Source organism: Bartonella taylorii (genome assembly GCF_023920105.1).
Classification (GTDB): Bacteria; Pseudomonadota; Alphaproteobacteria; order Rhizobiales; family Rhizobiaceae; genus Bartonella; species Bartonella taylorii.
In genome coordinates this window covers 1,591,445-1,822,130 of sequence record NZ_CP083693.1, presented here as the reverse complement: position 1 = coordinate 1,822,130, position 230,686 = coordinate 1,591,445, and the positions used below count along the sequence as shown (strand labels likewise).

Here is a 230,686-nt window from a genome sequence, read left to right as displayed (position 1 = left end):
AAGATCAGGACGACGTTGACGTGTCAACAATTCAGCTTGCTGTTGACGCCAATCCGCGATAGCTTGGTGATGGCCTGATGTCAATACCGGCGGAATACCCCGCCCTTCGAAAAGAGAAGGGCGCGTGTATTGAGGATGCTCAAGCAAACCATTTTCAAAACTTTCACATTTTGCAGAAGCCTCATTGCCCATAACTCCAGGCAAAAGACGTATAATAGCATCCAACAGAACCAATGCAGCCGTTTCCCCACCGGAAAGAATATAATCACCAATAGACACTTCTTCTAATTCCCGCGCTTCTATGACCCGTTCATCTACACCTTCAAAACGTCCACAAACCAAGGTTACACCGGTTTCACGCGCCAAAGAGCGTGCATAAGTTTGGTTAAAAGGGCGCCCACGCGGACTCATCAACAACCTTGGCGAATCATGTGGACAACTATCAAGTGCAGCGGCTAACACATCTGCCCGCATCACCATACCAGCCCCCCCACCAGCTGGTGTATCATCAACGCTATGGTGTTTATCCAAAGCAAAATCCCTAATCTGCACTGTCTCCAGTGACCATATTCCTCGCTCTAAAGCTTGCCCTGCTAAAGAATAACCTAAAAAACCTGGAAACATCTCAGGATAAAGCGTTAAAATACGCGCTTGAAACTTCATTTTTTATTCTTCCATCCTCACCTCTAGAGCAAACTCTATTAAATCAGCACCAATCGATGTATCATCACATCACAGTGTTTATCCAAAGCAAAATCGCTCATCTGCTCTGTATCCAACTCCCATATTCTTCACTTTAAAGCTTGTCTTGTTAAGAATACTCAAAAATTCAAGAAACATTTCAAGATTCTGCTAACCCATTTACTTGAAAGCGTATTCTTGCATTCCTTCACTTTCCACTTTCATTTTTCAAGCTATTTTCTTTTGTTATTTTCCCCTGTAGAACTTAAACCAGCAGCAACTGGATCAACAACAAGAAAACCAGAAGCAATGCAAATTTTTGGCACCGCCAATTTGCTAAAGGGGATAAGTACAGTTTTGCGCGTATTCAAACGTATTTCAAGCAAATCACCAGCCCCAAAATTAAAAAAACCACTCACCTCACCTAGAGTTTGACCGGCACAATCTCGGACATTAAGCCCAATTAAATCAACTTGATAAAATTCATCCTCTTCCAAATCATCCACCAATTGGTCGCGGACAACATAAAGGCGAATCCCTTTTAAAGCTTCAGCAGCACTGCGATCTTCAATTCCTTTAAAATGCACAATGGCATTGTTTTTTTGCACGCGAAACGTTACAATTTCATAAGAACGCCCCATATCATCATAAAGAACACCGTAAGTCTTTAAACGCTGTGGTTCAGCGCTTAGAGACTTAACCAAAACATCTCCTCTGATACCGTGAGCTGGACCAATAATGGCAAGATAGACTTTATTTTTAAGCTTTTTTTGATTATATTCCATGAAAAAATATCATCTCTCAAAAATGAACCCTTCAATCTGATAATTTTTTACTCAATTTTGTTGCTCTATCAGAAATCTTCCAAAAAGTCTTTCTTGGCAACAACAGCAAATTAAAACAAGGAGAAGCCTTATGGCAAATGTTATGCTATTTTACAAAGATATCACCCCAATCAACAAAATTACCCATAAAAACCTAAAATTTGCTCCTCCAAGCGATATGTCCTTTGCCAAAGATACCCACTGGGTTCCTTTAGCAAGTAGTGAATATTTTCAAGCTGCTCTAGACTATCCAATCTTGTTTATGTGTGCAGAAGACGAACAAAAGAAAAAACACTATACATCCGCCGCACTAGTAGGTCTTTCTAACGAAGAAAATGATTACATCACTTCCGACAAAAGCTGGGAACGAAATACTTATGTCCCAGCTTTTGTCCGTCGCTATCCTTTCGTTCTTGCACAATTTCAAAATGAAAAAGAGCTTTCTGTTTGTTTTGATCAGCAATCAGGCATGTTTAATGAAGTTGCAGGCACAGAACTTTTTAATTCGGATGGATCCATTTCACCCTTTATGGAAGAACGTATTCAGTTTCTTGAAAGCTTTAAAATCGCTATGGAAAAAACCTCTGAATTTATTGATGCCCTTGTAGAGATGGACCTTCTCAGCGAAAAATCAATCAATGTAAAAAACGACAAAGGTCTTTCAGCACAATTGGAACATTTCTGGGTTGTTGATGAAGAAAAACTGAATAAACTTTCTGCAAGCCAACTAGCCAAACTCCATAAAAATGGCTTTCTAGGATTGATTTTTGCGCATCTTATGTCAACACATAATCTTTTAAAAATACTCTCTCTAAAAGGTGAAAAGCGCCTTACGAACCATGAAGAACAATCGCAAAAAAAGATTAGCGACTCTGTAAATGACACACCTAAAAAGAAAGAGACTCTCAACTAGAGATGCCCGGAAAAGATGACGGTAGAAAAGATGAAAATGTCTTTCTGATTCCAGCTGACCATGCTGTTTTATCGGCAAGAAAAAATTGGTTAGATGGTCTTATAAGGACACGTCGCATGGCCACACAAACAGCTAAAGCCTATGAGCATGATACACGACAATTTTTGTCTTTTCTCTGTCAACATTTAGGACACCAACCAACCTTTAATGATCTCACCAATTTGCGCGTCATGGACTTGCGCGCTTATTTGGCTTATCGTCGCACGCACAATATAAGTGCCCGCTCTTTAAGCAGAGGGATGGCGGGTTTACGCTCTTTTTTTAACTACTTATCGCGCCAAGGAATAGTTAGCGTTCCTGCTGCTAAACTTGTGCGAACTCCAAAACAACCAAAATCGCTACCAAAACCTTTAGCGATAAAGTCAGCACTCCATATAGTCAAACAAGAAAATCAACAGGAAAATGAACCATGGATCACCGCCCGTAACGCTGCTGTTTTAATGCTTCTTTACGGCTGTGGAATGCGCATATCTGAAGCCTTAAGCCTCACACCAGAACAATTTTCCGATCCCCAAAGAACAAGCCTATTTGTAAAGGGAAAAGGTGGAAAAACACGTCTTGTCCCCCTCATCAAAGTCGTTTACGAAACTGTACAAAATTATCTCAAATGCTGCCCGTATCCTTTAGTGGACAATCAACCAATGTTCCGCGGCGCCCGAGGTGGTGTCTTACAGCCAGCCATTATTCAACGAGCCGTTCGAAATTTACGTGTAAACCTTGGTTTACCAGAAACTGCTACCCCCCATACACTACGTCATTCTTTTGCCACCCACCTTTTGTCACGAGGAGGAGATTTGCGCACTATTCAAGAACTCCTAGGCCATGCCTGCCTCTCGACTACACAAGCCTACACCCATGTTGATACAGACCACTTGCTGGAAATTTATCGAAAAGCACACCCCCGCTCTTGAAAAAATTTTAAACAACGAGGAAAATTAAACAGATTCAACCTCAAGTGCCAAAGCATGAACACAAGTTGCTAATTCTTTCTGTAAAACTTGATAAATCGCTCGATGTACCTCCACACGCTTCATACCAGAAAAAGAAGAAGACAGAATTTTCACCCGAAAATGCGTCTCCCCTTTACCATCAAAAGCATGCTCATCATGAGGATGCCCCTCATGAAGATGACTCTCGTTAATTACCTCAAGTTTTTGTGGATGAAAAGCGTCTTGGAGCTTCATCTGAATTGTTGTCTGGATTGCGGTAGACATTTTTTATTCCTTCATAAAATGAACGGTGTAATGCACCTTTTTCAATACTAAATGAGTGTGAAAATAAATTTTTCAAAAGTCAATTCTTGTCAAATCAACCGATTTTGCATAAACCTAAAGATATGACAATAACATCTAAATTATTCGACTCAATTCGAATCAGCTCTAATAAAAAGCAAAAAGCTGAATCAGAAGCACAACAGTGTCAATGGGAAGGTTGTGAAAAAACAGGAATCCATAAAGCACCAGCAGGTCGAAATCACGAAGGGCAATATCTATACTTTTGTATTGATCATGTACGTGCCTATAATAAAAATTTTAATTACTTCTCTGGTCTTAGCGATAAAGATATTGCAAAGTTCCAAAAGGATGCCCTCACAGGACATCGTCCAACATGGCCTACCGATTTTAGCAATAGCACGTCGAAAAAAACAGCAGCCAATTATGCACAAATTCGCTCTGGTACAGCTGCCTATCAAAATCGTATGCGCGACCCACTTACACTGTTTACTGGGCGTCATTCAGCCAATAGTTTTTCACGAAAATTAAAACCTTTAGAAGCCAAAGCTTTTGATACATTGGGATTACCAGCAAATGCTTCAGCTGAAGATATCAAAACAAAATATAAAGAACTGGTAAAGAAGCACCATCCTGATTCCAACGGTGGCAATCGTTCTTCAGAAGAGCGTTTTCGCGATGTTTTGCATGCCTATAATTTGCTCAAGAAAGCTGGTTTATGCTAACAAACAGCGGCACACACCCAAAGGAATTTTCTTCTGAACCATCTTGTTCCCATTGTACACCCACCTTAACTTATGCAAGAGTCAAGCCAGCACCATTATTCCTCTTTGCCAACTGATAACTTTGCAATTACTCTCATATTTAGACAATACATGAGAGGCATATTTTCTGCTGCCTTAAAAGGCTTGGTCCATACGCCAATCCAACTTATGCGTGCAAGTGAGTCATTTTTATTGATTCACCATAAACAGATTTGAAATGGAGAGAATATTCCTGTATTCGAAATTCTCGTTTAAGTTGCAAAATGATAAGTTGGTTTATTATTTTTCAGAAGCAGGTTAAAATATCTTCTAAAGTGTTTCTTTCCTATCCAAGACTCTCATTGTAAAGCATTGCATAAGTGTTCTAACTCTTGTATCGTTCTCAACGAACGAAAATAAATGGCATCCTTCCTTCCAGAAAAACAATGAAAAAAACAAAACTTCCCGTCGAAAATGTGCCCGATATTACGCTCTGCGCTCGTGATCTGTTTAATATTGATACGGATATGAAAGTGCCTGCTTTTAGCACAAAAAGCCCCCACGTTCCCGATGTAGATCCCGATTATCTTTTTGATCAACAAACAACTTTAGCGATTTTAGCAGGTTTTGCATTTAACCGCCGTGTTATGGTTTCTGGCTATCACGGTACAGGTAAATCAACACATATTGAACAAATTGCTGCACGTCTTAACTGGCCTTGTATCCGAATTAATCTCGACAGTCATGTTAGCCGCATTGATCTGGTAGGAAAAGATGCCATTGTTTTAAAAGATGGCTTACAAATCACTGAATTTAAAGAAGGTATTTTGCCATGGGCTTATCAAAACAATATTGCCCTTGTTTTCGATGAATATGATGCAGGCCGTCCCGATGTTATGTTTGTTATCCAACGCGTCCTTGAAGCCTCTGGACGGTTAAGCTTGCTTGATCAAAGCCGTGTCATCACACCTCATCCAGCATTTCGTCTTTTTGCAACTGCAAATACCATTGGCCTTGGCGATACGACAGGACTTTATCATGGTACACAACAAATTAATCAAGCGCAAATGGACCGTTGGTCTATCGTGACGATACTAAATTATTTGCCCCATAATAAAGAGATTGATATCGTTTGTTCAAAAGTCAAATCTTTTCAGACAACAGAAGGGAAAAAGACAATTTCACAAATGGTTCATGTTGCTGATATGGTACGCCAATCTTTTATTAATGGAGATCTTTCAACAGTCATGAGTCCACGCACTGTCATTACTTGGGCAGAAAATACAACAATTTTTCGAAATGTTGGCTTTGCCTTTAGGCTAACCTTTCTCAATAAATGTGATGAACTCGAACGCGCTACTGTCGCAGAATTTTATCAACGTGCCTTTGGGCAAGAACTTCCCGAATCACTCATTCATGGTGTTTTGCCTTAAGGGATATGTCAATCATGGCTACCGACACTGGCAACAAGAGCGAAAATCTCACAAACAATTCTCCCAACAACACTCTTGATGCTGAGGCTTTTAAAAAAGCACTTTCAACCTGTATTCGTGCAATTGCCGGCACACCTAACCTTGAAGTTTCCTTTAGTCATAACAGACCCTCCTTAAGTGGAAACGACGCACGCTTACCAGAATTACCACAGCATGCAACAGATAAAGATATAAAAATTACCCGCGGATTAGGCGATTCTATGGCTCTACGCAAAGCATGGCACGACAACAACATCCACACACAATTTGCACCACCAGAATCAGAAGCACGCGCTATCTTTGACGCTCTTGAGCAAACACGTGTTGAAACAATCGGCACTTTAGCCATGGAGGGAATTGCACAAAATCTTGATGTAATGCTCGCCGATAAATATCAAAGAGCCCATTATCAAAAGATTAGCAGCCAAAGTGAAGCGCCCATACAAGAAGCAATTGCACTTTTACTGCGCGAAAAAACAACAAAACGTTCTCCTCCAAAAGAAGCAGGACCTGTCTTGGAGTTATGGCGTCAAGAAATCGAACAAAAAGCCGCAACAGAACTGAACAAACTGACACATTATATTCATAATCAACATGCTTTTGCACAGATTGTTCGTCAAATGCTTGCCACACTCAAAATGGCAGAAAAACTAGAAGAAACTTCTGACAGTGAAAACAATAAAAAATTAAAAAACGACTGTGAACCACAAAGCCAAACAGAAGAAGAAAGCCAAAACAAAAAACACACCCAGAACAAAGAAAAAGCAACAACTGAACAAGAAAGCGATGTGCAAGACAAAGGGAAAACGCAAGCAACACAATCACACGACAATGATAAATTCGAGGAAGAACAAGAAAGAAGCCCTTGGCAAGGAAAATCAAACAAATCTAAACGCTTTCTCGCCGATTCAGAACAAATGGAAAGACTTGGCAATTATAAAGTTTTTACCCGTCAATTTGATGAAGTTTTGGAAGCAACAGATTTTTGTTCTGAAAGCGAATTGGATCGCTTGCGCCATTATCTTGATAAACAAATCAATCATCTCCAAAACATCGTTGGACGCTTAGCAAACCGCCTACAGCGCCGCCTTATGGCACAACAAAATCGTAATTGGAATTTTGACCTTGAGGAAGGATACCTCGATACAGCACGACTCCCACGCCTTATCATTGATCCCACACAACCGCTTTCTTTCAAAATGGAAAGTAATACGCAATTTCGAGATACTGTTGTTTCACTCCTCATTGATAATTCAGGCTCAATGCGAGGACGACCAATTACTGTTGCAGCAAGTTGTGCGGATATTTTGGCACAAACTCTTGAACGTTGTGGCGTTAAAACTGAAATTTTAGGCTTTACCACCAAAACTTGGAAAGGGGGAAAATCGCGCGAACAGTGGCTTAACCAAAACAAACCCCATAACCCAGGGCGCCTTAATGATTTATGTCATATCATCTATAAAAGTGCTGATACACCATGGCGTCGTGCACGGCGTAATTTAGGTTTAATGATGCAGGAGGGATTGCTGAAAGAAAATATTGATGGTGAAGCATTGATTTGGGCGCATCAACGCCTTTTATCACGGCGCGAACAGCGTCGTATTCTCATGGTTATTTCTGACGGAGCTCCTGTTGACGATTCAACACTGTCCGTTAATTCCAGCAATTATCTTGAAAGGCATTTACGCGCCGTGATTCAAGAAATCCAAACACATTCGCCTATAGAACTCATTGCCATTGGAATTGGTCATGACGTCACACGCTATTATCAACGCGCTGTAACAATTATGAATGCCGAAGAACTCGCCAATGCTATAACAAAACAATTAGAAACACTTTTTAGCGATAAAAAACTTTATTCTCATAAGAAATTTTAAAAAAAATCCTCAATCAGTGAGGTTATATTTTGACGTCAAAATACGCATCTATAAAAACCAGAGTCATCACTCTATTTGCCCCTAAAAGTTACAACTGCTCTCACATTTAGGCCATCCATGAAAGGCACTTTGAGTCTTTTCTCAAATGATTTTTTATCCACATATTAATCCCCACTCATAACATGCAAATGAATGATGATCATAATAAGAGGACTTAAAAGAGACAAAGCTTATTGTATTTGAAACTCTCATTCAAGTTGTAAAAGGATAAGTTATCCTTATAAATCGATGTGTTATTACAGAAATATGTTTACCAAACATGGCTCTAAAACGCTGCTCTTACAAAACACAACGTATAATCTTCTTAGCTTCAGGAAAACAAGAAAATAAGATTGTTATTTACGACCAACAAAAGATGAATCATCCTTTGAATTTTGATAAAGAGGAATTCCAACAGCGCTAAGGATTGTTCCATAAGGAATCAACATAAGAAGACTCATAACAATTTTTACCAAAAAATCGCCAAAAGCAAGTGAGAGCCATACTGGAAGCTCAAACCCCAAAAAAACAACGCTTTCCATAAGTGAACCATTAGCATACCCTGTCATCTGATCAATGAAGGTAAAAAAGTTAGAAAAAGCAAGAGCAAAAAACACAACAGTATCCAAAGCTGATCCAACTAACGCTGCTGCTAACGGCGCTTTCCACCACGTTTTACGTCGCAAAGGAGTAAAAACAACAATATCGAGGAGTTGCCCAAATAAAAATGCTAAACTGGAAGCAATTGCAAGCCGCGGCGTAGCTAGGATCCAAGAAACAAAAAAACCAGCAAAAAAACCAGCATAAACCACACGCCGTGCAGCAGATGGACCATAAAAACGATTAGTTAAATCATTAATCAAAAAAGCAATTGGATAGGTAAAAGCGCCATAGGTCAGAAGTTCATTCAACCCAAACCAATAGACAGGATACTGAACCAAAACATTAGAAGCAGTCACAGTAAGACACATTGCAAAGATAGAAAAAGCAATAAACCTTCTCTCTTGCTGTGCTAATAAAGAATCGCGCGCTGAAGACATTTTTTTAACTTGGGTAATGGAACCAATCAAACCGTAGAAAACTAAAAGAACATGCCCCCATAAAAAGGAAACAAATAACCCAGCAGCGTAATATATCAAAGACAATTACGCTGCTTGCTCAGCCTTTTGTTCAGCTTTTTTCTTAACAATTTGGCGCTTTAACAAGCGCGCACGTTGCGATAACTCTTTATCATCCGCTTTAACCAAAAAATCATCAAGACCACCGCGGTGCTCAACAGAACGCAAAGCACTTGCTGAAACACGCAAACGATAACTTTGCTGTAACACTTCCGAAATCAATGTCACATTGCAAAGATTTGGTAAAAAACGACGACGGGTTTTATTGTTTGCATGGCTAACATTATTACCATACAGAACCGTTTTTCCTGTCAATTCGCAGGCACGAGACATAAACTTCACCTTTAAACTCTAAAAAACTCTTCAATCCCAACACCTACAAAATAGAATGAACAGAAAAGGAGCACAACACTACCTTGAACGGGCATTATTGGGAAACTGTTTTTCTAATAGGGTGTCGACAACAAAAGGTCAAGTCTTTTGTAAAGCCTTTTGCATCCGTTATCGGCTCATTCTTTCTTCATTTCCCATATAAAGATATACAAAATGTTTTTTTTTAATGCTCACCGTGCTAAAAGAATGCTTACCATATTAAAAGGAAGCATCAATCATGACCCAAACAGATCCTTCCATAACAGAGCTTCAACAAAAGCACATCGGTTTTTCTTCACTTCTGTTCGGCATTTTATGTATATGTTTTTTCCTTCTCTTTAGTGCACTAGGTGTGTGGCAAGTACAACGGTTAAATTGGAAAACAAACCTCATCATCAGCGCCAATCAACGTGTTCATTTGCCTCCCATAAAAGCACCATCGCAAAATCAATGGGCGCATATCACTTTCGAAAAAGACGAGTATCGACCTGTCATCATCACAGGAAAATTTCTGACAGATAAAAATATTTTTGTCACTGCCGTTGCTCAAGATACCACAGGTTATTGGGTTTTGACTCCTTTACAAACAGCTGAAAACACACTGACCTTTGTGAATCGTGGTTTTATCCCCATGGACGCACGCCATGACTTTCAAAACTCAGAGCAATCACACACGAATACCCTACATTCTGCCACACAGATAAAACAAACTACAATCATAGGTCTGTTACGCATGAGCGAAAAAAATGGTTTTTTTCCACGCAAAAATAATCCTGACACGAACTTATGGTATACACGCGATCTTCCCGCTATGGCACAAAAGCTTGGTCTACCCACTGTTGCCCCTTATTTTATCGATGCTGGGAAAAAAACAGCCACACAAGCAACTCTTCCCATAGCTGGTTTGACCATTGTACACTTTCGGAACAATCATCTTGTCTATGCTATTACGTGGTTTACTTTAGCTGCAGGCGTTCTAGGAGCCTCTTTTTTTTTGTACTACGGCAAAAAAGCTAAAAAAGATAAAAAGCAACACCTCATAAAACATAGCTGTTCAATGGCTCTGCATTAAAATCATATATTCCATAGTAGAATACACCCACACACCATTGTGTTGAGAATTTTACACACCATTCCCTTTGCTTTTTCAAGAAACAGCACACACAAAGGTAAATACATAAAAATCACCCTTGCACGTACCCTCTTTATTGCAACAAAAACGAAGAGAAAAAATACCCACCCAAAAGACATTCCTCTCCTTACAATAAAGTACTCTCTCAAATGCCCTCACAAATTTTAGAAAGACTTATGAGAATAAAGCCGCGCAATTGAATCAATATTGCCACGATGAATACCAAGATCATTAAGTTCATATGTTGAAAGATGACTTAACGCATTAACTGTCCGACGATAACGACGCCAATTATTATAAAACCGCAGAATACTCATATCTTTTACTCAAACCCTATAATTGCTTTCTTTAGAGTATAAAGTAGAGCAAATTACAAAAAAGAGTTGTGCTATAACTTCATAACAGATATGCGCCTATAACACGATAGGCTTAACTAAAACTTTATCTCATCCGAAAAGATCACCCACAAAAACCGTTAATGACGAAAATGGCGTACACCTGTAAAAACCATGGCTAAACCATGCGCATCAGCAGCGGCAATCACCTCTTCATCACGCATTGATCCCCCCGGTTGAATAACTGCTGTTGCACCAGCTTCAGCAGCTGCTAATAAGCCATCTGCAAAAGGAAAAAAAGCATCCGATGCAACCACAGACCCTTTCGCAGGAGATTCTGTTAAGCCTGCTCTCCTTGCACTTTCTTCAGCTTTATACGCAGCGATTTTTGCTGAATCAATGCGGCTCATTTGGCCCGCACCAATTCCAACTGTTGCGCTGTTTTTTGCATAAACGATAGCATTTGATTTGACGTGCTTCACCACCCGAAAAGCAAAATGAAGATCACGCATTTCATCTTGACTTGGCACTCGCTTTGTTACCACTTGCAGTTTGAGATCATCAACTACCACATTATCACGTGACTGCACTAAAATCCCGCCCGCAAGCGTTTTGGCAATCAACCCTCCACAACGGGGATTAGGGACACCACCTGTTACCAGAAAACGAAGATTTTTTTTCCTCGCAATAATTTCACGTGCCGCCATTGTCGCATCAGGAGCAATAATCACTTCCGTGAAAATTTTAACAATCTCTTCCGCACATTCTTCATCAAGAGGTTGATTTAACGCAATAATTCCACCAAACGCTGAGACATTATCACACCGTAGAGCTTTCAAATAAGCCTCTTTCAAACTCCGCCCTTCTGCAACGCCACAAGGGTTTGCATGTTTAATAAGAGCAACAGCAGCAGTCCTTTTGGGATCAAATTCTGCCACAAGCTCAAATGCCGCATCTGTATCATTCATATTGTTATAAGAGAGTGCTTTGCCTTGCAAAAGTTCAGCTGTTGCAACACCATAACGTTTGTCACTATTGCGATAAAATGCCGCCTGTTGATGCGGATTTTCCCCATAACGCATAACGCTTTCAAGATGACCAGAAAAACTTTGCCAAGATGGTGTTTCAATTTTTAAATCCTGTGCAAACCATGCCGCTATCGCCGCATCATAAGCAGCAGTGTGTTCATAAGCACGCATTGCTAATTGACGTCGTATGGACAAGCTTAAACACCCATCATGCTTATTTAATTCAGTGAGAACCAACTCATAATCACGCACCGCTGTTACAACACCTGTATAAGCATGATTCTTTGCCGCAGCGCGGATCATTGCCGGTCCACCGATATCAATATTTTCAAGAATTGTTTGCCTATCCGCTCCAGATTGTGAAGTTTCTTCAAAAGGATAAAGATTCACTACCAGAAGATCGATTCCATTGATACCATATTTCTCCATCGCATCTGCATGGTTAGGATTTTCTCTTACCCCTAAGAGAGCACCATGAATTAAGGGATGGAGTGTTTTGACACGTCCATCCATTATTTCCGGAAACCCTGTAACTTCAGCAACATCTTTTACCGGTAAACCAGCAGTCATTAAGGCTTTAGCTGTTCCTCCTGTTGAAATCAATTCAACACCATAAGCGTGAAGCGCTTGTGCAAATGCAACCACACCCGTTTTATCAGACACAGAAAAAAGAACACGGCGAACCCGATGAAGATCAGGTATGGGAAAATTTTTTGCAACAACACCCATAACAGGAACCCTAAAAATGAAATGGTTAAAATTCTAACAGAACTGACTTATATGCATAAAATCAGTTTACACATTCATAGCACATGCCTTTATCAAAATACACTGAAAGGATAGAACGCTTTTTTTAACACACTAGAAAATAACTTTCTTTATCAATGTTATAAAAAAGCAAATCATTGTTCTAACGAACGGCGGATAAAACGCCAACGAACCTTTTCCTGAAATGCAGGACGAAAATATAAAACAATCTGTTGTGTGCGTTGCGGACCTGTTAATGCAGCAAAATCAATTGAATCTTCAAGACAAATATCAGCGTCAGGTGATATAAAATACCACACGTGCTCATCCCCCACAGCTAAACGCACACGCTTGCCATCGTAGTTGACTTGAACTTGCGGGTGAAGATGAAAGCGAACGGCAACATTATTTTGTTCACTTTGATCTACCTTATGTCTCTTGGAAGGCTCCTTGTTTGGCATAAAAAAGCGATCAAAACCCTCGATCATTTCCCCATTTGTCGCTAAAATAAGACCACGTTCATGAACAAGATTAAAAGGCCGCACATAACCATTATGACTCGCAATAAAACCCGTTTTCTCTGAATCCTCTATACGACGCACTTTAACATCCGTTGGTCCCTCAAGCAAAAATGAAACGCCACTTCTCTTTTTTTTATGAAAAATTCCTACCGAACAATCATTAATCGTTGCTGTTGAATGTGCTGCTGTGACACGCCCTAAATGTCGATATTCCTCACGCCCATAAGGATTAACACCCGTGTTGATAATAAAGCGGCTCCCCTGTGAAGACATTTCAAAAGACAAACACCCTGAACAAGCGTGCTCCGCAGCAGAGCGTGGGGGAAACTTTCCTGTATCCGCAAGCACTGTCGTTTTATTGGCTTGTAAACGCTGAAACCCTGAATGGCGTGCATAACTAAAAGGATGCCCCGCAGTCTCATCAAGCTGCAAAATTGCCAATAAGCGTTCGGGAACAAGGGGGCCAACCCCATTAAAATGCGCTAATGTTTGGTCTTCATGAATAAAAAATCGTAAAGCTGGCAACATACGCTCAACAGAATCAATCAAAACACGCGGTGCTGTTTCATTGCTGTGCATAAAAAGATGACGTAAAGACAATAAATCCGATAACAAATTGAGTAAAATGATAGGACTACGCGAAATATGTCCACCATCAACCAAGATTTGGTGTGAAAGCTCTTCGATGAGGAAGGTTTGCACCTTTTTTTTCATTGTCGTAGAAACAGGTAAAGCAAGAGATGCAAATGTCAAAGCTGCTGCTGCTTGTAAACGTTGATCATTGTTTTCCATACTAGAAATCGTGACACGCAAATAACGAAATTGGAAACCAAGCGCACGCAAAAAATGTTTTTCAAACCGCTCACTTGCTCCTTGCAAGAGCATTTTCGAATGACAGATCCACGAAATTAAACGCCGTGCCACAACCGGTGCACTCCAAGCAAGCCCCGTTACTTTTTTGCCACCATGATGAAGCCAATCTTCTAAGAGAGAACGCGCATGTGCCGCAGCTAAATCACTCTGTGCTGCCGCCATATGCCGCAACCAATGAAAATCATGAAGAGCTGCTTCCCATTCCGGTGTTGGTGGAACTAATGAAAAAGGGGAAGCAGCACCAGAATGAACAATATGGCCGGCAAAAGCAAAACGACCGTGATAAAATTCGTGTGCCATTACCGGATCAGCTAAATGCAAATCAACGGGATGTGCTAAAATTTTATGGGGACGAAACCCTGAAAATCGCCAACGAAACAGCGGTCCTACCCATAAACGCCGCATAAATTGGTGTGCCCCATATACTAAATCGGACGTTTTTACCTGAGGTCCTCTTACCGCAATTGCCACAATCTATCTCCATACATGCTGAATCATGTACAATTTCGGCCATTTTAGTAAATGAACCGTTAATTAAGATACTTTCCGCAAGCGCGCTGCAAAAAAACCATCCATTCCTAAAAACACTTTTTTCTCATCAGTAAAATTTTTGTGACAAAAATCAGCAGGCGTTGTTCGCAAAGTCCCCGCAAAAGTGAGCAAATGCGCCAGTGCGCCCATTTCCTCTGCACAAATAGGTTCTAAAACAATGTCACCACGTGCCGATAAAACTTTCTCAATGAGATCTTCACCTTCTTCTCTCGCCAATGAACAATTGGAAAAAACAATGCGTCCCCCCTTCTTTACCAAAGCAATTGCCGCCGAAAGTAAATCATATTGCAACGCCGCTAATTTAATGACATCGTCTATCGATTTCGTCCATAAAATATCCGGATGACGCCGTATTGTTCCTGTAGAAGAACAAGGAGCATCAAGAAGAACAGCATCAAAAAGCTGTTCGGGATGAAAATTTCTCACATCCCCCCGCCAAGTGCGAACTGAAAAATGAAGCCGCTCCATATTTTCTTTTAAGCGCTTTACTCGATTAGCAGACATATCAACAGCTGTCACATCAGCCCCCTGCAAAGCTAATTGTGCTGTTTTTCCTCCTGGACTCGCACAAAGATCAGCAACATTTTTGCCCTGAATATTTCCAAGTAAACAAGCAGGCAATGCTGCAGCAAAATCTTGCACCCACCAAGCCCCTTGCCTATAGCCTGGTAAATCAGAAACAGAACAATCCACATGGCTTAACCGAACCGAACCATTGGGTAAAACAACACCGCCAAGCCGCTTAGCCCATCCAACACTGTCGGATTTAACTGTCAAATCGAGAGGGGGCGGAGTACTTTGAATTTCTAAAATCTGTTCAGCCTTTTCTTTTCCATAAGCTGACATTAACAGCTCCCCAAACCACACCGGAATTCCTTCAACGGTAGGAAGCTGTTGGCGCAACACATCTGCCTCACGTGCAACATTGCGTAAAAGAGCATTAACCATCCCTGAAAAACGGTGCATACGAGGATCAAGTTTAGCTACACGCACCGCTAAATCAATCGCAGCATGATCAGGAATATCAAGGTAAAGAATCTGTGCCACACTGATATGCAAAAGATGTTGCAATGAAAATGCTTGCGAAGGCAAAGACCGCACCAAAAAGCGTGATAAAACAACTGTAATTTGTCCCCGATGACGCAACGCCGCTGCCAAAATAGCACGACACAGTAAACGATCTCGATGTGAAAAACTTAAATATTGTGGATGTCCATGTTCATTATCCGTTAAACCCGAAAGAGACGCATGCTTATCAAGCACCGCCCCTAAAAGACGAACACACACCTGCCGAACAGCTAACCCCGGAACATTTTTTTCGGACACCTGCCCCGCTTTCTCGTGCTTCAAAACAACACCTTTATGCTTTTGTTCTCTTAAAAGCTCTATGATCGAGTTCTTTTTGAATCTTCATAACGAAGCCAAGAAGGACGTTTTGTAACGCGTTGAACAGTACCATTTTCCTGATTATCTGATACACGGGTTTGCACATTATGCTCCAAATCTTCATAATCTAATCCCTTGCTTTTTTCATGCCAATCACCTTCTTTATTCCATCCCATACCTTTGCGTATAGCCCCCTTCATCTCCTCTGCTTGTCGACGAAGAGCCGCAATACGATTCGCAGTCGCCGGATGGGTAGAAAAAAGGCTATCAGCTCCTTCTCCGCTCAACGGATTGATAATAAACATATGTGCTGTTGCCGGATTATGCTCTGCTTCCTCATTGTATATTCCACGTCCACCATCGGCAATTTTACGCAATGCCGAAGCCAACCATAAAGGATTACCACATATTTCAGCTCCCCGCCGATCAGCAGCATATTCACGCGTACGACTAATAGCCATTTGCACCAACATTGCCGCAAAAGGCGCCACAAGCAAAGCAATAATGCCCCCAAGCCCTCCACCATGAGAATTTTCTGAAGAATTACGCGGCCCCCCCATAAAAAAAGCAAAATTCCCAAGCATAGAAATCGCTCCCGCAATCGTTGCAGTCAGAGTCATTGTTAACGTATCACGGTGCTCAATATGTGCTAGCTCATGCGCCATAACACCCGCAATTTCTTCCACACTCAATTGTTCTAACAACCCAGTACTCGCAGCAACAGCTGCATTTTGAGGATTACGTCCCGTAGCAAAAGCATTTGGCTGCGCACTCTCAATAACATAAACTTTTGGTTGAGGAAGAGAAGCTTTTTGTGCTAAATCGCTCACAATCTTATAATAAACTGGTGACGAATGCTGATCAACTTCACGCGCACCATACATGCGTAAAACGATTTTATCCGAATTCCAATAAGAAAAAAAATTCAAACCACTTGCCATCAAGAGAGCAATGATCATACCACTGCCCCCTCCAACAAGATAACCAACTCCCATAAAAAGAGCGGTCATAAAAGCCAAAAGCATTGCCGTGCGCATTATATTCATTACTCAAAAAACTCCATGATAAAAGACAATCATTTCTATATGATGGGGTTTTCTTTCTGCTTCTTCAATGGAATAGGTGTAAAATGGATAAAAAAGATAAGAAAATAAGCAAGCAAAATGCAACCACGGATAAACAGCAATCCCTCTCTCCCGCAGCACAACGCGCCCTAAACGAAGCTGAAGAAAGACGTAAGCATAAAATAAAGGAAGAAAGACCTTTAGAAAATGGTGGACGCGGTGGCAAAGACCCTTCACGCTATGGAGACTGGGAAATTAAAGGCCGCGCCATTGATTTTTAAAAGAATCATATTGACTTAAAAAACAAACACCCTCTTAAAGAAAATCCGTTTTTGCCTGCCAAAAACGGATAATAGTTATTCTTCTCTACAAATCTACAAAAGTTTTAAAAGTACAGTTTATTACTTTTAAGAGCGATCACGCTTCTTCTGCTACTGCAGCAGCCGCTTCTTCAGCAGCTTGCTTTGCTGCTGCAATGCGCTCTTGTGCCTTTTTGCCAGGTTCACCTTTGTGCGGATTATTGCGGGCTGGACGCTTTTTTAAACCAGCCGCATCCAAAAACCGTAAAACGCGATCTGTTGGCTGTGCACCTTGACCAAGCCAATATTGAATACGTTCTTCGTTCAGCTTCACACGTGGTCCATCTTTAGGCAACATGGGATCCCATGCACCAACACGCTCAAGAAACCGCCCATCACGCGGACTACGAACATCCGCAACCACAATGTGATAGTAAGGACGCTTTTTAGAGCCTCCACGGGACAAACGAATTTTTAATGCCATATTTTATCTCCTATTTTCAGCTCTGGCTTTCGTTTAAATTTACTTGTTTTGTTTTTGTTCTTCAGCAATCAACTCATGATGATGCACAACCTCTTTAATGATAAACTTCAAAAATCTTTCAGCAAAATCAGGATCGAGATGGCTGTCTATAGCCAATTGCCGTAACCGCTCAACTTGACGCTGCTCACGCAAAGCATCGACTTTAGGCAAATCATAACGGGCTTTTAACTGCCCAACAGCTTGCGTACAACGAAAACGCTCTGCCAAAATATGAACCAACGCTGCATCAAAATTATCAATAGAGGCACGCAAATGGGCTAATTCATTCAATATTTTCTCCTGCATGATATTTCCTTCTTTCTTTACATCTTATTTTTTCTTGAGATGCTGAGGAAACATCCCCTTATCGGCAGTGTTATTGGAAAGACTAGGAAAAGTAAGCCCGCCACGCCCTGGAAGACCAGGTAAAGCCTTCCCTCCATTACTACTTTCAATCTGTTTTTGAAGTGTTGAGAGCTGCTTTGGATCAAACCCCGATAAATCAGGCAGAACTTCTGAATCGCTACCAACAGCTCCCATACTACCAAGCCCCATCTTAGCACCAAGCCCTCCTAACATTTTTCCCATCAAACCGCCTTTGCCCTTACCTCCCATAGCTTTGATCATATCAGCCATTTGACGATGCATTTTCAAAAGCTTATTAATATCAGCAGCACTTGTACCAGAACCCCTAGCAATCCGTTGTTTACGACTATGTTTCAAAATTTCAGGATGAGCACGCTCTATGGGGGTCATTGACGAAATAATAGCCAATTGACGATTAAACAAACGATCATCAAGTCCCGCAGCAGCAATCTGATCTTTTACCTTACCAAAACCAGGCAACATTCCCATAATGCCGCCCATTCCCCCAAGCTTTTTCATTTTCTGCAATTGTTCTGCAAGATCATTGAGATCGAATTTTCCAGCCTGCATTTTCTTTGCAAAAGCGGCCGCTTTCTCATGATCCATTGTTTCAGCAGCTTTTTCAACTAAAGAAACAATATCACCCATTCCGAGAATACGATCAGCGATGCGGCTGGGATGGAACTCTTCCAAAGCATCTATTTTTTCACCAGTTCCAATTGCTTTAATCGGCTTCCCTGTAACAGCACGCATTGAAAGAGCCGCACCACCACGACCATCACTATCCATACGTGTTAAAATAATTCCTGTAATTCCTACACGCTCATCAAAAGAACGTGCAAGATGAACAGCGTCTTGACCAGTAAGACTATCAGCAACCAACATAATTTCATGAGGCAGAGAACATGCTTTAATCGCAGCCAATTCAAGCATTAAAGCTTCATCAATATGGTTACGGCCTGCTGTATCAAGAATCAACACATCATAACCGCCTAGTTTAGCTGCTTGTACCGCACGTGTTGCAATATCGACGGGAGACTGACCCGCAATAATAGGCAAACTTGCAAGTTGTGCCTGCTCTCCTAATTGGCGGAGTTGTTCCTGTGCTGCAGGACGGCGTGTATCTAATGACGCCATGAGAACTTTTTTATTATTTTTGTCCGTGAATCGCTTTGCGAGCTTTGCTGTTGTTGTTGTTTTTCCCGAACCTTGTAAACCAATCATCATGATAACAACAGGTGCCGGTGCATTTAAATCACTCAGAACGCCTTCATTTCCAAGAACATTAACCAATTCATCATGAACAATTTTGACAACCATCTGTCCAGGTTTAATTGATTTAACAATTGCAGCCCCAACAGCTTTTTCACGAACCCTATCGGTAAAAGAACGCGCGACATCAAGTGCAACATCAGCTTCCAATAAAGCGCGACGAATTTCGCGCAGAGCCTCTGCTACATCCTGATCCGACAAAGCTCCACGCCCTGTCAAATGAGACAGTATGGAGCCAAGGCGCTCTTGTAAGGATTCAAACATTATCTACCTCATTGCTGCATAACACACAAACCAAAGTGGCATCCGAGGACGCATCGCGTTGTCGGATGTTGACCTCTGAGATCTCTTTATACCCTTAAAACGGGGTCTCAGTCAGTGGCTCCAAGTTAATTTTGTACCGAAAGCTCGTTCTTTCAAACAATAAAACCCTACCTTTGTCAAGATTTATCATACAATACCTTTAAAGAGAGCAAAAACTATACTTCAAAACTCTCAACCTCAACAGGCATAAAACAACCTGTTTCCTGTTCCATATTCCATAATTCACCGCTTGAAATATTAAACCAAACCCCATGCAACGTTAAAATACCCTGATCTTTTCTCGCCTTTATCCACGGAAATGTTTCTAAATTCTTCAATGAATCACGAATAGAAAGTTGCTCTAATGCAATCTGCTGTTCTAACGCGGACAGCGACTTATTGCCAATAACTGCTTGTGCTGCTGGCGCCAAAAGGCTTATCCATTGACCAATAAAATCATTTGACGATAGAGACTTACACGCCCCCTTAAGAGCAGTGCTAATCCCCCCACAATGCGCATGACCAAAAACAACAATATGCTTAACTTCAAGCAATTGCACTGCATATTCAATAGCTGCTGATGTTGCGTGATATTGGTCATCAGGAGAAAAAGGAGGAACCAAATTTGCTACATTACGTAGCGTAAAAATTTCACCTGGTTTAGTATCAAAAACTGTTTCTGGTACTGCACGCGAATCACAACACGCAATGACCAAAACCTCAGGTTTTTGCCCCTCAAGCGCTAATTGTTGATAATGCGCTGTTTTATATGAAAAATGGTCTTTTATAAAGGATCGGTAACCACTTAAAAGTCTTTCTGGCAACATCATTCTCTATTTACTTTCATTTTGTATATTTTAACAAACAAACTATTAACACAAAAAAATACTAAAAATGTCCTGTCATCGATATAAAACATTTTCTTAAAACGCAAAATTATTACTATAAAATGGAAGAAATAATTTCATTATCTTCAACATAAATAACTATTCCCTACAAAAAGAAGATGCTACAGTGCGAAGAATAGTGTAACGGCCTATTCTTATGAAAAAGGAACCACTAAAAGCAAAAAAGGGAACAATATTGTGACAAAACAAAAAACATCTGAGATAAAAAACAATCAAGATAAAATAGAACAAATCCTTTTTGCTCATACCGATAAAGAAGATGTCGCCTGTTACGAGAACAAGGAACTCCAAAAAGCTGCGAGCATCGCCATTGACGCTTTTAATCTCCATAAGGCAGGAAAAAGTACCATCTGCTTTGAACAAAATTTGACCCGCAACAAAAAACCTATAACCGTTATCACACTTGTCAACGATAATAAACCCTTCTTGCTTGATTCGATTTTAAATGTCTTTAATCAGCACAAAAATCATATTTATTTGATTGCGCACCCCGTCCTTGATTGTGCCTCCGGACAACGCATCAGCCTTATGCAAATTCATATCGAGCCATTAAACGAACAGCAGATACAAAAGCTCCAAGATGAGATCGCCTTAGTTCTTGAACAAGTTAATGCAGCTGTGCAAGACTGGAAAGCTATGCTTAAAGAAGTCGAAAAGCATATCCATGCCTATCAAACAAATCTCCCAGCCCACTACAAACAAGAAGGCGAAAAAGCCATTGAATTTCTTAACTGGTTGATGGACCATAATTTCATCTTCCTTGGCATGCGCACTTATAACTTCACCAAAAACCAAGAACCTACAAAAGCCTTTACAGCCAGCGACATTGAATTGGGTATTCTCACCGATGCCTCTATTCGTATTATTGGCGATGCACGGGTGGAAGAACCTCCCCAAGAAATCCTCTCTTTTATGGAAAGCGATAACCTGCTTATTGTGACGAAAGCCAACAGCCGTTCAAAAATTCATCGTCCTGTTTGGCTCGATTATATTGGTCTTAAAATCTTTGATAAAGAAGGCAAGTTATGTGGAGAATTGCGCATTGTAGGGTTATTTACTTCCTCAGCTTATACGCGCTCTATCTCGCAAATCCCTTTCTTAAAGGAAAAAGCAAAAACCATTATTCAACGCCTTGGATACAATCGGGCTGACTATTCTGGAAAAGCACTCATCAGTGTTTTAGAAACATATCCAAGAGATGAAATGTTTCGCTCTGACGTTGATACATTGACAGAAAATGCCAAACTTATCCTGCAATTAGACGAACGCCCACGTCTACGAGTACTCGCCCATATTGATTCTTTTGGGCGCTTTGTTTCTATACTTGTCTATGTTCCTCGTGACCAATATAGCAGCAATATTCGCGAAAAAATTGGTGAATACTTTGTTGAGCTCTACAAAGGTGATTTTTTCGAATCCTATCCTCTCTTCTTAGAAAGCACTCTCATCCGCGTTCATTATATCATCCATCGCAAAGGGAGCGAAAGCGCCCCTGTCGTTGAGCGCACAGTGCTTGAACAAAATGTTCGTTCCATAGCACGCAGCTGGGAAGACAGTGTTCAAACCATAGCTCTTACCCGCAAAGCAACAGACCAACAAATGCGTTTAGCTAGCCAATTTCCCAATAGCTATCGTGATTTATTCTCAGCTGAAGATGCAATTGAAGATGCCGGAAATATTTTAAGTCTTCATGATAAAAAACCGCTTTTCGTTACTTTTTATCATACACACAACAAAGAAAAACAAAGCATTTCTCTTCGACTTTTTCACCGCCATGAAGCACTAGCCCTTTCCAAGCGCGTACCGCTCCTTGAAAATATGGGGTTTCGGGTCATAGCTGAACAAACACTTGAATTACCAGATGGCAATGGACACTCTGTGTATCTTCATGATATGCAACTAGAAAGCGCCTTCCAACTTTGTATCGATTTCGACAAAAACGGTCAAAAGCACGCCGAAACATTTGAAGCTATTTGGTCCCACAATGCTGATAATGATGCTTTTAATGCTTTAACCCAAACAGCTCAACTTGATTGGCATGAAATTGTCATTTTGCGCCATTATGGACGCTATCTCCAACAAGCTGGAATCCCTTATTCACAAGACCGCGTTGCTCAAACCTTAAACGCCTATCCAGACATTACCCAAGATCTTTATGCTCTGTTTTATTTGAAATTTCATCAAAGTCATACAGAAAAAGAACGAGAAAAAAACCAACAGGACATTCAACAACGCATTGAAGAAAAGTTGCAAAAAGTATCAGGTTTAGATGATGATCTCATCTTACGTCGTTATCGTAATCTTATCGATGCGAGTTTACGCACAAATGCCTATACTCCTCTAGAAAATGGTAACCCACGGCGTATTTTAGCAACCAAGTTGGATCCACGCCAAATTGAAGGCTTACCTGAACCGCGTCCTTATCGAGAAATTTTTGTTTATGGACCAGAAGTTGAAGGGGTGCATTTGCGCTTTGGTCCTATCGCACGTGGTGGAATTCGTTGGTCTGATCGTGCATTGGATTATCGCACTGAAGTGCTCAGCCTAGTCAAAGCTCAACAGGTTAAAAATGCAGTCATCGTTCCTGTTGGTGCAAAAGGTGGATTTTATCCTCATCGCCTTCCCCAAACCAATGACCGCGGCGTAATCATAGAAGCCGCACGTCAAGCTTATATTGACTTTATCACGGCTTTACTTTCCATCACCGATAATCTGGTTAACGGTAAAATAAAAACTCCTCACAACATCATCTGTCATGATGACCATGATCCTTATTTTGTTGTAGCTGCCGACAAAGGCACAGCAACCTTTTCTGATACAGCAAACAGCATCAGCCAAGCAAACCACTTTTGGCTCGATGATGCTTTTGCCTCTGGAGGTTCAGCAGGCTATGACCACAAAGCCATTGGGATTACAGCTAAAGGTGCATGGGAAGCAGTTAAAAGACATTTTCGAGAATCTTTTAATCACGATATTCAAACAACTCCCTTCACCTGTATCGGCGTTGGTGACATGTCTGGCGATGTTTTTGGCAATGGAATGCTCCTTTCCAAACAAACAAAACTTATTGCTGCCTTTGACCACCGCGATATCTTTATTGACCCAGATCCAAACATAGCTGAAAGCTATGCAGAACGTATGCGCCTCTTTCAACTTCCTCGCTCAAGCTGGCAAGATTACGACCATACAAAATTATCAAAGGGTGGTGGCATTTTTTCACGCACAGCAAAGACAATTACTCTCTCACCCGAAGCAGCACAAGCCATTGGCTTTGAACAACAAACGGGAACACCCTTTGAAATTATCTCTGCACTTCTCAAAGCACCTGTTGATCTTCTATGGTTTGGCGGCATTGGTACCTATATCCGTGCAACAACAGAAACTGATGCACAAGTAGGGGATCGTGCGAATGACGCACTCCGCATTACCGGTGAACAAGTTCGTGCAAAAGTTATTGGTGAGGGCGCTAATCTTGGCGTTACACAACGTGGTCGAATTGAATATGTCTTAAACGGTGGACGATGCAATACGGACGCCATTGATAACTCTGCAGGTGTTAACTGTTCAGATGTTGAAGTCAATATCAAAATTGTTCTCGCATCGGCGCTCCGTGCAAAAACACTTACAAAAGAAGCACGCAACGAACTCTTGAAAAAAATGACTCCGCAAGTTGAACAATTAGTCCTACGCAACAATTATTTGCAACCTCTTGCTCTTTCTTTGGCTGAAAGCCAAAGTATTGCTGACTTGCCTTATCAGATACGCTTTATGCATGATTTGGAACAAAAAAAGCTTCTAGATCGTAGAGTTGAAATTCTCCCTGATGAGCAAATTTTGCGGCAACGAATAACACAAGGTCAAGGCCTTATACGTCCAGAACTCGCCGTTATTTTGGCATATGCCAAATTAACTCTAAAAGAAGAAATCGTCCACAGCCCCATTATTGATGATTGTTATTTTGATGCAATCTTGTTGAACTATTTCCCAACTCAAATTCAAACAAGCTTTGAGAAAGAAATCATTAATCATCAGTTGCGTCGTAATATTATTGCAACACTGATTGCAAACGATATTGTGAATCGTGGAGGACCTACTTTTGTTAATCAACTACAAGATGCAACAGAACAAAAGGTTGAAAATATTATCCGTGTTTTCATTGCAATCCGTGACGGTTTTGAAATACCCCAATTATCTAATCAAATTGATAAGCTTGATAATAAGATACCCGGTCTTGTCCAAAACAAATTCTACGCAACTATTACTTCGATGCTCTTTGAGACAACAAACTGGGGTTTGCGCAATACGGACCTTTCGACTCCATTAGAAGAACTTGTAAAAACAATGAAACAAGCTCGTAGCGTTATTGAAGAACAACTGACACACTCCAACGATAAAGATATTAATCAAAAAATTAAAGAAAAAACGCTCCATTATAGTGAAGAAGGAGCACCAAAATCTTTAGCAAAACAATTGGCTCTGTTAGAAGCTGCTCCAATAATTTGTGACATTTCTTTGATTGCAAAACAAAGCAACAGCGACCTTATTAAAACAGCAGAAATCTATTTTTCACTAGCTCAAATCATTCGTATAAACCGCATTAATGAAGCAAGTCGAACAATTCCTGTACTGGATTATTATGATAGTATGGCTTTAAGCCAAGCCAAAGAAAATATTGCCGAAAGCTTACGAAAAATTGTTACGAAAATCTTGAAAAATTATGGAGCAAAAGGAACTTCCTTTGCTGCTTGGAAAAAAACAAATGAAGAGCAAATTCATAATGTAACCAACCGCATTGGTACCCTCATTGAAAACGATCTCAACATTTCTCGTTTTACCTTTGCAGCAGGGATGATTGCTCAACTGCAAAAAACTACCTTTCAAACTTAAAGCGGTGCGAGACGGCCAAGCTTTAAAAAACCTAATTTTGCCCATCCATGACTAACCAACAAAGGGATAACAGGATAGCCATCTGCATTTTTAGGCATAGCACCCAAAACAAAAAATAAAGCTTGTAGATTATTAGCTTGCTCAGGAAACAAGCGCTGCATAGTGGTAAGAAGATCCATATGCTTCACAAAGACAAGTTCAAATTTTGCTGTCAAATATCCTTCATTATCAAAGGAAAAGGGTCCACTTATACCCAATACACCACCTGTATGGAAAACCAATTCACCACGCTTTAAAATGCCGCTTTTGCCATACAAATGCTGTTTCCAACTGTCTCCTCCCTTTTCAAACAGATGAGGCAGATCATTAAGCGCCCATGTTAAATTGCCATCAATTTTTGGAAAATCAACAAGGTAAGGTGCAAGAAACATGGAAGAATCCAAACTATCAAAGGTAACATGCCCTGATAAGCGATTCTTCTCGTGCTTAACATAAAGCCGTACGAATTCTGCCGTTATTTTTGGGGGCTCACGTTTTTGATCTAACGGATATACAACTGTGTCATCAGCATCTCTCAAAGAGACTTGATCTTCAACATTTTCTTGTGTTGTTTTTTTATCAGCCGTCTGCGATTCTAATTTACTTTGTAATTTTTGATCTTCACCAGATGTGGTAAGGATAGAAACTTCAAGCCCTTCAGCCATAAGCTTCAATGTTTTCCCCACCCTCCAATAAGGTTCAGTTTCAATCACCAGATTGTGCCAGTGTGACACTATAGGAGTTTTTCCAGCAAAAAGAATTGATGCGGGAGAATGAATATTAAATTCTACCCAATGAGGTGCATAAATTGGTGCACCAACCGTCAAACGCCCCGTTGATAAAGAAAACCCGCGCAAAGGCCAAGCAAACTGAAACTGATCACAAACAACACCAATACGTAACGGATAACCATTCTTGCTGAGATGCTCGCATACGACCGTCATATCTCGGGCAGATGCCTTTACAAATAAATCAGAAACGCGGTCTTCTATTTTACGTGAAAAAAAAACCAGAATGAGCTATAAATGAGTATCAGAATAAAGCAAAATATCCCACAAAGCAAATAGCTTAAAGAAAAGCTTTTCCGTATTGATTTCAATGGAGACAACATAGACAAAATAAAAACTTTCCTTATCTCACGATGATGTTAACTCTCACACACCTACGACGGGTGTACAAAAAATTTGTTGCAATGCATTTTCAAACCATTGGCTTAAAGCCTGATCGTAGATTAAACGACCTTTCAAATGTGCAGAAGCGGGTTGAGCACCTTTTTCGGTCAATTTATGCGCCGATCGAATCACCAAACGCCGCATCATAGCACGCGTGAATTCAGCATGAAATTGCAAGCCCCATGCATTGTTTCCATAACGAAAAGCTTGTGTAGGGTATGTGTGGCCTGTTGCTAAAAGCACTGCCTCTTTAGGTAAATCATAAATACCTTCATCATGAAAATGGTAGACCATTTCTGGCCAATTCATCAACGCCTTTCCTTGTGGAGTAGCTTCTAAAGGATACCAGCCAACTTCAACAGTTCCATCGCTTCTTGTACCAACACGCCCCCCTAGATTTTGTGCTAACATTTGTGCCCCAAGACAAATACCCAAAAAAGGCTTATTCTCTTTCAATGACAAAGAAATCCAATCAATTTCTTCACTAATATACGCTTCCGTGTCATTCACACTCATCGGTCCCCCCAAAATAACGACACCAGCATAGTGCTCCAATGTATCGGGGAGCTTTTGTCCTAAAATAGGACGATAAACATCAAGAACAAAACCGCTTTGTTGCAAAAATTTCCCCAAACGACCAGTATATGTAGATCGACGATGCATAACGACTGCAATTCTTGGTTTGCTCTTTCTTGGCTTTTTATCAAGACACCTTTGACTTAAAAACATTTTTTAACCACTCACTTTTACAACCAAGTAAAGTTTTATTTTTTAAGCACAAAAGAATAATTTTGGCGAACAATATTCACTATAATCCTCTTTTTTAAAATAAACGAAATTTCTTCTTTGGCAAAGGAACCGCCTCTTCTTCTGTTTTAATCCCAGGATCATCAACATTTAAGTGAGTTTGGCTGAAAGCTTTAACAGCTTGCTTTTTTGTAACTTGTTTCTCTACCTGCATATTATGCAAAAAAGAATCCTCTACAGGAGGTAATTCTTCAAGCATTTTAGTTTCAACACCAGAACTTTCTCCCACAATATCTTCTTTATTTTGTTTTTTTGGCACAATATCGGCAGCCTCTAATGTGAGAGGAGGCATGCGGGAAGGCGCTTTCCATTCAAAGCAACCTAGACGTCCACTTATTGGAGAAACCGGCAACCAAGAAGAAAAAATGGTCTCATCACAAATCCACACCGGATCGCGTTCAGCACGAAGTGCCAAAGAAAGCCATTGACGCACTGCCCCCTGATTATTTCCCTGTGCCTCTTCAATATCCGCCAACAACAAATAAACACTTTCTCGCGGATAATATTGCAGTGCTTTTTGAGCTTGCTCCCTTGCGAGTACCATTTCACCAGAATCCAAAGCAGCTTTGGCAATCAGGAAAGCCGATTCAAATGTATCTTTATTATAAGAAGCAAGTGTCTTAGCCTTTTTCAATCGCCCAATAGCCCCTTCTTCTCTTTTAAGATAAAGCGCCCCTAAATCAGGATGAGGTTCTTTCTGCCAAGCTGTAATAATCATCTTATCCGCTTTACGCGTTTCATTTAATTTATAAAGAATATCAGCGGCAATGACTGTTATTGGAACGAAATCAGGTGCCAATTTATGTGCTTTTAAAATAGCACTACGTGCTTCAGCAGGGTGAGTCTCAAACAGATGAAGAGCCTGCCCACTTAACAGCAAGGCCTGTGTATGTTGACGCTCTGGAGTTGAGCGGACAGAGCGCGGTAAAGCTTTTTGTGCCCGCTCAAAGATACCGAGTGCTTTGTCCCATTGCCCACTCACACTGAGCTGATCAAGTACTGCTTGATGAGCCCATAAAAGTGCTGGCGATAAAGCCAACGCTTCTTCTGCATATTGCTGTGCTGCTTCATAAGCTTTGCTCTTCATAGCTTCACGAAACAAACCGTATAGCCCTGCCAATTTTGTCGGCGCTTCTTTTCTCATCTCCTCATAAAGACCAATAGCGCGCAGAGAATTATTTTGCAAAGATAAGGTTTGAGCTTGTAAAAGCTTTACCAACGGCTCATGTTTGCCTGCAAGATATTTTATAACTTGAGCTTCCATTTCTTGTGCCAAAATACCATCTCCAGCAAAAACTGCAAGAAGCCCCTGTGAAAGAGCTTCATAACCACGCTTTTGGTGACGTTTATAAAAGTAATTGGAGAGAGCACGAGGTAGAGAAAAAAATACAGATAAAAGCCACCATAAAAACGCCAGAATTCCGAACAGTAAAATGAGCGCACTTAAAGCTGTTAGCAATGAAAAAGAAAACCGAAAGTGCAAAAATGTTATAACAAAAATACTATTGTGATTAGCTACCCACCCAAAAGCAAGACCGAGCACACATACAACAAAACTATAAATAAAAACACGTATCATCTTGAGCCTATTTACATCTTTGTTGCCTTAAAAGATCCTTGTTGCACGGACACCAGCAACTGTTGAAGGAAATGATGAACAGCAATATGCGTTTCAAGCTGATGAACAAAATCCACCGAAACATCTTTTGCATTTTGGGGCAAAATTTGCCATTCACTCAAAGCCTTTTCATAATCACCCGCTTGAATAGCAACTTCCATCCGTGCCGCAATTGCCCCCAATGTCATACCTTCAACATTGCCAATCGGCCGCGAAACAATGAGACCTTTTACCCATGCCAAAATCCGCCCAAAAAAACCAACATCTGACGCAACATTATTTTGCGTACCAACAATTGCGTCCGCAACACGAGCAAAATCAGCTGAAAGTTGCGCTGAACTTGGAAGACCGACCATGGCTCTCTTTTGCAACAGATCAAGTCCATCAATTGAAGGTGATAATTGCTGTAACAGTTTTAATTCATTACTATAAGATCCACCACGCTCTACAGCGTTTTTTAGAGAACTGATTGCAATAAAGAGTGCCGTATTTATTTTCTGCTCATCATTTTTTGCAGCCATTTCTTCCTGCATAATCTTTAATTGTTGCTTTAACACAGCAAGATCATTTGCATTGCTTTGTCCAGCGGACAAAGCTGTTTCTATCTCTTTTGAGACACCTGCTAAAGTTTGCGCAGATTCTTCAAGACCTCTCACTTTTTCCTCTAAAACCACAAAAGCTTTTCTATTTTCTTCTTGCGATGCTTCATCATTTCGCGTTGTTTCAACCTGTCGTGATGAAAAAGAGGAAAACTCTGTTTTCAACGCATCAATTTCTTGAAACACTTGCCCCAATTGCTCTCTTATTTCTTCTCCTTGACTTTTTGCAGTTTCGGCAATCTGTAAAGCTTTTTCCTCACCCATATGATTTTCAGCTAAAGAAGAAGGAAGCAAGCCCGCCAATTGAAACACTATAAAAAGACCTAAAAAAACGAGACCACCCAAAATTCCTGAAATAAGCGAGAACAGCCAAGTTAAACCAGACACGTGTTTACTCTGCATAGTTTGTTTCTCTATTGTACTCGTTTCCACAGAGTTTTGTATGATTTTCTCTGAATCAGAGTTCACAACTTCATGTTCAATCACAGGCTTTTTACGGCGATCACCAGCATAATGTGGTTTAACTTTTGGTTTCGAAGAGTCTACCATCTTTGTCACTTTTTGTGCATAATTTCTTTTAACGATAAAATAATAGAATGAAAAAAGTTTTAAAAATTAAGATTTTCTCAAATATCATAACTTATTTTACACTCTTTTTACAAAGAGTATAACTTCCCCGAAATTTCCAACTCTGCACTTTTATCAGGAACAGTTATAATTGTATACTTAAATAAATAGACTTTTGAAAACACATCAGCATTCTATACTGAAAGATACAACTTCATTTTTAACCAAAGCCGTTATATTTAGAGAAAGTGCTAAAACACATTTTTTCATAGAGAAACAAACTCCAAAAGAAGTTCCCCCAAGAGAAAGTCTTTGCATCTTTGCCTGTCCGTGGTACGCACACAGGAAAGAATCTTCAACATAAGGTTTTATTTGAAATGCGCCTGTTGGGAATAGAAACAAGTTGCGATGAAACAGCAGCAGCTGTCGTAGAGTACAACAATGAAGGAAGCAGCAAAATTCTTTCCAATATTGTTTGGAGCCAAATTGATCATCATGCACCCTACGGCGGTGTTGTTCCTGAAATTGCTGCCCGTGCCCATGTTGAAATTCTCGATAGTTTAATTCTGAAAGCACTAACAGAAGCGAATACAAAATTAAAAGAGATTGATGCCATTGCAGCCACAAGTGGCCCTGGTTTGATAGGAGGGTTGTTGGTAGGCGTTATGAGTGCAAAAGCACTCTCTCTTGCCACTGGAAAACCTTTTATTGCCGTCAATCATCTGGAAGGGCATGCTTTAACAGCCGTGCTAACGCATAATGTCGCGTTTCCCTATTTATTGCTGTTGGTTTCAGGTGGTCATACACAAACAATTCTTGTTCACGGAATAGGCAACTACCAGCGTTTAGGAACCACTATTGATGACGCGTTGGGAGAAGCTTTTGATAAAACAGCAAAACTTTTAGGTCTTTCTTATCCAGGCGGTCCAGCACTTGAAAAAGCAGCTTTATTGGGTGATAAAAATCGGATCCCTCTTCCACGACCTTTAAAAGGTGAAAAACGGCTAGATTTCTCTTTTTCTGGTCTCAAAACCGCCGTTCGGCAAGCAGCAACAGCCATGGCTCCCCTTACAGAAAGTGATGTTGCCGACATTGCGGCAAGTTTTCAAGCAGCAGTTACCGATACAGTACATGAACGCGTTCATCTGGCTCTTCAACACTTTACCCATGAATATCCCCTCTCTCACTATCAAAACCGCCGTCCTCCTGCTTTAGTTGTCGCAGGCGGAGTTGCCGCCAACCAAACCATTCGATCCACGTTGCAAGAACTCGCACACCAACACGGTTTTGAATTTATAGCTCCCCCTCTTTCCTTGTGTACGGATAATGCTGCAATGATTGCTTTTGCTGGTGCACAAAAACTCGCACGAGGAGAAACAAGCCCTCTTGATATTGCCCCCCGCTCACGCTGGCCTTTAGACGAAAAAGCTGCCCCCTTAATCGGGATGGGACGCCGTGGAACAAAAGCATAAGAAAAATAGAGCGGTACACTTATATCATCCACGAAGAACAATATGGAACACCATTATTGAACATCTACCTGTTGCCATTATCCCCATTGCTATTATCACTGTGTATTTTAAGCTTTTGGAACCAATCTTCTTGCACCATTTTTTCAACTCAAAACGCCGTATTAACGAGCTTTTCCAGACCAAAGTTAAAAAACGCCTAAACTTCTCATATTTAACGCTTTACTTTAAGCCTATTTTTCAACTACACGCATATCTTTTCTACCGGAAATGAGCGAGAGAAGATAAGACATCTCCATAAACCATATAAAATATATAGCTCATTTTTCTACCACACCTCAATTATTTCCAACAAAGAAGAATCAAATCGATAATATGCACTCTTTACTCCATTTTAAAAATCATACTTGATGGTGTTATATAGATGCTTATAAAAAACACACATGACTTATGAAATACAAGACAGTCTATGAAAAGGAGAGCGCATGGCTTATTGGCTTTTTAAATCTGAACCCCATAAATGGTCATGGGACATGCAAAAGCAAAAAGGTGCTGATGGCGAACAATGGGATGGTATACGCAATTATCAAGCCCGTAACAATATGCGTGCCATGAAATATGGTGATAAAGGTTTTTTTTATCATTCAAATACAGGACTAGAAATCGTAGGCATTGTAGAAGTCTGTGCTGAAGCTCATCCTGATTCTACCACCTCTGATCCACGCTGGGAATGTGTGGATATCCGTGCACTCTGTGATATGCCAACACCTGTTTCATTAAAACAGATTAAAGCAAATCCAAAACTGGAAAATATGGTGCTAGTCAATGCCAGTCGCTTATCAGTACAACCCGTGACAGAAGATGAATGGAGAGAAGTCTGTTTGATGGGCAACCTTAAAGAAACATCTCTCGTTACTTCCAAACCCATTGTACAACAAAGCCCATGAAGAGTATAACGCATAATCCATTGGGCAACACTATTTTTACTTATGCAAGGATTAAGCCGACGCCTTTATTCTCTTTACAAACTCAAAGTGTTACGACTACTCTTACATTGAGGTAGTTCATGAGAGCCATATTTTCTCCTTTCTTAAACGGTTTTATCTACACGTCAACTCCACTTGTGACATACAAGCGAATGATTTTTATTGCATCATGAATAGATCTTATAAGGAAAAAAATGAACCGCTATACCCTTTTAATCGTTGAAGAAAATGATGATCTACGCCCTATTTTGGTAGAACAATTGCAAATGCATAAGGAATTTGAAGTATTCCAAGCAAAAACGGCTGAAGCAGGAATAACAATAACCCAAGCGAAAAATGTTGATCTCGCTATTTTTGGTATTGAACTGTCTGATCTTGATGGCTGTAAAGCCATTAAGAAATTACGCGCCGAAGGATTTCGCGCTCCCATTATCATGATCACAAATCATGATACAGACTGCGATACTATCTTAGATCTTGAAGCAGGCGCTAATGATTATGTGACAAAACCCTTTCGCTTTGCAGTGTTATTGGCACGAATCCGCGCCCAATTGCGTCAATATGAGCAAAATAACGATACAGTCTCTTACATCGGTCCCTATACTTTTAAACCAGGACAAAAACTTCTCATTGACCAACACAACAACAAAATACACCTCACAGAAAAAGAAACAGCGATTCTTAAATATCTCTATGACACCAATGACAAAACCGTAAGTCGTGAAACACTGTTAGAACAAGTTTGGGGTTACAATGAAAACATTGTCACTCATACCTTAGAAACCCATATTTATCGTTTACGACAAAAAATCGAAAAAGACCCCTCTAATGCACAGATTCTCATCACAGATCAAAATGGCTATCGCTTAAACCTTTAAAACTTATCGAACATTGACAGCTTCAAAAACGCTTTTGATGATAGCACCGGCTTGCACCTTGCATAAGTAAAAATAGTAGAACCCAATGAGTTTTGTGTTAACCCTTCACGGTTGCCGTCGTGAAATAGGCTTTGGAGCAAGGAGAGAAGAGTTTTCGTAAGCTTGTGGAGATAACGCAGGAATAAAAATACGCCGCGATTGACGACGCTGTACAAGCAAGCCTTGATAAATACGTTTCTGTGCCTGACATATTAAGAGGCCACCAAAATAAGGCAAAAGATAGCGTGCAAACGGCTCATAAAAAAATGAGAACAACCGCGAAACACAACCTGAAGAGGGCGTATAATGTACAATTTCTTGCACTGACTCAGAAATAAAATTTGTTTTTTCAAACAAACGAGCGATCTGTTGCCGACTATAAGGTTCACCGTAACCAAAAGGTGTACAAGCGTTGCGCGCCCAAAAACCAGGGCGATTAGGGACAATAACAATCAAGTTGCCATTGGGAGCTAAAACACGCCATATTTCATTCAGTGTTTCACATGAATTTTCTGTATATTCAAGTGCATGTACCAGTAAAATACAATCAACAGAAGCATCAGGAAGCGGCAAATCTTCTTCAAAAACGAGTGCTGTAGCAACTTTCTCAGCACAAGGCCAAGGTGAAGCACCCTGAGCAGCCGGCATAAAAGCGAAACATTGTTGTGCACGTGTACGCAACACAGAAAGATAAGGAAGCGCATACCCCAAACCCATAACCCGTTTATCAGTAAGATCGGGCCACCATAAATTTAATTGGTCACACAATGTCGCCTGAACACGCAGTCCAAGTGCCGAAGCATAAAAATCTCTCAGTGTAATTATATCCAATTCAATATACCGTGTAGGAAAAAACTTCAAACATCACAGGTTCTCATATATCCCACTTATATGGACTCCTGCCTTCTCTGCGCAATGACTAAAGCTGTAACATTTCATATTTTAAACCAAAATAACTCTACAGAGCATTTTTAGGACCACTTCATGACAAACACTTTTACCATGCTTTTTATCCTTGAACTTCACATCTTACAAAAGTTTCCAACGCATTCTTTTTGACATCAGTTAAAAGAAATACAAAGCGATTAATTAAAACGAAGCAACCTTTCAAGATAGTTTTTTTCTGCTTCCAGAATATGCTCTTTACCAAGCCGCTTGCGAATTTCTTCCAAAATTTGTCGCGCACGCATTTGATTACTTTCTTGTGGTATAATGGCACCTTCCTGCCCTTCTTGATCCGTTTTTGAAGAAAGTGAGCGTCCCAGCGGATCTTCAGGACTAGGAACAGCATTTTGATTTTCTCCGGCTTCTTTAAGCACTTCACGCATTTTTTCTAAAACATTTTGTGCACCTTGCCGCAAAGCTTCTAAAGCATCTGACTGATTTTGTATGGATATTTGATTATTTCCGTGTTCAAGAGCATTTTCTGCAGAATTCATTTTTTCTTCTGCCCTTTTGAAGGCACTATTTGGTCCAAACCCTTGAGCTAATAATTCTTTTTCTAACATTGATAATTCAGACTGCAACTCAGCTTGACGTTTTTTTAAAGATTCTCTTTGCTTTTCCGGTATACTTTCTCCACGCTGTTGTTCCATTTCTAATTGATGTGTTTCATTGAGAATTTCTTGCTGACGATGCATCAAATCTCCAAGCTGATCCATTTTTTCTTTCATTTGTGCAGATTTACTCTGACCCTTCTCCTCACTTTGAGTACCTTTTTGCACTTGCAAATGATCAAGAGTCTGTTCAACTTCAGCCAACAGCTGTTCAGCTGCTAAAGAAGAACCCATTTTGGCCATTTCTTCAATTAAATTGAGCTTTTTTTGTAATGAATCTTCAGAAAGATTAGGACGGCTAAAATTGCCATTGTTAGGACTGCTCTTGTCTTGTGCATTTTCAGCCAAAGCGTGAATATAATTATCCATAGCTTGGCGTAAATCTGCCATAAGGCGTTCAATTTCTGTAGCTGGAGCACCATAACGAAGTGCATCACGTAAAGCAGCTTGTGCTTGTTTTAAATTTTTCTGAACAGATTCGAACTGATTGCCTTCAATACCCAAAGCTATCTGCCATAAATAATCAACCACACTACGCAAATCATCCTCTGTTTCTGCCATAGAAAGCCTTGTCCATGCACTCTGTAGAACAAGAAAATGTGTGATATTTTTCAGCCCCTCTTCTGGACGCACAAGCAAAGCAGAAAGCATATCGAGTACACGCTCTTTTGCAGAAGCATCAAGAACCAGTAAACGACGCAATTCAATCACTGCGCGCGCAACAGGATTTGAAAAAACACGCTGTGGTAATGTCATAACAAAAGTTTTGCTACGGCCTTGTTGCCCCGCGCCATCTTCTGCCACAAGAGTTATTTTAACTTCTGAACCAGCCCACGGATGCGCTGATACATCTTGTACCGTCCTCATTTTACCCTTTCCACCACGTGGAAGAAGAAGCTTTATTTCAGGTGCGTTATAAAGAGAAGACGCACTTTTGTACTGATTAAAAAAAGGCTCTATTTCAACAAAAGCTTTTGTCACACTATAATCATCATCCAGCTCATACTGAAGTTCTAACGAACCAGTCAAAATCCGCCCTGGTTTTTCCAGCCAACGAATTGTTGGGGGCTGATCTTTAATCACCTGCAAATGCCACTGCTGTTGCTTGTGACGTGATGAAACAAACAAACCTATTGAATGTTTTAAATGTGTTTCAAAATGAACAATGGAATCATTCAAAGTCCCTTTTTCGTTTTTTTTTGAAAACAAAACTTCGCGCCCATCGTCTTCAGATTTTGCTTTTACTGTAATACCAGCACCATTGACAACACGTACAACGACGTCACTCCCTTCAGGAACTGCAAGCTGTTTTTTCTCATCTTTTGTTAAATAAATAGGTGCAACACCGGTATAAGCAGGCGGGGTAATCCAAGCATCAATCCGCATGGTTGTTTCATCAACAATAGGACGAAAATCAAACGCATCTGCCAAACGTCCCCCAAGCGAACCAAAAGAAAAACTAAAAGCACACACACAAAGGAGAATACATAAAGTCCTCAGAGCCAGAGGATCATGAACTACACTATTAGGATAGATAAAACCAGTTTTTAAATGGCATAATTGTTTCGCCATGCGGCGTTGATGTTCACGCCAAATAATTACACTAATATCTTCACTATTTTCGAAACACACATGATCGGTTTGAGCACTTAAAGGCTGATTTTTAAGGCTGTTTTCTTGTTCAAGACGCTGATTAATTTCCCTCGTTGTAGGAAACCGAAAATGAATAAGGAAAAATAAACTCCCCACAGCAAAAAAAAGTATAAGCCCAAGTAAGAGTAAATGTAGCCAATAACCTAGAATACCAAAAATACCAAACCAACTAAGCGAACAAAAGAGACTAAGAACTAAGAAAAACGGCAACAAACGTACCCATATCCGCTCGAATGAGAGGATAAACCACATTAAAATGCGCACATACAAAAGCTTTATTCTTGCAAAACTTTTGATGTTTTCATTTTTCATAGACAAACATTTGCCCCCTTTTACAATGGCGAATTGCGATCATAAAATCCATACAAGACTATTTCCAGAAAATAAATTGTTTCATCAAAGTTTAGTAAAAATAAGACCACAAATACCTAACAACGCTAGAGCCAATCTGGAATATGGTCACAGCCTATCAATTGCGCATAATCAAGACGCGGACGAATGACCGCGTAACGCGTATCCTGAACAAGAACTTCTGGCACCAAAAGCCGGCTATTATAGGTACTCGCCATCACCGCACCGTAAGCACCTGCTCCCGTAATCGCCAAAAGATCACCTGGTGCTAAGATCGGCACACAGCGATCTAATGCTAAATAATCGCCGGTTTCACAAACTGAACCAACAATATCTGCCTGAATAAGCGATGCATCACTTGATGTTTGTTTCACAAGCACTACATTCTGCCAAGCCTCATAAAGCGTTGGACGTATAAGATCATTCATCGCAGCATCAACAATAACAAAATTCCGCCCTTCTCCTCTTTTTAAATAGAGAACAGAAGTCACCAACACACCAGCTTCTCCCACAATGCTACGCCCCGGCTCCACGATAATATTGATCCCTAAAGGTGCAATATGCTTCTTTACAAGCACTGCATAATCAAAAAGAGAAGGTATGTTATATTGTTCATTACCGTATGCAATACCAAGCCCACCACCAATATCTATATGCGTTATCGCATAACCATCGCTCCACAATTGACGCACAAAATCTGCGATAATAAAAAATGCCTCCTCAAACGGTTTTAAATCACAAATCTGACTACCAATATGCATATCGACACCACAAACATGTAATCCAGGTAAAGAATCCGCTTTTTTATAGGCCTCTCTTGCTAACAACAGTGGAATACCGAATTTATTCTCAGATTTTCCCGTTGTAATTTTCTCATGAGTCTTTGCATCAACATCTGGATTAATGCGTAGTGAAACCCGTGCTGTTTTTGAAAGCGCAACAGCACGGGCTGACAATTGTTCAAGTTCCTGCTCTGACTCAACATTAAAACAGTAAATATCTTGAGAAAGAGCAAAATCTATCTCCCGCACTGTTTTACCAACTCCAGAATAAACAATACGATGCGCAGGAATCCCAACAGCAAGAGCACGCCGCAATTCACCTTCTGAAACAACATCAGCTCCCGATCCATTCAAGCTAAGAAGCCGCAAAACAGCTTGATTAGAATTGGCTTTAACCGCATAAGCAATCAAACTCGGTATCTCTTGAAATACCTTTTGATACTCTTGAAAACGTCCAACCAATGCACTAGCCGAATAACAATAAAAAGGTGTTCCCACATCCTGTGCAAGAGCAGAAAGCGAAAGCCCTTCAGCATGAAGCATGCCTTGATGATAGGTAAAAAAATGCATATTTCCCCCTTACTGTATCAAACGATCAAGCACAAAAGATTTATCTTCTTTACTTTTAAGTGAAGATGCTCCTCGCACAGGTTTTTCCGTAGTTGAATAAGGCATTTCTAATGGCCCTTTACGGCCGCACCCAACAATAAAAACACACCCCACAAGGACAATTGTTAAACTCTTTAAAATGATTTTCATACGCCCTTCTCTCTCCTATCAAGGCTTTTTCATTTTTTGGATTTACGATCCAACCATTCAGGCAGTTACAAGGCGTTTTTTCCAATAAGCAATTTGACAAAGTATTTCTGAAGGCGCCGTTCCACCAAAACTTTTACGACTTTCAACTGATTTTTCAACCGTTAAAAAATCAAAAAGCGCTGCATTAATATCTGGATATATCGCTTGAAGTTCAACCAATGGCAAATCATTCAAAGCACATTGTTTCTTTTCTGCCAATGCTACAGCACGCCCGGTAATATGATGTGCTTCACGAAAAGGAAGCCCTAATTCACGCACAAGCCAATCGGCAAAATCCGTTGCAGTTGCATAACCAGAATCAGCTGCTTGTTTCATAGCTTCTTTATTAACTTGCAAATCACCTATAATCCCTGTCATTGCTGCCAGCGCTAATTCTAGACTCAAAGCTCCATCAAACACATATTCTTTATCTTCCTGCATATCTTTTGAATAGGCAAGGGGCAAACCTTTCATCACCGTTAACAACCCAATCAGAGCTCCATTCAGTCGCCCAGTTTTTGCACGCACAAGTTCTGCAGCATCTGGATTTCTTTTTTGTGGCATAATGGATGAACCAGTTGAAAAAGCGTCTGATAAACGAATAAAATGAAATTGTTCACTTGACCAAAGGACAATTTCTTCCGCTAAACGCGAAAGATGCATTGCACAAAGAGCACCAACGCTTAAAAATTCCAACGCAAAATCACGATCAGAAACACTATCAATCGAATTGCGTGTTGGTTCTCGAAAACCTAACGCTTTTGCTGTCATAAAACGATCAATTGGAAAGCTAGTACCTGCCAAGGCTGCAGCCCCTAAGGGTGATTCATTCATTCGCTCAACTGCATCACGTATCCGCGATAAATCTCGACCAAACATTTCAACATAAGCCATCATATAATGACCAAATGTTACAGGCTGCGCCGATTGCAAATGCGTAAAGCCTGGCATAAATGTATCGATATGCTGTTCTGCTCGAACAAGCAATTTCTCTATCAATCTTTTTAAAGCTTGCGCTATCCTCTGTGACGCCTCACGTACCCACAAACGAAAATCAACAGCAACTTGATCATTGCGTGAACGCGCCGTATGCAAACGCCCTGCTACAGAACCAATCAACTCGCAAAGTCGCGCTTCAATATTCATATGAATATCTTCAAGTCTTCGTGAAAAAATAAACCGACCGTCCTCAATTTCTTGACGAATAAGCTTTAAACCATGAACAATTTTTTCATAATCTGATTGTGAAATAATCTCCGTTTGCACTAACATCGCGGCATGAGCAAGTGAACCTTCAATATCTTGCCGATAAAGTTTTTGATCAAAATCAATTGAAGCATTAATTTCTTCCATAATTGCAGCAGGTCCTGCTATAAAACGGCCACCCCACATTTGGTTCTTTAACTTCTCATCTGTCATACTCTGAAACCACCCATAAAAAGGATAAAAATTATGATTCCTAAAACGCAAAAAAAGAAGAATAAAAAGGGGTTCTTCATCGCATCATTTTTTGTTGTCGTGATCTTAGCTACTGTCAGTTTATACGCAATAAAAAGCCCTTATGACAAGATAGTGTCCTTTTTCACCGACTTTATTTCAGGAAAAAATACCGAAAAAATACAAGAAGAAAAAATAACGGCGATCAGAAAAGCAGCAAAAGGCTTTTTTACCCACATGCGATTTGTTGATACGCCCGCAGATATGAATCAACTTTCTTTCAAGGATATTCAAGGAAAAGACCACAAACTCGCTGAATTTACTGGAAAACCGCTGTTGATCAATCTATGGGCTATTTGGTGTGCTCCCTGCCGCACAGAAATGCCCGAACTGGCGCAATTAAAACGTGAGATGGGTGGAGAAAATTTCGATGTCATAGCTATTAATATAGACCAAACAGCTTCTTCTGAAAAAATTCAGCAATTTTTACAAGATATTCACGCTGATAATTTGCTTTATTATCGCGATGAAACAATGAATATTTTCAACAACATTAGAAAACAAGGACTCGCTTTAGGATTACCCGTCACACTTCTCATCAATAAAGAGGGGTATCTTATTGCTTCATTCAATGGTGCTGCTCCATGGGCCAATGACGATGCTAAAACACTTATAAAAGCTGTCATGAAAGAAGCTCAATAACTTAATAACCGCGCCTTTTTAAACGTTGTATAACGAGATCTAGTGCTGACAAGAAAGAAGAACGATCTTTAGGAGACAAAGGACGAGGCCCTCCTGTTATATGCCCTTGTCCTCGCAAATCTTCCATCAAATTACGCATCGCCAGAGCTTGACCGATTGAACTTGCATCAAAAACACGCCCCGATGGCGAAAGACAAACACCCCCACCCCGCACAACGCGTGCTGCTAAAGGGATATCACTAGTAACCACGATACTAGCCTCATGTACATGTTCTACAATCCAATCATCCGCGCAATCAAGTCCACCAGAAACGACCACTCTTTCAATGAGGGTTTCATCTGGAAGAGAGAAAAAACGATTTGCTACAATAAAGGTTTTTAGCTGATAACGATTCATAACACGATAAATTTCAGCTTTTACAGGACAAGCATCCGCATCAATCAACAAGGTGATGGCAGGTTTTACTCGTGTATTCGTTTCTTGGCTTTCACGCAATGATAGAGGTTCTTTCATTCATCTAAAGATCGTAAATGCTTGCGATAAAACATTATCGCTGCGTTTATTTCACCTCCCAAAATAAAAATTGCACTTAACATATAAAGAAAAATAATCGCAACCATAATAGATGCTAACCCCGCGTAGGTAGAAATATAATCAAACATTGTCAAATATTGCGCAAAAGCAATAGAAGCCATAAACCACACTGACATTGTCACCACGATTCCTGGTAAGATATCTATAAATTTCCGTCGCTCTGCTGGGAGCCATTTATGAACAATCAAAAGACTTACAAAGAGAACAACTGCTGCAATTATGTAACGCCATAGACGAATTATACCAATATATTCGATAATGAAAAAAGAATGATTTTGCATAATTTTGATCAGTAAAGGTGCCAAAACCAATAAAAAGCTGATCACAACAAGACCAACGGTGCCAAGAATTACAAAAAACAAACTTTGAAAACGACAAAACAACAAACTACGTCGATCAACAACACGATAAGCCTTATTTAAAGCTGTACGCAAAGCCTCTATCCCATTAGAGGCAAAATAGGCTGCCCCAATGACAGAAACTGTTAACACACCCCCTCGTTGAACAGTTAAAACATTGATAATTTCCTGAGATAAAGGCTCTGCAATGACATCTGGCAGCAACTGCACAAGCGCTTTTATTTTTTGCGGCGTATAAGTAAAAGCACCGATAAAACTAGCAAGAGATGTCCCAAAAATAACGAAAGGGAAAAATGCTAAAAGCCCCGACAGCGCGACATGACTGGCAAAAGCACTCCCATTCCCACGCCAATAATGACTTACTGCATCAACAAGGATACGATAGCTATACCAAAAGATACCTCTTAACAAATCTTAATACTTTCTGGTAACACTCTTCCCAATCTATTCAAGCTTTATAAAAATCATCAAAGCCTAAAAACAATCTTTGCCAATATAAAGGGCAATGATCAATATGGTCAAGCCTCACTTTGTATCAAAACCACAAAGAATGCTTCAAGAGCCAAAGACTATAAAAATCTATACATATCAACCGTTGATATTGTCAGAAAAGCAGATAAGGCATCTACAAAAACCTATCCAAAGCAATCTATGATATTACAAGATTTGACATACACCAAATGACTTTTTAAAACCCTAGTCATCTCTATCCGATCAATTGCTTACCTTCTCTTTATGGCAATCCACAACTTAAAAGAATATAGATTTCTAGAAAAAGCTTTGTTTTCATCCCCTCTCTTTAGAAAGATTATGACGTCCAAAATCAGGAGCATCAATTTCCTGACCCGCAGCAATAATATTACGGCGTACAGCACGCGTACGGGTAAAAAAGTTAAGCAATGTTTCACCATCTCCCAAATGAATTGCCCGTTCTAGAGAAGCAAGTCCTTCATTAAAACGGCTCAACATTTCTAAAATAGCATCCTTATTATGCAAACAAATATCTCGCCACATAACAGGATCAGAAGATGCCAAACGCGTAAAATCACGAAAACCCGAAGCAGAATAAGCAATCACTTCTGAATTCGTCACTTTTTCTAAATCACTCGCTGTCCCAACAGTATTATAAGCAATCAAATGCGGCAAATGCGAAACAATCGCCAAAACAAGATCATGATGTGTAGGAGTCATCTTCTCGACACGCGCACCACAAGCCTCCCAAAACGCTGTCAATTGCGCGACAGCTACAGCATCACTTTCAGCAAAAGGGGTCAAAATACACCAGCGATTCATAAATAAATCAGCAAAACCAGCATCTGGTCCTGAATATTCAGTTCCCGCAATCGGATGACCAGGAATAAAATGAACGGTTTTGGGTAATAAAGGCGCCATTTCCTCAATAACCAAAGCTTTTGTAGAGCCAACATCAGTCACAATCGCTCCCGACTTTAAATGATCACGAATGGTTTTTGCCACCTCCGCACTCGCTCCAACAGGAACAGAGACAATCACTAAATCTGCTCCTTCAACAGCTTCCGCATTATCGGTTGTATAAAAATCCCCAAGTTCCAATTCACGTGCCCTTTTCAAGGTTTCTTGCCGTCGCGTTGCAATAGAAATTTGAACCGCGATATTTTTCTTTTTAATCACTCTTGCCAAAGAAGAACCAATAAGACCGATCCCAATGAGTGCTATTTTTTCAAACTGAATATGGAGCATCTTTCACCTTTAAAAACTCTTTGAAAACGGTAACATAACTACGATTTGTCTCTCTGTTTGTTCAAGATTTATGTACCAAACATTTAAAAAACCACAACCGATAAAAGAATAAATAAAGTCAGGTGCAGCTCAATAATTACCCGCACAAACTACTAACAGATTATTTTTACCAGGAAAACGCACAACAAATAAATGATAGAAAACATAACATCAAGCCCTAAAACTTGACAATCCATTGCTTACAAACATGCATTACTAAACAGATAACAATTCTTCGTATAGTGAGATTACATTGTGCCAAACCCTCTGGTAGCAACAATCAATATAACTTTTTCAAATATTGAAAATTCAGCTAAACAAATTGTGCAAAAAGATACCGTAATTCTAAAAGCATTTTCTCTTCCGCCAACGCCATAAATCAAGTCAATAAGCCACCAAAAACACAACTGAATATTTTAACCAGCCATTTGGCGCCGCGCAACAATTGTAAGCCCTAGCAAAACTTGACGAATGATAGCTTCACCCAAAAGCGGATTCTTACGACTATCTAAAACAGCGCTTTGAATTCTTTCCATTGCGTAAGAAATATGTTCCAGTTTCCAATATCTTAAAGCCTGTTCAACTATTTTTTTCCGTTGAAAAAAAATCGGTGGTCGCGCTTGAGAAATCACTGTAAAGGGTGCTTTCCCTTCAACCTCGACTTGATAACGCAAAAGCTGTAATTGCTGAAAATGCCTCTGTGCCGTACTCAAAATAAAAAAAAGCGCACCATGCAGTGCTGCATGTCTACTAAAATGAGCTTCAAAACCTGTTATATCACCCAATAAAAGAGCATCAATCACTTCATCTAGAGAAAGAGCACTCACATCGCTCACAACAGCCTTCACATCTTCAAGAGTAATATGGACATTTGAAGCATAAAGACAAAGCTTCTCCAATTCACTCCGTGATACGAGACGATCCCCTCCCAAACTTTCGTGCAACCACTTGCGCGCATCCAAAGAAAGGGTCTTCTTAAAATGACCTAAAACCTCATCAATCAAGCCATCAAGAGAACGAGCATCATCGGCAAAACAGGGAAGGGCCATCGCTTTTGATGCCGTTTCAACAACATTGCGTAAGCCTGTTCCTTTTTTTAAATCCCCCGCTTCAATGAGAATAAAACATGCCTTCGGTGGTTCCTCAATTAAAAACTTCAAGGCTTTAAGAAAGCCTTTTTGGTTAGCACTGTTAGATACCCATATCAAACGATCTCCGCCAAAAAGCGATAAAGTACGCGCTTCATTTCCCAAACGAGCAGGATCTTTATCAATCTCAGCAGCATCCAAACGAATCATTGAAAATGGATCTTCTATGGCCACCCGTGTAAGCTTCGCAAAACGCTGTGCACGTTCACAAACCAGACCACGATCTGGTCCATAAATGAGAACGATAGGGAAAGAACGTGAAAGACGCGTTAGAAAAGAGTCAACTTCATGCGCTTTTTTCTCAGCCAAAATATTAATCCATTAACAGTTCATCATCATCAAGAGCTTCCCCGCGAACTTTCTGAAACATACCAATTAAATCATTTACATTCAAACCCTTCCGCTCTTCTTGAGACACATCAAAAATCACTTTACCACCATGCAACATCAGCGTCCGATCTCCATGATCAAGGGCCTGACGCATAGAATGCGTCACCATAATAGTTGTTAATTTTTTCTCTTCAACGATTTTTTCGGTTAACCGCATCACAAAATCAGCCATTCCTGGATCTAATGCTGAAGTGTGCTCATCAAGCAATAAAACATCCGCATGCGCTAAAGTAGCCATCACAAGACAAACTGCTTGACGTTGTCCACCCGATAAACTGTCCATAGGATTATGGATATACGCTTCAAGACCAATACCTAATTGAGCAATTTCATCTCGGAAAAATTGCCGTTTTTCATGATTTAAGGCTGAACGCAAACCACGGCGGCTCCCACGAAGAGCAGCAAGAGCCAAGTTTTCTTCAATTGTTAAAGAACCACAGCTTCCTATTAATGAATCCTGAAAAACACAAGCAACCCTCCCAGCGCGCTCACTTACAGATTGCCTAGAAACATTTTGTCCATTAATCACCACTTTTCCTGTCGTAGGAAGGGTTGCGCCCGCTAAAACACTAAGCAAAGTTGATTTACCAGCGCCATTTGAACCAATAATCGTAACAAAACTGCCACGATCAATCTTGAGATTAATATCAATTAATGCCTGTTTTTCTAAAGGCGTTTGCGGTTTAAAAGTAACCCCAACATGAGAAAACTCAATCATGTTTACGCCTCCCCAAATAGCGTGGTACAATAAGTGTTAAAACAACCAAAAGCGCAGTGATCAATTGAAGATCGGTCGACGTATCAATACCGATCCCCTGTGCTTCAAAAGCAAACTGCACTGCAACGCGATAAAGCACAGATCCCACAATACAACTGATAATAATCCAGAAAATATTGCGCGTACGAAAGAGAGTTTCACCAATAATAACTGCTGCTAAACCGAAAACAATCGTACCAATTCCACCGGTAATATCGGTAGCAATCGCGGTTTGAATATAAAGGGAACCTCCAAGCGCAACGCATGCATTTGAAAGACCCATACCAAAATAAATCAACGCTGACGTATGAACCCCTTGCGCCGTAGCCATCCGTGGATTAGCACCCATCGCCCTCATAGCAAGACCGATTTCACTTTCCAAAAAGCGCCAAATCAAAAATGCCACAACTAACAATACAGCACCAACAAAAAGAGGACGCACAAAAATATCAGACAAACCAAACAAATCATAAAAGGGTGTTAAAGCAGTATCAGCACGTGCTAAATTAACATTAGATCCTCCCATAATCCCCATAATACGAAGATTAATCGTATAAAGCGCTGACATCGTTAAAATGGAAGCCAAAAGATTTAAAATACTAAAATGTAAATTCAGCAAAGCTGTTAATAATCCAGCTACCATACCTGCACAAAAAGCGCATACCATAGCCGTCCATGGATTAAAACCTAAAAGAATCAAAACACCACAAACACACGACCCGAGAAGAAAAGAACCATCGACAGTTAAATCAGGAAAATCTAAAACGCGAAACGAAAGATAAACCCCAATTGCAACAAATGCATAAATAAGACCTAATTCTACAGCACCAGAAAACGCAAATATATTCATCCGGAAATTCACTCCATGAAAACTTAATGTACTTTTATCGTGTCAATGGAAATCTACTGAATAACCTTTGTTGCACGTTCAAGAACCGCTTGTGGAATGATGATACCAGCTTTTTTAGCCGCTTTCATATCAATGCGGATATCATTATTAGCTCCCTGCACAATATCAATATCGCCGGGCTTTTCACCCTTCAAAATACGCACAACCAACTTGCCAGCATCAACTCCTACATCATAGAAATTTACGCCCTGAGTCATAAAAGGTCCGCGTCCAATAGAGTTAGCATCGACAGTAAATAAAGGAGTGTTCGTTTCCTGTGTAACTTTTGACGCTCCCTCTAAAACAGAAAGAACCGTATTGTCAGCGGGAATAAAAATAAGATCCACCTTACCAACTAAAGCGCGTGTCGCCGCCTGAACATCAGAAGGTTTAGACGCCGATGAAGGAATGATTTCAATTCCCACTTTGTTCGCTGCATCTTTTAACACCTTAAGTGTTGAAACAGAATTGGCCTCAGAAGCATTATAAAGATAACCAAGTTTTTTCAAATCTGGTTTCACCTCTTGCAAAAGCTTAAGACTTTCTGCAACATCTATATGATCAGAAGCCCCCGTCACATTGCCACCAGGTTTGGTAAGCGAAGACACTATTTTCGCTCCCATAGGATCAGAAATTGCAGCAAAGACAATAGGAATTGTTTTCGTTGCCGCGAACATCGTCTGTGCTGAAGGCGTACTAATTGCAACAATTACATCAGGTTTATCACCAACAAATTTACGCGCAATTTGCGTTGCTGTAGAAATATTGCCCTGCGCTGATAAAAAAGTGAGTTCTAAATTTTCACCTTGCTTATAACCATTTTCTGCAAGCACATCTTCCACACCTTTACGAACTGTATCTGCAGCAGGATGTGCCATAATTTGTGTAAGTGCAACTTTAACGTGTTTAACGTGATCACCCGCTTTTGCAAAACTATTGATGATAAAAACAGCTGCCACTGCAATCCATAATACATTTACTCTTCTCAACATTTCACTCCGCCCCTTTTTTTTGCAACAATCGGTAAAGGAGATAATTTATTACTGAAGAATCTTCCAAAATCAATCTTTATTTCCCTTTTTGAAACATGAGTAAATAAATCAAACTGAAATGTTATTTTTTTGTTGCAATTCGCAAAAGCCTACGCCATACAAGCAACACTTGAAGCGAAATATGTTTCGAATCGGTGAGCGGGTGTAGCTCAGGGGTAGAGCACAACCTTGCCAAGGTTGGGGTCGTGGGTTCGAATCCCATCGCCCGCTCCATATGAATTTTGCATTTGTTATTGTATGTAGCTTATCAGCAGATTTTGTGTATGTAGCTTGCCAGCAGGTTTTGTATATTTTGCCACTAGGTTTTGTACCAATTTATTTTTTTTCAAAAGATTTTTAAGGGGTTCTCAAAGGGTCTTCAAAGGTCTTTCAAAGTTCATTAAAACTTCTTTAAAATTGCACATACGGCTTTAATCTAAAGCAAAGATTTGTGATTCCATCCTTTTCATATACAGCATTCGATTTGTTGTCATAAAATAAGTAAATGCAAAATCTTTAAGAGGAAAAAGCATGAAGAATACACTGTGGTTTAGCCAAAAAAGCTAACCGCTCAATCAACGTGCAAGAAAATGGGTGTGCGAACGAATGAACCTAACAATATGCAATATTTTAGCCCATGCCATTGGGTCACAGCTTCTAAAAATTGTGTCTACAAAACCGTACAATAATAATCCAACGGCACACATATATAGTTTTTTCGCAATGCTTCAAACTGAACCTGATAAGAAAAAGTGCGCTGCAATAATCACTTCTTGCGGCTCTAGCAACTGACACAAGGGTGCAAGCATCTCTGTGCCACCCACCACTAAATAAGGATATTGCTCATCATTTTTTATCATATCCCCCACTCTTTTGTTTTAAAAATGTGCACATTTCATTAGCAAGCCGCTCACAACGTACCCGTACCTCTTCACTTATGATTTTCCATGTACGACCTTCATCATCCGATGCAAAATCTTGCTTGGATGAAGCAACTTGACATTGTAGCACATAGCCATAAAGCGTGCGCACCACCGACAATAAATGCTCACATGGTTGTGCGCATTTTTTGGTTGCACTACCATGTGAGATAAGCCCAACCGGTTTCTTTAAAAAAGCATCATAAGCCAAACTATCAAGAGCATTTTTTAAAACACCCGAATAAGACCCTTGATAAAGAGGACTAGCGAGTACAACACCATCAGCCGCCGCAATTGTTTTAACAAACTGACGAACGGCAGCACTTGGATTAGACTCTACATGGTTATGATAATCTGGATCAGTAATCGGCAAAGGCTGTTCACGTAAATCAACCCAATGAAGAGATGCACCACGCATCAATAGACAATCAGCCAAGTAGTTGGCTAAGATTCTTGTTAGCGATGGTTGACGTATAGACCCCAAAATAATAGCAATATTCAATAAGGTTCTCCTTTATCTTTTATCCCATAGTTCATAAAAATGGTGAAGTGGTCCCCGACCTTTCCCTACTTGCAAAACGCTTGAAGCAGATAAAGCCCCATGCAAATAGTCTTTTGCTTGTTTAACTGCGCAAACCAAAGGCTGTGTAGGCAATAAAGCTGCAATTGCAGCTGAAATGGTACAACCTGTACCGTGATCATTGGTAGTTATGATACGTGAAGCTTCAAGCGTCACGATCCCTTCACAATCACAATAAAGGTCTGGACTAGAACAATCGTAATTTGCTGTACCCTTGCAAGCAAGAGTGCTCAAATGTCCCCCCTTCAACAAAACTGCATTACAACCTAAAGTCAAAAGCCGAGGACCATATTGGTACATAGCGTTTAACGACCATTGCACTTCACATCCCAACAACATAGCAGCCTCAGGCAAATTAGGTGTAATAATTGTTGACATCGGCACAAGAACATTACGCATAATTTCAATTGTATCAGGCTTTAAAAGAACATCACCACTTTTTGCGACCATAACGGGATCAAAAACAATAAAGCGCGCTTTGTGATAAGCAAGACGCTCTGCTATAATCTGCGCAATCTGAGCATTTGCTACCATACCAATTTTAACAGCATCAACATGGATATCCTCAAAAACAGAATCAATTTGATCAGCGACAAAAGAAGCATCCAACGCCTGAAAAGCACGTACACCTTGTGTATTTTGTGCAACAACAGCTGTAACCACACTCATACCATAGGTTTTCATGGCTGAAAAAACCTTCAAATCCGCTTGCATTCCAGCGCCACCAGAAGGATCAGTCCCCGCAATAGATAAAATCCGTGGAATAAAAAAAGTGTTTTGGCTCCCCTGCAACCTCATTAATCTGTTTTCCTCATATTTTTAAATAACAGAAAATAGCTAAAAATAGACTTTTGAAAAAACATAAAGAAAGATGTTTTCTCGTGTAAAGTAGGTTATATATACACTCTCTTCGTAGATATAAAATGGAAAATATAGTGCTTATCCTTCGTTCTCTTCTTTTTACGTTCGCTTTTTATACAACAACTTTTATACAAATGATTCTTTACGCTCCCATCTATTTTCTCATGCCACGCAAAAAAGCGTGGATTGTGCCTAAAACATGGGCGCGCGTCACACTTTTTTTGCAAAAATATATTGCGGGTACAAACTATGAAATTGAAGGATTAGAAAATCTCCCTAAAGGAGCCTATATTATCGCTCCCAAACATCAATCTGCGTGGGAAACTTTCAGCCTTGTCCCCTATTTTGATGATCCCGCTCTCATCCTAAAGCGTGAACTGACGTGGATTCCATTTTTTGGCTGGTACATGGCAAAAACACAAATTATTCCCATAAACCGAACAACGCCCATTAAAGCTTTAAAAACCATCATACAAAAAGCAAAAGAAAAAGCAAAACAAGGGCGCCAAATTTTGATCTTTCCCGAAGGAACACGCCGACAGCCAGGACAGGAACCAGATTATAAATCAGGGATTATTGCTCTCTACAATGAATTGGGACTTCAAGTTGTTCCCATTGCACACAATGCTGGTTTATATTGGCCACGAGGCAATTTTCGCCGCTATCCTGGAACAATCCGTGTTCGCATTCTCCCCCCCATAGAAGCTGGTTTAAGCAAACGTGATTTTTTGGACCAACTCGTCCAAAAAACAGAAAAAGCCTGTGATGAATTGCTCTTATTAGCAGCCCAAGATCCTAGCCCTCCACCTATGCCCCCCTACGCTGTTAAAAAGCTTCAAAAACTGAATCACTATGAATCAACAGATTGATTTATAAACAATAATTTATTGCCTCTCATATTGATTTAAAAGTACCAAATACAGGATATCTTATTTTCTCTTTTATAACGGATTATCAAAAAGTTTGATTATCCATTATAAGAGAAAGCAGAATATAGAAAAATTGAAAAAGAGGTGAATATACCTCTTATGAACGCTCTCAAATACAAAAAAATTATAACATTGAGAGTATATAACGCCAATATACACCTGCATAAGCATAAAGATGCTGATATCAAAGACACTTTATGTTACACTCTTCATGAGCAGTAACTAGGGTAGAAGGCAAAGTGAGATGCTTTTTTAAAGCAAGTACGTAAATGAACAGCACAATGGATGCTCCTACAAGCATAATACTATCAGAGAATGTTAAACATTGTACAGCCTTCGTTAATGAAACGATATTACTTTAAAGAATTTTGCAATTAGCAAAACCGAATTCAAGGAGAAAAATAAAGATACGCGTTGGTTTTACCCCTGAAAAAAACTCATAGGGTATTAACTATCTGCTCTCTATAATCATGGACTCAAAAATTTTATGTACTACATTAAAATAATTCTAAATAAATGATAAGAAGGTATTGGACTTAATGCAACGACTTGTTCATCATCTGTTTTTATCTTTCTTTTTGAGTTTGATAAATACCCTTGTTCTAGCTCAACCCTTTATCTCTGTTGACGTTGCAACTGGCCGCATCTTAGAGCACAATCAAGCCTTTGAACGCTGGTATCCTGCCTCCTTAACAAAATTAATGACCGCTTATGTCATTTTTCGCACCATGAGCACAGGGGAAATTTCACCCAACAAACACATCACCATCAGCGAATATGCGGCGAAAGCTCCCGCGCACCGTTCAGGTTACAAAGCTGGTTCTGTTCTCACACTTGATACAGCCTTAAGCATTACTCTGGTTAACTCCACCAATGACTTGGCTATTGCCATGAGTGAAGCGGTTGCAGGTTCAGAAGAAGCTTTTGTGCAACGAATGAATAGTGAGGCTCAACGCTTAGGAATGTTTGGAACGCATTTTTCTAATGCAAGTGGATTACCAAACCCATACAATTATTCCACAGCACGCGATATTGCTCTTTTAGCGGTTCAAATTCGTCGAGAATTTCCTCAATATGCTCATTATTTTTCTATACCAGCCATTGATTTTGGTGACAGACGAAAAATCCAACCAAATTCAAACAACCTCATTGGTCGTTTTAACGGCATAGACGGCATGAAAACAGGCTTTATCTGTGCCTCTGGCTTTAATCTTGTTGCCTCAGCAACCCGCAATAAACGCACGATTATTGCTGTCATTTTAGGTTCTAACAATGTGAGTGAAAGAGAAGAAAAAGCCGCACAACTGCTTGAAACAGGTTTTTTGCACCAAGGATCGTCGCAATTAACATTGGTAACACTAGAGCCCTATGGAACTAAAATAGCACAAGCGACCAACATGAAACAACAAACATGCACTATTGAAGCCGCAAAAATGCATGCAAAATCTTATGATGATCAAGGAAATATTATCCTCACCTCACCTTTTATTACTGCTTTGCCTTCTTCCACTCTTCCTTTACCAGTGCGCCTCATTTATACACCACCAACGCGTAAAGCAAAAGCAAATCCGCTAAAAAAATTCCACACTTCGTATAAAAAACAAGCAAACTATCCTATAACAAAAGCCACAAGCCACAACCGATAATGAATATGAAAACAAAACGCATCCCTCTTACACTTATTACTGGTTTCTTAGGCTCTGGCAAAACAACTTTACTCAACCGCATGCTCCGCGATCCTCTTTTGGCTGAGAGTGCTGTTATCATCAATGAATTTGGTGAAGTGAGTATTGACCATCTTCTGGTTGAAAAGGCAACAGAAGGAATTATTGAACTCACCAATGGTTGCTTATGCTGCGATTTACGCAGTGATCTCATTGATACACTGATTGATTTGATTGATCGTGTTCATACAGGAAATATCAAACAACTAAATCGCATTATCATTGAAACGACAGGAATAGCTGATCCAGCCCCTATTATACAAGTTCTTCTAACCCATCCTACTTTAATCCAAACAGTATCTATCGATTCTATTCTTGCAACATTTGATACATTAAGCACGCTTTCCATATTTGAGAGCTATCCTGAAATACACAAACAATTAGTACTTGCTGACAAAATTATCCTCACAAAAACAGACCTTACTGCCCCAAAAGTGCTTTTAAATACGCTCATCAACACACTCAAAGCGATTAACCCTACAGCGCAAATCATCGATGTCCATTCTGATCAATGCTGCCCAAGTGTATTAATCAATAAAACATTATGGGATGAAAAAGGAGAAAATACACAACTGAAACAGTGGCTCACGCTTGCTCCCCACAATCACGCTCATCATTTGACCATTCGCGCTTTTTCATTAGAGTGTGAAGAACCAATGGACTATGCCACTATCGAGGCTTTTTTAGATCTCCTAAACAACCTTTATGGCGCAAAATTATTACGTATTAAAGCAATTATTGCATTACGTGATGACCCGCATCGCCCACTTGTATTACACGGCGTACAGACATTCTTCCACCCACCAATAAGACTTCCAGCATGGCCAAAAGGAATCACAAAAACGCGTTTTGTCATCATTGCCGATGGTGTTGAAAAAGAAACAATACAAAAACTCCTTGATGCTTTTTTAAACAAACCAGCAATAGATACTGCAGATAAAACTGCTATATTGGATAACCCTCTGATTATCCCAGGGATGAAATTTTAACTTCTTCACTCTTTTGAACAAAAATCTTTAATAACAATACCGTGGATTTTTGAATATGCTCCATAATATATCACCACAAACGCTAACACATCATTTTATCCCCTCCCATCACCCTAAAAAATGAAGATTCTTAATCCTCACCAATCTTTAATCAGATTGATTTCTCTTAAATGGATACTACCTTCTAGCCATTTATATGATTCATTTCATAAGCTCACCGAACAAATTCGGCTCTGAATATTCCGTTCAACTACACACTTTTATACTTGGTTAATGCAAAAAACTACAACCAGTCAGAAATGACTTTGTATTTTCAATATGCATGAAAGTGCCTTATATCACCCATACTGAAAGACAACACTCGACATTACAGATATAAAGAATAAAGCATTCTGAAAAAAATCAAAGGGAGCTCCCATTTTACGATAAAACCGGCATTCACTGCGTTAGAGCAGCTGAAATTTGATCAGTGTTATGATTGAAAACATAACGTTTTTCGTACACATAAACCTTTGGAGGTTTACGATTCTCCTCAAAGAAATCATAACCTTCTTTAAGCATAACCCAAAATTGATAATGAGGATCATCTCTATGACGCGTCATATTGGCATCAGTCATGCGAAAAGGAAAAGCCTGCAACTGAAATTCTCTCTGTCCACCTCTGAAAGCATCACGTGCAAAAGCATAAATCTGTGCCATATTCTTATCACTCATGGAATAACAACCAGCAGAAAAACAAGAACCATGCACCATCAGATTGCTTCCTGTTCGGCCATGGACCTGATCATAAAGGTTAGGAAATCCTATATTAAAAGAAAGATAATATTTAGAATAGGGATTCATTTGATTTGCACTAACAGTGTAAAAACCTTCCGGCGTCTGAAAATCTCCTTCCTTATATTTAGGTCCAAGCTGACCGGACCATTTGCAAATGCCATAGCGCGCCATGAGCACAAAAGGTCCTGAACGGGACTGTTTCCAAACTTCGGCAATATTTTCTTCCTTAAAAAACCGCATCATAATCGGCGCATAGGGATCGATATTATGCAAAGCCATTCTATTTTGAATTTCTTGTGGAAGCGGTTGCTCAACTTTAGCACGGATAGAAGCTGGCAATCTTACTCCACATGCCATCAATATTCCCATTGCAAACAAAACACACACTGTGAGGAATCTGTTGAATGTCATCAAATAAAACTCCAATTTATCCCCTCACAAAAATCATTTATGCAAGAGACCTACCAATTTGAAGATATTTTTCCCAACGGTCTTGTTTAAGAGCTTCCCCATCTTTGCCAGCCATAGCCTTTAAAGCCTCTGAAATAACATCACCTGTTTCATCAATAACAGTCTCTTTTCCTCGATGTGCACCTCCCAAAGGCTCTGGAATAATGCCATCAATAATCTTTAAGCGATACAAATCTTGAGCAGTAATACGCATATTCATTGCCGCATCTTTCGCACGGCTAGGATCACGCCATAAAATAGAAGCTGCGCCTTCTGGAGAAATAACAGAATAAATCGCATGTTCTAGCATATACACTTTGTTGGCCGCAGCAATTGCTATCGCTCCTCCTGAACCGCCTTCTCCAATAACAACCGAAACAACAGGAACCTTTAAACGCAAAGTCGCTGCTGTTGATTGAGCAATTGCTTCTGCTTGACCGCGCTCTTCAGCACTCACACCAGGATACGCCCCTGCTGTATCGACAAAAGTGAGTAATGGCAAACCAAAACGATCAGCCATTTCCATAATACGTACAGCTTTGCGATACCCTTCTGGACGTGCAGAACCAAAATTATAACGCAAACGTGTTTGCGTATCGTGACCTTTCTCTTGACCTATGTATGCAACTGCTTCACCTTTAAAGCGGGCGAACCCTGCTTGAATCGCCTCATCTTCAGCAAACTTGCGATCTCCTGCCAAAGGTGTAACATCACTCAACAAACGTGCAGAATAGTCCAAAAAATGAGGCCGATCAGGATGACGAGCCACTTGTGTTTTTTGCCATGGCGATAATTTTTTGTAAATATCACGCAATGCCGTCTGGGAACGCATTTCAAGACGCGCAATCTCGTCGCTCATATCAAGACTGCCTTCTTCTTGAGAAATCTGTTTTAATTCAAGAATTTTCCCATCGAGATCAGCAACTGGTTTTTCAAAATCAAGATAATTATACATTGTACCTAACTTATTTGGTGTCACTTATACACTTATAATTCGCTTTATAAAGTATTTTTCAAAAACATCCCCTTTTCTTTACTTAGCCTTCTGCTCATCGGCAAGTGGATGATGCTCATTGACTAAACGATAAAGTCCTGCTTCCAACACATGAGTATAAATCTGGGTGGTAGCAATGTCAGAGTGACCTAACAAATGTTGAACTGCACGTAAATCAGCACCATTCTGCAAAAGATGGCTAGCAAAAGCATGGCGCAACACATGGGGAGACAAGCTGTCATCTTTTATTCCTGCCCTTCTGGCGAGTTTTTTTAACTCCCGCGCAACAACTTGACGAGCAATATACCCTGTTTCTGAACGCGCAGGAAAAAGATAAAGACTTGCCGCATCCTTTCCTTGATCACGCAAGTCTAACCACTGTGAAAGAACTTGACATGCCTTTTTTGATAACAGCACCATTCGCTCTTTTTTACCTTTACCGCACACAAAAATATAAGCCTCCTTCCCTCGAACAGCCTGCACGGGAAGACTCACCAACTCACTAATACGGAGCCCTGTTGCGTAAAGCATTTCAATCAACACCTGAAGACGCAATGCGCGAAGATAATCCTTAGTCCCATAATTTGCTTGATTCACTTCCAACTGTGCCAAATCAAGTAATTTTGTTACCCCATCTTCACTGATGATTTCAGGCAAAGGACGCCCCTGTCGAGGCACGTCAATATCATGAGAAGGATCATCTGCTCTCAACCCTTCTGCATAAAGAAATTGATAAAATTGACGCAAAGTCGATAAACGGCGTGCTTGTGAAGATGCTGCAAAACCAAGAGTATGCATAAGCGATAAAAGAGCAATTAAATCTTCTTTTTGTGCTGAAAGAAGCGAAACAGAATGCGAAGACAATTCATCTCGTGCCCACTGCAAATCATGCTGATAAGCCGCAAGCGTATGAGAAGAAGCCCCTCGCTCCGCGCTCATCATCTCAAGGAAATGATCTATCACAGCATCACTTTTCATTTCATTCATTCGCTTTTGAAGAAAAATCTAATGAATCCAAGGGGACACTGATATAAGTATCCACAGTTACCGGCTCAACCCAAACTGTAAGAGCAACCATTATACTAAAAAGAATAGCAAGCGAAATGAAAAGAATCATCAAAAATCTGGTCAATGTTGGCATAAGATAATAAACTATTTCCAAAATACTCCATCTCTTATCATACCTTACAAAGATTAACAGGAATTGACTTTAAAGCAGATAAATGTCGACATAAGCTATGAAAAGTAATCAACCTAAATATATCTCGATGACACAGATAAAGAATCAGCTCTTATCAACTCTTGATAAACGAGCACTTGTGCTTGTAGGTCTTATGGGTGCAGGCAAATCAGTGATCGGAAAACGCGTTGCCACCATACTCCATTTACCCTTTTACGATTCTGATCAGGAAATCGAAAAAGCTGCTAACATGACCATTACTGAACTCTTTGAAACTTATGGTGAACCGGAGTTTCGTGCTCTTGAACAGCGTGTTATTCTAAACCTCATTAAAAAAAAACCTCTTGTTTTAGCAACAGGTGGCGGTGCCTACATAAACCAAGACATTCGAAAAGCTATTCATCAAAATGGAATATCTATCTGGCTCAAAGTTGATCTTGATATCCTCATGAAACGTGTTTCACGGCGTCCAACACGGCCACTTCTTCAAACAGAAAACCCTAAAGAAACCATGAAAAAACTCATGGAACAGCGTTATCCTATCTATGCAAAAGCAAATTTAACAATTAACAGTCACAAAGAAAGCCATCATACCGTAGCAAAAAATGTCATACGATCTGTACAGCACTACCTCTCTACAGAAGATAACGATAGGAATAACAAGCATGCAAGCCAAAACCGTTACTGTTAAACTGGACAAGCACTGTTACGATATCATTATTGGCCCAAATCTCATTGCTCAAACTGCTTTGCAGATTAAGCGTTCTCTTCACCAAAAAGATTTTCATCAGACACGTTTAGCAGTTGTTACAGATACAAACGTTGCATCCCTTCATTTGGATACATTACAGACAGAGTTAACAAGAAATAAAATTCATGCTGTTCCTATTGTGGTAGAAGCAGGAGAACAATCAAAATCATTTTCAACTCTGCAAACTGTTATTGATAAAATTCTTGCTGCACGTTTAGAAAGAGGTGACAGCGTTATTGCTTTTGGTGGTGGTGTCATTGGCGACCTAGGAGGGTTTGCCGCAAGCATCATACGCCGCGGCATGAACTTCATTCAGATACCTACCACGTTGCTTGCACAAATTGATTCTTCTGTTGGTGGAAAAACTGGAATCAATAGCCGATATGGTAAAAATCTTATTGGTACTTTTTATCAACCACGCTGTGTTATCGCTGATACTTGTATCCTTGATACACTGCCATTGCGCCAATTTCGCGCTGGTTACGCTGAAATAGTTAAATATGGGCTCATTAACCAGCCTGACTTCTTTGAATGGCTTGAAAAAAACGGGCAAAAAATTTTTTCTAATGGCCCTATACGAACAGAAGCCATTGTCCGCTCGTGCCAATTTAAAGCTCACATTGTAGCACGCGATGAATACGAAACAGGAGAACGCGCACTCTTAAACCTTGGTCATACATTTGGACATATGCTTGAAACAGCAACAGCTTACGACTCAAACCGTTTAATCCACGGCGAAGCTGTAGCAATTGGGATGACTCTAGCTCACCAATTCTCCGCTCAACTGAATTTAATAAACCCCACACTCACACACCGCATCGAAACACACCTTAAAGCAGTGGGATTGCCTACACAACTACAGGATATTCCAGGTAAGCTACCAGATGCTGAAACACTGATGACTCTCATCTCCCAAGATAAAAAAGTCTCAAAAAACAATTTGACCTTCATCTTAACACGCGGACTTGGTCAATCATTTATTGCAAAAAATGTCTCTCCAGAGGCAGTTTTAACTTTTCTGGAACAAAAATTAGCGAAAATTCGTTAATTCATATTGAATATAATTGATTCGTTTTTATACTTCTATTAAAGAAATAAGCGTGATGATGTCTGCGTAGCTCAGTAGGATAGAGCACAGGATTCCTAAAGAAATTGGGCGCTTTAAGGAGAAATCCTCAAAGTGGATCTGCTCAAATTCGGGGAAAGCTTTATGGGGGACTCCCATGCCAATCCCGAGCCAAGCCTCTCTTCAAAGGAGAGGAAGGTGTAGAGACTGAACGGGCAGCGCCTAAAGAGCATAAGCTTCAAGGTGAAGAGACAGTCCAGACCACAAACAGTCTGTAAAGCTGGCGATGAAAATCGAAGTGGTATGAATCCTGGGGTCGCAGGTTCGAATCCTGCCGTAGACACCATCGCATCAGTTAAATTACTCTTCTGCTTAATATAGGGAAGCATTATGAAAAAAACTCTACATATTTTAGGATTTTTGACCGCTTCAAGTCTATCTCTCTTTAGTTCAGGAAATACCTTCGCCGCTTCTTTAATCCTTGAAGTACCAGACAATCCAGAGCCAACAACGCGAACTATTGCCTATCAATGTGATACTGGAAAAAGTAAAGAACACATTGAAGCAGTCTATCTCAATGCTGATAATATTGCGCTGGTTGATTTCAAATGGAAAGGTGATCGTGTTATTGCTGCAAACGTCATTGCCGACACAGGAAAAAAATATGAAGGAGCACAGTATATTTGGTGGGAAATGAACAACGAAGTCAAACTTCATGATCGTATTCGCGATCCAGAAGGAAAAAAACTCATCCATTGTAAGGATGAATCAACGTTATTATTCTAACTAATCGGGTAAACATTATGAAAAAAAAACTTTTTAATTTACATTTTCTAACCGTTTTAAATTTGTCGCTGTTTAGCTCAATCAGTGCTTTTGCTGGCTCTTTGGTCATTGAGGTGCCAGACGATCCAGAACCAACAAAAGAAACCGTTATCTACCAATGTAATACTGAAACAAAAAAAGAACGTGTTGAAGCAACCTACTACAATGCCGGTGAGATTGGGCTCGTTGATCTCAAATGGAACGGAAAGCGCGTCATAGCTTCCAATGTCATTTCTGCTTCTGGAGCAAAATATGCAGGAGCTGAATATATTTGGTGGACAAAAAAAGATGAGGCGACATTTTATAACCTCATTAATGATCCAAAGGAAGAAATGCCGCTCAACTGTGTAGAAGAAAAAGGCACAGAATAAAAAGAGTTCTTACATACTAAAAATCACGCTGGTTCTTATCGCTTGATATTCCTTCTAATGTAGATGTCTGTTCTTCTGTCTGACGCGATAAAAGAGCCAGCGGTTTTTCCTGTTCATTTTCTGAATGGTCTCGATAAGCCCCCGCTTGCGATACCAACATGGAAGCCACGGGTATTGTCACAAGCAAAAAAATCATCAATAATATTTCATGAAACACAAAATGATGGTCTACAAACGTGGAATAAAGAAACGAGGAAATAAGAATACTACCTGCCCCCCAACTTGTGCTCAGTGAAAGCATATGCAAACGCTTATAAAAACTGGAAAGACGCACTAATCCTATCGCGCCAATCAATGTGAGACCAGATCCCAATATTAAAAAAACTGTGATAACAATAGCAACCACAAGCGATACATCATCATTCATTCAATAATCTCTCCCCGCATCAAAAATTTTGCCAAAGCAATGCTTGATACAGGACCCAAAAGCCCAATAATGAGAGCTGCTACAAAATAAATAGTTGTTCCTGAACGAATATCAAATGTAAGAAATAAAAGAATCGTGGTTATATAAAGGGCATCCAACCCTACAATCCGATCTTGCGCCCGTGGACCACGAATCAATCGAAATAGCGCTGGAATCATCGCCAAACATAAAAAAAACTGCGAACAAAAAATCCCCCAATAAAGGATCATCATACTCATGAAAAAATCTCCAAAAGCAACTGCTCATACCGTTGTTTTATAAACTGTTGGTAGTTATATCCATTTTTAAAATTTAAAACATGAAGCAAAAGCTCACCATTTTTTCTATTATAGGCAATCCAAACAGTTCCTGGAGTGACAGAAAGGATGCATGCTAAAATAGCCAAAGCAGTACGACTCTCGAGCAAAAGAGGCACTACAATAAAACCCGACCGTTGTTTTTGAGACCTTTTTGTTAAAACAAAACAAACCACCGAAATATTTGAAATTATAGAATCGATAAATACACGAAAAATGAGACGAAAGACTGCACTCCAATTTTTAATCGTGATCTTTTCCGGTTCAAGAAACCGCATCACCCAACCACTAAACAAACCAATTATAATCCCTAATAGCAATTGGCCTAAATTAAAACCGTTCAAGGTCAACCACATAAAAACAATTATGCCACTGAAAAAAGGGAAAGGACAAAAATAACTCATCGATTCATCTCCCTCTTTTCGAGAGAAAAATCACCTAAAACGCTCCCAATATAGTTTTGAGGATCATACAAAGTCTTTGCTGTTTCAGACATATAGTGGCTAACAGGACCGGCTAAAATTGTTATAAGGAAACACAAAGCAAGAAGAATAGCAATGGGTGCGAATTCAATGACCTGCACACGCGGAACTCTTCCTTCAAGAGAAACCCAAAAAGTTCGAATACCTGTTCGTGTCAAAGCAATTAAAGCGGAAAAACCAGAGAGGGTAACAAAAATAATAAAAAGCCAATCCTGATAGTCTGGTAGAGAATCAGACACATTCTCCTTAGTATGGTTTAAGATTGCCATGAACATCATAAATTTAGCAACAAAACCAGAAAAAGGTGGCAAACCAATAATCAAAAGAGCACTGATACCAAAACAAGCCCCAAGAATTGCCAAAGTTACCGGTAAATAGGTACCCACTTCATCTTCTTCCTCCTCTTCATCATCACCATACACTTCCATTGTGACAGTTAACACATTTGCAGCTACATCTTGGCAACGTTCGACCAACTCCACCAGAAGAAAAAAAGCACCAAGTGCTAAAGTCGAAGAAACAATATAAAAGAGCGCACCTGCTGTCAGCGCTGTATTACCGATCCCAATCGCTGCCAATAATGTACCAGAAGAGACAAGAACGCTATAAGCTGCCAAACGTACTAAAACTTGGCTAGCCAACACCCCAACAAAACCAAAAGCCATAGTGGCAAGCCCACCATAAAACAAAATCGTATGACCAAAATGGCTAAAATATCCACTTTCAGGTCCAAACCATAACAACGTCAAACGTAAAATAACATAAATACCCACCTTGCTTAAAAGTGCAAAAGAAGCCCCAACAGGTGCTACTGCTGCACTGTAAGTCGGCATCAACCAAAAATTAAGCGGCCACATGCCCGCTTTGAGTAAAAAAGCAATACCCAAAAACGCAGCACCTATTTCGAATAAAACAATATCTTCAGCAGCTATATGTTTTATTTTTACAGCCAAATCAGCTATATTAAGAGTGCCAACGACTCCATAAATGAGAGCTGCACCAGTTAAAAAAAACAATGAAGCAACAAGATTAACCACAACATAATGCAACCCCGCACGCACACGTGACTGACCAGAACCATGCAATGCAAGCCCATAAGAAGCCGTTAACATCACTTCAAAAAACACAAATAAATTGAATAAATCACCTGTCAAAAAAGCACCGTTTATTCCAACCATGAAAAATTGCATCAGTGATTGAAAATGAGGACCAGCTTTGTACCAATGAGCCTGTGCAAAAACTAACGCGCTCGTCATCAACAAGCTGGAAAGTAAAAGCATCATAGCGCTTAAACGATCAAGGACCAAGACAATTCCGAAGGGAGAAGGCCAATTGCCAAGCCGATAAATGCGCGAAGCCGGAGCAACTTCAAGAGCACACATAATCAATAAAACAGCAATAAGAACCAATAACCCTGCAGAAAAAAGACTTATAAATGATTTAAGTTTTGCACGGCGTTCATCATAAAGGAGAAGGAGCGCTCCAGTGCTTAAAGGTAAAAGGATAGGCAAAATAAGAAGATGCTGCACGCAAACTTCCATCACTGCACCTCACGTCCATCAACGTGATCTGAACCTGTTAATCCTCGTGAAACCAGAAGTATAACCAAAAATAAGGCTGTCGTTGCAAAACCAATCACAATTGCTGTTAAAACCAAAGATTGTGGAAGAGGATCGACGTAATTTTCTGGATTGATCACCATGGAAGGATCAACAATCGGTGCAACATTGCTACGCGGTCTACTCATTGAAAACATAAAAAGATTGACACCATAGGACATCAAAGACAAACCAAGAATAACTTGAAATGTTCGTGGGCGTAACACAAGCCAAATGCCTGATCCAACAAGAACACCAATAGCCAAAGAAAGAACAATTTCCATTAATTTTCCTTCTCCTCCAAAAGTGGTTTCTTACCGATTCGGTAACTACGAACTGACTGGTGTGCAAGCGCAATTAAAATGAGAACAGTTGCTCCTAACACAAGAGAAAACACACCAAAATCAAACAAAAAAGCAGATGCCATAGGAACATTTCCAATCAACGGAAGATGCATATATTGAAAAAAGGAGGTTAAAAAAGGATACCCAACGAACCAAGCCCCTACTCCCGTTGCAACTGACAACAATAAACCAAAACCCATCCAACGCAAAGGCAAAACTCTCAAATGATTTTCCACCCAACGAATATCACGCGCAAGATATTGCAAAATAAAACCTATCGCTAGAGTCACACCACCGACAAATCCACCTCCTGGAAGATCATGCCCCCGTATAAATAAATAAACCGAAAAAGCGATAATAACTGCAAAGAGCCAACCCATGATAACAGCAGGAACAGTGAGATAATTCAACACTGTATCCCCCACATTCCGGTCAGGCTGTGCCATATCAAAAGCTTTCTGAATACGTTGTTGAAAAGGCGCGTCAATACTTTCAGGAGCAGGACGAAACCGTCTTAAAAGGGCAAAAACAGTGAGTGAAACAACACCTAAAACAACAATTTCTCCCATGGTATCAAAACCACGGAAATCAACTAACAGCACATTCACAACATTGCGACCACCAGCACCAGAATAAGCATTGGTTAGAAAAAAATCAGAAACTGTCATACCTTGAGGACGTGTCATCATCGCAAAGGAAAGCCACGCTACCCCAGCACCTCCCACAAGAGCCATAACGAAATCACGGAAACGACGCAAACGCACAAAAAAACGAACAGACTTTGGAGAAGGATTATGCAAACGCTTAGGCAACCACCGCAAACCAAGCAACAATAAGACAGCTGTCACAACTTCAACAACCAATTGTGTTATTGCCAAATCTGGTGCAGAAAGCCATAAAAAGGTTGCACAAGTCATCAAGCCAGCGCCGCTTAAGAGCATGAGTGATGCAAGGCGATGAAACTTTGCTTGCCAAGCAACTAAAAGCGCACATAATCCGCCAACCACCCAAAGAGCAAGAAAAGGAATATCAAGCGGAAAAAATGGTAACGAACCTGCTGAAATTAAACCATCACACCAAAGCAAAAGACCAACAAATGTAAAACACACACCAAAAATCCAGTGCAACTGTATTTGCAAGCGACGTGTTGACAAAACAGATTCCACCGCACGTGCCCATTTCCAAGAAATAATCACGAGAACGCGTTCAAAAATACGGGGTCCTTTTAAGTGACGAAAAAAAGGAGGCCCATCATCACAAGATAAAAAGTAACGATGCCCGATAGCATAGAGCAATCCTCCCCCTAATAAAGCCACCAAACTCATCATCAATGGAGTATTAAAACCATGCCAAACAGCCAAACTATAAGGAATTGTTATCGTCCCTAAAACAGAGACAGCTGCATTATCCAAAATAGGCCCTATTGTTAAATTAGGAAAAATACCAACCGCCAAACAAATAAACACCAAAAGTTCCATGGGTAAACGCATAAAATGCGGTGGTTCATGGGGCGTTTTGAGTAAATTAACAGGTTTTGGTCCTAAAAAGACGCTATGAATAAAACGTATAGAGTAGGTCACACTAAACAGGCTAGCCAGCGTTGCTACATAAGGTGCAATCCAATCAAGCCATGATTCCATATGCGTTTCAACCGCTTCAGCAAAAAACATCTCTTTCGATAAAAAACCATTCAACAAAGGAACTCCCGCCATTGCTGCACTCGCGACTAAAGCAAGCGTTGCAGTAATAGGCATAGAACGATAAAGACCTGTCAGCTTACGCATATCACGTGTTCCCGTCTCGTGATCAATAATGCCCGCGGCCATAAATAAAGAAGCTTTAAAAGTAGCATGATTGGCCATATGAAAAATCGCCGCAACACATGCAAGTGGGCTTCCAAGACTTAAAAGCGTGGTAATCAATCCAAGATGGCTAATCGTTGAGTAAGCAAGCAACCCTTTCAAATCTTGCTGAAACATAGAAAAATAGGCACCAAGCAACAGTGTTGAAAGGCCTGAAAAGCCAACCAACAAAAACCAAGATTCTGTCCCAGAGAGCACGGGCCATAACCGAACAAGCAAAAACAATCCTGCTTTCACCATTGTTGCCGAATGCAAATAAGCCGATACAGGTGTTGGAGCAGCCATCGCATTGGGCAACCAAAAATGGAACGGAAACTGCGCACTTTTTGTTAACCCTCCCAATAAAACACAAATAAGAACAGGATTATAAAGAGGACTTGACCGGATCATATCACCAGACTGCAATACCTTATCCAAATCAAAACTGCCAACGATATTGCCAATCAATAAAACCCCAATAAAAAGGGTGAAACCACCAAAACCTGTGATGGTTAAAGCCATACGAGCACCTTCACGCGCACTCGCATTATGGTACCAATACCCGATCAACAAAAAAGAAAAAATACTGGTAAGTTCCCAGAAAGCAACCAAAAAGATAAGATTGCCTGACAAGACTATTCCTGTCATCGATCCCATAAAGGCGAGAAAAAAAGAAAAAAAACGCGGTACAGAATCTGCCGGATCCATATAATAACGCGCATAGACAACAACAAGCAATCCAATTCCTGTAATGAGCAAGCAAAAAAGCCATGATAGACCATCCATACGGAAGATCAAATCACTTCCCCATTCTGGAAGCCAAGAAATATCTAAACGCACTACACGATTTCCACGAACTGCGGGATAAAGCATTATTGTAAAAAGAAAGCTGAAAAGCGCAATAGCTCCCGCAAACCACGCTTCATTATTTTTTGCTGTCGAACGAAAAAAGCCAATAACAGCACTTCCACAAAAGGGAAGCAAAACGAGCAATATCAACATTGCTTCCCGTATTGTCATTCTTTAAGCTCCATCCTGCCCTTAACATTTTGTCATCGACAAAATAAATTTACATTATCCCTCACCCCACACTTAATGATAATAAGATTTAATAAAACTTAAAAGCATTTAAAATTTTCAAAAAACTACCGGTGTTTGAAAAAACATCGCAGCATATAAATTCCCTCTTTATTTTAAGAACAGTAACGAGCACGGCAAGATTCTGATAAAAATTTTTTTACATTTAACAGTTTCTATCCTTTAAAAAAGCGTGAAAGACACTGCTTACGAGGACCATGAAAAGGCTGATAGCTATTATCATCTTTATTATAAGAACGATAACGTGCACGACAAGATTCAATATGTTGTTTAAGTACCCCTAGCTCCTTTTCCTCTAAAGAAGAGATTAAAAACATTCCTCTCGCATCTGATGTAACTTTTAATGGTGCCAGTTTTGTGTTTAGCTGTGGTAATGTAACAAAAGCTGCTTCAGGATACCACCAATTATCTCTATACTTAACATAACCACGCCGATAATTATGATACCCCTTAAAACCATTAAGCTCTCTACGCCCCGTAAAAATCAAAGGCACCGACCTCTCTTGAACAAAAGCTTGAGAGACTACTTTTGCTTTAGCATCGCTTTTATTTTGCACTAAATCAACAATATTAGTTGTTATAATAAAAAAACTTCCAACAAGTACGAGGGCTAAAGCATAATATAATTTTTTTGTCATACACATAACGCAAGTCTCAAAACAACAAAAACAAAACTCAGTTGCAGAAAGCCTCTCTATTGCTAGACAAAAACAGATTCTTTTTTTAAAACTGCTTTTTCTTGAGACATTCTGTTGCTCTTTGTACTAAACGTTAATCTTAACAATAAGATCCCTTCAAAAGAGAATAGATAAACAATGATAAAAACCCCCTATTATCTTATAGATAAATCTAAGCTCATAAAAAATATGGAAATTATCGCTCGCTTACGCGAAATGTCCGGAGCAAAAATTTTGCTTGCTTTGAAATGTTTTGCCACATGGAGTGTTTTTGATTTAATGTCTAAGTTTATGGATGGAACCACATCATCCTCTCTTTATGAACTACATTTAGGAAGAGAAAAATTTGGCAAAGAAACCCATGCCTATTCAGTTGCTTGGGCGGATGATGAAATTGATGAAGCTTGTAGCTATGCAGATAAAATCATCTTTAATTCAATCCAACAGCTTCAACGTTTTGCCAACGCTACAAAAACCATTCAACGAGGTTTAAGGTTAAATCCAGGCATCAGTGCATCAAATTTTGATCTTGCCAATCCTTCTCGTCCTTTTAGTCGTTTGGGTGAAACGAACCAAAGCGCGATTAAAGAAGTTTTGCCTCTCATCAATGGCTTGATGATCCACAACAATTGTGAAAATGCTGATTTTAATCTTTTCAACCAAATGTTGAGTCACATGGAAGAAAAATTTGCAGAACTCTTTACTGCGGTTGAATGGATAAGCCTAGGTGGTGGAATTCATTTTACAGCTGAAAATTACCCATTAGAAGCTTTTGCAGAACGCTTAAAACATTTTTCAAAAACTCATGGTGTCACCATTTTTCTGGAACCAGGAGAAGCTGCTATTACCAAAAGCACCACATTAGAAGTAAGTGTTCTTGATACATTATATAATGAAAAGAACCTTGCTATCGTTGATAGCTCAATTGAAGCCCATATGCTTGATCTTCTCATTTATCGTGAAAATGCAAAGTTAGAACCTAATCAAGGACCTCATGAAATTATGGTATGCGGAAAATCTTGTCTCGCTGGTGATATTTTTGGAACATTTCGGTTCCCTGAACCTCTTAAAATAGGTGATAGATTGTCTTTTCAAGATGCAGCAGGCTATACAATGGTTAAGAAAAACTGGTTCAATGGTGTTGCAATGCCTGCAATTGTCATTAAAGAATCTGATGGAACGCTAACAATTCAACGCCAATTCAGCTATAGTGATTACCAAAAGAGCCTTTCATAATCAAAAACCATATAACAAAACCATCATGCGACAATATTAATTAAGGAGATAAACCCAAAATGAAGAAAAATGTCCTCATTATTGGTGCTGGAGGTGTTGCACAAGTAGTTGCGCATAAATGTGCCCAAAATAACGATATTCTCGGCGATATTCATATCGCTTCACGAACGCTCACAAAATGTGAAGCCATTATTACTTCCATTAAAGAAAAAAACGCAATGAAAGAACAAGGTGTTCTTATAGGCCACGCGCTCAATGCAATGAATATAGAAGAAACTGTAAATCTCATAAAAAAAATAAAATGTGAAATTGTCATCAATGTTGGATCAGCCTTTCTTAATATGTCAGTTCTTTCAGCTTGCATCGAAACCAAATGCGCTTATATTGATACTGCAATTCACGAAGATCCTTTAAAAATTTGTGAAACACCTCCTTGGTATGGCAATTATGAATGGCCCCGTCGTCAAGAATGTAAAAAAGCTGGTATAACTGCTATTTTAGGTGCAGGTTTTGACCCAGGCGTCGTGAATGCTTATGCAGCGTTAGCGCATAAGTGTTATTTTGATAAAATAACAGATATTGATATTATTGATATTAATGCCGGAAACCACGGACGTTGGTTTGCCACAAATTTTGATCCAGAAATTAACTTCCGAGAATTTACAGGACGAGTATGGTCTTGGCAAAATAGAAAATGGGTTTCCAATCAAATGTTTGAAGTCAGCCATGAATGGGATCTTCCCGTTGTTGGAAAACAAAAAGCTTACATGACGGGGCATGATGAAATTCATTCATTATCCAAAAATTTTGATGTTCAAAATGTCCGTTTCTGGATGGGATTTGGTGAACGTTATATCACTGTTTTTACAGTTCTAAAAAATCTCGGGCTTTTATCCGAGCAACCTATTAAAACGGCAGAGGGACAAGAAGTCGTTCCTTTAAAGGTCGTAAAAGCTGTCTTACCCGATCCCGCCTCTTTAGCACCAGACTACACAGGAAAAACTTGTATTGGAGACCTCATTAAAGGTGAAAAAGATGGAAAACCAAGAGAAATTTTCATCTATAATATAGCCGATCACAAACAAGCTTTTAACGAAACCAGTGCCCAAGGCATTTCTTACACAGCCGGCGTACCAGCCGCAGCAGCAGCCCTTCTTATTGCCACCGGCGAATGGGATGTTAAAACCATGGTCAACGTAGAAGAATTACCACCACATCCATTCCTCAAACATCTCGATCATATGGGACTCTCCACTTGGATACGAGAACAACAAGAAGAAACAAAATTACAATTTTAAGACTTTACATACTAATAATGGATACAGAAAAACCGCCCTTTTTAAGGGCGGTTTTTTCAAAAAGCATCATAGAATACTAAAAAGCACACCTAGATTTAAATATGAAGCGGTTTAGCAAATGTAGCTAAAGCTGCCTCCCGCACTGCTTCTGATAAAGTAGGATGTGCATGGCAACAACGCCCCAAATCTTCTGACGAACCACCAAATTCCATTAAAACTGCAATTTCATGGATCATTTCACCAGCACCAAATCCAAGAATATGTCCACCTAAAACCCGATCTGTCTTTTTATCAGCAAGGATTTTAACAAACCCATCATTTTTTTGCATCGCGCGTGCACGACCATTCGCCATGAAGGGAAATTTGCCAACATTATACTCAATACCGGCAGCTTTAAGTTCTTCTTCTGTCTTTCCTACACTGGCAATCTCGGGCTGTGTATAGACAACACTAGGAATGACATCAAAATTAACATGTCCCTTTTGACCTGCCAAAATTTCTGCCACAGCAACGCCCTCTTCCTCCGCTTTATGCGCCAACATTGGTCCTTTAACGACATCACCAATCGCATAAATTCCTGGAATACTGGTCTGCCAATGCGCATCAATAACAATAAAGCCGCGCTCATCCAATTGAACACCAACCTCGATCAAACCAAGACCTTCCGTGTATGGAAAACGTCCAGTAGCAATGAGCACAACATCAGCTTCTAAAGTTTCAGATTCACCACCTTTGACAGTTTCAAAAGTTACCTGGGCAGTTGTACCAGATTGTGTAATAGCTGTTACTTTTGCACCAGTCTTATACTCAATACCCTGCTTCTCCATTAACTTTTGAAATTGTCGTGAAACTTCTCCATCCATTGATCCTAAAACTTTATTAAGATATTCAATAATGGTAACTTTAGCTCCCAAGCGACTCCAAACCGAGCCAAGTTCTGAACCAATAACACCTGCTCCAATAACAATCATGCGTGTTGGGACTTTTTCAAGGGCAAGCGCTCCCGTAGAAGATACAACAATCTTTTCATCAATTTTAACATTCACCCCCGGAATACCTGAACTTTCTGAACCCGTAGCAATAATAATATTCTTTGTTTCAATAGTTTCCTTGTTACCATCTTTAGCAACAACTTCAATTTGGCCTGCGCTTAAAATTTTGGCTGTACCAAAAAAAGTATCAACTTTATTCTTTTTCATCAAAAAAGAAACGCCACTCGTATTGGCTGTTACAACAGCTTTTTTATGTGCCATCATCTGTTCAAGATTAAGCTTAGATTTTGCAATAGAAATACCAAGAGTTTCAAAACCATGCTGTGTTTCAGCAAATACTTCTGAAGCATGCAACAACGCTTTAGAAGGAATACAGCCAATATTGAGACATGTACCTCCTAATGTCGTACGCTTTTCAACAATTGCTGTTTTAAGCCCCAGTTGCGCTGCTTTTATTGCTGCAACATAACCACCTGGTCCGGCTCCAATCACGACCACATCATAAGACATCCGTTTTTCCTTTCATCCTGAAAACTGTATTTTTACAAGTCAAGAACAAGGCGTTCCGGATCTTCTAAACTTTCCTTAACACGCACAAGGAAAGTCACAGCCTCCTGCCCATCTACAATACGATGATCATAAGAAAGTGCCAAATACATCATGGGGCGAATCACAACTTGTCCCTCAACAACCATTGCTCGTTCTTTAATCGCATGCATTCCCAAGATACCAGATTGTGGTGCGTTTAAAATTGGTGTCGACATTAACGACCCATAAACCCCTCCATTGGTAATGGTAAAAGTTCCGCCTTGCATATCAGAAACTGCTAATTTTCCATCACGAGCAAGACGACCCAAACGACCAATCTCTTTTTCTATCTCTGCGAGTGACATCTGATCCGCATCACGAACCACCGGAACGACAAGCCCCTTATCCGTTCCAACAGCAATTCCCGCATTGACATAATTTTTGTAAATAATATCTGTTCCATCAATTTCTGCATTAACAGCAGGAAGTTCTTTTAATGCATGACAAACAGCCTTGGTAAAAAATCCCATAAAACCAAGCTTAACACCATGTTTCTTTTCAAAAAGATCTTTATAACGCTTGCGCAAATCCATTACCGCAGACATATCAACCTCATTAAATGTGGTTAACATTGCCGCTGTATTCTGTGCATCTTTAAGACGACGAGCAATTGTTTGACGCAGTTTCGTCATACGAACCCGCTCCTCCAGCGTTGTTTGAACTGGAACAACAGAAGAACTGAATTCAGAGGCAGAGTTAGCTGTAGAAGCGGCAGGAGTAGGTGTTTTTGTTCCTTGTGCCAACACATTAAGAACATCTTCTTTGAGAATTTGTCCACGTTTTCCAGAACCTGAAACATCACTTTTTGTGATATTATTTTCAGCCATCAATTTTGCTGCTGAAGGAGCAGGAGGCATTGTATCATTTGAAAAAGACGACTCCAAACCAGAGGGAACTTCTGCAACAGGTATAACAGAAGGCGAAAATGATTGAGAAACACCAGCGGCCCCAGCTTCAATCGCCCCTAAGAGCGCATTCACTTCAACCGTATCGCCTTCCTTTGCAATGATCTCAGATAATTTCCCCGAAACAGGTGACGGAACCTCAACTGTTACCTTATCAGTTTCTAATTCAACCAAGGGCTCATCCATAACAACGGCTTCGCCAAGTTTTTTAAACCATTTACCAATTGTAGCTTCGGTAACCGATTCGCCCAAAGTAGGAACACGGATTTCAATAGTCATAATATTTTTCCATAGATCAGAGTAGTCATAAATTAAGAACCTAACGCGTCTTTAAGAAACGCGGCAAGCTGTTCAGCATGTTGTACCATCAATCCTGTAGCCGGCGATGCACTTGCAGAACGCCCTGCATAACGTGCACGTGAATATCGCGCATTAATATGCGTCAACACCCATTCTAAATAAGGCTCAATAAATGACCAAGCCCCCATATTCTTTGGTTCCTCCTGGCACCAAACAACCTCTGCTTGCAAAAAGCGCGACAATACATCCACCAAAGCTTTTGCTGGGAAAGGATAGAGCTGTTCAACGCGAAGCAAATAAATATCATCCACACCCCTTTTTTCACGCTCTTCATAAAGGTCGTAATAAACCTTACCGGTACAAAGAACGACACGGCGAATTTTATTGTCTTTCTGTAACTTAATAATAGAGGTTTTGAGACATTCTGCATCATCAAGTAATAAACGATGGAAACTCGTTTCTGGTCCCATTTCATTGAGAAAAGAAACCGCTCGTTTATGGCGCAAAAGAGATTTTGGTGTCATCAAAATCAACGGTTTACGGAAATCGCGTTTAATTTGCCGACGCAAAATATGAAAATAATTGGCAGGAGTCGTACAATTAGCAACCTGCATATTATCTTCTGCACAAAGCTGAAGAAAACGTTCTAAACGTGCTGAAGAATGTTCTGGTCCTTGCCCCTCAAAACCATGAGGCAACAAACACACAAGACCAGACATACGAAGCCATTTACGCTCTGCAGAAGAAATAAACTGATCAAAAATGACCTGTGCTCCGTTAGAGAAATCACCAAATTGCGCTTCCCAAAGCGTCAATCCCCGTGGTTCAGCAAGAGAATATCCATATTCGAAACCAAGAACGGCTTCTTCAGAGAGCATAGAATTAACAACCTCATAAAATGCCTGCCCCTTTTGTAAATTATTCAAAGGGATATAACGTGCTCCATTTTCCTGATCGTAAAGAACTGAATGACGTTGTGAAAAAGTTCCACGTTCGACATCCTCACCGGAAAGACGAACTGGTGCTCCTTCTAAACAAAGAGAACCAAAAGCCAAAGCTTCAGCTGTTGCCCAATCAACACCTTCACCACTTTCAAAAATTTTAGCGCGGTTGCTCAAAAAACGTTGTATAGTTTTATGCACATGAAAGTCTTCTGGAATCTCAACGAGTTTCTGACCAATTTCCTTTAAGATCTTTAACTCAACACCCGTCGTTCCATTATGTTGCTCTTCAGCATTATTGGAAGCTTTAAGGCCCGTCCAACTCCCATCAAGCCAATCAGCTTTGTTCGGCTTATAAGAAACACTTGCTTCCAACTCAACCTCAAGTTTATCTCGCCACAGATTCTTTTGCTGTTCAATCTCTTCAGCAGTAATCACCCCTTCCGTAATCAGTTGATCCCCATAAAGCTGAAGTGTTGTTTTATGGTTACGGATAGCCTTATACATAAGCGGCTGTGTAAAAGAAGGTTCATCACCTTCATTATGTCCATAACGGCGATAACAGAACATATCAATCACCACGGGCTTATGAAAAATTTGACGAAATTCCGTCGCTATTTTTGCAACAAAGACAACAGCTTCAGGATCATCACCATTCACATGGAAAATTGGTGCATCAATCATTTTTGCTACATCTGACGGATAAGGAGAAGAACGCGAAAAGCGTGGATCAGTTGTAAATCCGATTTGATTATTAATAATGACGTGAAGAGAACCAGCAACATTGTAACCTTTAAGACCTGAAAGACCAAAAGTTTCTTGAATAACACCTTGCCCTGCAAAAGCAGCATCACCATGAATAAGCAATGGCAAAACCTTTGAGCGCTCACTTAAGGAGAATTCATCAGTATATGTAGGCCCCACAAGTTGATTTTGTTTAGCACGCGCCTTTCCAATAACAACCGGATCAACAATTTCAAGGTGAGATGGATTAGCCACAAGTGATAAGTGAACTTTTTTACCATCAAATTCAAGATCAGCTGAAGTTCCTAAATGATATTTAACATCACCAGAACCCTCTACATCATCGGGTTTATAAGACCCTCCTTTGAATTCATGAAAAATAGCCCGATGTGGTTTTGCAAGAACTTGTGAAAGAACATTTAAACGACCACGATGTGCCATTCCTAAAACAACTTCCTGCACCCCCAAAGCACTACCGCATTTAATAATCTGTTCAAGAGCAGGAATCAGAGATTCACCACCATCAAGCCCAAAACGCTTTGTTCCTTTGTATTTTGTATCTAAAAACTGCTCAAACCCTTCCGCCTCAATAAGCTTGTTAAGTATAGCTCTCTTACCTTTTTGTGTGAAAGCAATGTGCTTATCTGGTCCTTCAATACGTTCTTGGAGCCATGCTTTTTGAGCAGGGTCAGAAATATGCATATATTCCACACCTATCGTTGAACAATAGGTACGATTGAGGATCTCAAGCATTTGTGGAATAGTTGCATATTCCAGCCCTAAAACATGATCAATAAAAATGGGTCTCTCATAATCAGCAGAAGTAAAACCGTAAGCTTCTGGAGAAAGTTCCTTGTAATCCTCAATTTTTTCCGCCAATTGGAGAGGATCGAGCCGAGCACGGAGATGCCCACGTGCACGAAAAGCACGAATCATCATGAGCGCATGAACAGAATCACGCGTTGCTTGAATAATATCCTGTTCGCTAGAGGCTTTTCCTTTTTGCGCAGCACCAGTTGTTGCTTTTTCCTTTAATTTATCACCAATACGCTTTTCAAGAACAGACCAATCACCATCAAGAGCAGAAACCAATTCACCATTCGCCTTTAATGGCCAATGATCACGTTGCCAAGTTGCCCCTTCCGCATTTTTCAGAACATCTTCCTTGTTATCTTGAAGTGTTTCAAAAAAAGCACGCCACTGTGAATCTACACTGGTGGGATTTTTTTCATATTCAGCATAAAGTTGATCTATATAGTCCGCATTTCCACCATACAGAAACGACGTTTTTGCAAAAAGACTATTTATTTCGTCCTGCCTTGCCATACACTTCTCCGGAACATTTATTCCGTCTCCTTACATCTCTTTTCGACCTTATAAATGCTTACAAAGCAAACGAGGGTCAGAAAATTCAAAAAAGCCTCACTTTTATACCTACTTTTCATCTGAATGAAAGATACACCTTTATTCAGATGAAATTCTTTTTTAGCCCTTCAAAACTGACATCAAAGTCTTGCCTATCTGTGATGGTGAAGGAGAGACCCGAATTCCTGCTGATTCCATTGCAGAAATTTTATCTTCTGCTCCACCTTTACCACCAGAAATAACAGCACCAGCGTGCCCCATTGTGCGTCCTGGAGGAGCTGTACGACCAGCAATAAAACCAACCACCGGCTTTTTACGACCTTTTCTTGCTTCATCGCGAAGAAATTGTGCTGCTTCTTCCTCAGCACAACCACCAATTTCACCGATCATGACAATAGACTCGGTTTCATCATCCGCTAAAAACATTTCCAACACATCAATAAATTCTGTGCCCTTAACAGGATCACCACCAATACCAATAGCTGTTGTCTGCCCAAGACCTTCATGACTCGTTTGGAAAACCGCTTCATATGTTAAGGTTCCCGACCGCGAGACAACCCCGACAGAGCCTTTTCTAAAAATAGAACCAGGCATAATACCGATTTTACATTCATTTGGTGTAAGAATACCAGGACAATTAGGACCAATGAGACGTGATTTTGATTCTTCTAATCTCGCCTTTACTTTAATCATATCCATAACAGGAATGCCTTCCGTAATGCAGATAATTAAAAGGATTTCAGCATCAATAGCTTCTATAATAGCTGCTGCGGCTCCTGCAGGCGGAACATAAATAACCGAAGCATCTGCACCTGTCTTTTCTTTTGCCTCAGCAACACTGGCAAAAATAGGAAGAGTTTCACCTTTTGAACCTTCCCACGTTTCACCACCTTTTTTAGGATTAACGCCCCCAACCATTTTCGTACCATGATAAGCAAGCGCTTGTTCTGTATGAAACGTTCCTGTTTTTCCTGTAAGCCCCTGAACCAGAACTTTTGTATCCTTATTCACAAGAATTGACATCACTTAGGCTCCCTTCACGGCTGCAACAATTTTTTGAGCAGCATCATCTAAATCGTCAGCGGGAATAACGTTTAAACCACTATCACTGATAATCGCTTTACCCTGCTCAACATTTGTGCCTTCAAGACGAACAACCAAAGGAACCTTTAAACCAACTTCCCGAACAGCAGCAACCACACCTTCAGCAATAACGTCACAACGCATAATGCCACCAAAAATATTTACCAAAATGCCTTTAACATTTGGATCAGCGGTAATAATTTTAAAAGCAGCAGTCACCTTTTCTTTTGAAGCACCACCACCAACATCGAGGAAATTTGCGGGCTCAGCTCCGTAAAGCTTAATGATATCCATTGTTGCCATAGCAAGACCTGCACCATTGACCATGCAACCAATTGTGCCCTCAAGAGCAACATAAGCAAGATCATGCTTTGATGCTTCGATCTCTTTTGGATCTTCTTCTGAGATATCACGCAATTCCAAAATGTCTGGATGACGGAACAGAGCGTTATTATCAAAAGAAACTTTCGCATCAAGAACGCGCAAATGACCATCCTTCATCACAATAAGCGGATTAATTTCAAGGAGGCTCATATCTTTCTCACAAAACACCTTATAGAGAATTGGAAAAAGCTTTTCACCATCTTCCCGTGCACTATCGTGTAATTCCAACGCATCACAAAGCCTTGTACAATCGGCAGAAGTAACACCATGTGTAGTATCAATGGGTAGAGTTAATATTTTTTCTGGCGTCTCTTCAGCAACGGTTTCAATATCCATACCCCCTTCTGTTGAAACAACGAATGCAACCCGACCAACTGTACGATCAACCAACAATGAAAGATAAAGCTCCCGTTCAATATCAGCACCATCCTCAATATAAAGGCGATTGACCTGCTTACCTTCTGGACCAGTTTGTTTGGTTACCAAAGTTTTACCAAGCATTTCTTGGACATTTGCAATAACTTCTTCAACAGATTTTGCAAGTCTAACCCCTCCTTTTGCATCAGGAGAAAGTTCTTTAAACTTCCCTTTACCGCGACCACCAGCATGTATCTGACTTTTAACCACATAGAGTGGCCCAGGCAATTTCTGTGCCCACTTTTCAGCTTGCTCTACAGAATAAACAGCAACACCGTTTGCAATTGGTGCTCCATATTCATGAAGCAGACGTTTGGCCTGATATTCATGGATATTCATGCATTTGTCCTTTTCTTTTACAGATAACTTTACTATTAACCTTCAAATCCTATATAAATACTCTGTTTTAATGAACAGAATCTTATTCAATTTATTTAAGACTAGGCACAAGTGCGATACAAGCTTCACAAAGCTTTTGCACAGAATTCACTGAACGCTCAAAAGCATTTCTTTCCTCTTTATCGAGATCAATTTCAATGACCCGCTCAACGCCACCTGCACCAAGCACAACGGGAACACCGACATATGTATCATTAACTCCGTATTCACCTGAAAGATAGGCAGCAACAGGAACAACACGCTTAGTGTCCTTCAAATAGGCTTCAGCCATAGAAACAGCAGAAGCTGCTGGTGCGTAAAAAGCAGAACCTGTTTTCAACAAATTGACAATCTCTGCACCACCATTACGGGTACGCTGGATAATTTGATCGATTCTTTCTTGTGTTGTCCAGCCCATCTTCACAAGGTCAGGCAAAGAAATACCACCAACCGTTGAATAACGCACCAAAGGCACCATTGAATCACCGTGCCCTCCTAAAACAAAAGCCGTCACATCTTTAACAGAGACCTTAAATTCCTCAGACAAGAAACGACGAAACCGTGCAGAATCAAGAACACCAGCCATACCAACTACTTTATGTGTAGGAAGACCTGAAAACTTCTGCAATGCCCATACCATTGCATCAAGGGGGTTGGTAATACAAATAACAAATGCTGAAGGCGCATATTCTTTAATCCCAGCACCAACTTGTTCCATCACTTTTAAATTAATGCCTAAAAGATCATCACGACTCATACCAGGTTTTCGTGCTACTCCTGCTGTTACAATAACAACATCAGCACCTTCAATTGTCTCATAAGCATTAGCACCTTTTAAACTGACATCAAAACCATCAACGGGTGAAGATTCGGCAATATCAAGAGCTTTACCTTGTGGCATACCTTCCGCAATATCAAATAAAACAACATCACCAAGCTCTTTAAGCCCAATAATATGTGCTAAAGTGCCACCAATCATACCTGAACCAATGAGAGCTATTTTTTTTCGTGCCATTTCTTTATTCCTAACATTAGAGAACACAGCGCGCACATATAAGCGCCAGCATTCTGAGTATTTTTTTGACCTTAGCCCTATTTAAAAAATGCTATTAAAGAAAGAAAAAGATATAAAATCCTTCTCCTCGTAAAAGCAAAAATCCTCCACACAAACGATTATTAGAAACTTATTATGATGTATCGATAAAATGAATTTAAAAAAAATACAACAGAATTATTACCTTGTATTTAAATTCAAAGAGTTATTGTTTTTACAGTTTACGTAAGGGTAAATTACTTGACTTTTACTTCTTCAAAAGAAACCGTTCTGCCCAAAGTTTCAAATAATCCTGACTTTGCATTTCAAAAAGACGCGATTGTGTTCTTTTAAACTCAAATGTTTCCGTCGTCTGTGCGCGTCCTTTATGTAAATCCTCAAGTAAAGCTGCCGCTGACATAAATAATCTTATGTGGCGCTCATAGAGAGTATCAATAAGTAAAATAAACCGTTTGGTTTCATTGCGGTATGTATCATCCATCACCGGTACATTATCGAGAAAAATCGTATGATAACGTTCCACTAATGCTAAATATTCAGCTGCTGCCAAAGGTTTTGCACACAAATCTTGATAATCAAAACGTGCACAACCCGCTCCAGAGCGTGGAATATGAACAATACGTCCTCTTAGAGAAAGCTCATCAGATATTTCCTTCTGCCCTTGTAATACCAATGCCCACGCTTGATCCATACATTCATTTGCTTGCGCACCTAACGGCGTTATATACACGTGTTGTAGATTTGATTTCTCAAGACGATAATCTGTTTTTGCATCAAGATTGATAACACAAACATGTGCTTTCAAAACTTGAATAAAAGGCAAAAAAAGCTCTCGGTTCAAACCGTTATAATAAAGATTATCAGGGGCAACATTTGAAGTTGCAACAAAGAAAACCCCTTTATCAAATAGAGCAGAGATAAGACGCCCCAACACCATAGCATCAGCAATATCTGTTACACTAAATTCATCAAAACAAAGCACCTTAGCTTCTCGTGCAAAATCTTCAGCAACAGCTAATATAGGATTATCTTGTCCAGATTTTGCATTTTTTGATGCTTGACGATAAACATTAATACGCTCATGCACATCAGCCATAAAATCATTAAAATGAGCGCGCTTTTTACATTTCTGCGGCAAACAAGAAAAGAACAAATCCATCAGCATGGTTTTGCCTCGTCCTACTTCACCATAAACATACACCCCTTGATAAGAACCATCTTCATCACCTTGTTTTGCAACACGAGCAAAGGTTTGTTTTTCTCTTTTAAACAGAGACAAAAATGTCCAAGATCGAGAAACGCTTTGCTCCGCAATGTTTTGTAATAAATGATCAAAACGCTCGGCTAAAGCCAATTGAGCCGGATCAAAACTGATTTCTCCTTTATATACCAGCTCCTTATAGCGCGTTGAAACTAAAATCATCCAAATAACCTTTTCAACCCGTTCACAATAAAAACACAAGCTCTCTTCACAAACTGGTGCGCATATCTCTTTTTTTATAAATAGCAAAAACGGTCTAACGGCTTAAAACAACTGGATGATCATCAAGTGTGCGTCCATCAAAACGATCAACATTGGAAGAATAAAGAGTGACAATAACACGTCCTGAATTATTATAAAAATATAATCTTTTTCCTTTAACAGCCCATGAACTTACCTGAGAAACGATTCCTGGACAGTGTAAAGGGCGAGCACGGTATCCTTGGCCAAATTTTGTTTGTGGTGTTGCAATTCGGCAAACCTTACCATCCATAGAAAGATTCCACACCCCAGCAATACTAGCCGGAAACAAATCAGTAGCATTGCTTGGCAATTCGAGACTAGCCATCCGTCCATCACTCTTAGAATCTCCTTTCTCATACATGGAAGAATCTGCTGCTTCATATGCTGACGAACGAGAGGAAGACGGATCAGACATCACTTCTGTTTGCATTTCTTGAAGCGGATAAAAAACTTCTAATGTGTTGCCACTATCGTCACTATCAAACCGCGACGTTAAACATCCTCCTAAAAGCGTTACAGTTGATATTACAACGAAAAACGAAATTTTTGAAAATGACATATCTATACTCTTTCCCATGACAATTAAAGAAGCTTCCTCAGAAATTAGTGAACATTTATTATACGGCATTTTACAAAGATAAATTAATAATTTAAAAAAATAGGATAAAAATTGTTTATTTCGAACGATAATAATTTTTGCACTATGTTTTATATTCATTAAACACTGGAAATTTATAAGATTTTCAGTCATATATCTTTTGTAGGCAATCACTATAAATAGAGAAATTTCATGAAAATGCCATTCAGCAAAATGAACGGTCTTGGAAATCAAATCATTGTTGCTGATATGCGTGAAAGCACACATGCACTCACACAGCAAGCAATCCTTACTCTCTCGGCAGATCCTCAAACACATTTCGATCAAATTATGGCTATTCACAAAACCACAAAAAATGAAGCTGACTTTCGCATCGAAATATGGAATGCTGACGGCTCGATAGCTAAAGCCTGTGGTAACGGTACACGTTGTGTCATAGCATGGCTCACAGACCACAATTTCGGTGAAAACTTTCGATTAGAAACACCCGCTGGAATTATCGAGGGTAAACGACAAACCAACAACCTCATCTCTGTTGACATGGGATGCCCAAATTTCAATGCAAAAGAAATGCCTGTTTCACGTGAAATAATTGACACCAATCACGTAGAAATTACTGCTGGTCCCTTAAAGGATGCATGCCTTGTCTCTGTTGGTAATCTCCACGCTATTTTTTTTGTTGAGAATGATATTCAACATATTCCATTAGAAAAATATGGACCAAAACTTGAACATGATCCCCTTTTTCCAGAACGGTGCAATATTTCTATTGCGTATGTCATGTCACAAAAAAGCCTAAATTTACGCACATGGGAAAGAGGAGCTGGATTAACGCAAGCATGTGGGAGTGCTGCCTGTGCGAGTGCAGTGGCCGCCTATCGACGTGGACTCACAAAACGCCATATCGATGTGAACTTACTAGGGGGAACACTTAATATTTTTTATCGAGAAGACAATCATATTATCATGACAGGTCCAACCAATTATGAGTTTAGTGGCTTTTTTAACCCTTTAACAGGGAGCTACAAAAAGGATCACTTTTAATGGCAATAGAAGTTGTAACATTTGGTTGTCGTCTGAACAGCTATGAATCTGAAATCATACGCAAAGAAAGCACTTCTTCAGGTCTTGATCAACTCAAAGATGATGCAATCATCTTTAACACCTGTGCCGTCACCGCCGAAGCCGTACGACAAGCAAAACAAGCTATCCGCAAAGCAAGACGTGAAAATCCTCACGCTCGTATTATTGTGACAGGATGTGCCGCACAGACAGAAGCGCAAAATTTTGCCTCCATGACAGAAGTGGATCTTGTTTTAGGGAATGAAGACAAACTCCATGCGCATTCTTATCGTCAACTTCCTGATTTTGGTATCAATCATTCCGAAAAGTTGCGTATTAATAACATCATGGAAGTGCAAAAAATTGCTCCCCATATGGTAAGTGCAATAGAAGAGCGCACACGTGCCTTTGTACAGGTGCAAAATGGATGCGATCACCGTTGTACATTTTGTATCATCCCTTATGGGCGCGGACCATCACGTTCAGTTCCCATGGGCGCTGTTATTGAACAAATCAAACTATTGACAAACAATGGCATTCAAGAAGTAGTTCTGACAGGTGTTGATCTTACAAGTTATGGCCACGATCTCCCTGGAAAAGCCACCCTAGGAAAATTAACTTCAACAATTTTGCATCATGTTCCTGACTTGCCTCGTTTACGTCTGTCATCAATCGATTCTATTGAAGCAGACGAAGAACTCATTAATCTTTTAGCCTATGAAAAAAGGATCATGCCCCATTTGCATTTATCCTTGCAAGCAGGCGATAATATGATCCTAAAAAGAATGAAACGGCGGCATCTGCGCGAACATGCAATTCAATTTTGTCAAGATTTGCGTGCCAAACGTCCTACGATGGTTTATGGAGCCGATTTAATTGCTGGTTTCCCGACTGAAACAGAAGAAATGTTCCAAAACAGTCTTGCTTTGGTCAGTGAGTGTAATTTAACACATCTCCACGTCTTTCCTTTTAGTCCAAGAGAAGGAACACCTGCCGCACGTATGCCACAAATTAACCGTAGAATAGTAAAAATGCGTGCAGAAAGATTGCGCAAAGTAGGTGAGGAAGCTTACCAAAGGCATCTTGTTCGTTTACAAAATAGCCAACAAACAATTCTCGTTGAAAAAGATGAAATCGGACGAACAGAAGATTATACCCTTGTACAAATCAAAGGTGCAAAAGCTGGAACAATTGTTCAAGCCCTTATCGTTGATCATGATGGCGATAAATTGATTGCTGTCCTCCCAAAATTAAACGCAGCTTGAGCAGGAAAACCCTTATGACAAAATCTTTTATAAAAAAAATATTTTCTTTTAACAAATCTAAAGAGCAAGAAACAGAACAAGTTTCCACTCCTTATGAAACCGATATAGAAGAAGAAATTGAATATAAAAGTGAAACCACAAAAAACGATCAATCCTCTCTAGAGAGAGAAAAAGAAGAACAGACAGAAAATCAAAATATCACACCTGTAAAGTATGATGAGAAAATTCCGTCTTTTGAAGCACATTCTCGCAAAGTAATTGTCACAGATATAATCCGTGAAAAAAAAGTTGAAGAGTTTTCATCTATATCTCCTGTTGAACAGAAAAAGACAGCGTGGTTTGGACGCCTTAAAAAAGGTTTATCCCTTTCCTCACAACGCTTAAGTGAATCAATTGGTGACCTTTTTGTTAAAGGAAAACTTGATAAACAAACATTGCAAGAGTTGGAAGATATTCTTATTCAAGCTGATCTTGGTGTAGAAACGGCTACACGCATCACCGATACTTTAGCCTCCAGTCGCTATGAGAAAAATTTATCTCCAGATGACATTCATACTATCGTAGCTGACGAAATAAAAAAAGTATTGGAGCCTGTTGCAGTTCCACTAGAACTTGATCTTAGTCATAAGCCTCACGTTATTTTACTAGTAGGCGTAAATGGTACTGGAAAAACGACAACGATTGGAAAGCTTGCAGCCAAACTCACCGCAGGGGGGCTAAAAGTTATGTTGGCTGCTGGTGATACATTTCGCGCTGCCGCTATTGAACAATTGCATATTTGGGGTGAACGTACAGGATCTCCTGTTATTTCCACAAAACTCGGTGCAGATGCTGCTAGCTTAGCATTTGATGCTTATGAAAAAGCCAAAAAAGCAAACAGCGATGTGTTGATCATTGATACAGCTGGACGCCTACAAAATAAAACTGAATTGATGGACGAATTGGCAAAAATTATTCGTGTTTTAGGTAAACATTCTCCCCAAGCTCCCCATACAATCCTTCAAACACTCGATGCAACTACTGGGCAAAATGCGCTCAATCAAGTGGATATTTTCCGCGATATTGCTGGTGTTAATGGTTTAGTCATGACAAAGCTCGATGGTAGTGCACGAGGAGGGATTCTTATTGCTATCGCAGCAAAATACAAATTACCCGTTTACTTTATCGGTATAGGAGAGAATATTGAGGATCTTCAACCTTTTTCTGCCTCTGAATTTGCCGAAACTATTGCAGGAAAACACATATGAAACAATCTTCTTTTAAACCTCACTCATACAATAACCCCAATTCGAAGAATATGAATAATAACCAAAAAAAGCCCCTTTCACCAACACTTAAGTTTCTCTTGGAAATGGGGCCATTAGTCGTCTTTTTCCTTGCCAATTATAAAGGCGAATGGTTGATAAACAATATCGGACTTTTTAAAAATTTTAATAAACCTATTTTCCCTGCAACAGCTATTTTCATGGTAGCAATCATTATTGCACTAAGCTTATCATGGATTCTGGCACGAAACATTCCTATAATGCCTCTTATCTCGGGAATATTTGTTCTAGTCTTTGGATTCTTAACTCTTTGGCTTCACAATGATACTTTCATAAAAATGAAACCAACAATTATTAATAGTTTATTTGCTCTCATCCTCTTTGGTGGAATGTTTTTTAAAAAACCACTTTTGCGTTATGCCTTGGATTCTACTTTAAAACTCGATGATTTAGGATGGCAAAAACTTACCTATCGCTGGGCATTCTTTTTCGTTTTTCTTGCTCTTTTGAATGAAGTTATTTGGCGTAATTTTAGCGATAATTTTTGGACTAGCTTTAAAGTATTTGGTGTTATGCCTCTAACAGTCCTTTTCATGCTTACTCAAATGCCCCTTATCCTTAAACACTCACAGGGACTTTTTACAGAAAGAGACAAATCTGATTCTTAAATAGAAGACATCTATAATTATAGATTATTTTGTAGATTTATCATTGTACACTGTTCATGGGGAAAAGATATGTTAATTGAACAGTTCATCTGTAGAAACGATAATTTTGGTGTACTCATTCATGATGAAAAAAGCGGCTGCACAGCTGCAATTGATGCACCTGAAAGTGAAGCGATTCATAATGCCTTAAAACGCCGCAACTGGACACTACAGACTATTTTTGTGACTCATCATCATCACGACCATGTAGAAGCACTAGAAGAGTTAAAACAAGTTTATAAGGCTGTCGTTATTGGACCAGAAGCAGAAAAAGAAAAGATTAATCATCTTGACCAAACACTTCAACCTAATGAAAGTTTTTCTTTTGGAACATGCCTGCTTTTAGCTCTTTCAACACCGGGTCATACTTTAGGCGCATTATCTTACTACTTTCCCGAAGAGAATTTACTCTTTGCTGGAGATACACTTTTCTCACTCGGTTGTGGACGACTTTTCGAAGGAACGCCTGCACAAATGCTGAACTCTTTAAAAAAGCTTCGTCAACTTCCCGATGAAACACTTCTTTATTGCGGTCATGAATACACTAAAACCAACGCCCTTTTCGCATTGACACTTGATCCACATAATCAAAAACTTCATAAAAGGGTGGAGGATGTTTTTTTATTGCGCGCAAAAGACGCCATGACTTTACCAGTAACCTTAGGGCAAGAAAAAGCTACCAATCCCTTTCTCCGCTGGGATGATGCTACGTTGCGAAGAAACCTTGCAATGGAAAAAGAAACAGATGAAGAAGTCTTTGCTGAAATTCGAAGAAGAAAGGATAGTTTTTAACCATGTTGAAGCCTGTGTTGCGTTTATTTCCCCTTTTTCTTTTTGTGATACATACCCAAACAGCAATGGCAAAGGAAAAGGACAATAAATTCGATTTCCCGCAGATCATTGCAAATTACATCTTAACAGAAGATTTTCTTTTGAAAATGGAACAAATTAAGAAAGAAGAATGTGAAAACTTACCACCAGAATCAAAAGTATCCAATATCCCATTTTACAGTAGCATTGAGGAAATTACCGCTTATATTTCCGATCAACCAAAACTAATGGATATTTTAAAAAACAATAACATCACGCCTAGAGATTTTGCTGTCGGTTGCAATGCTCTTCAAACAACATTAATAATGCTTTACGAAAATATTTATTACGAGAATCCTAAAGAAAAAGATTCTCTTTTTCATGAAAAAAATACTGTGTTTTTAAGCAATTTGGAATTTGGTAAAAAACATATGCATAGAATATGGACTGTTGTAAGCAAAGTTTGTGACTATCTTATTTAAAAAAATTGATCAACTTCGCAAACGAAGAAGTCTTTGCTGAAATCTGGAGAAGAAAGGATAACTTCTAAGCATGTTTAAGTCTGTCTTGCATTTATTTCCCCTTTTTCTTTTTGTAATATATGCTCAACTAACAATAGCAAAGGAAAAGAACAATAAATTCAATTTCCAACATGTCATTGCAAATTACACCTTAACAGAAGATTTTCTTTTGAAAATGGAACAAATTAATAAAGAAGAGTGTGAAAACTCACCATCAGAATCAAAAATATCCAATACTGAAAAAGCATCTGATATTGAAATTGAACACGATGACAGTGTTGAAGGATTCGCAGCTTCTATTTCTAATCAACCAAAATTAATGAATATCTTAAGAAAAAACAATATCACACCTAAAGATTTTGCTATAGGTACCCGCGCCCTTCAAGCAACATTAACAATTTTAACTTTTCCTGAACTTCTCAAAAAAGAGGGGCTTTCTTTTGATGAAAAAAATACTGTAGTTTCAGATAATTTGGAATTTGCTAAAAAACATATGTATAGAATGCTTGTTATTTTAAAAAGGCGTTGTAAATAGAATCCGTATTATTTTGAATAATTAGCTAAGGTGGTAAACACTCTTTAATTTTGTAAACGCCGACAAATATCATCTAATTGTTCTAATGAAGAATAGTGTATTTTTAAATCACCACCTTTTTTACCATGTCTAATGACAACTTTCATTCCGATGACATCTGCAAGTAATTTTTCTAAAGATTTTGTTTCTGTGTCTTTCTCAACGGTGGTTCGTTTTTTGACTTTAGGATTTGCTTGTTCATATGCAAGTATTTCTGCTTGGCGTACCGAGAGACCTTCACGAATAATTTTTTTCGCCAAATCCTGTGGATTGTCGACGGTAATAAGACAGCGCGCATGACCAGCAGAGAGTTGGCCATCAGTTAAAAATTGTTGTACCTTTGGTGGAAGTTTTAACAAACGGAGTGTATTTGCAACATGACTTCGACTTTTTCCAATCACTTGTGCTAAATCTGCTTGCGTATAACCATGCTCATTCAGTAAAATTTCATATCCCATTGCTTCTTCAATAGGATTAAGATCGGTACGTTGAACGTTTTCAATAATTGCTAATTCCAAAGCCGTCTTATCATCCACATCGCGAACAATAACCGGCAATTGACTTAAATTGGCACGTTGTGCAGCACGCCACCGTCGTTCACCAGCAATCAATTCAAATCGATTAGGATGATCACGCGAAGGCCTTACAATAACAGGCTGAACAACTCCATGCTGGCGAATTGATTGTGCTAAATTATCAAGTTCTGAATCAGTAAAATGACGCCGTGGATTGTGTGGATTACACGAAATAGATTCAAGAGGCACAAATTGCTCATAAATAGGAGAAACTGTATTGGACTCTATCAATTTATCAGCATTCGGCGCACGTACAAGATTGTTATTTAAGTTGATATCTCCAATCAAGGCTGCTAATCCACGTCCCAGTCTTTTTTTTGATTGATCATCATACATAATTTTGCTCTTTAAATTTTCCTACAAAAATTGTTTTTTTACGTTTTAAGCAGCAGCGCGTGCTTGTTTTTCACGTTGAATCACTTCCGATGCCAGACGCAAATAAGCTTGGCTCCCAGCACATTTAAGATCATAAAGCAATACCGGCTTACCAAAAGAGGGGGCTTCTGATACGCGGACATTTCGTGGAATAACAGTACGATAGACTTTATCTCCCATAAAAGATCGTACATCTTCAACAACTTGATTTGAAAGATTATTACGTCCATCATACATTGTTAGAACTATACCTTGAATTTCTAAAGATGGATTAAGTACAGATCTCACTTGCTTTACTGTTTCAAGCAATTGACTTAAACCTTCAAGTGCTAAAAATTCACATTGCATAGGAACCAAAACAGAATCTGCAGCTCCCATAGCATTGAGTGTTAAAAGATTAAGTGACGGGGGACAATCAATTAAAATATAACTGAATTTTTTTTCCATTTTAGGATCATCACAGAGAGCTTTACGTAAACGTTGAATGCGATCTTTTGATGAAGAAATTTCCATTTCTACGCCTAAAAGATCAAGAGTAGAAGGCACAATATGGAGATTGGGTACAGCTGTTTTTAAAGCTGCTTTTGTGACTGAAACCCCTGAAACCAAAACATCATAAGAGGATAAAGGACGGTTATTACGATCAATTCCCAATCCTGTACTGGCATTACCTTGTGGATCAACATCCATAATAAGAACATTTTCCCCAATGGCTGCCAAAGCTGTTGCAAGATTAATTGCTGTGGTTGTTTTGCCGACCCCACCCTTTTGGTTTGCAATAGCGATAATCCGTGTTTCGCTCATTTTGCTTTACCCTCTACATGATCGAACATGAGAAATTTCTAATATAATAGAACTTTCATCAATTTTACTCTTATGTTTTAGCAGATCAAACCGCCAATTGGCAGAGGCATTTTCTATTTCTGTAGCGTAATCCCTACCTTTTTGCAAAAGAGCTATTGTTTTTTTTGTGAATAAAGGAAAAATGAGTTGTAAAAGAGCATCCAGCGAAGCCAATCCTCGTGCTGTTATAACTTCTGGTTTTTTTATTTTTTGGTAAACATCCTCAATTCTACAATGATAAACTTTTGCTGGAAGATTAAGTTGAGCAATGACCATTCGTAAAAAAGCTACTTTTTTACCATTACTTTCAACGAGATCAATATGTCCTGCTTTTTTTTGTTTCAGAAAAATAGCAATAACAATTGCGGGAAATCCACCACCTGAACCAAGGTCACACCAATGAAGAAAATTGCTGTGTAAAGGATACATTTGTGCCGAATCTAAAATATGACGTGTCCAGAGAACTGGTATTGTTGTAGAAGATATTAAATTAATATGTTTGTTCCATTGAATTATTAAAGCTTCAAATTGTATTAAATCCTCCATCGTTTCACGTGAAACAGAAGGAATAATATTTAAAAGTGCTTGATATTTTTGTTCTGTAGAAATATCCATTAAACAAATTGAGCCTTTTCACGTCGTTGGCGTTGAATATACGTAATAATAAGCGATAATGCCGCGGGCGTCATACCATCAATTTTTTGAGCATCAGCAATTGAACGCGGGGATATTTCTTGAATTTTTGTTTTTAGTTCATTTGAAAGACCTGAAATTGCCTGAATATCAAGAGAAGAAGGGATTTCTAAACGCTCATCTCGCTGAAGAGCAGCAATATCTTGTGCTTGCTTTTCTAGATAAACTGCATACTGCGCTTCAATTTCTAAAGATTCAACAGTTTTAGAATCAATTGATCGCAATTGTGGCCAAAAATGTGAAAGACGTTCTATCGTCATATGAGGATAAGCAAGAAGATCATAAGCCGAACGCCGAATTCCATCGTGATTTACCTGTAATCCTCGAGAAGATGCTTCATTAGGTGTTAGAAAAAGTCCCTGACATATTGATCGTGCTAAATCAAGACGTTGTTGTTTTTTCTGATAAAAATCCCAACGGTTTTGACCCACAATACCCCATTGTTGTGCCAAAGGTGTTAAACGAGCATCAGCATTATCAGACCGCAGAGACAAACGAAATTCAGCACGTGATGTAAACATTCGATAAGGCTCACAAACCCCACGTGAAATTAAATCATCTATCATAACACCAATATAGGCTGTAGAACGACTTATAAGAATTTCATCTAATCCAGAAACTTTCCGTGCAGCATTTAATCCAGCTAAAAGTCCTTGTGCTGCAGCTTCCTCATATCCTGTTGTACCATTAATTTGCCCTGCTAAAAACAATCCTGGTAAAGAACGCAATTCTAAAGTTTTAGTCAGTTGTTGTGGATTAACAAAGTCATATTCAATAGCATAACCAGGTTGTAAAACCTTAACATTTTCTAGCCCCTCAATTGTTTTCAATAAAGAAATTTGGACATCTTCAGGAAGAGATGTAGAAAGACCGTTTGGATAAATAGTATCATCATTTAATCCTTCTGGTTCTAGAAAAATCTGATGTCCATCACGTTCCCCAAATTTAATAATTTTATCTTCAACTGAAGGACAATAACGTGGTCCTAATCCTTCAATATTTCCAGAATATAAAGCAGACCGATGAATGTTTTCACGAATAATTTTATGTGTTTGCGCATTCGTACGTGTTATTGCACATTCAATTTGTGACTGTTCAATTTTTTCTGTTAAAAGAGAAAAAGGAACTGGATTTTCATCAGCTTGTTGTTTGGGAAGATACTCCCAACGAATCGTTTTTTTACTGAGACGAGCTGGAGTTCCTGTTTTTAACCTCCCAAGATTTATATTATAATTTTTTAAACGTTCAGCAAGTTTAACACTCGACTGTTCTCCTATCCGTCCAGCAGACCATCTCTTATCACCAATATGAATAAGCCCATTTAAAAATGTCCCTGTAGTTAAAACAACAGCACCAGAAAAAAGCTTTCCCTGTTTTTTTAAAATAACACCTGAAACATTATTATCTTTAACAATCAGATCAATGACTTCATCTTCAAGTAGAATGAGATTATCTTGTTCTTTTAAAAAACTTTGAATTGCTTCTTTATAAAGTTGTCTATCAGCTTGTGTACGCGGTCCTCTTACTGCGGGTCCTTTGCGTCGATTAAGTAGTCTAAATTGAATTCCAGCAGCATCTGCTGCTCTCCCCATAAGACCATCCAAAGCGTCTATTTCACGAACCAGATGTCCTTTTCCAAGCCCACCTATAGCAGGATTACAAGACATTGTCCCTATTGCTGATATTTTATGCGTAACGAGTACGGTCCGCGCTCCAACACGTGCTGAAGCCGAAGCAGCTTCACAGCCTGCATGACCACCCCCAACAACAACGACATCATATAATTGCATTTGTTTCATCCTATAGAGAACCTATTCTCAAGTTTCACGTGAAACAAGATGTAAAATACACAATCTTTTATATCTGTCTATGAAATAATAAATGTTTCACGTGAATCATTATTTACCAACACAAAACTCTGAAAAAATAATATCAAGCAAATCTTCAACATCTATATCTCCCGTAATTTTCCCAAGAAAATCACTTGCACGGCGAAGATGTTCTGCACGTAAACTTATATCAAGAGTATGATCATTTATGGAAAGTTCTATCTCTTTAACAGCTTCTTTTAATAACTGAAGTTGCCTTTTACGTGCTGGAACAATATTTCCAATTTCAGCAGCACGACGTAAACAAAATGACTCAATTTCTTTAATAAAATAATCAAAATTCAAACCAGTTATTGTAGAAAACTGTATAGACCAATGATTTTCATTTTTTTTATAAAGGTCAAGTTTATTACCAACACGCCATATTTCAGCCGAAGTTTTTGGTAATTTAACCTCTTTTGGATTTAGCATATCATAAACTAAAATAACTAAATCAGCATCCCTAACATGCTGCTTTGCTACCTCTATTCCTAATTGCTCAATTTTGTTTTCTGTTTCCCTAAAACCAGCAGTATCCGTCACAAAGACCGGTAAACCACCAAAAACAAGTTTCATTTCCAAAGCATCACGAGTCGTTCCCGCTTCTTCTGTCACAATAGCAATAGGTCTTCCAGCCAAACGATTTATAATACTTGATTTTCCAGAATTTGGAGCACCAGCAATAACAATCTTTAATCCATCACGTAAAATACTAGCACGCTCTCCTTCATCAATATGTTTGCGAAGAGAAGCACAAAATTCTTCCATATCTTTCCAAATTTCATCAGATATTGAGTTTGGGATGTCAGCTTCATCAGAAAAATCAAGCTCCGCTTCTATAAAAGCACGTGCTTTTATAAGCTTATGACGCCAATCACGATAAAGTGTTGTTAAATGTCCACTTGTCCCCATAACTGCTAAACGTCGCTGACTTTCCGTTTCTGCATCTATTAAATCAGCAAGACCTTCGGCTTGAACAAGATCTAATTTTCCCTCTATAAATGCACGACGCGAAAACTCACCTGCTTCTGCAATACGACATCCAGTAAATGTGGATAACTCATCGAGAAAACGATTAACAACTGCTTTACCTCCATGTAAATGAAATTCTGCACAATCCTCCCCTGTAAAACTATGAGGAGCAGGAAAAAAAACAGTTAAAGCAGAATCTAGAAAACTACCATCACGAGCAGTAAGATTTCCGTAATGCATGAACCGCGCTTTTGGTAAGTAACCACAAAGCGTTTTAACTACATTTACAACATGGGGACCAGAAAGCCGAATGACTGCAACCCCTGAAGGCAACAATCCACTCGAAACAGCAAAGATTGTATCCACAGGATATATCCCAATCAAAAAAATCCAATACTTCTACGTATTCATTGAATCAAAGAATTCACTATTGTTTTTTGTTTGTTTTAATTTATCAATCAAAAACTCAATTGCATCTGTTACATTCATAGGCGCCAAAATACGACGAAGTACAAAAATTTTATGTAAATCTTGCCGTGCTACTAAAAGCTCTTCTTTACGTGTTCCTGACTTCAATATATCCATAGCTGGGAAAATTCGCTTATCAGCAACTTTACGATCAAGAACAATTTCCGAATTACCAGTACCTTTAAATTCTTCAAAAATAACCTCATCCATACGACTACCAGTATCAATCAAAGCCGTTGCAATAATGGTTAAAGATCCACCTTCTTCAATGTTACGTGCTGCACCAAAAAAACGCTTTGGACGCTGTAGCGCATTTGCATCTACACCACCTGTTAAAACCTTACCTGATGAAGGAACAACCGTATTATACGCACGTCCAAGACGTGTAATAGAATCGAGAAGAATAACGACATCACGCCCATATTCAACAAGACGTTTTGCTTTTTCAATAACCATCTCAGCTACTTGCACATGACGAATTGCTGGTTCATCAAAAGTAGAAGAAACTACTTCTCCTTGTACAGAACGCTGCATATCAGTAACTTCTTCTGGTCGTTCATCTATTAAAAGAACAATAAGATAACATTCAGGATGATTAGTCGTAATAGAATGAGCAATATTCTGTAGTAAAACTGTTTTTCCTGTTCGCGGAGGTGCTACAATTAATCCTCTTTGCCCTTTTCCCAAAGGTGATATTAAATCAATCACCCGTGATGACATATCCTTCTCTGTAGGATCTTGTATTTCCATTTGAAAACGTTCATTAGAATAAAGGGGAGTGAGATTATCAAAATGAATTTTATAACGAATTTTCTCAGGATCTTCAAAATTGATTGTATTAATTTTAAGAAGAGCAAAATAACGTTCTCCCTCTTTTGGACTTCGTATAGGACCTTCAACGGTATCCCCTGTTTTCAAAGAAAAAGATTGAATTTGTGCCGGAGAAAGATAAATATCATCAGGTCCTGGAAGATAATTAGCATCAGCAGACCGCAAAAATCCAAATCCATCTTGTAAAACTTCAACAACGCCCTCGCCAATAATTTCTACATCTTGCAAAGCAAGTTTTTTCAAAATAGCGAACATTAATTCCTGTTTACGCATCAGAGAAGCATTTTCAACTTCCAATGTTTCAGCAAAAGAGACAAGTTCAACGGGATTTTTACTTTTAAGTTCTTGTAGTTTCATTTCTTGCATGAAATATGCTCTTTAGAGTGACGGGAGATTATCCTTAAATTAATTTACGGAAATTTTAGAGAATGGAACATTCTTGTAAGAAAAACACATTATACACTTAATTTTTTTAATCTGCAAGCACCATTTATATGAACTATATTCATATAAAATTAAGTAATTCTATAAAAAAATTGCTTATATAAATTAAAACACTCAAAAATGTGTCATTTCATAAGACATTTTAATAGTATTTAAGGAAAATTATATAATAATATCATTATTCATAGATTAAAGTAAACTTATCTTATAATTCTAAAAAAGGTTGGATTTAACTTGTATCATTAATAAATTATTATTCAAAATTATTTTTATTTTTTCCAGATTTTTTTATATTAATAAATTTTTAAAAGGAAGGATTCTTCTTATTTAAACCTGTGTTTAATGTGGATTACTATTTATACTTTATTTATCCTCTATTTTATCCACAAAAGAAAATGGAAAAAAAAGAAGTAAAACATTATTTTGAAGGTATTATCCTCGTTTTTCTCTCATAAGAGGATTTAAATTATCACAACTGTTCAATTTGTGCATAATAATGGAAAATTTTTCCTAAATTTTAATTTTATAAAAAAACTCGGGGTATATGCACATTTGTTAACAAGGAGTTAAAATTTTTGTGACAAAAGAAAAAAAATCCTTTCATTTACATATGCTTTCTGATGCAACAGGAGAGACATTAATTTCTGTTGGTAGAGCTGTTGCTTCACAATACACAATGAGCCAAGTAATAGAGCATATTTATCCGATGATTCGTAATGAAACACAGTTGGAGAGAGCTCTTAATGAAATACAGCAAGAGCCGGGTATTGTTCTTTACACAATCATTGATAAAAAAATAAAACTCCTTCTTAGGAAAAAATGTGAAAAAATAAAAGTTCCCTGTATTGACATACTGCATCCTGTTCTAGATGCTTTTCAGACATATCTTGGAATGCCGACCAATTTACGTGCGAGTGCGCAACATGATCTCAATGCAGATTATTTTCGCCGTATTGAAGCACTTGATTTTACAATAGAGCATGATGATGGACAGTCTTCCAATGATTTATCGGATGCGGATGTGATACTTGTAGGAATATCGAGAACTTCTAAAACGCCTACAAGTATTTATTTAGCAAATCGTGGAATTAAAACAGCTAACGTTCCTCTTATTCCGAATATTGGTTTACCAGAAGCCCTTTTGGAAGCAAAAAATGCTTTGATTATTGGTTTAATAGCTTCAGCTGAAAGAATTTCACATATTCGTCAAAATCGGGATTTGGGGAATAGTTTTGCCCTTGAAAGTTATACAAACCGTATCAGTATAGCTGAAGAATTGACTTATGCAAAACGTATTTGTGAACGTTTTGGTTGGCCTATTATTGATGTCACAAGACGTTCTATTGAAGAAACGGCTGCAGCTATATTTGAACTTTTATCGCGATTTCGTGAAGGAAAATAAAAGAAGACTCTCATGCTAGCAGATACTTTAATCTTAGCATCCCTTAGTTCCTATCGTGCGCAATTATTGAAAAAAGCAGGTTTAAATTTTTTAATTGAAGGAGCTTCTTTTGATGAAAGAGAAGTAGAAAAAATAGGAAAAACAAAGACTCCTAAAGAACTCAGTTGTTTTCTTGCAAGTGAAAAGGCAAAAAATGTTTCTGATCGCTTTCCTCATGCTTTGGTCATTGGTTGTGATCAAGTACTTGATTTGGAAGGACAGGTTTTTCACAAAGTCACAAGTAGCAAGGAAGCACATCAACGTTTATCTGATCTATCAGGAAAAACCCATGCTCTTCATAGTGCAGTAGCTTTATTTCAGAATGGCCAAGAAATTTGGGTGGAAGCTTTTAGTGCGTATATGTTAGTACGTCCTCTTTCATCAGAATTTATTGAACGTTATTTAGCTCGTGTGGGAACAGCTGTTTTTAACAGCGTGGGAGTTTATCAAATTGAAGGGGAAGGAATCCATCTTTTTGAAAAAATTGATGGAGATTTTTTTACTATTATTGGTTTACCTTTGTTACCTTTATTAGCAAAATTACGTCATTTGGGAATTATTGATGGTTAACTTTACAATAAAACGCGAAAAAATAATTTATCCACGCGCTTTTGTTGTTGGCACTCCTATTCATCATTCAAAGTCGCCAAAAATTCACAATTTTTGGCTTAAACAATATAATTTACAAGGCGAATATCTAGCACAAGAAGTAACATCTGAAAAATTTAGTGATTTTCTTGTATCTATACAAAAGAGGGGTTTTTGTGGGGGTAATGTTACTCTGCCACATAAACAGAAAGCTTTTCATTTAGCTAATTATAAAGATGATGTAGCAACAATGATTGGTGCTGCTAATACACTATGGTATGAAAGGGATAAACTTTGTGCCACAAATACTGATGCTTATGGTTTCAGTGCTAATCTTGATGATTCTATTTCTGATTGGGTTGGGGAGACAGCTCTTGTTTTTGGTGCTGGTGGTGCTGCACGTGCAATCTTATATGCTTTAAAGGAGCGTGGATTTGAACGTATTTTCTTGGCTAATCGTACAAAAAAACGGGCAGATGATTTAGCCGAACATTTTGGAAAACCTGTTAAAGCCCATGATTGGCACTGTTCTAGTGAAATACTTTACCAAGCTGATTTAATTGTCAACACGACTTCTGTGGGGATGACAAATCCACACGAGAATAAAGGTGTTTCTTTTTTTTGCGATTTTCATAAAACAAAAACATCAGCGTTGGTAACAGATATTGTTTATACACCATTGATAACGCCTTTTTTACAACAAGCAAAAGCACATGGTTTAAGGATAGTAGATGGACTTGGTATGCTTTTACATCAAGCTGTCCCTGGTTTTGAACGATGGTTTGGAATAAGACCACAGGTTACAAAGGCGTTACGAGCAGCAATTTTAGAGGACATGGGTGAAGAAAAGGAATGAAAATCATAGGACTTACTGGATCAATTGCTATGGGAAAATCAACAGTTGCTGATTTTTTCAAACAAGCTGGTATTTCTGTTTTTAATGCTGATGAAGCGGTACACAAACTTTACGAGAGTGAACCAACTTTATCACTCATAGCACGTACATTCCCTACTGTTATTGAAAATGGTAAAGTTAATCGCCTAAAGCTTTCTGAAATTTTGATGAACAATAATGAACAATTACAAACATTAGAAAAAATAATTCATCCTTTAGTCAAAAAAAAAGAAAAAGAGTTTATTGATACAGCGCGCCAAAAAGGAGAAAAATTAGTTGTTCTTGATATTCCACTTCTTTTTGAAACGAAGAGTGAAAAACGTGTAGACAGTGTAGTTGTTGTCTCTGCTCCACGAGCAATACAAAAAAAGCGTGTAATGATTCGTCCAAATATGAATAAAAAAAAATTTGCCTTGATCAATGCTAGACAAATGTCTGATGAAAAAAAGCGAGAACGTGCTGATTTTATTATTGATACAGGAAAAAATTTAGAGAATACACGTCAACAAGTTTTTTGCCTGATAAAAAGTTTGCTAAAGAAGTAAAATAATGCGTGAAATTGTTTTTGATACAGAAACAACAGGTTTAGATAAAGAGAAAGATCGCATAATCGAAATCGGTTGTGTAGAGATGATTGATCGTTATCTTACAGGACACCGATTCCATGTTTATTTGAATCCGCAAGGCGTTATTATTCCTGATGAAGTTGTAGCAATTCATGGATTGACCAATGAACGATTAAAGAATGAAAAAATCTTTAGTGATATTGCTGATGAGTTTTTGGAATTTATTAATGGCGCAACAATGATTGCGCATAATGCGAGTTTTGATATTGGCTTTCTTAATGCAGAATTAGAACGAGTGAATAAACCACTTATCAGCGTTGATAACATTCTTGATACATTGGCTATGGCGCGGCGTAAATTTCCCATGGGCCCTAATTCTCTTGATGTTTTGTGCAAACGCTTTGGAATTGATAATAGCCATCGTGTTCTTCACGGTGCTTTGCTTGATGCGGAGATTCTTGCCGATGTTTATATTGAACTCATTGGTGGAAAGCAGGGCGTATTGGGTTTTGATAACAGGGAGAGCATTGATGAGGATACTCAAAATGACAAAGATGCCCTCTACGCAGTTAAATTTCGCCCACAGCCTTTACCTTCAAGACTAAGTGCACAAGAAAGAAGTATGCATGCTGATTTTATCAATAAAATGGGTAAAAAAGCTCTGTGGAATGACTTTGAAGTTCCTGAATAACTCGACCATCTTTTTCCTGAAAAAGTTATTTGAAAGCCTAGGAAGAACAGAGCCTCTAGAAGTGTGTTCCTCAAAAAAATACGGTCGTTGTGGGGAGGGGAACACCACAACGACCCTGTCGCTACATAGTACCTCAGCTATCATAGGAGGAGCAAAATGAAAGCTATTATATCCTGTAACAGCAAAGAAAAGCTCTAGGTACTAAACATAAGCCGTAACGACTTCATGCTTTATGAAAAGAAAAAATGGCTTTTTAGAGGCAGATTGATAAATTTTAAAAATGAGAGTGAAAAAAATATATAAAAGTGAATGTTTTTTTTGAAATGGAGAAATGAAATTGTCATGAAAGCAACAGATCATCTTTTTTTGGTTGATGGATCGGGTTATATTTTTCGTGCTTACTACGCTTTGCCACCTTTAAAGCGTAAAAAGGATGGGCTTCCTGTGGGAGCTGTAGCTGGTTTTTGTAATATGCTGTGGAAATTGCTCTGTGATGCCCGTAATACAGCTACCGGCGTTGTTCCAACGCATTTTGCTGTTATTTTTGACTATTCATCCGATACATTTCGGAAACAAATTTATCCACAATATAAAGCTAATCGAGAGACACCTCCTGAAGATCTTATTCCTCAATTTACTCTAATACGCCAAGCAACAAGGGCTTTTAATTTGCCTTGTATCGAAAAGGAAGGATTTGAAGCGGATGATTTAATTGCTACCTATGCAACACTGGCAACAAAGATTGGGGCAAAAACAACGATTATCTCTTCTGATAAAGATCTTATGCAATTAGTAAATACGCATGTATCTTTATATGATGGAATGAAAGATAAGCATATCGGTATTTCTGAGGTTATAGAGAAATGGGGTGTAGTTCCTGAAAAAATGGTCGATTTGCAGGCTTTGATTGGAGATCCGACAGATAATGTTCCAGGAATTCCGGGCATTGGTCCCAAAATTGCAGCCCAATTGTTAGATCAATTTGATTCTCTTGATTTTTTGTTACAGCGAGTGACAGAAGTTAAACAAACAAAACGACGTGAAAATATTCAAATTTATAGTGAACAAGCAAAAATTTCTCGCGAACTCGTTCGGCTTAAAACAGATGTACCTGTAGATAATAATTTAGATGATTTTGTTTTAGAATCACAAGATGGTCCACGCTTAATCGCTTTTCTTAAAGCGATGGAATTTACGACATTAACACGTCGTGTAGCAGCGACAACAGAATGTGACGCAGCAATTATTGATGCACTCGATATAAATGTTGAGTGGGAAAAACCCGCCCATGGGCGTGATTTTTATGTTAAAAAAGTTGAGGGAGCATCTTTTCATGATTTTTCTGAAAATTCTCCACAATGTTTAGCACAAAAACGTAAAGATCAAGCTCTTACCCAAAAAATTACAAGAGATACCTATACGACTATTCTTGATGAAGAAATCTTGAAAAAATGGTTGTCAAAAATACAAGAGCAAGGCTTCTTTGCTTTTGATACTGAAACCACTTCTCTTGATCCACTGCAAGCAAAGCTTGTTGGTTTTTCATTGGCATTACAGCCTGGAGAAGCTGCTTATGTACCCCTTGAACATATTGAAGGAGGAGATAATCTTTTAGGCGGTGGGCGCATTGTCAAGCAGATTGAGGTACAAAAAGCTTTGGCACTTTTAAAGCCGATATTAGAAGACCAGTCGGTGTTAAAAATTGGTCAGAATATAAAATATGATTGGTTGGTGATGAAGCAATACGGCATTGTGATACGCTCTTTTGATGACACCATGCTTTTATCATATGTTTTAGATACAGGAACACTAACACATAATATGGACGATTTATCTGAGCGTTGGCTTGGACATAAACCGATTGCTTACAAAGATCTAACGTATAACGGAAAAAAGATAACTTCTTTTGCGCAAGTGGATTTAAAACAGGCAACTCTTTATGCAGCAGAGGATGCTGATGTAACACTGCGTTTGTGGCAAGTTTTAAAACCGCAACTTGTAGCGCAAGGGATGACAAAAATTTATGAACGTCTTGATCGACCACTGGTAGAAGTTCTTGCAAGAATGGAAGAACGCGGAATTCTTGTTGATCGACAGATTTTATTGCGTCTTTCAGGAGAATTAGCGCAGGCTGCTTTTCTTCTAGAAGAGGAAATTTATCAGTTGGCTGATGAAAAGTTTAATCTTTCCTCGCCAAAGCAATTGGGTGATATCCTTTTTGGCAAAATGGGATTACCTGGAGGTGCTAAAACCAAGGGTGGACAGTGGTCAACCTCTGCGCAGACCTTAGAGGAGTTAGCTGCTGAAGGTCATATTTTACCTCGTAAAATTATTGATTGGCGTCAACTTGCAAAGCTAAAATCCACTTATGCAGATGCTCTACCTTCTTACATTTTACCAAAAACAGGGCGTGTTCATACCAATTATTCTTTGGCAACAACATCAACGGGGCGGTTGTCATCATCAGATCCCAATTTACAAAATATTCCAGTGCGGACTGCTGAAGGGCGTAAAATACGCACGGCTTTCATCGCTCCAAAAGGACATGTGCTACTATCGGCTGATTATAGCCAGATTGAATTGCGCATTCTTGCACATATTGCCGACATTACGGCGTTAAAGAAAGCTTTTTCCCAAGGTCAGGATATTCACGCTATAACGGCATCGCAAATGTTTGAGGTTCCTATAGAGGGAATGCACTCAGATATACGACGACGTGCAAAAGCGATTAATTTTGGCATTATTTATGGCATTTCAGCCTTTGGATTAGCCAATCAATTGGGTCTTTCACGGCAGGAAGCTGGGCGTTATATTCAACTTTATTTTGAAAGATTTCCGGGAATTAAAGACTATATGGAGACGACTAAAACATTTGTACGCCAAAATGGTTATGTAGAGACCATTTTTGGACGCCGTATCCATTATCCGGAAATAAAAGCAGCTAATCTACAAGTTCGTTCTTTTAATGAACGTGCTGCTATCAATGCACCGATTCAAGGATCAGCAGCGGATATTATTCGTCGTGCCATGATTCAAATGGGAGAAGCTTTGGAAAAAGAAAAACTATCGGCAAAGATGCTGCTACAAGTGCATGATGAACTCATTTTTGAGGTACCAGAAGACGAAAGTGAAAAAACCATGGCTGTTGTTAAAAAGGTTATGGAAAATGCTACAATGCCGGTTTTTTCTTTGTCTGTACCACTTGAAGTAAAAGTAATGGTTGCTCAAAATTGGGATGAGGCACATTAGCCTTTTTCGCTTATTTTGTTTTTAAGAATGGTCATTGCATTGGCAAGGTCAAGATAAGCTTTGATAGGCAAATGATCTGAAGCAATACGTGCAAGTGGTGAATGATGGTTTTCAATATTTGTCAGCAATTGATGGGGAAAAGCAAGAATTCTATCAAGAGCCAAAAAGGGAAAGCGAGAAGGAAAGCTTGGTACAGTTCCAAGTGTGCTATCAAAATAGGGAGAGAAATGATTTAAAGAAGAGCCTTTTCCCATCCGCCATTCATTAAAATCCCCAACGAGGAGTGTAGGCATAAGGGGGCGTTTTTGCAGAAGTGCAAGGAGCGTTTTTGTTTGTTGATTACGAGAATGGCGTAATAAGCCAAAATGAGCGGCAATAATACGTATAAGGCCTACTTCCATTTCAAACTCTACAATCACAGCACCACGTGGTTCAATACCAGGAAGAGTGACTTGTAAGATATCGCGTACATGTCCTTTTCGCAAAAAAAGAGCGTTACCATGCCAGCCATGCCCTTGAGGTGACATGGTATTCAGGGGCACTGGAATCAGACCTGTTTCGGCCTTTAATAGTTGAAGATCAATCAAGCCAATGCGTTCACCAAAACGTTTGTCTGCTTCTTGAAGGGCAAGAATATCAACGCGTAATTCAGCAATAACACGTACAATACGCGCAGGATTAAAAATTTTATCAACACCTACGCATTTATGAACATTATAGGAAGCAACAGTAAGATCATAGTTATTGTTCTGATTGATTATCTCTGATCGATGACGAGAATAGCTGCGAATTGTATGTAAAAGGGAACTACGAAGCTTTTGCTGGATAAATGCGGTAAACTGAGGAAATTTTTGTTTATAAGGTGTCTTTGTCATTTTATGAAGTGTGTTGTACTAAGAGGTAAAGTGTAAGCATTTTTGCTAAAAACAAAAGAACCTTGTTTCTTTTTAGAAACAAGGTTCTTTAATTGAGCTATAACTTTGATTTTGCAATCAATCACGGTTTGAGCCAAGAAATTGTAGCAAAAAGACAAACATATTGATGAAATCAAGATAAAGATTCAGTGCACCCATAATAATCTTACGACCTTTCGTGTCACTTTCATCTCCTTCGTAATACATCAATTTAATGCTCTGTGTGTCGTAAGCTGTTAAACCAGCAAAAATCAACACGCCAATCACGGAGATAGCAAATTGCAAGGCACTTGATCCAAGAAAGATATTCACAATCATAGAAAAAAACAAACCTATCAAACCCATAAAAAGGAATGAACTCATGGCCGTAAGGTCACGCTTTGTTGTATAACCATAAAGTGAAAGAGAGCCAAAAGCAGCAGCGGTAATGACAAATGTTTGCACAATACTTTCTGTTGTATAGCGCAAAATGATTGAGGACAGTGAAAGCCCAACGAGAGCGGCATAACCAAAAAAGAGACTGCGGGCTGCACTTGTACTCAACGTGTTGATTTTGAAACTGAGGAATAATACTGCCACAAGTGGTGCAAACATAAAAATATAAGAGAGTGGCGATGTATAAAATGTTACTCCAAACGAGGTTAAGTAAACACTGCTATTGATTTGAGCGGCTGCCTGGCTCATATCTGTTGTCGTTGCTAATGATGCAATTGCGTAAGCAGCAGCGGCTGTAATAAGCAAACCAATGGCCATTGTATTATAGACGCCCAGCATATAGCTGCGCAATCCTTGATCAATTGATGTATCGGCACGGGAAACAGACGCCGAACGTAAATTTTTGAAATCAGCCATAATATAAAGTCCTTTAGCATATGTTCCGCCAGATATTGGAGTTGAAAAGAATCGCTGTCGTCACGAAAAGGAGTCTTGTACAAGCCTCTTAATCTTAGCATATACAACCAACTCCAGGCGCCGCTGGCGGAATCCAGCATACCTCCCCTTATTATGGAGATTTATTTTAAAATTACAAGAGACTTGTCTAGGAAAGAAACCTTACAAATTGGTAAGGAAAAGTCTTTTTTGTAATATAAAACCACTAAGTCTCTTTTGTAATATTTTGTGTGAAAGAAATGGTTAAGATATGAGATTTTTATTTCTCACATGAGTGATATAACGTAAAATCCATTGGGCAAGACCACCTTTACCTTTATAAAGGTAAAATGAGGATACGATCATTCTATTTGTCAAATCTCCCAATTTTGTATTTGTTCTTGCACGATTTACCAAAGGCATATTGAGTCTTTTAAAAACAGCATTTCCAAGACATATAACAATTCATTTATTGACTTGTTATTGAACGGTTTTTTCTAATTCAGAATAAAGAAATAAAGCTGTGCACATCTTATAAATATGTTGTATAAAATATAACTATTTTGAGCCGATGAATAGGCTCTTATTTGGAAAATGTATGATTGGAAGGACGTTTTGCTTTTATCCAGATACGCAATTCTTCAATAAGGATAGCAATGACACCAAGTGTGATAAAACTATCTGCAAGATTGAAAATAGCAAAATAAAAAATATCATCGATATGAAAGAGTATATAATCAGTAACATGGTGGAAACGGATACGATCAATAAGATTTCCTATAGCTCCGCCAATAATAAGGGTAAGACCAAAGCGCGTTAAAGACTTATTATATTCAATATTTTTCCAGAGCCATAAAAGAAAAACAATAATAACGAATGTAATGGCGATAAGTCCCCAGTGAGAAAAGGAAGAAAAAAACGAAAATGCAATACCAGAATTACGCACATGATAGAGGGAAAGAAAAGGAAGAAGTGGTTGTGCTGTTCCTAAAGGCATATTGTGCATAACCCAGTATTTGATTGCTTGATCAAACCCTATTGTAAGTGCCAAGCCAAGGAGAAAAAAAGGAAGTGATTTACGTATCATATTCTAGCCTCACATGCTCCAGTGTTAAATAAGGGCGGCGGATTTCATAAAGCATAATAGCTGTTGCTATCGCTAGATTAAGCGAATCAGCGCGTCCACTTTGTGGAATGCGCGCGAGTTTATCACAACGATTCGCAAGGCTATCTGGTAAACCCTGTTTTTCATTTCCCATTAAAAGTATAATAGGGCCGCCTTTGAAATCAATTGTACGGTAATCGGTAGACCCTTTGAGATGCGTGCCAATAATCATGCCTTTAAAGTGAGCAGACCAGTTTAGAAAGGCGCTTTCACCAAAACGATAAAGTGGAATGGAAAAAATTGATCCCATTGTTGCACGTACTGTTTCGGGTGAGAAGGGATCTGTTGTTTCGCCAATCAAAATAACACCTTTAGCTCCTACGGCATCGGCAGTGCGAATAATGGTGCCAAGATTTCCAGGGTCACGCACTCGATCAAGCGCGACATAAACGTCATTGACCTGTCCTTTTATCATTTCAAGTGGTTGCCACTGTTGTTTGAAGATACCAATAACTGTTTGTGGATTATCGCGACGGGTAATGGATTCCATCACTTTTTGTGAGGCTTTAATGACAAAACCGCCATTTGCCACAGTGCGCGCAGCGGTGTTTTCGATAGCAGTGTTCTCCATTTTGCTTTTAGAAAAAATGAGTGTTTGTATTGTCCAGCCGAGATTGAGAGCATCAATCACCAATTTCAGTCCTTCTGCCATGAAAAGACCTTCTCGATTACGGTTTTTCTTCTGGCTAAGTGCTCGAAGGTCCTTGATGATAGGATTGCTAAGGGAGCTTATTTCTTTAACTTTACCGATTTTTGGTATACACATATTCAGGCAATCCAACGGCTAAAAAGAGAAGTGGAAAGGGCGCGTCCCGCGGATTCTTCACGCAAGATTAGTTCTCCTGATTCAACCGTACCACCAAAATTTATGAATTCATCACGCATTAAAGTGTGAAGTGCATAGAAGGAAGCACGAATAGAATAAGCGGTAAGTACGATAGAAAGAGGTTTATCGGAGAGAAGTTTACGACAGTTTGTGATCATAGCTGGTAAATGATCAAACAGTTGCCAAATTTCGCCATGGGGTCCACGCCCGTAGGCAGGAGGGTCGAGAAGAATCATATCATAGTTTTTTTTCCGACGCAGTTCGCGTTCGACAAATTTTACGGCATCATCGCAGATCCAGCGAATAGAGCTATCTGATAATCCTGCTCTTTCTTGATTAGCTTTTGCCCAAGCGATAGCTTTTTTAGATGCATCAACATGTGTAACATTTGCGCCAGCACGTGCTCCAATCAGAGAGGCAATACCTGTGTAGCCAAAAAGATTGAGCAGCTTGATTGGACGTGTTGTTTTTACAATTTGTTCTTCCATAAAACGCCAATGGGCATCTTGTTCAGGAAAGACTCCCACATGACGAAAGGAAGTAAAACGACCCAGAAAGGACAGTCCATTCCAAGACAGTGGCCAAGTTTCACCAAGCGGTTTTTTAGGAAAATGCCAGCGACCAACTCCTTCTTCATCTCGATTGCCTGTGAAAATAGCATCAACATCAGCCCATTGCTCTTGTGATAAAACGGGTTTCCATAGTGCTTGACCTTCAGGACGAATAATGCGGTAAGCTCCATAACGCTCTAATTTTTGCCCATTGCCAGAGTCAATGAGAGCATAATTTGCACTCATACCTGTTTCTAAAATAAGAGGTAACTTTTCCTGCGGATATCTATCATTATGGTTAGGTTTAAAGCATTGTGCAGGCATGTGTGGTATCACGATACAAGTATTTTTAAAATTTATGTTACAAAGCTATTGAATTTCTCGTAAGAGTGCAAAGAGGCTAGGATCAATTAAAACATGTATAGAAAAAAAGAAAAAGAATATTTTTACTCTGTATTAAACACTATAAGGAAGAGATTTTACTAAAATACCCTTATATTATATCCGTGACCGACATTTTTAATTTTTCGAGCTCAGCTTTACTTTTTCTGAGAGCTTTTTTGCATTTATGATATGCAAACCAATTTATTAAGACCCCTAATAAAATACCAAGACCGAAAAAAACAAAGAACCATATAAAAAAAGGAGCGTGATAAGTAAAATTCCCAGAGCTGATCTGAAAAGGATCAAGGGTTAATGTAACCATTTGACGATTAGCTACAATAACAGCAAGCAAAAATGCTGTGAGAATCACTACAATAATTGCTAAAAGGATACGTTTGATTGCCATAAGTTTACTCATTGGTTAAGACGATCACGCAAATCCTTGCCAGTTTTGAAAAAAGGAATCCATTTTTCTTCAACGACAACAGCTTCACCTGTTCGGGGGTTACGGCCGTTACGGCCTGAGCGGCTTTTGACTGAGAAAGCTCCAAATCCGCGAAGTTCAACACGATTGCCATTCGCAAGTGCTGTCGCAATTTCCTCAAAAATAGCATTCACAATATTTTCCACATCACGCTGAAAGAGATGCGGGTTCTGACGGGCAATAATTTGCACAAGCTCTGATTTAACCAAAATAGCCTCACTTTCACACAAAAAGATTTTCTATAATTGTGCATTCCATGTATGCACATTACAATATATAAATGGTTGAAAGCAAAATAAAACCAAGAAAAAACAAATTGCAAGAAACAAAATTTTAAAATACACCTTATAGGGGGTATACAAATTGAAAAACGCGGAACATTTAAGAGATTAGGAGAGTATGTCCATACACAATCATTATGAAGGCTTTTCAACGCAATCATCTCTTGGTGATGTTTTTAAAAAAGCATCTCGTCATTCGCGTCGCATTAGCATATTAAAGTTTTTTTTACCTCTCTTAGCACTGGTGGCAGTGCTCGTTTTTTGCTGGTTTACATTTTCCTTTACTCCCGTTGCTTCTGACCCTGTAACTTTGAATAGCGAAGAGGAAGGGGTAATGAAATTAACAATGCGCAATCCAAAATTAGAAGGTTACACGCGCTCTCATGAACCTTATTGGCTTAAAGCAGAAGAGGCATTTCAAGATCGTACACGTTCTGGAGTAATTGGGTTGCAAAACATTACGGCCGAGGTATCTGTGGGCAAACAAAAGCGCGTTTTTCTCGATGCGCAAGGGGGATCTTACGATAATATTAATGGTTATTTACAATTGGATAAGCCATTCACCATTACAACAAATGACGGAATGATTGCACAGTTTATAGCAGCAGATATTAATTTATCAGAGGGGCAATTAAATACAAAACAACCCGTCAATATTCAGCGCGCAGGTTTACATCTTGCAGCAAATGCTTTGCAAATTCGAGAAAAAGGACAAAATATATACTTTCATGGTGGTGTACATTTAGTGTTTGATAAACAATGAGAGAGTATCGATACGAATCTTAAGTGATCTTTATGAAAAAGAAGTATGTGTATATATGAACAGAAGAATATGAGAGTGATGAGATGAAGCTGAGGGATTCATACAAAAAATGGATGGGTGTAACTTTGGCTTTGAGCATGGGCATATTAGGGTTTGGAACAGTTTTGGGATATGCTGAAGGTGCCCATTTTGGGATTAATTTATCAAATGACAAAGAACCGTTAGAACTCTATGCAAATTCTTTAGAAATACGTGATAAAGAGGGGATAGCGCTTTTTAATGGTGATGTTTCGGTGGTTCAAGGCGAACGTCTTTTGCGAACAGCAAAATTAATTGTTTACTACGATAAAGCGCATAAAGTCGCTGATAAGAACCAAGTAGATACGAAGGCATCATCACCTGCTTGGTTTGGCTCGACAAGTATTAAGAAAATGGAAGCTTTAGGAAAAGTTTATATAAAAATTGCTACACAAATCGCTACTGGTGATAAAGGTGTTTTTGATGGAAAGTCGAAAATAATGAGTTTGACAGGGAAGAATGTTGTGTTAACTGACGGTGATAATGTAGCAAAGGGGTGCAAATTAACGGCAGATATGAAAAGCGGAAAGGCTTTTCTAGAAGGATGTGAGACATCTGAGAAAAAGGGCCGTGTTTCTATCATTTTTAAACAAAGTCAACAGAATGGCCATTAAGATTTCATGTTTGGAATCAAAAGAAAAAAACAGACGGACAAACATGATCTTGCAGGTGAAGCTTTAAAAAAGCGCTTAAAGGGGACTTTAATTGCCAGTCATTTGATTAAAGTTTACCGTGGAAGACAGGCTGTTAATGGTGTTTCTTTTGGCATTCGTACTGGAGAGGCTGTTGGCATTTTAGGTCCCAATGGTGCGGGGAAAACAACCTGTTTTTATATGGTTACGGGACTCATTAAATCTGATGGAGGGTCCATTAAAATTGATGGCTTTGATATCACGCATCTTCCGATGTATCGACGTGCTCGTTTGGGTATTGGGTATCTTCCGCAGGAAGCTTCTATTTTTCGTGGTCTTTCAGTAGAAAATAACATTAAAGCTGTTTTAGAGGTAGTTGAAAAAGATCACCTTAAACGACGTGAAGAGTTAGAGAATCTTTTGCATGAGTTTAAAATTGATCATTTACGCAAAATGCCTGCTCTTTCTTTATCAGGGGGAGAGCGTCGGCGACTTGAAATCGCGCGCGCTTTAGCTTCTCGCCCAAATTTTATGTTACTTGATGAACCATTTGCAGGAATTGATCCTATCGCCATTTTTGATATTCAGCAGCTTATTCGTCATTTAACACGACGTGGAATTGGTGTTTTGATAACGGATCATAATGTGCGCGAAACATTGGGACTTGTCGACCGCGCTTATATCATTCATGCGGGACAAGTGTTAGTGCACGGCTGTCCTAATGATATTATTAACAATGTTGATGTACGCAGAATTTATTTAGGAAATCAATTTTCTCTCTGATTTTACAGCTTTTATGCGTTTTCATTTAAGCTTAAACGGATCAACGTGATGAGTATAAGTGCTATTCTCACATGTTCAAGAAATCAAAAAAAATTGTTACTCATTTCGTCATAACAGATTTATTTGTAAATGATAATTTAGTATTTTGCTTGTTGAATGAAAGATACGAATACAGTAAGGATTTTTTATCTCGAACCTTCTTATGATGAATCAGTTAAAAACCGTTTAAGAAAGGATTAAAAATACCTCTCATGAACCGTTTCAATGCAAAAATAGTTAACAATATTGGGAACTGGCAATTAGTATGATAATGGTGCCAGTATATGAAACTGTGATGTTATTGTTAAGAGCTGCAAATAAAATAAGGGGATACAGTTGTTGGAGGACAAAATGGAGAATAGGTGTTTTTAGTTTGATTACGCAATAAAACTTTCTCTAACGATTGTATTTATCGCGTTATTGCTGAGAAGTTCCTTATTTATGCCAAAACTTCTTTTATGACTATAATATTAAACTGAGTTTTTTCTGGGTTATGAAAAAGGAACTCATCAAAGTATAATGATTCTATTATGTTATCGGTTTAGTTTGCTTTTGTTTGTATCATGGAAAAGATATCACTGGATTAACCTGATAATGAATGATAAACGAGGCTGTAAATAAATGCGCATGTTGTTGGAAGTTACGTAGATATTAATAATGCTTTTCACTGTTGAATTAAACAATATATCGAGGATGCTGTTTTAGATATTTTGATGGTAACGCCATGGGTTATATATATTATGGTTGTCAAATAGGATTTGTGGTATTTCGGTGGTTTGCATTGCACATTTAAAAGCAGGAGCACGACTGCGGATATCAGATAAAATCTGTGAATCTCTTTAAAATAACTATTGAACGATTTAAAGCCTTTGGATTGTCGTTGTCGGGCAATACTCAAGCTACACAGTATATTGTCGAGGTAAAGCACTATTTTGTCTTGATATGCTTCTCATTTTATAGGAGCTAATTTTAAAAAGGAAGGGAAAGGTTTGGTAAAGAATTGTACACCAACTTTTGTAACGGAAAGGTCATTAAATTTATGAATGATGATCTTTGCTCCTATTGTAGGGAATTTAATTTTATGAACAACCTTATTTCCTTGTTTTCTCGTGCTGTTAATGAGGATCTGAGTACTATTTATTGTTGCGCTGAGAGTGATATGTGATGAATTGAACTATCACCCATTATAAATTGAAAAGTAAAGTCACATGCGATGATGCAAAAAAATGAAAGAACTTTAGGTATCTGGACTGTTTACAGATTTATTGGTGAGCATTTGAGCGTGTAAAAGGAAAATTAAAGTATGAATTTGAGTGAGTTAATTGCACCGGAAGCAATTATTCCGGTCCTTAAAGCAAATTCGAAGAAACAAGTTCTGCAAATTTTAGCCGAAAAAGCTGCTGAGCTGACAGGTCTTAGTGAACATGTAATTTTTGATATTGTTTTGCAACGTGAAAAATTAGGTTCAACGGGGTTGGGTGGTGGTATTGCGATTCCTCATGGAAAACTGCTTGGTATTAACCGTATCATTGGTATATTTGCACGCCTTGAAAGCCCCGTTGATTTTGAAGCTCTCGATGACGAACCTATTGATCTTGTTTTTCTCCTTTTAGCTCCTGAGAACGCAGGTGCAGACCACTTAAAAGCTTTGTCGCAGATTGCGCGTGTTTTGCGTCATGCTGATGTTGTTCAAAAATTGCGCAACACTTATGACGCCAGCGCGCTTTATGCTTTATTGATTCAGAACTCAGAATCAAATGCCGCTTGAAAGACAATAGGGTGTGTTGCGAATAGTTTATAACAAAGAGAATTGGAAAATGGCATAATTTGCGCTTAAAAAGCCAAGAATCACTAATGGTATCATATGATGTTGAAGAAATTATTATTAAGGAACTTCTCATCTTAAAAAACAGAAGAAGACAGAAAAAAACACAGACTTTTGTTATTTTTCATGTATACAGCTCTTAATTATCACGCTTTTAGGTCTATTTAATTAGTGAGGGGCATCACGGATTAGTCTTTTTTCTTAATCAGTGTGGTTTGAATATTTTTTAATAATGTTGGTATTTAGGTGTTAAAGTAAGATAAGGGTTATCATTTCTTTATATAAGATGGTGAAGGAGGCCAACTGTTTAAGGGCAGATTTGTTTTAAGTATCAGCTGCTGCATAGAGTCGATACTGAAAAAACAATTTTGTACGGTAATAATGAAAATGAGAGTTTTTGGGTTGAGCAAGAGGATTTTTTATGCATGTACAAGCTTGTTCAATCACGGTTTAATTGATTAAGGGATTGTTTAAAAAACTATTAAGATGACGGGTTTAGGAACAGCTATGAAAAGAAATACATCAAAACAATATGGTTAGACGGATGTAGGTTGTTGAAAACATTTCAGAAATTGGCAATTGAAAATGGTAGAATGTATAGTAAGGATAAATAGTATAAAAGCAGGCAAAATTACATAGAGTGGTTAAGGCTATACATTCTATGTTGTATAGTAAATATTCTGATAATATTTGATAATTTTTTGCAAAAAGACTTTAAGATTGTGAAAAGGTGGTATCAAGACGATATTGAATACGTTTTATGGACACACTATAAGTAGGGGGGTATTTTGCAATTTTTATTAACCAAATGCATTGAGTGTGTTAATTTTATGAGTGATATTCGGCAAGCTGTATATTGTTTTCTTAGTCTAGTTATTGAATAAAGAGTTCATGTTTGAGTAACAACTGAAGGGTCACAATTGAATGTAAATAAATCTGCTCTTAAATTATTGCAAAAATATTTTGCCAATTGATGGAGTGTGATAGCTATATTAAGGCGTCGACGAGCTTTTGTTGAGCTTTTTCAATGAAGAAATTTTGTGAGAGACTAAAGAAGTGAGTTAAATGAAGATGTTTGAAAAGACTTTTATTGCTGCATCTATAATGGTTCTGGTGACGGCTGGAGCGGTATGTGCGCAAGCGCCAAGCCGTCTAAACCAATTTGAGGCTTGGGGAGCTTATTCTTATAAATCGCCAAAAAATACAATTTGCTACGTATTGTCAGTTCCCTTAGAGACACTTCCAACGACGGTTAATCATGGCGATAATTTCTTTTTGGTAACCAAGCGCTCGAATTCGCCTGTCTCATTTGAACCACAGTTCATGGCTGGTTATACTCTTAAAGAAGGGTCAAAAGTTATTGTGACCATTGGAGAGAAGAATTTTGATTTTTTTACAAAGGATTCCTCCGCTTGGTTGGCATCACCAGAATCAGAAAAACAACTTGTTTCTGCTATGCGTGCTGGAAGAAATATGACAGTGAAAGCGATCTCGAAACGGGGAACCCATACTACTTACACTTATTCCTTAAAAGGGGTCACCGCTGCATTAAATGCGGTCCAGAAATGCCATTAAGGTCTCTGTAACTCTAAAAGTGTAATATAAATTGGAAAACAATGGCCGTTTCATATGACCTTAGACCAGTTGGTTCATGTCTAGCACGAGACACAGACAATGTTGTCGTGAAGGAAAATTCTAAGCTCTCCCTAATTGGCTTATCGCAAGATGAAATGATGCAGGCCTTAAAGACTGTCGGTGTGCCAGAACGTCAAATACGTATGCGTGTACGCCAAATATGGCATTGGCTTTATGTGCGTGGCGTTTCAAATTTTAATGAAATGCTGAATATTTCTAAACCAATGCAAGAAATGCTTAAAAGTCATTTTTCTATTGCGCGTCCGGAAATTGTTGGAGAACAAATATCAAAAGATGGTACGCGTAAATGGCTCTTGCGTTTTCCAGCACGTGGTGCTGGAAGGCCTGTTGAAATTGAAACAGTTTACATTCCTGAAGAAGGGCGCGGTACTTTGTGTCTTTCATCTCAGGTAGGGTGTACGCTAACCTGTTCTTTTTGCCATACGGGAACGCAAGTTCTTGTTCGTAATTTAACAGCGGAAGAGATTTTGGCACAGTTATTGATTGCGCGCGATTGTTTAGGGGATTTTCCTGATAAGAATACTCCTGATGGAGCAATTGTTCCAGTTGAAGGACGCAAAATCACCAATATTGTTATGATGGGAATGGGAGAACCACTTTATAATTTTGAAGCAGTTAAAAAAGCTTTATTGATTGCTTCCGATGGAGATGGGCTTTCTTTATCAAAACGTCGGATTACGCTTTCAACCAGTGGGGTCGTTCCTGGAATTATCCGAACCGGAGAGGAAATTGGTGTCATGTTGGCGATTTCACTCCACGCAGTACATGATACGCTAAGGGATATGCTTGTTCCAATCAATAAAAAGTATCCACTTGCTTTGTTAATGAATGCTTGCCGTAATTATCCTGGTCTTTCCAATGCAAAGCGAATTACATTTGAATATGTTATGCTGAAAGACATAAATGATAGTTTGGAGGATGCTAAGCAATTGATTCAATTACTGAAAGGGATTCCTGCAAAGATCAACTTGATTCCCTTTAATCCGTGGCCAGGGAGTAATTATCAATGTTCTGATTGGGAACAAATCGAGCGTTTTGCTGATGTAATTAATAAAGCAGGCTATGCTTCACCTATTCGAATACCGCGTGGGCGCGATATTTTGGCTGCATGTGGTCAGCTTAAATCGGTTTCAGAGCGTTTACGAAAATCTGAGCGTTTACAATTTGAAAATGCTGTTTCCAGTAAATGACTCAATTTTCAGCTATAAGGAGATGGAGGGCAAAGCTGGTAAAAGTACCAGCAATAAGCCAGTTAAGAAAACGCATATAAAGAGGATTTTGTTTGAGGCTTTTCAAAAGTTTGTGCGCCATAAAAACCGCGGAAATTGTAATAGGGAGAGAAATAGGGATATAAGAAAGTCCTAAAATGAGTAATTTTTGTGTTGCCATAGGATCTTTAGCATTGATAAATTGCGGTAAAAAAGTCACATTAAAGAGAATAATTTTAGGATTTAAAAGATTAATTCCAATACCAGCAAGATAGTTGCGTTTAGAGCTTTGGTATTTAGATGGTACTGGTTCAACAGAAAATGTTAAGTGTTTACGTAATGCTTGAATAGCAAACCATAAGAGGTAAAAAGCGCCAGCAATTTTAAGAAGAACAAAAGCGTGTGGTGAAGCAAAAATAAGAGCTGATAAACCAAGTGCTACAGCGGTAACTTGAATGGCAAAGCCTGTTGCACTTCCTAAAGCGCACATAATTCCAGCTTTTTTGTTTTGTGTGATGGTTCGTCCTATAGAAAGCATCATATCAGGTCCTGGAATAAGTGCTAAAATCAACGATGCCGCAGAAAACTGTATTAAAATAGACCACTCAGGAAGAAATGACATATAAACCTCTTCATTATTGTGTAAAGAGGTTCAAATAATTTACACCTCTTACAAAAAATGCTTCTTTACACTTTCTTGTTTTTTTTTGCATCTTTTAAATGCTGCTCAAAAGGAGTTTATTTTCATTCTTTGCATAATTCTAAATTCAAAGAAAACAAACACAGTAGAGTTCTAAAATGAAAAAATGGCAAAATGTTAAAAAAGTTGTTTTGGCTTATTCAGGGGGACTGGATACGTCAATTATTCTTAAATGGTTGCAAAGTGAATTAGGTGTTGAAGTTGTAACCTTTACAGCCGATTTGGGGCAGGGCGAAGAGTTAGCGCTTGCCCGTCGTAAAGCTGAAATGCTTGGTGTTAAAGAAATCTATATTGAAGATTTGCGTGAAGAATTTGTGCGTGATTTTGTCTTTCCGATGTTTCGAGCTAATGCAGTTTATGAAGGGACCTACCTTTTAGGAACGTCAATTGCTCGTCCACTCATTGCAAAGCGTCTTATTGAAATTGCCAAAGAAACAGGAGCAGATGCAATTGCTCATGGGGCAACAGGAAAAGGTAATGATCAGGTACGCTTTGAGCTTTCTGCTTATGCACTTAATCCTGATATAAAAATTATTGCTCCATGGCGTGATTGGTCTTTTAAAAGCAGGACAGATTTGATTAACTTTGCGCATGCACACCAAATTCCGGTGGAAAAGGATAAGCAAGGTGAGGCACCTTTTTCGGTTGATGCAAATCTATTGCACTCGTCATCAGAAGGAAAAATTTTAGAAGATCCGGCACTTCCTGCTCCTGAATATGTGCATATGCGTACTCTTTCTCCGGAAGCTGCTCCAGATCAAGCAACTAGAATCACTATTGGCTTTAAAGAAGGTGATGCAATCTCGATCAATGGGAAAAGTTTATCGCCTGCGAAATTACTTTCTGAATTGAATAGTTATGGACGCGACAACGGTATCGGTCGGTTAGATTTAGTAGAAAATCGTTTTGTCGGTATGAAATCGCGTGGTATTTATGAGACGCCAGGAGGAACCATTCTCTTAGCTGCTCATCGTGCGATGGAATCTTTGACATTGGATCGGGGGGCGGCTCATTTGAAAGATGAATTAATGCCGCGTTATGCAGAACTTATTTATTACGGCTTTTGGTTTTCTCCTGAGCGCAAAATGTTGCAAGCTGCTATCGATTTATCCCAAGAAAATGTTGAAGGTGAAGTTATATTAAAGCTTTATAAGGGTAATGTGATTGTTGAAGGACGTCAAAGCAAAAAGTCGCTTTATTCCAATAAATTAGTGACCTTTGAGAATGATGAAGGTGCTTATAATCAAAAAGATGCCGCTGGTTTTATTAAATTAAATGCCCTGCGTTTGCGCACATTAGCAGCACGCTCATTAACACACACAAAAACATAACAGAAACCATTTTGACAGTGTTAAGCGCAGAACAGCTTTTATATCAAAAGTTGAAGAAGGTAATTTCTTTGATTGATTTTGGTCGCAGATAGATTATTTATCAATTTTGAGTTCAATGCTAGAGGTTTTGCTTTCTTGCCGATAGGTGTAATAAGAAAAACCTATAAGAAGAACGATTAAAGCGCCGATAATCAAAACAAGTAAATTGCGATTCATAATATTCACACTTTTATTGACATAAAATATAAGCAAAACAATAGGGCGGATGCTGATTATGGCAAGAGTATGATAAGAGTTTATGCCTTTTCACTTGCTATTATTGACGAATAAATTCAAGAACCATACACCATATCGTGAAAGAGTTTAATTTTTAGGATAAAGAAATGATGCGTGATCAGTGTGATGCCCTTAGCCTTACGCCAGAATTAAAAGATGCGGCTGTTCAATCGAGAGCTTGGCCATTTGAAGAAGCACGTAAGATTATAAAGCGGTATGAAAAAACAGGTTATCCAGAGAGTGTAATATTTGAAACTGGTTATGGACCTTCTGGTTTACCGCATATTGGAACCTTTGGGGAGGTAGCACGTACAACCATGGTGCGTCACGCTTTCCATATTCTCACGGAGAATAAAGTTAAAACAAAACTGCTTTGTTTTTCTGATGATATGGATGGTTTGCGCAAAGTACCTGATAATGTACCTGATCGCGAAAAGATGGAAAGTTATCTTGGTCAACCGCTTAGTCGTGTACCAGATCCTTTTGGCGATAGTTACCCTTCTTTTGGAGTAGCAAATAACGCACGTTTGCGCGCTTTTCTTGATCGTTTTAGTTTTGACTATGAATTTGCAAGTTCCACGGACTATTATAACTCCGGTCGTTTTGATGAAACACTTTTAAAAATACTTATCTGTTACGACAAGGTAATGGCAATTATCCTACCAACATTGGGTGAAGAACGGCGGGCTACCTATTCTCTCTTTTTACCTATTTCTCCTTTTTCTGGAAAAGTATTACAAGTGCCAATGATTGCTCGTAATATTGAAAAAGGAACAGTTACCTATATTGAACCTGAAACCGGAGAAACCATTGAAACGGAGGTCACAGGTGGCAAGGTTAAATGCCAGTGGAAGGTGGACTGGGCGATGCGCTGGAAAGCACTCGGGGTTGATTATGAGATGGCGGGTAAAGATCTTATTGATTCTACTAATCTTTCCTCTAAAATTTGCAAAATACTTGGTGGAAATCCGCCAGAAGGATTTAATTATGAGCTCTTTTTGGATGATAAGGGGCAGAAAATTTCCAAGTCCAAGGGAAATGGTTTAACCATTGATGAGTGGTTAACTTATGCACCAACGGAAAGTTTAGGGCTTTACATGTTTTCAAAGCCTAAAACAGCAAAACGACTTTATTTTGATGTTATTCCAAAAGCCGTTGATGAGTATTATGCGCATCTTTCAGCCTATGGTCGTCAAAGTTGGCAAGAGCGGCTTAATAATCCCGTATGGCATATCCATAATGGTTGTCCTCCGCAGGTTGATTTGCCTGTATCCTTTGCGATGCTCTTAAATTTGGTTAGTGCTTCAAATGCGGAGAATAAAGAGGTTCTTTGGGGTTTTATTTCTCGCTATGCTAAAGGAGCTAATGCGCAAGTTTATCCAGAACTTGATCAGTTGGTACAATTTGCCATTAAATATTTTGATGTCTTTGTCAAACCAAACAAAAAGTTTCGAACACCAGATAACGATGAACGCATAACATTAGAGCAAATCGATGCAAAATTAGCTAGTTTGCCGGAAAATGTTGATGGAAACATTCTTCAAAATGCGCTTCTGGATGTTGCACGTTTAACGGAGCGTTATCAAGACCATAACAAAAAAAGCCCTGAAGGAGGTCCAGGTGTTTCAAATATCTTTTTTCAAATGCTCTATGAAGTCCTTTTAGGGCAAGAACGAGGACCACGATTAGGATCATTTATTGCACTGTATGGGATTAATGAAATGCGGGCACTGATTGCTGAAGCGCTTGCACGGTCGACGGGGGAATAATGGAACAGAGAGCGCAGGAGATAAAACGGCGGCGTACATTTGCGATTATTGCTCACCCTGATGCGGGCAAGACAACACTAACAGAAAAACTTTTATTGTTTGGCGGAGCGATTCAACTTGCTGGTGAAGTAAAGGCGAAAAAAGATCGTATCCAAACCCGTTCCGATTGGATGAATATTGAACGCGATCGTGGTATTTCTGTTGTGACCTCAGTCATGACATTTGAATATCAAGACCATATCTTTAATTTATTAGATACTCCAGGTCATGAGGACTTTGCCGATGATACGTACCGTACTCTCACGGCAGTTGATAGTGCTATTATGGTGCTGGATGGTGCACGCGGAATTGAACCGAGAACACTGAAATTGTTTGAAGTGTGTCGGATGCGGGATATTCCTATTATTACTTTTGTCAATAAAATGGATCGTGAGGCGCGCGACCCTATAGAACTTTTAGATGAAATTGAAGAGAAACTTGCGCTTGATACCGCGCCAATAACATGGCCCATTGGTATAGGTAAAGATTTTGTTGGAACATTTGATCTTCATCATGACCGTTTTCGAAAAAAAGATGATGAGGTTACGCAACAGACGGTTTCTGGACCTGACGAAGTTGCAAAGTTGCTTCCTGAAAATCAACGCTTGTCTTTTATCGAAGGAGTAGACCTTGCGCGAAGTGCTTGCAAAAATTTTGATCTGCAAGCTTTCCGTGAAGGACATATGACACCGGTTTATTTCGGTTCGGCTTTAAGAAATTTTGGTGTTCGTGATTTGATCAATGCGTTTATTGATTTTGGTCCAAGTCCTCGTAATCAGTTAGCAGATCAACGCAATGTCATAGCGATGGAACCAAGAATGACAGGGTTTGTCTTTAAAATTCAGGCTAATATGGACCCACATCATCGTGATCGTATTGCATTTTTGCGGGTGTGTTCAGGAACGCTTGAGCGTGGTATGAAGACAAAGTTGGTACGGACTGGAAAGTCGATGACACTTTCAGCACCTCAATTTTTCTTTGCCCGCTCACGTCAAATTGCTGATCAAGCTTATGCCGGTGATATAGTTGGTCTTCCAAACCATGGAACGCTGCGAATTGGTGATACCTTGACTGAAGGTGAAGAGATTCTTTTTAAAGGTGTACCCAATTTTGCACCGGAAATTTTACGTCGTGTTTGTTTGGGTGATCCGATGAAAGCAAAAAAGCTCAAAGAAGCTTTACAGCAAATGGCTGAAGAAGGTGTCGTGCAATTATTTATTCCTGATGATGGGTCACCTGCTCTTGTTGGAGTCATTGGTGCATTACAAATTGATGTTTTAATGGAGCGACTTAAGGTGGAATATTCTTTACCGGTGAGTTTTGAATCAGCACGTTTTAATGTATGTCGTTGGATTTCAGCAGAGACGAAAGGTGATCTGCAAAAATTTCTTACCGATCACCGCTTTGCGATTGCGCATGATTTGGATGGTGATCCAGTTTTTTTGGCAGAAAATCATTTTTCATTGAATTATGAAGCAGAGCGGGCTCCAAAAATAAAATTTGCAACTTTTAAAGATTATCAAGTACGCTCTGAATAAACAAAAGCTTCTGTTATGATAAAAGAAGTTATTTTTTTACAAATCAGCACAAAGGAGAGATAAAATCTCTCTCCTTTGGAAAAAAGTTACTATAAATGGACTTAACGAAGCCCCTCTTTGATCCATTCAGAAACACGCCCTTTAGAAGCAGCACCAACCATATTCGATGAGACATTTCCATTTTTGAACATCAATAGAGTAGGAATCGATCGTACTCCGTATTGGGTCGCCAATTCTGGATTTTCATCAATATTTATTTTGGCAATTTTGATCTGATCTTGCATCTCTGTTGAAATTTCATCCAAAATCGGAGCAATCATTTTACAAGGACCACACCACTCTGCCCAAAAATCAACCACAACAGGGGTGGAAGAGGTGAGAACTTCACTTTCAAAATTGCTCTTATCAATTTTTATACAGCTCATTAGTTTATCCTTTATATCCATTTCTATAGATTGGTATGATGGCACTTCATATCAAGTTGTTGCCAAGAAATTATAAGAGAAATTTCTTAGCTTATAGGGCAATTTCATAGAGAAGCGCATCAAGTTTTTCCGGAGAGAGTTTGAAAATTTTTGCTTCTTTACTGTAAATAAGAAGAGCTTGGATTTCTTTATTGGGATGAATAGCTTGCAGCAATTTTCGGTAAAGAGCCATTTGTAGCAAAGAGTGTGGGGCGATAGCAGCTTCGTTTTCTGGTGGGATTCCTGTTTTAAAGTCAGCAAAAATAATACTATTTTTTGTGATGCATAGGCGGTCAATTTGACCGGAAATAGCCTGTTCTTTTCCACGGATTTTTACAGTGCCCATTAAGGAAACTTCCGCATGTGAATGGCCAGAAAAGAGGGGCTTGAGATACGAATGATTTAAAATTTTCCAAACATGACAAAGTGCTTTTTCTTTTTGTGCTTCCTGCCAATGAGAGGCTTTGGTGTTGAGATAGTGTTGGGCATAATCTCGACGTTTTTCGGGAGGGCAATTGGGCAAATATTGCAACAATCGATGAACAATATTACCATATTCAATGAAAAAAGCTCTGTTGGTATTTGTTTCTCCTAAGACAGGCGAGATACTAAGATATTTTGAATTGGGAGAAATCTCGGTATCAGCCTCAATGGAGAGACTAGCAACAGAGGGCCTCAACGGTTTTGGTAGCACCGGTTCTGCTGCGACTTTATGGGAGAAAAAATCCGGTAGAGGTGGAAGCTCTTGGCACTCAGCACAAGAGGCTTCTTGGTTTATTGAGGTAGAAGAAGAATCTGTGGTGCAATAACGCCAAGCTGCAATATCTTTTGCGGGACCTTTGATGGGAACTGCGTGTGGTTTGAGAGCTTTCTTTACCAATTGTAGCCACGTGTGAGGGGTGTTGCGCTCACTGCTATACCCGCAAACAAACAACCGATCTTCAGCGCGTGTCATTCCTACATAAAGAAGGCGCCTATACTCCTCTTCTGCACGCTCTTTTAAGCGCGAGATTGCTTGTTTAGAGGGTATTGTATCAAATTCTGCATTAGGACGCCAGATAAAAGCTTTTTGGTCACCCAAATATGTATTGTTCAAGGGAACTTTAAGCAAGTGAGGTGCATGCTGAGAATGCCAGATTGCACTACCGGGATCAACCAGAAACACAACGGCAGCTTCCAGTCCTTTTGCAGCATGAACCGTCATGATACGAATTTCTTCATGGTTTTGGTCAAACTCACGTTTAATTTCTGGTTCACTTACACTTAATGTTTCCAAAAAAGCTTGTAATCCTGGTAAACCCGTTTTTTGAATCGTGAGTGTGTAATCCATAAAAGCGTCAAGCACGTCATTTGCTTCCGATCCTAAACGAGCTAGAATTTTTTGTCGTCCCTTATCATTGTTTAAGATATGGCTATAGAATTCGAAAACTGGTATTTTATCCACTAAAGTACGATATTTACTCAAGTTTTCAAAAGCATCTTTAAAAGGGAAATGCGATGATGATTGCATACAAAGGCTTTGCCAAAGGGAACCTGTACGGTGAGCGGCAAGTTGATAAAGTTCCTCTTCGCTAAGTGCAAAGAGTGGACTTTTTAAAACACAAGCAAGAGATAAATCATCTTGTGGTTGTAAAACAAAACGTCCAAGTGCCATTAAATCACGCACACTCATATGTTTTGTAAGCTGTAAACGGTCAGCACCAGCGACAGGTACATTGCGTTGTTTAAGAGCACGAGAAAGCGCTAAGGCAAATTGATCACGTTTACGAACCAAGACCATAATATCACTGGCACGCAACAATCGCCCTTTTGCTGGAAGCATTTCTCCATTGTGTAACCAGCTTGCAATCGTTTCAGCAATTTTCTCTGCCAAACGTACTGCAGGTGTGTCTAAATGATCAACAGTTACATGCCAATCATCAGGAAATTCGTTTGTTTCTTTAGAAATGGCATCCCATAAAATAACTTCACCTGGGCTATGAACACGAATAGCTTCATGTACCGTTTTTGTATTTTCTGCTGAAAGCCCTTTATAATTTTCTGGTGTTTCAAAGACAAGATCAACGCTTTTAAGAATATCGGGTGTGGAGCGAAAAGAATAATTTAGTTGTATTTTTTCAAATTTCTGCTTCGCTTGTTCTGCTTTTTTTTGAATAATTTTGCCATTTGCAGCAAAATTTTCTGGAGCAGCGCCCTGAAAAGAATAGATAGATTGTTTTTCATCTCCAACAGCAAAAAGAGTACGTATGTTTGTGCGTTGACTATAACCTGTGAAAAATTCTTGTGCCAAAAATTGAATAATTTTCCATTGCTCAGGATTGGTATCTTGTGCTTCATCAAGCAGAATATGATCGAGTCCATTATCAAGTTTATAGTGCACCCATTGGTTTGCACCTTTACGCTGTAACAAATGGAGCGTGCGTTCAATGAGATCATCAAAATCTAAGAAACCATTGGCTTTTTTTAAATTCGCATAGATTTTGAGATACATGGCACAAAGCTGAAAAGCAGCCATATTGAGTGTAACGATTTTTAAGCATTGATATTTTTCTAAAAGAACAGAAAGGTTGTTTTGTTTATCTTCAAGCATTTGTTGAATAAAGGGCCAAATTTCATCTGATTTTTTACAAGATAAACGTGAAAAACTACGGGGCTTTCCTGTTGTGGTAAAATAGATATCGGAAATAAAGTTGATAATGGTTGTTTTATCACGAGCTTTCGCTAATTGAGAAAATTTCGCGATCATATCCTTGAGGTGTTGGTTGCCGTAAGTTTGGCAATGTGTAAGAGCATAAGGAGGTAGGCAAGCAGTCTGTTGAATTTTTTCCAGCAGCTGTTGGTTTGTTTCATCGGGTGCTAAATTAAACAGCGCACGCAATTTTTCTTCTCCATTTTCAGAGAGAAGAGAAGACAAGAAACCAGACAGTTTATGTTGCTTTTCAGTTGCTTCATACAGCAATTGGTTAAAAGTGTGTTCACTGATAATCTTAAGCAGTTGTTTCAAAGCGGGCTGTGCATCATTATGCTTTAAAAGTTGGCTGCGGGCTTCTTGTAGTAATTTTTTGCGGTTGACATCATCTATGAGTTCGAAATGTCCAGCAATATTGGCTTCTAGCATAAATTGATGCAAAAGAGATTCACAAAATGCATGAATAGTTTGTATTTTCAAGCCACCAGGTGTTTCTAGGGCACGAGCAAAGAGTTGGCGTGCATAAGTTATTTTTGTTGCATTGATAGGTTTGTTTTCAAGTTGCGATAAGATTTCTTTAAGCTGTGCATCATCGAGCTCATTCCAGTTGGAGAGTGTACGAAAAATCCGCGATTGCATAACAGCGGCGGCGGCTCTCGTATAAGTAAGGCATAAAATACGTGCTGGAGGAGTACCGTTTAAAAGCAAACGAATAACGCGTTCGGTTAGAACATGGGTTTTTCCAGAGCCTGCATTTGCAGAAACCCATACATTTGTTTTTGGGTGTGTTGCCGTTGCTTGTGCATCAAGGGCTGCTTCTGGAATAGAAAAAAGAGTCATGACTGATCTCCTCTATGAAATCCAGTTGACCATTCCCATAAGCGTGCCAGATGATCATAGTCACTTTCATATTGTTTTATCATGGGGACTGCGTGCGAAAGATAGCCTTGTCGTGGATTTTTATAATACTCCATTAATGCGATAAGATGTTCCCATGCTTTTTCACCGAGACTAATGACATTTTGGTGCTCTTTTTTCCCTTTCTTTGAAAGAATTGATTTAGGAGTAATTTCACTTTTTCCATTAAGGGGAATGTAAAATAAATTTGAGGGGATAAGATTTTGAAAATCTGTAAAGGCTCCTTTCATTAACAAAGCTGTTTCCAGTGCTAATTGTGGAAATAATAAATCACGAACTTGTTTTGATGAGGGAGGCGTACTGGTTTTAAAATCGATAATTTCAACCGTTTTGTTTGCTAATACATCAATACGATCAGCACGTCCTGAAAGAGTTACCCCTGTTGTACCTATGGGTATTTTTTCGGATACTACTTCGGTATGTCGTTCTCGAGGCCCTAGACTTTGTTCCCATTGAAGAATGAAAGGAGCAAGATTTTCAAAATTTGTCCACCAGATTCTTTCAACATCGGCAGGTAAATTGCACTTATCAAATTCTTGTCGTCCAAGTGTGAGGAGTATATCTAATGCATTTGCGGCATTTGGATTTTTTACTTGTGTCCCAAAAGCAGCAAGAATAGCATGATAAAGTGTTCCACGTTCGGCCGCGCAAGGGTCATGGATGAGCGCTTTAAGTGGTTTGAGACGCAAGATTTTTTTGGCATAAATGGCATAAGGATCATACCTCAACGTTTCTATTTCAGTGATCGAAAAATGGCGAGGGCGCATATCAAGGGGCGGTATTGGGCAAGGACGTTTTGCACAGGCAACCATGTTTGTATTGTCAAGCATTTTTGCCCAATGGAGCACCCTTTCACCTCGTGCACGGATTTGTTTCCAGACCTGTTTTCCTACGACAGTCTCTAAGCGTTGTAGCCAGCGTGAAGGGAGTGAAGGAACATGATTAACCCGCAGTGCTCGGCTCATCACTACTTTATTCATTCCCATAGCCCATTGAAAATCATGTGCAGAAAGACCAATACGCTGTTCTGGCGGTTCAAGAGTTAACATCATTTTCATCGGACGCGATAAAAAAGCATCATTACGGGTTGTTATAGGCCATGATCCTTCATTGAGACCACCGATGACCACTGTATCAACCGTTTGCAGACGTGATTCCAAAGTGCCCCAGATGAATAAGCGTGGATGTCCTCCAGGGGAAGGTGTGACCGAGCGGGTTGCTATAAGCGCTGAAAACATAGCGGGCCATTCGCAAAGACGAAATTTTAGCCCTGATTGATCATTCACCAATTCACGCAAAAAAATTGATAATGCTTGTCCTGCTTCATGTTGATAAAGATGGGCAAGAGAATCGTTTTCATCACGCCCAAAATTTTCAAAAACTTCAACAGTAGCTATTGCGGCTTCATTTATACTGCATTCCTCTTCCTGTTCCATGAGAGATGCTAAAGGTTTAACAGCTTTGACCAACAGCTGACAAAGCAGATGTGCTTCTTCACACTTTTGTTGATCAAGGGTGCAGTCATCAGAAGTATTCTGGGAATGTGTTTTCATCCATTTTTCAAGAAAGTGGTCACATTTGCAAAGATGAATACGGCCAGTGCTGCCTCGAAGAATAAAGAGTTCAAAATTTTCTGCCATTTCGCGTAAGCGATGACGGCTTTGTTTGAGTGTTGTAAGTGGATGTTTGAGAAGGGAAAGAAAAGCAATTGGATCACTAGGCTGAAACACATTTTCTAAAATAAGCCGTAACAGAGTTGAAGGCAGTGTTTGTGCTAATGGTATTCCTCCTGAATCATTTGCTTCAATTCCAAATCGCTGTAATTCAACGGAGACACGACGTGCTAAATTACGATCATTTGTAATAAGAGCTGCGGTTTTTTGAGGTTCTTCAATAGCATTGCGTAAAGCAACAGCAATAGCAATAGCTTCTTCGCGCTCGTTTATAGTTTCAATAAATGACCAATCTGCACAGAGATTTTCATAATCATCGCGGACAATTTGTACCCATCGATCTGTTGTAGATGCTGGTCGGAGCGCTTCTGATAAAAGAGCCGTACGCCTTTTCTTTATTGCACTTTGTTGACCAATTTCGCGAACATGAATGCGATGACATTTCATGAGAGAGAGGAGTTTTTTTAAATGATATTGAGGATGGCTAAAAGCATTTGTTGCATGATTGAAAAAATCACAAGTTGTTTTTTCTTCATTAATTGTACCTAATGCTTCCCATTGTGCTTCATCCATGTGCAGATCAAGTCCGGGAAGAACAACAGCTCCTTTTGGGAGAGAGGAAATTACCTTTAAAAGATGAGAAACTGCAGGAATTGACCCTGAAACACCAGCCGCAAGTATAGGTTTATTAGGTTGTGTGTGGTGTAAAGTTTCAGCGTATATTTTGAGTGCTTGATTGCGCCATTCAGCTGGATTACTTTGTTGTCTTTCTTGTAAGATTTGCGGCCAGCTTTGTGTAACAATATTGAGAAAATCGAGTGTTATTTGCCACCACTCAGCTACCATATCAGGAGCAATGTCTTTAAGTTTTGACCAATCGGCTGATTCTGTTTCAATTTCATCCATCAAATGTGCTAAATCTTGAGCAAGCCAAATTGCATCGGCAGTATGAGCAGGAATAAACACGTCTTCTGTACCAAACATAGCACGCAAATGAGCAGGTAAATTTTCACGCCAAGGACGAATAAGACGTGCTAAAAGCAGAAGGCGTTCAGTTTCTCCAATCGGAGAATTTAGGGTAAAGGTACAGTTTTCAACAAAAAAGAAACTGTCTTCATCCAGATCTCCTAGAGCGCGTATGGTTGGCAAGAAAGTTGATTTTGTAGCACTTCTTTCAACAAAGGCTGTACGTAAAGCGCGAGCAGCACGGCGTGTTGGTACGTAAATAAGAGTATCAGCAAGAGCAGCCTGAATATCTCCATTTGGTGCAAAATTATCAATGAGAACACCGGAGAGTAGTGCATCAACAAAATGTGGTAAAAAAGCAGTTCCTGAAGAAATAGAAAAAATACGCGGTTTATAAGTCATATGCTCTCATTTTGGATAGTAAATATCCTATTTTATTGATTTTTTCATTGTTCCTACTGTATACAATTTTCACTTAGGGAAAAACGAAAAAGCGACATCTGTGCAGCAGATTTTTTTTAGATTAAGCAGCCAGTTGAGTAGATAATATCCGTCAATTCTCATCAAAAGTTTGGAAAAAGAGAATGGTCGCGGACATATACTTATCTTCGCGTTCTTTAGCAAAAGCAGCTTGCTTGAATGAAGAGTATTTTATAAAGGCTAACGTGTGAATTTCTATTATGCTTCTGAAAGGAGTCCTAATTTTTGATAAAAACTTTGTAAAGGTGCAAGCATTGGGTGTGAGAGATTGCGGGCAAGATAATCCTGTGCATGAGGTAGATATTTGAGATAAGATGATTTTGCATCTCGCTCGTGAAGACGGACAAAAATTCCTAAAACTTTCGAAGCTCGTTGGGCGCCTGCAAATGCGTAAAGCTTACGTAATTCATCTTCATTAAAAGGTCGTTGTGCTTGATGACGTGCATGACAATAGGCATCAAGAATTTTCGCTTCGAGTGTTGGTGGAATAAACAGGCGGGCATCTTGTGCTAAAGAGACAAGATCATAGGCTGTTGGACCGATTAAGCCATCTTGAAAATCAATGAGACCAATGCGGGAAAATCCCTCTTTATGTGCGCGCCAAAGAATATTAGGGGAATGGTAATCACGCATGACAAAGGTGTTTTCTCCTTTGGTGAGGCTAACGAGATAGGGTTGCCAACACGCAAAAAAGGCTTCACGCTGTTCTTGATTCAAGGTTTTTTGTGTTTGGAAGGGCAAATACCAGTCTAGCAATAAGGAGAGTTCTGCTTGAAGCGCTTGGCAATCATAGGAAGGAATTTGAAGCGAAAATGTTGCAAATTGCTTTTCAGAGGGCCACGACTTTTGGTGAAAGGTAGCCAGTAATTCACTACAGGCGATATAACGCTCTTCCAAAGGATTGCCAGTTTGATCTAAAATTCCTTCACGCCCGAAATCTTCTAGAATCAAAAGACCTTTTTCAGAATCTTCAACAAAGATATGGGGAGCAGAAAAGCCATTGTCCAAAATGAGCTGATTAATTCCTATAAATTGACGGATATCTTTTGCAAGGTGTGCCATTATTATGTAAGAGAGATCTGTGTTTTGTTCCATTTGCATAGTTGGCGCATTCATAAGAACTTCTTGATAGTTTCCATCATCCAAAAGTTCATAGGTGCGAGCAGAGGCGTCTCCAGCTAAAAAACGACGATGAACATGACCACGGTTATGGGTTTTTAAAAATGTGCGAATTGCAAAAGATCGCTGTAGACGCTCAATAGAATGTTGTGCTGATTTAAGAATCACACGACGCCCAGAGCCTTCGTGTTGTAAAGTAATTGCAAAGGTAGCAGGTCCTAAAATATCAGCCCCTTTTTCTGGCCATTCAATGAGTAAAATGCTTTGTTCACGTTCTTCATGAAGCCCTAATTCATAAATTTCTTCTTCCATAGAAAGACGATAAAGATCAACATGAAGAACATCAAATTGTGGAAGCTGATAGCTTTGAGCGAGAGTGAAAGTAGGACTTGGAACATCTAGAGTACTGTCATTGGCAAGTGTGTGGATGATTGTCCGTGCGATGGTTGATTTTCCTGTTCCAAGATCGCCTTGCAGCGTTACAATATCACCTAGCTTTAAAGCGAGAGCTAAATCTTGCGCAAAAAGCTTGGTTGCTTCTTCATTTTCAAGAAAAAAATTAAAAGGCATTACAAGTTCCGTAAAATGAATGAGAAAAAATTGTGTAACGATAAAGGGCTAGATTAAAAAACTTTATCTCCTTTGGGAACTGGAAAAAAACATTTAACCGTTGTTCCTTGTCCTGTACCGGTAAGAATTTCAACGTGACCACCATGGAGTTCAACAAAGTTTTTTACAAGGGAAAGTCCAAGACCTGCTCCTGCACGTCCACCATGATGTGAATGAGAAGAAAAACGTTTAAAAATGCGATCAAGAATATCTTCTGGAATATCAGATCCCTCATTGTGTACACTAAAGACGATGTTGTCATCTTGCTCATCGACACAAAATTCAATCGTGCTTGCTTCTGCTGCGAAATTAATCGCGTTACTCAGAACATTAACAAAGATTTGGTGCAAACGTGTTGCATCAGCAGAAATAACATTTAAGGAGGGAGAAATTTGCTGTAGAAGTGTAATATGGCGTCCATTAAGGCGCTCTTCCACGCGCGCTACTGCGTGTATCATAGCATCGGCAATATTAACTGACTGTATGTCTAGCTCCATGATACCCGCATCAAGGGTTGCAAGGTCAAGAATATCATTAACAATATTCAAAAGAGCGTCTGATTCTGAATGGATGTGCCCAAGATATTCCTTTTGACGTTCATTGATAGAGCCAAAAATTTGATCACGTAAAATATCAGAAAATCCTATAATATTGGTGAGAGGTGTGCGCAATTCATAGGAAACATGTTGGACAAATTCATTACGCAAACGATCAGCACTTTCCAAGGCTTCATTTTTTTCTTGAAGAGCACGCGCAACATGGACGGTGTCCGTAACATTAACGAAAGTGAGCATCGTTTGCCCATTGGGGAGCGGGACCAATGTGTAGTCAATAATCATTTCGTTTTTGAGATCCATACGACCTGAATATGTGTCACGCTTTTCAGCAAAACCTGTAATAAATTTGGCAAACTGATTCCATTCAGTCCCCGTGCACAGAGCTGAACAATGGCCTTGTAGCTGTGTGATATGGGTACCTTCTACCAATAAATTATAGGGAAGAGACCATAATTTAGACAGAGCTGGATTCGATAAACGAAGACGCCCGTCAGTGCCAAAAACTACCACTCCTTCTGAAAGTTTATCAAGCGTTTCGCCTTGTATTTTAATAAGTGTATTATAGCGTCGTTCAAGATCAATTTTTTCTGTGAGATTTTCGTAAAGCCAAGTGACACCTCCTTGTGGATGGGGGCTGGAAATAACACGTACCGTGCGCCCATCAGGAAGATTCCATATTTGTTGATTCGATTCTGTTTGCCGATAGGCTTTAAAAAGTTCTTCTTTCCACGCGCGCCAATCGGGATTTTCCGCAAGGAGTCCTTTTTCACGCAAGTGTTCAAGAAGCAATGTATGGCTTGGTTTACTTTCTAGAAAAGAACTCTCCAACGACCATAAAATTTTAAAAGCCTGATTGCAGAATTTTAATTTTTGGTTTGTATCAAAAATGGCTACAGCTGTTGAGATTTGATCAAGTGTTTCACAATGGCTTTGAAGAACGTGCCTCAGTTCATTGGCAAGGTTTTCATATGCGCTGTCATCACGGGCAAAAGCTGCCATTCCTTCTTCTGTTGTAATCCGTGTGAGGTAAAAACAGTGCCGTTCTCCATCAATGACTGTATGAACGTGCTCTTGAAAAATCGTTTCTATTTCATCTGTTTTGGGTTGTGTTTTTTCATTAAAAAGATCAATGACTTCATTGTTATTTTCTCTAAAGCCTGTCATTTCTTTAAAGGCGCGATTGATAAAACAAACTTTCCCCTCACAATCTCTTATCCATACAGGTTCTTGAATACGATCAAGAAGATTGCGCTGCATTCTCAGTTCGGTGAGAATTGTAGCGATATCTTTCTGTAAACGAGCATTTTCGCTCTGTTGTGTTGAAATGTCTTGAAAGCGTGCAATGGCTGCTGTGCCGGCGATTACCCCTGTAACTTGTAACAGCATATTGTTTGTGGTGGTGATGGAAAGTTCAAAAGGGTGAGAATTGTAACGCAATTGCGTTAATGCGTAGTCAAGTTCTCGGCTTGAATTTTCTTCAAGCCATAGGTTAAAATACTGAAAGTCTTTCTGATGAATTCCTGCTTTTTGTAATACGGGAATATTACCAACTACACGGGGTGAATCCGTTGGATTTTCCCAAATAAGAAGGGATTGTCCTGTTTCTTCCAAAAGCCACTCATAATATCGAAGTTTTTCAGAAAAATCTGCTTGAATTACTTTCAAAGGTTTTTGTGAAGCTTTTTTTACGCGCATAATAACTGCCATACACATAAGAAGTGAGGCACAAGAAATTCCTCCGCAGAGCGCTAAAAGAAGCCATGGAGCATCTGGTAAAGTGAAGGTAGGTGGTAGATGCATTTCCAATGACAGAGCAATAGCGCATGTTGGAGAAAAAATGAAAAAAAGGCAAAAGAGATGAGTACAGATTCGGATCATTTTTTGAGCTTTTTCTTTGGGGGTAGCATCACCAAAGTTGAGCACGATGCGTTTTCCTTTTTTCTTTTAACTGAGGGAAACGTTTTAATAACGGTAATGATTTGGTTTATAGGGTCCTTGTGGTGTAACTCCAATATAAGCGGCTTGTTCTTCTGATAAAACGCTTAATTTTATTCCTAACCGATCAAGGTGAAGACGCGCAACTTTCTCATCAAGGAGCTTTGGCAAAACAGCTACTTCATTTTTATAGTGTTCTGATTGGGTAAAGAGTTCAATTTGCGCTAGAACTTGATTGGTAAATGAGGCAGACATGACAAAAGAAGGGTGTCCGGTAGCATTACCGAGGTTAAGTAAACGCCCTTCAGAGAGCAAAATGATACGTTTCCCATCAGGAAAGGTGATCATATCAACTTGTGGCTTAATATTCGTCCATGGTAAATTTCTAAGGGCTGCTACTTGGATTTCGTTATCAAAATGGCCAATGTTTCCAAGGATGCACATATCTTTAACTTGTCGCATATGGTCTAATCGGACAATATCTTTATTGCCCGTTGTTGTGATGATAATATCAGCACTGGAGGCAGCATCATCTAAGTTAACAACTTCATAGCCATCCATAGCTGCTTGAAGGGCACAGATCGGATCAATTTCTGTTACTTTGACGCGGGCTCCAGCACCTGAAAGAGAAGCTGCTGAACCTTTACCCACATCACCATAACCACAGACAATAGCAGTCTTACCAGCTATCATAACGTCTGTTGCGCGTCGGATACCGTCTACTAGTGATTCTTTACATCCATATTTATTATCAAATTTTGATTTAGTGACACTATCATTGACGTTAATAGCTGGGAAAGGCAAAAGCCCTTCCTTTTGCAATTGATAAAGGCGTTGTACACCCGTTGTAGTTTCTTCGCTTACACCTTTGATTGCTGCACGCTGGCGTATGAAAAATCCTGGTGTAGCATCCATACGTTTTTGGATTTGTTTGAAAAAAATCCCCTCTTCTTCTGTTTTGGGGTGAGATAGAATATCTTTATTTTCTTCTGCACGGCCTCCCATCAAAATATAGTTTGTAGCATCAGATCCATCATCTAAGATAAGATTGGAGGGTTTGCCATCGGGCCACTGGAAAATTGCATCTATATAAGTCCAATATTCTTCAAGTGTTTCACCTTTAACCGCGAAAACAGGAGTACCTGTGGCTGCAATAGCCGCTGCTGCATGGTCTTGCGTGGAAAAAATATTGCTAGAACTCCAGCGTACATCGGCACCGATCATTTTCAATGTCTCAATCAAAACAGCTGTTTGAATTGTCATGTGCAATGAACCAGAAATACGTGCTCCGCGCAAAGGTTGGCTAGAAGAAAACTCTTCACGGCAAGCCATTAAACCAGGCATTTCAGTTTCAGCAATATCAAGTTCTTTACGCCCATAGGCAGCAAGCGCGATATCTTTGACAACATAATTTGGAGTTGCCATTTTTTATTCCTTTAAAATCAGTTTTTGCAAAACGGTAGGAGAAATTAAAAAAAAATGCAAGTGAAGTGAATAGAAAGGTTTCTTTACTTAGAAATTTTTTTAAGTTTCCATAAATTTTGTACAATAAACATGCTTTACCCATTGTGCAATGATGTTATCAGCAGGCTACAAAAAGCGCTTGCAAGGTCTTCTTAAGTGAACAAAGTTTTATCGACATTCGTTCATTTTTAAACTGTGAAGAGGATAAGGTAACAAAGAAAACAGCTACGAGATTTGGTATTTTGAAAAGAAAGAGAGACATATTAATTTTTTCAATGTAGCTATACTTTCTTTTGTGGAGTAAGAAATTAATTCAGATGTAAAAAATATATACACTCACGAAGAATAGCATGTCGTTGTGTTGCTCATTCACGTATTTATTTTAAAAAGACATATCTCATTGCCTCTGATTCTATTTTTAGTACTACCTATAGTGGTAGAATACAAAATTCATTGGGTATCACCTTCCTTACTTATGCTTGTAAAATAACGAGCTATAACCATTTTATATTTTTTGACTTCCTATGTTGCGTCTGCTCTTGCATTAAGGTGGTTTTATAGCACGTATATTTAGTCTTTTCTGAGATAATTTTTATCCACACGCCGCTTTCTCTTGTGATGTACAAGTAAGCGTTTTTTATGATTCAAAATGTAATGGCTCAAAATGAGAAAATATTAACTCTCTTCGGTGTGTATATTCCACTATGGAAAACAACGAATTATCATTATAAATCAATACATTAAATAATTATAGGCATATACGCTACGCTGGAAAATTTTTGGAAAATTGGCCATGTGGACGAAACCGCCAGAGATAACTAGGCAAGAGTGCAGCCATTGCTCTGGGAACAATTCCTGCTCCCTCTAAAGTTTGTCCGTTTTCTATTGCTGCTTGAGAGACAACATTATCTAATTGTAGGAAACGTATTTGATCGGCAGTTAACAATGTTGGCACTAAAGGTAATTTACCGATAATTCCCAAAAAACTTCCAATCAACAGACCGGCAGAAAGAGGTATGGGTAGAGTTGTCTTTTTGCGGTGAATAATTTTAAATATATTTTCAAGGACATTTTGGAATGTCATAATTTGTGGGCCACCAAGATCATAGATTTTTCCAAAGGTAACATGTTCTTCTAAAGCGCGTACAACAAATTCCGCGATGTCACCTACATACACGGGTTGCAATTTACTTTGTCCACCACCAAAAAGGGGCATGATTGGTAAAAAACGTGATAAGTCTGCTAAGGTGTTAAAGAAACAATCCTCTGGTCCAAAGATAACGGATGGGCGCATAATAATCGCTTGAGGATACTTATTTTGAACGATTTGTTCACCCGCAAATTTGATGCGTGCATAAAGGCATGAAGCATGTTGATCGGCTACAAGTGCTGACATGTAAATAAGTGGAATACCGGCTTCTGCTGTTAATTCAGAAACATTTTGTGTACCATCAATTTGTGCTTTTTGAAAGTTTGACTGATTTGCTTGCGCTAAGCTACCAGGAAGAAACACTGCACCATCTGCTCCAAGCAATGCACGTGCAACAGAGGCCCGATGCTTGATATCAGTTTTAAGCATTTGGGTTTGTCCCACTTCTCCTATTTGGAGCATGTAATAAGCTTTTTGTGGACGACGAACAGCAATGCGAACACGATAACCCCGCTTGGTTAAAGTTTCAACAACATACCGCCCTACAAAGCCAGAGCCGCCGAAAACAGTAATAAGTTTAGGATGTTGATAAAGTGCAAAATCAAGTTGCATGATTAAAAGGTCAATCTTTCAAAGCTCTATGAATAATCAATTCCTAACATGGTGGTGTTTTGTTGTCACGTAAAATATCGCCTGCAAGGTAAAGGGAACCACCAATAAGGACAATTGCATCTTTATGCTCTGAGTTAATTTTATGTAAGGCATCTTGTAGATGATCTTGTGGGGTAGCAAAGAGTCCTACTTTCCGTGCGGATTCAGCTAAAATCGTTGGACAAATACTAGCGTTGTTGTCAGTTAACGGGATCGTATAGACTTTATCTACGAGTTTTGCTAGAGGACGGAAATAACCGACAGCATCTTTAGTATTGAGCATACCAGCAATCATAATGAGAGGACGGTTTGATTTTTTTCTCCATTGACTAAACTCTGCCGCAACAACTTTTCCAGCAGCGGGATTATGACCACCATCTAACCATAAATCAATACTAGGAGACAGTTGATCAACCAAGTTTCCATGGGTAAGATGTTGCATCCGTGCTGGCCAGTAAATATTTTGCAAAGCATGATTTATTGATTGTTCTGAAAGTTGAAAACCTGCTTGATAAACTGCTTCAAGAGAGGCTCCGGCATTAGCAATTTGGTGATCTCCAATAAGGTTAGGAAGTGGAAGATCCATAAGACCTTGACTATTTTGAAAGACCATATGCCCATATTCTGTATAGCTTTGATAATCTTGATCAAACAGGGAATAAGGTGCTTTATTTTTATCCGCAAGGGTTGTTAAAAGTGAAAAGGTTTCATCATGGTCTTGCTTACCGATAACCACTGGAACAGCTGGTTTGATAATTCCCCCTTTTTGAAAAGCAATTTGTGCAATTGTGTTTCCAAGAAAAGTCTCATGATCATAGTCAATGGGCATAATAAGGGATACGGCTGGCTTGTTAATTACATTTGTAGCATCAAAACGTCCTCCTAATCCAACTTCTAGAATCACTACATCAGCTGGATGTGTGCTAAATAACATAAAGGCAGCTGCTGTAAAAATTTCAAAAACAGTAATCGGTTTGTCACGATTCACTTTTATGATTTCATGAATTGTTTCAGCCAATTTGTTCTCTGTGACAAATTGTCCGCCTCCTATTTGACCTAGCCGACAGCGTTCATTCCAGTTCACCAAATGAGGTGAACTATAGACATGAACGCGGTAGCCTGCGCTTTCCAAAAGAGCGCGACAAATAGCTGAAGCAGATCCTTTTCCATTTGTGCCAGCAATGTGAATAACAGGCGCAAGCTTTAAATGTGGATTGCCAAGACGTTCTAAAAGGTGAAGAATACGTTCTAAAGAAAGATCAAACTTTTTTGGATAGTTTTTCAGTAAATCATCTACCACCCTTTGCACTTGGCTTTTTTCCATACACTTAAGCTGCTTTTGTTGTAGAAACCGATGTTTGAGAATTTGTTGGCGATGGATTGGAAGGGTTAACAGTGGCAGGATATTTCATCATCAAGCGTAGAAGGCGTGCAATGGTCGCTTTCATTTTTAAGCGCGATACAACCATATCAACCATGCCATGTTCGAGCAGATATTCACTGCTTTGAAAACCTTCTGGTAAGGTTTCACGTATGGTTTGTTGAATGACACGTGGTCCCGCAAAACCAATCATAGCACCGGGTTCGGCAATGTGAATATCACCAAGCATGGCATAAGAAGCAGTAACACCACCGGTGGTTGGATTGGTAAGAACCACAATATAGGGGAGTTTTGCTTCCTTCATCATTTCGATAGCTACGGTTGTACGAGGCATTTGCATCAATGAAAGTGTTCCTTCTTGCATGCGTGCACCGCCAGAAGCAGCAAAAAGAACTAAAGGGCGTTTTTCAGCAATGGCGGTATCAAAAGCTTTTATGATAGCTTCTCCTGAAGCCATACCAAGAGAGCCACCCATAAAGGCAAAGTCTTGAACGGTAGCTATAATCGGTAAACCCTCTATGGTTCCTCGTGCACTTAAAATATTGTCATCAACACCAAGTTTAGAACGATAATCTTTTAACCGGTCAATATAGCGTTTTTCATCGCGAAACTTTAAAGGATCTGTTACAACTTTTGGATTTTCAAGAGGCGTATAAACGCCATCATCAAAAAAATGCATGAGACGATTTTTAGCGCTGATGCGCATATGATAGCCAGAAGTAGGAACCACATATTGATTCACTTCTAAATCTTTATGGAAGACCATTTCACCACTGATGGGATCTTTAATCCATAGATTATCTGGAATTTCACGGCGCCCCAATATAGAGTTAATTTTAGGACGAACATAATTTGTAATCCAGTTCATCTTTGTAGCCTCTCTTTAAACATTATGCACTTTTTGCATGATTTGAAAAATATAAGACTTAAGTAGTCAGACTCGTTTTGCCGTCTGAATAAACAAATCTATTTAATACTTTTACCAGTATACGTATAGTTCTAACTCTATTGTCTTTTAATTTTTTATTCCAATTTCACGGGCAATTATCTGCATAAAGAGTATTCCTTATAAAAAGCCTCTCAACAGATTTATAACTTACATTATTTGTTTGTTTGCTTTGATATCAAAATCTACTTTCTCTGCTGGTTTGCGAACTCCTGATTTGCTTCTGATGAAAACGACCATCCGATTAATCATTAACCCAAGTCCCTTGAAGCAAAGAAACCTTATAATAAAATATCAATAAGGCTATAATAACCCATAAAAACAAAAGGGTATAATAATATTTATACTAGCAAAATTCCAGCACCAGAGAAATTTTTTTTTCAAGGAGTTTCTCTGATGAGAAGAATGGAAGCGGCCTTTAAAAGCGTAAAGCAAGTTCAGTACTTCTTTTTGCTCATGAGCTTTTTTGGGTTTTAAGTAAGTACTATTATTTTTGTGTGATGCATGCGGCGGTTTTTAGGGAAAGCATCTTGTGTAAGTGTGTCATAAAGGCGGCTGCGAAAAGCGGCGTTGCTAAATTAAGAATAGGAATCGAAACAAAAAGCGCTATTAACAATCCTGCACCAAAAACCGTTGTGTAATGGGTGTGTAAAAATGCGTGCGCTTCTTGTTCGGATCGAAAACGGTAAGCAGCAAACACAAAGTATTCACGGCCAAGCAAGTAGCCATTAATAATATAAAAGGCGACCAAATTGATACCTGGCACAAAAAACAAAAGAAAAGCGATGCCATTACCGAAAAGGCTTAAAATAACAAATTTAAAGGAGAGAATGAGAGAATGCCCAAACGATAGAGCATGTCCAATAGGTTCGTTTGGATAATCTTCTTTTTCAATAATTTCAGCAGCAGAATCAATAAAAAAACCACCAATCATAGCTGTGATTGGGGCAATAAAAAAAGCCATCAGCAAAGCCAAGCCAAGATTAAAAATGATAATCATGCCCAATCCCAACCATCCTGCCCAACTTGGTAAACCAGGAAAAAAATGAGCAATCCAAGGCCAAAAGTAAGATACAAACAGTTGGTGCACACAAAGCCATAGAATAATGAGCACAACAACAGTAATTCCAAAAGCTTTCAATACCATAGTTCGATATTGTGGGGTAAGAAGACGTTGTAGGGCGCGATAAGCAGCAGTAAAAATCATAACAACTAAGTAAGTAAGAAAAAAAGTGAAAACAAGAGATAGATTGGAAAGTACTTTACATATGCACTTATTTTATAAATCGTATAATTTTGTTGATTAAGGAGAAACTGTCAAAAGATGGTATTTTTTACCTCTAGTATCGTAAAGCAAATGCTGGAGAACATTTTCTTTCAGTATGGTGATAAGGCGCATTCATGTATATTTTAAAACGCAATATTATTTATTCTTGAGTTCAATTTTTGTACTAACTAAGTATAAAAGTAGCATAAAATATTCAGATTGGGAGTTATACATAGAATTTATGAAGCCAATCACATAAGTGGTCGTAAGCAGAAACTACCTGAGAAAACCCAACCTAATAACAGATTGGTAGTGGCTAGGAATCTTCGTCCTTTAGAGCTGGGAAGAGGTTAGCATTGTAGAAAACCACGATAGGATTTTTCTGCAAAGCTCATAAAATGAATAGCATACACGGGTTGCGGTAAAAGAAACTAATCTAGCTATTTTACAAATAAACTGAAATACATAAGGATTTTCATCTCTTGCGAGAGAAAGAGATTGCGAAGTTGGCCGTTCTCTCAGTGAGAATCATACGTACAAATACTTTTATGTGATGTGGTAAGTGAGTTTCATTTTTGTTTTGTGTTGCACTTTTTAAGTATTTGATGGTTTGATGTTTGAAAAATTCTTATTTGAAATAAGGTTACGTTTGTTCATTGATGAATAGGGGTATGGGGGTTGAAAAATGACACAATAACCCTTGCTAATTTTTGCGCTACTTGTTGTTTACTCATGTGCGGCCACTGTTCAACATTTTCTTTACTAACGAGATAAACTTGATTTGTATCAGCACCCATAACGCTTATGCCATCAGCTTGAAGAGAGATATCATTGGCAAGAATAAAATCTGCTCTTTTTTCGATACATTTTTTTTGCGCATTAGCAATGATGTCACAGGTTTCAGCAGCAAAGCCAATCACAAGTGGGGGACGGTTTGAAGCATGGCTAATTGTTGCCAAAATATCAGGATTTTCAACCATCTGCAAGGATGGTGGTGCTTGATGAGCATGTTTTTTGATCTTGTGTGAAGATTGCGTTTGGCTGCGCCAGTCGCAAACGGCAGCAACAAAAACTGCGCCATCGGCAGGCAAAGCATCCTGAACAGTTTGTAACATTTGATGCGCTGTTTCAACATGAATGGTTTTGACCCCTTGTGGATCGGCAAGATTAACCGGTCCACAAATAAGCGTCACTTTGGCGCCCAAATGTGTAAGAGCTATCGCAATAGCATGACCTTGTTTGCCTGAAGAGCGATTAGCAAGGTAACGCACGGGATCAATCGGTTCATGGGTAGGGCCAGAAGTAACAATGAAATGGCGACCAGCAAGTGGCCTTTCTTGCACACCCAAAAGAGTTTCTACTGCGGCTACAATGGTTAAGGGTTCACTCATGCGTCCACAGCCTGTTTCATCGCGTTCAGCCATTTTTCCAATTTCTGGTCCGACTATATGAACGCCATCTGTGCGCAGTTGTGCAACATTGCGAACCGTTGCTGGATGTGTCCACATCGTGGGATTCATGGCTGGTGCAATCAAGAGTGGGCATTGTGCTGCTAAAAGCACACAATTAGCCAGATCATCTCCTATGCCGTTGGCTATTTTTGCAATGCGATTGGCTGTAGCGGGCGCTAAAATAATAAGGTCAGCATTACGTGCTAATCGTATATGTCCAATATCATGTTCTTCTTCGCGTGAAAACAAATCACTATACACAGTATAACCGCTCAAAGCTTCAGCTGCTAAAGGGGTAATGAATTTTTGTGCTGCTTTTGTCATAATAATGTTCAAGCGTGCTCCACGTTCTTGTAAACGGCGAATCAAATCAAGCGTTTTATAGGCTGCAATACTACCGCCAATAATAAGGAGAAGAGATTTTGATTGCAATGATTGCAATTCAACAGCGCTTATTTGAGAGGGGCATGTTGTTGGAATGGAAGGATTACTTAAAAGGCGACGGGCTTCCTCTTCCATAGAGACACCATTTTTTGCGGCACGTATACGCAAAGATTCTTTGACTTCAGGTGAAAGATTACGAATGGTAATGCTAGCCATAAAATACATCCAAGAAGTGAATTGATTGCAATGATTTCATATCGGTATTTTTTAGCATATTAAGCAGATTAGAGAAGATGAAAAAGGTAAAAAGTAAGACAAACACAACAAAGCGCAATGATAAATAGACTATAACGGCCATAACGGTTGGTGCGGCTTTGTTCAATAGCAAGTTGTTTAAGGGTAGTAGGAGAAAGATTAAACCCTGTTTTTCTTATATTGTCGAGATCCTCTTCTATGCGTTGGAAATTTTGTATCAATTGCGGTGTTTTGCGTGCTAGCGAAAGGAGTGATTGCGCTCCTTCACTAAAATCTTTTGCCAGTCCCACGGGTCCTAAATTTTTGCCAATCCATTCTCTGACAATGGGTTCAGAAGCTTTCCACATGTTAAAATGAGGATCCAATGTACGGGCTACACCTTCAACGACAACCATAGTTTTTTGTAATAGTAAAAGTTCAGGTCGTGTTTGCATATCAAACAATTCAGTGACTTCAAACAATAAGGTAAGCAACTTAGCCATGGAAATGCTTTGCGCTGATTGCCCGTGAATTGGTTCACCAATGGCACGATTGGCTTGAGCAAAGCTTTCAATATTGTGGTGCGAAGGTACATATCCTGCTTCAAAATGAGCACGTGCCACCCGATGGTAATCGCGCGTAATAAAGCCGTAAAGAATTTCAGCAAGGAAATGCTTTTCTTTTTTGCCAAGTCGTCCTGTAATTCCCAAATCGACAGCAACAATACACCCTTTGGGGTCTACAAATAAATTACCAGGATGCATATCAGCATGAAAAAAACCATCACGCAATGTATGACGAAGGAAAGATTGAATGAGCGTAGTTGCGAGTGTTTTCAAATTAAAACCAGCCTCTTTGAGGGCAGAAATCTCGGATATTCTTATACCATCAATCCATTCCATTGTTAAAACGTTGCGTCCTGTTCGTTCCCAGTCAATTTGTGGAACCCGAAATCCTACGTCATGTTGAATATTTTCAGCCATTTCTGATATGGCGGCTGCTTCTAACCGTAAATCCATTTCAATACGTGTGGTTTGTGCCAAAGTATCGACCACACAAACAGGGCGTAGCCTTCGAGAAGCTGGTATATAACGCTCTTGTAAATGGGCAATGAGATAGAAGCCTCTAAGGTCTTTAGCAAAACGTGTTCTGATATTGGGACGGATGACTTTAACAGCACATTTTTTTTTATGGCCGGTTCCATCATTGTATTCAGCTGGATGGACTTGGGCAATAGAAGCGGCAGCGATGGGTGGATAAAAATTTACAAATAAATCATCAAGAGATCGACCAAGTGAACTTTCAATTTGTGCAATGGCAGCAGTGCAAGAAAATGTTTGGACACGATCTTGTAGCTGCGCCAAATCTTCCGCAATATTACGTCCAACAATGTCGGGTCTGGTAGCAAGAAATTGGCCAAGTTTTATGTAAGAGGGGCCGAGCTTATTGATGGCATAGGAAATATTTTCAGATCGTCGCTTTTTTTTTGTTTTTCGGCGCGCTATCATATTTGCTATATGATGACATAATGCTGGAAATCCTCTAAGATCATCGTGAGGTAAAGCACTTAAGACGCCTTCACGTGCTAAAACCCATCCTGCACGTATTAATTGAAAGTAAGTGGAAATTTGCACCATTTTTAAATTTTCCAACCTGAGTGCAATGCTGCGATTGCACCCGTGAGATTACGGTAGGATACTCGCGAAAATCCTGCACGATTTATCATATGGGCAAAATCATCTTGCTTAGGAAATTTACGAATAGATTCAACCAAATAACGATAAGCATCGCCATCATTTGCAATGAATTGACCAAGCTTAGGGATAGCATGGAAAGACCAAAGGTCATAAATTTTATCGACTAGAGGCATCTCGACATTTGAAAATTCTAAACATAAGAAACGCCCACTCGGTTTTAAAACACGAAAAGCTTCTCTAAGGGCTTTATCAATGTGAGGCACGTTGCGAATTCCAAAGGCAATAGTGTAAGCGTCAAAACTTTGATCTTCAAAAGGCAGATGTTCTGCGTTGGCTTCAACAAAATCAATCAGAGAGGTGAGGCCATTTTTTTGTGCGCGCTTTTTGCCGATACTGAGCATTGAGCTGTTAATATCAAGCACTGTAACATGGGCTTTTTGGCGTGAACCATTAAGAATTCGAAAAGCGATATCACCAGTACCGCCAGCGACATCAAGAACCTTCCAATTGGAAATTGCAGGTGGAGAGAGCCATGCAACCATAGAATTTTTCCACACACGGTGTAGCCCTAATGATAAGATATCATTCATCTTATCATAGTTCTCAGCAACAGAGTGAAACACACCATCAACCATAGATTGTTTTTGTGCTGCATCAACTCTTGTAAAGCCAAAAGAGTGCTCCATACCACCTTTGGCTCCTAAGCGTTCTGTTTCAGCTGTCATATACATGACCTTCCTTATTTTTCTTTTATCGTAAATGAAGTGAAGTATAGAGGAAATGTTCAAATACGAAAAAACAATATATAAAACTGTGACGTTTATACAGCCAGAAACGAAAGACTACCTTTAGATATCAAGATTAGCAACGCTTAAAGCATTGTCTTGAATAAAAGCTCGCCGAGGTTCAACTTCATCCCCCATTAAACGGGAAAAGAGTGAATCGGCATCGGTTGCATCATTGATTTTAACTTGTAAAAGAGAGCGACCATCAGGATCAAGGGTTGTTTCCCAAAGTTGTTCAGCATTCATTTCTCCAAGGCCTTTATAACGCTGGAGAGTAATGCCTTTTTTACCATTTGTAAAAATACTCTCTAAAAGGCTAACCGGTCCAAAAATGCGCTCTGACGTATCTTTACGATGTAAGAGAGGTGGAAGATTATAAACTTCTATGAAATTTTGGGAGACGCGATCAATTTGACGTGCATCCGCTGAATTAATAAGTCCCGCATCAAGGGTAATAATCTCTTTAACTCCACGTAAAATGCGTTCAAAACATAAACCCCCATTTGATGCATTATAACCAGTCCAACCACGTTCCATATCATCAGCAATTAAATCAAGACGGCTTGCCACTTTATCTGCTGTTTTTTGGGCTTTTTCTGGTGTTGAAAGGGCTTCAGGATTAAAAACTCCGGCAATGGCAGCTTGTTCAACAATTGTGCGATCATAGCGTGTATGAAGACCATTTAAAAGTTGGCGGAACACGCGAGCATCTTCAGCAAGTTTGCGCAAATCAACACCAGCACAAATCTCGCCTGTTGACAATTCTAACTTTGCTTCTTCCAATCCAGTATCAATTAAAAATTCTTCGAATGCTGCTTCATTTTTAATATATTGAGAGGATTTTCCTCGCGATACTTTATAAAGAGGGGGTTGAGCAATATAAAGATGTCCACGCTCAATCAATTCCGGCATTTGTCTAAAAAAGAAGGTGAGAAGGAGGGTACGGATATGTGCACCATCAACATCCGCATCTGTCATAATGATGATTTTATGATAACGCAATTTATCTGGTGAAAATTCATCTTTACCGATGGAGGTACCAAGAGCGGTAATGAGTGTCCCGATCATATCAGATGAGAGCATTCGGTCAAAACGTGCCCGTTCTACATTAAGAATTTTACCACGTAAGGGCAAAATTGCTTGATTTTGACGTGAACGTCCACTTTTTGCTGAACCTCCAGCCGAATCTCCCTCGACAATAAAGATTTCAGATTTCGCTGGATCGCGTTCTTGGCAATCGGCAAGTTTTCCCGGCAGAGAAGTGATATCAAGAGCTCCTTTTCGTCTTGTAAGTTCACGTGCTTTGCGTGCTGCTTCACGTGCTGTTGCAGCTTCTACCACTTTACTGATGATAAGCTTCGCTTCATTAGGATGCTCTTCCAGCCATGCTGAAAGACCTTCATTCACCAAATTTTCAACAATAGGGCGCACTTCAGAAGAAACCAATTTATCCTTTGTCTGTGAAGAAAATTTGGGATCTGGAACTTTGACAGAAAGAATAGCTGTGAGTCCTTCACGGCAGTCATCACCAGTTAAGTTAACTTTTTCTTTTTTTGCAATGCCTGAAGATTCAGCATAACCATTAATTTGACGCGTTAAAGCGCTACGAAAACCTATTAAATGGGTTCCACCATCACGCTGAGGAATATTATTTGTAAAACACAAAACTTTCTCATGGTAGGAATCATTCCACCATAGGGCAACATCAACGCTCATTCCATCCTTTTCACTTGTAATGTAAATAGGAGTGTCAAGCAGCGGTTTTTTTGTTTGGTCAATGTACTTGACAAATTCAATTAATCCACCGTCATAATGCAATTCAACGGATTGAATGTCAGCATGACGTTCGTCAACAAGAAGAATATGTATGCCAGAATTTAAAAAAGCGAGTTCCCGCAAACGACGTTCCAAAGTTTCAAAATCAAATTCAACCATAGTAAAGGTTTCAGAGCTTGGCAAAAATCTGATTTCTGTTCCACTTTCTGCATCGCAATCACCAACAATTTTTAGTGGAGAGTCGGCAACTCCATGCGTAAAAGACATTTCATGAATTTTGCCATTGCGCCTGATTTGCATCCGCAACCAAACGGACAGTGCATTAACAACAGAAACACCAACACCGTGTAATCCACCTGAAACTTTATAAGAATTTTGATCAAATTTTCCACCTGCATGAAGCTGGGTCATGATCACTTCAGCTGCTGAAATACCCTCTGTTGGATGGATATCTGTTGGAATTCCGCGACCATTATCACGAACAGAACAAGAACCATCAGCATGAAGTGTGACATTTACAAGAGTAGCATGACCGGCTAAAGCTTCATCGATAGCATTGTCCACGACCTCATAGACCATATGATGCAATCCTGAACCATCATCGGTATCACCAATATACATGCCAGGACGTTTTCGTACAGCATCAAGACCTTTGAGAACTTTGATGGAAGCGGCACCGTACTCATCACTCTGTGTCGGTGAGGTGATTTCATCACTCATAAGTTAATCCATTTCTGTATTCGATTTGCGATATTTCATCAGCTTTTTCTGAGCTTAATGTTTTGGCTAGTTATTTATGGAATAACCAATTAAATATTTACCGTATATCGGATCTATATTCAACATCTGTCAGCACATAATTAGAGAGAATGATTCTTGCATACATAAACAATGTGCATTGCGGCGTTGTATTTTGAGGTAAAAATACAAATAACAAGTCTTATAAATTTTATCTTCTACGAGGTATTAATATTTTGAGAGAGAACTCAGTTATTTGAATGTAACGATTCATGCAAAAAGTGAAATGTTATCTCTTCCCTTTGTGGTAATGAATAAAATTATCTGTCAAGCTAACTTAATCGACCTTTGTACTTTTATGAATAAATTTGGATTAAGTTTGCGCTAAAATTTTAACATTATCAATATATTCTGGAAATATATGGAAACTGTTAAGTTTTTTAACTGTTTTACAAAATACTAAGAATTTTCATTCATTAAAATAGCAGATATTTCAGTTAAGTGCGTTAGATATTATATCCGAGGAGAGTTGCATTTTAACTTTGCAAAATGGGGTGAAGATTTTGAACATACAGAAACCTATATATGCAAAACACCTTCAATTGCACTTACAGCATTTTCTTCCCAAGAATATATTTGATACTCTTATTGGAGCGTTATTTGTAGCATGGGGATTTTTATTTTCCTCTTTTGTAGAAGCTGAAACGGTTGGAGAACTGCCTTCTTTTTTTGATTCGCATGAACATTTTGTACAACCTGATACAACGGATATAATCCGTTTGCGTTTTGTAACAACTTTTGATTTTCCTCCCTTTAACTTTCTTGACAAAACAGGATATCTTGCAGGTTATAATATTGATTTATTGCGTGCTATTTGCTCGAAATTAGGCCTTGAAAAATTTTGTGAGGTAGAAGTTGTTCCTTGGGAAGAGCTTGTGGACCATGTAAAAAATGGTGGAGCAGAAGTGATTATCGCTGGTTTAAAAGAAACAATCAAAACACATCAAGATCTTGTTTTTACAAAGTCTTATTTACGATTTCCGGCTCGATTTGTTGCTTCTCGGCTTGTCAATCTTGATGCACCAATCAGCAATAGACTAGCACATTTAAACAGTGGATTTTTATTCAACAGCGCCCATGAAAAGCTGTTCCAGATTTATTTTCCTGAAGCCAAAGGACAGGGATTTAACAATAGGGAAGAGCTCTATAAAGCGCTACAGGATCATAAAATTGATCTTATTTTTGATGATGGATTTGCTTTATCTTTATGGTTAAATGATGCAAGATCCATCAATTGCTGCCATTTTGTTGGAGGGGCGTATATGGCTCCACAGTTATTGGGGCAAGGAATGCGTCTTGCTGTTGCAAAAAAGAACGAAAAATTGGTTGATATACTCAATTATGCTCTGAAATCCCTAGAAGATGATGGCAAGCTCTCAGAGCTTTATCTGCGTTATTTTCCTGTTAGTTTTTATCGATGAATACTTTCCTTAAGTGAGGGCTGTTAGTCTTTCGGTGCCCAGTCGGTAGGAAATAGCCTCTGCGAGATGATGGCGTGAAAGATGGTCTGCTTCGTCGAGATCAGCAATGGTGCGTGCAACTTTGAGAATGCGGTGATAGGCACGTGCAGAAAGGTGCATCTTTTCACTCACATCCCGTAAGAGTTTAGCTGCGTTTTGGTCAGGAATAGCAATTTCTTCAATGATTTTAGCAGGGCAATCACCGTTGGTACGAATATGATCAAGTCCCAGTTTAACAAAACGTTTGACTTGAATCGCACGACACCGCGCGACTCGTTTTGCAACATCGCAGCTTTTTTCTGATTGTTCTGATTGCATAAGATCCATAGCTGTTAAAGCAGGAACATCGATTCGTAAATCAATTCGGTCGAGAAGAGGTCCAGAAATGCGGGATTGATAATCGATTTGACAGCGTATTCCTTTTGCGCAAACATAGTCTTTTTCGCCTGCCATACCGCATCGACAAGGGTTCATTGCGGCAATGAGTTGAATGCGGGCAGGATAGCTGATATGGTGGTTTGCACGGGCGATAACACATTCTCCACTCTCTAAAGGTTGACGAAGAGAATCGAGGACTTGTGGAGAAAATTCAGGTAATTCATCAAGGAATAAAACGCCATTATGTGCGAGTGAAACTTCTCCTGGTCGTCCTTTAAGTCCACCACCGATCATTGCTGCCATAGAAGCAGAATGATGCGGAGCACGAAAGGGGCAGTGAAGTGAAATGGTATTATGGACTGTGTCTCCTGTGATGGAAGCAATTAGAGAAACGTCTAAAAGCTCACGGCTATCAAGAGGTGGCAAAATGGAAGGTAAGCGTTGGGCTAACATAGATTTTCCGGCGCCAGGAGGACCTACAAACAAAAGATTATGTCGTCCAGCTGCACAAACTTCTAATGCCCGTTTGGCGGTTTTCTGTCCTTTAATTTCGCAAAGGTCTGGAAGCTCAGTTTGTATAGTATATTGGCGCGGTTGTGGACGTTTTTGAATTTGGATTCCTTTAAAATGATTGACCATGGTGAGAAGAGTCTCGGGAGCGAGAATATTCATCTCTGCATTTGCCCATGCTGCTTCAGGTCCGCATGAATGGGGACAAATAAGCCCTTTATCGCGTGATAAAGCTGTCATTGCAGCTGGTAAAACGCCGTTAACGGCGGTGATAGAGCCATCCAGTGATAATTCGCCTAAAATAATGTAATCTTGCGCGACCTCAGGAGGAAGAAGTCCCATAGCAAGCATTAAGCCTACAGCGATTGGTAAGTCATAGTGCGATCCCTCTTTAGGTAGATCAGCTGGCGCAAGATTAATCGTAACCCGTTTATTAGGCATAGAAAGCCCACAAGCATGGAGAGCTGCTTGTACGCGTTCACGACTTTCTGCGATTGCTTTATCAGCTAATCCGACAATAGCCATTCCTATTTTACCGGGGGAAATCATAACCTGTACATCAACAGGCACTGCTTCTAGACCACGAAAAGCAACAGTTGTGACACGTGCGATCATCAATTTGCTCCCCCCTTTTTACTTAGGGAAGACAATCATATCTACACATAAAAATCAAGAAGTGTCTCTATGGTTTTTTTGAGTGAGAGATCTATATAGGGGTGCAGGTTTTTATAGCGCAACCATAGAGAGTAATTTGTACAAATTTAACCATTATTATATGTGGTTAAATAAAACATTTATAATGAGCTAAATGAATATGGTAGGAAAAAAGGAGCGAGGCTGTTTATGTTGCACAGCAGTGCAAGATTTTGTGAATATAAGGGGAGGAGACGTTATGCATCGTAAGAAAAGAATGTTATTTGCTGTGATCAAACGTATGAAATATCCAGAGTAGGTATGTTTATCTTTCTTGTTCGATGTTATTTATAGTACAAAGTGATGTAAAGTATATTGAAGGTATCTGATTTGATGGTATATCAGACGGGAGTTTTTTTTAAATCAGGAACCATGCGCAGAGTATTTATAGGTCTATCCTTCGTCTGTGCGTTTCCGCAACCGGTTGCAGCATTTGAACTTTTCGGTATTCCTCTTTTTGGTCAAAAGAAAAAAAATTCCTCTTCTCATGTCAGTGGTACGGAGAAGTTTTATAAAGTTGATGTCGTTACATCACCAGGTGCTCCATCAGAAGGCGTTAAAATAGTTAAGGCTGTATCTTCTCTCGTCGTTGATCAAGATAAAGCATTCAGTTCTTCTGGCTTGTTGGCTAAAGCGCGTTCAGATTATCAGGCAATTCTTTCTGCTCTTTATGCTGATGGACGCTATGGCGGTGTTATTAGTATTAAGATTAATGGCTTAGAAGCTGCTGATTTAAGCCCGGTGACTCAACTTCCAGCACAATCTAATATTGTTATTACCATTGATGCCGGTCCACAATATATTTTTAGTGTTGCAGGTATCGATAAAGTTGCCCCATTCGTAAAATATAAAACCAATAGAATGCCCACAATTGCAGAATTGGGTTATCAGGTTGGGGCTGTTGCCAAATCTGAAACCATTCTGAAAGCAGAAAGATGGGCAATTGAAGGATGGCGTCGACAGGGTTATGCTAAAGCTAAAGTTATGAAAAGTGAAGTTGTTGCTGATCATGCATCACGTCTCATTGATGCGCAGATTGCTGTTGATCCTGGACAAGAAGCTTATTACGGCCCTTTAACTGTGCGTAATGTTAGTAAGAAGCCAAGCGTAGATTTAGCCTATATTGCATGGATGACAGGATTGAAGGTAGGCCAAAAATATGATTCTGATGCATTAGCCAAAGCGAATGAAAGACTTGCAAGACTTAATATTTTTCGTGCTGTGAATATACGTGAGGCTGATACAATTAACCCTGATGGGAGTTTACCGCTTATGCTTGTTTTAGAAGAACGTAAACCACGACGTTTCGGTGCAGGCGGTAGCTATTCAACATTAGATGGTGCTGGTTTTGAAGCTTATTGGATGCATAACAATCTTTTTGGTCATGCAGAACGCCTTAAAGTTGAGACAAAAATAAGCGGTATTGGTAGTAACAAGAAGGAATCGTATAATCTGAAAAATTTTGATTATCTTTTCGGCAGCACATTTATAAAGCCTGGTATATTCACTCCTGATACGGACTTTAGAACAGAACTAAAAATACAGCAAGATGTCTTAGACAATTACACGACAAAAGCCATCAAAGGAAAGTTTGGTATAACGCATATCTTTAATAGTAATTTATCAGGACAGGTTGCTGTAGAAGCTTCTCATGGTTATTCACACGATGTCTATTTTGGGAACCGTCATTTCACAACAATTGGGTTACCCAATAGTTTGATTTACGATAGTCGTAATAATAAACTTAATGCGACCAAAGGCTTGTATGGTGAAGTGAATGTTGAACCTTTTTATGAAATACGCTCTAACAATTTTGTAGCAAAAATGACTGTGGAAGGTCGTTCTTATTGGGCGTTGGGTAAAAGGGATCGTTTTATTTTTGCAGCGCGGGCAAAGCTTGGTAAAATTCTTGGAAGTGATAAAGCACAAATACCTTCAGATACGCTTTTTTTTGCTGGTGGTGGTGGATCTGTTCGTGGTTATGCTTATCGCAATATTGGTATCAAAACAGAAAATGATGCTGTTGTCGGGGGGCGGGCGCTTGTTGAGGGGTCAGCAGAGTTACGTTTTTCTTTAAACGATAAGATAGGGGTTGTAAGCTTTCTTGATGGAGGGTTCGTAGGTGAAAAAGCGTTTGTTGATTTTTCTCAAAAAATAAAATGGGGAGCTGGTATTGGAGGTCGCTATATGACAGGTCTTGGTCCTTTACGTATTGATTTAGCTTTTCCTCTTAAGCGAGAAAAAGGTGATCCTCGTATTGGTTTTTATGTGGGTATAGGGCAAGCGTTTTAATGAAAAAAAATGTGCGTTTATCGGCTTTCTTATTTGGTCTTTCATTTTTTTTGGTGAGCGCTTTTGTTTTTGCCCAGAAAGACAATTCATCCTCTAGCGAAGCAACAGTGGATGATCGCTCATGGTTTGTCTCTTTGATTGAACGCAGACTTTCAGCGCCCAATCGCCAAGTTCGTTTATATAATATGCGAGGGACATTATTTTCTCAAACGTCAATTGATGCTATTACTGTGAGTGATAAAAAAGGTGTTTGGCTTAAAATTACCAATGCTAAAATGGACTGGAACCGCCTAGCGTTACTGAGGGGACGCATGGATATTAACCAGCTTTCAGCAGAACGGATTACGTTTTTACGCAAACCACATGACAATTATTCTCTTATCGCTTCTCTTGAGGCGGGGAAGTTTTCTTTACCAAAATTGCCACTTGCCATTTCTATAGACACGCTTACGGCTAAACACGTAATATTTGAACAGGAGCTCTTGGGTTTTTCTGCTGATGTGTCCTTAAAAGGGAATCTAACCTTAGCTAATGGTGATTTTGATGTCGATATAGCAGCTCATCGTTTAGATGCACCGGGATCTTTGTCTATTCTAACGAAGATATCGGATAGCAATCGTACAGCTAAAATTGATATTTCTGCTGATGAATCACAAAATGGCATTTTGGCGAATATTTTTAACATTGAAAAGCGTCCTGCATTAAATCTTTCCATAAGAGGTGATGGTACTTTCGATGATTTAGTTGTCAGCCTTTTTTTAAAAGCCGATCACCATCCTGTTTTGGATGGCAATGTTATTCTTGCAAGTGTTGCAGAAGGGCACAGTTTTTCTACTAAATTGGTAGGAACACTCGGTCCTTTAATACCTCCACAATATCGTAGCCTCTTTGAATCTGATATGACGTTGAAAGCAGAGGCGAGAATGACAAAAGAAGGTGTGAAGCACCTTGATCATATGGTGATTCAGAGTAAAACAATGAATATTTTGGCTAATGCTGAAATAACAACAGATGGATTTTTGCGGCGGCTTTTTATTGATGGCAAAATGGCTCTTGATAAGGAAAATGATGCTACTCATTTATCAGCGTCAGAAATGCCAATGCGTGCGGATAATCTTGCTTTAAATATTGATTATGGCCGTGAAGGGCAACAATCTTGGAATGGTCGGCTTGTTGTACATCAGTTGAGCAATAAAAATATTCGTATTCGTGATGCGATTTTTGATATGGGGGGAGTGAGCGAAAATCTTGATAATGCAGCTTCTCGTCATGTCGGTATTCAAATTAAGGGAACGCTTCAAGGGATTGAAAAAAGTAAGAGCATATTGGGAGAAGGTCTAGGACAAACAGTTCACGTGCATTTAGATACGGATGTTGTTTCTAAAAAGCCAGTTTTGATTCATGATTTTAGTGTTACGGGTCAGGGGTTTTCTGCTTGGTTAAAAGGAAAAATGAATCGTTTTGTTTTTAAAGGTGACCTTGGTTTAAAAGCCCAAACACTAGCTCCTTTTAGTTTACTAAGTAGACAATCACTCTCTGGTAGTACAGATATTAAAGCCAAAGGAACTATCGGTTTAATTGACGGCGTTTTTGATCTTGAATTATCAGGGATGGCTGACAATATGAAAATAGGTGTGGAGCCTTTTGATCGTTTTTTCAAAGGAAATTTTATTCTTTCAGGTGGTGCTGCTTACGACACGGCGAGTTTGATTTTGCGTCGTTTAGATTTGAAAAGTCAATACGCAAACATAAAAGCTGATGGATATTTTTCAAGTGAGAGCGCTAAAATGGATTTCTATGCTCAAATATCTGATTTAGCCAAATTGGATTCGAGAATGAACGGTGCACTCACAGTCCAAAGTACTGCTAGAGGGCGTAATAACCTTATAAAATTTAATACAAATGCCCATGTTTCTGAAGCATTTTTAGTGGGGAAAAAACTAAAGAACACAACACTTACTATAAAAACTTTGATGGATAATACATCTCCGAGTGCTTCTTTAACGGGTTCTATAAAGGGAGAAGGAACTTTTTCTGAGAAACCATTGCATTTATCTGCTTCTTTTAAGGATTCTAATCAAATTCGAAAACTTGAAGATATCAATATTAGAGGGGGAAGTGCAAAAATAACCGGTGACCTTTCTCAAAAACTTGGAGGTTTTGTGAAAGGAGCTTTGCATATTGACGCTGATGATATTTCAGTGCTTGCTGCATTATTTTTGCAGGAGGGTAGTGGAAAGGTAAAAGGAGATTTTATTTTTGACGAACAAAATGGCAGGCAAAAAGCCAATCTAAAGACGCATGTTGACCGTTTAAGCTTTGCAAAGAATAAAATTAAAAAGTTGGAAGTCAAAGCAGATGTATTTGACCCTTTGGGTATGGCTCAGTTTGAAGGCTTTATCAATGCAGACCATATTCAAACGCCTTTTATGATGGTTAATCGTTTAAATGCTTATGCTAATGGCAACGATGGGCAAACAGTTTTTAATGTTAAAGCGATGTTGCCTAATGATATAAACGCACGACTTTCTGGCCGCATGGTTACAGCGAGATTTCCAGAAGGTATAAAACGAGAAATGCAGATTGAAACCATAGATGTTAAACAACACAATCTTCATGCGACATTGCCTAAATCGGCTACGATTGTTTTTGATAAAGATGGAATGACAATAAATGAATTAGGAATCGCAATTAATGGAGGCAAAGTTATACTTGCAGGAAATGTGCAAGATACCCTTAATCTGCACCTCACAATGAATGCGCTTCCTGCTGCTTTAGCCAATTTATGGAAATCCAATCTTGGAGCAGCTGGTACTTTAACAGGGCAGGTTATAATTCGAGGTCCTTTTAAAAAACCTGATGTGACCTATGATATAAAAGGTGAGGGGCTAACAACTCATGCTCTCCAAGATAAAAAAGTAATGCCATTTGTGCTTGCTGCTACAGGTAAAACAGTAGAACAAAACCTTATTTTGAATGCAAATTTAATGGGAGAAGGGGTACAAGCACAAGCACAAGGTCGTATATCTTTAGATAAAAATACGCTTGATCTCCATGTTAATTTGCAAGATTTTCCTGCGCGTTTGGTTAATAGTTTTATTGAAGGACAAGCGCTTGGAGGAACAATTGTAGGCAAGGTTGATATTGGTGGAACAATGAAAGATCCATCTGCTCATTTTGAACTTTCTAGTCAAAACTTGACTGCTATGACGCATAAAGGACCTATGTCGATTAATATGAATACCCGTGGTTCTTACAAAAAATCAACTTTTCATATTGAGAATATAATAGCAACTGGAGATAAAGGATTAGATCTCTCTATAAATGGGCCTGTTTCTTTCAATGGTTCAGAGGCCAGATTGAATGTTAAAGGAACAATGCCTCTTGCTTTTGTTGATCTATTATTAGCTAAGCGTGGTGCGCATGTAACGGGTACAGTCAGAATTGATGCAACTCTTAATGGTGAATTATTGAAGCCACAGTTGGTAGGGGATCTTTCTATAGTTGATGGTAGTTTTTTTGATTCAAAAACAAATGTAGGGTTGAACAATATAACAATTGAAGGCAAATCGAATGGGGATCATATTCTTATAGAAAAAGCTTCAGCTTCTTCATCTGAGGGGGGATCAATTTCTGCTTCAGGCCGTATCTCTCATGATGGAGAGACAGATTTGGTGTTTAATCTTGATCACGCAAATTATAATGATGGTTCGATGATTCTTGCAACGTTGTCCGGCAAGATGACAATGACGGGCCATTTTTTAGGCAACCTTGTTATTGGTGGTGATGTCATCGTTGAAAAAGCTGAAGTTCTTGTTCCGGATCATTTTCGAAACGCAAAATTTCTTAATATTAAGAATAAGAATTTAACTAAATCGATTCAAAAAACGCTTGAACGTGCTGACGTTAAGATAACTACCAAAACTCGTAATATCTCTCAAGAATCTTCATCTGTTATGTTATCAGATATGCGTATTACGGCACACAATCAGTTTTTTGTACGTGGACGAGGGTTAGATACTGAACTAGGAGGGCGCATTAACTTAGCAGGACCACTGAATGATGTGCAACCAGTTGGTGAGTTTAGGATGATTCGTGGACGTTTTGATATTCTTTCACAGCATCTTAATTTTGACCAAGGACAAGCAAGTTTTAGCGGTAATCTTAATCCTACGGTTTATTTTGTCACCAACAATAATAGTGGTGATATTCGCGTTACGGTAACTATAAGTGGAACGATTGATAATCTTGATATTAATTTTTCTTCACAACCGAATTTACCACAGGATGAGATCTTGGCACGTTTGATTTTTAATCGCTCTCTTAATGAGTTATCACCATTTCAGATTGCTCAGCTTGCGGCAGCGGCAGCTGATCTTGCAGGAGCTTCTAATACATCTTTATTGAATGCTCTACGGGCTAAAATTGGTCTTGATGATCTTGATGTTATCGTTGATGAAAAAGGTAATACGGGTTTACGCGTTGGACGTTATATACACAATAACATTTATTTAGGCTTTGAAGCAGGGTCGGATGGAAAGACGAAAGGGACAATTAATTTAGACATTTCACGCAATCTCAAAGCTAAAGGCGCCATAGGAAATGAAAAAAATTCTAGTGTGGGTTTATTTTATGAAAGAGACTATTAACGATTGAAGTTCTTAAGTTCCAATTACTGAAGTGTTATGCACTTAACTCTCTAAGGCAGAGGAAGATTAAAACTGAGGTGAGGAATCTCATAAAAGAAGAAGCTTTTTTATAAAATCGTGAGAAGATACGCCTGAAATATTTGTTTTTTGTTTATTACATTTTTTCAATGAGGGGCAAGCTCTTCACGAAAAGCAGCACTTTGTTATATTGCTCATTCACGCACTTGTTTTAATATTTCTCGTTGCTCCAAATTGCACCCCACGCTGGCACTGGTAAATATTATAATGCAAAATCATTGTGCACCGCCAATATTTACTAATTCAAGTGTCAAGCGGACACATCATTCACTTTGTCAGCTTCCAATTTTGCCAACTGTTCTTGCATTGAGACGGTTTATGAAATGTATATTTATTGTTTGCCTAAATAGTTTTTTACCCTCACGTTGACTCGTCTTGTGATGTACAAGCAAACAATTTTTTGATTCCTGCATGGCAAGGATTTAAAATGAAAAAATCTTACAGTATTCAGAGGTTCTATTCAAATTGCAAAACAATGAATTATCATTATAAGTCAATGTGTTGTGTTTTCTTGAAGATGCATTTTTAAGGTCACTTTTTTGTAATGATAACTATCATAGCTATGCAATGTTTTCCTTTTTTAGCAGTAAGGAATGATAGGAATATTGTTTTACTTTTCACCTGTTTTTTTAGCGTATTGGGATTATAACTTTTATCAGCGTGTGTATTTTATCTTTCAAGAAATTAAGGTGCTTAATGTCATTCTAGTTCCTAGACATGAGAGTAAAACGTACAGTTTAGTCCAAGGCATCCGCTACAAGAAGAAGTTTAATGATAAATCCTCAACTTGTTTCTCTTCAATGTTTCTTTTTATGCTAAGCTTATCGACAATTTGCGGTGTAATCTATAACAGGCAGCACGGAAATAGGTGGTAGATAAAGGTGTATCATCCAGATTTATCATTATAGTTTTTGGCAGCTGTTTCAAAATTTGAAGTCTACTTTTTTGCAGCCACAAAAATTCATAATGTTTACGGATGCTATACCATTTGCCTGCGGAAAGAGGAAACTCTTGCTATTGAGCCCTTGTTTGTAAAATAAGATGAATTTCCTCAATAAAACAACAGGGAAGTTCTTCAATTCTCATACAAATCCTGAAAATGTGTCTTCAATAAATTGTAAATTTTTTGCCAATCGTTGTGCTTAATGTAATAACTTCCTCTTGAGAACACCCCTATTATTTACAAAGGAATATGACTATCTATCCACTTTTTATCACAAATGCTTACTTAGGTGAAATTAAGACTTATGCTGTTTGAATTGGATATTGTGAAGTTTTTTGTAAAAACCATTTTCCTTTGCAAGCAATTCTTTTTGAGTACCTTGTTCGACCAGTTGACCATTTTGTATAACAACAATTTTATGAGCACGAGCAATCGTTGAAAGGCGATGGGCAATGGTGATAGTCGTGCGCCCTTTTATGAGATGATGAAGGGCTTCATTAATTTGTGCTTCAGTATGCGAATCTAATGCACTTGTTGCTTCATCAAGAATCAGAATTTCACTATCATGAAGCATTGCTCTGGCGATAGCGAGTCGTTGTTTTTGTCCACCTGAAAGATTACAGCCATTATCACCTATCTGTGTATCATAGCCATTTGGTAGATCCATAATAAAGTCGTGAGCATTGGCTGCTTTTGCTGCTTTAATAATGTCTTCGTCGCTGGCTCCTGCTTTTCCAAGCTCAATATTATATTTAACAGTTCCGTGGAAGAGAAAAGTATCCTGTCCTACATAGGCTATCAGATTTCTAAGGGAGCGAAATGTAGTATAACGAATGTCTTGATCATTAATCAATATGCGTCCTTTTGTGGGGTCATAAAGGCGCATAATAAGGTTTATAAGGGTTGATTTTCCCGAACCAGATGGCCCTACCAACGCTGTCATTTTTCTAGGTTCTATCTCTAGATTAATATTCCTCAATACCATTTTGTTATCCGTATATGCAAAAGAAACGTTTTCAAAACGGATAGTTCCTTGTGTTTTATCTAAAGCTTTAGCTTTTGCATGTTCTATAACAGTAAGAGGACGATCGAGAATTTCAAACATCGTACGGATATTGACCAAGCCAGCTTCAATTTTAACACGTACATTTGCGAGTCTTTTTGCAGGCTCGTAAGCAAGAAGTAGAGCAACAATAAAAGACATGAACTCACCTTGAACGCCTGTACGCTGTGTTGCAAGATAACCGGAAAAACAGATAATACCCGCAATGGCAACACCAGCGAGTGTTTCCATAATCGGATTTGTAATGGCTTGAAGTGTTGCAATAGTGTTTGCTTGTTTTTCAACATCGCAAATAGCTTTGTCCATACGTTTTTTCATTAACTCTTCTAATGAAAAAGCTTTGATAACCCGAATACCAGTAGAACTTTCTTGTACGATTTTGATAATTTCACCAAGCGAAAGGAGTTCTTTTTCCACAAGGCTACGAACACGTTTTAAAGCCATTCGAACCCCTAAAAAAGCCAGTGGTCCTATTATTAAAGTAATGGCAATTAACGTAAAATTTTGAATGAACATGACAAGCAATAGTCCACTAACAGAAAGTAAATCACGTACAAAAGTTGTAATAATTGTATCAATGATATTACGCGCGGCTGTAGCATTGTGGGTTACGCGCACAAGAAGGTCAGATGAAGTATTATTATGATAAAAAGAGACTCCCTGTTCCATAAGACGCGCGTAAATTTTACGCTGTTGTTCAGCAACAATACTGTTGCCTGCTTTGCTCAAAAAGTAAGTTTGGGCAAAAGTTGCAATCCCTTTGAGGATAAAAATGAAAGCAATGACACTGGAAATCAGAACAATCATACCAAAATTTTGCGCGTCAATAATATAATTGACAACGTCACGCATAATCCATGCACTGGCTGCCGTTGTGCAGGAAATAATGATCATTGAAAAAATAGCAGCACCGTACCAACGTGCATGTTTATGGAAATTTTCTCGCAGAAGACGGATGATAAGATGTTTATCAAAAGCAGAAATTTGTTTTTTGATCATGAAGTGCTTCTATATTTTATTGTTGTTTTATGCAAGATTGAAGCACTCTTATTAAAGACATTTAGTCGTTTTTGATAATAAAGAGTATTCTCTTAATGAGAGAGGCTGACGCATAACAGCCATTAATATAAAAGTACTACAATAACAACATGCAGCACTTTTAAATCATATCCATATCCCAACTCTAGATGAGTTGCATTTTATATATTATCTCAATGAAATATTACTTAGGTGCTATCACCATCATCATTTGACGACCTTCAAGTTTTGGTTCAGATTCGATTTTAGAAATTTCACTGGTATCCTCTTTCACCCGCTGAAGAAGCTTTAATCCAAGATCTTGGTGTGCCATTTCACGACCACGAAAACGCAAAGTAACCTTTACTTTATCACCATTACCAATAAAGCGATGAACGGCTTTGAGCTTAACTTCATAATCATGCACATCAACATTGGGACGCATCTTAATCTCTTTGATTTCGATGACCTTTTGCTTTTTACGTGTTTCAGCGGCTTTTTTTTGGGTTTGATATTTCAATTTGCCCAAATCGATGATTTTACACACGGGCGGTTCTGCATTTGGTACAATTTCAACCAAATCAAGCCCTGCATCTGCGGCCATAGCAAGTGCTTCTTGTATTGCAACAATTCCCTGATGTTGTCCTTCATCATTGATAAGCTGAACGCGAGGAACCCGAATGTCCTGATTTGAGCGTGGCCCGTCTTTCTGGGTAGGTGTTATTTTAAACGGTCTACGAATGGTTTATGCTCCTTAATTTTGATTAATCTACAATATAATTTAATATACAATTATACACAGAAAAACAACTAGAATTCGCGCTTTTTTCATTATTTGATTTATGACTTTGTGGGCTGATTTGGAAGATAGAAGTTTTTCTTTTATAAGAGAAAATGTTTTATGAAGGAAAAGAATCATGGACCAAAATATTTCTTGCCAATTTTTTTCGTTTGAAGGTACTGCTCTTGCAGTGCGTCATCGTAAAGGCCGCAGCTCTCCTAGTCTTGTTTGGCTTTCTGGCTATCAATCCGATATGTTGGGGAGTAAGGCGGTGATGGTTGATAATTTTGCTCAGAAGAATGACTTGTCTTGTTTACGTTTTGATTATTCTGGCCATGGAGAGTCTGAGGGTGATTTTTTTCAAGGAACGATTTCACGTTGGGTGAAGGAAAGTCTGGCAACTTTTGAAGCTTATTGTGAAGGACCACAAATTTTGATTGGTTCCTCTATGGGGGGATGGATTGCTCTCAAGCTTGCTATGATGCTAGCGCAGAAAAATAAGAGCCTTGCTGGTATGGTGTTGATTGCGCCGGCTCCTGATTTTACGCAAACATTAGTGGAACCAGAATTAGGGCCGGAGGAATGGAAAATTTTGGAAGAAAAAGGGTATATTGAACGACCTGCAGTTGGTGATACCGAGCCGATGCCTTTTACAAAGGCTTTGATTGAAGATGGACGAGACAACTGTGTTATGAAAGGATGTATTGATGTTGGATGTCCGGTTCATATTTTGCAAGGGATGGAAGATACAGAAATACCCTATCAGCATACATTGTCTTTACTTGATCATTTGCCTTTACATGATGTAACATTAACACTTATTCGTGATGCAGATCATCGGCTTTCGCGTCCGCAGGATTTAGAATGCCTCGAAACAGTGTTGAGGTCATTAATTGACCGAATTAATGCAGGATAAGGGGGCAAGTTCATTGATGATGAAGACATAATGTATGACCGTTTATGAACAACATTTTATTTTCTCTGATCGTATTGTGCCTCTACGTGTACGCAAACATAAATGCGCGCGCCGTCTTACATTGCGTATTGATGCAAGTGGGCAGGGAATTTTTGTAACAGCACCGCCAACGCTAAGTCTCTGTTCGGTTCAAGATTTCATTGAAAAGCACCGATTTTGGATTGAAGCACGTCTCACGTGTGTATGTGTTTCTCACGAAAATGCGTATCTCAAAAAAGGTAAAACGATTCCTGTATTGGGTGTCGCGCATACCATAAGACATAAAGAAGGGCGTGGGGTATCGGAAATTATTGTAGGGGAAGCAGGACAAGAACCTCAAATTATCGTTTATGGTCAATTAGAATATTTGCCAAGGCGTGTTGCTGATGTTCTAAAAAAACAGGCAGCGCTTACTATAGCGCCATTGGTTGCATATTATGCACGTAAAGTAGAGCGTAAAGTGAAGTCAGTTTGTTATAAAGATACGAAAAGTCGTTGGGGATCTTGTTCAATAGACAAGCGTCTTTCTTTTTCTTGGCGTCTTATTATGGCACCAAAAGAAATTGTTGAATATGTCGTTGCGCATGAAGTCGCTCATCTTGTTGAAATGAATCACGGACCAAAGTTTTGGAACCTTTGTGAAAAGCTTTGTCCAGATAGTAAAACGTATCGTGCTTGGTTGAAGGAAAATGGTCATATGCTGCAAGCAATCAATTTTCATTCATATAAGTTAGAAATATAAAAAGCCCTTAAAAGGTAATATTTGATGGAACTTTCTGTTGAGTGTGCCGTTATGTGTGTGCTTTGTCACTCATGGGTGAAGAAGCCATTGAAGCCTCAGCACGATTGTCTTCCCCTGCCTAGTGTGCTGAGTGCTTTCAATGTTTTTGCTTTATCTTTTTTATAATTCAGCTTAATAATTTCTGGTGATCCCTCAGTTCAGATTGGAAAAGCGCTATGCCTGTCCTTACAGATCCACTTCAACTATTACAGGCTCTTATTCGTTGTCCTTCTGTCACACCTCATGAAGCGGGTGCCTTATCAACTTTGGAACAATTTCTAGCAAAGATGGGGTTTCATATTGAACGTCCTGTTTTTTCAGATAAAAATACAGAAGATGTTGAAAATCTTTATGCAAAAATGGGGGGAGAAGGGCCGCATCTTATGTTTGCGGGCCATACTGATGTTGTGCCACCAGGTGCGTTGGAACACTGGATACATCCTCCCTTTGAAGCTGTCATAGATAAAGGGAAGTTATATGGGCGGGGTGCTGTTGATATGAAGGGTGGAATTGCTTGTTTTGTTGCGGCACTGGCTCGAGTTCTTGAGAAACAGTCCATTAAAGGAATGGTAAGCTTTCTGATTACCGGTGATGAAGAAGGCCCTGCTGTTAATGGTACAGTCAAACTTCTCAAATGGGCAGAACGAAAAGGTGAAAAATGGACTGCAGCTCTTGTGGGAGAACCAACAAGCGTAAAAGTTGTTGGTGATGTGATCAAGATTGGACGTCGAGGATCAATTTCTGGTATCATCACGGTTAAAGGTTGCCAAGGACACGTTGCCTTTCCTGAGCGGGCAGCTAATCCATTGTCTTTAGCAAGTAAGCTTATTCAGGCGTTGACACAAACTGCTTTAGATCAAGGATCGGAAAATTTTCAACCAAGTAATTTGGAATTAACAACTGTTGATACGGGGAATTCGGCGGTGAATATTATTCCAGCGCAAACAACAATCCGTTTTAATATACGCTACAACGATCTTTGGACAAAAGAAATGCTTAAGGCCAAAATTGAAAAGCGTCTTGCTTCAATACAACCAAAAAACAAGTCTGATCAATACCCCTGCTATAAGCTGGAATGGATTCCAAGTTTGGGAGATGTTTTTTTGACAAAAAATGATAAACTCATTAAGCTTTTATCAAATGCTATTAAAAGCGTAACAGGAAATACACCAGAATGTTCAACTTCAGGGGGGACTTCGGATGCGCGATTTATTAAGGATTATTGCCCAGTGGTTGAATTTGGTTTACCGGGGCAATCGATGCATATGGTAGATGAGTGTGTAACTCTTGATGCACTGGAAACTCTCACTGTTATTTATGAGCGTTTCATTGTTGATTTTTTTGCGTAAAAAAGAAGCGATTGTTTTTTTTAACATTTTTACCACAAATTAAAAACCGTGAATGTTATATAGTAATTGATGGGAAGGCAGCTTAGAATCATAAAGATTTTAGTTTGCCAATTGGTTGATAATGTAGTCAAGAAGGATGCGTCCTTTGTTTGTCGCTTTTAAGCGCCGATTTCCTAGCATTTCTACTAGCCCTTGTTGTTGTAAATCGATAAGCCTTTCTATTGATAAACCCTTGGGGTTTAAGATTTCATAACGAGTAAGATTCAAACCTTCGCAAAGACGCAAGCCCATGAGGAGCATTTCATTCGCTTGTTGCTCTTTGGTCAAGTGTTCTGTTTCAACACAGCCATGCCCCGTAGTTTCTACTAGATCAAGCCAATGTTCAGGATATTTTTCATTTATTGTGACATAACGTTCATGACTTTCAATGGGAAAGGAAAGTGCTTTTGAAGAGGTAGAGGAGTGATTTGGTGTGTGCTCAATAAAGCGACCATGAGCTCCAGGTCCAAAGCCTGCATATTCATGATAACGCCAATAGAGAAGATTGTGTGCTGATTCAGCACCGGGGATTGCGTGATTTGAGATTTCATAGGCTGGAAGTCCATGTGTAGTAGTTATTTCTTGGGTAAGATGATACAGGTCTGCTGCGAGTTCTGAAGCGGGGAGGATAAGCCTTCCTGCGGCATGAAGCCGTTTAAAAGCTGTTCCTTCTTCGATAGTCAGTTGGTAAAGAGAAAGATGATCTGCTGCCAAGTCAATGGCTTGAAAAAGTTCATCTTTCCATTGCTCGAGTGTTTGCTCGGGGCGGGCATAAATGAGATCAAAGGATAAACGTGGAAAGATTTTCCGGGCCAAAGCAATAGCGTGAAGAGCCTGTTTTACATCATGGAGACGGCCAAGTTGTCGTAGTGCCTTGTCATTGAGTGCTTGTACACCCAAGGATAAGCGGTTAACTCCTGCCGCTCTGTATCCGCGAAAGCGTGCTGCTTCTACACTTGATGGGTTGGCTTCCAGTGTGATTTCAACTTTATCATCGACCGTCCACTTTTTTGCAAGTGCTTGCAATAAAGCATCAACAGTTTGAGGGGTCATAAGAGAGGGTGTACCCCCACCAATAAAGATACTTGTAATATGACGTGGACCTATTTTATGATATTGCGTTTCTATTTCTCGTTCAAAAGCGGTTACAAAGCGTGGTTGATCAACGCCACGGGCACGAACGTGTGAATTAAAGTCACAATAAGGACATTTAGTAGCGCAAAAAGGCCAATGAATATAAATGCCAAAAGCTTCATTCATGAGAGCGTTAAAAGGTTTTCTGCTAAAAGCTTGAAAGCACGCGCACGATGCGAGAGGGGTGTTTTATCATTGAGCTTCCAGCCATGTTTTTGCTCTGTTGACATTTCACCAAAGGTATTTTCATATCCATCTGGTAAAAAAATAGGATCAAAGCCAAAACCTTTGTCTCCACGTGGTGGCCAAATGAAAGTACCTTCAACGCACCCACGGAAATAGTCTGCATGAGCATCGGGCCATGCAATACAGATGACTGATATAAATCGACCTTTCCGTTGGCTTTTTTCATGTGCTCCAATTTTTTGGAGTTCGTCTTCTACTTTTTGCATAGCTTTTGAAAAGTTACGTGTGCCATCGGGTTGAAGAGCGAGATCAGCTGTATAAACACCCGGTGCACCACCCAATGCATCCACTTCCATGCCAGAATCATCAGAAAGAGCCGGAAGTCCTGTATTTTTTGCTGCTGCAAAAGCTTTAATGTAGGCATTTTCTTCAAATGTTGTTCCCGTTTCTTTTGGTTCCGGTAATCCGAGCTCTTTTGCTGATTGTATCGTTAAACCAAAAGGAGCGACCAATGTGGTAATTTCATGCAATTTTCCAGTGTTATGTGTGGCAATGACGAGTTTTTTTGTTGCTATTCTTCTCATATACATTTCTCCAGAAACGAAAGGGGGATGCTATTTTTATGCTGAAAACTAGCTTAAGTGACCGCATGATAGGGATCTTAGAAGATTTTACAAGACCCGATCTTTTCGCATGTTTATTACTATTCCATTTAAATGAAATCTTTTGTATTTGATAAGGATAATAATTGGAAAGCCATAAAGGCTCTACTTCTTTAATAATAGCATTTTTTATGATAAATATATAGCGTGCCTTTGCACTACTTTAGATTATTTGACCAAACCTTGGCAAAACTTATATAAGAAGGAAGTATTTTTAGAGTAGTGAATTAATTGTAATGAAGCACAAACCTATTGGTGAAGAACTAAAATATCTTGATGAGCGTTCGCGTGATATCTTTCGTCATATTGTTGAAGCTTATCTTAATGATGGTGAACCTGTAGGATCACGCAATCTTTCGCGGCTTTTGCAACAGACATTATCGCCTGCTACGATTCGCAATGTGATGAGTGATCTCGAACATCTTGGTTTGATTTATGCACCGCACGTATCTGCGGGGCGAATGCCAACACAATCAGGATTAAGATTTTTTGTTGATGCATTTATGGAAGCGGGTGATTTGCCAAACGAGGAGCGTGAAAGTATTGAAGCGCAAGTCAAGGAGGCTGGTCATGCACAATCTGTTGAACATTTTCTCATTCAAGCGAGTCGGGTTCTTTCAGATCTTTCACGTGGAGCGGGGCTTGTTTTAGCAACGAAACATGAAGGGACCTTGAAGCATATTGAATTTGTGCGTCTTGATGGGGCACAGGCTCTTGCAGTTTTAGTAACGCAACAAGGGGAGGTTGAAAATCGTGTTGTTCATTTACCGGAAGGTGTTACCCATGCACAATTGACAGAGGCAACAAATTTTCTCAATGCCCATATTCAGGGGCGTACATTGAGTGAAGCTAAAGAAGAAATTGCACGTTTATGCTCAGAAACGCGCGCTGCGCTTGATCATTTGTCTCATCATCTTGTTGAAACGGGGCTAGCTCTTTGGGGAGGAGAAGGTGCTGATCATAAAGTACACCTTATTGTTCGTGGGCGCAGTAATTTGCTTGAAGATGTGAAAGCAGAAGAAGATTTGGAGCGGTTACGACATCTGTTTGATGACCTTGAAACGCGTGAAAGTATGGCGCAGCTTCTTGATTTAACGGATGAAGGTTCGGGAGTTCGTATTTTTATTGGTTCAGAAAATAAATTGTTTTCGCTTTCTGGTTCTTCTTTAGTGGTGGCACCTTATCGTGATTCAAAACAAAGAGTTATTGGTGCTTTAGGAGTTATTGGACCCACACGGCTTAATTATGCAAGGATTGTGCCTATGGTTGATTATACGGCTCAACTTGTATCACAACTGTTGCGTTAAAACGTTTAGATGAACATTTGTATTATAAATGCTCATTGTAATAAGATACGTAATACCCCTTGATTTTTGTCTGCAAAATTTCGATATCGAGAATAACAAATCTTATGAAGGAATGGAATTTTTATGTCTGAAGAAAAAAACAAATTTACTGATGCTTCATTTGAAAACCGCGATTTAAAAAATCCAGCTGATCGTGATGCACTTAAACAAGCAGCGGATGAGTTTTTGAAAACTCGTGAAGCAGAGGCTCGTGCAGAGGTTGCAGAGGAAGAAAATGAGTTTATAGATCCTTTGACTGCTTTGCAGAACGAAAATAAAGATCTAAAGGATCAGCTTTTACGTCTTGCTGCAGATATGGAAAACCTTCGTCGTCGTACTGCGCGTGATATGGCGGATGCAAAGGCTTACTCAATTGCTAATTTTGCACGTGACATGTTGTCTGTTTCTGATAACCTCAATCGTGCTTTAGAGGCTATTCCAGAAGGTGCAAAGGAGAATGATGCTGGTTTGAAAACATTAGCGGAGGGCGTTGAAATGACTGAGCGTGCAATGATAGCAGCGTTAGAACGTCACGGAGTGCAGAAAATTCATCCAGAAGGGCAAAAATTTGATCCTCACTTTCATCAAGCGATGTTTGAGATTCCTAACTCTGATGTTCCAGATAACACTGTTCAACAAGTTGTTCAGGCAGGTTACATTATCGGTGAACGTGTTCTGCGTCCAGCTATAGTGGGTGTAGCCAAAGGAGGAGCAAAAGAAGTTTCTGCTAAGTCTGATTCAGCTTAAAATGCCTCAAAAATGCACCCACAGTGCAAAGATGTAGTATTATGCGCAAGTGCTACATTGGTGAGACATTCTATCAAAGAGAGTTCTAAAGGATGTTAAAAACATCCTTTTATTCTTGGAGTGCCCAGCTTCTTTTTACAATGTATGGAGCATCGCTTGAAGGAGATGGCGACAAAAATAAAACAAAATGATCAACCTTAAAAGGAGGAAACAAAAAATCACCTCGAGAAGACAGATAAGAAGGAAGATCATCAGGTTTAATGTCGAGCAATCTTGCAATAGTAATATGCGGAGTAAATGGTTTCTCGTCAGGCGTTAAGTGCACGCTGCTCCGAATACATTGCATCTTTTCATGTAAAAGGCTAAGAGTTTCACAAAGCTCAATACGAACAACAAGGGAATGCGGTGCATTTTCTGAACCAAAAACCTCAAAACCTCTTGTTTGTAGCATAAAAGGTGGGAGTTTTATTTTGTCAAAAGCACGCATAATTTCATCTGCTAGAGAACTTTCAATTTCACCAAAAAAAGACAAAGTGATGTGAAAGTTCTGCGGGTTTATCCACTGCGCGTTCGGCAAGCCATTTTGCAGTGATACGAGTGCTTCTGTTGTTTGTTGAGGAATCTGAAGAGCACTAAACAAACGGTCCATGGTATCTCCTTACAGTGAACAAATGCCACCGCAAGCGCAATGGCAAACAATGAGCGTAAAGCGCATACTGCTAATTATAAGGCGATGATGTAGAAAAATAATGTCTAAAAAATGTCTACAATAATTAAATTGCGTAAAGCTTATGAATCTTAAAAGAGTGGTTATGATGCCAACAAAAGCCATATTTGCATGCGTTTTATTACAAAAATGTACAGTGGAGAATTGCTTGCGCTTTCATGATAAACACCACAAATACAATCTAAGATAAGGAAAGTTTATAAACTTCTGATTTATGTTATTATCTTTATATTTGTCTAAAGCAGCTTAAAAGCCGGCATATCCAGCAAAAAGTGAATGTTTCTCTTTTCTGTAAATATTCAAGCATATGTGTTAGATTGTAGTCACAACCATAATACACGGTAAATATTCAAATTTGTCAAATTTTTAGGAAAGATTGTGAACACAAATATTGTGCAAAATACGGATTATGCTTATGATAACTATACAGCTAATCTATAATGGATATGAACGCAGATATTTTTAAGGGAAAAATAGAGAAGCCAATCAATACAATGATTGGAGAAATTTCTCCTTATTTTAAGAATAATCATCATACTTTTTTGTGAAAAGCTTTAGTTTTCTTCTCCAAATTTATTGTTGATAAGTTTTTCAAGAGCATCGAGAGCGTCAGTTGCTTCTGGTCCTGATACACGGATAGTAAGGTTACAACCGGGAGAGGCTGCTAACATCATAAGCCCCATAATGGATGAACCGCCAACAATTTTTCCATCTTTTTCAACTTCAACAATGGCGTTAAAATTGTCAACAGTTTGTACAAATTTTGCGGAAGCACGCGCGTGCAATCCACGTTTATTGCAGATATTGAAATGACGACTTATTATACATGGGAGAGTATCTTTAGAAAGCATCAGTTTTTCATTATCCGCTTATAACAATCATACTGGTACATTGATATATTTACGCCCTGCTTCTTGCGCTATTCTTAAAGCTTCTGATAATGAAATATCAGGACATTTGCGAATAGAGATCAGTTTAATGAGCATGGGAAGATTAACACCCGCAATCATTTCAACGCGTCCTTTTTCAATAGCAGGAATAGCCATATTTGAGGGTGTTCCACCGAACACGTCTGTTAATATGATTACACCATGGTTTGCATCTGTAGAGGAAACTGCGGCTACGATATCACCTCGGCGCTGATCTATGTCATCATCAGGATAGACGCATATTGTTGCAAATTTTTCTTGTGTTCCAACAACATGTTCTACAGCATGTAGAAATTCAACAGCCAGCTCACCGTGCGTTACAAGCACGAGTCCAATCATTTACACAAACTCCTGTTAACTAAATACCCGACCATATTGGTGGGAAGGACATTTTACAAGGCTTTGTTCTGCTGCCAAGAAAAATTTGCAAAAAAAAGGCAAAAATGATGATTTTTTTATTTTTAGAAAAAAATCAAACAGATTTACGCCATACTTTTCTAAAAAAGAATGCCTCAATAGCTTGACAAATGGCTGTACAATCGGCTTCATGAAGGCTAGGGAGTTTTAAAAGAGGAATGTGCAGATTTGCAAATTGAAAAGTTTGATTTGTGGAAAAACGCTCATATTCAGGACCAAGCAGAATAACACAATCGATAGTTGTTTGCTTTTTAAACTCTATCGTATAAAGACCTACACCGCGAATTTCAATACCGCCCTGTAAACCTTCTGGAGTGTATCCGTGAAGTTTTCCATTTTCTACACCAAGCACTGTATAATCATCACTGATAAGTTTTGCTTCACGTTTTGACCACTCAGCACGGTCTATCAAAGAAAGAGTAAGGGTTGATTTTCCTGATCCTGATGGGCCTATAATCAACAGCCCCTTTCCTCCAAGTTGAAGACAATTTGCGTGCAGTATTTCATTTTTTGTTTTCATACTTTTTGCTTTGGATAAAAGATTTATTTAGCGAAGGGAAGCATAATAATAAAACGCGCTCCAATTTTATTATTTCCAAGTTTGGGGTCAATAATATTTTCGGCTGTAATTGTCCCATTATGGGCTTCTATGATTTGCCGACTAATAGAAAGACCAAGTCCTGAATTTTGTCCAAAAGTATCTTCGTTTGGTCGATCAGTGTAGAAACGTTCAAAAATGCGTTCAATATTGTCTGAACGAATACCGGGGCCATTGTCTTCAATGATTAAAACGAGGGTTGAACCATGACTTTTCATAGTTATACAAATTTTACCATTATCATGAGGAATGAAGGAGCGTGCGTTTTCAATGAGATTGGAAATAACTTGCCCTAAACGGAGCTCATGTCCCAACACAAGATAGGCTTTTCCATGAGGATGTGGAACAATATTAAGGTTTATATCAATGGTTTGCGTATTACGATATACTTCCTGAACAGCATGAACAAGGCTTTCCAAGAGCAATGTCATATCAACGATCTGTGCGGTTTCGCGAGCAAGCTCTGCATCTAGCCTAGAGGCATCAGAAATGTCAGTAATCAAACGATCAAGACGACGCACATCATGTTGAATAATTTCAAACAATTGTTCCTGTGCTTCTTCATTTTTAGCCAGAGGGAGTGTTTCAACAGCACTTCGTAATGAGGTAAGCGGATTTTTTAATTCGTGGCTTACATCAGCAGCAAAGCGTTCAATGGCTTCAATACGCATATAAAGGGCATTGGTCATATCACGAATAGAGGTAGAAAGATGACCTATTTCATCTTCACGCATTGAAAAATCAGGAATTTCTACACGCTTATTATTGCCATTGCGCACACGGTTTGCAGAGGCAGATAATTTGCTTAAGGGATGCGCAATCGTGTGAGCTAAAAATAAAGAAAGTACCAAAAGCACGCTGCCTACAACAGCAAAAACTTTAAAAATTACCAGTCTTTCACCCTTTACAATGTTGTCAATGTCTGAACCAGTGGTGGAAAGAAGAAGTGCCCCCACTACTGCTCGGTAGCGTTGAACAGGTACAGCAACAGAAACGATTAATTGACCTTGTCTGTTGCGTCTTTTAGCAGTAGCAAGAGATCCATTTAATGCTCGGTATACTTCTGGGTAAGCAATAGCACTGTTTTTTGCTTGTTCTCTATCAAGAGCAATACCACTGCCATAAAATGTACTTGAAAACCATGAAGATAGGCGTTCCCATGTGTTTTGTTCAGTTTTAAGTGGTGGTAAGTCATAGCTAAAAACTTCGCCACTTGAATAAAGAACGCGCGAATCAAGAAGGAGAGTAGCATCACGATCATAGATACGTGCTCTTGTCGTTTTGGGTGTGATGAGGCGTCGTAAAAGAGGGGCAACTTGTTCAGGATTGATGGGAAAGTCCCAAGAGTCTGTTGATTGAGGTGCGGGGGTAACACTTTCTCCAGTTTGTAATTCCAAAAGTTTTTGGGGATCAATGAGAATTGAATTTGTATCTACCGTTGCAGAAGCGGCAATGGCTCCAGCGATAATTTTTCCTTGAGTGCATAAACTTTTGATTTTCGCTTCAATTAACCCATCACGAAATTGATTAAGGTATAAAATGCCTGTAACCAAAACGGCAAGGGCAGCAATATTTAATATAACAATGCGGCGTGTAAGACTAGAAAAAAGCAATTGTCTGAGAAGACGTTGTATCCGAAGATGCAAACGGGCAAACATATAAAACGGTGTTGAGGGGATGCCATTTGGTGCTGTTTTTTGCAGAGTTTCCAGTTGAGTATTTTTTGTCATTGATTTGATCGCCGTTCAAACTTGTGCGACAAAAAAGCTTCATACTTCGTGGAAACGATAGCCTACACCATAAAGTGTTTCAATCATTGCAAAATCATCATCCACTTGTTTAAACTTCTTTCGCAGACGTTTAATGTGACTGTCGATGGTGCGGTCATCTACATAGACTTGATCACTATAGGCAGCATCCATCAAAGCATCACGACTTTTTACAACTCCTGGTCTTTGCGCTAAGGTCTGTAGAATCAGAAATTCTGTAACAGTCAGGATAACAGGTTTATCTTTCCATGTACAGGTGTGGCGTTCTTGATCCATCACAAGATCTCCGCGTTTAAGAGAAGAGGTGGGAGAAGCTCCCGTTGCAAGTGGTTGGTTACGCGCACTAGAACGGCGCAAAATAGCTTTTACGCGCTCAATGAGAAGACGTTGAGAGAAAGGTTTGGTAATAAAATCGTCAGCACCCATTTTGAGACCAAACAGTTCATCGATTTCATCATCCTTAGAGGTAAGAAAAATAACTGGAATATCAGACTTTTGCCGCAATCGGCGCAAGAGTTCCATCCCATCCATTCGGGGCATTTTAATATCAAAAATAGCTAAGTGTGGGGGATGGAGTGTTAAACCTTTGAGTGCAGATGCTCCATCTGTATAGCTTTCAACCCGATAGCCTTCTGTCTCAAGCGCAAAAGATAAAGATGTCAAAATATTGCGGTCATCATCAACAAGTACAATCGTTTGCGTGATTGTTGGTGTATCTTTCATGGCTTCTTAGACCTTTCTATTGCTGTGGTAGCAAACTACTCACGCTATTTATATGGGAGTTCACATTTTTTTTGCAAAACAAATGTGATACAAATTGTAGCAGAGTAAAACCCCTTTCATTTTTACGGTAAAAGATTGTTTTATCTTTGTAATTTTATAATGCTTTTGCGCGTGTTAAGATCCCTTTGCTTGAGAGAAAATTTTCATAAAGGCTTTTTTTATCAAAATTTGTTGTTGGCTTTGTCCCAGAATTGAACAGGTTTGTTTTTGGTTGTTGAAGTTTAGAAAATCTACCTATCTGTTTTAAGAGCAAAGAAAAGAGTGTGGTAACATATGCGCACAAATTTGCTTCCACTGCACACAAGGAGGCCATAATGGGGTTTTTTAATTTTATTAAAACAGTTGGTGAAAAACTTGGTATTGGCGATCATGAACCAGAAGAAAAAGATTTTAAGGCTGCATTTGATAATTTTCAATTGGACACGGAAAAAGTAAATATACAGGTTGAAAACGGTAAAGCTATTTTGAGTGGTGAAGTTCCAGATAGGGAAACTCTTGAAAAAGCACTTTTGGTTGTTGGCAATTCGCAGGGCATCTCTTCTGTTGATGTTGACCAGTTAAAGATTACAGATACTGCACCTACAAAAACTTCTCGCTTTTATGAGGTGAAATCTGGTGATAATCTTTGGAAAATTGCTGAGGAAGTCTATGGGAAAGGGCAAGGTGATAAAAACATACTTATTTTTGAAGCCAATAAGCCAATGCTGAAATCACCTGATAAAATTTATCCTGGTCAAGTTTTGCGCATTCCTGAAATTGATCGCGTTTAATCAAACGGAAGATAAGTTTTTTTATTTTTTTGCGGTATATTCCGCAACGCTAAAAATTAAGAAGCGTGAGGAAAATTTTCACGCTTCTTTTTGTTATTGTTATATTGAATGTGCATTGAATAGTAAAAAAGAGCTTAGTTCGTAGGTGCTGATTTAGAAGATGATCTTCCTCCCATGGGATTTACAGAGAAGTCAACATCAATTGTTCCTGCTTTCTCAAACGTCAATTTTGCGCTGATTTTGTCACCTAACTTGAATGGTTGTGTAAGCCCCATGAACATAATATGATCACCCCCAGGCTTAAGGGTGATTTCACCATTGCCTGGAATTTCGATGCCATTATGCATTTTTTCCATTTTCATGATATCGTTAACGACTGCCATAGAGTGGATTTCTGTTGTCTGTACTCCGTTTGTTGAAACAGAAACTAAACGATCTGGGGTACTGCCATGATTAATGATGTAGAGATAACCGCTGCCAACTTTTATACCTTTGGGAGTTGCGCGCGTCCAAGGATGAAGGATTTCTATATCTCCAACTTGATATTGTTGAGCAGTTGCTGGTAGGGCTATGAAAGCAAAGAGAAGAGCCCACACTACATTTGTGATAACTTTTTTAAGTGTATATTGTGCGAGAACTGGATCTTTAGATATGAGATCCTTTATTCTTCCAACGATAAATGTCATCATTGATTTACCCTCCTTTGTGAGATTCACTTTTATCTATTTCTAGCAGAGTTTTTTTTCAAAATAAAAGAGAGAATTGCTAGAATTATACGAATAAAGATAGGAGGTATAGATCTCTTGGTTTTATAGGAAGGCGATAAGGTTTGAGGTGATACTACGAAAGGCGAAGGGGGGCGTCCTTATATATTTGCAAATTTAATATACAGGTAAAAAGGAGGTCATATAGGATGTATTCAAAATATAGCTTTCAAATGATAGTGAACAATTAGGTTTGTTAGAGACAGAGCTGTTGAGAGAAAAGTGACGGATAATATCCTCACAAGCTATGTGTTTAGCAAGATGAAGTTTAATGCTATAGGTAGGCGATGTTATTGGTTGTATGATAGGCGGTTATTAGAGATGTGGTTGAGAAAGGTTTATAAGCATCGTAAACAAAGATATGCTCTGATTCCCACTTCTTTAATAAAGATAGCGTTTGTGCGTAAGTAGAATACCTCTTTTAAAAGAAAAATTTTATTTTGAGAATGTTCTCATTATTCTCTTGTAGCGATAAGAGCCTGTTCTTATATACGAAGCAGAAAGGCTTGTTGCGACTTGCAGTTTATTGTTTGTGTAACTTGAAGTGAGATGCAGGCTTTGAGTGTTATGAGGAGCTTTCTTGGAAAGATGCTTGATGAAGGTTGAGATAGCTTGCTGAATGGAGATTATAATATGGCAAAAGTAATTGGTATTGATTTGGGGACAACTAACTCTTGTGTCGCTGTTATGGATGGCAAAAACGCAAAGGTTATTGAAAATTCAGAGGGAGCGCGGACAACACCTTCTGTTGTTGCCTTTACTGATGGGGGAGAGCGACTTGTTGGGCAACCTGCTAAACGGCAAGCGGTTACGAATCCTGAAGGAACGGTTTTTGCAGTTAAGCGCTTGATTGGCCGTCGTTTTGATGATCCTATGGTTGAAAAAGATAAAGCGCTTGTGCCTTATAAAATTGTTAAAGGTGACAATGGTGATGCGTGGGTTGAAGAAGCGGGTAAGAAATATTCTCCATCACAAATTTCAGCTATGATTTTGCAAAAGATGAAAGAAACTGCTGAGTCTTATCTTGGTGAAAAAGTTGAGCAAGCGGTTATTACGGTTCCTGCGTATTTTAACGATGCACAACGTCAAGCCACTAAAGATGCGGGTAAAATTGCTGGACTTGAAGTTTTGCGGATTATCAATGAGCCAACAGCAGCTGCTTTAGCATATGGTTTGGATAAAAAAGACGGAAAAACCATTGCTGTTTACGACCTTGGTGGCGGTACATTTGATATTTCTGTGCTTGAAATTGGAGATGGTGTTTTTGAAGTTAAGTCAACCAATGGAGATACTTTTCTAGGTGGTGAAGATTTTGACATGCGCCTGGTTGGTTATTTTGCCGATGAATTCAAGAAAGAACAAGGGATTGATCTGAAAAATGATAAACTAGCATTGCAGCGTTTAAAAGAAGCAGCAGAAAAAGCAAAGATTGAACTTTCTTCTTCACAACAAACAGAAGTTAATTTGCCATTTATTACGGCAGATCAATCTGGCCCTAAGCACTTAACGATGAAATTGACTCGCGCGAAATTTGAATCTCTCGTTGATGATTTGGTTCAGCGCACTATTGAGCCGTGTAAAGCTGCATTGAAAGATGCAGGATTGAAAGCGGGTGAGATTGACGAAGTTGTTTTAGTGGGTGGTATGACACGTATGCCCAAGATTCAAGAAGTTGTACAGAGCTTCTTTGGCAAAGATCCACACAAAGGTGTTAATCCCGATGAAGTTGTTGCAATGGGAGCTGCCATTCAAGGGGGAGTATTGCAGGGTGATGTAAAAGACGTATTGCTCTTGGATGTAACACCTTTATCTTTGGGTATTGAAACATTGGGTGGAGTTTTTACACGTCTCATTGAACGCAATACCACTATCCCAACGAAAAAATCGCAAGTTTTTTCAACAGCTGATGATAATCAGAATGCTGTGACTATTCGTGTTTTCCAAGGTGAACGCGAAATGGCTAACGATAACAAGTTGTTGGCCCAATTTGATCTTGTTGGCATTCCACCAGCACCGCGTGGTATGCCTCAGATTGAGGTTACTTTTGATATTGATGCGAATGGTATTGTAAATGTTTCGGCTAAGGATAAAGGAACCGGTAAAGAACATCAAATTCGTATTCAAGCATCAGGTGGTTTAAGTGATGCTGACATAGAAAAAATGGTAAAGGATGCGGAAGAGCATGCAGCTGAGGACAAAAAGCGCCGTGAAGGTGTGGAGGCTAGAAATCAAGCGGAAGCTCTTATCCATTCAACTGAAAAGTCATTAAATGAATATGGTGACAAAGTATCAACTGAAGAAAAGGAACAAATTGAATCTGCGATATCTGATTTGAAGTCTGTACTTGATGGCAGTGATATTGAAGAAGTGACAGCAAAAATGCAGAAATTAGCAGAAGTCAGTATGAAGCTTGGACAGGCGATGTATGAAGCTTCACAAGCAGCAACAGATAACACTGAAACAGATACCAAGGGTGATGATGTTGTTGATGCTGATTTTGAAGAAATTAATGATAAGAAGAAATAGTGTAAGCAAATGTATTGATCAATTAATAAACCCAGCCTTTGAGATATGAGGCTGGGATTTGTTATTTGAGATGAGTTGCAACTTTGTGACTAAAAATATAAATTGAAAACAAATCTTATCCATTAAAATGGATAACAAAAAATTATCAGGAATACATGATGAAGGTTGATTATTATGAAATTCTTGGCGTGACTCGCGAATGTGATGATAAAAAGCTGAAATCTGCGTTTCGTAGGTTAGCGATGCAATATCATCCTGATCGGAACGCAGGGGATAAAGAGGCAGAGCGGAAATTTAAAGAAATCGGCGAAGCTTATGAAGTTCTCAAAGACCCTCAAAAGCGCGCTGCTTATGATCGATTTGGTCATGCGGCTTTTGAAAATAATGGCCGCGAGGGAGCAAATCCCTTTAGTGGTTTTGCAGCCAGTGGTGGATTTTCCGACATTTTTGAAGATTTTTTTGGCGAAATTATGGGAGGGGCGCACCGTAAGCGTAGTGATGGGCGTGAGCGTGGTGCAGATCTGAGTTATAATATGGAAGTGACCTTGGAAGAGGCATTTTCAGGAAAAACTGCGCAAATTAATATTCCTAATTCTGTTACTTGTGATGCTTGTGAAGGATCGGGTGCGAAAAAGGGCTCTAAGCCACAAGTTTGTGGAACTTGTCATGGGGCTGGCCGTGTGCGTGCTGCCCAAGGTTTCTTTTCTATTGAGCGAACATGTCCTGCATGTCATGGACGTGGTGAAACGATTACGGATCCATGCCCGAAATGTCAGGGGACGAGACGGATGGAAAAAAAGCGTTCATTGAGCGTGAATATTCCAGCTGGTATTGAAGATGGTACACGTATTCGCCTTTCTGGTGAAGGAGATTCTGGCATTCGTGGTGGCCCTAGCGGTGATCTTTATATTTTTCTTTCCATTAAACCACATGAGTTTTTTCAGCGAGAAGGGGCAGATCTTCACTGCCGTGTTCCTATTTCAATGGTGACAGCTGCTTTAGGAGGAGAGTTTGAGGTTTCCGACCTTGATGGAATCAAAGCACGTGTTAAGGTTCCAGAAGGGACACAAAATGGATGCCAATTTCGCCTTAAAGGCAAGGGCATGCCCATGTTGCGTCGTCAGCAGACAAGGGGTGACCTTTATATCCATATCGCTATCGAAACACCACAGAAATTAACACAAGAGCAGCGCGAATTGTTGCAAAAATTTGAAAAGCTTTCCAATTATGAGAATTCACCGCAATCACACGGTTTTTTTTCGCGGATGAAGGAATTTTTTGAGAATATTTCTGGTCGAAATGAGTGAATGCTCAACAGAATCAAGAGAGGGAGAATCCACTTGAAAGATTATTTTAATTGAATTTTCTATTGCATCACACTCGTTGAAAAAAATGGAGATTCCTCTTGTTCTTGTTTGAGCCCAGATTGGCTGTTCTTTGATGGACTCTTATTACCAATGAGTATAAGGTATTTTATTTTATAGCTCTTCCACTAAAAATATACTTTGCTTTGAGTCTTGTCATTCGTTTTTCTTTTAAACTAAAACTGTAAAATTGCTTGATGAAAGATAGGAACCGATGGGGTAGCAAAAGCTTAGTTAATACCTATAGCAGAATTTGAATAAATTGGGGCTTCTTTAAATGACTAAAACAAGTACATTTTCATAATTTTATGCAATATTTCAAGAAAGTTTGTATGGTCTTACAAGATTACAAAGCTGAATTGTGCTGCTACGGGATAGATTGTTCGAGTGATGTTTTTGATTTCCAATTATTGTGAAAAAGAGGAATTGCTAGGTTAGGGCTTTAGCCTATCTGGTATATCTGTGATTGAGCCATTTCTTGTATTGGCGATTAGTTTCACCATTATAAAGAATTTTTGTTTTCATCTTAATAAAATCAATGGTTGTATACATCCACATTCATTGTTAAAGATCCATAGGGTAAAACAAATGAGTTGAATGTACAGCGTAGCTTAACATTTCTTCTAAATTCTACTTCCTAATTTTATACATAAGATCATAAAACAATGACATTTTGTACGCCTATCTTGATTAATTTTTTTATGCGAGTTTTTTTAAGGAAGCTACTTTTTTATCTCATTACTACTTTAGTCGTAATTTAAAGAAAAATTAAGTGTTTTTTAGGGTAACAGATAGAGAAAAACTTATTTTCGCTTTTCCTAAACTTTACTAAGAAAGGGTAAAAAGTGATGAGGAGGCCCTTCAATGGATGATGTTGAAAACGATGTTGCAGATGTTTTTGAAAAACAAGCAGCATTTTTATCGTCTGCTTTACCTTATATGCAAAAATATGAAAATGAAACCGTCGTTGTAAAATATGGTGGTCACGCTATGGGTGATCCTGCTTTGGGGCGAGCGTTTGCGCGTGATATTGCTCTGTTGAAGCAATCAGGAATTAATCCCGTTGTTGTTCATGGTGGAGGTCCTCAAATTGCAGAAATTTTGATGAAAATGGGCATTGAGTCACGGTTTGAAAATGGTTTACGCGTAACCGATGAGCGGATTGTGGAAGTGGTTGAAATGGTTTTGGCAGGCTCCATAAACAAGGAAATAGTCGCTCTCATCAATGCAGAGGGTGAATGGGCAATAGGGTTGTGCGGCAAGGATGGCAATATGGTTTTTGCCGAAAAGGCATATAAAACTATAATTGATCCCGATTCACATATTGAACGTGTTTTAGATTTGGGATTTGTTGGTGAACCTGTTGAAGTTGATCGCACATTACTGGATCTTTTGGCATGTTCTGAAATGATTCCAGTTCTTGCTCCTGTAGCTCCAGGTCGCGATGGTAAAACCTATAATATTAATGCTGATATTTTTGCTGGAGCCATTGCCGGTGCATTAGAGGCCAAACGCCTTTTGTTTCTAACAGATGTTTCTGGTGTCTTAGATAAACAGGGTAAACTTTTAAAGAAATTGACAATTTCTGAAGCTGAAAATCTTATCAAAAATGGAACAATTTCAGATGGTATGATTCCAAAGGTAGAGACTTGTATGAAAGCCCTTCAAAATGGTGTCGAAGGTGTTGTTATTCTAAATGGCAAAACTCCCCATTCTGTCTTGCTAGAGCTGTTCACCGAACAGGGAGCGGGAACGCTTATTGTTCCATAAGATATACGGAAAAATTGGAGGAGAAAAACCTTTCATGACTAATATAAAACAGTTGAAACATCCTTTATTAAGCAAGCCAGAATTAGCATTATTTATTGCAACAATATTGTGGGGCATTACATTTTTAGTAATTCATATCGCAGTACGTTATAGCGGTCCTCTCTTTTTTGTGGGATTTCGTTTTATTATTGCATCGCTTATATGTGGGGCAATTTTTTGGCGCTCTATGAAAGATATAACTGTTTATGAAACTTTTGCTGGAATGGCTATTGGTTTGGGAATGTTTCTGGGTTACGCTTTGCAAGCTATGGGACTGCAAACCATTATGAGTAGTCAGTCGGCTTTTATTACGGCGCTTTATGTCCCTATAGTTCCAATATTGCAATGGATTGTTTTTAAAAAACCACCTCGTTTAGCTTGTTGGATCGGTATCGTTTTTGCTTTTATTGGGCTTGTACTTATTTCTGGACAAAAGCCGGGAAGGTTCGATTTTTCAAAAGGTGAAATTCTGACTTTGTTAGGTGCTTTAGCAATTGCTGCAGAGGTTATACTCATTGGAATGTTTGCTAACAAGGTTGATAGCCGGCGTGTAACGATTATGCAGTTATTTTTTAGTGGTCTTTTGTCATTTCTTTGTATGCCTTTGATGGGTGAAAGCATTCCTGAATTTTCGTGGGTATGGCTGAGTATCGGTATAGGATTGGCATTGATGAGTGCTATCATTCAATTGGCGATGAATTGGGCACAAAAGTCTATTTCTCCTACACGTGCAACACTCATTTACGCGGGTGAACCTGTATGGGCTGGCATTGTTGGGCGTTTAGCTGGTGAGCGTTTATCTCCTTTGGCTTTGTTTGGGGGAGTACTCATCTTGATTGGGATTGTCGTGGCTGAATTACAACCTTCACAATGGCGGAAAAAAGATAAAGTGAGAAAAAACTGATTAACTTTGCTTTTTTTTCAAAGAAGTTAAAGAGGCTCTAGGTGCTTTTTCACTTTTAAAAGAAGAAGCTCCTTAAAGAGTATAGTTTTTTTATTTTGTATAAAATTGATAAAAAAAGCGAGTTATTGTGTAAAAATAGAAAACAGCGCTTTTTGCAAATTTTATTACAAGTCTGAATTTTATACATATTTCTAATATTGTACGGGCATATTGAGTGATAAGACCAACGAATATGAAAAAATGAAGAGCATCACTTTTAATCATGGGCATTGCGTTTAGCAAACAAAAGCTTCATTTTTTAAGTTATGGGGAGTTGTGTTTTGAGAAGCTCTTTTCATTTATATTTTCTTGAAAGGTTTTCAAAGAGGTGCAATTGGTCTTTGCGTTTTGTGCTATTCTTTGCTAAATCGCCCGTATGACTGTAGATCGTAATTATATCCGTAATTTTTCCATCGTGGCACATATCGACCATGGAAAGTCAACTTTAGCTGATCGTTTGATTCAAATGACGGGAGGGCTTGAGTCACGTGAGATGAAAGAGCAAGTGCTTGATTCCATGGATATTGAGCGTGAACGTGGAATTACTATTAAAGCACAAACGGTACGTTTGCACTATAAAGCGAAGAGTGGTGAAACCTATATTTTAAATCTTATTGATACGCCTGGTCATGTTGATTTTGCTTATGAGGTTTCGCGTTCATTGGCTGCTTGTGAAGGTTCACTTTTGGTAGTGGATGCGAGCCAGGGTGTAGAGGCGCAGACGTTGGCGAATGTTTATCAAGCTATTGATAATTCCCATGAATTGGTTGTTGTGCTCAATAAGGTTGATCTTCCAGCGGCAGAACCTGAGCGTGTTAAAGAACAAATTGAAGATGTGATAGGCATCGATACATCTCAGGCAGTGGAAATATCAGCAAAAACAGGTTTAGGGGTTCCTGATGTTTTAGAAGCAATTGTGATGCAATTGCCACCTCCACGTACTGGCGATGTTAACGAGCCCTTAAAAGCGATGTTAGTTGATAGTTGGTATGATGCATATCTTGGAGTCATTGTTTTGGTGCGGGTGATTGATGGTATATTGAAAAAAGGTCAAACTATCCGCATGATGGGTACAGGAGCAAAATATCCAGTTGAACGGGTTGGAGTCTTTACCCCAAAAATGATCCAAGTTGATGAATTAGGACCAGGGGAGATTGGCTTTATAACGGCCTCTATCAAAGAAGTTGCTGATACACGGGTTGGTGATACCATTACGGAAGAACGCCGCTCTTGTGAAGAAGCGTTACCTGGGTTTAAACCTGCGCAACCTGTTGTTTTTTGTGGACTTTTTCCCATTGATGCAGCTGATTTTGAAGATTTACGTGCAGCCATGGGCAAACTGCGCTTAAATGATGCAAGCTTTTCCTTTGAAATGGAAACATCCGCGGCTTTAGGGTTTGGCTTTCGTTGTGGATTTTTAGGGCTTCTTCATCTTGAAATTATTCAAGAGCGGTTAGAGCGCGAGTTTAATTTGGATTTAATCGCGACAGCACCTTCAGTTGTTTATCGTATGAATATGAATGATGGTTCTGTTAAAGAATTACACAACCCAGCAGATATGCCTGATATTGTTAAAATTTCTTCCATTGAAGAACCATGGATTCGGGCTACAATTATGACTCCTGATAACTATCTTGGATCAATTTTAGAACTTTGCCAAGAGCGGCGAGGGATACAGGTTAGTTTGTCCTATGTAGGGACGCGTGCGATGGTGACATACGATTTGCCACTGAATGAGGTTGTTTTTGATTTTTATGATCGTTTAAAATCAATATCAAAGGGTTATGCTTCCTTCGATTATCAGATGACGGATTATGCAGAAGGCGATTTAGTTAAAATGTCTATTTTAGTGAATGGAGAGTCTATTGATGCATTGTCGATGCTTGTGCACCGCACTATTGCGGAAAGGCGCGGGCGTTCCATGTGCGAAAAACTAAAAGATCTTATTCCTCAACATATGTTTCAGATTCCAGTCCAAGCAGCAATTGGGGGTAAAATTATTGCGCGTGAAACAATTCGTGCTTTGCGTAAAGATGTAACGGCTAAATGCTATGGGGGTGATGTGACGCGTAAGCGTAAACTTTTAGAAAAGCAAAAAGAAGGTAAAAAACGAATGCGCCAATTTGGAAAAGTAGAAATTCCACAGTCGGCTTTTATTCAAGCGCTTAAAATGAGTAAATAATGAAATTTCTTTCGTTGAAAGCATTTTTGTATTGTGTTGATTTTTAAGGCTTTAGAAGAGTATTTTTTAATCACGCAAAAGATCGTTAATAGATGTTTTCTCTCGTGTTTTTTGGTCAACGCGTTTCACTATGACAGCACAATAAAGATTTGGACTTGCTGCACCGTTTGGTAATGGTTTTCCAGGGAGAGAGCCTGGAACTACAACGGAATAGGCAGGCACTTCACCTATAAAAACTTCGCCTGTTGTACGATCAATAATTTTTGTAGATTTTCCAATAAAAACTCCCATCCCTAAAACTGCACCTTCACGAATAATACAACCTTCAACAACTTCAGAGCGTGCACCGATAAAGCAATAATCTTCAACAATCGTTGGGTTTGCTTGCAGTGGTTCTAAAACACCTCCGACACCGACGCCACCAGAAAGATGAACATGTTTGCCAATTTGTGCACAGGAACCAACAGTAGTCCATGTATCAACCATTGTTCCCTCATCGACAAAAGCACCAAGATTTACAAAGGATGGCATCAATATAACATTGGGAGCAATATAGGCAGAATGGCGTACAATTGCTCCAGGAACGGAACGGAAATCAGCTTTTTTAAAGTCAACTTCTTGCCAACCAGAAAATTTCGAAGGGACTTTATCCCACCAATATGTTCCATTTATCCCACCGGCAATAATTTGCATAGGATTGAGCCGAAAAGAGAGAAGGACGGCTTTTTTTAACCATTGGTGAACATGCCATTGTCCATTTTTTTGGCGTTCCGCTACACGGACTTCACCTTTGTCAAGAAGGTTTAATGCATATTCAACACTTTCACGAATTTCACCCTTTGTGATAATATCGATAGAATCGCGATCATCAAATGCTTTTTCAATAATCATTTCAAGTTGTGTGAGATGGGTCATGATCAAAGTTTCCGTTAAACAAGTTGTCAAGATTTATTCTTTATGACCTACGCGAAGAAATGTTTTCAGTCAATAAAACGATGAGGAAGTAGGACAAGTGCATGAAAAAAGGTTACAAAGAAAAAAGAGAAAAAGAACAAAAAAATTGGGCGCCACTTCTCCATGTAAAAGATGCTCTACAACAGGTGCATGAAGTTTCCGATTCAGCACAAATGCATTCACCTACTTATCGTTTGGCGTATATCGACCAAGAGTTTATGATGCGTCCTGAGTTACGCTCACAACGTATTGGTCTTGAGTTTTTAAAGCCAGAAATAGTGCTTCAGGAATATAATATTCAATCAACAATTGTTTTATTTGGTGGTGCGCGTATTCCCGAATCTGGGCAAGCAGCGTGGGCAGCAAAAAATGGAACACAAAAGAAAAATTTACATGCTATGTCACATTATTACGATGAAGCAAGGGAATTTGCGCGTTTATGTTCATGCTATTCTGCTACGACGGAGTATCGTGAATTTGTGGTCGTCACAGGGGGGGGCCCAGGGGTAATGGAAGCAGGAAATCGTGGTGCTACTGATGTTGGTGCACCAACGATTGGCTTAAACGTCGTTTTACCGCATGAGCAAATGCCTAATTCTTATGTGACTCCGCATTTATGTTTTAATTTTCATTATTTAGGGATGCGTAAAATGCATTTTTTAATGCGGGCGAAGGCATTGGCGGTTTTCCCTGGAGGGTTTGGTACTCTGGATGAGTTGTTTGAAACTTTAACTTTAATGCAAACAGGGCGAATGAAACAGGTTCCAATTTTAATGTTTGGCAAAGAATTTTGGGCAAACGTTATTAATTTTGATTATTTATCAGCACAAGGTACTATCTCTCCTGCTGATCTCACCCTGATGACATTTGTCAATACCGCAGCGGAGGCTTTTGAAGAAATCCGTTCCTTTTATAAGCTTCCTTAATTGCTTTTGAAGAAGTAACTTTTGCAGGATAGTTAATATTCCACTTTAGTCAAATAAAGTCCTGAAGGTGGTGCGACAACACCACAACGTGTGCGATCTTTAGCATGAAGAGCTGCTTCAAGATCTTGTGTTGTCCAGCGACCGATACCAACTTCCATAAGGCTTCCCGCAAATGAACGAATTTGATGATGAAGAAAAGAGCGGGCTTGTGCATAGAGGAAAATCTCATCTCCTTCTCTTTGAACATCAAGGCGTTCAAGGGTGCGAATAGGGCTTTTGGCTTGGCAATGGGCTGAGCGGAAAGTGGTAAAATCGTGTTGTCCTACAAGTTTTTGGGCAGCTTCATGCATGGCTTCAGCGTTAAGGGGTTTTGGCAACCACCACACGCGTTTGGCGTTCAAAGCTGGTGGGGAGCGGCGATTAAGAATTTTAAAAAGATAATGGCGTTTGATTGCGGAAAATCGTGCGTCAAAGTCATCAGGGACGTTTTGTACATTTAAGATCGAAATATCTTCTCCTTGTTTTCGTAAATGCGCATTGAGCGCATCACGTATAGTGTGCGTGTACCAGGTTTTTTCAAAATCAACATGTACAACTTGTCCAGTAGCATGCACACCTGCATCCGTTCGGCCAGCTGTCGTGATGGTTAGTTGTTGGCCGCAAAAGTGAAAAATAGCTTGCTCAAGAGCTCCTTGTATGGTGCGGAGGTCTGTTTGGCGCTGCCAACCAGCGTAATTTGAGCCATCATATTCAAGGGTGAGTTTAAAACGTGGCATATTAAAAAACAGTAGAAATATGAGCACCTCGCAAAAATGTGGCGCTATCAAGAATTTTACCACCAGATCTTTGGAGATGGGTTATTTCTAAACGTCCTTGTCCGCAGTGGACGATCAAAGAATTTGGCTCTATCCGACCAATTTCAAGAGAAGGTCCCGTTTTTAAGCGACTTCCAAGAATTTTTACGCGCTCTTCTCGTCCGCCGATATTCATGTTGCACCAGCAACTAGGAGAGGGAAAAAGTGCACGAATATGCCTATGAATAAGTTCTGCAGGTTTTGTCCAATCAATGCGGGTTTCTTCCTTTTTGATTTTAGAGGCATAGGTTATGCCTTCTGCTGATTGTGGGGTAAGTTTAAGCTGGCCTTTTTCAAGAGCTGACAGAGCTTTTATCATAAGTTCTGCACCCATATGTGAAAGTTTATTTGAAAGTTCACAGGTCGTCATGTTATCGGTGATAGGGATGGAGTGGGAGAGAGCAATAGGTCCTGTATCAAGCCCTTCATCCATTTTCATAATCATCATCCCCGTTTCTCTATCACCAGCCATAATTGCACGCTGAATAGGAGCAGCGCCACGCCAACGTGGTAAGAGTGAAGCATGAGCATTAAAACAACCAAAGCGTGGTGTTTCAAGAATAGTTTTCGGTAAGAGGAGTCCATAGGCAACAACAACAGCAGCATCAACACCAAGTGCTGTAAATTGGGCTTGTTGTTCGACTGTTTTGAACGTTAGAGGAGTGAACACAGGGATGCATTTTGCTTGTGCTGCGTTTTGAACAGGTGAGGGGATCAGTTTAAGACCACGACGGCCTGCTGGGCGAGGAGGTTGGCTATAAACAGCTACAATATCATGTCCCGCATTCAACAAAGCATGTAAAATGGGAACAGAAAAATCAGGTGTTCCCATAAAACTCAACCGTAATGCCATTACAAAAGTGCTTTCTGTGCGTTATTTTCTTTTGCGCGTTTTTTAAATTTTCGTATCACCATATCACGTTTGATTTTTGAAATGTGATCTATAAAAAGACAGCCGTTTAAATGATCAATTTCGTGCTGTAAGCAAGTAGCTAGGAGATCATCTGCTTCAATTTCTGTTTGTTTCCCTTGGCGATCTTGATAGCGCACACAAAGGCGTTTAGGGCGTTCAACTTCCGCGTAATATTCAGGAATAGAGAGGCAGCCTTCTTTATAAGTATTACGCTCATCTGAAAGCCATAAGATTTCTGGGTTAATAACAACAAGCGGATTTTTCGAGATATCATCTCTGGAGACATCTATGACCAACATACGCAGCGGTATACCAATTTGAATAGCAGCAAGACCAACGCCTTGGGCATTATACATCGTATCCAACATATCATCAGCAAGCTTTTGGAGAGCTGAATCAATATGCTCGACGGGTTTGGATACTTCCCGTAAAATCGGATCAGGTAAAGTAATTAAAGATTTAATTGGCATAAGTATAGATTAATCAATGGTTTGTTATGGGTCAATATTGAATAACGAATTCTTGCGCTTTTTTTATGATAAGAGGATTATATTATTTGGTATGTTTGATTCGTTTTTTTCTTTTATGCTCGCTGATCAGTCTTTTGCTAAACTGAGTGCTCTGCTTTTACTGATACTCATTTGCTTGACATTTTTTATGCTGATACATTCTTATCGGAAAAAGGCACTTTGGGAAAATAAAACTGCTGAACGTGCCCGTGAAGCACAAATGCAGATGGCTACATTGCTAAAAACACAAGCTGAAATGCAAGGGCGAATGCAGACTATGGCAGAAATTTTTGGTCAAAGGCAGGCTGAATTGAATAAGTCACTCAGTGAGCAACTCAATGGGATGACAGCCAATTTGGGTCAAACGCTTCAGGTGCAGACCAAATCTACTTATGAAAATTTGGCTCGTTTGCAAGAACGTTTAGCGGTAATTGATGCGGCGCAAAATAATATTCAGTCGCTTACAGGACAGGTTGTTCAGTTACAGGCTATTTTAAGCAATAAACAGACACGTGGTACTTTTGGTCAGGGGAGGATGGAAGCAATTATTGCCGATGCCCTACCAACAAATGCTTATGCTTTTCAAGCAGTTCTCTCTAATGGAAAGCGCCCAGATTGCCTCATTTACATGCCGAATAAAGGACCATCTCTTGTGATTGATGCAAAATTTCCTCTAGAGGCGTGGAATGCCATGCGTAAAGCAACATCAGCGCAAGAGCGTCAGGAAGCAGAACGCCAATTCCGTACTGACATGGAAGTTCATATTCGCGATATTGCACAGAAATATTTAATTCCTGGAGAAACACATGATACAGCTTTTCTCTTTGTACCCTCGGAATCGGTTTTTGCAACAATTTATGAAGATTTTGAGCCATTGGTACAAAAAGCCAATCGAGCACATGTGATTATTGTATCACCATCTTTGTTGATGTTATCTGTTCAGGTTGTACAAACTATTATGAAAGATGCGCGGATGCGTGAACAAGCACATTTGATTCAGTCAGAAGTAGCAAAATTAATGGAAGATTTTGGACGAATGGATACGCGTGTTCGCGCGTTACAGAAGCATTTTTACAAAGCAGGTGAAGATATAGAGGGGATTTTAATATCATCCTCAAAAATTATGAAACGAGCTAATCGCATTGAAACTTTTGAGTTAAAAGAGAACAGCTTTGAGCAAACGAAAATGACAACCTCTATTTCATCTCAAACATTGCGTTTGGTGGATGAGGAGTAAAACAAGGCTCCTAGTAATTACAAGTATGTCCATATTCTTTATTTATTGATTGGTAATAATTTTTTAGTATCTATATCTCATTAATTTCCTAATGAGAGGAAGAAAATATATGCGGCGCCTTTTGTTTTTGGGGGCATTGGTGTTTCTGCTAGAGGGATGTGCAACAACCTCCCCAATCTATACAAACAATGCTTGCGCTGTTTTAGCACAAAAAAATAGTTTTTTTGATAATTGGGGAAAAGCTTCTCAACGCGCAGCAATGCACTATGGGATTCCTATGCCGATTATTCTTGCAACCATTAAGATGGAATCGAATTTTCGTCACAATGCACGTCCTCCACGCACAAAACTTTTTGGTTTTATTCCATGGAAACGCCGATCGACAGCATATGGTTATTCTCAAGCGCTTGACAGTACATGGGCAATGTATCTCCGTTCTACGGGACGGTCTTTTGCATGGCGGACTAATTTTGCAGATGCCGCTGATTTTGTTGCTTGGTACCATCGCCAAAGTGTCCAACGCAATGGTGTGAGGTTTGATGATGCGTATAGCCTTTATTTAAATTATCATATGGGGCATGGTGCTTATGCGCGCAGTAGAGGGCAAGCAAGTAGTAGCGCACTTGCACAAGCGGCACAGCGCATGGCAAGAATATCTAGACAATATGAACAACAATTAAAGGCATGTGGGTGGCGTTAAAGGAGGATATCTGCAAGCAAGGATTAGATTGGTTTTGGAATAGACTTAAACACAGAATTTATTATGCCTCGAGTGAACAAGTATGGTTTTTCTGATTACACGAGTTGAATAAATCCAGATGACTAGGAATCTTCCAATGCATTTAAGAATATTATGGGGAGGATTTTTTTATCAAAACCTTTATTAAAAAGAAATGCTCTCTCAAGAGATAAATAGTTCACTATAAATGCCGATAACAGAATAGATTCAAAGAGTATCAATCAACAAAGATCTCTTTTTATAGAAACAAGACAGTAGAATATCAAAGAAAAGAAAAAGCAGATACCATCGCTCAAAAGATTGATAGTGTGAGAGGGATAGTAGAAAGTTAGATACAACTGCGCTTTTTTATTAAAAAAATTACGATACCTCACTGGAATGATCTGCTTCCAATTTACCCATACAAAGGTTTATTGTTGTGCTTTCCTATACAATATTGATAGCTTCATAAAGATGCTTTCATTATTTTTGGTGCAACAATCTAGTGCAGAGTCACAATTTGTAGCTCATGCTCATTAGCTCCTGCAAGAGCGATAGAACGCTCGTCGGATAAAATGATTGGATAGCCTGTTTCACCAAAAAGAGCCCATATTGTAATGCCTGGGGTCATTGGTGGAAGATCTGGAAAGTTTTTAGCCAGATCATCTGTACAAACCTTTTTCAAATAAGCAATTTGCCCCGTATCAGAGTGGGCTGTATCTTGCAACGGCAGGTTCTGTTTGTGCTCTCCCATTTCACTACTCCTTTACGCCTTAATTTGTATTACTCGCCACTACTACAGTTGATCGGAATCTGTACCGTTTGTTTTTTTGATTTTGGTTGATGTAGGTTAATTGATAAGAGACCATTTTTCAACTCGGCATTTGTAACATGCATTCCTTCAGCGAGAACAAAGATGCGTTGAAATTGGCGTGCGGCTATACCGCGATATAAATATTGATGATTTTGACTATCTGTTTGTTTACCATGAATGATCAGTTGATTGTCATCGAGCAAGATACTAAGGTTATTGACTTTAAATCCAGCAACAGCCAAAGTTATGCGTATATGGTTTGTGTCATCGTTTTTGTGCAAACGTTCAATATTATAGGCTGGATAAGCCTCATCAGCTTTACCAATACGTCGCAATGTTTTTTCTATCGTTTCAAATCCTAAAAGAAAGGGATTGGAGAAAGGCGTCACATGTGTCATTGTGAGTGTCCTCTTCAAAGCGGCTCTACTTAACCAAGCTCTATAACAAAGTACTCGCTACATCCCCCTCAATATGGCGAGTGTGGATGATAACTTCAAGAGAGAAGATAAAAGTGTTCAATGATTCAAAGAAAAATAAAATTATTACAGACACGAAAATCTGTCAAAATATTATATAGCAAAGACGAAATTGAAGAAATATTTCGTCGTTTTTCTGTTCAACGCCCGCTTCCTAAGAGTGATCTTATCTATACCAATGTTTTTACTCTTTTGGTTGCGGTTGTTCTTTCGGCTCAAGCTACAGATACGAGCGTTAATAAAGCGACAAAGGAATTGTTTCGCCTCGCTGATCAACCGGAAAAAATGGTTGCATTAGGAGAAGAAGAAATTGCACGCCATATTCGTACAATTGGTCTTTGGCGTGCAAAAGCGCGTAATGTTTATGCACTTTGCAACTTTTTAATTGATCACTATGGTGGTCAAGTGCCTGATAAACGTGAAGCACTTATGGCACTTCCTGGAGTAGGGCGAAAAACGGCTAATGTTGTTTTGAGTGTTGCTTTTGGTCAGTCTACACTGGCGGTGGATACGCATATTTTTCGCCTTGGAAACCGCCTTGGTTTAGCGTCTGGCAAAACACCAGAGATTGTTGAAGAAAAGTTACTAAAGATTATACCAGTGCATTATATTCGTCATGCGCATCATTGGCTTATTTTACATGGGCGTTATATTTGCCAAGCCCGTAAAGTACAATGTACGCAATGTATTATTGCTGATCTGTGTAAAGCAGCCATCAAAACAAATGCAATTCCAGCACCTTTGGTTGAAGTTCAAGGCAATGGGCCTCCGATTTTTTTTTGATATGGTCTTGCTATTTCGTGTATACTAGCTTATGAAAACGCTATCAGAGCCGCCCGGCAGGGCATGCCGTGGCTGTTTGAATGCTTGTTCAAGCGTTAGTCCGCTTGAATGTAATGAATCCACTTGAATGAATAAAATTGTATGGAGTAGCAAAATGCCCAAGATGAAGACCAAGTCGTCCGCTAAGAAGCGATTTAAAATCACTGCGTCAGGCAAAGTTAAAGTAACAGCTGCAGGCAAACGTCACGGTATGATTAAGCGTTCAAATAAATTTATTCGCGATGCGCGTGGAACGATGGTTTTATGCGAACAAGATGCCAAAAAAGTCGTTCAGTATTATTTGCCAAATGGTTTTTAAACCTTACGCTTTTGATTTTTAGGAGATTATTACATGGCACGTGTAAAAAGAGGTGTGACAGCGCACGCTAAGCACAAAAAGGTTTTGAAACAAGCTGAAGGTTTTTACGGTCGGCGCAAAAATACTATTCGTGCAGCTAAAGCGGCGGTTGATCGTTCAAAGCAGTACGCTTATCGTGATCGCAAAAATAGGAAACGTACTTTCCGTGCTTTGTGGATTCAGAGGATTAATGCCGCTGTTCGTGCAGAAGGTTTGACTTATGCGCGTTTTATTGATGGTTTATCGAAGGCTGGTATTGAGGTTGATCGTAAAGTTCTTTCAGATATAGCAGTTCACGAAACAGAAGCGTTTTCTACTTTAGTAGCCTGTGCAAAGAAGGCTTTGGAATATTTACAAGACACGACGCCTAATGCTTTTGAAAGCGCTGTCAAGTAAGCCAGTCGTGTTCTCTTAAAGCATTCATTTATTCAGGGTCCCGTACTGGTTTTTACGAGTGCGGGTTTTTTTTTATTAAAAACATAGGCAAAAAGATGAGCGATATTGAGCGTCTGGAACAAGAAATTTGTTTAGCTTTAGAAGCAGCGGGTGATGAACAGGAACTTGAAGCAGTGCGTATTGCGGCGTTAGGCAAAAAAGGGAGCATCTCTGAAAAATTAAAAACATTAGGGAAGATGAGCGCTGAAGAACGTCATAAAATGGGGCCTGCTCTTAATGGGTTAAAAAATCGTGTTTTAGAGTTATGGACGCAAAAACGTGATCTTCTTAAAAAGCAAGCAATGGATTCGCGCCTTTCTAGCGAAACGGTTGATGTAACCTTACCTGTTCGTTCTTCACCTATAGAACGGGGGCGTATTCATCCTATCTCACAGGTGATTGAAGAAATTATAGCTATTTACACGAATATGGGTTTTTCACTTGCGGAAGGACCAGATATTGAAACAGATTATTACAATTTTACGGCATTGAATTTCCCTGAAGGTCATCCAGCGCGCGAAATGCATGATACCTTCTTTTTTGATGTCAATAAAGCAGGAGAGCGCAAATTATTGCGCACCCATACATCACCCGTGCAAATTCGTACGATGGAAAAACAAAAAGCACCCATACGTATCATTATTCCTGGAAAAACTTACCGTATGGATTCAGATGCGACTCATTCACCAATGTTTCATCAGGTGGAAGGTCTTGTGATTGATAAAACCTCTACCATTGCACATATGATGTGGCTTCATGAGACTTTTTGTAAAGCTTTTTTTGAAGTTTCATCTGTGAAGATGCGTTTTCGTCCCTCTTTTTTTCCTTTTACCGAACCATCTATGGAAGTGGATATCCAGTGTGACCGTTCTGGTTCAGAAGTAAAATTCGGTGAAGGACAAGATTGGCTGGAAATCTTAGGATGCGGAATGGTGCATCCTAATGTATTGAAGAATGTTGGTTTAGATCCCGATGAATATCAGGGATTTGCGTGGGGAATGGGTATTGATCGCATTGCCATGTTGAAATACGGTATGCCTGATTTGCGGGCTTTTTTTGATGCTGATTTGCGTTGGTTAGATCATTACGGCTTTCGTTGTTTTGATATACCTGCTTTTTTTCCTGCTTTAAATAATGTGTGATCTTATCATAGCGTTGATGTGAGGTTTTAAAATGAAATTTACATTGTCTTGGTTGAAAGATCACTTAGAGACAGATGCATCTTTGAATGAAATTTGCGATAAACTAACGGCGATTGGTCTTGAGGTTGATCATGTTGATGACCGTTCTTCTTTAAAAGGTTTTGTGATTGCAAAAGTTTTAACAGCAACAAAACATCCTGACGCAGATAAATTACAGATTTTATCGGTAGATACGGGGTCTGGTACGCCTATGCAAATTGTCTGTGGGGCACCAAATGCGCGTGCTGGACTTGTTGGTGTTCTTGCATTGCCAGGCACTTATGTGCCGGGACTTGATGTGACCTTGTCTGTAGGAAAAATTCGTGGGGTTGAAAGTTTCGGGATGATGTGTTCACAAGCAGAGCTTGAATTATCAAGTGAGCATGATGGGATTATCGAACTCCCAGAGGATGCGACTATAGGAGGTTCATTCGCTGCTTATGCAGGTTTAGATGATCCAGTCATTGATATTGGTTTAACTCCCAATCGTTCTGATTGTACAGGTGTTCGCGGTATTGCGCGTGATTTAGCTGCTACTGGAATCGGGCGATTAAAAGAATTATCGTTGCCACAATTTGACGCTTCTTTTGAAACACCGCTTCATGTTTCTTTAGATTTTTCGCAAGGCTCATCGCTATGTTTAGGTTTTGCTTGGCGTGAAGTACGTAATGTTCAAAATGGGGCGTCACCGCAATGGATGCAGCGGCGTTTGAGTGCAATTGGTTTGAGACCTATTAATGCGTTGGTCGATATGACCAATTACATAAGCTTTGATCTTGGTCGTCCGCTTCATGTTTTTGATGCAGATAAGATTAAAGGGAATTTAAGTGTATGTCGTGGTCGTGGAGGTGAACAACTTCAAGCGCTTAATGGAAAAATCTATAATTTGGGTGTCAAAGATTGTGTCATCGCAGATGAAGAGGGAGTTGTTTCGATTGCCGGTATTATGGGTGGTGAAAGAACGAGCTGTGATGAGAAGACGCGTCGGGTTATTATTGAGTCAGCACTTTGGGATTCAAAGAGTATTGCGCAGACGGGACGTGCATTAGGAATTATCAGTGATGCGCGTTATCGGTTTGAGCGAGGTGTTGATCCGACTTTTATGGAAAAAGGGCTTGAGATTGCAACAGAATTAGTTTTACGCCTTTGCGGTGGTGAGGTATCCAAGACGAAGGTTGTTGGTTATCAGCAACCAGAAATCAAACAAATCGCTTTTCCTTTTTCTGAAATGAAGCGTTTGACAAATTTAGAAATAGAGCGTGAACGAGCCATTACTATTTTGATACAGCTTGGATTTTGTATTGAAGGGGAAGGAGATGTTGTTACCGTTAAAGTACCAACATGGCGTCCTGATATTGCTGATAAAGCTGATTTAGTAGAAGAGGTGATGAGGATTTATGGGTTGGATAAAATTAAACCCATTCCGTTAGCAGATTTTACAGCGGGAAAAGGTCCAGTTTTAACAGGCGCACAGGTTCATTCACGTGTTGCGCGTTTAGCTTTAGCGCATCGTGGTATGAAGGAGGCCGTGACATGGTCCTTTATTTCTGAAAGTCAGGCTTTTGCTTTTGGCGGTGGTCAAGAACAGCTTAAATTGGTAAATCCTATTTCTGCTGACATGTCCGTGATGCGTCCTTCTCTTTTACCTAGTTTACTGATGGCAGCACAACGAAATGCTGATCGTGGTTTTCCAGATCTTGCTTTGTTTGAGGTGTCCAGCATCTATGAAGGCGATACACCTGATAAACAGCAATGTGTTGCTGGTGGGATTCGCCGAGGAACAGAACGATTTGAAGGAGCAGGGCGTTTTTGGCATGGTGATGCTGCAACAGTTGATGTTTTTGATGCCAAAGCCGATGCATTGGCTGTTTTAGAAGCGTGTGGTATGGATATAGGCAAGATTCAAATTGAAGTTGGAGCTCCTAATTGGTATCATCCTGGTCGTTCAGGGCTTATGAAGCTTGGAGCAAAGATTATTCTTGGTTTTTTTGGCGTTTTTCATCCTGCTACATTGGAAAAGTTAGATGTAAGTGGTCCTTTATGTGGGTTTGAAATTTTTCTTGATAAAATTCCGGAGTTCAAGAAAAAGGTAACCAAAAGTCGTTCTCCGTTGAAATTATCGCCTTTTCAAATAGTGCGGCGTGATTTTGCATTTGTGGTTGATAAAACGGTTGCTTCCTCTCTTATTGTACGTGCTGCAAGTGGAGCGGATAAAAAACTTATTCATTCAGTGCAGGTTTTTGATATTTTTGAAGATTCAAGCCTTGGTGAAGATAAAAAATCTGTTGCGATTGAAGTCGCTATTCAACCCATTGAACGGACCTTAACGGATGAAGATCTAGAAGAGCTTGCTTTGAAAGTGGTAGAAAATGTCACTAAGGTGACAGATGCATGTTTGCGCTGTTAAGTCTTCTTCTCTTTTATCAGGTTATTTTATAAAGAGGGAGCACTCAAAAGTGCTCCCTCTTTTTTTGGCATTCAGGATTTATAGAGCTCCTTGAAAGAAATTTTTCGCACAAAGCAGATTTTCTTTAAATGATCAGTTTTTTTCAAAGTTGAAAGAATGTTTTTAAACATCTTGAAAAGTTATTTTTTGTCAGAATCCTTCATTGCAAATGTCAAAGATAACTGTTATTTCTAAATGATAATGCAAATCATTGGCAATAAAGAGAGGATCAATGAACGTAAAAACATTTTGTACCGTATTTTTGGGAATTATTATTTTTTTTACACCCAATTTCGCTTTTGGTGCTGGCAAATTTAAAGCGGTTACGACATTCACGATCATTGCTGATATGGCGCGTAATGTAGCAGGTGATGCAGCTGATGTTGAATCAATCACCAAACCAGGTGCTGAAATTCACGAATATCAACCTACACCTCGCGATCTTATGCGCGCCCAAGGTGCAAATCTTGTATTGTGGAATGGATTAGAATTGGAACTTTGGTTTGAAAAGTTTTTCCAAAATATCAAGGATGTTCCAAGTGTTGTTGTTTCAAAAGGCATTGTGCCAATTAAAATTGGTGAAGGACCTTTCAGTGGTAAGCCAAACCCTCATGCGTGGATGTCGCCGACCTCTGCTTTGATTTACGTCGATAATATTCGTGACGCTTTTGTAAAGTATGATCCCGAACATGCTGCTATTTATAAAGAAAATGCCGAAATTTATAAGCAGAAGATTCGCGCAACGATTGATCCAATCAAGGCTGAACTGGAAGCAGTACCGCAAGATAAGCGTTGGCTTGTGACGAGCGAGGGCGCGTTTAGCTATTTGGCACGTGATTTTGATCTGAAAGAACTCTATCTATGGCCAATTAATGCTGATCAGCAAGGGACGCCGCAGCAAGTTAAACACGTTATTGACATGGTTCGCAAACACAATATCCAAGCAGTTTTTTCTGAGAGTACTATTTCTCCTGCTCCTGCTAAACAGGTTGCGAGAGAGACGGGGGCTAAATACGGTGGCGTTCTTTATGTTGATTCTCTGAGTGAAAAAAATGGTGAGGTCCCAACCTATATTGATTTATTGCGTGTCACAAGCGGGCGTATTAGCAATGCCTTATTAGATGGAGTAAGAAGTCAATGAAAGAATCTGGAATATTTGCTCAAGAAGTAACAGTAACTTATCGTAATGGACATACAGCTTTACGCGATGTGAATTTTGAGAGTCCAACAGGTTCCATTACAGCATTGGTTGGTGTTAATGGATCAGGCAAGTCAACATTATTTAAAGCTATTATGGGATTTGTGCGACCATCCAAAGGAAAAATTCGCATTTTTGGTTTGCCTGTTGATACGGCTTTAAAACAAAATCTTATTGCTTATGTTCCTCAGAGTGAAGATGTTGATTGGAATTTTCCTGTTCTCGTTGAAGATGTTGTTTTGATGGGGCGGTATGGTCACATGAATTTCTTTCGCTATGCGCGGGCACGAGATTATGAGGCTGTCCGTGTTGCATTAGAACGTGTCGATATGTTGCCATTTGCTAAGCGCCAAATTGGTGAACTTTCTGGTGGGCAGAAAAAGCGTGTTTTTCTGGCACGTGCTCTTGCGCAGCAGGCAAAAGCTATTTTGTTAGATGAGCCGTTTACAGGGGTTGATGTCACAACGGAAGACAAAATTATTGCTTTGTTACGAGACCTACGTCAAGAAGGAGCTGTGATATTAGTTTCTACCCACAATTTAGGCTCTGTTCGTGAATTTTGTGACCACACTGTCTTAGTAAAGGGAACGGTTTTGGCGTCTGGATTAACTGAAGCTGTCTTTACAAAAGAAAATCTTGAGAAAACTTTTGGTGGTGCTTTACACCACCATATTTTTGATTTTCAAAACGCAAAAAAAAATAATGTTTTCATGGCAGGAAAACAATCTATAGTTTTCGAGAATATTGAAAAAGTGGAGCACGTAGCATGATGTCTTGGTTGCTTGAACCGCTGAGCTATCAATATATGGTTAATGCGATGTGGGTTTCGGGATTGGTGGGGTGTGTTTGCGCCTTTCTTTCTGCTTTTTTGATGTTGAAAGGTTGGTCGCTCATTGGTGATGCACTCTCCCATTCGATTGTACCTGGAGTAGCAGGGGCTTATCTTCTAGGGTTCCCTTTTTCTCTTGGAGCTTTTTTTTCTGGTGGCCTTGCTGCGGCAGCGATGCTCTTTTTTAATCACCGGACAAAGCTGAAAGAAGATACTATTATTGGTCTCATTTTTTCTTCCTTTTTTGCTTTTGGCTTATTTCTCAAATCATTAAAACCAATGGCCGTTAATATTGATACGATTGTTTTGGGAAATATTTTAGCAGTCAGCTCGTCAGATATTATACAATTGGCTTTTATTGGTTTTTTTTCTTTGCTTATATTGCTTTTGAAATGGAAAGATCTCCTTGTTTCTTTATTTGATGAGACGCATGCACGCGCTATTGGATTAAACGTAAAGTTTTTAAAGATTCTCTTTTTCACATTACTTGCCGCTTGTACTGTTGCTGCTATGCAAACAGTTGGAGCGTTTTTGGTCATTTGTCTTGTGGTGACGCCTGGAGCAACAGCTTATCTTTTAAGTGACCGTTTTGTGAATGTTTTAGTTATTGCAGTTATAATTGGAACATTCACAAGTATATTAGGTGTTTATGTGAGTTATTTTTTGAATGCGCAAACAGGTGGTGTTGTTGTACTTTTTCAAGCATTTCTGTTTATTTTAGCTTTTATTTTTGCTCCTAAACATGGGTTTATAGCGGCACGCTTGCGTATAAATGCGGCAAAAAAAGGTGTGATGTTATCATGATTGATCAATTACTACTTCCTTTTCAGTTTTCTTTTATGCTTAAGGGTATACTTATTGTCATAATCCTTTCTGTTCCAATGGCGATGCTTTCTTGTTTTCTTATTTTGAAAGGATGGGCGCTTTTAGGCGATGCAATTTCTCATGCGGTTTTTCCTGGTGTTGTGCTTGGTTACATGGCGACACCGTGGGTGATAACAGTTTTGACTTCTTTGCCATTTGTTTGGTTTCAGCAAGTGCGCCCAGAGAATGTTACAATGACCTTGATTGCTTGTGGTGCTTTTATTGCAGGTATGGTTTGTGCTCTTACAACAGGTTTTTTAGGGAGCAATAGCCGTATCAAGCAGGACACGGTGATGGGTGTTGTTTTTTCGTCTATGTTTGGTTTGGGGCTTGTTTTGGCAACATCTATTTATAGTAGCTTAGACTTGAATCATATTCTATTTGGTAATCTCCTGGGTGTTAACTGGCTTGATATCACGCAGACGGCGATAATTTCTGCTACTGTTACCTTTATTTTAGGAGCGAAATGGCGTGATTTTATGCTGTATATTTTTGATTCAGTTCAAGGTCGTGCAATGGGGTTGCGAATATCAGTACTCCACTATACTCTTTTAACAATGATTTCTCTCACGATCGTTGCAGCTTTGAAAGCTGTTGGGATTGTTCTTGTTATTTCTTTATTGATAGCGCCGGGAGCAATTGCTTATCTTATTACAAAGCGGTTTTCTTTTATGTTGGTAATCGCTATATTTGTTGCCGCTTTTTCTGGTTTTTTAGGAGTTTATTTAAGCTTATTTTTAGGTTCTGATTCTGCTTCCACGATTGTGTTGATTTTAACTTTGATTTTTATTGCTATTTTTACGTCGACTTTTTTTCGCCGAGTTACAATTCAGGAAATTTAAGTGTAATAAAGTTCGTGCATAGCAGACATGCGTTTTTGTCTATTGTTTCTCATGCTTGTTTTAACTAGAAAGCGTGTTGCTAGGTCGTTTTCCTCCTAATGTCTAGCAGATGGATGCAGTATGTATTCTCCCCCCCCCAACACTGCATTCGTAATTAAGAGGCTGCATTGATTTATTCTGCAGCCTTTTTATTTTTTGTTTTCTCAACAATTTATTTTGCTTTCTTGAAACTTTTGAAATGATTATCATATTGCGTAAGTTGTTCTACGCGTTGAAAGGAGGAATCACCGAAAAATACGCTTACGAATGAAATAGTATTGAGAAGTGGTTGTGTACCAAAGCGTGTAATATATTATGACTTTTCGTAGAGGAAAATGGTGCTAGAAGATGAAAAAGGATTTTACTATATCTCACCCTTTGCGTATCTTCATGTCTATAGTGGGTTGGGCAATGGTTATATTGGGTATCATCGGCATAGTACTCCCTATTATGCCAACCGTGCCCTTTCTATTAGTTGCTTCATGGTGTTTTGCGCGTTCATCACCACGTTTTCATCATTGGTTGAATAATCACCGCGTTTTCGGTCCGCCTATTAAGCAATGGGAAGAAAAGAGAGCTATTCCACCATTAATTAAAGTTTTTGCGGTGGTGAGCATGGCGGGAGGTTTTTTATCATTTTTGATGATGCTGCATCCTGCTTTGTGGTTTGCTTTGTTGGTTGCGGCTGTTTTATTGTTGATAGCCATTTATATTGTGACGCGTCCATCTTCATAATGACAGAAATAAAAAGCTTTATGAATCAAATGCTCTTTTTATCTTTGCTAGTGCGTTAGATTTATTGACAGAGATTTTCCACTCTCAAATTTAGTTAACGTTTCCATACCAAGGATGTATATGAGATAATAAGTTTTTTAGAGGGTTCATGAGATATAACGATATATTCGTGAAACAATTTTATGAGCAGAGAGGATTATATACGAACACCTTAATCAAGTACGCTCGTAAAATTACTTTGATCAGCAATTATAAATTACATTGATAGAGGAAAACTACACTGTTTTGTTAATGCTGAGAGAGTCTGCATCAGCTGGCTAGTATCCATCAGTAATTGATTTTATAGTCGTTTGTATTTAATTTTATACAAATAAGCTTATGGTTAAGTTTTTATAGGTGGTTTTTGATTACCAAAAAAATTGAGATAACGTTCTATTTCTTGCGGACTACCGATGGTTTTTTCAGGATTATCCGAGAGTTTTACAGCTGGTCGACCATTGGCATGAGTGGCTTTACAAACAAGGGAAAGAGCATCAAAGGTTGCAATTTCTTGGGGTGCACAACCTGCAAAATCATTGGTAAGATCTGTTCCCCATCCGAAACTCATACGCACTCTCCCGTGGAAATGATGATAAGTTTTTTCAATAGTATTGACATCAAGGGCATCAGAAAAAATCAATAATTTTTCGCGTGGATCTTTTCCTTTTTCTTTCCACCATTGGATAATGCGTTCGCCACCTTCAATGGGTGGAGCACTATCAGGTCTGAAACCTGTCCAATCAGCCACCCAATCTGGTGCATTGCATAAAAATGCTTCTGTACCAAAGGTATCAGGCAAAACAATGAGAAGATTTCCACCATAATAACGGTTCCAATCTTGCAGAACTTTATAAGGTGCTTTGCACAATTCGTTATCGTTATTAGCAAGAGCAGCAATGACCATGGGCAATTCATGTGCATTGGTTCCAAGAGCTTCTAAATCTGTATCCATGGCCAGAAGAACGTTGGAAGTCCCAGTAAAAGAATCGCCAATACCTTCTTTTAATGCTTCAACGCACCAGCGTTGCCATAAAAAAGAATGACGACGCCTTGTACCAAAATCAGATATTTTAATATTAGGCAATTTTTTAAGCCGCTCAACTTTACTCCACATTTTTGCTTTAGCACGTGCATAAAGCACATCAAGAGCAAAACGATCTAGTTTTTTCATAGCAGCACGTGAACGTAATTCACTGATAATAGCAAGGGCGGGGATTTCCCACATCGAGCTATGGGACCACGAACCATGAAAATGGAGGATATATTGCCCATCTTTGCGGGTGAGTTCATATTCTGGCAGTTGAAAGTTCTCGAGCCAATGAAGAAAATCTGGTTCGAAAATTTGTTTGCGTCCATAAAATGTATTACCAGCAAGCCAGATCATTTCTTTTTTTGTAAAGCGCAAACTGAGGGCGTGATCAAGTTGAGCACGCAATTCAGCCTCATCAATATCATCGGCGAGACGTATTGTTTTGGTACGGTTTATGAGGGAGAAAGTAACATTAACATTTGGATAAAGCCCCCAAATCATTTGTACCATAAGAAGTTTATAAAAATCCGTATCCAAAAGTGAACGAATAATAGGATCAAGTTTCCAAGTATGATTATAAACACGTCTCGCAATATCTGGATGATTCATAACCCTTTTTCTTTCAGTCTTGTGGAATCTAAAATTACTGTACACCAACACGATCAATATAGGGAATACAGGGACGATAACAACTCTATGGTTTTGGGCAAGAATAAAAAATCCGTTTCATTTTTCTGTTTTTAAGATTTAACAATACGTATGATTTCATATTTTCCCGTTTTTTTTAACTTTATTCCTGCGTGAACCTTGGCATATTTTTTACCATTAATACTGAGTGTATTTTCAGATCCCCATTTCACTTTAATGGTATAAACAGCATCATGAAACTTCATTTTTGCTTCGTATTCTGGCCATAAGGAAGGCAAATTTGGACGTAAAAATAATTGATTAGCTTGACGATTAATTCCAAGAATGTTTTGGGTTGCCGCGCGGTAGAACCAGCCTGCTGAACCTGTATACCATGTCCAACCACCTTGTCCACGACGTGGTTGGGTAGCGTAAATATCTGCGGACATAACATAAGGTTCAACACGATAAGTTTCAGGATTTTGCCCATGGGTAATGGGATTGATCATAGAAAACAAACTATAGGCTTTGTCCCTTTCACCCATTTCAGCAAGCGCTAAAATGCTCCAAATAGCACCGTGCGTGTATTGACCACCATTTTCTCGTATTCCAGGAGGATAGCCTTTAATATAACCAGGTTCGAGAATACTTTTATCAAAAGGTGGCCAGAATAGACGTATAAGTCCGCCGTCTTCATCACACAGATGTTCAAGCATGGATGCCATTGCTTGTTTTTGACGCTCAAGAGATGCCATTTGAGAAATGACAGCCCAAGTTTGAGCAATAGTATCAATTTGGCATTCATCATTTATTTTAGAACCGAGAGGGGTTCCATCATCAAAATACCCTCGTCGATACCAAGCACCATCCCAACTGTGGTCTTCTAGAGCATTCGTCAAACGTTTAAGGTATGCACTCCATGCTTGCATATGGCTGTTATCGCCACGGCTTTGAGCAAGGGGGATGAATGCTTTTAGCGCGGTTCCAAGAAACCACCCTAACCAAGTGCTTTCGCCTTTTCCTTCAATACCTACCAAATTCATGCCATCATTCCAATCACCGCCGAGAATAAGTGGAAGTTCGTGTTGTCCACAGCGCTTTATGGCAAGGTCTAAAGCTAAAGCACAATGTTCATAAATCGTAGCAATTTTTGAAGATTGTGTGGGTTGAAAATAAGCATCGTGTTGTCCATCGTTGACAGCAGCTCCTTCAATGAAAGCTATTGGAGTATTGAGAAATGCGTAGTCGCCAGTCGTGTTGACATAAAGAGCTGTTCCATAAGCAAGCCAGACGATATCATCAGAAATGTATGTGCGAACACCAGCATTGGTATGAGGGAGCCACCAATGCTGTACATCACCTTCCGGAAATTGATGTGCTACAGCGTTTAACAATTGCTCACGCGCCAGTTTCGGTTCTAGCAATAACAAAGACAAGCTGTCTTGCAATTGATCGCGAAAGCCAAATGCACCACTCGCTTGATAAAAAGCTGCGCGCGCCATCATGCGGCAAGCATAGACTTGATAAGGGAGCCAATGATTGACCATAATATCAAAAGAGGGATCAGGTGTTTTTACTTGGAGGGGGGAAACGAAATGACTCCATTGTTGTTTTTGTTGTGTGAGCAGAATTTCAAAATCACTTGCACGTACTTGGTCTAGTAATTTTTCAGCCTCTTGTATATTTTCAGCACTACCAAGATAGAAAACGATTTCTTTTTTTTGTCCTGGGAGAAGATCAATATCATAGGCTAATGCTGAACAAGGATCACATCCTGTTTCAACCGTATTTGAAAGGGCGCCGGCTTTACGGATTGCGTGAGGATGTGTAACTGTTCCTGTTGTCCCGATAAACTCAGTGCGATTGGTGGTGGTGCTAGATGGTATTTCGGATGCGGATAAAAATGCTACGTGTTGAGATTTTTCGATATGATAGGGATTTTTAATAAAATGTGCACCACGTTTGGTATCATAAGAGGCAAGTATAAAAGGTGCATATTTTGTACGAATGTTTCCTAACACCCATTCAACATAATTGTAAAGACGTAAGTATCGCGGTGTTTTTCCGTCATTTTTAAGGATGAGACGTGAAAGGCGAACCGATTTTTCTCGATCGAGTGTATGGGTAAGTTCTAATGTGATCTCTGAATGAGTGGATTTAAAGGTTGAGAATCCAAAACCATGGCAAGCTTCATAGATAACATTTTCATTACATTCAACGGCAGAAACAGGCGAGAAACGTTTTAAAGATAAGCGATCTACTAGGTAAAGTGCTTCCCCTGGACGGTTAGAAATGGGATCATTACTCCAAGGGGTTAATTGATAATCGCGGCTATTGTTTGCCCAAGTAAAAAGTGCACCTTCAGCAGAAACATGGAAACCAAAATTATGGTTAGCAATGACGTTAATCCATGGATGTGGTGTGGTGGTGTGTCCATGAAGACGTATCACATAATAGTTATGCTGGTTAAACCCGCCATAACCATTCCAATATTGTAGGCCTTGTCCATCAACAGGGAGAATAGAATCTTTTTGATGACTGATAAGACCAATGGAAGCAAAAAGGCTTTGTTTCGTTTGTGTCGTAACTTGTCTTCCCTCGTTGCACTTTTTGTAGTTTAATTGATAATGAGATTCTTGATGACTATTGATTGCGAGATCAAAATCACTCTCATCAAGTCGTTTGAGCTGTTCAAACAAAGAGCCATTTTGGGCATCAAGAATGATGCGTGCTGATGCAAGAAGTGTCTTAAGGCTTTGGTCATTTATTTGATCACGTTGAAGCGTAAAAATATGTTGGCGTTCATTCGTGTCATGAGTGTGGTGGCGATAAGATTCGCATACCCATTCAATAGCACGTTGCGTATCTTGTATATAAGAACATGCTTGTTCATTGAGAATGACTAGATCAACAATGAGGCCGCGCATGCGCCAATATTCATGTGCTTTAAGCAGTTCGCATAAAACAGTTATGTCTCCCTTATTATCTAATCTAAGAAGACAGATAGGGTAGTCTCCTGAAAGAGACATGGGCCAAAGATCAGATTGTTTACCGAGAGCTTTTGCTAATATTTTTGGAGAAAGACTCCATTTTCGGTCGGGATAAATAAGCGGTGTTGCATATTTTTGATACGTAATAGCTTCTTTAAGGTTGATGCCACTCTGATATAGCGAGACCTGCGAACGTGTCCACGCCATTGAAAATTCTTGCTGGAATATATTAGGTTGTCGATAATGATTAATATGATTTTGCAGTGTTTCTTTTGTATTGGCAGCAAAAGTCCAAAAAATAAGTTCTGCTTTTTCATGTGCTGGGATTTTTATACGGCACCGGAGAGAGATGATCGGATCAAGAACACAACCTTGACTATTGTTAAAACGAGAATTTTGATCAAATGCCGCAGGTCGATGAATAGATCGACCTCGTCCAATAAACAGGGAGCGATCAGTTTCAGCTTCTACCTCTTGGAGAGTATCTGTTGTATCTGTAACAAAATGGGCAATATGAATCTCAGGGTCATTAGGTGAACGTTTACGCCTTTTGGCAAAAATCGTTCTTCTTTCCTCAGTAATTTCTGTTTCTATAAACATCCGAGAAAAAACAGGATGAGCGCAATCTGTATCCATTGTTGCAAGTGCTAGTTCGCCATAAGAGGTCACTTCAATGAGGCGCTCTTTGTTTGTTATATTTATAAGTTGAATACGTCGACCTTCACCGCATCCTTCAGATGTAATGAGACATTCAAGTGTTGATTTAATGCCATCAACCATTTTCGTATATTCAGCTTTTTCATCTGTAAAAATGCAGATCGCTTCTTCTTCGACAACGCGTGTAGGTTCACCGGTAACAGACCACCAGCGTCCACTATGCGTATCACGGAGAAAGAATAAAGTACCTTGTTGATCTTCTGTCGTATCAGGAAGAAAGCGTGTAATCGCATAATTATGCCAACGGCTATAACCAGAGCCATTAGCGGTTAACATTACAGAGTAAAAACCATTGGATAAGAGCAAAGTTGCACGTGGTTTAAGAAGCGGGTTAGTAATAATGCGCAAAGGGGCATCATCAAATTCTCGAGGGTTATTGCGCATTTGATTCATAACTTTGGTATGAATGATGGGAATTTGATGTGGAGCTCTTTCCTGTAATAATAATTGTACAGTTTCAATGATTGGATCACGGTGAAAACGATCGCGCATCCGCCCTTGAAAAATAACATTGTTAATGGCAAGAATAGACATGCCGTGATGGTGCGCATAATAATTACGCACAACAGCGTATTTTTTTCCTGTTGGCAGGCGTGAAGGGGTGAAGTCAACAGAGTCATAATAACCATATGTACCTAAAGCACCAAGATCACGCAGCCGTTTTAAATTAGTTACAGCTTGAGTAGGCACGTATTGTGCTGCTAGAAGACAGGCATAGGGAGCAATAACAGCATTGCGTGAGAGACCACGTTGGAGTCCGAGGTTTGGTGCACCAAAATTGGCGTATTGGTAATTCATTAAGTGATCGCGAGCGTTAAATGCCGCTTCTGAAATACCCCAAGGTAATCTCCGTTTATGGGCGTATTGTATTTGATGACGAATAATAAGCCTATTAGTTTGATCTAAAAGAGACCCTAAAGGTTCGCACGTAACGAGGGACGGCATGAGATATTCAAACATGGAACCAGACCATGATAAGAGCGCGCCCTTCCAACCAATGGGGACGAGGAGTCGGCCAAGATGGAACCAATGTTTAATTTTTATATCGCCTTTCGCAATGGCAAAAAGACTTGCGAGGCGGGCTTCCGAAGCCAGTAGATCATAACAGCTTTCATCAAGTTTGTTTTCTTGAACACGATATCCAATGGACAAAAGATGCCTTTTAGGTTGTTCTAAAAAGTCAAATTTCATATCAAAGGCTATTTGTCGTGCCTTTACAGCTAAAGTGTTTAATTTTTTACGTAGTTTTTCACTGTCGTAATCGCTAGTAGCATCATGATGATGGGCTTCACAGGTTTCTACAAGACATTTGGCCCAAGAAAGTGCACGAGCGGATTCTATTGTTTGGATTTTTTGATTGAGCTCTTCTATTAAGTATAAAATATCACAGGCTGCGAGAGAAAGGTTAGTGGTGTAAAAAGTGGTTGTATCTGGTTTTTTGATGAAAACACTGATGGAGTGATAAAAATTGGTGATATGTTGTTCGATTTGTTGACGTAGGGGATGTGGAATATATTGATTATCTGGAATCTCTTTGACAGTTTCTTCAAGAATAGCATTAACATCACATAAGCCTGCTCGATCACTTTGAAAAAAAACATGAGGTTTTTCTGCCCATTCACTTAAGGCTGAAGAGAGCGTCACCAAATGGCCAGCAAGATTTCCTGAATCAACCGTTGATATATAAGTTGGTAAGAGAGGTTTGAGTGTATCCGTTTCATACCAATTGTAGAGATGACCACGGAACTTTTCCATTTTTTCAAGAGAGCGTAATGTACATTCAACGCGTGTAATAGCCTCTGCAAAACTAATCCAACCAAAATCACGAGCAGCGATAATAGAAAGCAGATAAACTCCAATATTTGTAGGGGATGTCCGCTGGGCAACAAGAGGTTCTGGATCTTCTTGAAAATTATCGGGTGGTAAATAATTGTTTTGCGCATTAACAAAGGTTGCATAATAGAGCCATGTCCGTCGTGCAATGCATCGCAGTATTTTGTTATCCCCTGAAGATATATGAAGAGTAGTTTCAAATGTTGAGGGTTGGCTGACAATCCACGCAATTAAGGGTGAAAAAAACCATGCGAGTCCAAAGGGCAAAGCAAGAAAGCTTGTAAGACTATGAAAAGAGAAAGGCAGTGCTACGGCAAGAATACCAATGAGCGATGCTGGCCACATTGTAAGGATATAGAAACCCAAACTATTAGGCATTGTTTTTGTTGAGGTGGAGGTTTTCCATTCAAGGAGGTGCTGTTTTGAAATCCCCATGCGATAGAGTGTGCGAACAATTGCATCAGTCATAAAATAAGCAGAATGAGCAATAAACGTGGTTTTAAGAAATATATTTGTTAGCGTAAAGATACTTTTGTTCAAAATCAATCGAAGATATCCACGTAAAGAATGATCAATATTGGAGGGAACAAAAGTTTTTAATACGCCTAAAATTGGTGAGACAAAGAGGCTAAACAGCAAGAATGTTTGCCAAATGATTGCTATTTTTAACGGTAAAAGAGACCACCCTGTGATTGCTGCGATCAACCACATAAGTGGTGTGAGAGAACGGCGCAGATTATCTTGCATTTTCCAACGCGTAATGGAGTTAATTTTATGGGGGGAAAAGAGATAAGGCAAGAGTTGCCAATCACCACGAATCCAACGGTGATGACGCGCAACATCAACATTATAAGCTGTTGGATAATCTTCAATCACTTCTACATTACTTACTAATGCAGTGCGTGCATATCCTCCTTCCAAGAGATCATGACTAAGAACAGTATTTTCTTTAATTTTACCCTTAAGTGCTTGTTGAAATGCATCAATATTATAAAGACCTTTTCCTATGAAAGTTCCTTCTCCCAAAAGGTCTTGATAAGTGTCAGAAACAGCAAAAACATACGGATCAATGCCGCGATTGGTAGAAAAAAACCGTTGCAGAATTGATGTTACTTTTCCTGTTGTAAGAGAAGGTGTAATACGCGGTTGCAAAATGCTATAACCTTTTACAACTTTTCCATTGTGTGGATCAAAAATGGGATGGTTGAGCGGATAGTTAAGTTTTCCAACGAGTTTTGTAACACTTTCAGGGGTAAGACGTGTATCTGAATCTAGAGTCATCACAAAACGACAATCCATGGGAAGGTGTGGATTGGGGGGATAAAAGCTTGTGTTTTTATCGCCTCTTAATAGCAGATTAAGTTCATAAAGTTTACCACGTTTGCGTTCCCATCCCATCCAGCATTTTTCGCTAGCATTATAAAGGCGCCGACGGTGTAAAAGGAAAAAGAGGGGAATGTCATAACGATGATAACGATGATTGAGTTTATCAATACTCCTTTGCGCATAATGCAATAGATCAAGATCATCTTGTGTTTGTTCAAAGGGAGAGTCATCCCAATCCGTAATGAGGGCAAAATGAATGGCGCCTTTGGGATTGGAAAGGTAGTGTATTTCAAGATTGCGCACTTGTTCATCAATATAATCGCGTGATGTGATGAGAGTAGGAACGACAACCATTGTACGTGCATTTTTGGGAATACCTTCTTTATATTCATAACCAATGAGCTGTTTTGATGGCATAAACCATGAAACAACAGTGTTAAAGAAAGCAAAAGCTGCATCCATAGCAGGAAAAAGCGCCAATGCGGTAAAGAGAAAGGCTATCCTTGGTGTTGTTCCAGATACCTCTAAGAAAGCGTAGACAGCAAGTAAAAGAGCAAAGGTTAAAAGAGAAACAGGAATTGCAATAATTCTTATTTTTGAACAACAAAGGGCTTGGATCCATTTTATGAAAAGGGGTGGAGTGTATCCACAAGCCTTTTCAAGAATATGCCGTCCCTCATCAACGAGATACCAGCCAACAGAGGGATTATTATGATGAGAGGACTCTTTAGAGGAAGAGGATGTCATCTCTACAGCTTTTCGTGCAACTTCCAGCTCATTGAGAGGTGAAAGGCGCGCAATCTTTTCAATCACTTGCCGATAGATATTGCGTGAGTGAGAATCAATTTTGGAAAAATCACTGTTTTCATGCAAAATAAAGTCTACAGAACTCACTGTTTCAAACCATATTGTCCAATCAGTATCATCAATGGCTTTAAGGGAACGAATAATATTGCCCATGGTTACACCATCTGAAGCTTGTCTAGTATGTTCATCGGCTGTTGCAATTTCTAAGCTACTGTTTTTGCTCTGTAATTGCTTTTCAAGCCAAGTGAGAGCTGTTGTTGAATCGATAGATGCACCACGTAGACGATAGAATAAATGCGCTGAAAAGGTTGAGTCGGCAGTGAATGGTTTATATAGTGTAAAAAGGGTGTGTAATTTTGTTTCATTGTCTGCGAGAGAAATTTTATCAGCTACTTTATGAGCGAGATGACGCATATACCGTGTTTGTTCAATACGTAATGAAAGACGACGAACATTTTCAATCAATAGCATTTGCATGACAGAAGGGAGCGCCCATAGCTCACCAATTTCAAGGGCGCAAACTTTTTGGAATCCATTGATTGTAGCTGTGAGTGTTTCTTGTGAAAATTCGCTATCTGTGTGAGCAATATAAAGCCAAGCTAAAGCAAAAATGCGTGGTATGCCTGCTTTTTGTTTATAAAGAGGAAGTTGTTTGATGAAGGACTTTGATAAGTCACGGCGTAGTTGTTGTATATTTTTGTCAATGGTATAATAATTATCAATGAGCCATTGAGCAGATGGTGCAATAGTTTCATCATTGTGAGCGGCAACATCGCTGATATGAAAGGCGTGGAGAATAAGTTTGGCATTTTCCCTCAACCTTTTGTGAAAATTATTTTCTCCTTTATATTCAGGAAGTGGGATTTCTCTTTTCGAAGCTATATCATAGCCTAATTTATAGAGTTCATTCTGCTGCTTATAAGTTGAGCGAATAGGAAAGCTGGTTTCAGTAAGATAGAGGTGTTCAGTTTGTTGAGAAAAAAAACACTTCATGAAAGATATTGTGTGTGCCATAATATTCTTTGTTATTTAATTACGCGGTTTCTTTATGTTTAATAGGCTGTGAACACTTTATCTTAATAATGAGCAGTTCAAAGGAAAAAATGAACTTTTTGCTTTTCTTTGAGAGTATTTGCCATTTTTGACTCTACAGTTTAAGAAACAAACAGACAATTTCTTTGAAAAAAAAGGTCGCCAAAAACAGGCGACCTTAATTTTAACAACTGTTAAATGTTCTAATAATTAATCTTGTTCTTGTTTTTTCAAAGCTGCACCAAGAATATCGCCAAGAGAAGCACCTGAATCTGTTGATCCATATTGAGCAACAGCTTCCTTTTCTTCTGCAATTTCTAAAGCTTTGATAGAAACTGAAAGCTTACGTGTTTTTTTATCGAATGCAGTAATGCGGGCATCAAATCTCTGACCAATTGCGAAACGTTCAGGGCGCTGTTCATCACGATCACGAGCCAAATCAGCACGACGAATGGTTGTTTCAAGATTGTGGTCAATCAATTTCACATCAATGCCATTATCATTAACTGCAGTAACTTCACATGTCACTACAGCACCTTTACGAAGTTCGCCAGCAGCAGCTGCTTCTCCAACTTTATCGCTGGAAAGTTGTTTAATTCCAAGAGAAATACGTTCTTTTTCAACGTCAACATCAAGGACCACAGCTTTAACGATATCGCCTTTATTGTACGTATCAATGACTTGTTCACCAGGACGATTCCAATCAAGATCAGAGAGATGAACCATACCGTCAACATCGCCTTCAAGACCAATGAAGAGACCAAATTCTGTTTTATTTTTGACCTCTCCTTCGATTTGTGAATTGACAGGGAATTTATTAGCAAAAGCGACCCATGGATTTTCAAATGTTTGCTTCAAGCCAAGAGAAATACGACGTTTAGATGGATCAATTTCAAGAACAACCACTTCCACTTCTTGTGATGTGGAGAGAAGTTTACCTGGATGGATATTTTTCTTTGTCCAACTCATTTCGGAGACATGGATTAATCCTTCGATTCCTGGCTCGATTTCAACAAAACCACCATAATCAGTAATGTTCGTAACAGCACCGGTAATTTTCTTACCAACAGGATATCGAGCGCTGATGCTTTCCCAAGGATCACTTTCAAGCTGTTTCATGCCAAGAGAAATACGGTGTGTATCTTGATTGATGCGAATGATTTGGACTTTAATCGTTTGACCAATTGTGAGAACTTCAGAGGGATGGTTAACACGCCGCCATGCCATATCGGTGACGTGTAAGAGACCATCAATCCCACCAAGATCAACGAAGGCACCATAATCGGTAATATTTTTAACAACACCTTCAACAATTTGGTTTTCTTCAAGATTTTGAACAATTTCTGAACGTTGCTCGGCTCGGCTTTCCTCTAAAACGGTACGACGTGAGACAACAATATTACCACGACGACGATCCATTTTTAAAATTTCAAAGGATTGTGAATTATGCATGAGAGGTGAAACATCACGAATGGGGCGAATATCAACTTGGCTGCGGGGCAAGAAAGCAACAGCACCATCGAGATCGACTGTAAATCCTCCTTTTACTTGGCTAAAGATAACTCCATCGACACGTGCGCCGGCATTAAATTTTTCTTCCAAACGAATCCAGCTTTCTTCACGCCGTGCTTTTTCACGCGATAGAATAGCTTCACCCATCGCATTTTCAATGCGCTCAATATAAACTTCAACTTCATCACCAATTTGCAAGGAACCGTCTTTTCCTTTAGCTCCAAATTCTTTGAGTGGAATACGTCCTTCGACTTTAAGTCCAGCATCAATAATGGCCATATCTTTCTCGATTGCAATGACACGGCCTTTAACAACGGATCCTTCATTAAGATCATTAGTTTGAAAGGATTCCATTAAAAGAGCTTCGAAATCCGCTGTTGTGGGATTGTATTGTGACATAAGAACTCCTGATACATACCTTAATTACAAAAGGTATAAGCGCTAGGTTAGTGTTAATACACGGTAACTCCCTGCCTTTTTCCTCAATAACAGGAAGAAAGATTAGCGCTTGGCCGGAAATTACCTTGACGACATTATCCAATTATACGCGTTTTTATGATCGGATCAATAAAAGCGCGTGCAATTGCAAATGTTGCTTCTATACCCAATTCTGACGTATCAAGCAAGTGGGCGTTTTTTGCTGGTTTAAGCGGGCTGTGTTTACGGGTTATATCGCGCTTGTCGCGTTGTTCAAGTTGAGCTAGGATTTCATGATAATCTGCTTTGGCTCCTATTTTTAAAATCTCCTGATAGCGACGTTTTGCACGTGTTTGAACATTGGCTAGAACATAAAGCTTAATATCTGCATCGGGGCAGACGACAGTGCCGATATCACGTCCATCAAGCACACTGCCAGGTGAAATTTTAGCAAAGTTACGCTGTTTGGCAACAAGAATTTCGCGTACAGTAGGGATGAGTGCTATTTTTGAAGCGGCTTCACCAAGTTCATGAGAAGAGAGAAGGGCTAGATTTAAAGTATTAAAATCAAGCTCTTTAGCACAAGCAAGAGCACTTTTTTCATCATCAAGAGCTAATTTTTGTTTTAGAAGTGCTTGGGCAACACCGCGATAAGTAAGACCAGTATCGAGATGACGAAGACGATAATGTGTAGCAATTTTTCTTGCTAATGTTCCTTTTCCTGAGGCTGCTGGTCCATCAATTGCAATAATAAAAGGTTTCAAGCGATTTTTCCCCCAAGCCGTTTTATGAAAGGGATAAATTCTGGAAAGCTGGTAGCGATCATCTGTTTATCGTCAATAGTAACGGGTTTTTCTGATGCCAATCCAAAGACAAGAAAACACATAGCAATTCTGTGATCAAGATGTGTGTTGACGTATCCACCACCTAGTCCTTTTGCGGAGTTTTTTCCATGAACAATGAGAAAATCCTTTCCTTCTTCGCACTCTACGTGATTTATTTTTAGCCCTTGAGCAAGTGCAGACAGTCGATCTGATTCTTTAACGCGCAATTCTTCAATTCCTAGCATAACTGTTTTGCCTTCAGCAAAAGCTGCTGCTACCGCCAAAGCAGGATATTCATCAATCATTGATGGAGCGCGTTCTTTAGGCACCGTTACGCCTTTTAGCATTGATGATCGAACGCGCAGATCGGCAACATCCTCTCCACCTGTTTGGCGTTGGTTCAAAAGCTCAATTTGAGCTCCCATTTCCCATAATGTTTTGACAAGCCCCATTCGAGAATTGTTGATAAGAACATTTTCAATGGTGATATCGGAGTCTTCTACAAGAAGCGCGGCAATAAGCGGAAAAGCTGCAGAAGAGGGGTCGCCTGGGATATCAAGAGTTTGTCCAGTAAGGTGTGGTTGGCCATTAAGATGAATAAAGCGCGTACCTTCAGCATCTGTTTCTATCTCAAGTTCAGCACCAAACGCTTTTAACATTTTTTCTGTATGATCTCGTGTGAGAATGGGCTCAATAACAGTTGTAGTGCCTGCGGTATTGAGTCCAGCAAGGAGGATTGCTGATTTAACTTGGGCGGAAGCCATTGGTAAACGATAGCGAATCGGGCTAGCTGTTTTCGGTCCATAAAGCGTTAAAGGAAGACGGTCGTCATGTGTTGCTTCAATTTCAACGCCCATTAAACGCAGTGGATCGAGAATACGCCCCATAGGGCGTTTGGAGAGAGAGGTATCACCGACAAAGGTTGTTTTCATATGATAAGGACCAACCATTCCCATAACGAGGCGTGCGCCCGTTCCAGAATTACCGAAATCCAAAGGGCTTTGTGCTGCTAAAAGGCAACCATTTCCTGTTCCACGAATAACCCAGAGACCGTTTTTTCTAATAATACAAGCACCTAAGGCTTGTATAGCAGCTGCTGTATTGAGAACGTCATCGCTTTCAAGAAGTCCGTGAATATGTGTTTCACCACTGGCTAACCCTCCCAATATAAGAGACCGATGGGAGATTGATTTATCTCCTGGTATTTTAATTTTACCAGAAAGGCTGGTAGATTTGTAGGCGGTTATGGATATTGCTTTTTGCATAGAAGTTCTATTTAATCTCTATTTGCATTTTGTTAAATTACGCTCCCTTTAGCACATGCTTTGAAAAGCGTCATGAGGAAATCCATGTAGCACTACGTTTTTATCTTTGACAAAGACATTATTTTTTGATTAAGCACCATGAAATTTATCTTTTAATGGAATTATAGTTAAGCAAAGAGGCATGGTTCATGGCAAAACAGGATCTTGGAACTAAGCGTGTTGATCCAGAAACGGGAAAGAAATTTTATGATCTTAATCGCGACCCTATTGTGTCGCCTTATACAGGGATTTCTTATCCGCGTTCTTATTTTGAGGTTGCAGCAGCTGAAGCAAATAGTGAAGAAGAAGTTGATACGGAAGAGCTTGATACAGCACTTGAAAAATCTGCTTTTATGCTTCTTGAAGAGGATGGTGACGACTCTAAAGATGATGATCTTCCTGATTTGGAGGATAGTGATGTGGATCTCGGTGATGACGATGATACGTTTTTGTCTCACGACGAAGACGATGAGGATGATGACGTTGCTGATATTCTCGGAGGTGGTGTTTCTAACGATGATGATTCTTAAAAAAAGCGAGAGGGCATTCTTTTCATTGAATGCAAATTCTTCTTGATCTTCGATTTTTATCGTTCTAAAAAATTCCTCTAAGATTGTTTACTTGTTCTTTTAGGGAAGAATCCGTCTTTATGTGGGGCTATAGCTCAGCTGGGAGAGCGCTTGCATGGCATGCAAGAGGTCAGCGGTTCGATCCCGCTTAGCTCCACCAAAAAGGTGAAACATTTGCTTAATAAAGCAGTAGCATTTATAAAAATACTTTATACACTGATCGAGAAGCACGGTGTTCTCCATAGAAATTGCTTCAATGTAACTTTGCCTTGTATTTTTAAATGATTTCATAAGGCGCTTCTTCAAAATTATTCACTATGTTTGTTCATTTATAGTATTCATAGGATTCTGCTGTATAAAAAAACGCAAGCTGTTCATCATTTGTGATGAAAATGTAGAAAATAAAAGGCTTCTAGATTAGAAAGTTATCACTGATGAAGGTTGTGTTATATGATAGACCAACTATTTCTATAATGAGGCAAATACCTGTTTCAACATTACCTCAATCTTAAAGATTTATGCAGCCAAGAGATAGCTATTTGCAATTCTACAAATGATAAAGATCATTCTTCTTAAAAACAATATTATTGGAGGGCCTTATTGTATTATGAACAATGGCTCTCAAACGGGTCTATGCGTAGCTTTAATTTTGTGATTTAAATGTCTCGATAGAAGCATTTTTCTCTTTTTCATGCAAGAGTTCTTGTCTTTAAGACTAGCTTGCAGCACAACAGAGAAAATGGAATTATTTGAGGGGAAAAAAATAATGCCTTCTTACCGTTCAAGAATATCAACTCATGGGCGCAATATGGCCGGGGCTCGCGGTCTTTGGCGTGCAACAGGGATGAAAGAGACTGATTTTGGTAAACCCATTATTGCGATTGCGAATTCTTTTACACAATTTGTACCAGGGCATGTCCATTTAAAGGATCTTGGGCAACTGGTAGCACAAGAGATAGCTGTTGCTGGCGGTGTCGCGAAGGAATTTAACACAATTGCTGTAGATGATGGAATTGCTATGGGGCATGATGGAATGCTTTATTCTTTGCCTTCCCGTGAAATTATTGCTGATTCTGTTGAATATATGGTCAATGCCCATTGTGCTGATGCACTTGTCTGTATTTCCAATTGTGACAAGATTACGCCTGGCATGTTAATGGCTTCTTTACGCTTAAATATTCCAACAATCTTTGTTTCAGGTGGCCCTATGGAAGCGGGTAAGATTAAATGGAAAAATCAAGATCTTACGGTTGACTTAGTTGACGCTATGATTGCAGCGGCTTCAGAGCATAATTCGGAAGAAGAAGTTGCTGAAATGGAACGTGCTGCTTGTCCTACATGTGGTTCTTGTTCAGGAATGTTTACTGCTAATTCTATGAATTGTCTGACTGAGGCATTAGGGCTTTCTCTTCCAGGCAATGGAACGATGCTAGCAACACATGCAGATCGTCGGATGCTTTTTGAAGAAGCTGGACGACAGATTGTTACATTAGCCAAGCGTTATTATGAAAAAGGCGATGAAACAGTTTTGCCGCGTTCTATTGCTTCGCGCAAGGCTTTTGAAAATGCAATGACTGTGGATATTGCTATGGGAGGGTCAACCAATACTGTTTTGCATATTTTAGCTGCAGCGCAAGAAGGTGAAGTGGATTTTACTATGACGGATATTGATCGCCTTTCGCGTCGTATTCCTGTTTTATGCAAGGTTGCACCTTCTGTAGCGAATGTCCATATGGAAGATGTACACCGCGCTGGTGGTATTATGGGACTTTTAGGAGAATTAGATGCGGCTGGACTTATTGATACATCCGCTTATACGGTGCATGCAAAAACGATGAAAGAAGCCCTTAGTCATTGGGATGTGAAACAAACCCATGAACCAATAATCCATGAATTTTATCGTGCCGCCCCAGGAGGTATTCCAACACAGACAGCTTTTAGTCAATCTTGTCGCTATGAGACTCTAGATCTTGATCGTGAAAAAGGTGTGATTCGCGATAACGAACATGCATATTCGCAAGATGGAGGATTGGCAGTTCTTTATGGAAATCTTGCAAAAGATGGCTGTATTGTGAAAACAGCGGGTGTTGATCAATCAATTTTAACTTTTAAAGGACCAGCAAGAATTTTTGAAAGCCAAGATTCAGCTGTTTCAGCAATTTTGAATAATAAAATTAAATCAGGTGATATTGTTGTAATCCGTTATGAAGGTCCACGTGGTGGGCCTGGAATGCAAGAAATGCTCTATCCCACGAGCTATCTCAAATCTAAAGGATTAGGAAAAGTTTGTGCGCTTATAACGGATGGTCGTTTTTCAGGGGGAACTTCAGGGCTCTCGATAGGGCATGTTTCACCAGAAGCTGCTGAAGGAGGAGCAATTGCTTTGGTAGAAGAGGGAGATATTATAGAAATAGATATTCCTAATCGTACCATTCATATGATAGTCGATGACATTGAGATGATGCATCGTCATGGCAAAATGGAAGCAAAAGAAAAAGCGGCTTGGCAACCGGTTGAGGAGCGTAAGCGTAAAATTTCAAAGGCTCTCAAGGCATATGCAGCTATGACAACCTCTGCTGCTAAGGGAGCTGTTCGTAATCTTTGATGAGATGAAGGTTCATCTTGTGAAAGACAGGTTTTCTAAAGATTTTTGCACTTCAAGCGGGTTTTTCAATGTTCTTAACAGGATATTTTGAATCATTGCGAGTATAATTTTAGGGTTTCTGTAGTTTTCATTTTTTTCATATGAGAATAAAGAATTCATTTTAAGAAATATTATATATAGGTTTTGTCTCTCTATCATTGTGTTTATCAAGATACATTTGGTATAAAAAGAAATGATAATAGCGTGCATGGTTGCTACGCGTGAAGAATAACCATGAAGAGACACTTTGTTTAATTAGCCTATAGGGAGGTATTTTTCTCAAGTTGTTTAAGGCGATAAAGTGCTTCTAAAGCTTGCTTAGGGGAAAGTTCATCGGGATGAATATTCTCTAAAGCTTCATGAACTATGCAATGTTTGTGTGTTTCTTCATTTATGGGAGATGCTGTTTTAAGGGAAAACAGCGGTAGATCATCAATTAATTTATGTCCTTTTCCAGCCATTTCGCCTTGTTCTAGTTGGTGCAGAACATCTGTAGCACGGGTAATAACTGTCGCGGGAAGTCCAGCAAGTTTTGCAACTTGTACGCCGTAGGATCGATCAGCAGCTCCTGGCGCAACTTCGTGAAGAAAAACCACATCACCATCCCAATTTTTGACTTTCATGGTTACGTTATGAAGACGATTAAGTTTTTGGGTGAGTGCTGTCATTTCATGAAAATGTGTGGCGAGAATAGCACGACAGTGGTTAACTTCATGAAGATACTCAACAGTTGCCCAAGCAATGGAAAGGCCATCAAAAGTTGATGTACCTCGTCCGATTTCATCAAGAATAACAAGGGAATGATGACTTGCATGATTAAGAATCGTTGCTGTTTCAACCATTTCCATCATAAAGGTTGAACGCCCCCGTGCAAGGTCATCAGAAGCACCAACACGACTAAACAAGCGGTCAACAACGCCAATATGGGCTGAAGTTGCAGGGACAAAGGAACCCATTTGCGCCATAATAGCGATAAGAGCATTTTGCCGTAAAAAAGTTGATTTTCCTCCCATATTAGGACCTGTCAAAAGCCAAATTGCTGCATATTGATGATTTTCCTGTGCAGAGAGATCACAATTGTTGGCAACAAAAGGTTCTGCTGCTTGCTTTCGTAGTGCTTGCTCTACGACAGGATGGCGTCCTGCGGTAATACGAAAGGTAAGTGAATGATCAATTATAGGACGACAATATCCTTGTTCTTCAGCGAGATGCGCTAACGCCACGGATACATCCAAAATCGCAAGAGCTTCAGCAGCTTTACGGATGAAATCAACCTGTTCAATAATTTCATTGACAAGAGTATCAAAGATTTCCAATTCAAGTGTCAATGCGTGGTTTGCGGCATGAGCAATACGGCTTTCAAGGTCAGCGAGTTCTGTTGTGGTAAAGCGCATAGCATTTGCCATCGTTTGCCGATGGATAAAACGAGCTTTTGCTTGTGAACTATTTGTAAGTGCGGGTGCTTGTAAACTAGTTACTTCAATGAAGTAGCCTAGAATATTATTATGTTTGATTTTAAGCGTTTTAATATCTGTTTCTTGGGCATATTGTGCTTGAAGTTCAGCAATGACACGACGAGATTCATCACGTAGAGCACGCATTTCATCCAGTTCTTTATGATACTGAGGACGAATAAAACCACCATCACGTTTAAGCAATGGGAGATCATCGGCTAGTGCTTGTTCTAAATGAAAGTGCAAAGTAGTAGGTAAGTGTGAGAAAATCTGCTGTACGTCACTTATTTCTTGAGGAAGTAACGCATCGTTAAGAAGCTGATGAAGTTCACGAATGATTTCAAAGCCGCGTTGGATTGCGGCCATATCACGGGGCCCCCCCCGTCCAAGAGCTAACCGAGAAACTGCGCGTGGCATATCTGGCCCCCCTTTTAAAATGAGTTTTATAGCTTCTGCAAGAGATGTATTGCGTAGAAAAAAGGCAATCGAATCTAGACGATGATCAATAGCTGAAGGTGTAGTGAGGGGTGCGATGAGACGATCGACAAGAAGGCGTGATCCGCCTCCTGTTACAGTACGATCAATAGCTTTTAGTAAGCTTCCATCGCGTTGTCCTGACGTGGTCCGAACAAGTTCAAGGCTCAGTCTGGTTGCTGCATCAATGAAAAGCGTAGCGCTTTCATTTTGGCGTTCAGGGCGCATAAGAGGAGGGCGATGCGTGATTTGCGTTTTTTCGATATAACGAATGGCAGCGGCAATAGCGGAGAGTTCGGTGCGTGAATAATTGGCAACACCTTCAAGGGTTGAGAGTTTAAAATAATTGCAAATATCACGTTCAGCGGTGATTGCATCAAAGAGACTAGCGGGTTGAGGTGAAACAATGCGATCGAGAACATTAAAAAGCGGCTTGTGGGATTTATCATAAAAAAAAGAGTCAGCGACGATGATTTCTTGTGGATCTATGCGCATAATGTCTGCCAAAAGTTTTTCATGGCGGCTTTCTGTTACACGAAATATGCCTGTTGAGATATCAATCCAAGAAAGGGCAAAATCTTCTCCGTCACTTGTTTTGATACGGGCAAGTGTCATCAGATAATTTGCACGCGTTGGATCAAGAAGTTTTTCTTCTGTTATGGTTCCAGGGGTGACAAGGCGTACGACATCGCGTTGAACAACGGATTTTGAACCACGTTTCTTTGCTTCTGCGGGATCTTCTGTTTGTTCACAAACAGCAACACGATAACCGCAGGCGATCAATTTTTGCAAGTAATCATCTGCAGCGTGAACGGGAACACCGCACATAGGAATATCTTCACCCAAGTGTTTGCCACGTGTTGTGAGTGTGATTCCTAAAGCTTGAGCCGCTTCAACCGCATCATTAAAAAATAATTCATAAAAATCACCCATCCTGTAAAAGAGAAGGGAATCGCTATTAACTGCTTTGATTTCTATATATTGCTCCATCATAGGTGTGAGACGTTTTTGTTGGGGAGCAGATGAGGGCGCAGGTTGTGGGATTAAATCGTTTTTATGGTTAGTTTTCTTATCCATTTTACGCGCTCGTTTTTTCAAGTGAGGCTTTGACGCCCTTTTTTGTTTACTTCAATGTTTATCTTCATTATTTCTGGATTGAACGCATGAACAGGTTCGTTAAAGCAAGCATAGCGATTTATGGCATATGAATCAAATTTTAAAATCGGATAATGACATGCATTATCAAGCAGAATTTACACTGTTTTGGGAGAAAATTAAGTGAGATGAAAAAAAGTGAGCAGGATCAGAAAATGCCTCAAATGGTTTATAATGCCAGTGAGCGAGAAGCCCTTGATTTTCATAGTCGTGGTCGGCCTGGAAAGCTTGAAATTATTGCAACAAAGTCTATGGCAACGCAGCATGATTTAGCACTTGCTTATTCGCCAGGTGTTGCTGTTCCGGTTAAGGCAATTGCGCAAAATCCAGCGTTAGCTTATGATTATACTGCAAAGGGCAATCTTGTTGCTGTTATCTCAAATGGAACAGCTATCTTGGGTTTAGGCAATTTAGGGGCGCTTGCATCTAAGCCGGTGATGGAAGGCAAAGCAGTGCTTTTTAAACGCTTTGCAGATATTGATTCTATTGATCTGGAAGTTGATACTAATGATCCAGAGAGTTTTATCAATTTAGTGCGTCATTTGGAGCCCTCTTTTGGTGGTATCAATCTTGAAGACATTAAAGCACCAGAGTGTTTTATGATTGAAAGTCGCTTACGCGAGGTTATGAATATCCCTGTTTTTCATGATGATCAACACGGTACAGCGATTATTGTGGCTGCCGGTGTGCTCAATGCCTTATCTTTAACGGGGCGCGATATGCAAAATACTCGGTTAGTCTGTAATGGCGCTGGTTCTGCTGGGATTGCTTGTATTGAACTGATTAAGGCGATGGGATTTCGACCTGAAAATATTATTTTATGTGATACGAAGGGTGTTGTCTATGAAGGACGTGAAGAGGGAATGAATCAGTGGAAGTCTGCTCATGCCATTCGAACAGATAAGCGTACGCTTGCTGAGGCAATGGAAGGCGCTGACATGTTTTTCGGGGTTTCTGCTAAAGGTGCCATTACTCCTGAAATGGTAAAGTCGATGGCGCCACAACCGATCATTTTTGCTATGGCCAATCCTGACCCAGAAATTACGCCAGAAGAAGTTATGCAAGTGCGCGATGATGCCATTGTAGCAACAGGTCGTTCAGATTATCCAAACCAGATTAATAATGTTCTTTGTTTTCCTTATATATTTCGTGGTGCGCTTGATGTACGTGCGACGGTTATCAATGAAGATATGAAGATTGCTGCAGCAAGGGCTCTTGCGGGTCTGGCTCATGAAGAAGTGCCTGACAGTGTTGCGGAAGCTTATCGTGGAAAGCGGTTAAAATTTGGTCCCAATTATATCATCCCCGTTCCTTTTGATCCGCGTTTGTTCACGGTTGTTTCAATGGCGGTGGCAAAAGCAGCAATGGAAAGCGGTGTTGCGCAAAAACATATTGATGATTTAGAGGCTTATGAGCGTGATTTGAGGGCAAGACGTGATCCCATTTCCTCTATGATGCGTGGAGTTTATAATCATATTCGTCAAGCGCCAAAACAAATTGTCTTTGCAGAAGGTGAAGAAGAGCAGGTAATGCGGGCAGCTGTTTCCTATGTTCATCAAAAACTAGGGCAAGCGGTTTTGATTGGTCGTGAAGAACAAGTGAGAGAAACTGCTGCTATTGCTGGCATTGATCTTGAACGTGAAGGTATTTCTATCATGAATGCTAAGCTTTCTTGTCGCACGGATGCTTATGCGAATTATCTTTATAAAAAGATGCAACGCCAAGGTTGGTTGTTACGCGATTGTCATCGCCGCATCAATAATGATCGCAATTATTTTGCTGCGTGTATGGTGGCATTAGGGGATGCTGATGCGATGGTTACAGGGGTGACGCGCAATTATGAAACAGCGTTAATTGATATACGCCGAGTGATTGATGAGAAACCCAAGGAACGGTTGATTGGTATTTCAATGGCTATTTGCCGTGGAAGAACGGTGTTTATTGCCGATACAGCTATTTATGAGGCTCCTGACGCTGAGGAACTCGCTGATATAGCAGAACAGACAGCTTCTTTTGTTAGGGAATTTGGATATAAACCACGGGTAGCATTTGTGGCATTTTCTACTTTTGGTTACATGAAAGGACAAGTTACGCAGCAAATTCAGGATGCTGTTAACATGTTGCACGAACGCAAAGTTGTTTTTGAATTTGATGGAGAAATGAGTGCTGATGTGGCACTCAATTTGAAATTGATGCAGCAATATCCCTTTATGGGATTAACGGAACCAGCTAATATTTTGGTAATGCCTGGATATCATGCCTCTTCCATTGCGAGCAAGATGTTGCAAGAGCTTGGTGAAGCAACCATTATTGGACCTATTTTGATTGGGTTGGAAAAATCTGTCCAAATTGTACCGTTTAGTGGAAACGATACGGATGTTGTCAATATCGCAATGCTAGCAGCTTATCATGCGAAAAAGTTGTAAAAAAATAAAGGCCTCTGATATTTCAGGGCCTTTTTTATAATGAAAAATATTTCTAAGAGGGTTGTGCCTGACTCTGATTGTTTTTTTGTTCTTCAGCAATACGTTTTTGAAACAATGCTGCAAAATCAATCGGATCAATCCACAGAGGTGGAAAACCACCATTTTGGGTGGCATCAGAGATGATTTGCCGAGCAAATGGAAATAAAAGGCGTGGACATTCAATAAAAACAAGAGGCATAATATGTTCTTGTGGAATGTTTTGAATATGAAAAACACCACCGTAAATCATTTCTACATGAAACAATATTTCGGTGTCATCATTGGCTTTGACGGAGAGGGATAAAACGACATCATAATTGTCATCACCAATTGGATCAGCGTTGACATTAATGTTGATATCAATTTGTGGTGCCTTATCACGTGGATGCAGTGAACGAGGAGCATTTGGGTTCTCAAATGAGAAATCTTTTAAATATTGAGTTAATACAGCAAAAATTGGCTCTCCACCACTGTTTTTTATTTCACTTTCGGCCATACTACAAACCTCTCATTATTAATTGTGTATATTTCTTTTTAGATCTAAAAACCAAAGTGGTTATCATGCCTTGCAAAAGGTTGCAAGAAACGTTTCCCTTGTCTTGATTATTTTTACGTCCGTTACAGATTTTTTTGGCACTTCAATGATTGTCGTCATTTTTACGCCATGGAGATTCTGTGGTATTATAGATTTTGTAATCTTCTGCTTTAAGATCAATTATTTTTTCAGAATTATTCTGATCATTGGTTTTATTTTTAGTATGCGTGTTTATTTTGTTTTTAAATGATGAAAAGAAAAGCCAGACAATAGAACGGATTGGCCCAATAAGAAGTAATATTCCTAAAATATCGCTTAAAAAGCCGGGAAGAATAAGCAAAATTGCACTAAGAATGATGAGAGCATCATTGATAATATTATTCTCTACTGTATGCCTTTGAATAATTTCACGTTGTATATTTTTTAAAATGCTAACTCCTTGAATTCGCAGCAAAATGATTCCAGCTATTGTTGTGAGAACAACCAAACTCAGAGTTGCTAGAATTCCAATTTCTTTCCCGACAAAGATAAAACCAGCAATTTCGATCAAGAGAATGCTGAGGAGGATAATGATAAAAAAGCGAGGATTTATAGGGTAAGACTTTATCACATGAAAGTTCCTTTCTTTAATTTTTAGGGTAGAAAATTATAAGAGCTATCCTTTTAAACATACATGAATAAAGGCTATAAAAATATTTGAATAGTAGATTCCCTATTTTACATATTTACTGATAGATGATATTGACAGCAATGTTTATTACAGGTCAGCTTAAGTTTGGAGATTGACAGCACCCATGGAATTTGACTTTATATTTGTCATAGCTCTTGTTATTATGGTTGTCGTTTTTGTGCAACTCCGTAATGTATTAGGAAAACGGATTGGTTTTGAAAAGCCTCCCTTTGATCCTTATTCACGTCGTTCTAAAAAACAGATTGAAACAGAAACGGTTGAAAATATTGTTTCGTTCCCTCATCAAAGCAATTCAAAAAAGAACGATTTTAGCGAAATTGACGCTATTTCACCAGAGGGAAGTGCACTGAATGAAGGTTTGCGCGCGCTTCACAAAATTGATTCTCATTTTTCTCCTCAATTTTTTATAAAAGGTGCTCAAGTTGCTTATGAAATGATCGTAACAGCTTTTGCTAAAGGTGATCGCGATCAACTTAAAAGGTTACTTTCTCAAGATGTTTTTGAGAGTTTTTGTGCTGCCATTGAGAAACGCGAAAACAACAATGAAAGAGTTGAGTTTACTTTTGTTGGAATTAATAAGATCGAGTTTATCTCAGCTGCAATACAAGACAAGGATGAATTTATAACTGTGCGGATTATCAGTGAAATGATTTCTGTAACTTATAACGAGCAGGGAGAGCGCATAGACGGTGATCCTGATGCTATTGTAGAAATTAGGGATGTTTGGACTTTTGTTCGCAACAGCTTATCGTCGGATCCAAACTGGAAACTTTTTGCAACAGAAGATGAAAATTAAGATCTCTTTTTCACAAGATCGTATAAATAAGATTTAAGAGATTAAAATGTCCACGGATGAATGGAGACAAAAAAGGGATTTATTAGCTTTACAAGATCGTCTTTTATGGGAGATGGTTTGTCATACTACAATTCCGCTTCATGATAAGCTCCATTCTTCTACTGCAAAAGATGTTGTAAATATCGACAGTAAAAAACAGTACGTAACACCAATCTTTTCATCATTTCAGAGCGACCAACAAGAACCAACAGTTATTAAAAGAGAAAAGGGAACGGTTGCACAAGCACATAAGATCCGTTTCTTCGATCGTATTGTACATCGTAAAATTGCCAAAGGCCATTATCCAATTGAGGCACGTCTTGATCTTCATGGGTATGGGCAGGAGGAAGCTTATTCTCTCTTAAAAAATTTTCTCCAATCATCTCAGCAGAGTGGATTACGTTATGTGCTTGTGATTACAGGAAAAGGCCAGTCTCTTGGGAGTGATGGTGCTTTGTATAAGTTTGTCCCTTATTGGTTATCAACCTCGACTTTCCGGTATTATGTTCATGCATTTGAACAAGCGGCTCGCCAGCATGGTGGAGGAGGTGCGCTTTATATTTGGTTGCGCCGTTTTTTGCCATGAAAAGGGGGATGATATTGTTTGGGCTGTTTCGGATTTAATATTGCTGTTATCATCAGAAAACATTTGTGGAATAAATAATCGTATCAAGATTATCTAAAGTATTACAAAAGTTTGGAGAGATTTCGATTTTTTAAGCAATTAAATGTTTGTTTGCTAGCTTTATTTTTTATTATTTTGGTTAGCATAGCAGCATATTGGGATTTGTGGGTGTTATCAGCAGCATGTTATCAAAATCACAATATTTTGTCTTCGCTTTTTCCCTTGGGGCATGTACGATAATGAAGGTGTATTACTACCATTCTTATGTTTATAAAATAACGGACTAGTGTTCTCATTGTATTTACTATCTACATACTGTACCTATTCTCGCATGAAGATGATTTTATAAGCGCTATTTTTATAAACAGCATATGGTATGAATACTGATTTGAACAAGTGTATGATTGTGTAGGCAACAAAAGAGCGGTTAGCTCTAAGGAAACGAGATACACAAAATATTTTAACGGTTGATGTTAGCTGTTACTAGGTTTCAGTTACGTAATTAAAAGGGTTTTAGCTGCAATCAACATTTTCCTTTTTGTGAGGAATATTTGGTTACATTTTTGTTTCAGAAAATTCTTGCGGTTTAAAACGATGCGTTGTTGAACAAAACTCACATTTGACTGAAATATATTTGTTTTGAACCATTTTGTTCCGTTCATCAGTAGGAAAGCCTTCCAGTATTTCTTTAATTTTTTCGCGCGAACAAGAGCACTGATCTACAAGAGAAAAGGGATTAAAAATTCTAACACCTTGTTCATGAAAAAGACGGAACAATAGCTGTTTACTGCCGACTTGAGGATCTGTCAATTCTGCACTCTCAATGGTTACCATCAGTGCTTTGGCTTCTTGCCATTGGTCTTTAAGCCGATCATGTGTTCTGATCTCTTCTTGTTTTTTATCGGGTTCATATATTTTATGATGAGACGATTCTTGGGGTAAAAGTTGGGCTAAAATACCTCCTGCTCGCCAACTTTTCTGTGGTCTTCCGTGTTGGTCTCTGTTGACTAATATAGCAACTGCTAAACGAATATCGGTAGGAATTTGCTCTGATTGATCAAAATAAGTACGGGAAGCTTCTTGTAAATTTTCTCCCTCTAATGCAACTATCCCCTGATAGGGCTGTGTGTGTATGCCTTGGTCGATCGTGAAGGCTAAAGTGCCTCTTCCCAAAAGGGTTGCTGAAGATATTTGTTCATTAGCTGTTGCTTGTTTTAACTGTTCCTTATCAAAACGAGCATAACCGCGTAGACTGGAAGGAGGAGAGAAGTCGCACACTAACATATTAACCGGCCCATTAGAATGGGTTTGTAAAATAAATTTTCCCTTAAGTTTCAGGGAGGTACCAAGCAGAACAGTTAAGACTAAAGCCTCTGCTAGAAGGTAAGAAACTGGTTCAGGATATTGATGTCTTGTGAGAATAGAATTTAAAGTTTCTCCAAGTTGTACGGCACGACCACGGATATCAAGTTCTTCGACTTGAAAGGGAATAACGGTATCATCTGCGTTCCAGCAGATATTATTGAGAGAGTCTTCATTTTTAGTTTGTTTGCTTTCTTCACTCATATCTTTGCCTTTTATATGATTTATTTTGGCAGGTTATTGTGGAGAGAAAAACGCATCTTGTAAACACCAAGAGAGAATTGCTTTTTGAGCATGAAGACGATTTTCAGCTTCGTCGAAAACAACAGAATGCGGTCCATCGATCACGGAATCTACGACTTCTTCTCCACGATGAGCGGGCAGACAATGCATGAAAAGGGCATTGGGTTTAGCTAATCTCATTAAAGCTTCATTAACTTGGTAAGGCTGGAAAATAGAATGACTACGGGCGCGAAATTCTTGCCCCATGGAAAACCATGTGTCGGTTATAATGCAATCAGCATCTTTGGCAGCTTTTTGAGGATTGTTTGTGAGCATAATATTAGCTCCGCGCTCACGTGCCCATTTAACGTATTTTTCTTGTGGTTCATTGCCTTTTGGTGTAGCAAGGCGTAAATGAAAATTAAAGAGAGCTGTTGCTTCGATCAAAGAATGAAGAACATTATTGCCATCTCCCATCCAAGCAAATATTTTGCCAGCGATTGGTCCACGATGTTCTTCATAGGTTAGGACGTCTGCTAGAATTTGGCAAGGATGTGTGTCATCTGTGAGGGCATTAATAATGGGAACTTGGGCATATTGTGCCAATTCTAGCATCCGGTGATGTGCTGTTGTGCGTATTATGATAATATCCACAAAACGTGATAATACACGCGCTGTATCGGCGATAGTTTCGCTATAACCGAGCTGCATTTCTGAGCCTGTTAACATGATAGTGTTCCCACCAAGCTGACGCATGCCAATATCAAATGAAACACGGGTTCGTGTAGACGGTTTTTCAAAAATCATCGCGAGTGTTTTGCCAACGAAAGGTTTTGAACTTTTCCCTGTTTTGAAAGATGCTTTGAGGGTTTTAGCATAATCGATAAGTGCGCGTGCTATTGGTGGGGTTAAAACAGATAAGTCGGTAAAGTGGCGAAGAATATTTGTCATGTTTATGATATTTGCCTTTTTTTATTTGTTTGCGAAAGATAAGCAATTGCTTTTTCAATACGCTGCAAGCTTTCATCTATTTCTTCTTCCTTAATAATAAGGGGAGGCAATAAACGCACCACATTGTTGTTGGCACTAACGCTTAGAACATATTCATTTTCCAAGGCACTGACGACAACATCTGAGGGAATGACGCACTGAATGCCTACCATAAGGCCCACACCCTGAATTGCACAGATAATATCAGGATAGGCATTGAGAATGCTCGAAAGTCCACTTTTTAGCTTATTCCCCATATGTTGAACATGGTGGAGAAAGCCTGGTTCTAATATGATATCAAGAACACTGTTGCCTACAGCCATCCCAAGAAGATTACCGCCAAATGTCGAGCCATGTGTTCCTGGTGTCATACTTTTTGCAGCTTTATCTGTTGCAAGACAAGCTCCCAACGGAAATCCGCCACCTAGTCCTTTTGCGAGGGTAAGAATATCAGGTGTGATATCACTCCACTCATAAGCAAAAAGTTTTCCTGTTCGTCCAATACCCGTTTGAACTTCATCCAAAATTAATAATAGATTATTATCATCGCATATTTTGCGTAAGAACCTTAAAGTTTCATGAGAGACTGTTCGTATTCCTCCTTCGCCCTGAATGGGTTCAATAAGAATAGCTGCGGTGTTTTTATTGATAGCATTACGTAAAGCGCTTTCATCACAAAAAGGAACTTGAACAAATCCACCAGCTTTTGGACCAAAACCATCAAGATATTTTTCGTGCCCTGTAGCAGCAAGGGTTGCAAGTGTGCGCCCATGAAATGCACCTTCAAAAGTAATAATTTCAACGCGTGTTGGTTGACCAGATACATAATGAGTGCGACGAGCAGTTTTGAATGCACATTCTAATGCCTCAGCACCAGAATTGCAGAAAAAGACCTTATCAGCAAAGCTGTTTGTACAAAGCCGTGCAGCAAGAGCTTCTTGTTCAGGTGATTGAAAAAGATTGGAAATATGCCAAAGTTTTTCAGCTTGTATTTTGAGGGTCTCGATCAGTTTTGGATGCGCATACCCTAATACATTGACAGCAATGCCAGATGTTAAATCAAGATAACGCTCTCCTTTATCAGAAATAAGCCATACACCATTGCCTTGTTTGAAATGCAAATTACGTCGAGCAAAACACTTATAAAGTGACTGTATAGCAGTAGTGCTCATCATGATTTCCTTTATGTTTTAAACGTTGCCATACAATAAACAAACGCTGCGAGTAAAACAATGTTGTATCTTTTAAAGTATAGCGTGCTCAGCGTTTCATTACGATCAATTATCACACTCATGTGATAATTGATCGTTACACCGATTGGCAAAAAGTCAATAAAGATTTTGCAAGCAACATCTGTAGGAAAAAGTTTTAAACAAATATGATAGTTTAACCTATGATGAATTCGCAAGTTGGGGAAAACATTCTAAATAGACTCTTCAAGAGAAAAAGGCTCTTGTCAGAGAGTCAGTGCGTATTGTAGTTTAAATCAATAAGCGAGGTTGTATTTCGGTTTGTAAGTTTCATAGGTTGAGTGGATTTTTTTGTGCTCGAGTAGAGTTATAATTTTTTCATTCGACTGGTTGGAAATATTATTCAAACATTTGAAGATGCAATGGGGGCATCTCAATGAGGTGATCAGAATGGAGTGCTGATATGGGTTGGACATGTGAACGCGTTGAACTTCTTAAGAAGTTTTGGAGTGAGGGTTTAAGTGCAAGTCAGATTGCAGCTCAATTAGGTGGGGTTAGCAGGAACGCAGTGATCGGTAAAGTGCATCGGTTAAAGTTACCGGGACGTGGCAAGACAGCACAAGGGGGAGCGCGTGCGCAAAAGACACCTGCAAACCCATCATCTCCGCGTGTGCGTCGTACCACATCGACGGTATTGCCAACGGATGCTACTACTTCTTGCAGTGTTGGAAGAACAGCTTTAAAGATGGAGTTTATAGCGGAGAACGTTACAGAAATTGATGTGCCGGCGAAGTCAAATGTAGTTGTGCCTATTTCACGTCAGCTTAATCTTTTGCAATTGAGCGAAAATACATGTAGATGGCCAGTTGGTGACCCTTTAGCAGCGGATTTTCATTTTTGTGGTGCCGATTCCGGTGAAAATAGTCCTTATTGTGCTTTTCATGCTAAAATAGCATTTCAGCCAATATCTGAAAGACGGCGGATAAGAGTATAATAAATATTTACAATGTAACCTCGTATTGCCTTCTATTATGCTTTATCATTAAATATATAACTTTCTACGAGAGAGAAATTTGCGAAGATAAGAGTTTTAATGAATGTAAGAAACTCTTTCTGAAACGATGCTCATTCCAGTGTTGTTCGTAATTATGTGCTGTAAAGGTGCAACTGTTGTCCATTTATTTACGCACTTGTTTTAAAGAGATCTTTCTCCTTGCTCTCAATCTCATAAGTTGTAAGAATGGGATAATGCAAGATCCATGAGTACTAACATTTCTACGCTTATGAAGGTACAGACTAGTACCAACATACTATTTACGAACTTCTAATGTTGTACTTGTTTTTGCATTAATAAGAGATATATTGACCTTTTCCTCAAACGGTTTTTAACCACACATCGCTTTTTGTTGTGACATGCAAGTGGTTATTTTTGAGGATTCATCATAAGACGCTTTGAAGTGAGAAAATTTCACTGTGTTTTCATTCAATATGGGAAAATGATGAATTGCTTTTATGAATGAATGCATTGCCGTTTGTTGTTTCTTCTATCATAACAGCTTGTTCGATTTTTGGCAGGATTTTTTTCTGATAAATTTGCCATGTTAAAGGGCCAACATGTTTGGCAATAATAATGCTCTCTTTATTCAAAAGAAAGGTTTCTGGTGGTCCATACACTCCCCAGTTAATAGCTGTATGCCCTGAAACATCAAAGCCAATAAATTTAAAAGGGTTACCAAAACTATTCAGAAAGCGTTGGGCATTCTCTTTACTATCCTTATAATTAATGCCAATAAGATCAAAACGTTGATCTTGTACAATCTTCATAAGAAGCGGATGCTCTTCACGACAGGAGTGGCACCAAGATCCCCAAAAATTAACCAATGTTACACGCCCTTTAAATTGTTCCGAGTTGAGAAGATAATTTTCATTATCAAGCAGGGGAAGACTGATTTTTGGGGCGGGCTTTTCAGCGAATGTGTGTGGGAGCGGAAAAGTATCGTTGGGGTGTTTACTGTCCATAAAGTAGAAGAAGAGCATAATGAGAAGAAGAAAAAAAACAAATGGCCCAAAAAGACTAAAC

General features: G+C 39.2%; 187 protein-coding genes, 2 tRNA genes and 1 pseudogene (2 of these 190 cut by a window edge). 79 read left to right on the top strand and 111 right to left on the bottom strand.

All coding sequences use genetic code 11. The annotated features are described in order from the left end of the window. Both trmD and rimM read right to left on the bottom strand, forming a co-directional pair. On the bottom strand, positions 1-663 hold the 5' portion of the coding sequence (trmD, locus tag LBE40_RS07770; protein WP_004857914.1) for a tRNA (guanosine(37)-N1)-methyltransferase TrmD. The gene continues 36 nt to the left of window position 1, outside the view; 663 of the gene's 699 nt are visible here — the first part of the coding sequence; it begins with the start codon at positions 661-663; the stop codon falls past the left edge of the window. 251 nt (positions 664-914) lie between these two features. Beyond that, entirely contained in the window at positions 915-1,466 is a 552-nt protein-coding gene (gene rimM / locus LBE40_RS07765; RefSeq protein ID WP_004857916.1) for a ribosome maturation factor RimM, read from the bottom strand. A 130-nt stretch (positions 1,467-1,596) separates the two neighbouring features. Between rimM and LBE40_RS07760 the strand changes: the two genes are divergently transcribed. Next, positions 1,597-2,418, top strand: coding sequence for a SapC family protein (locus LBE40_RS07760; RefSeq protein ID WP_004857918.1), 822 nt, complete (start codon positions 1,597-1,599; stop codon positions 2,416-2,418). Between the two features lie 2 nt (positions 2,419-2,420). Next, on the top strand, positions 2,421-3,389 hold the full coding sequence (locus LBE40_RS07755; protein ID WP_004857920.1) for a tyrosine recombinase XerC: 969 nt from the start codon (positions 2,421-2,423) through the stop codon (positions 3,387-3,389). Positions 3,390-3,413: 24 nt separating this feature from the next. Here LBE40_RS07755 and LBE40_RS07750 read toward each other — a convergent pair whose 3' ends face one another. Then, on the bottom strand, positions 3,414-3,692 hold the full coding sequence (locus LBE40_RS07750) for a BolA family protein (protein ID WP_004857923.1): 279 nt from the start codon (positions 3,690-3,692) through the stop codon (positions 3,414-3,416). A gap of 122 nt (positions 3,693-3,814) precedes the next feature. Here LBE40_RS07750 and LBE40_RS07745 point away from each other — a divergent pair, with 122 nt between their 5' ends. The 3 genes from LBE40_RS07745 (at position 3,815) to cobT (ending at position 7,802) form a co-directional block, all read left to right on the top strand. Continuing rightward, entirely contained in the window at positions 3,815-4,435 is a 621-nt protein-coding gene (locus LBE40_RS07745) for a J domain-containing protein (RefSeq protein WP_004857925.1), read from the top strand. Positions 4,436-4,899: 464 nt separating this feature from the next. Then, positions 4,900-5,886 (top strand): cobaltochelatase subunit CobS, encoded by a 987-nt coding sequence (gene cobS / locus LBE40_RS07740; RefSeq protein WP_004857927.1) that lies wholly within the window; start codon positions 4,900-4,902, stop codon positions 5,884-5,886. 14 nt (positions 5,887-5,900) lie between these two features. Next, on the top strand, positions 5,901-7,802 hold the full coding sequence (gene cobT, locus LBE40_RS07735; protein ID WP_004857929.1) for a cobaltochelatase subunit CobT: 1,902 nt from the start codon (positions 5,901-5,903) through the stop codon (positions 7,800-7,802). Positions 7,803-8,197: 395 nt separating this feature from the next. On the opposite strand, the gene LBE40_RS07730 is transcribed toward cobT, so the two are convergent. Together LBE40_RS07730 and rpmB are read right to left on the bottom strand one after the other, a co-directional pair. Next, on the bottom strand, positions 8,198-8,881 hold the full coding sequence (locus tag LBE40_RS07730; RefSeq protein ID WP_040296855.1) for a queuosine precursor transporter: 684 nt from the start codon (positions 8,879-8,881) through the stop codon (positions 8,198-8,200). A gap of 105 nt (positions 8,882-8,986) precedes the next feature. Further along, positions 8,987-9,292, bottom strand: a complete 306-nt coding sequence (rpmB, locus tag LBE40_RS07725) for a 50S ribosomal protein L28 (RefSeq protein ID WP_004857934.1) — start codon at positions 9,290-9,292, stop codon at positions 8,987-8,989. Between the two features lie 277 nt (positions 9,293-9,569). On the opposite strand from rpmB, the gene LBE40_RS07720 reads away from it, so the two are divergent. Next, on the top strand, positions 9,570-10,403 hold the full coding sequence (locus tag LBE40_RS07720; protein ID WP_004857936.1) for an SURF1 family protein: 834 nt from the start codon (positions 9,570-9,572) through the stop codon (positions 10,401-10,403). A gap of 224 nt (positions 10,404-10,627) precedes the next feature. On the opposite strand, the gene LBE40_RS07715 is transcribed toward LBE40_RS07720, so the two are convergent. From LBE40_RS07715 to htpX, 5 genes are all read right to left on the bottom strand, one after another. Continuing rightward, the gene (locus tag LBE40_RS07715; protein ID WP_004857940.1) at positions 10,628-10,780 is read right to left on the bottom strand and encodes a DUF1127 domain-containing protein; all 153 of its coding nucleotides are present in this window, start codon (positions 10,778-10,780) and stop codon (positions 10,628-10,630) included. A gap of 158 nt (positions 10,781-10,938) precedes the next feature. Continuing rightward, positions 10,939-12,555 carry a bifunctional phosphoribosylaminoimidazolecarboxamide formyltransferase/IMP cyclohydrolase gene (gene purH, locus LBE40_RS07710; protein WP_004857942.1) on the bottom strand — a complete coding sequence of 539 codons (1,617 nt, stop codon included), beginning with the start codon at positions 12,553-12,555 and terminating at the stop codon, positions 10,939-10,941. 173 nt (positions 12,556-12,728) lie between these two features. Then, entirely contained in the window at positions 12,729-14,438 is a 1,710-nt protein-coding gene (locus LBE40_RS07705; protein WP_004857944.1) for a heparinase II/III family protein, read from the bottom strand. A gap of 63 nt (positions 14,439-14,501) precedes the next feature. Beyond that, positions 14,502-15,869, bottom strand: a complete 1,368-nt coding sequence (locus LBE40_RS07700; protein WP_004857946.1) for an RsmB/NOP family class I SAM-dependent RNA methyltransferase — start codon at positions 15,867-15,869, stop codon at positions 14,502-14,504. Between the two features lie 35 nt (positions 15,870-15,904). After that, positions 15,905-16,951 carry a zinc metalloprotease HtpX gene (gene htpX, locus LBE40_RS07695; protein ID WP_004857947.1) on the bottom strand — a complete coding sequence of 349 codons (1,047 nt, stop codon included), beginning with the start codon at positions 16,949-16,951 and terminating at the stop codon, positions 15,905-15,907. Positions 16,952-17,034: 83 nt separating this feature from the next. Between htpX and LBE40_RS07690 the strand changes: the two genes are divergently transcribed. After that, the gene (locus LBE40_RS07690; protein ID WP_004857950.1) at positions 17,035-17,250 is read left to right on the top strand and encodes a DUF1674 domain-containing protein; all 216 of its coding nucleotides are present in this window, start codon (positions 17,035-17,037) and stop codon (positions 17,248-17,250) included. 136 nt (positions 17,251-17,386) lie between these two features. Here LBE40_RS07690 and rpsP read toward each other — a convergent pair whose 3' ends face one another. From rpsP to LBE40_RS07670, 4 genes and pseudogenes are all read right to left on the bottom strand, one after another. Then, positions 17,387-17,752, bottom strand: coding sequence for a 30S ribosomal protein S16 (rpsP, locus tag LBE40_RS07685; RefSeq protein ID WP_004857952.1), 366 nt, complete (start codon positions 17,750-17,752; stop codon positions 17,387-17,389). Between the two features lie 16 nt (positions 17,753-17,768). Continuing rightward, a pseudogene (locus LBE40_RS07680) lies at positions 17,769-18,097 on the bottom strand (chorismate mutase). A 24-nt stretch (positions 18,098-18,121) separates the two neighbouring features. After that, a complete protein-coding gene (gene ffh, locus LBE40_RS07675) occupies positions 18,122-19,693 on the bottom strand; it encodes a signal recognition particle protein (RefSeq protein ID WP_004857956.1) in 1,572 nt (523 codons plus the stop codon). A 215-nt stretch (positions 19,694-19,908) separates the two neighbouring features. Further along, positions 19,909-20,562 carry a carbonic anhydrase gene (locus tag LBE40_RS07670; RefSeq protein ID WP_040296788.1) on the bottom strand — a complete coding sequence of 218 codons (654 nt, stop codon included), beginning with the start codon at positions 20,560-20,562 and terminating at the stop codon, positions 19,909-19,911. Between the two features lie 255 nt (positions 20,563-20,817). Here LBE40_RS07670 and LBE40_RS07665 point away from each other — a divergent pair, with 255 nt between their 5' ends. After that, the gene (locus LBE40_RS07665) at positions 20,818-25,527 is read left to right on the top strand and encodes an NAD-glutamate dehydrogenase (protein ID WP_004857961.1); all 4,710 of its coding nucleotides are present in this window, start codon (positions 20,818-20,820) and stop codon (positions 25,525-25,527) included. On the opposite strand, the gene LBE40_RS07660 is transcribed toward LBE40_RS07665, so the two are convergent. From LBE40_RS07660 to LBE40_RS07645, 4 genes are all read right to left on the bottom strand, one after another. After that, complete coding sequence (locus tag LBE40_RS07660; protein WP_004857963.1) at positions 25,524-26,510, bottom strand: DUF2125 domain-containing protein; 987 nt, start codon at positions 26,508-26,510, stop codon at positions 25,524-25,526. The genes LBE40_RS07665 and LBE40_RS07660 overlap by 4 nt on opposite strands. A gap of 210 nt (positions 26,511-26,720) precedes the next feature. After that, on the bottom strand, positions 26,721-27,467 hold the full coding sequence (locus tag LBE40_RS07655) for a glutamine amidotransferase (protein ID WP_004857965.1): 747 nt from the start codon (positions 27,465-27,467) through the stop codon (positions 26,721-26,723). Positions 27,468-27,561: 94 nt separating this feature from the next. Beyond that, positions 27,562-29,124, bottom strand: coding sequence for a heme biosynthesis protein HemY (locus tag LBE40_RS07650; RefSeq protein ID WP_004857966.1), 1,563 nt, complete (start codon positions 29,122-29,124; stop codon positions 27,562-27,564). An 11-nt stretch (positions 29,125-29,135) separates the two neighbouring features. Beyond that, on the bottom strand, positions 29,136-30,311 hold the full coding sequence (locus tag LBE40_RS07645; protein ID WP_004857967.1) for a COG4223 family protein: 1,176 nt from the start codon (positions 30,309-30,311) through the stop codon (positions 29,136-29,138). A gap of 395 nt (positions 30,312-30,706) precedes the next feature. Between LBE40_RS07645 and tsaD the strand changes: the two genes are divergently transcribed. The 3 genes from tsaD to LBE40_RS07630 all read left to right on the top strand — a co-directional run bounded on the left by tsaD (position 30,707) and on the right by LBE40_RS07630 (position 33,662). Continuing rightward, complete coding sequence (gene tsaD, locus LBE40_RS07640; RefSeq protein ID WP_004857968.1) at positions 30,707-31,801, top strand: tRNA (adenosine(37)-N6)-threonylcarbamoyltransferase complex transferase subunit TsaD; 1,095 nt, start codon at positions 30,707-30,709, stop codon at positions 31,799-31,801. Between the two features lie 482 nt (positions 31,802-32,283). Then, positions 32,284-32,745 carry an EVE domain-containing protein gene (locus LBE40_RS07635; protein ID WP_004857972.1) on the top strand — a complete coding sequence of 154 codons (462 nt, stop codon included), beginning with the start codon at positions 32,284-32,286 and terminating at the stop codon, positions 32,743-32,745. A 233-nt stretch (positions 32,746-32,978) separates the two neighbouring features. Beyond that, positions 32,979-33,662 carry a response regulator transcription factor gene (locus LBE40_RS07630; protein ID WP_004857974.1) on the top strand — a complete coding sequence of 228 codons (684 nt, stop codon included), beginning with the start codon at positions 32,979-32,981 and terminating at the stop codon, positions 33,660-33,662. 105 nt (positions 33,663-33,767) lie between these two features. On the opposite strand, the gene LBE40_RS07625 is transcribed toward LBE40_RS07630, so the two are convergent. The 5 genes from LBE40_RS07625 to argH form a co-directional block, all read right to left on the bottom strand. Further along, a complete protein-coding gene (locus LBE40_RS07625) occupies positions 33,768-34,562 on the bottom strand; it encodes a class I SAM-dependent methyltransferase (RefSeq protein WP_004857977.1) in 795 nt (264 codons plus the stop codon). A gap of 224 nt (positions 34,563-34,786) precedes the next feature. Then, positions 34,787-37,222 (bottom strand): TIGR02302 family protein, encoded by a 2,436-nt coding sequence (locus LBE40_RS07620; RefSeq protein ID WP_004857979.1) that lies wholly within the window; start codon positions 37,220-37,222, stop codon positions 34,787-34,789. Between the two features lie 125 nt (positions 37,223-37,347). Continuing rightward, the gene (lysA, locus tag LBE40_RS07615) at positions 37,348-38,613 is read right to left on the bottom strand and encodes a diaminopimelate decarboxylase (RefSeq protein ID WP_004857980.1); all 1,266 of its coding nucleotides are present in this window, start codon (positions 38,611-38,613) and stop codon (positions 37,348-37,350) included. A gap of 9 nt (positions 38,614-38,622) precedes the next feature. Further along, positions 38,623-38,802, bottom strand: a complete 180-nt coding sequence (lptM, locus tag LBE40_RS07610) for an LPS translocon maturation chaperone LptM (RefSeq protein ID WP_004857983.1) — start codon at positions 38,800-38,802, stop codon at positions 38,623-38,625. Between the two features lie 57 nt (positions 38,803-38,859). Continuing rightward, positions 38,860-40,260: an argininosuccinate lyase gene (gene argH / locus LBE40_RS07605; protein WP_004857985.1), complete on the bottom strand. Its 1,401-nt coding sequence runs from the start codon at positions 40,258-40,260 to the stop codon at positions 38,860-38,862. Positions 40,261-40,293: 33 nt separating this feature from the next. Here argH and LBE40_RS07600 point away from each other — a divergent pair, with 33 nt between their 5' ends. Next, on the top strand, positions 40,294-40,980 hold the full coding sequence (locus LBE40_RS07600) for a TlpA family protein disulfide reductase (protein ID WP_004857987.1): 687 nt from the start codon (positions 40,294-40,296) through the stop codon (positions 40,978-40,980). A 1-nt stretch (position 40,981) separates the two neighbouring features. Here LBE40_RS07600 and LBE40_RS07595 read toward each other — a convergent pair whose 3' ends face one another. From LBE40_RS07595 to LBE40_RS07565, 7 genes are all read right to left on the bottom strand, one after another. Continuing rightward, on the bottom strand, positions 40,982-41,494 hold the full coding sequence (locus LBE40_RS07595) for a YaiI/YqxD family protein (RefSeq protein WP_004857988.1): 513 nt from the start codon (positions 41,492-41,494) through the stop codon (positions 40,982-40,984). Continuing rightward, positions 41,491-42,345 (bottom strand): YihY/virulence factor BrkB family protein, encoded by an 855-nt coding sequence (locus tag LBE40_RS07590; protein WP_004857990.1) that lies wholly within the window; start codon positions 42,343-42,345, stop codon positions 41,491-41,493. Before LBE40_RS07590 ends, LBE40_RS07595 begins: the two co-directional genes overlap by 4 nt. A gap of 375 nt (positions 42,346-42,720) precedes the next feature. Then, positions 42,721-43,653: a prephenate/arogenate dehydrogenase family protein gene (locus LBE40_RS07585; protein ID WP_004857992.1), complete on the bottom strand. Its 933-nt coding sequence runs from the start codon at positions 43,651-43,653 to the stop codon at positions 42,721-42,723. 455 nt (positions 43,654-44,108) lie between these two features. Beyond that, complete coding sequence (gene holA / locus LBE40_RS07580; RefSeq protein ID WP_004857995.1) at positions 44,109-45,149, bottom strand: DNA polymerase III subunit delta; 1,041 nt, start codon at positions 45,147-45,149, stop codon at positions 44,109-44,111. 4 nt (positions 45,150-45,153) lie between these two features. After that, positions 45,154-45,948 carry an ABC transporter ATP-binding protein gene (locus tag LBE40_RS07575; protein WP_004857998.1) on the bottom strand — a complete coding sequence of 265 codons (795 nt, stop codon included), beginning with the start codon at positions 45,946-45,948 and terminating at the stop codon, positions 45,154-45,156. After that, positions 45,941-46,837, bottom strand: a complete 897-nt coding sequence (locus tag LBE40_RS07570; protein WP_004857999.1) for an ABC transporter permease — start codon at positions 46,835-46,837, stop codon at positions 45,941-45,943. The genes LBE40_RS07575 and LBE40_RS07570 overlap by 8 nt, the downstream gene beginning before the upstream one ends. A gap of 53 nt (positions 46,838-46,890) precedes the next feature. Beyond that, positions 46,891-47,868: an ABC transporter substrate-binding protein gene (locus LBE40_RS07565; protein ID WP_004858001.1), complete on the bottom strand. Its 978-nt coding sequence runs from the start codon at positions 47,866-47,868 to the stop codon at positions 46,891-46,893. A 198-nt stretch (positions 47,869-48,066) separates the two neighbouring features. Here LBE40_RS07565 and LBE40_RS07560 point away from each other — a divergent pair. Beyond that, positions 48,067-48,141: transfer RNA gene (locus tag LBE40_RS07560), tRNA-Gly, on the top strand. 494 nt (positions 48,142-48,635) lie between these two features. On the opposite strand, the gene LBE40_RS08410 is transcribed toward LBE40_RS07560, so the two are convergent. The 3 genes from LBE40_RS08410 to thiD are packed head-to-tail and all read right to left on the bottom strand — an operon-like array spanning position 48,636 to position 50,205. Continuing rightward, complete coding sequence (locus LBE40_RS08410) at positions 48,636-48,767, bottom strand: hypothetical protein (protein WP_004858003.1); 132 nt, start codon at positions 48,765-48,767, stop codon at positions 48,636-48,638. Beyond that, on the bottom strand, positions 48,754-49,329 hold the full coding sequence (locus tag LBE40_RS07555) for an NADPH-dependent FMN reductase (RefSeq protein WP_004858004.1): 576 nt from the start codon (positions 49,327-49,329) through the stop codon (positions 48,754-48,756). The genes LBE40_RS08410 and LBE40_RS07555 overlap by 14 nt, the downstream gene beginning before the upstream one ends. Before the next feature lie 12 nt (positions 49,330-49,341). Further along, positions 49,342-50,205: a bifunctional hydroxymethylpyrimidine kinase/phosphomethylpyrimidine kinase gene (thiD, locus tag LBE40_RS07550; protein ID WP_004858006.1), complete on the bottom strand. Its 864-nt coding sequence runs from the start codon at positions 50,203-50,205 to the stop codon at positions 49,342-49,344. A 125-nt stretch (positions 50,206-50,330) separates the two neighbouring features. On the opposite strand from thiD, the gene LBE40_RS07545 reads away from it, so the two are divergent. From LBE40_RS07545 to LBE40_RS07535, 3 genes are all read left to right on the top strand, one after another. Next, positions 50,331-51,137, top strand: a complete 807-nt coding sequence (locus LBE40_RS07545) for a lysophospholipid acyltransferase family protein (protein ID WP_051016683.1) — start codon at positions 50,331-50,333, stop codon at positions 51,135-51,137. A 599-nt stretch (positions 51,138-51,736) separates the two neighbouring features. After that, on the top strand, positions 51,737-52,843 hold the full coding sequence (locus tag LBE40_RS07540; protein ID WP_004858009.1) for a D-alanyl-D-alanine carboxypeptidase family protein: 1,107 nt from the start codon (positions 51,737-51,739) through the stop codon (positions 52,841-52,843). After that, on the top strand, positions 52,843-53,910 hold the full coding sequence (locus LBE40_RS07535; RefSeq protein ID WP_004858010.1) for a CobW family GTP-binding protein: 1,068 nt from the start codon (positions 52,843-52,845) through the stop codon (positions 53,908-53,910). Before LBE40_RS07540 ends, LBE40_RS07535 begins: the two co-directional genes overlap by 1 nt. Positions 53,911-54,348: 438 nt before the next feature. On the opposite strand, the gene LBE40_RS07530 is transcribed toward LBE40_RS07535, so the two are convergent. The 4 genes from LBE40_RS07530 to LBE40_RS07515 form a co-directional block, all read right to left on the bottom strand. Further along, positions 54,349-55,098, bottom strand: a complete 750-nt coding sequence (locus LBE40_RS07530) for a L,D-transpeptidase family protein (protein ID WP_004858012.1) — start codon at positions 55,096-55,098, stop codon at positions 54,349-54,351. 37 nt (positions 55,099-55,135) lie between these two features. Further along, positions 55,136-56,092, bottom strand: a complete 957-nt coding sequence (locus tag LBE40_RS07525) for an acetyl-CoA carboxylase carboxyltransferase subunit alpha (RefSeq protein ID WP_040296791.1) — start codon at positions 56,090-56,092, stop codon at positions 55,136-55,138. Between the two features lie 78 nt (positions 56,093-56,170). Then, on the bottom strand, positions 56,171-57,109 hold the full coding sequence (locus LBE40_RS07520; protein WP_040296793.1) for a site-specific tyrosine recombinase XerD: 939 nt from the start codon (positions 57,107-57,109) through the stop codon (positions 56,171-56,173). Between the two features lies 1 nt (position 57,110). Further along, positions 57,111-57,293: a hypothetical protein gene (locus LBE40_RS07515; protein WP_143244880.1), complete on the bottom strand. Its 183-nt coding sequence runs from the start codon at positions 57,291-57,293 to the stop codon at positions 57,111-57,113. Positions 57,294-57,369: 76 nt separating this feature from the next. Here LBE40_RS07515 and LBE40_RS07510 point away from each other — a divergent pair, with 76 nt between their 5' ends. The 5 genes from LBE40_RS07510 (at position 57,370) to LBE40_RS07490 (ending at position 60,324) form a co-directional block, all read left to right on the top strand. Continuing rightward, entirely contained in the window at positions 57,370-58,002 is a 633-nt protein-coding gene (locus tag LBE40_RS07510) for a shikimate kinase (RefSeq protein WP_004858017.1), read from the top strand. Then, entirely contained in the window at positions 57,977-59,110 is a 1,134-nt protein-coding gene (gene aroB / locus LBE40_RS07505) for a 3-dehydroquinate synthase (RefSeq protein ID WP_004858019.1), read from the top strand. Before LBE40_RS07510 ends, aroB begins: the two co-directional genes overlap by 26 nt. 104 nt (positions 59,111-59,214) lie before the next feature. Continuing rightward, positions 59,215-59,406, top strand: coding sequence for a hypothetical protein (locus LBE40_RS07500; RefSeq protein ID WP_040296795.1), 192 nt, complete (start codon positions 59,215-59,217; stop codon positions 59,404-59,406). 112 nt (positions 59,407-59,518) lie between these two features. Further along, positions 59,519-59,914, top strand: coding sequence for an MliC family protein (locus LBE40_RS07495; RefSeq protein ID WP_004858021.1), 396 nt, complete (start codon positions 59,519-59,521; stop codon positions 59,912-59,914). 17 nt (positions 59,915-59,931) lie between these two features. Then, on the top strand, positions 59,932-60,324 hold the full coding sequence (locus LBE40_RS07490) for an MliC family protein (RefSeq protein WP_004858023.1): 393 nt from the start codon (positions 59,932-59,934) through the stop codon (positions 60,322-60,324). Positions 60,325-60,340: 16 nt separating this feature from the next. Here the strand turns inward: LBE40_RS07490 and mnhG are convergent, their stop codons facing one another. The 7 genes from mnhG to LBE40_RS07455 form a co-directional block, all read right to left on the bottom strand. Next, positions 60,341-60,751, bottom strand: a complete 411-nt coding sequence (gene mnhG / locus LBE40_RS07485) for a monovalent cation/H(+) antiporter subunit G (RefSeq protein ID WP_004858025.1) — start codon at positions 60,749-60,751, stop codon at positions 60,341-60,343. Beyond that, positions 60,748-61,029: a K+/H+ antiporter subunit F gene (locus LBE40_RS07480; protein WP_004858026.1), complete on the bottom strand. Its 282-nt coding sequence runs from the start codon at positions 61,027-61,029 to the stop codon at positions 60,748-60,750. Before LBE40_RS07480 ends, mnhG begins: the two co-directional genes overlap by 4 nt. Continuing rightward, on the bottom strand, positions 61,026-61,511 hold the full coding sequence (locus LBE40_RS07475; RefSeq protein WP_004858027.1) for a Na+/H+ antiporter subunit E: 486 nt from the start codon (positions 61,509-61,511) through the stop codon (positions 61,026-61,028). The genes LBE40_RS07480 and LBE40_RS07475 overlap by 4 nt, the downstream gene beginning before the upstream one ends. Beyond that, entirely contained in the window at positions 61,508-63,130 is a 1,623-nt protein-coding gene (locus tag LBE40_RS07470; protein WP_004858029.1) for a monovalent cation/H+ antiporter subunit D, read from the bottom strand. The genes LBE40_RS07475 and LBE40_RS07470 overlap by 4 nt, the downstream gene beginning before the upstream one ends. Beyond that, the gene (locus LBE40_RS07465; RefSeq protein WP_004858031.1) at positions 63,130-63,471 is read right to left on the bottom strand and encodes a Na+/H+ antiporter subunit C; all 342 of its coding nucleotides are present in this window, start codon (positions 63,469-63,471) and stop codon (positions 63,130-63,132) included. Before LBE40_RS07465 ends, LBE40_RS07470 begins: the two co-directional genes overlap by 1 nt. Then, entirely contained in the window at positions 63,471-66,392 is a 2,922-nt protein-coding gene (locus LBE40_RS07460) for a monovalent cation/H+ antiporter subunit A (protein WP_004858032.1), read from the bottom strand. The genes LBE40_RS07465 and LBE40_RS07460 overlap by 1 nt, the downstream gene beginning before the upstream one ends. Before the next feature lie 233 nt (positions 66,393-66,625). Continuing rightward, the gene (locus LBE40_RS07455) at positions 66,626-67,114 is read right to left on the bottom strand and encodes a BA14K family protein (protein WP_252615181.1); all 489 of its coding nucleotides are present in this window, start codon (positions 67,112-67,114) and stop codon (positions 66,626-66,628) included. A gap of 171 nt (positions 67,115-67,285) precedes the next feature. Here LBE40_RS07455 and LBE40_RS07450 point away from each other — a divergent pair, with 171 nt between their 5' ends. Together LBE40_RS07450 and LBE40_RS07445 are read left to right on the top strand one after the other, a co-directional pair. After that, entirely contained in the window at positions 67,286-68,383 is a 1,098-nt protein-coding gene (locus LBE40_RS07450) for a carboxynorspermidine decarboxylase (protein WP_004858035.1), read from the top strand. A gap of 59 nt (positions 68,384-68,442) precedes the next feature. Next, positions 68,443-69,681: a saccharopine dehydrogenase family protein gene (locus LBE40_RS07445; protein WP_004858037.1), complete on the top strand. Its 1,239-nt coding sequence runs from the start codon at positions 68,443-68,445 to the stop codon at positions 69,679-69,681. A gap of 95 nt (positions 69,682-69,776) precedes the next feature. On the opposite strand, the gene lpdA is transcribed toward LBE40_RS07445, so the two are convergent. From lpdA to LBE40_RS07405, 8 genes are all read right to left on the bottom strand, one after another. Continuing rightward, complete coding sequence (gene lpdA, locus LBE40_RS07440) at positions 69,777-71,183, bottom strand: dihydrolipoyl dehydrogenase (RefSeq protein ID WP_004858038.1); 1,407 nt, start codon at positions 71,181-71,183, stop codon at positions 69,777-69,779. Positions 71,184-71,215: 32 nt separating this feature from the next. Beyond that, positions 71,216-72,445, bottom strand: coding sequence for a 2-oxoglutarate dehydrogenase complex dihydrolipoyllysine-residue succinyltransferase (gene odhB, locus LBE40_RS07435; protein WP_004858040.1), 1,230 nt, complete (start codon positions 72,443-72,445; stop codon positions 71,216-71,218). Positions 72,446-72,477: 32 nt separating this feature from the next. Further along, the gene (locus LBE40_RS07430; protein ID WP_004858041.1) at positions 72,478-75,477 is read right to left on the bottom strand and encodes a 2-oxoglutarate dehydrogenase E1 component; all 3,000 of its coding nucleotides are present in this window, start codon (positions 75,475-75,477) and stop codon (positions 72,478-72,480) included. A gap of 159 nt (positions 75,478-75,636) precedes the next feature. Beyond that, positions 75,637-76,539, bottom strand: a complete 903-nt coding sequence (gene sucD, locus LBE40_RS07425; RefSeq protein ID WP_004858043.1) for a succinate--CoA ligase subunit alpha — start codon at positions 76,537-76,539, stop codon at positions 75,637-75,639. 3 nt (positions 76,540-76,542) lie between these two features. Continuing rightward, positions 76,543-77,739, bottom strand: a complete 1,197-nt coding sequence (gene sucC / locus LBE40_RS07420; protein ID WP_004858045.1) for an ADP-forming succinate--CoA ligase subunit beta — start codon at positions 77,737-77,739, stop codon at positions 76,543-76,545. Positions 77,740-77,830: 91 nt separating this feature from the next. Next, positions 77,831-78,793 (bottom strand): malate dehydrogenase, encoded by a 963-nt coding sequence (gene mdh, locus LBE40_RS07415; RefSeq protein WP_004858047.1) that lies wholly within the window; start codon positions 78,791-78,793, stop codon positions 77,831-77,833. A gap of 286 nt (positions 78,794-79,079) precedes the next feature. Then, positions 79,080-80,255, bottom strand: a complete 1,176-nt coding sequence (gene zapE, locus LBE40_RS07410; RefSeq protein WP_004858048.1) for a cell division protein ZapE — start codon at positions 80,253-80,255, stop codon at positions 79,080-79,082. 94 nt (positions 80,256-80,349) lie between these two features. Then, positions 80,350-80,895: an AprI/Inh family metalloprotease inhibitor gene (locus tag LBE40_RS07405; protein WP_040296857.1), complete on the bottom strand. Its 546-nt coding sequence runs from the start codon at positions 80,893-80,895 to the stop codon at positions 80,350-80,352. 231 nt (positions 80,896-81,126) lie between these two features. Between LBE40_RS07405 and dapF the strand changes: the two genes are divergently transcribed. From dapF to LBE40_RS07370, 7 genes are all read left to right on the top strand, one after another. Further along, positions 81,127-81,978, top strand: a complete 852-nt coding sequence (dapF, locus tag LBE40_RS07400) for a diaminopimelate epimerase (RefSeq protein WP_004858052.1) — start codon at positions 81,127-81,129, stop codon at positions 81,976-81,978. Then, positions 81,978-83,261, top strand: coding sequence for a tRNA (N(6)-L-threonylcarbamoyladenosine(37)-C(2))-methylthiotransferase MtaB (gene mtaB, locus LBE40_RS07395; RefSeq protein WP_004858053.1), 1,284 nt, complete (start codon positions 81,978-81,980; stop codon positions 83,259-83,261). Before dapF ends, mtaB begins: the two co-directional genes overlap by 1 nt. A 14-nt stretch (positions 83,262-83,275) precedes the next feature. Next, positions 83,276-84,508: a signal recognition particle-docking protein FtsY gene (ftsY, locus tag LBE40_RS07390; protein ID WP_004858055.1), complete on the top strand. Its 1,233-nt coding sequence runs from the start codon at positions 83,276-83,278 to the stop codon at positions 84,506-84,508. After that, positions 84,505-85,194 (top strand): septation protein A, encoded by a 690-nt coding sequence (locus LBE40_RS07385; RefSeq protein WP_004858057.1) that lies wholly within the window; start codon positions 84,505-84,507, stop codon positions 85,192-85,194. Before ftsY ends, LBE40_RS07385 begins: the two co-directional genes overlap by 4 nt. A gap of 69 nt (positions 85,195-85,263) precedes the next feature. Continuing rightward, on the top strand, positions 85,264-86,025 hold the full coding sequence (gene gloB, locus LBE40_RS07380) for a hydroxyacylglutathione hydrolase (protein ID WP_004858059.1): 762 nt from the start codon (positions 85,264-85,266) through the stop codon (positions 86,023-86,025). A gap of 2 nt (positions 86,026-86,027) precedes the next feature. Beyond that, positions 86,028-86,525 (top strand): hypothetical protein, encoded by a 498-nt coding sequence (locus LBE40_RS07375; protein WP_004858061.1) that lies wholly within the window; start codon positions 86,028-86,030, stop codon positions 86,523-86,525. 214 nt (positions 86,526-86,739) lie between these two features. Then, entirely contained in the window at positions 86,740-87,099 is a 360-nt protein-coding gene (locus tag LBE40_RS07370; RefSeq protein WP_245256394.1) for a hypothetical protein, read from the top strand. 44 nt (positions 87,100-87,143) lie between these two features. On the opposite strand, the gene LBE40_RS07365 is transcribed toward LBE40_RS07370, so the two are convergent. The 6 genes from LBE40_RS07365 to rho form a co-directional block, all read right to left on the bottom strand. Beyond that, on the bottom strand, positions 87,144-88,049 hold the full coding sequence (locus tag LBE40_RS07365; RefSeq protein WP_004858064.1) for a ParB/RepB/Spo0J family partition protein: 906 nt from the start codon (positions 88,047-88,049) through the stop codon (positions 87,144-87,146). Positions 88,050-88,094: 45 nt separating this feature from the next. Further along, complete coding sequence (locus LBE40_RS07360) at positions 88,095-88,892, bottom strand: ParA family protein (RefSeq protein WP_004858066.1); 798 nt, start codon at positions 88,890-88,892, stop codon at positions 88,095-88,097. A gap of 6 nt (positions 88,893-88,898) precedes the next feature. Then, positions 88,899-89,546, bottom strand: a complete 648-nt coding sequence (gene rsmG / locus LBE40_RS07355) for a 16S rRNA (guanine(527)-N(7))-methyltransferase RsmG (protein ID WP_004858068.1) — start codon at positions 89,544-89,546, stop codon at positions 88,899-88,901. Further along, a complete protein-coding gene (mnmG, locus tag LBE40_RS07350; RefSeq protein WP_004858070.1) occupies positions 89,546-91,414 on the bottom strand; it encodes a tRNA uridine-5-carboxymethylaminomethyl(34) synthesis enzyme MnmG in 1,869 nt (622 codons plus the stop codon). The genes rsmG and mnmG overlap by 1 nt, the downstream gene beginning before the upstream one ends. Before the next feature lie 108 nt (positions 91,415-91,522). Then, on the bottom strand, positions 91,523-92,830 hold the full coding sequence (gene mnmE / locus LBE40_RS07345) for a tRNA uridine-5-carboxymethylaminomethyl(34) synthesis GTPase MnmE (RefSeq protein ID WP_004858072.1): 1,308 nt from the start codon (positions 92,828-92,830) through the stop codon (positions 91,523-91,525). 33 nt (positions 92,831-92,863) lie between these two features. Next, on the bottom strand, positions 92,864-94,129 hold the full coding sequence (rho, locus tag LBE40_RS07340) for a transcription termination factor Rho (RefSeq protein WP_004856222.1): 1,266 nt from the start codon (positions 94,127-94,129) through the stop codon (positions 92,864-92,866). 655 nt (positions 94,130-94,784) lie between these two features. Between rho and LBE40_RS07335 the strand changes: the two genes are divergently transcribed. The 6 genes from LBE40_RS07335 to polA all read left to right on the top strand — a co-directional run bounded on the left by LBE40_RS07335 (position 94,785) and on the right by polA (position 101,637). Beyond that, positions 94,785-95,609 carry a pyruvate, water dikinase regulatory protein gene (locus LBE40_RS07335; RefSeq protein WP_004858073.1) on the top strand — a complete coding sequence of 275 codons (825 nt, stop codon included), beginning with the start codon at positions 94,785-94,787 and terminating at the stop codon, positions 95,607-95,609. Between the two features lie 12 nt (positions 95,610-95,621). Continuing rightward, positions 95,622-96,218: a Maf family nucleotide pyrophosphatase gene (locus tag LBE40_RS07330; protein ID WP_004858075.1), complete on the top strand. Its 597-nt coding sequence runs from the start codon at positions 95,622-95,624 to the stop codon at positions 96,216-96,218. Then, a complete protein-coding gene (locus LBE40_RS07325; protein WP_004858077.1) occupies positions 96,211-97,092 on the top strand; it encodes a shikimate dehydrogenase in 882 nt (293 codons plus the stop codon). The genes LBE40_RS07330 and LBE40_RS07325 overlap by 8 nt, the downstream gene beginning before the upstream one ends. Further along, positions 97,089-97,676 (top strand): dephospho-CoA kinase, encoded by a 588-nt coding sequence (coaE, locus tag LBE40_RS07320; RefSeq protein WP_004858079.1) that lies wholly within the window; start codon positions 97,089-97,091, stop codon positions 97,674-97,676. The genes LBE40_RS07325 and coaE overlap by 4 nt, the downstream gene beginning before the upstream one ends. Before the next feature lie 4 nt (positions 97,677-97,680). Continuing rightward, positions 97,681-98,388, top strand: coding sequence for a DNA polymerase III subunit epsilon (gene dnaQ, locus LBE40_RS07315; RefSeq protein WP_004858080.1), 708 nt, complete (start codon positions 97,681-97,683; stop codon positions 98,386-98,388). Positions 98,389-98,730: 342 nt separating this feature from the next. Beyond that, complete coding sequence (gene polA, locus LBE40_RS07310) at positions 98,731-101,637, top strand: DNA polymerase I (protein WP_004858081.1); 2,907 nt, start codon at positions 98,731-98,733, stop codon at positions 101,635-101,637. Here polA and LBE40_RS07305 read toward each other — a convergent pair. From LBE40_RS07305 to ihfB, 7 genes are all read right to left on the bottom strand, one after another. Continuing rightward, entirely contained in the window at positions 101,634-102,512 is an 879-nt protein-coding gene (locus LBE40_RS07305) for an endonuclease/exonuclease/phosphatase family protein (protein WP_004858084.1), read from the bottom strand. The genes polA and LBE40_RS07305 overlap by 4 nt on opposite strands. Positions 102,513-102,629: 117 nt before the next feature. Continuing rightward, entirely contained in the window at positions 102,630-103,403 is a 774-nt protein-coding gene (locus tag LBE40_RS07300) for a Bax inhibitor-1/YccA family protein (RefSeq protein WP_004858086.1), read from the bottom strand. 601 nt (positions 103,404-104,004) lie between these two features. After that, entirely contained in the window at positions 104,005-104,508 is a 504-nt protein-coding gene (lspA, locus tag LBE40_RS07295) for a signal peptidase II (RefSeq protein WP_004858088.1), read from the bottom strand. Continuing rightward, positions 104,498-105,352 carry a TrmH family RNA methyltransferase gene (locus tag LBE40_RS07290; protein ID WP_004858090.1) on the bottom strand — a complete coding sequence of 285 codons (855 nt, stop codon included), beginning with the start codon at positions 105,350-105,352 and terminating at the stop codon, positions 104,498-104,500. The genes lspA and LBE40_RS07290 overlap by 11 nt, the downstream gene beginning before the upstream one ends. A gap of 2 nt (positions 105,353-105,354) precedes the next feature. After that, positions 105,355-106,287 carry a class I SAM-dependent methyltransferase gene (locus LBE40_RS07285; protein WP_004858092.1) on the bottom strand — a complete coding sequence of 311 codons (933 nt, stop codon included), beginning with the start codon at positions 106,285-106,287 and terminating at the stop codon, positions 105,355-105,357. 169 nt (positions 106,288-106,456) lie between these two features. Beyond that, entirely contained in the window at positions 106,457-106,753 is a 297-nt protein-coding gene (locus LBE40_RS07280; protein ID WP_004858093.1) for a lipopolysaccharide assembly protein LapA domain-containing protein, read from the bottom strand. A gap of 8 nt (positions 106,754-106,761) precedes the next feature. Further along, the gene (gene ihfB, locus LBE40_RS07275) at positions 106,762-107,040 is read right to left on the bottom strand and encodes an integration host factor subunit beta (protein ID WP_004858095.1); all 279 of its coding nucleotides are present in this window, start codon (positions 107,038-107,040) and stop codon (positions 106,762-106,764) included. 190 nt (positions 107,041-107,230) lie between these two features. Here ihfB and lptC point away from each other — a divergent pair, with 190 nt between their 5' ends. The 6 genes from lptC (at position 107,231) to rlmN (ending at position 114,078) form a co-directional block, all read left to right on the top strand. Next, positions 107,231-107,875 (top strand): LPS export ABC transporter periplasmic protein LptC, encoded by a 645-nt coding sequence (gene lptC / locus LBE40_RS07270; RefSeq protein WP_004858097.1) that lies wholly within the window; start codon positions 107,231-107,233, stop codon positions 107,873-107,875. An 83-nt stretch (positions 107,876-107,958) separates the two neighbouring features. Beyond that, a complete protein-coding gene (locus LBE40_RS07265; protein ID WP_004858099.1) occupies positions 107,959-108,567 on the top strand; it encodes an LptA/OstA family protein in 609 nt (202 codons plus the stop codon). Between the two features lie 6 nt (positions 108,568-108,573). After that, positions 108,574-109,368, top strand: a complete 795-nt coding sequence (lptB, locus tag LBE40_RS07260; protein WP_004858101.1) for an LPS export ABC transporter ATP-binding protein — start codon at positions 108,574-108,576, stop codon at positions 109,366-109,368. A 1,342-nt stretch (positions 109,369-110,710) separates the two neighbouring features. Beyond that, positions 110,711-111,175 carry a PTS IIA-like nitrogen regulatory protein PtsN gene (gene ptsN / locus LBE40_RS07255; RefSeq protein ID WP_004858102.1) on the top strand — a complete coding sequence of 155 codons (465 nt, stop codon included), beginning with the start codon at positions 110,711-110,713 and terminating at the stop codon, positions 111,173-111,175. Positions 111,176-112,303: 1,128 nt separating this feature from the next. Next, entirely contained in the window at positions 112,304-112,807 is a 504-nt protein-coding gene (locus LBE40_RS07250) for an invasion associated locus B family protein (RefSeq protein ID WP_004858105.1), read from the top strand. A 41-nt stretch (positions 112,808-112,848) separates the two neighbouring features. Continuing rightward, positions 112,849-114,078: a dual-specificity RNA methyltransferase RlmN gene (rlmN, locus tag LBE40_RS07245; protein ID WP_004858108.1), complete on the top strand. Its 1,230-nt coding sequence runs from the start codon at positions 112,849-112,851 to the stop codon at positions 114,076-114,078. A 1-nt stretch (position 114,079) separates the two neighbouring features. Here the strand turns inward: rlmN and LBE40_RS07240 are convergent, their stop codons facing one another. After that, the gene (locus LBE40_RS07240; RefSeq protein WP_004858110.1) at positions 114,080-114,718 is read right to left on the bottom strand and encodes a LysE family translocator; all 639 of its coding nucleotides are present in this window, start codon (positions 114,716-114,718) and stop codon (positions 114,080-114,082) included. Between the two features lie 176 nt (positions 114,719-114,894). Here LBE40_RS07240 and LBE40_RS07235 point away from each other — a divergent pair, with 176 nt between their 5' ends. After that, on the top strand, positions 114,895-116,127 hold the full coding sequence (locus LBE40_RS07235; protein ID WP_004858111.1) for an argininosuccinate synthase: 1,233 nt from the start codon (positions 114,895-114,897) through the stop codon (positions 116,125-116,127). Positions 116,128-116,220: 93 nt separating this feature from the next. On the opposite strand, the gene LBE40_RS08405 is transcribed toward LBE40_RS07235, so the two are convergent. Further along, positions 116,221-116,343, bottom strand: coding sequence for a hypothetical protein (locus tag LBE40_RS08405; RefSeq protein ID WP_276577406.1), 123 nt, complete (start codon positions 116,341-116,343; stop codon positions 116,221-116,223). 167 nt (positions 116,344-116,510) lie between these two features. On the opposite strand from LBE40_RS08405, the gene LBE40_RS07230 reads away from it, so the two are divergent. Together LBE40_RS07230 and LBE40_RS07225 are read left to right on the top strand one after the other, a co-directional pair. After that, a complete protein-coding gene (locus LBE40_RS07230; protein ID WP_004858113.1) occupies positions 116,511-118,172 on the top strand; it encodes a lysine--tRNA ligase in 1,662 nt (553 codons plus the stop codon). After that, the gene (locus LBE40_RS07225; RefSeq protein WP_004858115.1) at positions 118,172-119,749 is read left to right on the top strand and encodes a peptide chain release factor 3; all 1,578 of its coding nucleotides are present in this window, start codon (positions 118,172-118,174) and stop codon (positions 119,747-119,749) included. Before LBE40_RS07230 ends, LBE40_RS07225 begins: the two co-directional genes overlap by 1 nt. Before the next feature lie 101 nt (positions 119,750-119,850). Here the strand turns inward: LBE40_RS07225 and trxA are convergent, their stop codons facing one another. The 14 genes from trxA to gyrB form a co-directional block, all read right to left on the bottom strand. Next, positions 119,851-120,174, bottom strand: a complete 324-nt coding sequence (gene trxA, locus LBE40_RS07220) for a thioredoxin (protein WP_004858117.1) — start codon at positions 120,172-120,174, stop codon at positions 119,851-119,853. 91 nt (positions 120,175-120,265) lie between these two features. Beyond that, positions 120,266-123,742 carry a double-strand break repair helicase AddA gene (gene addA, locus LBE40_RS07215; protein WP_004858118.1) on the bottom strand — a complete coding sequence of 1,159 codons (3,477 nt, stop codon included), beginning with the start codon at positions 123,740-123,742 and terminating at the stop codon, positions 120,266-120,268. After that, positions 123,739-126,861 (bottom strand): double-strand break repair protein AddB, encoded by a 3,123-nt coding sequence (gene addB / locus LBE40_RS07210; protein WP_004858120.1) that lies wholly within the window; start codon positions 126,859-126,861, stop codon positions 123,739-123,741. Before addB ends, addA begins: the two co-directional genes overlap by 4 nt. A gap of 276 nt (positions 126,862-127,137) precedes the next feature. Continuing rightward, on the bottom strand, positions 127,138-128,628 hold the full coding sequence (locus LBE40_RS07205) for a bifunctional tRNA (adenosine(37)-N6)-threonylcarbamoyltransferase complex ATPase subunit type 1 TsaE/phosphotransferase (RefSeq protein ID WP_004858122.1): 1,491 nt from the start codon (positions 128,626-128,628) through the stop codon (positions 127,138-127,140). A gap of 53 nt (positions 128,629-128,681) precedes the next feature. Beyond that, a complete protein-coding gene (locus LBE40_RS07200; protein ID WP_004858124.1) occupies positions 128,682-131,147 on the bottom strand; it encodes a sensor histidine kinase in 2,466 nt (821 codons plus the stop codon). 39 nt (positions 131,148-131,186) lie between these two features. Further along, positions 131,187-132,584: an adenosylhomocysteinase gene (gene ahcY, locus LBE40_RS07195; RefSeq protein WP_004858126.1), complete on the bottom strand. Its 1,398-nt coding sequence runs from the start codon at positions 132,582-132,584 to the stop codon at positions 131,187-131,189. 802 nt (positions 132,585-133,386) lie between these two features. After that, positions 133,387-134,385 carry a complex I NDUFA9 subunit family protein gene (locus LBE40_RS07190; RefSeq protein WP_004858128.1) on the bottom strand — a complete coding sequence of 333 codons (999 nt, stop codon included), beginning with the start codon at positions 134,383-134,385 and terminating at the stop codon, positions 133,387-133,389. 43 nt (positions 134,386-134,428) lie between these two features. After that, on the bottom strand, positions 134,429-135,748 hold the full coding sequence (locus tag LBE40_RS07185) for a bifunctional folylpolyglutamate synthase/dihydrofolate synthase (RefSeq protein ID WP_004858129.1): 1,320 nt from the start codon (positions 135,746-135,748) through the stop codon (positions 134,429-134,431). A gap of 4 nt (positions 135,749-135,752) precedes the next feature. Then, positions 135,753-136,673 carry an acetyl-CoA carboxylase, carboxyltransferase subunit beta gene (accD, locus tag LBE40_RS07180; protein WP_004858131.1) on the bottom strand — a complete coding sequence of 307 codons (921 nt, stop codon included), beginning with the start codon at positions 136,671-136,673 and terminating at the stop codon, positions 135,753-135,755. Positions 136,674-137,238: 565 nt separating this feature from the next. Then, complete coding sequence (locus tag LBE40_RS07175; RefSeq protein ID WP_004858133.1) at positions 137,239-137,958, bottom strand: sulfate transporter family protein; 720 nt, start codon at positions 137,956-137,958, stop codon at positions 137,239-137,241. 713 nt (positions 137,959-138,671) lie between these two features. Continuing rightward, positions 138,672-140,069 carry a bifunctional phosphopantothenoylcysteine decarboxylase/phosphopantothenate--cysteine ligase CoaBC gene (gene coaBC / locus LBE40_RS07170; protein WP_004858135.1) on the bottom strand — a complete coding sequence of 466 codons (1,398 nt, stop codon included), beginning with the start codon at positions 140,067-140,069 and terminating at the stop codon, positions 138,672-138,674. 68 nt (positions 140,070-140,137) lie between these two features. After that, on the bottom strand, positions 140,138-141,724 hold the full coding sequence (ubiB, locus tag LBE40_RS07165; protein ID WP_004858137.1) for a 2-polyprenylphenol 6-hydroxylase: 1,587 nt from the start codon (positions 141,722-141,724) through the stop codon (positions 140,138-140,140). Between the two features lie 2 nt (positions 141,725-141,726). Continuing rightward, positions 141,727-142,509: a bifunctional demethylmenaquinone methyltransferase/2-methoxy-6-polyprenyl-1,4-benzoquinol methylase UbiE gene (ubiE, locus tag LBE40_RS07160; RefSeq protein ID WP_040296803.1), complete on the bottom strand. Its 783-nt coding sequence runs from the start codon at positions 142,507-142,509 to the stop codon at positions 141,727-141,729. A gap of 123 nt (positions 142,510-142,632) precedes the next feature. Further along, positions 142,633-145,065 carry a DNA topoisomerase (ATP-hydrolyzing) subunit B gene (gene gyrB, locus LBE40_RS07155; protein WP_004858141.1) on the bottom strand — a complete coding sequence of 811 codons (2,433 nt, stop codon included), beginning with the start codon at positions 145,063-145,065 and terminating at the stop codon, positions 142,633-142,635. A 581-nt stretch (positions 145,066-145,646) separates the two neighbouring features. Between gyrB and LBE40_RS07150 the strand changes: the two genes are divergently transcribed. Beyond that, positions 145,647-146,564 (top strand): transporter substrate-binding domain-containing protein, encoded by a 918-nt coding sequence (locus LBE40_RS07150; RefSeq protein WP_420868170.1) that lies wholly within the window; start codon positions 145,647-145,649, stop codon positions 146,562-146,564. Positions 146,565-146,573: 9 nt separating this feature from the next. On the opposite strand, the gene LBE40_RS07145 is transcribed toward LBE40_RS07150, so the two are convergent. After that, positions 146,574-148,106, bottom strand: a complete 1,533-nt coding sequence (locus LBE40_RS07145; protein WP_004858144.1) for a YifB family Mg chelatase-like AAA ATPase — start codon at positions 148,104-148,106, stop codon at positions 146,574-146,576. Positions 148,107-148,517: 411 nt separating this feature from the next. Between LBE40_RS07145 and LBE40_RS07140 the strand changes: the two genes are divergently transcribed. Continuing rightward, entirely contained in the window at positions 148,518-150,476 is a 1,959-nt protein-coding gene (locus LBE40_RS07140; protein WP_004858148.1) for an autotransporter assembly complex protein TamA, read from the top strand. Then, a complete protein-coding gene (locus LBE40_RS07135; protein ID WP_004858149.1) occupies positions 150,476-155,125 on the top strand; it encodes a translocation/assembly module TamB domain-containing protein in 4,650 nt (1,549 codons plus the stop codon). Before LBE40_RS07140 ends, LBE40_RS07135 begins: the two co-directional genes overlap by 1 nt. Before the next feature lie 1,316 nt (positions 155,126-156,441). On the opposite strand, the gene LBE40_RS07130 is transcribed toward LBE40_RS07135, so the two are convergent. After that, complete coding sequence (locus LBE40_RS07130) at positions 156,442-158,208, bottom strand: ABC transporter ATP-binding protein (RefSeq protein WP_004858151.1); 1,767 nt, start codon at positions 158,206-158,208, stop codon at positions 156,442-156,444. 223 nt (positions 158,209-158,431) lie between these two features. After that, positions 158,432-158,950 carry a translation initiation factor IF-3 gene (gene infC / locus LBE40_RS07125; protein WP_040296805.1) on the bottom strand — a complete coding sequence of 173 codons (519 nt, stop codon included), beginning with the start codon at positions 158,948-158,950 and terminating at the stop codon, positions 158,432-158,434. A gap of 193 nt (positions 158,951-159,143) precedes the next feature. On the opposite strand from infC, the gene LBE40_RS07120 reads away from it, so the two are divergent. The 3 genes from LBE40_RS07120 (at position 159,144) to dapE (ending at position 162,092) form a co-directional block, all read left to right on the top strand. After that, positions 159,144-159,923, top strand: a complete 780-nt coding sequence (locus tag LBE40_RS07120; protein ID WP_004858154.1) for an alpha/beta hydrolase — start codon at positions 159,144-159,146, stop codon at positions 159,921-159,923. A gap of 34 nt (positions 159,924-159,957) precedes the next feature. Beyond that, complete coding sequence (locus LBE40_RS07115; protein WP_004858156.1) at positions 159,958-160,704, top strand: M48 family metallopeptidase; 747 nt, start codon at positions 159,958-159,960, stop codon at positions 160,702-160,704. Positions 160,705-160,919: 215 nt separating this feature from the next. Further along, positions 160,920-162,092, top strand: a complete 1,173-nt coding sequence (dapE, locus tag LBE40_RS07110; RefSeq protein ID WP_004858158.1) for a succinyl-diaminopimelate desuccinylase — start codon at positions 160,920-160,922, stop codon at positions 162,090-162,092. A gap of 99 nt (positions 162,093-162,191) precedes the next feature. Here the strand turns inward: dapE and hemW are convergent, their stop codons facing one another. Together hemW and rdgB are read right to left on the bottom strand one after the other, a co-directional pair. Continuing rightward, on the bottom strand, positions 162,192-163,391 hold the full coding sequence (hemW, locus tag LBE40_RS07105) for a radical SAM family heme chaperone HemW (protein ID WP_004858160.1): 1,200 nt from the start codon (positions 163,389-163,391) through the stop codon (positions 162,192-162,194). Next, positions 163,388-164,035, bottom strand: a complete 648-nt coding sequence (rdgB, locus tag LBE40_RS07100; RefSeq protein WP_004858162.1) for an RdgB/HAM1 family non-canonical purine NTP pyrophosphatase — start codon at positions 164,033-164,035, stop codon at positions 163,388-163,390. The genes hemW and rdgB overlap by 4 nt, the downstream gene beginning before the upstream one ends. Positions 164,036-164,349: 314 nt before the next feature. On the opposite strand from rdgB, the gene hrcA reads away from it, so the two are divergent. After that, complete coding sequence (hrcA, locus tag LBE40_RS07095; protein ID WP_004858163.1) at positions 164,350-165,420, top strand: heat-inducible transcriptional repressor HrcA; 1,071 nt, start codon at positions 164,350-164,352, stop codon at positions 165,418-165,420. Positions 165,421-165,543: 123 nt separating this feature from the next. Beyond that, positions 165,544-166,206, top strand: coding sequence for a nucleotide exchange factor GrpE (grpE, locus tag LBE40_RS07090; protein ID WP_004858165.1), 663 nt, complete (start codon positions 165,544-165,546; stop codon positions 166,204-166,206). 109 nt (positions 166,207-166,315) lie between these two features. On the opposite strand, the gene thpR is transcribed toward grpE, so the two are convergent. The 6 genes from thpR to LBE40_RS07060 form a co-directional block, all read right to left on the bottom strand. Further along, complete coding sequence (thpR, locus tag LBE40_RS07085) at positions 166,316-166,855, bottom strand: RNA 2',3'-cyclic phosphodiesterase (RefSeq protein WP_004858167.1); 540 nt, start codon at positions 166,853-166,855, stop codon at positions 166,316-166,318. Between the two features lie 632 nt (positions 166,856-167,487). Further along, complete coding sequence (locus LBE40_RS07080) at positions 167,488-167,784, bottom strand: HPr family phosphocarrier protein (RefSeq protein ID WP_004858170.1); 297 nt, start codon at positions 167,782-167,784, stop codon at positions 167,488-167,490. Positions 167,785-167,811: 27 nt separating this feature from the next. Continuing rightward, positions 167,812-168,201, bottom strand: a complete 390-nt coding sequence (locus tag LBE40_RS07075) for a PTS sugar transporter subunit IIA (protein ID WP_004858172.1) — start codon at positions 168,199-168,201, stop codon at positions 167,812-167,814. Between the two features lie 133 nt (positions 168,202-168,334). Continuing rightward, positions 168,335-168,799, bottom strand: a complete 465-nt coding sequence (locus LBE40_RS07070) for an HPr kinase/phosphatase C-terminal domain-containing protein (protein WP_004858174.1) — start codon at positions 168,797-168,799, stop codon at positions 168,335-168,337. 23 nt (positions 168,800-168,822) lie between these two features. Beyond that, positions 168,823-170,607 (bottom strand): sensor histidine kinase, encoded by a 1,785-nt coding sequence (locus tag LBE40_RS07065; protein WP_004858175.1) that lies wholly within the window; start codon positions 170,605-170,607, stop codon positions 168,823-168,825. 39 nt (positions 170,608-170,646) lie between these two features. Further along, complete coding sequence (locus LBE40_RS07060; RefSeq protein ID WP_004858177.1) at positions 170,647-171,369, bottom strand: response regulator transcription factor; 723 nt, start codon at positions 171,367-171,369, stop codon at positions 170,647-170,649. 374 nt (positions 171,370-171,743) lie between these two features. Here LBE40_RS07060 and lysM point away from each other — a divergent pair, with 374 nt between their 5' ends. Continuing rightward, positions 171,744-172,199 (top strand): peptidoglycan-binding protein LysM, encoded by a 456-nt coding sequence (gene lysM / locus LBE40_RS07055; protein ID WP_004858178.1) that lies wholly within the window; start codon positions 171,744-171,746, stop codon positions 172,197-172,199. A 134-nt stretch (positions 172,200-172,333) separates the two neighbouring features. Here lysM and LBE40_RS07050 read toward each other — a convergent pair whose 3' ends face one another. Next, the gene (locus tag LBE40_RS07050; RefSeq protein ID WP_004858180.1) at positions 172,334-172,888 is read right to left on the bottom strand and encodes a copper chaperone PCu(A)C; all 555 of its coding nucleotides are present in this window, start codon (positions 172,886-172,888) and stop codon (positions 172,334-172,336) included. A gap of 708 nt (positions 172,889-173,596) precedes the next feature. Here LBE40_RS07050 and dnaK point away from each other — a divergent pair. The 5 genes from dnaK (at position 173,597) to lepA (ending at position 181,787) form a co-directional block, all read left to right on the top strand. After that, positions 173,597-175,489 (top strand): molecular chaperone DnaK, encoded by a 1,893-nt coding sequence (gene dnaK, locus LBE40_RS07045; RefSeq protein WP_004858182.1) that lies wholly within the window; start codon positions 173,597-173,599, stop codon positions 175,487-175,489. Positions 175,490-175,647: 158 nt separating this feature from the next. Next, positions 175,648-176,796: a molecular chaperone DnaJ gene (gene dnaJ, locus LBE40_RS07040; protein ID WP_004858183.1), complete on the top strand. Its 1,149-nt coding sequence runs from the start codon at positions 175,648-175,650 to the stop codon at positions 176,794-176,796. A gap of 921 nt (positions 176,797-177,717) precedes the next feature. Then, positions 177,718-178,623: an acetylglutamate kinase gene (argB, locus tag LBE40_RS07035; RefSeq protein WP_004858187.1), complete on the top strand. Its 906-nt coding sequence runs from the start codon at positions 177,718-177,720 to the stop codon at positions 178,621-178,623. 34 nt (positions 178,624-178,657) lie between these two features. Continuing rightward, positions 178,658-179,566, top strand: coding sequence for a DMT family transporter (locus tag LBE40_RS07030; protein WP_004858191.1), 909 nt, complete (start codon positions 178,658-178,660; stop codon positions 179,564-179,566). 415 nt (positions 179,567-179,981) lie between these two features. Then, positions 179,982-181,787, top strand: a complete 1,806-nt coding sequence (gene lepA, locus LBE40_RS07025) for a translation elongation factor 4 (protein ID WP_004858195.1) — start codon at positions 179,982-179,984, stop codon at positions 181,785-181,787. Positions 181,788-181,853: 66 nt separating this feature from the next. On the opposite strand, the gene dapD is transcribed toward lepA, so the two are convergent. Further along, on the bottom strand, positions 181,854-182,702 hold the full coding sequence (gene dapD / locus LBE40_RS07020; RefSeq protein WP_004858199.1) for a 2,3,4,5-tetrahydropyridine-2,6-dicarboxylate N-succinyltransferase: 849 nt from the start codon (positions 182,700-182,702) through the stop codon (positions 181,854-181,856). Positions 182,703-182,803: 101 nt separating this feature from the next. Here dapD and LBE40_RS07015 point away from each other — a divergent pair, with 101 nt between their 5' ends. Further along, the gene (locus tag LBE40_RS07015; RefSeq protein WP_004858203.1) at positions 182,804-183,667 is read left to right on the top strand and encodes an LOG family protein; all 864 of its coding nucleotides are present in this window, start codon (positions 182,804-182,806) and stop codon (positions 183,665-183,667) included. Between the two features lie 32 nt (positions 183,668-183,699). On the opposite strand, the gene truA is transcribed toward LBE40_RS07015, so the two are convergent. The 3 genes from truA to def are packed head-to-tail and all read right to left on the bottom strand — an operon-like array spanning position 183,700 to position 185,904. Then, positions 183,700-184,443 (bottom strand): tRNA pseudouridine(38-40) synthase TruA, encoded by a 744-nt coding sequence (truA, locus tag LBE40_RS07010; protein ID WP_004858206.1) that lies wholly within the window; start codon positions 184,441-184,443, stop codon positions 183,700-183,702. A 1-nt stretch (position 184,444) separates the two neighbouring features. Further along, a complete protein-coding gene (gene fmt, locus LBE40_RS07005) occupies positions 184,445-185,374 on the bottom strand; it encodes a methionyl-tRNA formyltransferase (protein WP_004858211.1) in 930 nt (309 codons plus the stop codon). Continuing rightward, a complete protein-coding gene (def, locus tag LBE40_RS07000; protein ID WP_004858214.1) occupies positions 185,374-185,904 on the bottom strand; it encodes a peptide deformylase in 531 nt (176 codons plus the stop codon). Before def ends, fmt begins: the two co-directional genes overlap by 1 nt. A gap of 91 nt (positions 185,905-185,995) precedes the next feature. On the opposite strand from def, the gene LBE40_RS06995 reads away from it, so the two are divergent. Both LBE40_RS06995 and LBE40_RS06990 read left to right on the top strand, forming a co-directional pair. Further along, positions 185,996-187,180, top strand: a complete 1,185-nt coding sequence (locus tag LBE40_RS06995; protein ID WP_004858216.1) for a DNA recombination protein RmuC — start codon at positions 185,996-185,998, stop codon at positions 187,178-187,180. A 109-nt stretch (positions 187,181-187,289) separates the two neighbouring features. After that, a complete protein-coding gene (locus LBE40_RS06990; protein ID WP_004858219.1) occupies positions 187,290-187,880 on the top strand; it encodes a transglycosylase SLT domain-containing protein in 591 nt (196 codons plus the stop codon). Between the two features lie 520 nt (positions 187,881-188,400). On the opposite strand, the gene LBE40_RS06985 is transcribed toward LBE40_RS06990, so the two are convergent. Both LBE40_RS06985 and LBE40_RS06980 read right to left on the bottom strand, forming a co-directional pair. Then, positions 188,401-188,652, bottom strand: a complete 252-nt coding sequence (locus LBE40_RS06985) for a BQ00720 family protein (RefSeq protein ID WP_004858221.1) — start codon at positions 188,650-188,652, stop codon at positions 188,401-188,403. A 29-nt stretch (positions 188,653-188,681) separates the two neighbouring features. Then, entirely contained in the window at positions 188,682-189,110 is a 429-nt protein-coding gene (locus tag LBE40_RS06980) for an Hsp20 family protein (protein ID WP_004858225.1), read from the bottom strand. Positions 189,111-189,230: 120 nt separating this feature from the next. On the opposite strand from LBE40_RS06980, the gene nth reads away from it, so the two are divergent. The 10 genes from nth to LBE40_RS06930 all read left to right on the top strand — a co-directional run bounded on the left by nth (position 189,231) and on the right by LBE40_RS06930 (position 198,937). Beyond that, the gene (gene nth / locus LBE40_RS06975) at positions 189,231-189,971 is read left to right on the top strand and encodes an endonuclease III (protein WP_004858230.1); all 741 of its coding nucleotides are present in this window, start codon (positions 189,231-189,233) and stop codon (positions 189,969-189,971) included. A gap of 154 nt (positions 189,972-190,125) precedes the next feature. Further along, positions 190,126-190,329, top strand: a complete 204-nt coding sequence (rpmI, locus tag LBE40_RS06970; RefSeq protein WP_004858232.1) for a 50S ribosomal protein L35 — start codon at positions 190,126-190,128, stop codon at positions 190,327-190,329. Between the two features lie 33 nt (positions 190,330-190,362). Next, on the top strand, positions 190,363-190,764 hold the full coding sequence (gene rplT, locus LBE40_RS06965) for a 50S ribosomal protein L20 (RefSeq protein WP_004858237.1): 402 nt from the start codon (positions 190,363-190,365) through the stop codon (positions 190,762-190,764). A gap of 95 nt (positions 190,765-190,859) precedes the next feature. Then, a complete protein-coding gene (gene pheS / locus LBE40_RS06960) occupies positions 190,860-191,945 on the top strand; it encodes a phenylalanine--tRNA ligase subunit alpha (protein WP_004858240.1) in 1,086 nt (361 codons plus the stop codon). Positions 191,946-191,976: 31 nt separating this feature from the next. Further along, positions 191,977-194,391 carry a phenylalanine--tRNA ligase subunit beta gene (gene pheT / locus LBE40_RS06955; protein ID WP_004858243.1) on the top strand — a complete coding sequence of 805 codons (2,415 nt, stop codon included), beginning with the start codon at positions 191,977-191,979 and terminating at the stop codon, positions 194,389-194,391. Between the two features lie 271 nt (positions 194,392-194,662). Continuing rightward, a complete protein-coding gene (locus tag LBE40_RS06950) occupies positions 194,663-195,571 on the top strand; it encodes a metal ABC transporter substrate-binding protein (RefSeq protein ID WP_004858246.1) in 909 nt (302 codons plus the stop codon). Further along, positions 195,568-196,398, top strand: a complete 831-nt coding sequence (locus LBE40_RS06945) for a manganese/iron ABC transporter ATP-binding protein (RefSeq protein WP_004858249.1) — start codon at positions 195,568-195,570, stop codon at positions 196,396-196,398. The genes LBE40_RS06950 and LBE40_RS06945 overlap by 4 nt, the downstream gene beginning before the upstream one ends. Then, positions 196,395-197,261 (top strand): metal ABC transporter permease, encoded by an 867-nt coding sequence (locus tag LBE40_RS06940; RefSeq protein ID WP_004858251.1) that lies wholly within the window; start codon positions 196,395-196,397, stop codon positions 197,259-197,261. The genes LBE40_RS06945 and LBE40_RS06940 overlap by 4 nt, the downstream gene beginning before the upstream one ends. Beyond that, positions 197,258-198,163 carry a metal ABC transporter permease gene (locus LBE40_RS06935; protein ID WP_004858254.1) on the top strand — a complete coding sequence of 302 codons (906 nt, stop codon included), beginning with the start codon at positions 197,258-197,260 and terminating at the stop codon, positions 198,161-198,163. The genes LBE40_RS06940 and LBE40_RS06935 overlap by 4 nt, the downstream gene beginning before the upstream one ends. A 387-nt stretch (positions 198,164-198,550) precedes the next feature. Beyond that, entirely contained in the window at positions 198,551-198,937 is a 387-nt protein-coding gene (locus LBE40_RS06930; RefSeq protein WP_004858257.1) for a YbaN family protein, read from the top strand. Positions 198,938-199,319: 382 nt separating this feature from the next. Here the strand turns inward: LBE40_RS06930 and pncB are convergent, their stop codons facing one another. The 5 genes from pncB to aroA all read right to left on the bottom strand — a co-directional run bounded on the left by pncB (position 199,320) and on the right by aroA (position 213,356). Continuing rightward, positions 199,320-200,615, bottom strand: a complete 1,296-nt coding sequence (gene pncB, locus LBE40_RS06925; RefSeq protein ID WP_004858261.1) for a nicotinate phosphoribosyltransferase — start codon at positions 200,613-200,615, stop codon at positions 199,320-199,322. A gap of 131 nt (positions 200,616-200,746) precedes the next feature. Beyond that, positions 200,747-209,320 carry a glycoside hydrolase family 94 protein gene (locus LBE40_RS06920; RefSeq protein ID WP_004858264.1) on the bottom strand — a complete coding sequence of 2,858 codons (8,574 nt, stop codon included), beginning with the start codon at positions 209,318-209,320 and terminating at the stop codon, positions 200,747-200,749. Between the two features lie 228 nt (positions 209,321-209,548). Next, positions 209,549-211,249, bottom strand: a complete 1,701-nt coding sequence (gene rpsA / locus LBE40_RS06915) for a 30S ribosomal protein S1 (protein ID WP_004858266.1) — start codon at positions 211,247-211,249, stop codon at positions 209,549-209,551. 134 nt (positions 211,250-211,383) lie between these two features. Beyond that, positions 211,384-212,031 carry a (d)CMP kinase gene (gene cmk / locus LBE40_RS06910; protein ID WP_004858269.1) on the bottom strand — a complete coding sequence of 216 codons (648 nt, stop codon included), beginning with the start codon at positions 212,029-212,031 and terminating at the stop codon, positions 211,384-211,386. Beyond that, the gene (gene aroA / locus LBE40_RS06905; RefSeq protein WP_004858272.1) at positions 212,028-213,356 is read right to left on the bottom strand and encodes a 3-phosphoshikimate 1-carboxyvinyltransferase; all 1,329 of its coding nucleotides are present in this window, start codon (positions 213,354-213,356) and stop codon (positions 212,028-212,030) included. The genes cmk and aroA overlap by 4 nt, the downstream gene beginning before the upstream one ends. Positions 213,357-213,544: 188 nt before the next feature. On the opposite strand from aroA, the gene LBE40_RS06900 reads away from it, so the two are divergent. The 3 genes from LBE40_RS06900 (at position 213,545) to ilvD (ending at position 216,569) form a co-directional block, all read left to right on the top strand. Further along, positions 213,545-213,925: a TIGR02300 family protein gene (locus tag LBE40_RS06900; RefSeq protein ID WP_004858276.1), complete on the top strand. Its 381-nt coding sequence runs from the start codon at positions 213,545-213,547 to the stop codon at positions 213,923-213,925. Between the two features lie 123 nt (positions 213,926-214,048). Beyond that, a tRNA-Ala gene (locus LBE40_RS06895) sits at positions 214,049-214,124 on the top strand. A gap of 606 nt (positions 214,125-214,730) precedes the next feature. Continuing rightward, positions 214,731-216,569 (top strand): dihydroxy-acid dehydratase, encoded by a 1,839-nt coding sequence (gene ilvD, locus LBE40_RS06890; protein ID WP_004858279.1) that lies wholly within the window; start codon positions 214,731-214,733, stop codon positions 216,567-216,569. A 299-nt stretch (positions 216,570-216,868) separates the two neighbouring features. Here the strand turns inward: ilvD and mutS are convergent, their stop codons facing one another. Then, positions 216,869-219,613 carry a DNA mismatch repair protein MutS gene (gene mutS, locus LBE40_RS06885; RefSeq protein WP_004858283.1) on the bottom strand — a complete coding sequence of 915 codons (2,745 nt, stop codon included), beginning with the start codon at positions 219,611-219,613 and terminating at the stop codon, positions 216,869-216,871. 206 nt (positions 219,614-219,819) lie between these two features. Between mutS and LBE40_RS06880 the strand changes: the two genes are divergently transcribed. Next, positions 219,820-222,117: an NADP-dependent malic enzyme gene (locus tag LBE40_RS06880; RefSeq protein ID WP_040296814.1), complete on the top strand. Its 2,298-nt coding sequence runs from the start codon at positions 219,820-219,822 to the stop codon at positions 222,115-222,117. A gap of 52 nt (positions 222,118-222,169) precedes the next feature. Here LBE40_RS06880 and secB read toward each other — a convergent pair whose 3' ends face one another. Further along, positions 222,170-222,652, bottom strand: coding sequence for a protein-export chaperone SecB (gene secB, locus LBE40_RS06875; RefSeq protein WP_004858288.1), 483 nt, complete (start codon positions 222,650-222,652; stop codon positions 222,170-222,172). A 142-nt stretch (positions 222,653-222,794) separates the two neighbouring features. Next, complete coding sequence (locus tag LBE40_RS06870; RefSeq protein WP_004858290.1) at positions 222,795-223,301, bottom strand: FxsA family protein; 507 nt, start codon at positions 223,299-223,301, stop codon at positions 222,795-222,797. Positions 223,302-223,485: 184 nt separating this feature from the next. Between LBE40_RS06870 and LBE40_RS06865 the strand changes: the two genes are divergently transcribed. Together LBE40_RS06865 and LBE40_RS06860 are read left to right on the top strand one after the other, a co-directional pair. Further along, positions 223,486-224,178, top strand: a complete 693-nt coding sequence (locus LBE40_RS06865; RefSeq protein ID WP_004858295.1) for a Tim44/TimA family putative adaptor protein — start codon at positions 223,486-223,488, stop codon at positions 224,176-224,178. A gap of 46 nt (positions 224,179-224,224) precedes the next feature. Then, the gene (locus LBE40_RS06860) at positions 224,225-224,803 is read left to right on the top strand and encodes a Smr/MutS family protein (protein ID WP_004858298.1); all 579 of its coding nucleotides are present in this window, start codon (positions 224,225-224,227) and stop codon (positions 224,801-224,803) included. A 594-nt stretch (positions 224,804-225,397) separates the two neighbouring features. Here LBE40_RS06860 and LBE40_RS06855 read toward each other — a convergent pair. Genes LBE40_RS06855 through LBE40_RS06845 form a run of 3 tightly spaced genes read right to left on the bottom strand, consistent with a single transcriptional unit; the run spans position 225,398 to position 228,588 of the window. After that, a complete protein-coding gene (locus LBE40_RS06855) occupies positions 225,398-226,408 on the bottom strand; it encodes an Hsp33 family molecular chaperone (protein WP_004858301.1) in 1,011 nt (336 codons plus the stop codon). Positions 226,409-226,441: 33 nt separating this feature from the next. Then, positions 226,442-227,377 carry an ornithine carbamoyltransferase gene (gene argF / locus LBE40_RS06850; RefSeq protein WP_004858303.1) on the bottom strand — a complete coding sequence of 312 codons (936 nt, stop codon included), beginning with the start codon at positions 227,375-227,377 and terminating at the stop codon, positions 226,442-226,444. 2 nt (positions 227,378-227,379) lie between these two features. Then, positions 227,380-228,588: an aspartate aminotransferase family protein gene (locus LBE40_RS06845; RefSeq protein WP_004858307.1), complete on the bottom strand. Its 1,209-nt coding sequence runs from the start codon at positions 228,586-228,588 to the stop codon at positions 227,380-227,382. 481 nt (positions 228,589-229,069) lie between these two features. On the opposite strand from LBE40_RS06845, the gene LBE40_RS06840 reads away from it, so the two are divergent. Continuing rightward, positions 229,070-229,600, top strand: coding sequence for a GcrA family cell cycle regulator (locus LBE40_RS06840; protein ID WP_004858310.1), 531 nt, complete (start codon positions 229,070-229,072; stop codon positions 229,598-229,600). A gap of 485 nt (positions 229,601-230,085) precedes the next feature. On the opposite strand, the gene LBE40_RS06835 is transcribed toward LBE40_RS06840, so the two are convergent. Further along, positions 230,086-230,686: the 3' portion of a DsbE family thiol:disulfide interchange protein gene (locus LBE40_RS06835; RefSeq protein ID WP_004858313.1), read on the bottom strand. 50 nt of this gene lie beyond the right edge of the window; only the last 601 of its 651 coding nucleotides appear in the window; the start codon falls outside the window, past its right edge; the stop codon is at positions 230,086-230,088.

Coding starts and splice junctions, on each gene's coding strand:
- rimM (WP_004857916.1), bottom strand. CDS start 1,466: ATGGAATATAATCAAAAAAAGCTTAAAAATAAAGTCTATCTTGCCATT.
- LBE40_RS07760 (WP_004857918.1), top strand. CDS start 1,597: ATGGCAAATGTTATGCTATTTTACAAAGATATCACCCCAATCAACAAA.
- LBE40_RS07755 (WP_004857920.1), top strand. CDS start 2,421: ATGCCCGGAAAAGATGACGGTAGAAAAGATGAAAATGTCTTTCTGATT.
- LBE40_RS07750 (WP_004857923.1), bottom strand. CDS start 3,692: ATGTCTACCGCAATCCAGACAACAATTCAGATGAAGCTCCAAGACGCT.
- LBE40_RS07745 (WP_004857925.1), top strand. CDS start 3,815: ATGACAATAACATCTAAATTATTCGACTCAATTCGAATCAGCTCTAAT.
- cobS (WP_004857927.1), top strand. CDS start 4,900: ATGAAAAAAACAAAACTTCCCGTCGAAAATGTGCCCGATATTACGCTC.
- cobT (WP_004857929.1), top strand. CDS start 5,901: ATGGCTACCGACACTGGCAACAAGAGCGAAAATCTCACAAACAATTCT.
- LBE40_RS07730 (WP_040296855.1), bottom strand. CDS start 8,881: ATGTCTTCAGCGCGCGATTCTTTATTAGCACAGCAAGAGAGAAGGTTT.
- rpmB (WP_004857934.1), bottom strand. CDS start 9,292: ATGTCTCGTGCCTGCGAATTGACAGGAAAAACGGTTCTGTATGGTAAT.
- LBE40_RS07720 (WP_004857936.1), top strand. CDS start 9,570: ATGACCCAAACAGATCCTTCCATAACAGAGCTTCAACAAAAGCACATC.
- LBE40_RS07715 (WP_004857940.1), bottom strand. CDS start 10,780: ATGAGTATTCTGCGGTTTTATAATAATTGGCGTCGTTATCGTCGGACA.
- purH (WP_004857942.1), bottom strand. CDS start 12,555: ATGGGTGTTGTTGCAAAAAATTTTCCCATACCTGATCTTCATCGGGTT.
- htpX (WP_004857947.1), bottom strand. CDS start 16,951: ATGAATATAATGCGCACGGCAATGCTTTTGGCTTTTATGACCGCTCTT.
- LBE40_RS07690 (WP_004857950.1), top strand. CDS start 17,035: ATGGATAAAAAAGATAAGAAAATAAGCAAGCAAAATGCAACCACGGAT.
- rpsP (WP_004857952.1), bottom strand. CDS start 17,752: ATGGCATTAAAAATTCGTTTGTCCCGTGGAGGCTCTAAAAAGCGTCCT.
- ffh (WP_004857956.1), bottom strand. CDS start 19,693: ATGTTTGAATCCTTACAAGAGCGCCTTGGCTCCATACTGTCTCATTTG.
- LBE40_RS07670 (WP_040296788.1), bottom strand. CDS start 20,562: ATGATGTTGCCAGAAAGACTTTTAAGTGGTTACCGATCCTTTATAAAA.
- LBE40_RS07660 (WP_004857963.1), bottom strand. CDS start 26,510: ATGACGGTCGTATGCGAGCATCTCAGCAAGAATGGTTATCCGTTACGT.
- LBE40_RS07655 (WP_004857965.1), bottom strand. CDS start 27,467: ATGTTTTTAAGTCAAAGGTGTCTTGATAAAAAGCCAAGAAAGAGCAAA.
- LBE40_RS07650 (WP_004857966.1), bottom strand. CDS start 29,124: ATGATACGTGTTTTTATTTATAGTTTTGTTGTATGTGTGCTCGGTCTT.
- LBE40_RS07645 (WP_004857967.1), bottom strand. CDS start 30,311: ATGGTAGACTCTTCGAAACCAAAAGTTAAACCACATTATGCTGGTGAT.
- tsaD (WP_004857968.1), top strand. CDS start 30,707: ATGCGCCTGTTGGGAATAGAAACAAGTTGCGATGAAACAGCAGCAGCT.
- LBE40_RS07635 (WP_004857972.1), top strand. CDS start 32,284: ATGGCTTATTGGCTTTTTAAATCTGAACCCCATAAATGGTCATGGGAC.
- LBE40_RS07630 (WP_004857974.1), top strand. CDS start 32,979: ATGAACCGCTATACCCTTTTAATCGTTGAAGAAAATGATGATCTACGC.
- LBE40_RS07620 (WP_004857979.1), bottom strand. CDS start 37,222: ATGAAAAATGAAAACATCAAAAGTTTTGCAAGAATAAAGCTTTTGTAT.
- lysA (WP_004857980.1), bottom strand. CDS start 38,613: ATGCATTTTTTTACCTATCATCAAGGCATGCTTCATGCTGAAGGGCTT.
- lptM (WP_004857983.1), bottom strand. CDS start 38,802: ATGAAAATCATTTTAAAGAGTTTAACAATTGTCCTTGTGGGGTGTGTT.
- argH (WP_004857985.1), bottom strand. CDS start 40,260: ATGACAGATGAGAAGTTAAAGAACCAAATGTGGGGTGGCCGTTTTATA.
- LBE40_RS07600 (WP_004857987.1), top strand. CDS start 40,294: ATGATTCCTAAAACGCAAAAAAAGAAGAATAAAAAGGGGTTCTTCATC.
- LBE40_RS07595 (WP_004857988.1), bottom strand. CDS start 41,494: ATGAAAGAACCTCTATCATTGCGTGAAAGCCAAGAAACGAATACACGA.
- LBE40_RS07585 (WP_004857992.1), bottom strand. CDS start 43,653: ATGCTCCATATTCAGTTTGAAAAAATAGCACTCATTGGGATCGGTCTT.
- LBE40_RS07575 (WP_004857998.1), bottom strand. CDS start 45,948: ATGATTGAGTTTTCTCATGTTGGGGTTACTTTTAAACCGCAAACGCCT.
- LBE40_RS07570 (WP_004857999.1), bottom strand. CDS start 46,837: ATGAATATATTTGCGTTTTCTGGTGCTGTAGAATTAGGTCTTATTTAT.
- LBE40_RS07565 (WP_004858001.1), bottom strand. CDS start 47,868: ATGTTGAGAAGAGTAAATGTATTATGGATTGCAGTGGCAGCTGTTTTT.
- LBE40_RS08410 (WP_004858003.1), bottom strand. CDS start 48,767: ATGATAAAAAATGATGAGCAATATCCTTATTTAGTGGTGGGTGGCACA.
- thiD (WP_004858006.1), bottom strand. CDS start 50,205: ATGAGGTTGCAGGGGAGCCAAAACACTTTTTTTATTCCACGGATTTTA.
- LBE40_RS07545 (WP_051016683.1), top strand. CDS start 50,331: ATGGAAAATATAGTGCTTATCCTTCGTTCTCTTCTTTTTACGTTCGCT.
- LBE40_RS07540 (WP_004858009.1), top strand. CDS start 51,737: ATGCAACGACTTGTTCATCATCTGTTTTTATCTTTCTTTTTGAGTTTG.
- LBE40_RS07535 (WP_004858010.1), top strand. CDS start 52,843: ATGAATATGAAAACAAAACGCATCCCTCTTACACTTATTACTGGTTTC.
- LBE40_RS07530 (WP_004858012.1), bottom strand. CDS start 55,098: ATGACATTCAACAGATTCCTCACAGTGTGTGTTTTGTTTGCAATGGGA.
- LBE40_RS07525 (WP_040296791.1), bottom strand. CDS start 56,092: ATGTATAATTATCTTGATTTTGAAAAACCAGTTGCTGATCTCGATGGG.
- LBE40_RS07520 (WP_040296793.1), bottom strand. CDS start 57,109: ATGAAAAGTGATGCTGTGATAGATCATTTCCTTGAGATGATGAGCGCG.
- LBE40_RS07510 (WP_004858017.1), top strand. CDS start 57,370: ATGAAAAGTAATCAACCTAAATATATCTCGATGACACAGATAAAGAAT.
- aroB (WP_004858019.1), top strand. CDS start 57,977: ATGCAAGCCAAAACCGTTACTGTTAAACTGGACAAGCACTGTTACGAT.
- LBE40_RS07495 (WP_004858021.1), top strand. CDS start 59,519: ATGAAAAAAACTCTACATATTTTAGGATTTTTGACCGCTTCAAGTCTA.
- LBE40_RS07490 (WP_004858023.1), top strand. CDS start 59,932: ATGAAAAAAAAACTTTTTAATTTACATTTTCTAACCGTTTTAAATTTG.
- mnhG (WP_004858025.1), bottom strand. CDS start 60,751: ATGAATGATGATGTATCGCTTGTGGTTGCTATTGTTATCACAGTTTTT.
- LBE40_RS07480 (WP_004858026.1), bottom strand. CDS start 61,029: ATGAGTATGATGATCCTTTATTGGGGGATTTTTTGTTCGCAGTTTTTT.
- LBE40_RS07475 (WP_004858027.1), bottom strand. CDS start 61,511: ATGAGTTATTTTTGTCCTTTCCCTTTTTTCAGTGGCATAATTGTTTTT.
- LBE40_RS07470 (WP_004858029.1), bottom strand. CDS start 63,130: ATGGAAGTTTGCGTGCAGCATCTTCTTATTTTGCCTATCCTTTTACCT.
- LBE40_RS07465 (WP_004858031.1), bottom strand. CDS start 63,471: ATGGAAATTGTTCTTTCTTTGGCTATTGGTGTTCTTGTTGGATCAGGC.
- LBE40_RS07460 (WP_004858032.1), bottom strand. CDS start 66,392: ATGACAATACGGGAAGCAATGTTGATATTGCTCGTTTTGCTTCCCTTT.
- LBE40_RS07455 (WP_252615181.1), bottom strand. CDS start 67,114: ATGTGTATGACAAAAAAATTATATTATGCTTTAGCCCTCGTACTTGTT.
- LBE40_RS07450 (WP_004858035.1), top strand. CDS start 67,286: ATGATAAAAACCCCCTATTATCTTATAGATAAATCTAAGCTCATAAAA.
- LBE40_RS07445 (WP_004858037.1), top strand. CDS start 68,443: ATGAAGAAAAATGTCCTCATTATTGGTGCTGGAGGTGTTGCACAAGTA.
- lpdA (WP_004858038.1), bottom strand. CDS start 71,183: ATGTCTTATGATGTGGTCGTGATTGGAGCCGGACCAGGTGGTTATGTT.
- odhB (WP_004858040.1), bottom strand. CDS start 72,445: ATGACTATTGAAATCCGTGTTCCTACTTTGGGCGAATCGGTTACCGAA.
- LBE40_RS07430 (WP_004858041.1), bottom strand. CDS start 75,477: ATGGCAAGGCAGGACGAAATAAATAGTCTTTTTGCAAAAACGTCGTTT.
- sucD (WP_004858043.1), bottom strand. CDS start 76,539: ATGTCAATTCTTGTGAATAAGGATACAAAAGTTCTGGTTCAGGGGCTT.
- sucC (WP_004858045.1), bottom strand. CDS start 77,739: ATGAATATCCATGAATATCAGGCCAAACGTCTGCTTCATGAATATGGA.
- mdh (WP_004858047.1), bottom strand. CDS start 78,793: ATGGCACGAAAAAAAATAGCTCTCATTGGTTCAGGTATGATTGGTGGC.
- zapE (WP_004858048.1), bottom strand. CDS start 80,255: ATGATTTTAGTTTCAACGCGCTATAAGGAGCTGGTATATAAAGGAGAA.
- LBE40_RS07405 (WP_040296857.1), bottom strand. CDS start 80,895: ATGTCATTTTCAAAAATTTCGTTTTTCGTTGTAATATCAACTGTAACG.
- dapF (WP_004858052.1), top strand. CDS start 81,127: ATGAAAATGCCATTCAGCAAAATGAACGGTCTTGGAAATCAAATCATT.
- mtaB (WP_004858053.1), top strand. CDS start 81,978: ATGGCAATAGAAGTTGTAACATTTGGTTGTCGTCTGAACAGCTATGAA.
- ftsY (WP_004858055.1), top strand. CDS start 83,276: ATGACAAAATCTTTTATAAAAAAAATATTTTCTTTTAACAAATCTAAA.
- LBE40_RS07385 (WP_004858057.1), top strand. CDS start 84,505: ATGAAACAATCTTCTTTTAAACCTCACTCATACAATAACCCCAATTCG.
- gloB (WP_004858059.1), top strand. CDS start 85,264: ATGTTAATTGAACAGTTCATCTGTAGAAACGATAATTTTGGTGTACTC.
- LBE40_RS07375 (WP_004858061.1), top strand. CDS start 86,028: ATGTTGAAGCCTGTGTTGCGTTTATTTCCCCTTTTTCTTTTTGTGATA.
- LBE40_RS07370 (WP_245256394.1), top strand. CDS start 86,740: ATGGAACAAATTAATAAAGAAGAGTGTGAAAACTCACCATCAGAATCA.
- LBE40_RS07365 (WP_004858064.1), bottom strand. CDS start 88,049: ATGTATGATGATCAATCAAAAAAAAGACTGGGACGTGGATTAGCAGCC.
- LBE40_RS07360 (WP_004858066.1), bottom strand. CDS start 88,892: ATGAGCGAAACACGGATTATCGCTATTGCAAACCAAAAGGGTGGGGTC.
- rsmG (WP_004858068.1), bottom strand. CDS start 89,546: ATGGATATTTCTACAGAACAAAAATATCAAGCACTTTTAAATATTATT.
- mnmG (WP_004858070.1), bottom strand. CDS start 91,414: ATGCAATTATATGATGTCGTTGTTGTTGGGGGTGGTCATGCAGGCTGT.
- rho (WP_004856222.1), bottom strand. CDS start 94,129: ATGCAAGAAATGAAACTACAAGAACTTAAAAGTAAAAATCCCGTTGAA.
- LBE40_RS07330 (WP_004858075.1), top strand. CDS start 95,622: ATGCTAGCAGATACTTTAATCTTAGCATCCCTTAGTTCCTATCGTGCG.
- LBE40_RS07325 (WP_004858077.1), top strand. CDS start 96,211: ATGGTTAACTTTACAATAAAACGCGAAAAAATAATTTATCCACGCGCT.
- coaE (WP_004858079.1), top strand. CDS start 97,089: ATGAAAATCATAGGACTTACTGGATCAATTGCTATGGGAAAATCAACA.
- dnaQ (WP_004858080.1), top strand. CDS start 97,681: ATGCGTGAAATTGTTTTTGATACAGAAACAACAGGTTTAGATAAAGAG.
- polA (WP_004858081.1), top strand. CDS start 98,731: ATGAAAGCAACAGATCATCTTTTTTTGGTTGATGGATCGGGTTATATT.
- LBE40_RS07305 (WP_004858084.1), bottom strand. CDS start 102,512: ATGACAAAGACACCTTATAAACAAAAATTTCCTCAGTTTACCGCATTT.
- LBE40_RS07300 (WP_004858086.1), bottom strand. CDS start 103,403: ATGGCTGATTTCAAAAATTTACGTTCGGCGTCTGTTTCCCGTGCCGAT.
- lspA (WP_004858088.1), bottom strand. CDS start 104,508: ATGATACGTAAATCACTTCCTTTTTTTCTCCTTGGCTTGGCACTTACA.
- LBE40_RS07290 (WP_004858090.1), bottom strand. CDS start 105,352: ATGTGTATACCAAAAATCGGTAAAGTTAAAGAAATAAGCTCCCTTAGC.
- LBE40_RS07285 (WP_004858092.1), bottom strand. CDS start 106,287: ATGCCTGCACAATGCTTTAAACCTAACCATAATGATAGATATCCGCAG.
- LBE40_RS07280 (WP_004858093.1), bottom strand. CDS start 106,753: ATGGCAATCAAACGTATCCTTTTAGCAATTATTGTAGTGATTCTCACA.
- lptC (WP_004858097.1), top strand. CDS start 107,231: ATGTCCATACACAATCATTATGAAGGCTTTTCAACGCAATCATCTCTT.
- LBE40_RS07265 (WP_004858099.1), top strand. CDS start 107,959: ATGAAGCTGAGGGATTCATACAAAAAATGGATGGGTGTAACTTTGGCT.
- lptB (WP_004858101.1), top strand. CDS start 108,574: ATGTTTGGAATCAAAAGAAAAAAACAGACGGACAAACATGATCTTGCA.
- ptsN (WP_004858102.1), top strand. CDS start 110,711: ATGAATTTGAGTGAGTTAATTGCACCGGAAGCAATTATTCCGGTCCTT.
- LBE40_RS07250 (WP_004858105.1), top strand. CDS start 112,304: ATGTTTGAAAAGACTTTTATTGCTGCATCTATAATGGTTCTGGTGACG.
- rlmN (WP_004858108.1), top strand. CDS start 112,849: ATGGCCGTTTCATATGACCTTAGACCAGTTGGTTCATGTCTAGCACGA.
- LBE40_RS07240 (WP_004858110.1), bottom strand. CDS start 114,718: ATGTCATTTCTTCCTGAGTGGTCTATTTTAATACAGTTTTCTGCGGCA.
- LBE40_RS07235 (WP_004858111.1), top strand. CDS start 114,895: ATGAAAAAATGGCAAAATGTTAAAAAAGTTGTTTTGGCTTATTCAGGG.
- LBE40_RS08405 (WP_276577406.1), bottom strand. CDS start 116,343: ATGAATCGCAATTTACTTGTTTTGATTATCGGCGCTTTAATCGTTCTT.
- LBE40_RS07230 (WP_004858113.1), top strand. CDS start 116,511: ATGATGCGTGATCAGTGTGATGCCCTTAGCCTTACGCCAGAATTAAAA.
- LBE40_RS07225 (WP_004858115.1), top strand. CDS start 118,172: ATGGAACAGAGAGCGCAGGAGATAAAACGGCGGCGTACATTTGCGATT.
- trxA (WP_004858117.1), bottom strand. CDS start 120,174: ATGAGCTGTATAAAAATTGATAAGAGCAATTTTGAAAGTGAAGTTCTC.
- addA (WP_004858118.1), bottom strand. CDS start 123,742: ATGACTCTTTTTTCTATTCCAGAAGCAGCCCTTGATGCACAAGCAACG.
- addB (WP_004858120.1), bottom strand. CDS start 126,861: ATGACTTATAAACCGCGTATTTTTTCTATTTCTTCAGGAACTGCTTTT.
- LBE40_RS07205 (WP_004858122.1), bottom strand. CDS start 128,628: ATGCCTTTTAATTTTTTTCTTGAAAATGAAGAAGCAACCAAGCTTTTT.
- ahcY (WP_004858126.1), bottom strand. CDS start 132,584: ATGGCAACTCCAAATTATGTTGTCAAAGATATCGCGCTTGCTGCCTAT.
- LBE40_RS07190 (WP_004858128.1), bottom strand. CDS start 134,385: ATGCAACTTGATTTTGCACTTTATCAACATCCTAAACTTATTACTGTT.
- LBE40_RS07185 (WP_004858129.1), bottom strand. CDS start 135,748: ATGGAAAAAAGCCAAGTGCAAAGGGTGGTAGATGATTTACTGAAAAAC.
- accD (WP_004858131.1), bottom strand. CDS start 136,673: ATGAACTGGATTACAAATTATGTTCGTCCTAAAATTAACTCTATATTG.
- LBE40_RS07175 (WP_004858133.1), bottom strand. CDS start 137,958: ATGATTTTTACTGCTGCTTATCGCGCCCTACAACGTCTTCTTACCCCA.
- coaBC (WP_004858135.1), bottom strand. CDS start 140,069: ATGGCTAGCATTACCATTCGTAATCTTTCACCTGAAGTCAAAGAATCT.
- ubiB (WP_004858137.1), bottom strand. CDS start 141,724: ATGGTGCAAATTTCCACTTACTTTCAATTAATACGTGCAGGATGGGTT.
- ubiE (WP_040296803.1), bottom strand. CDS start 142,509: ATGACAGCTGAAACAGAACGCTTAGGAGCCAAAGGTGGTATGGAGCAC.
- gyrB (WP_004858141.1), bottom strand. CDS start 145,065: ATGAGTGATGAAATCACCTCACCGACACAGAGTGATGAGTACGGTGCC.
- LBE40_RS07145 (WP_004858144.1), bottom strand. CDS start 148,106: ATGATCGCACGTGTCACAACTGTTGCTTTTCGTGGTCTAGAAGCAGTG.
- LBE40_RS07140 (WP_004858148.1), top strand. CDS start 148,518: ATGGTATATCAGACGGGAGTTTTTTTTAAATCAGGAACCATGCGCAGA.
- LBE40_RS07135 (WP_004858149.1), top strand. CDS start 150,476: ATGAAAAAAAATGTGCGTTTATCGGCTTTCTTATTTGGTCTTTCATTT.
- LBE40_RS07130 (WP_004858151.1), bottom strand. CDS start 158,208: ATGATCAAAAAACAAATTTCTGCTTTTGATAAACATCTTATCATCCGT.
- LBE40_RS07120 (WP_004858154.1), top strand. CDS start 159,144: ATGGACCAAAATATTTCTTGCCAATTTTTTTCGTTTGAAGGTACTGCT.
- LBE40_RS07115 (WP_004858156.1), top strand. CDS start 159,958: ATGACCGTTTATGAACAACATTTTATTTTCTCTGATCGTATTGTGCCT.
- dapE (WP_004858158.1), top strand. CDS start 160,920: ATGCCTGTCCTTACAGATCCACTTCAACTATTACAGGCTCTTATTCGT.
- hemW (WP_004858160.1), bottom strand. CDS start 163,391: ATGAATGAAGCTTTTGGCATTTATATTCATTGGCCTTTTTGCGCTACT.
- rdgB (WP_004858162.1), bottom strand. CDS start 164,035: ATGAGAAGAATAGCAACAAAAAAACTCGTCATTGCCACACATAACACT.
- hrcA (WP_004858163.1), top strand. CDS start 164,350: ATGAAGCACAAACCTATTGGTGAAGAACTAAAATATCTTGATGAGCGT.
- grpE (WP_004858165.1), top strand. CDS start 165,544: ATGTCTGAAGAAAAAAACAAATTTACTGATGCTTCATTTGAAAACCGC.
- thpR (WP_004858167.1), bottom strand. CDS start 166,855: ATGGACCGTTTGTTTAGTGCTCTTCAGATTCCTCAACAAACAACAGAA.
- LBE40_RS07080 (WP_004858170.1), bottom strand. CDS start 167,784: ATGCTTTCTAAAGATACTCTCCCATGTATAATAAGTCGTCATTTCAAT.
- LBE40_RS07075 (WP_004858172.1), bottom strand. CDS start 168,201: ATGATTGGACTCGTGCTTGTAACGCACGGTGAGCTGGCTGTTGAATTT.
- LBE40_RS07070 (WP_004858174.1), bottom strand. CDS start 168,799: ATGAAAACAAAAAATGAAATACTGCACGCAAATTGTCTTCAACTTGGA.
- LBE40_RS07065 (WP_004858175.1), bottom strand. CDS start 170,607: ATGACAAAAAATACTCAACTGGAAACTCTGCAAAAAACAGCACCAAAT.
- LBE40_RS07060 (WP_004858177.1), bottom strand. CDS start 171,369: ATGAAAGATACACCAACAATCACGCAAACGATTGTACTTGTTGATGAT.
- lysM (WP_004858178.1), top strand. CDS start 171,744: ATGGGGTTTTTTAATTTTATTAAAACAGTTGGTGAAAAACTTGGTATT.
- LBE40_RS07050 (WP_004858180.1), bottom strand. CDS start 172,888: ATGATGACATTTATCGTTGGAAGAATAAAGGATCTCATATCTAAAGAT.
- dnaK (WP_004858182.1), top strand. CDS start 173,597: ATGGCAAAAGTAATTGGTATTGATTTGGGGACAACTAACTCTTGTGTC.
- dnaJ (WP_004858183.1), top strand. CDS start 175,648: ATGAAGGTTGATTATTATGAAATTCTTGGCGTGACTCGCGAATGTGAT.
- argB (WP_004858187.1), top strand. CDS start 177,718: ATGGATGATGTTGAAAACGATGTTGCAGATGTTTTTGAAAAACAAGCA.
- LBE40_RS07030 (WP_004858191.1), top strand. CDS start 178,658: ATGACTAATATAAAACAGTTGAAACATCCTTTATTAAGCAAGCCAGAA.
- lepA (WP_004858195.1), top strand. CDS start 179,982: ATGACTGTAGATCGTAATTATATCCGTAATTTTTCCATCGTGGCACAT.
- dapD (WP_004858199.1), bottom strand. CDS start 182,702: ATGACCCATCTCACACAACTTGAAATGATTATTGAAAAAGCATTTGAT.
- LBE40_RS07015 (WP_004858203.1), top strand. CDS start 182,804: ATGAAAAAAGGTTACAAAGAAAAAAGAGAAAAAGAACAAAAAAATTGG.
- truA (WP_004858206.1), bottom strand. CDS start 184,443: ATGCCACGTTTTAAACTCACCCTTGAATATGATGGCTCAAATTACGCT.
- fmt (WP_004858211.1), bottom strand. CDS start 185,374: ATGGCATTACGGTTGAGTTTTATGGGAACACCTGATTTTTCTGTTCCC.
- def (WP_004858214.1), bottom strand. CDS start 185,904: ATGCCAATTAAATCTTTAATTACTTTACCTGATCCGATTTTACGGGAA.
- LBE40_RS06995 (WP_004858216.1), top strand. CDS start 185,996: ATGTTTGATTCGTTTTTTTCTTTTATGCTCGCTGATCAGTCTTTTGCT.
- LBE40_RS06990 (WP_004858219.1), top strand. CDS start 187,290: ATGCGGCGCCTTTTGTTTTTGGGGGCATTGGTGTTTCTGCTAGAGGGA.
- LBE40_RS06985 (WP_004858221.1), bottom strand. CDS start 188,652: ATGGGAGAGCACAAACAGAACCTGCCGTTGCAAGATACAGCCCACTCT.
- LBE40_RS06980 (WP_004858225.1), bottom strand. CDS start 189,110: ATGACACATGTGACGCCTTTCTCCAATCCCTTTCTTTTAGGATTTGAA.
- nth (WP_004858230.1), top strand. CDS start 189,231: ATGATTCAAAGAAAAATAAAATTATTACAGACACGAAAATCTGTCAAA.
- rpmI (WP_004858232.1), top strand. CDS start 190,126: ATGCCCAAGATGAAGACCAAGTCGTCCGCTAAGAAGCGATTTAAAATC.
- rplT (WP_004858237.1), top strand. CDS start 190,363: ATGGCACGTGTAAAAAGAGGTGTGACAGCGCACGCTAAGCACAAAAAG.
- pheS (WP_004858240.1), top strand. CDS start 190,860: ATGAGCGATATTGAGCGTCTGGAACAAGAAATTTGTTTAGCTTTAGAA.
- pheT (WP_004858243.1), top strand. CDS start 191,977: ATGAAATTTACATTGTCTTGGTTGAAAGATCACTTAGAGACAGATGCA.
- LBE40_RS06950 (WP_004858246.1), top strand. CDS start 194,663: ATGAACGTAAAAACATTTTGTACCGTATTTTTGGGAATTATTATTTTT.
- LBE40_RS06945 (WP_004858249.1), top strand. CDS start 195,568: ATGAAAGAATCTGGAATATTTGCTCAAGAAGTAACAGTAACTTATCGT.
- LBE40_RS06940 (WP_004858251.1), top strand. CDS start 196,395: ATGATGTCTTGGTTGCTTGAACCGCTGAGCTATCAATATATGGTTAAT.
- LBE40_RS06935 (WP_004858254.1), top strand. CDS start 197,258: ATGATTGATCAATTACTACTTCCTTTTCAGTTTTCTTTTATGCTTAAG.
- LBE40_RS06930 (WP_004858257.1), top strand. CDS start 198,551: ATGAAAAAGGATTTTACTATATCTCACCCTTTGCGTATCTTCATGTCT.
- pncB (WP_004858261.1), bottom strand. CDS start 200,615: ATGAATCATCCAGATATTGCGAGACGTGTTTATAATCATACTTGGAAA.
- LBE40_RS06920 (WP_004858264.1), bottom strand. CDS start 209,320: ATGGCACACACAATATCTTTCATGAAGTGTTTTTTTTCTCAACAAACT.
- rpsA (WP_004858266.1), bottom strand. CDS start 211,249: ATGTCACAATACAATCCCACAACAGCGGATTTCGAAGCTCTTTTAATG.
- aroA (WP_004858272.1), bottom strand. CDS start 213,356: ATGCAAAAAGCAATATCCATAACCGCCTACAAATCTACCAGCCTTTCT.
- LBE40_RS06900 (WP_004858276.1), top strand. CDS start 213,545: ATGGCAAAACAGGATCTTGGAACTAAGCGTGTTGATCCAGAAACGGGA.
- ilvD (WP_004858279.1), top strand. CDS start 214,731: ATGCCTTCTTACCGTTCAAGAATATCAACTCATGGGCGCAATATGGCC.
- mutS (WP_004858283.1), bottom strand. CDS start 219,613: ATGGATAAGAAAACTAACCATAAAAACGATTTAATCCCACAACCTGCG.
- LBE40_RS06880 (WP_040296814.1), top strand. CDS start 219,820: ATGAAAAAAAGTGAGCAGGATCAGAAAATGCCTCAAATGGTTTATAAT.
- secB (WP_004858288.1), bottom strand. CDS start 222,652: ATGGCCGAAAGTGAAATAAAAAACAGTGGTGGAGAGCCAATTTTTGCT.
- LBE40_RS06865 (WP_004858295.1), top strand. CDS start 223,486: ATGGAATTTGACTTTATATTTGTCATAGCTCTTGTTATTATGGTTGTC.
- LBE40_RS06860 (WP_004858298.1), top strand. CDS start 224,225: ATGTCCACGGATGAATGGAGACAAAAAAGGGATTTATTAGCTTTACAA.
- LBE40_RS06855 (WP_004858301.1), bottom strand. CDS start 226,408: ATGAGTGAAGAAAGCAAACAAACTAAAAATGAAGACTCTCTCAATAAT.
- argF (WP_004858303.1), bottom strand. CDS start 227,377: ATGACAAATATTCTTCGCCACTTTACCGACTTATCTGTTTTAACCCCA.
- LBE40_RS06845 (WP_004858307.1), bottom strand. CDS start 228,588: ATGAGCACTACTGCTATACAGTCACTTTATAAGTGTTTTGCTCGACGT.
- LBE40_RS06840 (WP_004858310.1), top strand. CDS start 229,070: ATGGGTTGGACATGTGAACGCGTTGAACTTCTTAAGAAGTTTTGGAGT.